General features: G+C 38.1%; 197 protein-coding genes, 4 tRNA genes, 3 rRNA genes and 8 pseudogenes (2 of these 212 cut by a window edge). 153 read left to right on the top strand and 59 right to left on the bottom strand.

What is annotated here, in order from left to right; genetic code table 11:
* On the bottom strand, window positions 1-114 hold the 5' end (the start) of the coding sequence (gldA, locus tag GUU89_RS02470; protein WP_162126438.1) for a gliding motility-associated ABC transporter ATP-binding subunit GldA. Its footprint begins 786 nt before the window's first position; 114 of the gene's 900 nt are visible here — the first part of the coding sequence; its start codon is at window positions 112-114; its stop codon lies beyond the left edge, outside the window.
* A 121-nt stretch (window positions 115-235) separates the two neighbouring features.
* Between gldA and GUU89_RS02465 the strand changes: the two genes are divergently transcribed.
* From GUU89_RS02465 to aroA, 13 genes are all read left to right on the top strand, one after another.
* On the top strand, window positions 236-1,159 hold the full coding sequence (locus GUU89_RS02465) for a M20/M25/M40 family metallo-hydrolase (RefSeq protein ID WP_162126437.1): 924 nt from the start codon (window positions 236-238) through the stop codon (window positions 1,157-1,159).
* Between the two features lie 244 nt (window positions 1,160-1,403).
* Window positions 1,404-2,231 (top strand): prephenate dehydratase, encoded by an 828-nt coding sequence (locus GUU89_RS02460; RefSeq protein WP_162126436.1) that lies wholly within the window; start codon window positions 1,404-1,406, stop codon window positions 2,229-2,231.
* Window positions 2,228-3,379 (top strand): pyridoxal phosphate-dependent aminotransferase, encoded by a 1,152-nt coding sequence (locus GUU89_RS02455; RefSeq protein WP_162126435.1) that lies wholly within the window; start codon window positions 2,228-2,230, stop codon window positions 3,377-3,379. Before GUU89_RS02460 ends, GUU89_RS02455 begins: the two co-directional genes overlap by 4 nt.
* Window positions 3,380-3,438: 59 nt before the next feature.
* Entirely contained in the window at window positions 3,439-4,290 is an 852-nt protein-coding gene (locus GUU89_RS02450) for a prephenate dehydrogenase (RefSeq protein WP_162126434.1), read from the top strand.
* Window positions 4,291-4,294: 4 nt separating this feature from the next.
* Entirely contained in the window at window positions 4,295-5,377 is a 1,083-nt protein-coding gene (locus GUU89_RS02445) for a chorismate mutase (protein ID WP_394350900.1), read from the top strand.
* A 103-nt stretch (window positions 5,378-5,480) separates the two neighbouring features.
* The gene (locus tag GUU89_RS02440) at window positions 5,481-7,136 is read left to right on the top strand and encodes a hypothetical protein (protein WP_162126433.1); all 1,656 of its coding nucleotides are present in this window, start codon (window positions 5,481-5,483) and stop codon (window positions 7,134-7,136) included.
* Window positions 7,137-7,250: 114 nt separating this feature from the next.
* Complete coding sequence (rsgA, locus tag GUU89_RS02435) at window positions 7,251-8,234, top strand: ribosome small subunit-dependent GTPase A (RefSeq protein ID WP_162126432.1); 984 nt, start codon at window positions 7,251-7,253, stop codon at window positions 8,232-8,234.
* Window positions 8,235-8,236: 2 nt separating this feature from the next.
* A complete protein-coding gene (dtd, locus tag GUU89_RS02430) occupies window positions 8,237-8,689 on the top strand; it encodes a D-aminoacyl-tRNA deacylase (RefSeq protein WP_162126431.1) in 453 nt (150 codons plus the stop codon).
* A 50-nt stretch (window positions 8,690-8,739) separates the two neighbouring features.
* The gene (locus GUU89_RS02425) at window positions 8,740-10,647 is read left to right on the top strand and encodes a DUF3857 domain-containing protein (protein WP_162126430.1); all 1,908 of its coding nucleotides are present in this window, start codon (window positions 8,740-8,742) and stop codon (window positions 10,645-10,647) included.
* Window positions 10,648-10,651: 4 nt separating this feature from the next.
* Window positions 10,652-12,661, top strand: coding sequence for a transglutaminase-like domain-containing protein (locus GUU89_RS02420; protein ID WP_162126429.1), 2,010 nt, complete (start codon window positions 10,652-10,654; stop codon window positions 12,659-12,661).
* 54 nt (window positions 12,662-12,715) lie between these two features.
* Complete coding sequence (locus GUU89_RS02415) at window positions 12,716-13,042, top strand: nucleotide pyrophosphohydrolase (RefSeq protein ID WP_162126428.1); 327 nt, start codon at window positions 12,716-12,718, stop codon at window positions 13,040-13,042.
* A gap of 16 nt (window positions 13,043-13,058) precedes the next feature.
* A complete protein-coding gene (locus tag GUU89_RS02410; protein ID WP_162126427.1) occupies window positions 13,059-13,424 on the top strand; it encodes a four helix bundle protein in 366 nt (121 codons plus the stop codon).
* Window positions 13,425-13,505: 81 nt separating this feature from the next.
* Window positions 13,506-14,741 (top strand): 3-phosphoshikimate 1-carboxyvinyltransferase, encoded by a 1,236-nt coding sequence (gene aroA, locus GUU89_RS02405; RefSeq protein WP_162126426.1) that lies wholly within the window; start codon window positions 13,506-13,508, stop codon window positions 14,739-14,741.
* A gap of 2 nt (window positions 14,742-14,743) precedes the next feature.
* Here the strand turns inward: aroA and GUU89_RS02400 are convergent.
* Window positions 14,744-14,817, bottom strand: a tRNA-Pro gene (locus GUU89_RS02400).
* Window positions 14,818-14,955: 138 nt separating this feature from the next.
* Between GUU89_RS02400 and queA the strand changes: the two genes are divergently transcribed.
* The 3 genes from queA to GUU89_RS02385 all read left to right on the top strand — a co-directional run bounded on the left by queA (window position 14,956) and on the right by GUU89_RS02385 (window position 18,632).
* Window positions 14,956-16,005, top strand: a complete 1,050-nt coding sequence (gene queA, locus GUU89_RS02395; protein WP_162126425.1) for a tRNA preQ1(34) S-adenosylmethionine ribosyltransferase-isomerase QueA — start codon at window positions 14,956-14,958, stop codon at window positions 16,003-16,005.
* A gap of 245 nt (window positions 16,006-16,250) precedes the next feature.
* The gene (gene kynU / locus GUU89_RS02390) at window positions 16,251-17,528 is read left to right on the top strand and encodes a kynureninase (protein WP_162126424.1); all 1,278 of its coding nucleotides are present in this window, start codon (window positions 16,251-16,253) and stop codon (window positions 17,526-17,528) included.
* An 18-nt stretch (window positions 17,529-17,546) separates the two neighbouring features.
* The gene (locus GUU89_RS02385) at window positions 17,547-18,632 is read left to right on the top strand and encodes an agmatinase family protein (protein ID WP_162126423.1); all 1,086 of its coding nucleotides are present in this window, start codon (window positions 17,547-17,549) and stop codon (window positions 18,630-18,632) included.
* 26 nt (window positions 18,633-18,658) lie between these two features.
* On the opposite strand, the gene chrA is transcribed toward GUU89_RS02385, so the two are convergent.
* Complete coding sequence (gene chrA, locus GUU89_RS02380; RefSeq protein ID WP_162126422.1) at window positions 18,659-19,969, bottom strand: chromate efflux transporter; 1,311 nt, start codon at window positions 19,967-19,969, stop codon at window positions 18,659-18,661.
* A gap of 31 nt (window positions 19,970-20,000) precedes the next feature.
* Window positions 20,001-20,357, bottom strand: a complete 357-nt coding sequence (locus GUU89_RS02375) for a bleomycin resistance protein (protein ID WP_162126421.1) — start codon at window positions 20,355-20,357, stop codon at window positions 20,001-20,003.
* Window positions 20,358-20,504: 147 nt separating this feature from the next.
* Here GUU89_RS02375 and GUU89_RS02370 point away from each other — a divergent pair, with 147 nt between their 5' ends.
* Both GUU89_RS02370 and GUU89_RS02365 read left to right on the top strand, forming a co-directional pair.
* Window positions 20,505-22,889, top strand: coding sequence for a penicillin acylase family protein (locus GUU89_RS02370; protein ID WP_162126420.1), 2,385 nt, complete (start codon window positions 20,505-20,507; stop codon window positions 22,887-22,889).
* An 86-nt stretch (window positions 22,890-22,975) separates the two neighbouring features.
* Window positions 22,976-24,316: an FAD-dependent oxidoreductase gene (locus GUU89_RS02365; protein WP_162126419.1), complete on the top strand. Its 1,341-nt coding sequence runs from the start codon at window positions 22,976-22,978 to the stop codon at window positions 24,314-24,316.
* A gap of 29 nt (window positions 24,317-24,345) precedes the next feature.
* Here GUU89_RS02365 and GUU89_RS02360 read toward each other — a convergent pair whose 3' ends face one another.
* The gene (locus GUU89_RS02360) at window positions 24,346-24,708 is read right to left on the bottom strand and encodes a cupin domain-containing protein (RefSeq protein WP_162126418.1); all 363 of its coding nucleotides are present in this window, start codon (window positions 24,706-24,708) and stop codon (window positions 24,346-24,348) included.
* Between the two features lie 5 nt (window positions 24,709-24,713).
* Window positions 24,714-25,082 (bottom strand): DMT family protein, encoded by a 369-nt coding sequence (locus GUU89_RS02355; RefSeq protein WP_162126417.1) that lies wholly within the window; start codon window positions 25,080-25,082, stop codon window positions 24,714-24,716.
* 363 nt (window positions 25,083-25,445) lie between these two features.
* On the opposite strand from GUU89_RS02355, the gene GUU89_RS02350 reads away from it, so the two are divergent.
* The 10 genes from GUU89_RS02350 to GUU89_RS02305 all read left to right on the top strand — a co-directional run bounded on the left by GUU89_RS02350 (window position 25,446) and on the right by GUU89_RS02305 (window position 33,974).
* Window positions 25,446-26,267 (top strand): MotA/TolQ/ExbB proton channel family protein, encoded by an 822-nt coding sequence (locus tag GUU89_RS02350; protein WP_162126416.1) that lies wholly within the window; start codon window positions 25,446-25,448, stop codon window positions 26,265-26,267.
* A 34-nt stretch (window positions 26,268-26,301) separates the two neighbouring features.
* Window positions 26,302-26,910, top strand: coding sequence for an ExbD/TolR family protein (locus GUU89_RS02345; RefSeq protein WP_162126415.1), 609 nt, complete (start codon window positions 26,302-26,304; stop codon window positions 26,908-26,910).
* A gap of 18 nt (window positions 26,911-26,928) precedes the next feature.
* Window positions 26,929-27,522, top strand: a complete 594-nt coding sequence (locus tag GUU89_RS02340) for an ExbD/TolR family protein (RefSeq protein ID WP_162126414.1) — start codon at window positions 26,929-26,931, stop codon at window positions 27,520-27,522.
* Between the two features lie 21 nt (window positions 27,523-27,543).
* The gene (locus tag GUU89_RS02335) at window positions 27,544-28,332 is read left to right on the top strand and encodes an energy transducer TonB (protein ID WP_162126413.1); all 789 of its coding nucleotides are present in this window, start codon (window positions 27,544-27,546) and stop codon (window positions 28,330-28,332) included.
* A 235-nt stretch (window positions 28,333-28,567) separates the two neighbouring features.
* Complete coding sequence (locus GUU89_RS02330) at window positions 28,568-29,491, top strand: PstS family phosphate ABC transporter substrate-binding protein (protein WP_162126412.1); 924 nt, start codon at window positions 28,568-28,570, stop codon at window positions 29,489-29,491.
* 2 nt (window positions 29,492-29,493) lie between these two features.
* On the top strand, window positions 29,494-31,155 hold the full coding sequence (locus GUU89_RS02325) for a tetratricopeptide repeat protein (protein ID WP_162126411.1): 1,662 nt from the start codon (window positions 29,494-29,496) through the stop codon (window positions 31,153-31,155).
* A gap of 116 nt (window positions 31,156-31,271) precedes the next feature.
* Window positions 31,272-31,904 (top strand): 7-carboxy-7-deazaguanine synthase QueE, encoded by a 633-nt coding sequence (locus GUU89_RS02320; protein ID WP_162128609.1) that lies wholly within the window; start codon window positions 31,272-31,274, stop codon window positions 31,902-31,904.
* Window positions 31,905-31,913: 9 nt separating this feature from the next.
* Window positions 31,914-32,297 (top strand): energy transducer TonB, encoded by a 384-nt coding sequence (locus tag GUU89_RS02315; RefSeq protein ID WP_162126410.1) that lies wholly within the window; start codon window positions 31,914-31,916, stop codon window positions 32,295-32,297.
* Window positions 32,298-32,332: 35 nt separating this feature from the next.
* Complete coding sequence (locus tag GUU89_RS02310; RefSeq protein ID WP_162126409.1) at window positions 32,333-32,740, top strand: DUF2059 domain-containing protein; 408 nt, start codon at window positions 32,333-32,335, stop codon at window positions 32,738-32,740.
* 76 nt (window positions 32,741-32,816) lie between these two features.
* Entirely contained in the window at window positions 32,817-33,974 is a 1,158-nt protein-coding gene (locus tag GUU89_RS02305; RefSeq protein ID WP_162126408.1) for an aminotransferase class V-fold PLP-dependent enzyme, read from the top strand.
* Window positions 33,975-34,031: 57 nt separating this feature from the next.
* Here the strand turns inward: GUU89_RS02305 and GUU89_RS02300 are convergent, their stop codons facing one another.
* Window positions 34,032-34,730 (bottom strand): class I SAM-dependent methyltransferase, encoded by a 699-nt coding sequence (locus GUU89_RS02300; protein WP_162126407.1) that lies wholly within the window; start codon window positions 34,728-34,730, stop codon window positions 34,032-34,034.
* Between the two features lie 53 nt (window positions 34,731-34,783).
* Here GUU89_RS02300 and GUU89_RS02295 point away from each other — a divergent pair, with 53 nt between their 5' ends.
* Both GUU89_RS02295 and GUU89_RS02290 read left to right on the top strand, forming a co-directional pair.
* Window positions 34,784-35,281, top strand: coding sequence for a YkgJ family cysteine cluster protein (locus GUU89_RS02295; RefSeq protein WP_394350898.1), 498 nt, complete (start codon window positions 34,784-34,786; stop codon window positions 35,279-35,281).
* A 1-nt stretch (window position 35,282) separates the two neighbouring features.
* On the top strand, window positions 35,283-35,672 hold the full coding sequence (locus tag GUU89_RS02290; RefSeq protein ID WP_162126406.1) for a PH domain-containing protein: 390 nt from the start codon (window positions 35,283-35,285) through the stop codon (window positions 35,670-35,672).
* On the opposite strand, the gene GUU89_RS02285 is transcribed toward GUU89_RS02290, so the two are convergent.
* On the bottom strand, window positions 35,669-36,895 hold the full coding sequence (locus GUU89_RS02285) for an exo-beta-N-acetylmuramidase NamZ family protein (protein ID WP_162126405.1): 1,227 nt from the start codon (window positions 36,893-36,895) through the stop codon (window positions 35,669-35,671). The genes GUU89_RS02290 and GUU89_RS02285 overlap by 4 nt on opposite strands.
* A 4-nt stretch (window positions 36,896-36,899) precedes the next feature.
* On the opposite strand from GUU89_RS02285, the gene GUU89_RS02280 reads away from it, so the two are divergent.
* The 11 genes from GUU89_RS02280 to GUU89_RS02225 all read left to right on the top strand — a co-directional run bounded on the left by GUU89_RS02280 (window position 36,900) and on the right by GUU89_RS02225 (window position 49,727).
* Window positions 36,900-38,132 (top strand): ABC transporter permease, encoded by a 1,233-nt coding sequence (locus GUU89_RS02280; protein ID WP_162128607.1) that lies wholly within the window; start codon window positions 36,900-36,902, stop codon window positions 38,130-38,132.
* Between the two features lie 515 nt (window positions 38,133-38,647).
* Window positions 38,648-40,158 (top strand): 16S ribosomal RNA (locus GUU89_RS02275).
* A gap of 88 nt (window positions 40,159-40,246) precedes the next feature.
* Window positions 40,247-40,320: transfer RNA gene (locus GUU89_RS02270), tRNA-Ile, on the top strand.
* 134 nt (window positions 40,321-40,454) lie between these two features.
* Window positions 40,455-40,528: transfer RNA gene (locus GUU89_RS02265), tRNA-Ala, on the top strand.
* Window positions 40,529-40,643: 115 nt separating this feature from the next.
* A 23S ribosomal RNA gene (locus tag GUU89_RS02255) occupies window positions 40,644-43,521 on the top strand.
* Window positions 43,522-43,665: 144 nt separating this feature from the next.
* Window positions 43,666-43,775: ribosomal RNA gene (rrf, locus tag GUU89_RS02250) — 5S ribosomal RNA — on the top strand.
* The 16S, 23S and 5S rRNA genes sit together here with 2 tRNA genes alongside, the layout of an rRNA operon.
* A 348-nt stretch (window positions 43,776-44,123) precedes the next feature.
* Complete coding sequence (locus GUU89_RS02245; RefSeq protein WP_162126404.1) at window positions 44,124-44,507, top strand: HU family DNA-binding protein; 384 nt, start codon at window positions 44,124-44,126, stop codon at window positions 44,505-44,507.
* Between the two features lie 781 nt (window positions 44,508-45,288).
* Window positions 45,289-45,510, top strand: a complete 222-nt coding sequence (locus GUU89_RS02240; protein WP_162126403.1) for a DUF2188 domain-containing protein — start codon at window positions 45,289-45,291, stop codon at window positions 45,508-45,510.
* A 3-nt stretch (window positions 45,511-45,513) separates the two neighbouring features.
* On the top strand, window positions 45,514-45,840 hold the full coding sequence (locus GUU89_RS02235) for a DUF3892 domain-containing protein (RefSeq protein WP_162126402.1): 327 nt from the start codon (window positions 45,514-45,516) through the stop codon (window positions 45,838-45,840).
* Window positions 45,841-45,927: 87 nt separating this feature from the next.
* Window positions 45,928-46,668 carry a YobI family P-loop NTPase gene (locus GUU89_RS02230; RefSeq protein WP_162126401.1) on the top strand — a complete coding sequence of 247 codons (741 nt, stop codon included), beginning with the start codon at window positions 45,928-45,930 and terminating at the stop codon, window positions 46,666-46,668.
* On the top strand, window positions 46,611-49,727 hold the full coding sequence (locus GUU89_RS02225; RefSeq protein WP_394350920.1) for a YobI family P-loop NTPase: 3,117 nt from the start codon (window positions 46,611-46,613) through the stop codon (window positions 49,725-49,727). Before GUU89_RS02230 ends, GUU89_RS02225 begins: the two co-directional genes overlap by 58 nt.
* Before the next feature lie 166 nt (window positions 49,728-49,893).
* On the opposite strand, the gene GUU89_RS02220 is transcribed toward GUU89_RS02225, so the two are convergent.
* The 5 genes from GUU89_RS02220 to porU form a co-directional block, all read right to left on the bottom strand.
* Window positions 49,894-51,510 carry a pyruvate dehydrogenase complex dihydrolipoamide acetyltransferase gene (locus tag GUU89_RS02220; protein WP_162126399.1) on the bottom strand — a complete coding sequence of 539 codons (1,617 nt, stop codon included), beginning with the start codon at window positions 51,508-51,510 and terminating at the stop codon, window positions 49,894-49,896.
* Between the two features lie 2 nt (window positions 51,511-51,512).
* Window positions 51,513-52,514 carry a pyruvate dehydrogenase (acetyl-transferring) E1 component subunit alpha gene (gene pdhA, locus GUU89_RS02215; protein WP_162126398.1) on the bottom strand — a complete coding sequence of 334 codons (1,002 nt, stop codon included), beginning with the start codon at window positions 52,512-52,514 and terminating at the stop codon, window positions 51,513-51,515.
* Between the two features lie 137 nt (window positions 52,515-52,651).
* On the bottom strand, window positions 52,652-53,134 hold the full coding sequence (gene cdd, locus GUU89_RS02210) for a cytidine deaminase (RefSeq protein ID WP_162126397.1): 483 nt from the start codon (window positions 53,132-53,134) through the stop codon (window positions 52,652-52,654).
* 92 nt (window positions 53,135-53,226) lie between these two features.
* Window positions 53,227-54,423: a type IX secretion system outer membrane channel protein PorV gene (gene porV / locus GUU89_RS02205; RefSeq protein WP_162126396.1), complete on the bottom strand. Its 1,197-nt coding sequence runs from the start codon at window positions 54,421-54,423 to the stop codon at window positions 53,227-53,229.
* A gap of 38 nt (window positions 54,424-54,461) precedes the next feature.
* Window positions 54,462-58,331: a type IX secretion system sortase PorU gene (gene porU, locus GUU89_RS02200; RefSeq protein WP_162126395.1), complete on the bottom strand. Its 3,870-nt coding sequence runs from the start codon at window positions 58,329-58,331 to the stop codon at window positions 54,462-54,464.
* Window positions 58,332-58,536: 205 nt separating this feature from the next.
* On the opposite strand from porU, the gene gldJ reads away from it, so the two are divergent.
* The 12 genes and pseudogenes from gldJ to GUU89_RS02140 all read left to right on the top strand — a co-directional run bounded on the left by gldJ (window position 58,537) and on the right by GUU89_RS02140 (window position 77,942).
* Entirely contained in the window at window positions 58,537-60,261 is a 1,725-nt protein-coding gene (gene gldJ, locus GUU89_RS02195) for a gliding motility lipoprotein GldJ (protein WP_162126394.1), read from the top strand.
* Window positions 60,262-60,328: 67 nt separating this feature from the next.
* Window positions 60,329-61,612, top strand: a complete 1,284-nt coding sequence (locus GUU89_RS02190; RefSeq protein ID WP_162126393.1) for a UDP-N-acetylmuramoyl-tripeptide--D-alanyl-D-alanine ligase — start codon at window positions 60,329-60,331, stop codon at window positions 61,610-61,612.
* Window positions 61,613-61,926: 314 nt separating this feature from the next.
* A complete protein-coding gene (locus GUU89_RS02185) occupies window positions 61,927-63,366 on the top strand; it encodes a hypothetical protein (protein WP_162126392.1) in 1,440 nt (479 codons plus the stop codon).
* Window positions 63,363-63,761 carry a T9SS type A sorting domain-containing protein gene (locus GUU89_RS02180; RefSeq protein ID WP_162126391.1) on the top strand — a complete coding sequence of 133 codons (399 nt, stop codon included), beginning with the start codon at window positions 63,363-63,365 and terminating at the stop codon, window positions 63,759-63,761. Before GUU89_RS02185 ends, GUU89_RS02180 begins: the two co-directional genes overlap by 4 nt.
* Window positions 63,762-63,894: 133 nt before the next feature.
* The gene (locus GUU89_RS02175) at window positions 63,895-66,726 is read left to right on the top strand and encodes a triple tyrosine motif-containing protein (protein ID WP_235921942.1); all 2,832 of its coding nucleotides are present in this window, start codon (window positions 63,895-63,897) and stop codon (window positions 66,724-66,726) included.
* Between the two features lie 249 nt (window positions 66,727-66,975).
* Window positions 66,976-70,023 carry a SusC/RagA family TonB-linked outer membrane protein gene (locus GUU89_RS02170; protein WP_162126390.1) on the top strand — a complete coding sequence of 1,016 codons (3,048 nt, stop codon included), beginning with the start codon at window positions 66,976-66,978 and terminating at the stop codon, window positions 70,021-70,023.
* Between the two features lie 45 nt (window positions 70,024-70,068).
* Window positions 70,069-71,529 (top strand): RagB/SusD family nutrient uptake outer membrane protein, encoded by a 1,461-nt coding sequence (locus tag GUU89_RS02165; protein WP_162126389.1) that lies wholly within the window; start codon window positions 70,069-70,071, stop codon window positions 71,527-71,529.
* A 12-nt stretch (window positions 71,530-71,541) separates the two neighbouring features.
* Window positions 71,542-72,309, top strand: a complete 768-nt coding sequence (locus GUU89_RS02160) for a PKD domain-containing protein (RefSeq protein ID WP_162126388.1) — start codon at window positions 71,542-71,544, stop codon at window positions 72,307-72,309.
* 47 nt (window positions 72,310-72,356) lie between these two features.
* On the top strand, window positions 72,357-73,142 hold the full coding sequence (locus tag GUU89_RS02155) for a hypothetical protein (RefSeq protein WP_162126387.1): 786 nt from the start codon (window positions 72,357-72,359) through the stop codon (window positions 73,140-73,142).
* 11 nt (window positions 73,143-73,153) lie between these two features.
* Window positions 73,154-74,803, top strand: a complete 1,650-nt coding sequence (locus GUU89_RS02150; protein ID WP_162126386.1) for a glycoside hydrolase family 16 protein — start codon at window positions 73,154-73,156, stop codon at window positions 74,801-74,803.
* Window positions 74,804-74,888: 85 nt separating this feature from the next.
* A pseudogene (bglX, locus tag GUU89_RS02145) lies at window positions 74,889-77,182 on the top strand (beta-glucosidase BglX).
* A gap of 1 nt (window position 77,183) precedes the next feature.
* Window positions 77,184-77,942 (top strand): glycoside hydrolase family 16 protein, encoded by a 759-nt coding sequence (locus GUU89_RS02140; protein ID WP_162126385.1) that lies wholly within the window; start codon window positions 77,184-77,186, stop codon window positions 77,940-77,942.
* 76 nt (window positions 77,943-78,018) lie between these two features.
* Here GUU89_RS02140 and GUU89_RS02135 read toward each other — a convergent pair.
* Both GUU89_RS02135 and GUU89_RS02130 read right to left on the bottom strand, forming a co-directional pair.
* Window positions 78,019-78,096 (bottom strand) — tRNA-Val (locus GUU89_RS02135).
* A 69-nt stretch (window positions 78,097-78,165) separates the two neighbouring features.
* Entirely contained in the window at window positions 78,166-79,386 is a 1,221-nt protein-coding gene (locus tag GUU89_RS02130) for a bifunctional folylpolyglutamate synthase/dihydrofolate synthase (RefSeq protein WP_162126384.1), read from the bottom strand.
* Between the two features lie 130 nt (window positions 79,387-79,516).
* Between GUU89_RS02130 and GUU89_RS02125 the strand changes: the two genes are divergently transcribed.
* Genes GUU89_RS02125 through GUU89_RS02115 form a run of 3 tightly spaced genes read left to right on the top strand, consistent with a single transcriptional unit; the run spans window position 79,517 to window position 81,167 of the window.
* Complete coding sequence (locus GUU89_RS02125) at window positions 79,517-80,230, top strand: MotA/TolQ/ExbB proton channel family protein (protein WP_162128605.1); 714 nt, start codon at window positions 79,517-79,519, stop codon at window positions 80,228-80,230.
* Window positions 80,211-80,606 (top strand): ExbD/TolR family protein, encoded by a 396-nt coding sequence (locus GUU89_RS02120; RefSeq protein ID WP_162126383.1) that lies wholly within the window; start codon window positions 80,211-80,213, stop codon window positions 80,604-80,606. The genes GUU89_RS02125 and GUU89_RS02120 overlap by 20 nt, the downstream gene beginning before the upstream one ends.
* A gap of 24 nt (window positions 80,607-80,630) precedes the next feature.
* Window positions 80,631-81,167, top strand: a complete 537-nt coding sequence (locus GUU89_RS02115; RefSeq protein WP_162126382.1) for a hypothetical protein — start codon at window positions 80,631-80,633, stop codon at window positions 81,165-81,167.
* A gap of 56 nt (window positions 81,168-81,223) precedes the next feature.
* Here the strand turns inward: GUU89_RS02115 and GUU89_RS02110 are convergent, their stop codons facing one another.
* From GUU89_RS02110 to GUU89_RS02095, 4 genes are all read right to left on the bottom strand, one after another.
* Window positions 81,224-82,117 carry an energy transducer TonB gene (locus GUU89_RS02110; protein WP_162126381.1) on the bottom strand — a complete coding sequence of 298 codons (894 nt, stop codon included), beginning with the start codon at window positions 82,115-82,117 and terminating at the stop codon, window positions 81,224-81,226.
* A 76-nt stretch (window positions 82,118-82,193) separates the two neighbouring features.
* Complete coding sequence (locus GUU89_RS02105) at window positions 82,194-83,420, bottom strand: Glu/Leu/Phe/Val dehydrogenase (protein ID WP_162126380.1); 1,227 nt, start codon at window positions 83,418-83,420, stop codon at window positions 82,194-82,196.
* A 109-nt stretch (window positions 83,421-83,529) separates the two neighbouring features.
* Entirely contained in the window at window positions 83,530-83,754 is a 225-nt protein-coding gene (locus GUU89_RS02100; RefSeq protein WP_162126379.1) for a hypothetical protein, read from the bottom strand.
* 66 nt (window positions 83,755-83,820) lie between these two features.
* Window positions 83,821-84,882, bottom strand: a complete 1,062-nt coding sequence (locus GUU89_RS02095; RefSeq protein WP_162126378.1) for an anhydro-N-acetylmuramic acid kinase — start codon at window positions 84,880-84,882, stop codon at window positions 83,821-83,823.
* A 94-nt stretch (window positions 84,883-84,976) separates the two neighbouring features.
* Between GUU89_RS02095 and GUU89_RS02090 the strand changes: the two genes are divergently transcribed.
* The 15 genes from GUU89_RS02090 (at window position 84,977) to GUU89_RS02020 (ending at window position 95,485) form a co-directional block, all read left to right on the top strand.
* Window positions 84,977-86,116, top strand: coding sequence for an acyl-CoA dehydrogenase family protein (locus tag GUU89_RS02090; RefSeq protein WP_162126377.1), 1,140 nt, complete (start codon window positions 84,977-84,979; stop codon window positions 86,114-86,116).
* A gap of 168 nt (window positions 86,117-86,284) precedes the next feature.
* Complete coding sequence (locus GUU89_RS02085) at window positions 86,285-86,902, top strand: Crp/Fnr family transcriptional regulator (RefSeq protein ID WP_235921940.1); 618 nt, start codon at window positions 86,285-86,287, stop codon at window positions 86,900-86,902.
* A gap of 82 nt (window positions 86,903-86,984) precedes the next feature.
* A complete protein-coding gene (locus tag GUU89_RS02080) occupies window positions 86,985-87,401 on the top strand; it encodes a DM13 domain-containing protein (RefSeq protein ID WP_162126375.1) in 417 nt (138 codons plus the stop codon).
* 3 nt (window positions 87,402-87,404) lie between these two features.
* Window positions 87,405-88,304, top strand: coding sequence for a hypothetical protein (locus tag GUU89_RS02075; protein ID WP_162126374.1), 900 nt, complete (start codon window positions 87,405-87,407; stop codon window positions 88,302-88,304).
* Between the two features lie 11 nt (window positions 88,305-88,315).
* On the top strand, window positions 88,316-88,747 hold the full coding sequence (locus tag GUU89_RS02070; RefSeq protein WP_162126373.1) for a YHS domain-containing (seleno)protein: 432 nt from the start codon (window positions 88,316-88,318) through the stop codon (window positions 88,745-88,747).
* Window positions 88,748-88,837: 90 nt separating this feature from the next.
* On the top strand, window positions 88,838-89,299 hold the full coding sequence (locus GUU89_RS02065) for a YHS domain-containing (seleno)protein (protein ID WP_162126372.1): 462 nt from the start codon (window positions 88,838-88,840) through the stop codon (window positions 89,297-89,299).
* A gap of 17 nt (window positions 89,300-89,316) precedes the next feature.
* Window positions 89,317-89,706, top strand: coding sequence for a DoxX family protein (locus tag GUU89_RS02060; protein ID WP_162126371.1), 390 nt, complete (start codon window positions 89,317-89,319; stop codon window positions 89,704-89,706).
* A 26-nt stretch (window positions 89,707-89,732) separates the two neighbouring features.
* Window positions 89,733-90,251: a DinB family protein gene (locus GUU89_RS02055; RefSeq protein ID WP_235921939.1), complete on the top strand. Its 519-nt coding sequence runs from the start codon at window positions 89,733-89,735 to the stop codon at window positions 90,249-90,251.
* A complete protein-coding gene (locus GUU89_RS02050; RefSeq protein ID WP_162126370.1) occupies window positions 90,239-90,949 on the top strand; it encodes an NRDE family protein in 711 nt (236 codons plus the stop codon). The genes GUU89_RS02055 and GUU89_RS02050 overlap by 13 nt, the downstream gene beginning before the upstream one ends.
* Before the next feature lie 80 nt (window positions 90,950-91,029).
* Window positions 91,030-92,013, top strand: a complete 984-nt coding sequence (locus GUU89_RS02045; RefSeq protein ID WP_235921937.1) for an ATP-grasp domain-containing protein — start codon at window positions 91,030-91,032, stop codon at window positions 92,011-92,013.
* Window positions 92,013-92,639 (top strand): hypothetical protein, encoded by a 627-nt coding sequence (locus GUU89_RS02040; protein WP_162126368.1) that lies wholly within the window; start codon window positions 92,013-92,015, stop codon window positions 92,637-92,639. The genes GUU89_RS02045 and GUU89_RS02040 overlap by 1 nt, the downstream gene beginning before the upstream one ends.
* A gap of 45 nt (window positions 92,640-92,684) precedes the next feature.
* Complete coding sequence (locus GUU89_RS02035; protein ID WP_162126367.1) at window positions 92,685-93,362, top strand: SDR family NAD(P)-dependent oxidoreductase; 678 nt, start codon at window positions 92,685-92,687, stop codon at window positions 93,360-93,362.
* 27 nt (window positions 93,363-93,389) lie between these two features.
* Window positions 93,390-93,743 carry a four helix bundle protein gene (locus GUU89_RS02030; protein WP_162126366.1) on the top strand — a complete coding sequence of 118 codons (354 nt, stop codon included), beginning with the start codon at window positions 93,390-93,392 and terminating at the stop codon, window positions 93,741-93,743.
* A gap of 25 nt (window positions 93,744-93,768) precedes the next feature.
* A complete protein-coding gene (locus tag GUU89_RS02025) occupies window positions 93,769-94,371 on the top strand; it encodes a SprT-like domain-containing protein (RefSeq protein ID WP_162126365.1) in 603 nt (200 codons plus the stop codon).
* Window positions 94,372-94,423: 52 nt separating this feature from the next.
* The gene (locus tag GUU89_RS02020) at window positions 94,424-95,485 is read left to right on the top strand and encodes a mannose-1-phosphate guanylyltransferase (protein ID WP_162126364.1); all 1,062 of its coding nucleotides are present in this window, start codon (window positions 94,424-94,426) and stop codon (window positions 95,483-95,485) included.
* A 27-nt stretch (window positions 95,486-95,512) separates the two neighbouring features.
* On the opposite strand, the pseudogene GUU89_RS02015 reads toward GUU89_RS02020, so the two are convergent.
* The 7 genes and pseudogenes from GUU89_RS02015 to GUU89_RS01985 form a co-directional block, all read right to left on the bottom strand.
* A pseudogene (locus tag GUU89_RS02015) lies at window positions 95,513-96,276 on the bottom strand (ABC transporter ATP-binding protein).
* Window positions 96,276-97,022: an MlaE family ABC transporter permease gene (locus GUU89_RS02010; RefSeq protein ID WP_162126363.1), complete on the bottom strand. Its 747-nt coding sequence runs from the start codon at window positions 97,020-97,022 to the stop codon at window positions 96,276-96,278. The pseudogene GUU89_RS02015 and the gene GUU89_RS02010 overlap by 1 nt, the downstream one beginning before the upstream one ends.
* A gap of 109 nt (window positions 97,023-97,131) precedes the next feature.
* A complete protein-coding gene (locus tag GUU89_RS02005) occupies window positions 97,132-97,980 on the bottom strand; it encodes a glycosyltransferase (RefSeq protein WP_162126362.1) in 849 nt (282 codons plus the stop codon).
* Window positions 97,981-98,092: 112 nt separating this feature from the next.
* The gene (locus GUU89_RS02000; protein ID WP_162126361.1) at window positions 98,093-98,731 is read right to left on the bottom strand and encodes a WG repeat-containing protein; all 639 of its coding nucleotides are present in this window, start codon (window positions 98,729-98,731) and stop codon (window positions 98,093-98,095) included.
* A 365-nt stretch (window positions 98,732-99,096) separates the two neighbouring features.
* Window positions 99,097-99,621 (bottom strand): class I SAM-dependent methyltransferase, encoded by a 525-nt coding sequence (locus tag GUU89_RS01995; protein ID WP_162126360.1) that lies wholly within the window; start codon window positions 99,619-99,621, stop codon window positions 99,097-99,099.
* 45 nt (window positions 99,622-99,666) lie between these two features.
* Window positions 99,667-100,725 (bottom strand): 3-oxoacyl-ACP synthase III family protein, encoded by a 1,059-nt coding sequence (locus GUU89_RS01990; RefSeq protein ID WP_162126359.1) that lies wholly within the window; start codon window positions 100,723-100,725, stop codon window positions 99,667-99,669.
* A gap of 122 nt (window positions 100,726-100,847) precedes the next feature.
* On the bottom strand, window positions 100,848-101,234 hold the full coding sequence (locus GUU89_RS01985) for a group III truncated hemoglobin (protein ID WP_162126358.1): 387 nt from the start codon (window positions 101,232-101,234) through the stop codon (window positions 100,848-100,850).
* A gap of 371 nt (window positions 101,235-101,605) precedes the next feature.
* On the opposite strand from GUU89_RS01985, the gene GUU89_RS01980 reads away from it, so the two are divergent.
* Window positions 101,606-102,331, top strand: coding sequence for a hypothetical protein (locus tag GUU89_RS01980; protein ID WP_162126357.1), 726 nt, complete (start codon window positions 101,606-101,608; stop codon window positions 102,329-102,331).
* Window positions 102,332-102,462: 131 nt separating this feature from the next.
* Here the strand turns inward: GUU89_RS01980 and GUU89_RS01975 are convergent, their stop codons facing one another.
* From GUU89_RS01975 to GUU89_RS01960, 4 genes are all read right to left on the bottom strand, one after another.
* Window positions 102,463-102,966, bottom strand: a complete 504-nt coding sequence (locus tag GUU89_RS01975) for an SRPBCC family protein (protein ID WP_162126356.1) — start codon at window positions 102,964-102,966, stop codon at window positions 102,463-102,465.
* 76 nt (window positions 102,967-103,042) lie between these two features.
* Window positions 103,043-103,471 carry an SRPBCC family protein gene (locus GUU89_RS01970; protein ID WP_162126355.1) on the bottom strand — a complete coding sequence of 143 codons (429 nt, stop codon included), beginning with the start codon at window positions 103,469-103,471 and terminating at the stop codon, window positions 103,043-103,045.
* Window positions 103,472-103,481: 10 nt separating this feature from the next.
* Window positions 103,482-103,961, bottom strand: coding sequence for a DinB family protein (locus tag GUU89_RS01965; RefSeq protein ID WP_162126354.1), 480 nt, complete (start codon window positions 103,959-103,961; stop codon window positions 103,482-103,484).
* A 39-nt stretch (window positions 103,962-104,000) separates the two neighbouring features.
* Complete coding sequence (locus GUU89_RS01960) at window positions 104,001-104,312, bottom strand: EthD family reductase (protein ID WP_162126353.1); 312 nt, start codon at window positions 104,310-104,312, stop codon at window positions 104,001-104,003.
* Between the two features lie 122 nt (window positions 104,313-104,434).
* On the opposite strand from GUU89_RS01960, the gene GUU89_RS01955 reads away from it, so the two are divergent.
* From GUU89_RS01955 to GUU89_RS01950, 3 genes are read left to right on the top strand one after another with little or no spacing between them, the layout of a single operon-like run.
* The gene (locus GUU89_RS01955) at window positions 104,435-105,166 is read left to right on the top strand and encodes a GlxA family transcriptional regulator (protein ID WP_202924429.1); all 732 of its coding nucleotides are present in this window, start codon (window positions 104,435-104,437) and stop codon (window positions 105,164-105,166) included.
* Window positions 105,148-105,438, top strand: a complete 291-nt coding sequence (locus GUU89_RS14760) for a helix-turn-helix domain-containing protein (RefSeq protein WP_202924475.1) — start codon at window positions 105,148-105,150, stop codon at window positions 105,436-105,438. The genes GUU89_RS01955 and GUU89_RS14760 overlap by 19 nt, the downstream gene beginning before the upstream one ends.
* A gap of 27 nt (window positions 105,439-105,465) precedes the next feature.
* Window positions 105,466-105,705: a hypothetical protein gene (locus tag GUU89_RS01950; RefSeq protein ID WP_162126352.1), complete on the top strand. Its 240-nt coding sequence runs from the start codon at window positions 105,466-105,468 to the stop codon at window positions 105,703-105,705.
* 61 nt (window positions 105,706-105,766) lie between these two features.
* Here the strand turns inward: GUU89_RS01950 and GUU89_RS01945 are convergent, their stop codons facing one another.
* From GUU89_RS01945 to gcvP, 4 genes are all read right to left on the bottom strand, one after another.
* Entirely contained in the window at window positions 105,767-106,216 is a 450-nt protein-coding gene (locus tag GUU89_RS01945) for a hypothetical protein (protein WP_162126351.1), read from the bottom strand.
* 174 nt (window positions 106,217-106,390) lie between these two features.
* Window positions 106,391-106,777 (bottom strand): hypothetical protein, encoded by a 387-nt coding sequence (locus tag GUU89_RS01940; protein WP_162126350.1) that lies wholly within the window; start codon window positions 106,775-106,777, stop codon window positions 106,391-106,393.
* 121 nt (window positions 106,778-106,898) lie between these two features.
* A complete protein-coding gene (locus GUU89_RS01935; RefSeq protein ID WP_162126349.1) occupies window positions 106,899-108,197 on the bottom strand; it encodes an Ntn hydrolase family protein in 1,299 nt (432 codons plus the stop codon).
* A 156-nt stretch (window positions 108,198-108,353) separates the two neighbouring features.
* Window positions 108,354-111,197: an aminomethyl-transferring glycine dehydrogenase gene (gene gcvP, locus GUU89_RS01930; protein WP_162126348.1), complete on the bottom strand. Its 2,844-nt coding sequence runs from the start codon at window positions 111,195-111,197 to the stop codon at window positions 108,354-108,356.
* A gap of 156 nt (window positions 111,198-111,353) precedes the next feature.
* Here gcvP and GUU89_RS01925 point away from each other — a divergent pair, with 156 nt between their 5' ends.
* A complete protein-coding gene (locus GUU89_RS01925; protein ID WP_162126347.1) occupies window positions 111,354-112,169 on the top strand; it encodes a UbiA prenyltransferase family protein in 816 nt (271 codons plus the stop codon).
* A gap of 33 nt (window positions 112,170-112,202) precedes the next feature.
* Here the strand turns inward: GUU89_RS01925 and GUU89_RS01920 are convergent, their stop codons facing one another.
* The 8 genes from GUU89_RS01920 to GUU89_RS01885 form a co-directional block, all read right to left on the bottom strand.
* Window positions 112,203-112,604 carry an SRPBCC family protein gene (locus GUU89_RS01920; RefSeq protein WP_162126346.1) on the bottom strand — a complete coding sequence of 134 codons (402 nt, stop codon included), beginning with the start codon at window positions 112,602-112,604 and terminating at the stop codon, window positions 112,203-112,205.
* A 1-nt stretch (window position 112,605) separates the two neighbouring features.
* Window positions 112,606-113,046 (bottom strand): hypothetical protein, encoded by a 441-nt coding sequence (locus tag GUU89_RS01915; RefSeq protein ID WP_162126345.1) that lies wholly within the window; start codon window positions 113,044-113,046, stop codon window positions 112,606-112,608.
* The gene (locus tag GUU89_RS01910; protein ID WP_162126344.1) at window positions 113,043-113,360 is read right to left on the bottom strand and encodes a hypothetical protein; all 318 of its coding nucleotides are present in this window, start codon (window positions 113,358-113,360) and stop codon (window positions 113,043-113,045) included. Before GUU89_RS01910 ends, GUU89_RS01915 begins: the two co-directional genes overlap by 4 nt.
* Before the next feature lie 57 nt (window positions 113,361-113,417).
* Complete coding sequence (locus GUU89_RS01905) at window positions 113,418-113,921, bottom strand: GbsR/MarR family transcriptional regulator (protein ID WP_162126343.1); 504 nt, start codon at window positions 113,919-113,921, stop codon at window positions 113,418-113,420.
* A gap of 112 nt (window positions 113,922-114,033) precedes the next feature.
* Window positions 114,034-116,058 carry a M3 family metallopeptidase gene (locus tag GUU89_RS01900; protein WP_162126342.1) on the bottom strand — a complete coding sequence of 675 codons (2,025 nt, stop codon included), beginning with the start codon at window positions 116,056-116,058 and terminating at the stop codon, window positions 114,034-114,036.
* 53 nt (window positions 116,059-116,111) lie between these two features.
* Window positions 116,112-116,597, bottom strand: coding sequence for a 5-(carboxyamino)imidazole ribonucleotide mutase (gene purE, locus GUU89_RS01895; protein ID WP_162126341.1), 486 nt, complete (start codon window positions 116,595-116,597; stop codon window positions 116,112-116,114).
* Window positions 116,598-116,601: 4 nt separating this feature from the next.
* A complete protein-coding gene (locus GUU89_RS01890) occupies window positions 116,602-117,759 on the bottom strand; it encodes a 5-(carboxyamino)imidazole ribonucleotide synthase (protein WP_162126340.1) in 1,158 nt (385 codons plus the stop codon).
* A gap of 120 nt (window positions 117,760-117,879) precedes the next feature.
* Window positions 117,880-118,416, bottom strand: a complete 537-nt coding sequence (locus tag GUU89_RS01885) for a hypothetical protein (RefSeq protein WP_162126339.1) — start codon at window positions 118,414-118,416, stop codon at window positions 117,880-117,882.
* 97 nt (window positions 118,417-118,513) lie between these two features.
* Between GUU89_RS01885 and hpt the strand changes: the two genes are divergently transcribed.
* The 4 genes from hpt to obgE are packed head-to-tail and all read left to right on the top strand — an operon-like array spanning window position 118,514 to window position 122,053.
* The gene (gene hpt, locus GUU89_RS14910; RefSeq protein WP_235921935.1) at window positions 118,514-119,044 is read left to right on the top strand and encodes a hypoxanthine phosphoribosyltransferase; all 531 of its coding nucleotides are present in this window, start codon (window positions 118,514-118,516) and stop codon (window positions 119,042-119,044) included.
* Window positions 119,045-119,080: 36 nt separating this feature from the next.
* Complete coding sequence (locus GUU89_RS14905; protein ID WP_235921933.1) at window positions 119,081-119,653, top strand: adenylate kinase; 573 nt, start codon at window positions 119,081-119,083, stop codon at window positions 119,651-119,653.
* A 59-nt stretch (window positions 119,654-119,712) separates the two neighbouring features.
* Entirely contained in the window at window positions 119,713-120,987 is a 1,275-nt protein-coding gene (locus GUU89_RS01875; RefSeq protein WP_162126338.1) for a hemolysin family protein, read from the top strand.
* 31 nt (window positions 120,988-121,018) lie between these two features.
* Window positions 121,019-122,053, top strand: a complete 1,035-nt coding sequence (obgE, locus tag GUU89_RS01870; RefSeq protein ID WP_162126337.1) for a GTPase ObgE — start codon at window positions 121,019-121,021, stop codon at window positions 122,051-122,053.
* Between the two features lie 32 nt (window positions 122,054-122,085).
* On the opposite strand, the gene GUU89_RS01865 is transcribed toward obgE, so the two are convergent.
* Window positions 122,086-122,385 (bottom strand): DUF1905 domain-containing protein, encoded by a 300-nt coding sequence (locus GUU89_RS01865; protein WP_162126336.1) that lies wholly within the window; start codon window positions 122,383-122,385, stop codon window positions 122,086-122,088.
* A 500-nt stretch (window positions 122,386-122,885) separates the two neighbouring features.
* Here GUU89_RS01865 and GUU89_RS01860 point away from each other — a divergent pair, with 500 nt between their 5' ends.
* Complete coding sequence (locus tag GUU89_RS01860) at window positions 122,886-125,036, top strand: S46 family peptidase (RefSeq protein WP_162126335.1); 2,151 nt, start codon at window positions 122,886-122,888, stop codon at window positions 125,034-125,036.
* A 76-nt stretch (window positions 125,037-125,112) separates the two neighbouring features.
* On the opposite strand, the gene GUU89_RS01855 is transcribed toward GUU89_RS01860, so the two are convergent.
* From GUU89_RS01855 to GUU89_RS01840, 4 genes are all read right to left on the bottom strand, one after another.
* Complete coding sequence (locus GUU89_RS01855; RefSeq protein ID WP_162126334.1) at window positions 125,113-129,111, bottom strand: T9SS sorting signal type C domain-containing protein; 3,999 nt, start codon at window positions 129,109-129,111, stop codon at window positions 125,113-125,115.
* Window positions 129,112-129,417: 306 nt separating this feature from the next.
* A complete protein-coding gene (locus GUU89_RS01850) occupies window positions 129,418-130,056 on the bottom strand; it encodes a T9SS type A sorting domain-containing protein (protein ID WP_162126333.1) in 639 nt (212 codons plus the stop codon).
* A complete protein-coding gene (locus GUU89_RS01845) occupies window positions 130,038-134,999 on the bottom strand; it encodes a beta strand repeat-containing protein (protein WP_162126332.1) in 4,962 nt (1,653 codons plus the stop codon). Before GUU89_RS01845 ends, GUU89_RS01850 begins: the two co-directional genes overlap by 19 nt.
* A gap of 271 nt (window positions 135,000-135,270) precedes the next feature.
* Window positions 135,271-141,858, bottom strand: coding sequence for a beta strand repeat-containing protein (locus GUU89_RS01840; protein WP_162126331.1), 6,588 nt, complete (start codon window positions 141,856-141,858; stop codon window positions 135,271-135,273).
* Between the two features lie 372 nt (window positions 141,859-142,230).
* Between GUU89_RS01840 and GUU89_RS01835 the strand changes: the two genes are divergently transcribed.
* The 7 genes and pseudogenes from GUU89_RS01835 to GUU89_RS01805 all read left to right on the top strand — a co-directional run bounded on the left by GUU89_RS01835 (window position 142,231) and on the right by GUU89_RS01805 (window position 147,456).
* Complete coding sequence (locus tag GUU89_RS01835) at window positions 142,231-142,932, top strand: tetratricopeptide repeat protein (protein ID WP_162126330.1); 702 nt, start codon at window positions 142,231-142,233, stop codon at window positions 142,930-142,932.
* Between the two features lie 3 nt (window positions 142,933-142,935).
* A pseudogene (locus GUU89_RS01830) lies at window positions 142,936-144,290 on the top strand (UDP-N-acetylmuramate--L-alanine ligase).
* A gap of 33 nt (window positions 144,291-144,323) precedes the next feature.
* Window positions 144,324-145,016, top strand: a complete 693-nt coding sequence (gene radC, locus GUU89_RS01825) for a RadC family protein (RefSeq protein WP_162126329.1) — start codon at window positions 144,324-144,326, stop codon at window positions 145,014-145,016.
* A gap of 54 nt (window positions 145,017-145,070) precedes the next feature.
* On the top strand, window positions 145,071-145,574 hold the full coding sequence (parS, locus tag GUU89_RS01820) for a type II RES/Xre toxin-antitoxin system antitoxin (protein ID WP_162126328.1): 504 nt from the start codon (window positions 145,071-145,073) through the stop codon (window positions 145,572-145,574).
* The gene (locus GUU89_RS01815; RefSeq protein ID WP_162126327.1) at window positions 145,574-146,032 is read left to right on the top strand and encodes an RES family NAD+ phosphorylase; all 459 of its coding nucleotides are present in this window, start codon (window positions 145,574-145,576) and stop codon (window positions 146,030-146,032) included. Before parS ends, GUU89_RS01815 begins: the two co-directional genes overlap by 1 nt.
* Window positions 146,033-146,042: 10 nt before the next feature.
* On the top strand, window positions 146,043-146,726 hold the full coding sequence (locus tag GUU89_RS01810) for a YjjG family noncanonical pyrimidine nucleotidase (RefSeq protein ID WP_162126326.1): 684 nt from the start codon (window positions 146,043-146,045) through the stop codon (window positions 146,724-146,726).
* Window position 146,727: 1 nt separating this feature from the next.
* A complete protein-coding gene (locus tag GUU89_RS01805) occupies window positions 146,728-147,456 on the top strand; it encodes a hypothetical protein (RefSeq protein ID WP_162126325.1) in 729 nt (242 codons plus the stop codon).
* Here the strand turns inward: GUU89_RS01805 and GUU89_RS01800 are convergent.
* Window positions 147,453-148,730: a replication-associated recombination protein A gene (locus tag GUU89_RS01800; protein ID WP_162126324.1), complete on the bottom strand. Its 1,278-nt coding sequence runs from the start codon at window positions 148,728-148,730 to the stop codon at window positions 147,453-147,455. The two genes, GUU89_RS01805 and GUU89_RS01800, sit on opposite strands and share 4 nt — an antisense overlap.
* Window positions 148,731-148,936: 206 nt before the next feature.
* Between GUU89_RS01800 and GUU89_RS01795 the strand changes: the two genes are divergently transcribed.
* Window positions 148,937-149,704, top strand: a complete 768-nt coding sequence (locus GUU89_RS01795) for a rhomboid family intramembrane serine protease (protein ID WP_162126323.1) — start codon at window positions 148,937-148,939, stop codon at window positions 149,702-149,704.
* 117 nt (window positions 149,705-149,821) lie between these two features.
* Here the strand turns inward: GUU89_RS01795 and rlmB are convergent, their stop codons facing one another.
* The 5 genes from rlmB to GUU89_RS01770 form a co-directional block, all read right to left on the bottom strand.
* A complete protein-coding gene (gene rlmB / locus GUU89_RS01790; RefSeq protein WP_162126322.1) occupies window positions 149,822-150,556 on the bottom strand; it encodes a 23S rRNA (guanosine(2251)-2'-O)-methyltransferase RlmB in 735 nt (244 codons plus the stop codon).
* Window positions 150,557-150,618: 62 nt separating this feature from the next.
* Window positions 150,619-151,506 (bottom strand): hypothetical protein, encoded by an 888-nt coding sequence (locus GUU89_RS01785; RefSeq protein WP_162126321.1) that lies wholly within the window; start codon window positions 151,504-151,506, stop codon window positions 150,619-150,621.
* A 14-nt stretch (window positions 151,507-151,520) separates the two neighbouring features.
* A complete protein-coding gene (locus GUU89_RS01780; protein WP_162126320.1) occupies window positions 151,521-153,236 on the bottom strand; it encodes a SusD/RagB family nutrient-binding outer membrane lipoprotein in 1,716 nt (571 codons plus the stop codon).
* Window positions 153,237-153,247: 11 nt separating this feature from the next.
* The gene (locus GUU89_RS01775; RefSeq protein ID WP_162126319.1) at window positions 153,248-156,400 is read right to left on the bottom strand and encodes a SusC/RagA family TonB-linked outer membrane protein; all 3,153 of its coding nucleotides are present in this window, start codon (window positions 156,398-156,400) and stop codon (window positions 153,248-153,250) included.
* A 97-nt stretch (window positions 156,401-156,497) separates the two neighbouring features.
* Window positions 156,498-158,165 carry a BamA/TamA family outer membrane protein gene (locus tag GUU89_RS01770; protein ID WP_162126318.1) on the bottom strand — a complete coding sequence of 556 codons (1,668 nt, stop codon included), beginning with the start codon at window positions 158,163-158,165 and terminating at the stop codon, window positions 156,498-156,500.
* 182 nt (window positions 158,166-158,347) lie between these two features.
* Here GUU89_RS01770 and rpsL point away from each other — a divergent pair, with 182 nt between their 5' ends.
* The 42 genes and pseudogenes from rpsL to yidC all read left to right on the top strand — a co-directional run bounded on the left by rpsL (window position 158,348) and on the right by yidC (window position 189,606).
* The gene (rpsL, locus tag GUU89_RS01765) at window positions 158,348-158,731 is read left to right on the top strand and encodes a 30S ribosomal protein S12 (RefSeq protein WP_007136570.1); all 384 of its coding nucleotides are present in this window, start codon (window positions 158,348-158,350) and stop codon (window positions 158,729-158,731) included.
* Window positions 158,732-158,756: 25 nt separating this feature from the next.
* The gene (gene rpsG, locus GUU89_RS01760; RefSeq protein WP_162126317.1) at window positions 158,757-159,233 is read left to right on the top strand and encodes a 30S ribosomal protein S7; all 477 of its coding nucleotides are present in this window, start codon (window positions 158,757-158,759) and stop codon (window positions 159,231-159,233) included.
* 10 nt (window positions 159,234-159,243) lie between these two features.
* Window positions 159,244-161,400, top strand: a complete 2,157-nt coding sequence (fusA, locus tag GUU89_RS01755; RefSeq protein ID WP_162126316.1) for an elongation factor G — start codon at window positions 159,244-159,246, stop codon at window positions 161,398-161,400.
* A 52-nt stretch (window positions 161,401-161,452) separates the two neighbouring features.
* Window positions 161,453-161,715: pseudogene (gene rpsJ / locus GUU89_RS01750) on the top strand (30S ribosomal protein S10).
* 108 nt (window positions 161,716-161,823) lie between these two features.
* Window positions 161,824-162,441 carry a 50S ribosomal protein L3 gene (gene rplC, locus GUU89_RS01745; RefSeq protein WP_162126315.1) on the top strand — a complete coding sequence of 206 codons (618 nt, stop codon included), beginning with the start codon at window positions 161,824-161,826 and terminating at the stop codon, window positions 162,439-162,441.
* The gene (gene rplD / locus GUU89_RS01740; protein ID WP_162126314.1) at window positions 162,441-163,070 is read left to right on the top strand and encodes a 50S ribosomal protein L4; all 630 of its coding nucleotides are present in this window, start codon (window positions 162,441-162,443) and stop codon (window positions 163,068-163,070) included. Before rplC ends, rplD begins: the two co-directional genes overlap by 1 nt.
* A 7-nt stretch (window positions 163,071-163,077) precedes the next feature.
* Window positions 163,078-163,368 carry a 50S ribosomal protein L23 gene (rplW, locus tag GUU89_RS01735; RefSeq protein ID WP_162126313.1) on the top strand — a complete coding sequence of 97 codons (291 nt, stop codon included), beginning with the start codon at window positions 163,078-163,080 and terminating at the stop codon, window positions 163,366-163,368.
* A 5-nt stretch (window positions 163,369-163,373) separates the two neighbouring features.
* Window positions 163,374-164,198, top strand: a complete 825-nt coding sequence (rplB, locus tag GUU89_RS01730) for a 50S ribosomal protein L2 (protein ID WP_162126312.1) — start codon at window positions 163,374-163,376, stop codon at window positions 164,196-164,198.
* A gap of 10 nt (window positions 164,199-164,208) precedes the next feature.
* A complete protein-coding gene (gene rpsS, locus GUU89_RS01725) occupies window positions 164,209-164,487 on the top strand; it encodes a 30S ribosomal protein S19 (RefSeq protein WP_007136562.1) in 279 nt (92 codons plus the stop codon).
* A gap of 6 nt (window positions 164,488-164,493) precedes the next feature.
* Entirely contained in the window at window positions 164,494-164,904 is a 411-nt protein-coding gene (gene rplV / locus GUU89_RS01720; RefSeq protein ID WP_162126311.1) for a 50S ribosomal protein L22, read from the top strand.
* Window positions 164,905-164,908: 4 nt separating this feature from the next.
* Entirely contained in the window at window positions 164,909-165,667 is a 759-nt protein-coding gene (gene rpsC, locus GUU89_RS01715) for a 30S ribosomal protein S3 (RefSeq protein WP_162126310.1), read from the top strand.
* An 18-nt stretch (window positions 165,668-165,685) separates the two neighbouring features.
* Entirely contained in the window at window positions 165,686-166,111 is a 426-nt protein-coding gene (gene rplP, locus GUU89_RS01710; RefSeq protein WP_162126309.1) for a 50S ribosomal protein L16, read from the top strand.
* Window positions 166,112-166,124: 13 nt separating this feature from the next.
* Window positions 166,125-166,316: a 50S ribosomal protein L29 gene (gene rpmC, locus GUU89_RS01705; RefSeq protein ID WP_131476291.1), complete on the top strand. Its 192-nt coding sequence runs from the start codon at window positions 166,125-166,127 to the stop codon at window positions 166,314-166,316.
* A 19-nt stretch (window positions 166,317-166,335) separates the two neighbouring features.
* Window positions 166,336-166,593, top strand: coding sequence for a 30S ribosomal protein S17 (gene rpsQ / locus GUU89_RS01700; RefSeq protein WP_162128603.1), 258 nt, complete (start codon window positions 166,336-166,338; stop codon window positions 166,591-166,593).
* Between the two features lie 2 nt (window positions 166,594-166,595).
* Window positions 166,596-166,964, top strand: a complete 369-nt coding sequence (gene rplN / locus GUU89_RS01695) for a 50S ribosomal protein L14 (RefSeq protein ID WP_007803649.1) — start codon at window positions 166,596-166,598, stop codon at window positions 166,962-166,964.
* Between the two features lie 12 nt (window positions 166,965-166,976).
* Window positions 166,977-167,291 carry a 50S ribosomal protein L24 gene (gene rplX, locus GUU89_RS01690; RefSeq protein WP_162126308.1) on the top strand — a complete coding sequence of 105 codons (315 nt, stop codon included), beginning with the start codon at window positions 166,977-166,979 and terminating at the stop codon, window positions 167,289-167,291.
* A gap of 2 nt (window positions 167,292-167,293) precedes the next feature.
* Window positions 167,294-167,845, top strand: a complete 552-nt coding sequence (gene rplE, locus GUU89_RS01685) for a 50S ribosomal protein L5 (RefSeq protein WP_162126307.1) — start codon at window positions 167,294-167,296, stop codon at window positions 167,843-167,845.
* A 3-nt stretch (window positions 167,846-167,848) separates the two neighbouring features.
* Window positions 167,849-168,118, top strand: a complete 270-nt coding sequence (rpsN, locus tag GUU89_RS01680; protein WP_162126306.1) for a 30S ribosomal protein S14 — start codon at window positions 167,849-167,851, stop codon at window positions 168,116-168,118.
* Between the two features lie 141 nt (window positions 168,119-168,259).
* Window positions 168,260-168,658 (top strand): 30S ribosomal protein S8, encoded by a 399-nt coding sequence (rpsH, locus tag GUU89_RS01675; RefSeq protein WP_162126305.1) that lies wholly within the window; start codon window positions 168,260-168,262, stop codon window positions 168,656-168,658.
* Between the two features lie 16 nt (window positions 168,659-168,674).
* Window positions 168,675-169,217, top strand: coding sequence for a 50S ribosomal protein L6 (gene rplF / locus GUU89_RS01670; RefSeq protein ID WP_162126304.1), 543 nt, complete (start codon window positions 168,675-168,677; stop codon window positions 169,215-169,217).
* A gap of 11 nt (window positions 169,218-169,228) precedes the next feature.
* Entirely contained in the window at window positions 169,229-169,582 is a 354-nt protein-coding gene (rplR, locus tag GUU89_RS01665; RefSeq protein WP_162126303.1) for a 50S ribosomal protein L18, read from the top strand.
* Window positions 169,583-169,588: 6 nt separating this feature from the next.
* Window positions 169,589-170,113, top strand: a complete 525-nt coding sequence (gene rpsE, locus GUU89_RS01660; protein WP_133533887.1) for a 30S ribosomal protein S5 — start codon at window positions 169,589-169,591, stop codon at window positions 170,111-170,113.
* A 12-nt stretch (window positions 170,114-170,125) separates the two neighbouring features.
* Window positions 170,126-170,308 carry a 50S ribosomal protein L30 gene (rpmD, locus tag GUU89_RS01655; RefSeq protein WP_121312865.1) on the top strand — a complete coding sequence of 61 codons (183 nt, stop codon included), beginning with the start codon at window positions 170,126-170,128 and terminating at the stop codon, window positions 170,306-170,308.
* Between the two features lie 12 nt (window positions 170,309-170,320).
* Entirely contained in the window at window positions 170,321-170,773 is a 453-nt protein-coding gene (rplO, locus tag GUU89_RS01650; protein WP_162126302.1) for a 50S ribosomal protein L15, read from the top strand.
* Between the two features lie 11 nt (window positions 170,774-170,784).
* The gene (gene secY, locus GUU89_RS01645) at window positions 170,785-172,128 is read left to right on the top strand and encodes a preprotein translocase subunit SecY (protein WP_162126301.1); all 1,344 of its coding nucleotides are present in this window, start codon (window positions 170,785-170,787) and stop codon (window positions 172,126-172,128) included.
* Between the two features lie 5 nt (window positions 172,129-172,133).
* Window positions 172,134-172,349 (top strand): translation initiation factor IF-1, encoded by a 216-nt coding sequence (infA, locus tag GUU89_RS01640; protein WP_026714631.1) that lies wholly within the window; start codon window positions 172,134-172,136, stop codon window positions 172,347-172,349.
* Window positions 172,350-172,360: 11 nt separating this feature from the next.
* Window positions 172,361-172,477: a type B 50S ribosomal protein L36 gene (gene ykgO / locus GUU89_RS01635; protein ID WP_002987490.1), complete on the top strand. Its 117-nt coding sequence runs from the start codon at window positions 172,361-172,363 to the stop codon at window positions 172,475-172,477.
* A gap of 2 nt (window positions 172,478-172,479) precedes the next feature.
* Complete coding sequence (gene rpsM / locus GUU89_RS01630) at window positions 172,480-172,854, top strand: 30S ribosomal protein S13 (RefSeq protein WP_133533890.1); 375 nt, start codon at window positions 172,480-172,482, stop codon at window positions 172,852-172,854.
* Window positions 172,855-172,862: 8 nt separating this feature from the next.
* A complete protein-coding gene (rpsK, locus tag GUU89_RS01625) occupies window positions 172,863-173,246 on the top strand; it encodes a 30S ribosomal protein S11 (protein ID WP_131476278.1) in 384 nt (127 codons plus the stop codon).
* Window positions 173,247-173,328: 82 nt separating this feature from the next.
* Window positions 173,329-173,934, top strand: a complete 606-nt coding sequence (rpsD, locus tag GUU89_RS01620) for a 30S ribosomal protein S4 (protein WP_162126300.1) — start codon at window positions 173,329-173,331, stop codon at window positions 173,932-173,934.
* Window positions 173,935-173,955: 21 nt separating this feature from the next.
* The gene (locus tag GUU89_RS01615; protein ID WP_121312871.1) at window positions 173,956-174,948 is read left to right on the top strand and encodes a DNA-directed RNA polymerase subunit alpha; all 993 of its coding nucleotides are present in this window, start codon (window positions 173,956-173,958) and stop codon (window positions 174,946-174,948) included.
* Window positions 174,949-175,011: 63 nt separating this feature from the next.
* A pseudogene (gene rplQ / locus GUU89_RS14900) lies at window positions 175,012-175,470 on the top strand (50S ribosomal protein L17); the annotation flags it as partial.
* A 445-nt stretch (window positions 175,471-175,915) separates the two neighbouring features.
* Window positions 175,916-177,037, top strand: a complete 1,122-nt coding sequence (gene carA, locus GUU89_RS01605; protein ID WP_162126298.1) for a glutamine-hydrolyzing carbamoyl-phosphate synthase small subunit — start codon at window positions 175,916-175,918, stop codon at window positions 177,035-177,037.
* Between the two features lie 125 nt (window positions 177,038-177,162).
* Entirely contained in the window at window positions 177,163-178,449 is a 1,287-nt protein-coding gene (gene eno, locus GUU89_RS01600) for a phosphopyruvate hydratase (protein ID WP_162126297.1), read from the top strand.
* Window positions 178,450-178,930: 481 nt separating this feature from the next.
* Window positions 178,931-181,429: a T9SS type A sorting domain-containing protein gene (locus tag GUU89_RS01595; protein WP_162126296.1), complete on the top strand. Its 2,499-nt coding sequence runs from the start codon at window positions 178,931-178,933 to the stop codon at window positions 181,427-181,429.
* 156 nt (window positions 181,430-181,585) lie between these two features.
* A pseudogene (gene guaA, locus GUU89_RS01590) lies at window positions 181,586-183,114 on the top strand (glutamine-hydrolyzing GMP synthase).
* A gap of 96 nt (window positions 183,115-183,210) precedes the next feature.
* Window positions 183,211-183,405 (top strand): hypothetical protein, encoded by a 195-nt coding sequence (locus GUU89_RS14895; RefSeq protein WP_235921931.1) that lies wholly within the window; start codon window positions 183,211-183,213, stop codon window positions 183,403-183,405.
* Window positions 183,406-183,416: 11 nt separating this feature from the next.
* Window positions 183,417-185,249 (top strand): amino acid ABC transporter substrate-binding protein, encoded by a 1,833-nt coding sequence (locus tag GUU89_RS01585; protein WP_235921929.1) that lies wholly within the window; start codon window positions 183,417-183,419, stop codon window positions 185,247-185,249.
* Window positions 185,249-185,653 carry an OsmC family protein gene (locus tag GUU89_RS01580; RefSeq protein WP_162128602.1) on the top strand — a complete coding sequence of 135 codons (405 nt, stop codon included), beginning with the start codon at window positions 185,249-185,251 and terminating at the stop codon, window positions 185,651-185,653. The genes GUU89_RS01585 and GUU89_RS01580 overlap by 1 nt, the downstream gene beginning before the upstream one ends.
* Before the next feature lie 2 nt (window positions 185,654-185,655).
* Window positions 185,656-185,889, top strand: coding sequence for a DUF3820 family protein (locus GUU89_RS01575; protein WP_162126295.1), 234 nt, complete (start codon window positions 185,656-185,658; stop codon window positions 185,887-185,889).
* 158 nt (window positions 185,890-186,047) lie between these two features.
* Window positions 186,048-187,664 carry a CTP synthase gene (locus GUU89_RS01570; RefSeq protein ID WP_162126294.1) on the top strand — a complete coding sequence of 539 codons (1,617 nt, stop codon included), beginning with the start codon at window positions 186,048-186,050 and terminating at the stop codon, window positions 187,662-187,664.
* 43 nt (window positions 187,665-187,707) lie between these two features.
* On the top strand, window positions 187,708-189,606 hold the full coding sequence (yidC, locus tag GUU89_RS01565) for a membrane protein insertase YidC (RefSeq protein ID WP_162126293.1): 1,899 nt from the start codon (window positions 187,708-187,710) through the stop codon (window positions 189,604-189,606).
* Window positions 189,607-189,990: 384 nt separating this feature from the next.
* Here the strand turns inward: yidC and GUU89_RS01560 are convergent, their stop codons facing one another.
* On the bottom strand, window positions 189,991-190,557 hold the full coding sequence (locus tag GUU89_RS01560) for a fasciclin domain-containing protein (RefSeq protein ID WP_162126292.1): 567 nt from the start codon (window positions 190,555-190,557) through the stop codon (window positions 189,991-189,993).
* Between the two features lie 222 nt (window positions 190,558-190,779).
* Here GUU89_RS01560 and GUU89_RS01555 point away from each other — a divergent pair, with 222 nt between their 5' ends.
* The 8 genes and pseudogenes from GUU89_RS01555 (at window position 190,780) to pafA (ending at window position 208,837) form a co-directional block, all read left to right on the top strand.
* Complete coding sequence (locus GUU89_RS01555; RefSeq protein WP_162126291.1) at window positions 190,780-191,481, top strand: toxin-antitoxin system YwqK family antitoxin; 702 nt, start codon at window positions 190,780-190,782, stop codon at window positions 191,479-191,481.
* Window positions 191,482-191,523: 42 nt separating this feature from the next.
* Window positions 191,524-192,711, top strand: coding sequence for a tRNA 2-thiouridine(34) synthase MnmA (mnmA, locus tag GUU89_RS01550; protein WP_162126290.1), 1,188 nt, complete (start codon window positions 191,524-191,526; stop codon window positions 192,709-192,711).
* A 28-nt stretch (window positions 192,712-192,739) separates the two neighbouring features.
* Window positions 192,740-194,359 carry a S8 family serine peptidase gene (locus GUU89_RS01545; protein ID WP_162126289.1) on the top strand — a complete coding sequence of 540 codons (1,620 nt, stop codon included), beginning with the start codon at window positions 192,740-192,742 and terminating at the stop codon, window positions 194,357-194,359.
* Window positions 194,359-195,303, top strand: a complete 945-nt coding sequence (locus GUU89_RS01540) for an NAD(P)H-dependent flavin oxidoreductase (RefSeq protein ID WP_162126288.1) — start codon at window positions 194,359-194,361, stop codon at window positions 195,301-195,303. Before GUU89_RS01545 ends, GUU89_RS01540 begins: the two co-directional genes overlap by 1 nt.
* Before the next feature lie 371 nt (window positions 195,304-195,674).
* Window positions 195,675-204,227, top strand: a complete 8,553-nt coding sequence (locus GUU89_RS01535; protein ID WP_162126287.1) for a gliding motility-associated C-terminal domain-containing protein — start codon at window positions 195,675-195,677, stop codon at window positions 204,225-204,227.
* Window positions 204,227-205,200: pseudogene (locus GUU89_RS01530) on the top strand (PorP/SprF family type IX secretion system membrane protein). Before GUU89_RS01535 ends, GUU89_RS01530 begins: the two are co-directional and overlap by 1 nt.
* Before the next feature lie 11 nt (window positions 205,201-205,211).
* Window positions 205,212-207,092 carry an OmpA family protein gene (locus GUU89_RS01525; RefSeq protein WP_162126286.1) on the top strand — a complete coding sequence of 627 codons (1,881 nt, stop codon included), beginning with the start codon at window positions 205,212-205,214 and terminating at the stop codon, window positions 207,090-207,092.
* A 131-nt stretch (window positions 207,093-207,223) separates the two neighbouring features.
* On the top strand, window positions 207,224-208,837 hold the full coding sequence (gene pafA / locus GUU89_RS01520) for an alkaline phosphatase PafA (RefSeq protein ID WP_162126285.1): 1,614 nt from the start codon (window positions 207,224-207,226) through the stop codon (window positions 208,835-208,837).
* A 120-nt stretch (window positions 208,838-208,957) separates the two neighbouring features.
* On the opposite strand, the gene lysA is transcribed toward pafA, so the two are convergent.
* From lysA to GUU89_RS01505, 3 genes are all read right to left on the bottom strand, one after another.
* Window positions 208,958-210,163, bottom strand: coding sequence for a diaminopimelate decarboxylase (gene lysA / locus GUU89_RS01515; protein ID WP_162126284.1), 1,206 nt, complete (start codon window positions 210,161-210,163; stop codon window positions 208,958-208,960).
* 87 nt (window positions 210,164-210,250) lie between these two features.
* Window positions 210,251-210,661 carry a hypothetical protein gene (locus GUU89_RS01510; protein ID WP_162126283.1) on the bottom strand — a complete coding sequence of 137 codons (411 nt, stop codon included), beginning with the start codon at window positions 210,659-210,661 and terminating at the stop codon, window positions 210,251-210,253.
* A gap of 27 nt (window positions 210,662-210,688) precedes the next feature.
* Entirely contained in the window at window positions 210,689-211,150 is a 462-nt protein-coding gene (locus GUU89_RS01505; protein WP_162126282.1) for a hypothetical protein, read from the bottom strand.
* A gap of 198 nt (window positions 211,151-211,348) precedes the next feature.
* On the opposite strand from GUU89_RS01505, the gene sucC reads away from it, so the two are divergent.
* The 8 genes from sucC to ctlX all read left to right on the top strand — a co-directional run bounded on the left by sucC (window position 211,349) and on the right by ctlX (window position 222,316).
* Complete coding sequence (gene sucC, locus GUU89_RS01500; RefSeq protein WP_162126281.1) at window positions 211,349-212,542, top strand: ADP-forming succinate--CoA ligase subunit beta; 1,194 nt, start codon at window positions 211,349-211,351, stop codon at window positions 212,540-212,542.
* A 276-nt stretch (window positions 212,543-212,818) separates the two neighbouring features.
* Window positions 212,819-213,610 carry a tetratricopeptide repeat protein gene (locus GUU89_RS01495; protein ID WP_162126280.1) on the top strand — a complete coding sequence of 264 codons (792 nt, stop codon included), beginning with the start codon at window positions 212,819-212,821 and terminating at the stop codon, window positions 213,608-213,610.
* Window positions 213,592-214,797, top strand: a complete 1,206-nt coding sequence (locus GUU89_RS01490; protein WP_162126279.1) for a histidine kinase — start codon at window positions 213,592-213,594, stop codon at window positions 214,795-214,797. The genes GUU89_RS01495 and GUU89_RS01490 overlap by 19 nt, the downstream gene beginning before the upstream one ends.
* Before the next feature lie 2 nt (window positions 214,798-214,799).
* On the top strand, window positions 214,800-215,567 hold the full coding sequence (locus tag GUU89_RS01485) for a LytR/AlgR family response regulator transcription factor (protein ID WP_162126278.1): 768 nt from the start codon (window positions 214,800-214,802) through the stop codon (window positions 215,565-215,567).
* Between the two features lie 111 nt (window positions 215,568-215,678).
* Window positions 215,679-218,921, top strand: a complete 3,243-nt coding sequence (locus GUU89_RS01480; RefSeq protein ID WP_162126277.1) for a T9SS type A sorting domain-containing protein — start codon at window positions 215,679-215,681, stop codon at window positions 218,919-218,921.
* Window positions 218,922-219,099: 178 nt separating this feature from the next.
* Window positions 219,100-220,383 carry a citrate synthase gene (locus GUU89_RS01475; protein ID WP_162126276.1) on the top strand — a complete coding sequence of 428 codons (1,284 nt, stop codon included), beginning with the start codon at window positions 219,100-219,102 and terminating at the stop codon, window positions 220,381-220,383.
* 81 nt (window positions 220,384-220,464) lie between these two features.
* The gene (locus GUU89_RS01470) at window positions 220,465-221,379 is read left to right on the top strand and encodes a dimethylarginine dimethylaminohydrolase family protein (RefSeq protein WP_162126275.1); all 915 of its coding nucleotides are present in this window, start codon (window positions 220,465-220,467) and stop codon (window positions 221,377-221,379) included.
* Window position 221,380: 1 nt separating this feature from the next.
* Entirely contained in the window at window positions 221,381-222,316 is a 936-nt protein-coding gene (gene ctlX, locus GUU89_RS01465) for a citrulline utilization hydrolase CtlX (protein ID WP_162126274.1), read from the top strand.
* 211 nt (window positions 222,317-222,527) lie between these two features.
* Here ctlX and GUU89_RS01460 read toward each other — a convergent pair.
* Window positions 222,528-223,150, bottom strand: a pseudogene (locus GUU89_RS01460) (MarC family NAAT transporter).
* Between the two features lie 113 nt (window positions 223,151-223,263).
* On the opposite strand from GUU89_RS01460, the gene GUU89_RS01455 reads away from it, so the two are divergent.
* On the top strand, window positions 223,264-223,629 hold the full coding sequence (locus tag GUU89_RS01455; RefSeq protein ID WP_162126273.1) for a CoA-binding protein: 366 nt from the start codon (window positions 223,264-223,266) through the stop codon (window positions 223,627-223,629).
* Here the strand turns inward: GUU89_RS01455 and GUU89_RS01450 are convergent.
* Window positions 223,626-225,122, bottom strand: coding sequence for a sodium:solute symporter (locus GUU89_RS01450; RefSeq protein WP_162126272.1), 1,497 nt, complete (start codon window positions 225,120-225,122; stop codon window positions 223,626-223,628). The genes GUU89_RS01455 and GUU89_RS01450 overlap by 4 nt on opposite strands.
* A 155-nt stretch (window positions 225,123-225,277) precedes the next feature.
* On the opposite strand from GUU89_RS01450, the gene recR reads away from it, so the two are divergent.
* The 5 genes from recR to GUU89_RS01425 form a co-directional block, all read left to right on the top strand.
* Window positions 225,278-225,898 (top strand): recombination mediator RecR, encoded by a 621-nt coding sequence (gene recR / locus GUU89_RS01445; RefSeq protein ID WP_162126271.1) that lies wholly within the window; start codon window positions 225,278-225,280, stop codon window positions 225,896-225,898.
* 76 nt (window positions 225,899-225,974) lie between these two features.
* Window positions 225,975-226,763, top strand: coding sequence for a polysaccharide biosynthesis/export family protein (locus tag GUU89_RS01440; RefSeq protein WP_162126270.1), 789 nt, complete (start codon window positions 225,975-225,977; stop codon window positions 226,761-226,763).
* Between the two features lie 11 nt (window positions 226,764-226,774).
* Window positions 226,775-229,243: a polysaccharide biosynthesis tyrosine autokinase gene (locus GUU89_RS01435; RefSeq protein WP_162126269.1), complete on the top strand. Its 2,469-nt coding sequence runs from the start codon at window positions 226,775-226,777 to the stop codon at window positions 229,241-229,243.
* A complete protein-coding gene (locus GUU89_RS01430) occupies window positions 229,243-230,223 on the top strand; it encodes an SDR family oxidoreductase (RefSeq protein WP_162126268.1) in 981 nt (326 codons plus the stop codon). Before GUU89_RS01435 ends, GUU89_RS01430 begins: the two co-directional genes overlap by 1 nt.
* An 8-nt stretch (window positions 230,224-230,231) precedes the next feature.
* Window positions 230,232-230,686 carry the beginning of a UDP-glucose 6-dehydrogenase gene (locus tag GUU89_RS01425; RefSeq protein WP_162126267.1) on the top strand. Its footprint extends 940 nt past the window's final position, so the window shows 455 of its 1,395 coding nt (coding positions 1-455); the start codon lies at window positions 230,232-230,234; its stop codon lies off the right edge, out of view.

The raw sequence follows: 230,686 nt of genomic DNA, 5'->3' as shown, positions 1-230,686 counted from the left end.
CCCATTCGGCCCCAAGAAACCTACGATTTCTCCTTTTTTGATGGAAAAAGAAACACTGTCCAGTGCCTTTTGAGCACCATAGCTTTTGGAGATATTTTGAACTTCTATCGACATGAACTAACTATTTGTCGCAAATGTAAATAGAAATTAGCTTCATTTTTGGTTTTTGTGCGCAGATTAACTTTCTTTTTAATTAGGAATTTGATTCTTATATTTACGATTAAATAAAACGATTATGAAAAAGTATCTTTTAATTTTTCTCTCTTACGGTCTTTTAGCGCAAGCTCAACTAAATCCAAAAATTCAAAAAGAAGACATAACCCGAATTGAAACCGAATTAGCATCCGACAAAATGGAAGGTCGAAAAGTTTTCTCGGAAGGAATTGAGTTGGCTTCCTCTTTTATTGAAACCGAATTTAAGATTACAGGACTTTCATATTATGGTGATTTAAAAAATTACCGTCAAGAATTTATTGAAGCCGGAAAACCCGCCAATAATGTCATCGGAGTGTTAAAAGGAAAATCAAAACCGGAAGAATATGTAGTTTTTTCAGCTCATTTTGATCATTTAGGGATGAAGAAAAGCGGTGATGATACCATATACAACGGAGCCAATGATGATGCCTCGGGCGTAACGGCTATAATCACTTTGGCAAAGTATTTTAAAGTATTGAATAAAAACGAACGAACCATTATTTTCGTCGCATTTACCGGTGAAGAGGTAGGCGGCTATGGCTCATCTTATTTTTCAGAAAACATCAATCCCGATAAAGTAGTAGCGATGTTCAATATTGAAATGATAGGAACCCAAAGCAAATGGAATAAAAATTCGGCATACATCACCGGCTTTGAAAAATCAGATTTCGGAACCATTTTGCAAAAGAATTTAAAGGGCACTAACTTTACCTTCTATGCCGATCCTTATCCGCAGGAGCATCTTTTTTACCGTTCGGATAACGCGCGTTTGGCCGCTTTGGGGGTGCCGGCACATACGATTTCAACTTCCAAAATGGATTCGGAAGCCAATTACCACAAAGTGACTGATGAGGTTTCGACTTTAGACTTAGACAACATGACCGAAATCATCAAAGCCATCGCCATCAGTTCGCAATCTATTATCAGCGGGAAAGATACGCCTGCCCGACTTGAAAAAATGTAAATCATCTATAGTTACGAAAACGTTGCCTTAAATTTTTTATTTCGTTTGTGTAAAACCTACACTTTATTTTTTTATTTTAGCCAAACAACAAAGCACAGTTATGTTATCAAACGCTACATATTATAACAATTCTTTTTATTTCTTCTGGGATAGAAGCGGGGTTGTCGTGTAGTGATTTAAAACTAAAATCAATAAACTAAAGATACAATCCCGATGAAAATCGGGATTTTTTTTTTTGACTATAATGGAAGAGAGAATTGCAATACAAGGAATCAAAGGTTCGTTTCATCATCAGGTGGCGCTCGAGTATTTTCAGAAAAATGTGAAAATTGACGAATGCTTGTCGTTTGAAGCACTTACGGATAGCTTGCTGAGTGACAAAGCCCAGTTGGCGGTGATGGCGATTGAGAATTCTATTGCGGGTTCCATTATTCCGAATTACGCTTTGATTGACAAAAATGAGTTCCATATTATTGGCGAATATTATTTAGATATTATTCAGAATTTAATGGTGTTGAACGGACAACAATTAGACGAAATTCAGGAAGTGCATTCTCATCCGATGGCCCTTTTGCAATGCATGGATTTTTTGAAAAAATACCCGAAAATCAAATTGGTGGAAGATAAAGATACGGCTGAAACCGCCCGCAGAATTCATCAAAACCAGATAAAAGGGATTGCGGCTATTGGTAGTAAAGTGGCCGCCAGTATGTATGATTTAACCATTATTGCTTCCGAAATTCAAACGGTAAACAACAACATGACTCGCTTTTTTATCATCAGTAAAAAAGAGAGTCAAGTAGCCAAAGATGAAATTAACAAAGCCTCGTTAAAATTTGAGTTGGATGATACGCCGGGAAGCTTGGCCACAGTGTTAAACGTAATGACGAATTGCAAATTAAACTTGACCAAAATCCAGTCGATGCCGATTATTGAAACTCCTTTTCAGTATTCGTTTTTTGTGGATGTAGTTTTCGAAAAGTACAAACACTACGAAAAAGCAATGAAAATTTTAGCCATAATGACCAATCATTTCAAAGTATTGGGCGAATATAAAAATGCAAAACAATGATAACAACAGCCAACCGTTTAGCCAGCGTTCAGGAATATTACTTCTCGCGAAAATTGCGTGAAGTGCGCCAAATGATTTCGGTAGGGAAACCCGTTATCAATATGGGTATTGGTAGCCCCGATTTGACCCCTGATACAACCGTAATAGAAGCGATGAGTAAAGCCATGTTTGATGACAAAGCCCACGAATACCAAAGCTATCAAGGCTTACCGGAATTGCGAAAAGGCATGGCTGATTTTTACCAAAATCATTTTCAGGTGCGTTTGGATTTCAATACTGAGATTCTCCCGTTGATTGGTTCCAAAGAAGGGATTATGCACATTTCGTTGGCTTTTTTAAATGAAGGAGATGAAGTCTTAATTCCGAATCCGGGCTATCCTACGTATGCTTCGGTAACCGAATTGGTTCAGGCCAAAGCCGTGTTTTACGATTTAAAGGAAAGTACTAATTGGCAACCGGATTTTGAAAAATTAGAGCAACAAGATTTATCAAAAGTTAAACTAATGTGGGTTTCTTATCCGCACATGCCGACAGGCGCTAACGGGACTTTAGAGCTGTTTGAACAACTAATCGCTTTTGGTAAAAAACATCGTATTTTAATCATAAACGACAATCCGTACAGTTTTGTTTTGAATAAAAACCCATTGTCAATTTTGCAAATAGAGGGAGCCAAAGACATTGCTTTAGAGTTAAATTCCTTGTCAAAAACTTACAATATGGCCGGTTGGCGTGTGGGGATGGTTATGGGGAACGCTACTTTAATTGATGCGGTATTGAAAGTAAAAAGCAATATGGACAGCGGTATGTTTTACGGCATTCAAAAAGGTGCCATTGAAGCATTAAAATTGGGAACAGATTGGTTCGAAAAACAAAATGAGATTTATACCAAAAGAAGAAATTTAATATTCCAACTTGCCGAAAAACTGAATTGTACTTTTGATAAAGCAAGCGTTGGACTGTTCGTTTGGGCCAAACTTCCGGAAGGCATAAAATCTTCTGAAGCGTTTATTGATGAAGTACTTGTAGATAAAAATATTTTCATCACGCCGGGAACCATTTTTGGCAGCAACGGCGAAGGTTATATTCGGTTTTCACTCTGCGTTACGGAACAGAAAATTGAAGAAGCCATTTCGAGAATTACGAATTAAAAATTACGAATTATGAAGTTGTAGTTTTTTGAACTTTCGACTTTTAAATTTATGACTTTATGACAAAAATACACATAATAGGAATAGGATTAATAGGTGGTTCAATGGCATTGGATATCAAATTGCATTATGAAAATGCCACCGTTTTTGGGATTGATGCTGATGAAAACCATTTGGAGGAAGCTATTAAATTAGGCATTATTGACGACAAAGCTTCTTTGGAAGATTTAGACAAAGCTGACTTAGTAATTGTTTCCGTTCCGGTTGATATTGGTTTAGTACTTTTGCCTAAAGTTTTGGATGTAATAGGAGAAGAAACGTTAGTAATTGATGTGGGTTCTACTAAACTTCCGATTTGCGAAGCGATAAGCAATCATGCCAACAGAAGAAATTTTTTGGCCACGCATCCCATAGCCGGAACTGAGTTTTCAGGACCTTCAGCTGCTGTAAGAGGATTGTTTCAAGACAAGACTAATATCATTTGCGAAGTCGAAAAAACCACGTTTAAATTACAGGAACGCGGCATGGAATTGTTCAAAAAATTGGGGATGCGCATTCGGTATATGGATCCGAAATCGCACGACAAACACATTGCTTATGTGTCGCATTTGTCGCATATCAGTTCGTTCATGCTCGGAAAAACCGTGGTGGAGAAGGAAAAAGACGAACGCGATATTTTTGATATGGCGGGCAGCGGATTTGAAAGTACGGTGCGTTTGGCCAAGAGTTCCCCGGTCATGTGGACACCCATTTTCAGGCAAAACAAAAAACATGTCATCAAAAGTTTGGAAGAATACATTTCCAATTTGACACACTTTAAAAAATTACTGGAAGACGAAAATTACGAAGCTGTCTTCAACGAAATGCAAAACACGAACAGAATCAAAGAGATATTAAACGGAAAAAAATAAAGCTATGAATATTACAATGGATAACAGAAAATGGTTGGATGATTTTAAATTGACGCATCCCTTGGTAATTGCAGGGCCTTGCAGTGCTGAAACCGAAGAGCAGGTTTTAAAAATTGCTCACGAACTTAAAAATTCCGATGTCAGTATTTATCGTGCCGGGATTTGGAAACCAAGAACGCGTCCGGGTGGATTTGAAGGTGTGGGTGCCATTGGACTAAAATGGCTACAAAAAGCAAAGGCTGAAACCGGTTTGTTGATGGCAACCGAAGTGGCTAATGCGGCTCACGTTAAGTTGGCTTTAGAACACGATATTGATGTGTTGTGGATTGGAGCACGAACTACGGTAAACCCGTTTGCAGTTCAGGAAATTGCCGATGCTTTGGCAGGTACTGATAAAATTGTTTTGGTAAAAAACCCGGTGAATCCTGATTTAGCTTTGTGGATTGGTGGTGTAGAGCGTTTGTACAATGCCGGAATTAAGAAATTGGGCGTGATACATAGAGGTTTTTCTACTTATGAAAAAACCAAATACCGAAACATCCCTGAGTGGCAATTGGCGATTGAATTGCAAAGCCGGTTCCCTGATTTACCACTGATTTGTGACCCGTCACACATTACCGGAAAAAGAGATATGATTCAGGAAGTGTCACAACAAGCTTTGGATTTGAATTATGACGGATTGATTATTGAAACCCACATCGACCCGGATAATGCTTGGAGCGATGCCGCACAACAAGTTACGCCAACCGTTTTGAAAAAAATATTTGAAGATTTGAAAGTCAAAAAAATGACGACCGAAGAAGACGATTACAATACGGAGATGATAAAATTGCGTGCCAATATTGATATTGCTGATGGTAAATTATTAGAGATTTTAGGCAACCGAATGAAAGTAGCAGAACAAATAGGAGCACTTAAAAAAGCCAAAAATGTAGCTGTTTTGCAAAACAAACGCTGGAATGAAATTTTAGGAAAAATGATTTTAGACGGAGAAGAAAAAGGCTTGAGCGAAGAGTTTATCCTAAAACTTTTCAAAGCCATTCACCAGGAAAGTATCAGTCACCAAGAGAAAATAATTAACGGCTGAAACCGCTTTTCTTTAAATTTTTAAACCTACTGTAATTCAGTAGGTTTTTTTTGTATCATTGTGCAACAATAAAAACAATCAGTACTATTTTAAAACAACCAAAATGAAAAAAATCTTTTTGGGTTTTATCCTTTTTGTTTGCAGTGGCATAAGCTTGAATGCCCAAAACAAAATCGATAAGATCAACATGACCTATGGTGAGGAAATCACTGACGACAAGGGTAAAATTGTCAAAATTATAGGAGAAGCCAATAATAAAATCTACACCTTGGTGCTCAAAGGAAAATCAGATTATTTCTTGAAAACATTTGATTCTAAAGCAATGAAACAACTTTCATTAAATCCTATTGTTCTTCCTGAATTAAACGATAAAGACCTTGAATTTGAGGAAATAGCCTTGTTGAACGACAAGCTATATGTTATCGGAAGCGTATTTCACCGCAAAGAAAAAAAATTCACTTTAGTAGCTATGCCTATTTCGGAAAATGGCATTTTAGGAAAAGATATGATTACGTTATTCGAATCTATCGTAGCCAGAAGTTCAGACCGTGGTGGTTTTTATTTCAAAAAATCTCCGGATGACCAAATGATATTGGTAATGCACACCGCACTTTTTGAAAAAGAAGATGCTATGAAATATGAAATCAAGCTTTTTGATGAAAACATGAAAGCTGCTTTTTCTACCGAAGACAAGGTGTCCTATGACGATAACAAAAAGGATTACCAATTTACCATCTCGGATTTTGATGTAAACAACAAAGACGATGTTTTCTTGGTAGTAAACGAAGGATACAGAGATAAAAAATTAAAAGAAAAGAAAGAAAAAGTTGAGTTGCATATTTTTAAGCAAGCCAACGGTTATAAAAAGGAAGTGGTTAAAATTGACATCGTCGATAAGGAAATCATCAACTGCAGTATGATGGCTACTTCAAAAAATGATGTTAAGTTAACAGGGTTTTATTCGAGCGTTCGCGATAACGGTAAAGCCAACAAAGAGCTTAAGGGAGTATACAACATCACTGTAAATTTGGCCAAAAACACTACCGAAAATGTAAAGTTCAACGAATTTGATATGCCAACTAAAGTAAAATTGTTGGGACAAAGAAGAGCCAATAAAGGTAAAGATGTAAAACCCTTGTACGTTATTCACAGCATCGTTGAAAAAAATGACGGCGGCTTGATTGTGATTTCTGAATACAGAATGATTTATGTGGGGCAAAAGCAGGGAATTGGCCCATTTGGTCTACAGCCTATTACCTATACGATGAACGAAATGATTGTTAATAGTCTTAAACCTGACGGTTCGTTAGAGTGGAGCAATGTGGTGGCTAAAGAGCAGTCAGCATCAGTTACAGTTGCTACTTTCAACTTATTTGCCGGAGGAAGTAACGGTTCGTTTAGTGTTGGTGTTGAAATGGCCATCCCTCTTGGTGTAATGGGAAGAGGCCCTGAATATTTGAGTGCTTTGCCTATGTACCACAACGGACAATTAAATATTATTTTTAATGATAATGTAAAAAATAAAGGGATAACTGATATTGAAGAAATAAAGTCTTTAGGCAACTACAATAATGCTGTTCCAACGCTGTTTATTTTTGATGATAAAGGAAACATTACCCGTAAAGACCCTGAGGAGGTAATTAAAAACGAATTGGTTTTACGTCCGGGAATTTATTACCGAAAAACGGATAACGAATATATAATCTACGCTTCCCGAAAATCAAAAGATAAAATCGGAAGAATGATTTTACAAGATTAAAACACAAAAAAGTTGTCAGTAATGGCAACTTTTTTTATTTGAACCTACTTTAAATACAATAACGGTTGCATTTTTTTACCTTTGTCATTCCTAATTTATAATTCATAATCAATTTTGACAGGACTCGTTTATAAATCTACCGGAAGTTGGTATACCGTGAAAACCGAAGACCAGCAAGTTTTTGAATGCCGCATCAAAGGAAAATTCAGGATGAAAGGTATCAAAAGCACCAACCCCATAGCAGTGGGCGATGTGGTAGATTTTGAATTAGACGATACTTCCGATGATATTACCGGAACCATTCATAATATTCACGACCGAAAGAATTACATCGTTCGAAAATCGGTTAATTTATCCAAGCAAACTCATATTATTGCGTCTAATATTGATATTGTTTTTTTGTTGATTACCATCAATAATCCGCCAACGACCACCAGTTTTATCGACCGTTTTTTGGTTACGGCTGAAGCTTATGGTATTGAAGCAGTTTTGATTTTTAACAAAATTGACACTTTTGATGATGCAATGTTAGATGAGCAATTGTATTTACAGCACATCTATACCGAAATAGGCTATAAATGCCTGCGAATTTCTTCTACAGAAAAAAAAGGTGTCGATAAACTGAAAGAAATGATGACAGGAAAAGTAAGTATGTTCTCGGGCCATTCAGGAGTGGGAAAATCTACTTTGGTCAATGCTTTGGAGCCGCAGCTGAATTTGAAAACTAAGCACATCTCCGAACAAAGTAAACAAGGACAACACACCACCACTTTTGCCGAAATGTACGACTTGTCTTTTGGTGCCAAAATCATTGACACCCCTGGAATCAAAGGTTTCGGAATTGTAGATATGGAGCCAACCGAAATCAGTGGTTTTTTCCCTGAGTTTTTTAAGTTGAAAGACCAATGTAAGTTCAACAATTGTTTGCACAAAGAAGAACCTCATTGCGCTGTCAAAGCCGCTCTGGAGGAAGACAAAATTGCTTGGTCACGTTACAACAGCTACCTCAAAATATTGGAAGGCGATGACGAACATTACCGTTCTGATATTTACAACGATGACCGCATAGCCAGTGATCAAACCCGAAAATCAGAGTAATCATGAAAGCGGTTATTCAAAGAGTTGCGGAAGCCTCTGTTACTATTGAAGAAGTCAGAGTGGCCGATATTAAAGCCGGATTGTTGGTTTTAATTGGTATTGAAGACGCCGATACCCAAGACGATATCGATTGGTTGACCGCCAAAATAGCCAACCTCAGAATTTTTGGCGATGCCAATGACGTGATGAATTTATCGCTCAAAGACATGGGCGGTGATATGATTATTGTGAGTCAATTTACCCTTCAGGCCAATACTAAAAAAGGCAATCGCCCATCCTATATCAAAGCGGCCAAACCCGATGTCGCCATTCCCATGTATGAAGCTTTTATCAAACAAATGGAAACCGAAATCGGCAAAAAAGTACAAACCGGTCAGTTTGGTGCTGATATGAAAGTAGCCCTGCTTAATGACGGCCCGGTGACTATTGTAATTGATACAAAAAATAAAGAATAAGATTACCAAAGAAAACATAATTTTTTTATATTTGGTAAAACTTAGTATTAATGAGGCTCACTGTTTTACCATTCCTTTTTACCTTAATTTCCTTAACGGTTTTTAGTCAAACTTCAAATTATGCTGTTGCTGCAATCCCTGATAGTTTAAAACAAAATGCTAATGCTGTCGTTCGTTTAAGCGAAATGAACATAACTATCTCTTCTCAAAACTCAATGATTTTGAAATCTAATCATGCAATCACAATTCTAAATGAATTAGGATTGAATTCATTAGACTTGTCTGAGCACTATGATAAAAGAAGAAAAATAAACAAAATTGAAGCTACAGTGTATAATGCATTTGGCCAACAAATAAAAACATACAAAAGGAAAGATTTTAAAGATACCAGTGTTGCCGATGGCATTTCTATTTTTAATGATAACAGAGCTTTATATCTTGATTATACTCCAATAGCTTATCCTTTTACAATGGTTATAGAAACCGAAACAGAGACCTCTAATACGGCATTTATTCCGTCTTGGCTCCCGTTAGAAGAGTATCTTGTTGGTGTTGAAAATGTTGCTTTAACGATTAATTTTAAACCTGAGTTAAAACTTAAAATCAAGGAAATTAATTTTTCAAAATCATTACCAATCACTAAAACGGAATCCGTCAATTCAATCCACTATTCGGTTAAAAATATTGCTGCCAAAAGGCGAGAAGAATTAAGTCCTGATTTTCAAAAAATTTTCCCTGTAGTTTATTTTGGTCTTGAAAATTTTTCTCTTGAAAATGTCCAAGGAAATGCTTCCAGTTGGGCAGAATTTGGAAAATGGATGTATGAGGCACTTTTGGCTGATACAGAAGAAATACCCGAAGAAACAGTTCTGAAAATAAAGCAACTGATTGGGAATGAAAACAATCCTGTTGAGAGAGCTAAAATTGTATATAAATATGTTCAGGAAAAAACAAGATATGTAAGTGTTCAGGTAGGTATTGGAGGTTGGAAACCTATGGATGCTAAAGAAGTTGATAAGTTTGGTTATGGTGATTGCAAAGCACTGACCAATTATACTCGTTGTTTGTTAAAATCAGTGGGAGTGCCTTCTTATTATACAGTAGTTTATGCAGGAACAAACAGGCAAGATGTCCAAAACGATATCGCTTCTGTTCAGGGGAATCACGTTATTTTGACTTTACCAACAGCCAATGGACCAATGTGGTTAGAATGTACCAGTCAAATTCATCCTTTTGGATTTCAAGGCGATTTTACCGATGACAGAACGGTTTTGGTAGTCAAACCGGAAGGTGGAGAAATTGTGAGAACAAAATTATTTTCAGAGAATGAAACTATAAAAACCTTAAAGGGAAGTTATCAGTTAACCAGTGAGGGTAATTTTACTGGAAAAGTTAATATGGTCTCCAAAGGATTAGAATATGATAATGAATTTGGAAAAGAAAGAATGAGTAGAGAAAATCAAATTAAGCAGTATAAAGAAGAGTTTGATAATATTAACAATTTGACCATCAAAAAAATTACTTTAAATAATAATCCGAAAAGCATAGAGTTTACCGAAGAGTTAGAGCTGCAAGCCGAAGGTTACGCTCAAAATTCAGGAGGAAAGTTGATGTTTGCTTTGAATGCCTTTAACCAAAATTCTAATGTTCCTAAAAAATACAAAAACCGTGAATTTCCTTTTGAAATACAAAGAGGGTATACCAACGAAGATGAAACTGAAATTACCCTTCCCGAAGGATTTATGGTAGAAGCAAAACCTAACGGGACAGAACTGACCAATGAATTTGGTTACTATAAAATAGAGTTTGCCGCAACAAGTGACAACAAAATTATATGCAAACGAAAGTTAATAATTAAAAAAGGGTTTTACGATAAAACCAAGTACGAAGAGTATAGAAAATTCAGAGAAACCATAGCCAAGAACGACAATTCAAAAATAGTAATAGCAAAAGCCTAATACCATGAAACAATTATTTGCCACCATCATTTTAGTAATAACCTTTTCCACCTTCGCTCAAAACCATGAATTAGGAAAAGTAACTATAGAAGAACTAAATGAAAAAGTATGTCCAAAAGATACATCTGCAGTTGCGGCTTATTTATTCAACGTAGGTAAAACGTCTTTTGAATATTCTCATGATAATGGTTTTGAAATTATTACGGTGGTCAATGTTAAGATAAAAATATATAAAAAAGAAGGGTACAGTTATGCCAACAATTCGGTAAGTTATTATGTGGGAGGTAATGGTTCTGAAAGTGTTTCTGTGTCTAAAGCGGTAACTTATAATTTAGTTAATAACAAGATAGAAAAAACCAAATTAAGCAGTGATGGTGAGTTTAATGAAAAGATAAATAAATATTTTCAACGAAAAAAAATTACTATGCCTAATGTTAAAGAAGGCTCTATTGTTGAATATAGAATTGAAATAAAATCACCCTTTATTCATAATTTTCCGGACTGGGAATTTCAAAAAAACATACCGGTAAACTATTCAGAATACATTAGCTACATACCCGAATATTATATTTACAATACCCATATGAAAGGGTTTATTATTCCTAAAGCAGAGGAAAGTTCAAAAAGCCGAAAAATAGAATACACTTATAAAACCGATGCTATGCCCGGACTAAATGGTCATAGTTCTGAAAGGGTTAATTCTGCATTAGAATTTAACGAACGTATTGTAAAATATACACTTTCAGATGTCCCGGCTCTAAAAAATGAAGCTTATGTTAACAATTTAAATAATTACAGAAGTACAGTTATCCATGAAATTGCCAGCAAAAGATTTCCGAATTCACCTTATGTAAATTATACTACCGATTGGGAGTCTGTGGTTAAAAAAGTGTATGAAAGTGATAGTTTTGGAGATGAATTAAAAAAGACTGGTTATTTTGAAAATGACATAACATCATTACTGACCGGTAAAATATCGGCTCCTGAAAAAATTAATGCAGTTTTTAACTATGTTAAATCAAGAATGAATTGGGATGAATCTTATGGATTTCATTGTGATAACGGAGTTAAAAAAGCCTATCAGGATAAAAAAGGAAATGTAGCCGAAATAAACCTGATGCTGACAGCCATGTTACGCTTTGCCGGTTTTGAAGCCAATCCGATACTGGTAAGTACACGCTCAAACGGAATTTCATTATTCCCCAGTGAATCCGCATTTAATTACGTTATCACCGGAATCGAAATGGAAAATCAAGTGCTATTGCTTGATGCAACCAACAAATATTCACTTCCCAATATTCTCCCCATTCGCGACTTAAACTGGTATGGAAGAATCATCAGGAAAGAAGGTTCTTCGGCAATGATTGACCTTATGCCAAAATCTAATTCCAGAGAAATTTTAAATATCATGGCCAATATCAATGCCCAAGGTGAAGTTTCCGGTAAAATTCGAGATCAGTATTTTGATTACAATGCTTTTGTCTTCAGAGATAACAAAAACGTTCTTTCAAAAGAAAGTATAATCGAAAGGCTTGAAAAGAACTATCAAGGTTTGGAAATTGTAGAATATGATGTGCAAAACAATACCGATCTAGAAAAACCAATTGTTGAGAATTATTCGTTTACCAATACTAATGCAGTTGAAATCATTGGTGATAAAATGTATGTGTCTCCCTTTCTGTTTTTTGCCATGAAAGAAAATCCGTTTAAGCAGGAAATCCGAGAGTATCCGGTTGATTTTGTTTTTCCAAGTCAAGAAAAATACAATATCAGTATCAACATCCCTGAAGGATACGCTGTAGAAACATTACCTCTTCCTAAAGCTATTGGAATGCCCGAAGAATTAGGTAATTTCAAATACAATATCTCTAATAATGGCAATCAGGTTCAATTACTATACAGTTTAGATATCAATCAGGCTATTATTAGCGCTGAATATTATGATGTGCTAAAAAATTTCTTCAAAGAAATTGTCAACAAGCAAACTGAAAAAATAGTTCTTAAGAAAGTGTAGTACTTTATTCTTGTGGAGTTGTATCTTTGGTTTATAGAATATAAACTCATAACCATGAACCTAAAACATTCCCAACTAGAAGTAGACAACTGGATAAAAAACCACGGTGTTCGTTACTTTAACGAATTGACCAATATGGCACAACTTACCGAAGAAGTAGGTGAGGTGGCCCGCATCATCGCCCGACGCTACGGAGAACAATCTGAAAAAGAAAGCGATAAAAACAAAGACTTGGGTGAAGAACTCGCCGATGTAGTTTTTGTTGTATTGTGCCTAGCCAATCAAACGGGCATCGACCTGCAAGCCGCCTTCGATAAAAAAATGGATTTAAAAACCAACCGCGATCACGACCGTCATCACAATAACGATAAACTGAAATAATTGTGAATTGTGAATTATGGGAGATAATATCATAAAAATCAAATCGTTTAACTTTGCTTTGAAAATTGTTGATTTGTATAAATTTCTTTGTAACGATAAGAAAGAGTTTGTACTTAGTAAGCAATTGCTTCGCAGCGGGACATCCATAGGGGCATTAGTCAGAGAGTCAGAACAAGCAGAAAGCAAATTGGATTTTATTCATAAGTTGGCAATAGCTCAAAAAGAAGCTAACGAATCAGATTATTGGGTTGAATTATTATTTCAATCAGGATATTTAAATGAAACTCAGTTTCAGTCTGTAAAAAATGATATTGTAGAAATCAATAAAATTTTAGCATCAATTATTATATCAACCAAACAAAGAATTGGAAAAATTAAATAATTGTGATTTGTAAATTGTGAAGTATAAAAGCATTCACCATTCACCATTCACCATTCACCATTCACCATTCACCATTTATAAATGAACTTACACTTACATTCACAATTCACAATTCACAATTCACAATTGCAAATTTCCGGAAGTAAATCGGAAACCAACCGCTTGTTACTGTTACAGGCTTTGTACCCCAATCTGGTTTTAGAAAACACTTCCAATTCTGATGATTCTGATGTGATGAGAAATGCGTTAGAGAATACAGATTGTAACACTGAGCTTGTCGAAGTGCACCACGCCGGAACCGCCATGCGATTTCTAACCGCTTTTTTTGCCATTCAGGAAAATAAAGAAGTGGTACTGACAGGCTCTTCAAGAATGAAAGAACGCCCTATTCAAATTTTGGTAGAAGCCTTAAAACAACTTGGTGCCCAAATTAGCTATGAAGAAAACGAGGGTTTTCCGCCACTTAGAATTAAAGGCAAAAAACTAACACAAAACAAAGTTTCTCTTCCGGCTAATATTAGCAGTCAGTACATTTCGGCATTATTGCTTATAGCTCCCAAATTAGAAAATGGGTTAGAGCTAACACTAGAAGGCAAAATTACTTCAGTGCCCTACATCAAAATGACTCTGGCTTTACTCAACGAAATAGGAGTCGAAACGACATTCATAGAAAATAAAATCACAGTAAATCCCAAATTCACAATTCACAATTCACAATTCACAATTGAAAGCGACTGGTCTTCGGCGTCTTATTTTTATTCAATAGTGGCTTTGTCTGACATCGGCACCGAAATCACACTTTCCAGTTACAAAAAAAACAGCCTGCAAGGTGATAGTGTTTTGGCAGCCATTTATAAAGACTTTGGAGTAGAAACGGTTTTTGAAAACAATCAAATTCATTTAAAAAAATCCCAAATCCCAAATCCTGAATCCTTAATCCTAAATCTTAGTAACGCTCCCGACATAGCCCAAACCATAGCGGTAACCTGCTTCGGATTAGGAGTAGGCTGCCATTTAACGGGTTTGCATACGCTAAAAATAAAGGAAACCGACCGATTAGAGGCATTGAAAACAGAGCTTACCAAACTTGGCGCAACAGTTTCAATAACAGAGGACAGCCTAACTTTGGAACCGTCATCAACAATCCGTGAAAACGTAACAATCAAAACCTATCAGGACCACCGAATGGCCATGGCTTTTGCCCCTTTGGCTTTAAAAACCAATATCATTATCGAAGAAGCTGAAGTAGTCTCAAAATCCTATCCCGCTTTTTGGAAAGATTTGCAAACGGTAGGATTTAAAATAGAAAAAAAATAAAGTCGGGATGACTGGATTCGAACCAGCGACCCCTAGCACCCCATGCTAGTACGCTACCAGGCTGCGCTACATCCCGAATTATGCTGCAAAAATAGTAAATAAAAATAAACGGCAAAACACTTGACTTTGCCTATCTCACGATAGTATATTTGCACTCTTTTAGTTTTTAGAATTAAAACCCTAAATCCTGAATCCTAATTCCTAAATTACATTTATGAAATTATCTCATTTCCAGTTCAACCTTCCTACCGAACTTTTAGCGGAATTTCCGGCCGAAAACAGAGACGAATCAAGATTGATGGTCGTTAACCGAAAAACCAAAACCATTGAGCACAAATTATTCAAAGACATTATCAATTATTTTGACGATGGCGATGTGATGATTTTGAACAATACTAAAGTTTTTCCGGCTCGTATGTATGGAAACAAAGAAAAAACAGGCGCTCGTATCGAAGTTTTCTTGTTGAGAGAATTAAATGCAGAGCAACGTCTTTGGGATGTATTGGTTGATCCTGCCCGTAAAATCAGAATTGGTAACAAATTGTATTTTGGCGATGACGATTCGTTGGTAGCTGAGGTAATTGATAACACCACTTCGCGCGGTAGAACTTTACGTTTCTTATACGACGGTTCTTATACTGAATTCAGAAGAAAATTAACGGAATTAGGAGAAACCCCAATCCCAAAATACATCAACCGTGAAGTAACCGAAGAAGATGCCGAGCGTTACCAAACGATTTATGCCAAAGAAGAAGGAGCTGTAGCCGCACCAACTGCCGGTTTACACTTCTCAAAACACCTTTTGAAACGATTGGAAATCAAAGGAATCAATTTTGCCGAGGTGACGCTACACGTAGGTTTAGGAACGTTCAATCCGGTAGAAGTAGAAGATTTATCTAAACACAAAATGGACTCGGAAGAGTTAATCATCACACAAGAAGCCTGTGATGTCGTGAATGATGCCAAAGTCAAAAAGAAAAAAATATGCTGCATCGGAACCACTTCCATGCGTGCCATTGAAAGCTCTGTATCGTCAGCAAGAACACTGAATCCGTATGAAGGTTGGACCAATAAATTCATTTTCCCTCCTTACGATTTCAGCATCGCTGATTGCATGGTAACCAATTTCCATACCCCAAAATCAACCTTGTTGATGATGATTTCAGCATTCTGCGGGCATGACCTAATGAAGAAAGCCTATGAAGAAGCCATCAAAGAAAAATACCGTTTTTACTCTTATGGTGACGCCATGTTAATACTATAAGAAATGAATTATAACAGTCCCGTCAGTAATGGCGGGATTTTTTTTGAGCCAAACTATCGGGCATTCTTTAAATCCTATTCCTGCTGTCCGCTCTACTTCGGTGCCGCTCCCATCAGGGCTAAATACAATCTTTAGGATTAAAACTTTTCTCTTTTCCCTTTTTTCTTTTCCCTTTTTTTTACTTTTACGCCACATTTGTACGGACAAGTCGCGACTTGTCCCTCCGGTTCCAAAAACACAACTTTATGACTTTTCAAAATACACGCGAATTTGCTCAACAACTCGATGCACAAGACGAATTAAAGCAGTATCGTAACGAATTTATATTCCCGCAGCACAACGGTAAAAACGTAATTTATTTTACCGGAAACTCACTGGGGTTACAACCCAAAAGAACCAAACAATATGTTGATGAGGTGATGACCGATTGGGCGAATCTCGCAGTAGAAGGCCATTTCTACGCCAACAAACCTTGGTGGGACTACCACGAACGATTTGCCAATCCGCTAAGTCAATTGGTAGGGGCAAAGCCCTCCGAAGTAACGGTAATGAACACCTTGACTGTAAATTTGCATTTGCTGATGGTGTCGTTTTATCGCCCAACCCAAACGCGTTACAAAATCATTTGCGAAGAAAAAGCCTTTCCTTCAGACCAATACATGTTTCAGGGGCAAGTGCATTTTCACGGGTATAAACCAGAGGAAGCCATAGTAGAAATCAAAAGAAGAGAAGGAGAACACAACATCCGTTTAGAAGATGTGCTGGCCAAAATTGAAGAAGTAGGTGATGAACTGGCTTTGGTTTTATTAGGCGGAGTGAACTATTATACCGGACAAGTTTTCGACATGAAAACCATTACAGAAGCCGGGCACAAAGCAGGAGCTATTGTTGGTTTTGACTTAGCCCATGCCGCAGGAAATATCGAATTGCAATTGCACGATTGGCAAGTAGATTTTGCTGCTTGGTGCAGTTATAAATATATGAATTCCGGACCGGGCAATGTATCGGGCTGTTTCATAAACGAAAAACATCATGCTAATAAAGAGCTGGCACGTTTCGGTGGCTGGTGGGGACATAACAAAGAACGCCGCTTCAAAATGGAACCGCAATATGACCCTATAGTTGGAGCCAACGGTTGGCAAGTAAGCAATTTGCCAATATTGTCATTAGCACCTTATTTGGCTTCGGTAGAAATGTTTGCTGAAGTGGGTATGGCCAAATTAATTAAGAAAAGAAATCAACTCACCGCCTATTTAGAATTCATTCTACACCAGATTGATGCCGAAATACCGGGAACCGAATTTGAAATTATAACGCCAAGCCAACCAGAAGAACGTGCCTGCCAACTGTCTGTTTTTCTACACGGACAAGGGAGAAGCTTGTTTGAGTATTTAATGAAAAACGGAGTGATTACTGATTGGAGAGAGCCCAATGTAATCCGTTTGGCACCGGCGCCATTCTATTGTTCATATGAAGATATGTACGACTTTGGACAACTATTAAAAAAAGGAATCTTAGGATAACAATAGCAAGAATAAAAAATGAATAAACAACAAATCATAGACAATTTTGATCCAAGCCAACCGGGTTTAGCTGATGCTACCGTTTTTGGATTGCCTTTTTCCGCAGAACAATCAGAAATTATTGTGATTCCGGTTCCGTGGGAAGTAACAGTTAGTTACGGAGCAGGAGCTTCAGAAGGACCGGCAGCCATATTAGATGCTTCCTTTCAGGTTGATTTGAATCATCAAGATTTCCCTGAGTTATGGAAGTTAGGTATTTATATGGAGGAAGCTCCGGCGCATTGGGGAACCAATTCGGATAAATACAAAGCTTTGGCACAACCTATTATAGAAATGCTCGAAAGCGGGGAAGCCATTGAAAACTATCCTGCTCTGCAAGCCGATTTGGATAAAATCAACAAAGTGTGCCGCGAACTGCATGCAGAAGTAAAAGACAAAGTGCTGTACTGGATGAACAAAGGTAAAAAAGTAGTCCTTGTGGGAGGAGATCATTCTACGCCACTAGGGTATTACGAAGCTTTGGCCACACAACATGCTGATTTTGGAATATTACACCTTGATGCTCACATGGATTTGCGTATTGCCTACGAAGGATTTACTTATTCGCATGCTTCTATCATGTACAATGCATTGCAAATTCCACAAATAACAAAGATTGTTCAAGTAGGTATTCGCGATTTTTGCGAACAAGAAGTTGAGGTGGTGAAAAAAGCTAATGGCAGAGTTTTGGTCAATACAGATGCCGATTTGAAAGCCGAATCATTTGAAGGCAAAACTTGGGCGCAACAATGTGAGGCCATTATTGCTACTTTACCTCAAAAAGTTTGCATCAGTTTTGATATTGACGGCATGTACCAATGGTATGCTCCTAATACAGGAACTCCTGTGCCTGGTGGTTTTTCTTTTGAACAAGCCACTTATTTGTTCAATAAATTAGCCGAAAGCGGTAAAGAAATTATAGGTTTTGATTTAGTTGAAGTAGCTCCGGGAGAAACGGATTGGGATGGTAATGTGGGAGCTCGAATGTTATTTCATATGTGCGGGGTTTTAGCCCAAAACAACAAGATGAATGTGGGACAGAAAATTAATTTTCCCAGAAAGTAAAACAGGATTTCAATAATTATAAGTTATTAATGTAGTATCATATAATTGATAAGCCCGAAAACAGCACTAATGCCAATCCAAGGTATCATGTTTACTTTGTATCGGTAAAGTGCTATAAAGGAAACTACCGTCCAGCTTAGTGCTATGTAATCAATTGATATTAGTGAAATATCGGATGGAAAAAGTACAGATTTACCCAAGTATATTGTCAAATTGAGTACAACACCCACTACAGCGGCTGTCACCAAAGCCAGAATTTCTTTTATTTTTTTGTTTTCCTGAGTTCGTTCAATGATGGGTGCACCCACAAAAATAAAAAAGAAGCAGGGAAGAAAAGTATAGAAGGTAGTGGTTACCAGTCCGAGTGCTCCCATGGCAAGAGAATTACCAAAATGATTATGCCCGGCCATAAAACCAACAAAGGCTAATACCATAATTAGCGGTCCGGGAGTGGTTTCGCCAAGTGCCAACCCATCGAGCATTTGTGAATTGGTCAGCCAGTTAAATTTTGCTACACTAACCTGCGCCACGTAAGGCAAGACCGCATAGGCTCCTCCGAAGGTTACAAAGGCGGCTTGTGTAAAGAAGATTATTAATTTTTTCCAAAAAAGAAAGTCACTGGTCAGAAAGTAAAAGGCAATCAGCGGCATGGTCCAAAGAAAAAAGCTAAGACCTACTTGTTTCCAAAAACGCTTTGGCTTAAACCCGATGTTTGGGACAACTGTATCTTTATTAATGTAAAACTCTTTTTCATCGGTTTGATTTTGTGTGGCTGAGGTATTGGTTTTGGCAAAGAATGTTGGTACAAACTGTCGCATTATGGCGGCTAAAATAATAGTTCCAATTATAATTAACGGAAACGGAATGTTCATAAAGAAAATACAAACGAAAGCCATCAGCGCCACAAAATAATGAAACGGACTCAAAAGCGATTTTTTCCCGATTTTGATTAGAGCTAAAATAACAATGGCTATTACAGCAGGTTTTAATCCGTCAAACATGGCGTAAATCCAAGGAATATTTCCAAAAGTTACATAAATGGCACTTAGTCCGAGAAGCAATACCATAGCCGGAAGTACAAAAAGAATACCCGCGGCAAGTCCACCCCAACTGCCGTGGAGCATCCAGCCAATATAGGTTGCCAGTTGTTGTGCTTCGGGACCCGGTAAAATCATGCAATAGTTTAAAGCATGCAGAAATTTACTATCGCTAATCCACTTTTTTTTGTCAACCAAATAGTCGTGCATTATCGCAATTTGTCCAGCCGGTCCTCCAAAACTTATGAATCCCAGTTTGACCCAAAATTGTAAAGCTTCTCGAAAAGTGGGTTTTTTCATGTTTTAGTTTAATGCGACTAGGCTGATTGTGTTAAATACTTTGCCCGAAAGTGAGCAAATTATAATCAGGGTCAAGTACGGAAAACTCCTTTTGTCCCCAGGGTTTTACTTCTAATTGTCCGTTAGGATGAATACGGGTTTTATTATCCAGTAAAGTTTGGTACAAATTTTCAATATCATCGGTTCTGATGTAAACTTGACCGTAGTTTTCTTTTGGATTGAGTTCTTTAAACTCAAAAAAGTGAATTTGAATACTATCTTTTTGTACCATCAGATAGCCATCATAGTCAGCGCTGCCAAATTCCTGAAAGCCTAATTGGGTCATATAAAATTCCCTTGTTGCTTTTTTGTCGCGCATCGGTAATTTCGGGTTGATGTTGATTAGCATAATTTACTGTTGTTTTTCATGAATTCTGATGAAGGTTTTATAGGAATCATGGGGCTTTCTGTTGCTAAACTAAGAAATAAATCAATCCGGCTTGCAACTTATATCTCCTAACTTATAATTATTTACATTTGTGTAAATCCATTTCCCATGAAACTAGTAAAGAAATTTTTCCTGATTGTTTTGACGCTGATTGTGTTGCTCGTGCTGTTTGTTTTTGGCTATTTGCAATATACCAAACCCAGCTATGAAGGACAACAGTCATTAAAAAACATCACCAAGGAAACCACCGTATATTTTGATGAATTTGGCGTGCCTCATATTTATGCCGCCAATCAAAAAGATGCTATGACTGCTTTGGGATATGTTCATGCACAAGACCGCTTATGGCAAATGGAACTCATGCGTCGCATAGCACCGGGAAGGCTTTCTGAAATTTTTGGGAATCCGGTTTTAAAAACGGATAAATTTTTTGCCGGCATTGGGATTGATGAAAACTCTGCTAAAGCTGTGGCGCAGTTAGATAAAAACTCACCTACCTATATTTTGGCAAATGCCTATCTTGACGGAATCAACCAATATATGGAAGCCGGTGTGACTCCGGTTGAGTTTAGATTATTAGGTATTAAACCTGAAAAATTTACGTTGAAAGATGTCTATAACATCTTCGGATTTATGTCTTTCAGTTTTGCTATGGCACAAAAAACCGATCCGTTGCTAACCGACATTCGCGACCGTTTTGGGATGAAGTATCTCAATGATTTTGGTATTAATGGGGAATTCGGAACCAAACAATTAAAATCGTATAAAGGTAACTATCTTGAGTACAGCAAAATCGCTCAATCGCTAACCACTATGCTCGAAGCCTCTCCGGTGCCAGCTTTTGTCGGAAGTAATAGTTGGGTTATTGGTGGGGCTAAAACTAAAAGCGGTCAAGTTATTTTGGCCAATGATCCGCACATTATGTATTCGCAACCGGGGACTTGGTATGAGGCTCACATAGTTTGTCCAAATTATGAAATGTATGGGTATTATATTGCCGGAACGCCATTTCCACTCTTGGGACATAATAGAGAGTATGCTTATGGCTTGACAATGTTTGAAAACGATGATGTCGATTTCTTTCAAGAAGAAGACAATCCTAACAATGACAAGCAATACAAAACACTCGAAGGATATAAAAACTACACCTATAAGCAGAAAATCATCAAAGTAAAAGACAGTGCCAATGTGAAACTGAATGTAAAAACCAGTCAGCATGGCCCCGTTGTTACAGGATTGTTAGAGGGTTTGTCTTCCAAAAAAAACATAGCTATGACGTGGACACTTTTGGAACAAAAAAACCAAATACTGAATGCTGTTTATCAATTGTCACATGCCAAAGATTTAGCTTATTTTCATAAAAACATTGAACTCATCAAAGCTCCCGGACTCAATATTATGTATGGTGATGCTATAGGTAATATAGCTTGGATAACTTCGGGCAAGTTGTATAAAGTGGATAAAAGTGTCAATACCAATTTTATTCTTAACGGTGCCAATGGGATAGATGATAAGAAAGAATTCCTGCCTTTTGCTAAAAACCCTTCCGCTATCAATCCGCCGTGGCATTACGTTTATACGGCCAACAATCAACCCGAAGCGATTGATGGTTATTTGTATCCGGGATATTATTTGCCCAAAGACAGAGCCATGCGTATAGATAATTTACTCCAGCCTAAAAATAATTGGACTAAAGAAGACGTGAGCAAAATGATAGTGGACAATACTTCGGCAACGGCTCAGACCATTGTAAGTCATATGACGGCTTCGGTTAGTACTGTAAATTTTTCTGCCAATGAAAAACAGGCATTACAAACGTTAAAAGATTGGCAAGGAGCCAACGGACTGAAAGAGATAGCGCCAACAATTTACAACAAATGGCTTTACTTTTATTTGCGGGATACCTTTGAAGATGAATTCGGAAAAGATAATTTCAAGTTACTATTGAGTACTCATATTATCAAACAAGTCATAGAAAATCAAACTAAAAATGGGGCTTCACCTTGGTGGGATAATATCGAGACGAAGACCAAAAAAGAAACGCAAACCGAAGTGCTAACCCAATCATTTAAGGAAGCGGTCGCCTCACTCGAAAAGCAACTGGGGAATGATCTCGGGAATTGGAAATGGGGAAAAGTGCATCGTGTGGAATTTCAGCATCCGATAGGTAAAGTAAAATTACTGAGCCGCTTTTTCAATGTAGGTACCTTTCCTATAGCCGGTAGCAATGAAGTGATAAATAACCAACTGTTTATTTATACTGATGATGCCGAAATTGGAGTTAAAGGAGGTCCGTCAACACGACGAATTATTGATTTCTCGGATATTGAAAACAGCCTAAGTGTTTTGCCGACGGGTCAATCCGGGAATCCGATGAGTGCTCATTATAATGATCAAGCCGAATTGTTTGTCAATGGAAAATTTCGCAAAATGAAACTCAACAAAAAGGAAATTGAAGCCACCTCCACCAAGTTAGTTTTTACGCCAAAGTAAATAGTGTGATAGCAAATAATTATTCTAAATCCGTTCCCTCATTCAGTGCAAACCCTTAAATTTGCCAAACCGTTTACCAGAAATAAATGCAAACTCCTCAAAAAATTGCCATAGTAGGTTCGGGCTTAGTCGGAACATTGTTGGCAATCTATTTAAAAAAACAAGGTCACACCGTTCATGTGTATGATCGTAGTCCGGATATCAGAACCGTACAGTTTTCGGGTCGTTCTATCAACCTGGTTATGTCTAATCGAGGTTGGAAAGCCATGGAAGATGTGGGACTGGATGACGAAATTCGCAAGATTGGTATCCCGGTTGATAAGCGAGCGATTCATTTACAAGACGGAAACCTCAATTACCAATATTATGGTAAAGACGGAGAAGCTATTTTTTCTTTATCACGTGGTGTTTTAAATCGCAGAATGATTGATTTGGCAGAAGCGGAAGGAGTCGAATTCTATTTTAATCACAAAATTTGGGATGTTACTTTAGCCGATGCAACATTGCATATTGGTGAGTCAGAACATGGCGCTTGGACAGAGCTGAAGTATGATAAGGTATTTGGTGCCGATGGTGCTTTTTCAAGAATCCGCCACCGAATGCAACGCCAAAGCATGTTTGATTATTCGCAGGAGTTTATGAAAATTGGCTACAAAGAATTGCATATTCCTGCCAATACTGACGGAACGCACAAGATTGATAAAAATTCTTTGCACATATGGCCGCGTGGTAATTTTATGCTGATGGCTTTGGCCAATCTGGACGGTAGTTTTACCTGTACTTTGTTTATGCCGTTTGAAGGCGAGAATTCATTTGAGCAATTAAAAGATGAAGCGTCTTTGGTAGCCTTCTTTGCAAATTATTTCCCTGATACTAAAGAAGTTATACCTGATTTGGTTCGCGATTTCTTTAAAAACCCAACCAGTTATTTGGCCATAATGAAATGTTATCCTTGGACCTTTGAAGACAAAGTAGCTTTGATTGGTGATGCTTCACATGCCATAGTGCCTTTTTACGGTCATGGAATGAATGCCGGTTTTGAAGATATTACTATTTTGAGTCAAATGATGTCAAAATACGGTGATGACTGGAAGATGATTTTCAGTGAATACCAAAAATCGCGCAAGCCTAATGCTGATGCCATTGCTGAACTGTCGCTTCGTAATTTTATCGAAATGAGTACCAAGACGGCGGATCCTAATTTTTTATTGCAAAAGAAAATCGAAAAATGGTTTTCCGATAAGCATCCGGGTAAATGGAAGCCTTTGTACAGTAGGGTAACGTTCAGTTTGCAACCCTATTCGGAAGCCTTAGCCATTGGTGACTTGCAAAACAAAATCATGGAACAAGTTATGCAAATGAAGAACATCGAAGAAAAGTGGAACAGTGAGGAAGTAGAAAATAAAATCATAGCATTATTGAAATAAAAAAAAGTCCTGATGATTCAGGACTTTTTTTATTCTTCTCGGTGCACTTTAGTAAAATCGAAAGCCGGTTGGCAAATGGCAATGTATTCGCATGGTTCGTCAAACGGATTGGAATATTGCACTCGGGTGTTTTTTTTAATTTTGATGGATTGCCCCGCTTCTAAAACGACTACTTCACCTTCAATGATAAATTGTTTTTTGCCCGAAATGATATAAGTATATTCGTCAAACTCGGGTGTTTGAAACGGTTCAGCCCATTTAGGTGGTGCTATCATGTGTGCAATGGAAATCTCAGCATTATTGGTTGTAGCATTGCCGTAGTGTTCTTCGATAAGTTTGCCATCAGTCGTGGGAACCACAAACGGGCTTTTTTGGATAAAGTACTTTTTCATGATGATTATTTTTTAAATATAAAATATACAGCAAATATCAGTAATAAAAAGCCAACAATGTGATTCCAGCGCAGGGTTTCGTTTTTAAAAAATAAAAGGGAGAAAACCACAAAAATCACCAATGTAATCACTTCCTGAATTACTTTGAGTTGTAATAAAGAAAAAGGGCCGCCGTTGCCTTCATACCCTATTTTATTAGCAGGAACCTGAAAACAATATTCAAAAAAGGCCAATCCCCAACTAATTAACACGATGGTAATCAAACCGGCATTTTCAAACCACTTGAGTTCTTTAAATTTTAAATGGCCATACCAGGCTAGTGTCATAAAGATGTTAGATAAAATCAATAAACTGATGGTGAGGTAGCCTTTCATTCGCTTTTGGTGTTAAGAAATTGTTTCTTCAAAAATAAACAAATGTTAATTGTTTTTCAATCCGATGTAAAAAGAGGTATATTTAACTTTGTTAAAAAACTTTTGTGTCATAAATACATTTTCAAGGCTTTTCCCGTTATACATATAAATGCTTAGTAAAACAGTGAAAATAAGCAGTATTTTTAAGTAAAGTTTATTGATTGTTAAAAATGTCGAAACTGCTTAATTCAATTGAGATTGAGGCATTGGGTATTAAATCTAAAAAAAGTTTTTTTATTTGAAGTAAAAAATTAAATTTGCTACCAATCAAGTTTATTAACAACTAAAACTTATAAATTATCTAAAAATTAAAATTTTAAAAAAATGGCAAACGTTAAAAAAGAAAGTGGTTCAAACTTAGGGGGAATGTTCTCTGGAATTGTGATTGTAGTATGTATTTTAATCGGAGTACTTGTATGGAACTTTATTATGGGTGCTGGATCAAATTTTGAAGGTGGAGTAAATACAGGAGCGCCACTAAAAGGAAATTATCTGGCAATGGTCTACAAAGGAGGGCCAATTGTACCAGTTTTGATGGGGTTATTATTAATGGTGGTTGTTTTCTCATTTGAAAGATATTTTGTAATAACTAAAGCTACTGGTAAAGGTAATTTAGATGCGTTTATGAAAAATGTTCAAGCCAGTATCAAAGGCGGTCACATAGAAGAAGCTATTACAGCTTGTGACAAACAACAAGGTTCAGTAGCGAATGCTATCCGTTCAGCGTTAGTAAAATACCAAGATGTTAAAAAAGAAGGATTTAATAGCGAAGAAGCTTCAGAAACAATTCACAAAGAAATTGAAGAAGCTACTTCATTAGAAATGCCAATGTTAGAGCAGCACATGACTATTTTGTCAACTTTGGTTTCTTTAGGAACTTTAGCAGGATTGTTAGGAACGGTAACAGGGATGATTAAAGCTTTCGCCGGATTAGCTGGTGGTGGTGGAGCAGATTCTGCGGAACTAGCAAACGGTATTTCTGAGGCATTGATTAATACTGCAACTGGTATCTCGACTTCTGCTTTAGCAATTATCATGTACAACTTCTTTACATCTAAAATCGATACATTGACTTATTCAATTGATGAGGCAGGTACTACTATCGTTAATACTTACAGACATTTTAGAGGTAGCTTAAAACAATAATTTGATATTCATTTATCAATAAAAAAGTATAACAATGGCAATAAAAATGAAAAAAAAGTCAACATCTACCGATATGACGGCGATGTGTGATGTTGCATTCCTTTTGCTTACGTTCTTTATTTTGACTGCTACTGCTAAAGTTCCTGAGGTAATGCCGGTTGATACACCAGCATCTACTGTGCAGACTAAGTTGCCCGAAAAAGATTTGGCTACATTGACTGTTGGTAACGGAAAAGTGTTTTTTGACGTTAAAGGAAAAGATGTTCGTATAAGAACCCTTGAATTAATGGGTCAGAAATATGGTCTTAAATTCTCTGAAGATGATCAAAACAAATTTGCCATAATGGAAAGTTTTGGTGTTCCGGTTCAGAGTCTTAAGCAAATCATTGACATGAAACCTGCAGACAGAAAGAACGTTCAACAGCCTGGGATTCCTAAAGATTCTTTGGATAATCAATTAGCAGATTGGGTACAAAATGCTCGAATTGCAAATATTGAATTGCACGATAAAGAATTGCAGCTTGCAATTAAAGGTGATGCTAAAGAAGAGTATCCTATAATCAAAAAAGTAATGGATATTTTGCAGGATCAGAAAATCAATAGCTTTAGTTTGGTTACTGGTTTGAGAGGAAAAGAAAAATAATTTAAAAATATACACTAAATGGCTGAATTAAATACCGGCGACGCTGGTGGTGGTAAAAAAGGCAGTAAAAAGGTTAGGAGTAAAAAGCAAAACTCAAAAGTAGACTTAACGGCTATGGTGGATTTGGCTTTCCTTTTAATCACTTTCTTCATGCTTACCACTACGTTGTCTAAACCCCAATCGATGAATTTGGGTTTGCCAGATAAAGATCCAGATAAGGATAAAAATGTTGATGTTAAAGTAGATGAAAATCGAACCATGACTATTTTATTGGGTGACAATAACAAACTGGTTCGTTATGTTGGGTTATTGGCAACTCCTGTTAAAGGCGGAGCACCAAAAGATTTTGAATATGGTAAAGACGGTATCCGTAAAGAATTATTGAGCAGAAAAGAGGCAGTGCTTCAATATACCGGAACCAAAGAAAAAGGGATGATTGTTATTATCAAACCAAGTAAAAAATCAAACTATCGTAATTTAGTTGATATTCTTGATGAAATGGCAATTGTTGGTGTTCCTACTTACGCAATCGTAAATGAGTTTACACCTGAAGAAAGCAAATTGATTGGAGGAAATGCAGCTCCAGCAGCGGAAACAACTCCTAATCCTTAATCTAATTAAAAAAGAAAAGACATGAAATTAGATTTATTAAAAAATCAATGGCTAGATATCGTTTTTGAAGGGCGCAACAAGTTGTACGGTGCCTACGAACTAAGAAAGACAAATGGTAAGACAACGACTAAGTCACTTATCATTGGTGGGATTATTTTTATTTTCTTGGTTAGTATTCCCGTATTGGCAAATTTGCTTCCTGATGGTTCAGATGATGATACGTTAGATCAAAAAATTACAACGGTAAAATTACCGCCTAAAGAAAAACCAAAAGAAAATCTTCCACCGCCACCGCCACCGCCACCAAAAGTGGATCAAGTAAAGTTTGTAAAGCCGGTCGTGGCTAAAGCAGAGGAAGTGACTGAAGAACCACCAAAAGTGGAAGAAATAAAAGATAAAAAAATCGGTGCTGAAACCATTAAAGGAGATCCTGATGCGGAATTAAGCGTTGAACCTGTAGGTAACGGGCCAAGTCAAGTTGTAGAAGAAGATAATAATATTTACAACACTGCCGGTATCGAGGTAAAACCAGATTTCCCGGGAGGATTAGAGAAGTTTTATAAATTTATTGGTAAAAACTTCCAAGTTCCTGAAGAAGAAGGATTGAAAGGTAAAGTGTTTGTTACTTTCGTTGTAGAAAAAGACGGCTCTTTAACCGATATCAAAGTAATCAGAGACATTGGATATGGTACAGGAAAAGAAGCTATCAGGGTTTTAAAATCTTGTCCAAAATGGAACCCAGGTGAACAAAACGGAAAAAAAGTAAGGGTATTATACTCATTACCAATTTCGATTCAATCAGCCGAATAAATGGTTTCAAAATTCATAGAAAACTTTCAGAAGAAATCGCTTAAAGAGCGATTTCTTCTCGTTATAGGCATTTTCTTTTTTTTGATTTATTTAACATTTGGATTGATTATCATATTTTGGAAATCACTTCCTCTGACATTGCCTTATGGGTATAGAATTGCTTTCGGAATTATACTGATTGTATATTCTTTTTTACGATTTTTGCGGTTTTTTACTAAAGACTAAACGTTATCTAATGAATAAATTTGTCAAAACCACTATTGGTTTTCTGTTGCTAACCTTGCTGTTTGTCTTTTCATGTCAAAAGAAATCAGATGACAGACAAGATACCATGACCAAAGGAAAAGCTACGATTTATGTAGATGAATCAATATTGCCAATAATAGAAGACGGAGAAGCTGTTTTTGAAGCGGAATATACGGCTAAGTTACATTTAGTAGCGCAATCAGAAAATGAAATCCTGAATGCTATGCTTAAAGATACAGCTAAAATAGCGGTTATGGCTAGACCACTTTCTGCCAAAGAAATAAAAGCATTCGAAAGCAAAAAAATAATGCCGAAAATAACACCTTTTGCTACTGATGCTATTGCACTAATCAGAAACAATACAACCAATGATACCTTAATTGATCAACAAGATGTGATTGATTTTCTTAATGGAAAAACGATTTCTTCGATAAAAGGACTTGTCTTTGATAATGCCAATTCAAGTACCGCCAGATACATGTCAGAAATGGCAGGTGTGTCAATTGTCAATCAAAAAAATGTTTTTTCATTCAAAACCAATGAGGAAGTTATAAAATATGTCGCAGAAAATAATGGAATGATTGGTGTTATTGGAATGAATTGGATTTATCAATCGCCATTAGAGTTACAAGAGGAATTAGATAAAATAAACGTTTTAAGTGTAAAAGCAAAAACCGGGAATAACTACTTTTCACCTACACAAGAAAATGTAGCGTCTGGAAATTATCCTTTGGCACGCCATTTGTATATCATCAATTGTCAGGGATATTCAGGACTCGGAATGGGATTTACAACCTTCCTAGTTGGCGAAAGAGGACAACGAATTATTTTAAAATCAGGATTAGTACCGGAACACACACCGGGCAGAAAAATCGTGATTAGAAAGACAATTACTAAAGATAAAATTAAATAAAAATGAATAAGTTTAAAATTTTCAGCTTAGCGTTAGTAGCAACAACTGTTGCCAAAGCGCAAGATTTAGAGCCAGCGAAGAAAGCTATTGATGCTGAACAATTTGAGAAAGCAAAATCGTTGTTGAAATCTGTAATACAAGCAAAGCCTACTAATGGTAAAGCCGCTTTCCTTTTGGGAAATATTTATTTGAAACAAAATATTGCCGACTCGGCTACTATCTATTTTCAAAAAGGGCTATCGACCACCGAAGGAGCTAAATTCAATAACATTGGCTTGGGTCAACTAGATTTGGATGCTGATAATAAAGCAGCTGCACAAGCCAAGTTTGACTTAGTGATTAAAGATTTGAAAAAGAAAGATACCGAAGAATATGTATATATCGCTCGTGCTTTTATGAATTCAGATAAGCCTGATTACGCCAGTGCAATTGCAGTTTTGACTAAAGCAGCGGCAGCTAATCCTAATGATGCTCAAGTGCAGCTTGCCTTAGGAGATGCTTATTATGGCGCTAAAAAACAAAATGAAGCCTATGTTGCTTATAGAAATGCTTATCAAATCGACAACACTTTAATCAGAGCCAAAATGCAATTAGGGGTTCTGTTAAAAGGCGCCAAAGCCTACACAGAAGCTGTAAAAGCCTACAATGAAGTAATTGGGATCAACCCAAATTACGGACCTGTTTACCGTGAATTGGCCGAAACGTATTATTTATGGGGAAATAATGAACCAAAAACGTATACTGAAAACATTCAAAAAGCTCTAGGGTTTTATGAAAAATACATGAGTTTAACCGATTATTCTATAACGTCACGCATGCGTCATGCCGACTTTTTAATCTTAGCCAAAGATTATAAAGCGCTGGAAGTTGAAGCCAACAAGATGAAAGAATTAGACAAGGTGAATCCAAGAATTTTACGTTATTTGGGTTATTCTGCCTATGAAAATGGAAATATAGATGCCTCTCTAAAAGCTTTAACCGATTACACGTCAAATCCTGCAAACAAAATTATCCCTCGTGATTATTTGTATTTAGGACAAGCACAAATCAAAAAAGGGGCCAGTGCCGATGGTAAAACAGTAGATCCAACTTTATTAGCATCAGCGATTGCTAACATCAAGAAAGCGACAGAAATGGAACCTTTAGCAGTAAATGAGTTAAATGAATTAGGTAAAAAATTATACGACCAAAAAGCATTTGCCGCAGCCGCAGCTGTTTTTGAAATAGCTGTTTCAAATCCAAATTCTAAAAATTACCTAATTGATAATTTCTACTTAGGAAATGCAATTTACTATGACAATACTCGAAAAGATGCTGTAAAGCCGGATCCGATTGCTTTACAAAAGGCAGATGTGGCTTTTGGAAATGTAATCACAGCTTCGCCAACAACTCAGGATGCTTATTTGTTCCGTGCCAGAACTAATCGTTTGTTGGAAAATGATCAAATGATGACAACATATTACCAACAATATATTGATACGGTAACGGCAAAAGGAGAAGCTGAAATCACTAAAAACAAAGCTAAGTTTATTGAAGCATACAATAATATGGCTGCCAGCTTTGCCAATACAGATAAAGCAAAAGCAAAAGAGTTGTTCAATAAGACGTTAGCGCTTGATCCAACGAATAGTTATGCAACTGAATCCTTAAAGGTGTTGAGATAGTATCCAAAAACAAGTAGACTAAAACCGCTCTGATTAATCAAGGCGGTTTTTTTATTTCTTATTTTCAAATTAACTCACTTTCAAATTGAGTATCTTTGCCAACTATTATTGAAAAAATGTTATCAAAAGAAACGCAATTAGCGGTCGAAAAAGGAGAAATGCTTCCGCTTATGGAAGAATTTTACACGATTCAAGGTGAAGGATTTCACACAGGAACGGCTGCTTATTTTATCCGAATTGGCGGTTGCGACGTAGGTTGTCATTGGTGTGATGTTAAAGAGAGCTGGAATGCCACTTTACATCCGCCGACTTCTACCGATGTCATTGTAGACAATGCTAAAAAATATGCAGATACGGTAGTAGTAACCGGAGGCGAACCCCTAACATGGGATATGACCTTGCTTACCCAAAAATTAAAAGATAAAAACCTGAAAGTACATATTGAAACTTCAGGGGCTTATCCGGTAACAGGGCATTGGGATTGGTTTTGCCTTTCGCCAAAGAAGAACAAACTGCCGGTAGCCGATGCTTATGCTATTGCCAACGAATTAAAAGTTATCATTTACAATAAACACGATTTTATTTTTGCCGAAGAGCAAGCGGCTAAAGTAAATCAAAATGCCATTCTCTTTCTGCAACCCGAATGGAGTAAAAAAGAAGAAATGACCGCTTTAATTGTTGATTATGTAATGAAAAACCCCAAATGGAGAGTGTCATTGCAAACCCATAAATATTTGAACATCCCTTAATTCTGTTTTATGAAATCAATTTCACTTTTGTTATTTGTCTTATTACCTTTTTCCGTACTTTCACAAATTCAAGGAGAAGATGAAGTATATTTAAGTGGAGACAGAATAGAGGCTAAATTCAATGGAGGTGGGATGGAGGCCTTTACAAAATTCATCCGAGAAGAGTTTGATTATTCTAAAGTAACCAAATCCGGGAAGATGGTAGGAGCCTTTACAATTGATGTTGACGGAAGCGTAAAGAATATTAAGATTGTAGAATTCTTTGATGTTGAATCAGCATCCGAGTTTATTAGAGTTTTAAAGAAGTGTCCTAAATGGGAACCGGCCAAAAGAGGAGGGAAACCTATTAGTATTGAAATCAAATACCCAATGGTATTTCGACAAAAAAAATAACCTAAATATTATTAACAACTATAAATTAAGAAACAATGAAAAAAATTTTAATCGCTGTAGCATTTGCTTTCATTTCTCATGTTGGTTTTGCTCAAGATGAAGCTTTCAAAAAAGATGTGTTGAAAGTTATTGAAATGAGTGGTGCTGCTAACCAAATGAAATCAGCAAAAGATCAAATCCTTCAAATGGTTCCAAAAGAAAAACAAGCCGCATTTATTGTCGAGTTTGATGCTACATTACCGGCATTGTATGATAAATTAGCCAAAATTTATATGGATGAATATAGTAAAGAAGACATTAAAGCTATGTTGACTTTTTATGATAGTCCGGTTGGGAAAAAGATCAATGACAAAGCAGGCGTTATATTAGAGAAATCACAAGCAGCCGGTCAAGAATGGGGTCAAGGATTGCAAGGGATGATGATGAAATACATGCAGCAATAATTAAAAAAAGCTTAAAGTTTTAATCCCAAATCGCAATTGATTTGGGATTTTTTATTTTTACCAAAAATCATCCGTCATGAAATCACAATTCCTTTTAGACACTACTATCACTTATTTAAACCACGGTTCGTTTGGTGCTTGTCCCAAACCTATTTTTGACGCCTTTCAACGTTTTCAGTTAGAACTCGAAACCGACCCGACAGACTTTATCGTAAAACGACAGCCAAACTATTTGAAAACGGCCCGAGAAAGCTTAGCCAAGTTTGTGGGCTGTGAAGCACAAGATTTGTTCTTTACGTCTAATCCAACTTTTGCCATTAATGTCATTATGCGAAATATAAAGCTTAATCCGGGAGATGAGATTTTGAGTACCAATCATGAATATGGTGCCATGGATAGAACTTGGAATTTTTATTGCAAAAAGTCCGGAGCCAAATATATTCGCCAAAACATCAGCTTGCCGGTTACTTCCAAAGAACAAATCATTGAAGAATTTTGGAAAGGCTACAACGGTAATACCAAAGTGGTTTTTCTAAATCAAATGTCAAGTGCCACAGCCTTGATTTTTCCGGTTAAAGAAATTTGCGACAGAGCCAAGGAATTAGGTTTGATTACCATAATTGACGGTGCTCATGTGCCGGGGCATATCGATTTAAATCTTACCGAACTCAATCCCGATTACTATACAGGCACTTTACACAAATGGATGTTGGCTCCCAAAGGCAGTTCGTTTTTGTATGTGAAAAAAGAATGGCAGAATGATTTAGAACCTTTAGTGGTGAGCTGGGGTTATGAAAGTGTAGCGCCCGGCGAAAGTCAATTTTTAGATTATCACGAATTGCAAGGGACCCGAGATATTTCAGCTTTTTTGTGTACGCCCAATGTAGTGGAATTTTTAGAAAAGAATGATTGGAAAACGGTATCAAAAAACTGTAAGCAAATCGTGCTAAACAATTATCAACGTTTTTGCGATTTGTTGAATACCGAACCCATTGCTCCAATTACGGGAGAGTTTTTAGGACAAATGGCCAGTATTCCGGTTAATACGAACAAACCTGCTGAACTGAAGAATCTGTTGTATAATCAATACAAAATTCAAGTTCCTGTTATGTCTTTGAATGATGGTTTTTATATTCGGTATTCTATCAATGCTTATAATTCGCAAGCCGATTTGGATCGTTTGTATAACGCCTTGGAAGAAATCATCAGCACTACCGATTTGATAAAAGTATAAGCTCCTAGCCCCGATTGCAGCTGGCTACCATGTAGCGCGAAAAGCGGGAAACAGCTCCTAAAAAAGCTTGGCTAAATAATCAAAATGGTTGCCTTCTGCTACTAATTTGCACTGTAATCCGTTGGCCTGAGCTGCATTCTGCAAGGTGTTGTAGTCAAGATACAGCCATGGGAAAGGAGCTTCGGTTTCGCCTTTGTACGAAACGGTAAACGTCAATTCGCCATAATAACCATCACCCGGAATCCATTTGCCACCATCTTCATCGTCATCAAACATATAAATAATATCAGAACTGTCAATCAAGATTTGACCGTTTGGCGCTAATAAAGACTTTAGTTTTTGCAAATATTTTGAGGTTTCGGCTAGGGTTCCGAAAATCCCGGTGCCGTTCATCAACAACAAAATGGTGTCAAATTTTTCGTTTCCGACTTCTAAGAGATGCTGTACTTTGGCCTTTTTAAGTCCGCGAAGTTGACAAGCTTCGATGGCATTGGGTGAAATGTCAATACCAGTAACATCAAATCCTTTTTCCTGCAAGTACAAACTGTGGCTTCCGGCGCCGCAACCTACATCGAGAATTTTACCTTGGGCGAGTTGCAACGCTTTCTTTTCGAGCTTTGGCATTTCGGTATACTTTCGGAAAAGATAGGCCACACTCATTTCATCGGCTTCTGAGATGTTAGTTTCGGTTACTAAATCCTCCGGAGTAGTATTGGTTTGAAAATCGAGTATGGCTTTGCCAAAAAGGTCTTTCATAGTGCTGATTTAGAAGTTTAAAGTTGGTACTTTTGCATTAGAAATAAAACAAAATGCTGAAGCCATCCTTAAACGAAATTCAAAAGTTAGCCAAAGATAAGCATATCGAAAACAAAAAGTATTTTGATAAGCTTAAAAAGAAAACACCCAAGAATTTGGATTATGTGATGCAGGATTTACATGAAGCCGAGTTCAAACGAACGGATTGCCTCAACTGTGCCAACTGCTGCAAAACTACAGGGCCACTTTTCACCTTAGCCGATATTGAACGCATTTCGAAGCATTTGAAACAAAAGCCACAGCAGTTTATCGACCGGTATTTGCGTATTGATGAAGACAAAGATTACGTTTTGCAAAGCGTTCCGTGTACGTTTTTGGATAATGAAAATTACTGTATGATTTACGATGTGCGCCCCAAAGCCTGTCGCGAATTTCCGCATACCGACAGAAAAAAGTTCCAACAAATTGCTGATTTGACTTTAAAGAATGTGGCTATTTGTCCAGCGGCCTTCAATATTGTAGAAGAAATGAAGAAAAAGTTACCTTTATAATATGAAAACATACAAATCAAAAGTGGATTGGTGGTTAGTTATCATTATCCTCGCTGTCTTTGGTTATCCTATTGTAGACGGCATTCTCTCAAAAGAGTACATACTTTCAATTGTTTTTAGCGGAATACTGCTCTTGTTTTATTTTTTAGCAAGTATGCTTCGGTACAAAATTGATGGTGAAAAACTTAAAATTGGGTACACATCGATTGATATTAAAACAATTCGCAAAATATACGCTACACGAAACCCACTCAGTGCCCCGGCGCTTTCAATTAACCGAATAGCTATTGTATATAATAAATTTGACGAGGTTTTAATCTCTCCCAAAGACCGGGAAGATTTTATACAGGAATTGCTCAAAGTCAATCCGGATATAATCGTCGAAGTTTAATTGTAAATCAAATACTTCTTTCGCATCGTTTTAAATTCCGCCAACCCTTTCTCCCATGATTTTCGGATGTCTGCTTCTGATACTCCGGCTTCAATTTGCTGTTGCAGTTTTTTGGTTCCGGCTAACTTGGTAAAGAAAGGAGTAAAGAACTTCGAAGGGTCAGCAGTAGTGGTATAGGCTTTAATTAACCATTTTAATTCGAGTTGGTAAACTTTGGGGGCTTGAGTCAAATCCTCGCCATAGCATAATAATCCTTTGTTCATTGGGTCTTTAGAACCAAAATTAGCCACCGGAGTAAAGCTGAAATCGCTTTTCGGTAGCAACGGAGAGCCATAAATCTGGAACTGTTTCTCAGTCCCGCGTCCCGAACTTACATTCGTGCCTTCAAACAAACACAAACTCGCGTAAAGATTAATGGCTTGGTCATTCGGCAAGTTTGGTGAAGGTTTAACCGGCAGACTGTAAAACATATTGCGGTTGTAGTTCAGGCAAGGAATTACAGTCAGTTTGCACTGAACGCCATCCTTCAGCCATTTCTCACCGTTTATCATTTGAGCATATTCGCCTATGGTCATGCCGTGAAGTGTCGGGATGGGGTGCATCCCTATAAAACTGGTAAATTCTTTTTCCAGTATAGGACCGTCAACAAGGCTTCCGTTAGGATTTGGTCGGTCCAAAACTAGCAGCGGAATGTTGTTTTCAGCACAAGCCTCCATTATATAATGCAACGAAGAAATATAAGTATAGAATCGTGCTCCCACATCCTGCAAATCAAAAACCATTACATCAATACCGGCCAATTGTTCTGCTTTGGGTTTTTTATTATCACCATATAAAGAAAGAATAGGCAATCCTGTTTTAGTGTCTTTGCCATCAACTACATGTTCTCCGGCATCAGCGGTTCCGCGGAAGCCATGTTCCGGAGCGTAGATTTTGATAAGGTTTATTTTTTGTTCCAAAAGAAAATCTACCACATGGGTTTTGTTGGAAAGTATCCCGGTCTGATTGGTCACAATCCCAACCTTTTTGTTTTTTAATAATGGTAAATAAGCAGTAGTGTTATCAGCACCGGTTTTAATTGTTGTTGTTTGTGTTCTGCTGTCTGCATTCTGCTCTTCAATCGCTGCCTTGTCTCTTATCCCTTGTCCCTTTTGACTCCCACAAGAAAGTAGTAGCAAAACCGAGAATAAAACTGTATTTTTGAACACCAAATTTGAAATCATACCATTGAAATTAGAATATTTTATAGCCAAACGCCTCATTACTGCTAAAGACCATAAAAGTAGTATATCTGCGCCAATAATAAAAATTGCCATCACGGCTATTGCTATAGGTATGATTATGATGATTGTCTCTATCGCAACCGGAATGGGTTTGCAACAAAAGATACGCCAAAAGGTTTCCGCATTCAATGGTCATATTGTTATCTCAGGCTACAACGATAACAATTCCGATGTCAGCACAGATCCCATTTCTATCCATCAAAACTTTTATCCCCAATTTAAAAACGTTGACGGTATTGCTCATGTCCAAGCCGTAGCCAGCAAAGCCGGAATCATAAGAACGGCCTCCGCCTTCGAAGGCATCATCTTCAAAGGAGTAGGCAAAGATTACCAAACCGACAACCTCAAAGAATATTTGATCCAAGGAAGATTGCCCAATGTGAAGGCGGGGTTAAACGACGAAGTTTTAATTTCCCAATACTTATGCAATCGTTTAGGACTAAAACTTCATGACAAATTTGTTACCTACTTCATGAAAGAAAACAGCGAAGGCTACAACCTGCGTAACTTCAAAATAGTCGGTATTTACAATTCAGGTTTTCAAGAATTTGATGCCAGTTACATTATAGGCGATATTCGTCATGTACAAAGAATCAACAAATGGCGCCCCGACGAAATAGGCTCTTTCGAAGTTTTTATAGACGACTTCACTCAAATCCAACAAAAAGGAAAAGAAGTCTACCAAGAAACTTCCTCCACACTCGACACCCAAACCATAGAAGAAAAATTCTATTACATCTTCGAGTGGCTCAAGCTGTTTGATTTCAATATCATCGTCATCCTCATTGTCATGATAGCCGTTTCTACTATTAATATGGTAGTAGCACTTTTGGTTTTGATTTTAGAACGAACCCAAATGATAGGCATCCTAAAATCCATCGGAGCCAACAACTGGTCCATCCGAAAAATATTCCTCTATAATGCCACTTACCTAATAGGAAGAGGCTTGCTCTGGGGCAATGCCATCGGAATAGGATTGTTGCTTATTCAAAAATACTTCGGCATCATCAAACTAAACCCCGAAAGCTATTATGTAAACGAAGCCCCGGTTGATATCAACTTGTTCTACATTTTGCTCCTTAATATAGGAACCGTAGCTATCTGCTTACTGGTGTTGCTCATCCCTTCCTATATCATTACCAAAATCACCCCGTCAAAATCCATTCGTTTCGAGTAGTAGGAGCACAACACTCCCGTACTTCAGGATGTGTAGTCCCGCTATCCGCGCTACAGGGTAGCCAGCTCCTATCGGGGCTATACTAGATCGTTTTGCTCTTTTAGTATGTTTCAAAAAGTAAAACGTCGACAAGCGGTATGTGTAAATTTCATGTTATCAACAGTTTAAAAAAAAGATAAAAAAAGGGTGGAAATTATTTGGATTGGGAAGAATTTAGTTTTTATATTTGCACCCCGCAAGAGAGGGAGTTCATTGAATTTTTGGAAAAACAAGTGGAGGGAAAATAAATTTAAAAATATTTTCAAAAAAGCTTGCCAGAATAAAAAAGTTACTTACTTTTGCACCCGCTAACCGAAAGAGAGGCGAAAAACAAGATAAGAAAACGTTCATAGACATATTGAATTGACAGCCGTTTTAGAAGAGATTCTAAAACAAATAAAAGAGAGTAAGAGAATCGGAAGATTTGAAAAGCCTAGCCTTTGTCTAAATAATTAGCTCGAAAGAGCAAACAATATACGATGAAGAGTTTGATCCTGGCTCAGGATGAACGCTAGCGGCAGGCCTAACACATGCAAGTCGAGGGGTATAGTAGCAATACTAGAGACCGGCGCACGGGTGCGTAACGCGTATGCAATCTACCTTATACAGAGGGATAGCCCAGAGAAATTTGGATTAATACCTCATAGTGTTATTGACTGGCATCATTTGATAACTAAAGTTCCAACGGTATAAGATGAGCATGCGTCCTATTAGCTAGATGGTAAGGTAACGGCTTACCATGGCTACGATAGGTAGGGGTCCTGAGAGGGAGATCCCCCACACTGGTACTGAGACACGGACCAGACTCCTACGGGAGGCAGCAGTGAGGAATATTGGACAATGGGCGCAAGCCTGATCCAGCCATGCCGCGTGCAGGAAGACGCATCTATGGTGTGTAAACTGCTTTTGTACGGGAAGAAACACTCCTACGTGTAGGAGCTTGACGGTACCGTAAGAATAAGGATCGGCTAACTCCGTGCCAGCAGCCGCGGTAATACGGAGGATCCAAGCGTTATCCGGAATCATTGGGTTTAAAGGGTCCGTAGGCGGTTTGATAAGTCAGTGGTGAAAGCCCATCGCTCAACGATGGAACGGCCATTGATACTGTCAGACTTGAATTACTGGGAAGTAACTAGAATATGTAGTGTAGCGGTGAAATGCTTAGATATTACATGGAATACCAATTGCGAAGGCAGGTTACTACCAGTGGATTGACGCTGATGGACGAAAGCGTGGGGAGCGAACAGGATTAGATACCCTGGTAGTCCACGCCGTAAACGATGGATACTAGCTGTTCGGAGCAATCTGAGTGGCTAAGCGAAAGTGATAAGTATCCCACCTGGGGAGTACGTTCGCAAGAATGAAACTCAAAGGAATTGACGGGGGCCCGCACAAGCGGTGGAGCATGTGGTTTAATTCGATGATACGCGAGGAACCTTACCAAGGCTTAAATGTAGATTGACAGATTTGGAAACAGATTTTTCTTCGGACAATTTACAAGGTGCTGCATGGTTGTCGTCAGCTCGTGCCGTGAGGTGTCAGGTTAAGTCCTATAACGAGCGCAACCCCTGTTGTTAGTTGCCAGCGAGTAAGGTCGGGAACTCTAACAAGACTGCCAGTGTAAACTGTGAGGAAGGTGGGGATGACGTCAAATCATCACGGCCCTTACGCCTTGGGCTACACACGTGCTACAATGGACGGTACAGAGAGCAGCCACTGGGTGACCAGGAGCGAATCTATAAAACCGTTCTCAGTTCGGATCGGAGTCTGCAACTCGACTCCGTGAAGCTGGAATCGCTAGTAATCGGATATCAGCCATGATCCGGTGAATACGTTCCCGGGCCTTGTACACACCGCCCGTCAAGCCATGGAAGCTGGGGTACCTGAAGTCGGTGACCGTAAGGAGCTGCCTAGGGTAAAACTGGTAACTGGGGCTAAGTCGTAACAAGGTAGCCGTACCGGAAGGTGCGGCTGGAACACCTCCTTTCTAGAGACAAAAAGAAGGATAGGTCTTAGATTAGACAATTCAATTACTCTCGCTGTTAGTTCAAATATTATAATAAGCAAAAAAACAGAGTCTCGTAGCTCAGCTGGTTAGAGTACTACACTGATAATGTAGGGGTCCCCAGTTCGAGTCTGGGCGGGACTACTTTTTAAATTAGGAATTACGAATTAGTAATTACGCATTAAGAAGGGCTGTTTGAGTTTATAAAGGAAATTCTAGGGTTGAGGGGTTATGGATAGCCAATTCATAATTCATAATTCACAATTCATAATTAGATTGGGGGATTAGCTCAGCTGGCTAGAGCGCCTGCCTTGCACGCAGGAGGTCATCGGTTCGACTCCGATATTCTCCACGATCCGGAAACGGAAAAAGTTCATTGACATATTGAGATAAGAAAATAATAACAAAGTAGAAAGAACACTGCTTTAGCTGATAGCTATTAGCTGTTAGCCAAAAGCTAAAAAGTACAATAAGCAAAATAAGGGCGTATGGGGGATGCCTAGGCTCTCAGAGGCGAAGAAGGACGTGATAAGCTGCGAAAAGCTACGGGGATTGGCACACACGAATTGATCCGTAGATATCCGAATGGGGCAACCCACTATGTTGAAGACATAGTACATCGATAGATGGGCAAACCCGCTGAACTGAAACATCTAAGTAGGCGGAGGAGAAGAAAACAAAAGTGATTCCGTAAGTAGTGGCGAGCGAACGCGGATTAGCCCAAACCAGTGTTGTTACGGCAATGCTGGGGTTGTAGGACCACGACATTTCTTGCGGATTGAATTAGAATAACCTGGAAAGGTTAACCACAGAGGGTGATAGTCCCGTATAAGTAAGAGAAGATAAGGATAGTGGTATCCTGAGTAGGGCGGGGCACGTGAAACCCTGTCTGAATTTGGCGGGACCATCCGCTAAGGCTAAATACTCCTGAGAGACCGATAGTGAACCAGTACCGTGAGGGAAAGGTGAAAAGAACCGTGAATAACGGAGTGAAATAGATCCTGAAACCATACGCTTACAAGCGGTCGGAGCCCTTTAGTGGGGTGACGGCGTGCCTTTTGCATAATGAGCCTACGAGTTAACGTTGCTGGCAAGGATAAGTGATTAAGTCATGGATCCGTAGCGAAAGCGAGTCTGAATAGGGCGCTTTAGTCAGTAGTGTTAGACGCGAAACCGTGTGATCTACCCATGGGCAGGATGAAGCTGTGGTAACACATAGTGGAGGTCCGAACCGGTTGACGTTGAAAAGTCTTCGGATGACCTGTGGGTAGGGGTGAAAGGCCAATCAAACTCGGAAATAGCTCGTACTCCCCGAAATGCATTTAGGTGCAGCGCTGGATTTAAGTTATATAGAGGTAGAGCTACTGATTGGATGCGGGGCTTCACCGCCTACCAATTCCTGACAAACTCCGAATGCTATATAATGTTTACCAGCAGTGAGGGCATGGGTGCTAAGGTCCATGTCCGAGAGGGAAAGAACCCAGACCATCAGCTAAGGTCCCCAAATATATGCTAAGTTGAAAAAACGAGGTTTGTCTGCCCAGACAGCTAGGATGTTGGCTTGGAAGCAGCCATTCATTTAAAGAGTGCGTAACAGCTCACTAGTCGAGCGGACGAGCATGGATAATAATCGGGCATAAGCATATTACCGAAGCTATGGATTTATACGTAAGTATAAGTGGTAGGGGAGCATTCTAACAGGGTTGAAGGTGTGTCGTAAGGCATGCTGGACTGGTTAGAAAAGAAAATGTAGGCATAAGTAACGATAATGCGGGCGAGAAACCCGCACACCGAAAGACTAAGGTTTCCTCAGCTATGCTAATCAGCTGAGGGTTAGTCGGGTCCTAAGGCGAATCCGAAAGGAACAGTCGATGGCCAACGGGTTAATATTCCCGTACTACTGTTAATTGTGATGGGGTGACGGAGTGATGAAAGCGCCGCGAACTGACGGAATAGTTCGTTGAAGTACCTACCTATAAGCTGCGCAGGCAAATCCACGCGGCTTGGGGAAATACGATAGTACTCGGAGCCTTCGGGCAAAGAGATAGTGCGCCTAAGGGCTTCCAAGAAAAACCTCTAAACTTAGATTAACAGTACCCGTACCGTAAACCGACACAGGTAGTCGAGGAGAGAATCCTAAGGTGCTCGAGAGATTCATGGCTAAGGAATTAGGCAAAATAGACCTGTAACTTCGGGAGAAAGGTCGCCAGCGCAAGCTGGCCGCAGTGAAAAGGTCCAGGCGACTGTTTATCAAAAACACAGGGCTCTGCAAAATCGTAAGATGAGGTATAGGGCCTGACACCTGCCCGGTGCTGGAAGGTTAAGAGGAGATGTTATCTTCGGAGAAGCATTGAATTGAAGCCCCAGTAAACGGCGGCCGTAACTATAACGGTCCTAAGGTAGCGAAATTCCTTGTCGGGTAAGTTCCGACCTGCACGAATGGTGTAACGATCTGGACACTGTCTCAGCCATGAGCTCGGTGAAATTGTAGTATCGGTGAAGATGCCGATTACCCGCAGTGGGACGAAAAGACCCTGTGCACCTTTACTATAGCTTAGTATTGGTCTTGGATAAGTGATGTGTAGGATAGGTGGGAGACTATGAAGTGGCGTCGCCAGGCGTTGTGGAGTCATTGTTGAAATACCACCCTTTGCTTATCTGAGGTCTAACCCCGCATATGTGGGGACATTGCTTGGTGGGTAGTTTGACTGGGGTGGTCGCCTCCAAAAGAGTAACGGAGGCTTCTAAAGGTTCCCTCAGCACGCTTGGTAACCGTGCGTAGAGTGCAATGGCATAAGGGAGCTTGACTGAGAGACATACAGGTCGATCAGGTACGAAAGTAGAGCATAGTGATCCGGTGGTTCCGCATGGAAGGGCCATCGCTCAAAGGATAAAAGGTACGCCGGGGATAACAGGCTGATCTCCCCCAAGAGCTCATATCGACGGGGGGTTTGGCACCTCGATGTCGGCTCGTCACATCCTGGGGCTGGAGAAGGTCCCAAGGGTTGGGCTGTTCGCCCATTAAAGTGGCACGCGAGCTGGGTTCAGAACGTCGTGAGACAGTTCGGTCTCTATCTACTGTGGGCGCAAGAAATTTGAGTGGATCTGATTCTAGTACGAGAGGACCGAATTGGACAAACCTCTGGTGTATCTGTTGTTCCGCCAGGAGCACCGCAGAGTAGCTACGTTTGGAAGGGATAAGCGCTGAAAGCATATAAGCGCGAAACCCACCACAAGATGAGATTTCTTTTAAGGGTCGTGGAAGATGACCACGTTGATAGGCTATAGATGTAAAGGCAGTAATGTCATAGTCGAGTAGTACTAATAACCCGTAAGCTTATGTACGTCGCCAGCTCCCTTCGGGGAGCGGCACTCTTTGTTTCCCGCCTACGCGGGAATGACAATCTTTGTTTTTTTCTTTATCTCAGTATGTTAAGATATAAGCGGCTAGCGCCGCAGCTAAGAGCAGTAAGCTGTTAGCTAAAAGCTTAAGGTGGTTATTGCGTCGGGGCTCACCTCTTCCCATCTCGAACAGAGAAGTTAAGCCCGACTGCGCAGATGGTACTGCAGTTATGTGGGAGAGTATGTCGCTGCCTTTTTTTAGAAAGCCCTTCACTTTTGTGAAGGGCTTTTTTGTTTTGCAACGGGTTGAAACCCGTTGTTACTAGAATAACATCCCTACGGGATTTTGTGTGAGTAGTATTGGTGAGCTGAAGCTCACATATCTGATGCCCACAGGGCTTACTCCTCTTATTGTCAAATCTGACTGCTACTGGCAGTTCTTCTCTTCTGGGGTTTACCATTTATTACCCAATTCGGCTAAAAGTGACGTTTTTCGGCAAAAAGCGGCAGAAAGCGGTAAAAAGTGACGCTTTTGACCTTTGGCACGATTTTCTGCACGCTTCTTGTTGCTGGGTTAGTATTATTAACTTTTAAAACATTTGAGTATGTCAGTTAAATTTAAAGTAGTGCCACGTAAAAATCCACAGGATGTTGCGGCACCCGAAAAATTCTACGCAGCTGCTATCAGCAACGGAGAAACCGATTTGGAAGCGTTATCAGAAATGATTGCTTACCAAAGTACCTTAACCGATACCGATTGTTATGCGGTATTGCGCTCACTAGAGCATAACATTATTAACGAGTTGAAGCAAGGTCGTATAGTGCGATTGGGTAGCCTAGGCAATTTTCAGGTCAGTCTCAGCTCTGAGGGTAAGGCAGTAGCCGATGAAGTAACCGCTTTAGACATCGTGAAAAACAGAATCAATTTCCGTCCCGGAAAGAAACTGCGTCAGATGTTGCAGCAAATCAGCTACCAAAAAGAGGATTAGCCTCTGGTGACTGAACTTAATCATCCTTTATTTTATTGCCTCGGAAGAACACCTTCCGGGGCATTTTTTTTGCCTTTTTGTTACGAAAAGTTTCGTCAATTTGTCCTGATGACTTTTTGAACTCGTCCTGATGAGTTGGCCAACTCGTCCTGATCAGTCGCAAAAGTCATCAGGAGGAATTGTTTAGAAGGTCTTGAACTTAAAAAATTTTTTTTATTGATTTTGAGAAGATTGAAAATGTTAAAATTCTTTCATGTGTAAATTCTTAATTCCCTTTATTTACGAGGGTTATTAATTTTTAATTGTTTGTAATATATTGAAAAACAGATAATTGTATTTTTTTAAAAACATTACTTAAATCACCAATTTTGTTAAGAATTAGAGTTAATTGTGAATAAGTTTGGCTTTTATTTTAAATGTAGAATGATAAACTTTGTAAAGTAAAAATATGACAAATATTTGTTTGTCAGATTGTTTAGGTGTTTGTTATGAAAAACCACTTAAAAAAACTGACATTATGACCGTTTTTTTTAAGAATAGTTTAACAATTATTTTGGCATAATATTTAATGAATAAAAAAAGAGTCAACCAAACGCCAATCCGGAGACTCTTTAATTAATTGCAAAAAAACAACTCCAATAGAAGAATGGAGCAGTTTTCTTTGGAGCCCCAAAAATATTCTATTTTTTTTGTCTTCCAAATTTTTTCAGCGATTTTCTTCTCGGTCTTGTTGCTCAATACCGTTATAAACTTGAGCGCTCATCCCTAATATACTAATACAATGGGAAAAAATCAACATGTAGTTAAGCACAACGAAGGTTGGGCGGTAAAAGGTGAAGGTAACACGAAGGCAACGGTGGTTACTACTACTCAACAACAAGCAATTGATGCAGCAAGAGAGATTGCAAAAAATCAGCAATCTGAATTATTAATCCATGGAAAAGATGGTCAAATTAGAGCTAGAGATAGTTATGGGAATGATCCTTATCCACCCAAAAATTAAATTATGGCAGAGTATAGAATATCTGGAGTCTGGAAAAATGATATCAATGTGATTACTCACTATGCAGTTCATTTAAGAACAAGAAATGCAAACGGTGGGTATTCTATTGGACATGCTGTCAGAATGACTAAAGCTGAAGCGGTTACACTATTGCAAAATCAACAAAATAGTGCAAAAACTTATTTATGGAATTATGCAACAGCAAGTTGGTTAGCTGGAGGAGATATACATGTTGTTAATGCAAATCCTCCATTTCTAAGAACAACTCATGATGGAACAGTAAAAGATAACTTACTACATCTTATAGATTATGGTTATGTCTATTATTAGAGGTATAGAAAGCTGCCCAGGTTATAGGGCAGCTTTTTTTAATAAAATTATTATAAAAATTAAAGAATGATTAAATAGCATATGGTTATGGAAGAAAATAACTTACCTGTAAAGATTGGCAAAAATAAATTTTCGAATTGTTTGATTATTTGCTGCGTAAGCATATTAAACTCTGTAAAAACTGTATTTGCTAGGAGACTTAATAGAATTGAAAGTAAATTAGGTTATCCATTTAATAAAAATCCAAAGTCTTTTGATGACCTTACTCCAACAATTATAAAAAATGAAGTTACTTACACAAGTGCTTTATTTTGGGCATTAAAAAATAAGAATATTAAAAACATTGCACTAACTGGATCGTATGGTTCTGGAAAAAGTAGTATCATTAAAACTTTTAAAAACAGACATGTTGAATTTGATTATTTAAATATCTCATTGGCGACCTTCGAAGATATAGAAGATAATGATGTTGCAGATGGAGAAAAATCAAAAGTAAAACTTAAAACAAAAGAACAAAAAGAAGAAAGAGACTCATTAAATCACAAAATTGAGTTGAGCATTTTACAACAAATGCTTTATATAGAAAAGAGCAGTAAGTTACCGAATTCAAGGTTTAAGAGAATAAAAAACTTTAAAAAGCATAATGTTTATTTGAATACTTTCTTTGTATTCATTACAGCTTTAGGATATATTTTTCTTTTTCAAAGAGAAATGATTTTAAAAGTTTGTCTTACCTATAATTTTTTTATTGTTAATGCGGATATACTTGAATTGTTTTCAGGGATTCTTATGGTGATAGGGATTTTCTTTTTATTAAGAGCTTCGTAAAAGCTTTTAGTGATTTTAAGTTTAGTAAAGTCAATCTAAAAGGAGATGTTGAGCTTAATCGAGAAGTAAATGACAATTCAATTCTTAACAAAAATTTAGATGAGATAATTTATTTTTTCGAAAGGACAAAGTATGATGTTGTATTTATTGAAGATCTAGACAGATTTAAAGAGCCTGAAATTTTTACTAAGTTGAGAGAAATTAATTTATTAATTAATCTTTCAAAACAAATAAATAGGCATATAGTGTTTGTATATGCATTAAAAGATGAGATGTTTTTAGATGGTAATAGAACAAAGTTTTTTGATTTTATTATTCCAATAATACCGGTAATTAACTCATCTAATTCATTCGAATTTTTATTTGAGAAATTGGGTAATAATGAAATTGATGAAAATTTGTTAGATGATATTTCTCTTTACATTGATGACATGAGGTTGTTAAAGAATATTGTTAATGAATACAAAATTTACTTCGAAAAGCTAACCAAAGAAACTAATATAAATTTATCGGCTAACAAATTGTTGTCATTTGTAGTTTATAAAAATTTATATCCCAAAGATTTTGCAAAACTACACAGAAATGAAGGAATGGTTTACAAACTATTTAATTCGGACAGTAAAATATTGAAAGATAAATTTATTGAAGAACAGCTCGCTGAAATAGTTCGTATCAGAAAAAAAATATTGGAAATAGAAGATGTAAAAATTGAAAACATTTATGACTTAAGAAGATTGTATATTCTTAAAATATTCGAAAAACTAGGAAAGAAAGCAACATATATTAAGTTATCTAAAAACTATAGTGTTAGCCAAATTGATGAATTAATTAAAGACGAAGTGTTTGATGAAATTATTGGGCTAAATAGCTTCTCTTACATAGAAGAAAGATATAACTCTTCTTGGTCAAGATATGATGAATTGAACCCTGTTATTGCTAATCTCTCGTTTAAACAAGTTGAGAAAGAAATTGATGTAAATCTTTCTTATTTGAAAAAAGCGGATTTAATTTCCGCAAGGGAGGATAACGAGATTCATAATTACAATAAAAGTATTCAAACAATCAGAGATAATATTAATAAAATTAGAAGAAGTTCTATTGAGGAAACTTTGAAAATATCAAATAGTATTGATGATATTAATGAAGAATTAAGAAAATCAGATGTGTTAATTTATTTGATAAGAAAAGGATTTATTGCGGAAGACTATTTTGATTATATATCTATATTTTATGACATTACAATCACAAGAAATGATAAGAACTTTATATTAAGTATTAGAGATAATAAGCCTTTATCTATAGATTTTAAATTAGATAAGATTGAAGCGGTTGTGAAAAAGACGCAGAATGATTACGATAAAGAGGCAACTTTAAATATCCATTTAGTTGATTATCTTTTTGAAAAGGAGAATTATGATGCTATCACAATTTTATTTAGTCAGTTTAATAATAAGACAGAAAGAACAATTAATTTTATAGAAAACTATGCTTTAAATGGAAAACACATTTCTCGATTTACAAATTCGGTATGTAAACTATATCAAGGATTTTGGGATTTTATTGAAGGTACTAATTTTTCAGATTATGATAAAGATTTTGTTTTAAAACAAATTCTTTTATATGCTGATAATTCTGATGTTATCAATTTAAATGCAAGCTCAAAATTATCCAATTACATTTCTCAAAAAGCAGACTTTCTTAATCTATTTCCTGAAAAGTCTGAAAAGGTTAAAGAAATTTTATTGCAGTTGAATATTAAGTTTAAATACCCACAAGAAGTTAAGGCCAATGAAGATTTATTTGATTTCATTTATCAAAACAACCTATATGAAATCAATGAAGATTTAATAAAACAAGTTGTAGTTGAAAAATCTGAAGAGGATAATATTGTTGTTAATGATTTAAAAAAATCTAATTATAGCACTATTTTACTCTCAAAATGTTCTCAATTAATAAAATACGTCAATCAAAATATTAGTGTATATATTAACAATGTTTTCTTGAGAATTGATTCAAATATCAAAGAAGAAGAAAAAAATATCATTAATTTACTAAATAATAAAAATTTAGATGACGAGGATAAGTTTTTAATTATTGACAAAGAGGAGTTCATTTTAAGTAAACTAGATGATGTTGAATCAGGTTTGATTTGGAAATACTTACTTGAAAAAGATAAAGTAAAACCAACATGGGAGAATATTATAACATATTGTGGTGAAGATGTATTTGATGATACTATTATTAGTTATCTAAATAAAGAAAATCATTTTTCTGAATTATCAAAATCTAATATTACTGATGAAGATATTGAGGATGAATTTAAAAGTACTTTTATACACAATTTAATTACAGCAAATGATTTGACAAATGAGGCATATAAAGCCCTGTTACAAATTATAGATGAACCCATAGGAAAAATAGAATTTGGGCTGTTGAGTGAAGATAAAATAGAAATTTTGATAAGTATGGATTTTGTTGAATTGAATGATACAAATATGGAAGAATTAAGGCTGTCTTCAATTCATAAGCAAATCCTACTGATAGAACTAAATTTCGATAAATATATAGAACAACGCGATGATACTGAAATTGACGAAGAAGACAAGATCGAACTGACTATCGAGGAAATAGAAAGTTTATTAAGTTTAGAAAGTTTGGCTAATAGTAACAAAATAAAATTAATTTCTGAAATAGAAGAAAATCAAATAACAGAGAAAAACAATCTTGGAAACCTCTTGAATCAAGTTTTAATTAGGAATGTTTCTATTGAGTTATCATTTAGCTACTTAGATAAGATTCTGAAATTTTCTAGTAATATAAATGATAAAGTTAAATTATGTAACTTATATAGCAAATTGTTTTTGAGTGATAGAGCTAAAATAGAATCTGTATTAAATATTTTAGGATCGCCTTTTTCAAACATTGTTATTGGAGGAGTAAAACCTCCGATTAATGCTAGTGATTGGAATTTAAATTTTATTGAGAAATTGAAAAGAGCAGGTTATATCAATAGTTATTCCGCTCATGATGGAATAATAACAAAAATTAGAAAAAGATAAAGATATAAATTATGAAGCAATAAGTATCAGTTGGTGTTTTTTTAAATATTAAGAGATTCCTCCTACGTCGGAATGACAAGTTTTACAGACACAGATTATCTCTTCTGCTTGAAGTCATAAAAAAATCCCGCATTAAGCGGGATTTTATTTTAAATATACAAGCTAGTTACGCCAACATGGTAACCGGGTTTTCCAGGTACTGTCTTAGGGTTTGCAAGAATTGAGCTCCTGTAGCCCCGTCAACCGTTCTGTGGTCGCAAGCTAAGGTTAAAGTCATAGTGTTTCCTACTACAATCTGACCGTTTCTGACTACCGGTTTTTCTTCGATAGCCCCTACAGATAGGATGGCCGAATTGGGTTGATTGATGATAGACGTGAACGACTGAATGCCAAACATCCCTAAGTTAGATACTGTAAAGGTACTTCCTTCCATTTCGGCAGGTTGTAGCTTTTTGCTTTTTGCTTTTCCGGCTAAGTCTTTTACGTTACCGCCAATTTGCGTTAGGCTCATTTGATCTGTAAATTTCAAAACAGGAACAACCAATCCGTCTTCAACGGCTACAGCTACCCCCACATTAACATGGTGGTTGATGGTTATCGCGTCGTCACTCCATTGGGAGTTTACTTTCGGATGTTTTTTCAAGGCCATAGCACAAGCTTTGATGACCATATCGTTGAACGATACTTTGGTGTCCGGAATAGTATTGATTACGGCTCTTGATTTCATGGCTTCGTCCATTCCTACTTCTATGGTTAGATAGAAATGAGGGGCGGTGAAAATAGATTCCGATAAACGTTTCGCAATGGTTTTACGCATTTGTGAATTCTTGATTACTTCGGATGCTGTTTCGCCGGCAGGAACAAATGGTCTTACGGTTGCTTGTGGCGCTTCGGTTGTTGTTGAAACTGCCGCTTGTGCTGCCGCCGCAGAAGGAGTGAAGTTTTCTACATCGCTTTTAGTGATACGACCGTTTTCGCCTGAACCTTTTATTTGTGACAGATTGATTCCTTTGTCTTTGGCAATTTGTTTGGCTAATGGAGAAGCAAAGATTCTTCCGCCATCGGCAGTTTGTGCGGCTTCAGTTGAAACGGCAATAGGTGCCGCTTGCTCAGTAGCTGTCGGAGCGGCTGTTGGAGTAGTGCCTCCTTTTTTATAATTTTCGGCTATACCTGTGATGTCAGTACCTGCAGGGCCGATAATAGCTAAAACGCTGTCAACTGCTGCTGATTGTCCTTCCTGAATTCCGATGAACAATAACGTACCGGCATTGAACGATTCGAACTCCATCGTAGCTTTATCGGTTTCGATTTCAGCTAAAATATCGCCTTCTTTCACTTCGTCACCTACTTTTTTCAACCAAGTGGCTACCGTTCCTTCGGTCATGGTATCGCTTAGGCGGGGCATTGTTACCACTACAACGCCTTTTGGTAAAGATGTTGAAGCAGCTGCGCTTGCCGTTGTTTCAGTCGGAGCCGGAGTGGCTTCTTTTGTTTCTGTTGCAGCCGGTGCAGCACCTCCTGCAATCAAAGCCGAAATGTCTTCTCCTTCTTTTCCGATAATGGCTAAAAGCGAATCTACTGCAGCCGTTTCGCCTTCATTGATTCCGATGTATAATAAAGTCCCGGCATTGAATGATTCAAACTCCATGGTGGCTTTATCGGTTTCAATTTCGGCCAAGATATCTCCTTCAGTAACTTTGTCGCCCACTTTTTTTAACCAAGTTGCTACGGTTCCTTCGGTCATCGTGTCGCTTAAGCGCGGCATTGTGATTTTTGTTGCCATAATTATAGTCTGTGAGGGATGAAAGGATAATTTTCTTGTTCGTATACTACGTCATACAATTGTTGTGCTTCCGGGAAAGGAGACTCTTCGGCAAATGTGGCACATTCTTCTACTAAGTCTTTTACTCTTTCGTCGATCACTTCAATTTCGGCTTCGGTAGCATAGTTATTTTCTTTGATCACGTCTAACACTTGGGTGATAGGGTCAATTTTTTTGTATTCTTCTACTTCTTCTTTAGAACGGTACAATTGGGCATCCGACATCGAGTGCCCTCTGTAACGGTACGTTTTCATTTCTAAGAAAGTAGGGCCGTCACCACGACGGGCTCTTTCCATAGCTTCGTGCATCGCTTCGGCTACTTTTACCGGGTTCATTCCGTCTACCGGTCCGCAAGGCATTTCATACCCTAAGCCCAGTTTCCAGATGTCGGTGTGGTTGGCGGTTCTTTCTACCGAAGTTCCCATAGCATAGCCATTGTTTTCACAAATGAATACTACAGGCAATTTCCATAACATAGCCATGTTGAACGCTTCGTGTAAGGAACCTTGACGGGCTGCTCCATCCCCAAAATAGGTAAGGGTTACGCCGCCGGTGTTGAAATATTTATCGGCAAAGGCCATACCGGCACCCACAGGAATTTGCGCTCCTACGATACCGTGACCACCATAAAATCCGTGTTCTTTAGAAAAGATGTGCATCGAACCTCCCATACCTTTGGAAGTTCCGGTTACTTTTCCTAAAAGTTCAGCCATTACTTTTCGAGGGTCAACACCCATTCCGATTGGTTGAACGTGATTACGATAAGCTGTAATCATTTTGTCTTTTCCGCCTAAGTTCATAGCGTGCAAGGCACCGGCTAAAACAGCTTCCTGACCATTATATAAGTGAAGAAATCCTCTAACTTTTTGTTGAATATAAAGTGCGGCAAGTTTGTCTTCAAACTTTCTCCAAAACAGCATGTCTTCATACCATTTCAAATAAACATCTTTTGTTACTTCTTTCATTGGTTACTTTTACTAAAGTGTTATTAAGTTTTAATTTTATTCAACGCAAAATAGTTCACTCACACACAAATTTGCGAATGGCAAAAGTAAAACATTCCCTTTAAGATGGAAAATTTAAAGGAGTAATTTTTCTTTTTTTACAGGAAGTTTTTGTCGAAACTCAGCGGTAATAAATTTTTGATAGAATCCGATTTATAGACCTCACCGGTTTCTCCCATAAAATAGATTTCGATAGGCGTATCCTGCTTGAACTCATACTCCGAAATGGATTGGCGACAGGCTCCGCAAGGCGGGATTGGCGACTTGGTTTCGTTAGTGTCTGAAGCGGCAGAAACGGCCAGCTTTACAATCTTGGCATCCGGGTAAATGGCGCCGGCCTGAAAGATAGTTACCCTTTCGGCACAAAGTCCGGAAGGATAAGCGGCATTTTCCTGATTGGACCCTAAAACAATTTTACCGTTGTCTAAGAGGATGGCGGCCCCCACGCGAAATTTAGAATAAGGCGCATAGGCTTTTTTTCTGATTTCAACGGCTTGTTGCATTAAAGCTTGAGCTTCTTGCGGTAATTCAGCTGCAGATTGGAAAACGGTGAACGAGGTGTTGATGTTTATTTGCTTCATTCGTGTTAAATGATTTTCATTCGTTATTGAGGAAAAAAAATCCAAATTTCAAAAGCAGAAATTTGGATATTGTTGTTATGATTTATTTACTATTAATAATCGTCGTATTTATCACCAAAGTTAAACGTTAAGGAGAAACGAAGGGTGTTTTCTAATGGGTTTTTTACTTTCGATGCTGAGAATAAATAAGAGACATCTACTTTTACTACATTGTATTTGAAGCCGGCGCCTAAAGAGAAAAACTGTCTGTATCCTTTTATAGGGCTTTCATGAAAATACCCTAAACGGAAAGCAAATGAATCTTGGTACAAATATTCAGCACCTACCGAATAGGTGAACTCTTTCAGCTCTTCGCTAAATCCGCCCGGTGCATCGTTAAACGATTTGAAAATACCGGAAACCCAGTTGATTTTGTTGTAGTCAATATTGTTTTGATCTCTTAAGTCTTGCTCTTCCTGAGTTACGATTAAACCGTCACCATCTAAGTCAGCACTTTGAGGCGATGGTACTAATAATTTAGCAAACTCAAGATTAAGGGATACTTTATTGTATTCGTCAAAAATGAAATCATAACCACCCCCAATTCTCATGTTAGCCGGAAGGAAGTTGGCACTGTTATCGTCAGAGGCTCCCGCGTCGTAGTTAATCTTTGGTCCTAAATTTTGAAAGTTAAAGCCCAAACGCAGACGACCGTTAAAATCGGCTAAAGCGGTTTCTTCACCTTGGTAAAAACCGGCAATATCAACGGCAAAGGTAGAAGCAGGTTTGGCATCACCACCACCACTGGTGTCGGCAATTCTTAGTGCCGAGCGAATATATCTCCCTGCAACAGCCATAGCAAAATGATCACTTAGTTTCAACGAATAAGAACCGTCAAGTGCCAATTCATTTGGTTTTACAATCTGTGGGTCGTCATTGGCCTGTTGTCTTAATTCGATTTCACCTAAACCAAAATAACGCAAACTAACGGCAAAAGCACTTCGTTCGTTTATACGGTTGTAGTAGGTTGCTTGTCCTAACGAGATGTCGTTTACCAAATCCGTTAAATAGGGGGTATAACTGGCTGTGAATCCTTGTTTATCAAGAGCGAAAGCATACTTGGCCGGGTTCCATTGTTGTGAAAAAGCATCCGGAGACGTAGCAACACCCTGATCCGCCATACCGGCAGAACGGGCATCAGCAGCTACTAACAGGAAAGGAACTCCGGTAGTAATCGCTTTGCTTTCTTCTTGGGCGTTGATTGATTGTATCGTGGTTAATAGTAGTAGTAATGCTGCAATTTTTTTCATTATCATTTTTAATAAAAGTTAACAAATATAGTATTTTCCTAAAGGATTACAAGTTTTTCTATTTTTTCTGCTTTTTTATTCGATAAAGTGGACTTTACGGTCAGTTTATAGACATAAACTCCTTTACCGATACGGTCACCGAAATCATCTTTTCCGTCCCAGGTTATTTCTCTGGAAAGGAAGCCATCCGTTGTTACGGTTTGATTTTTGGTCCAAACAATTTTTCCGGTAATGGTCATCACCTGTACTTGGACTTCTAAAGGTTCAAACGGTCTGTTATGGGAGAACCAAAATTCGGTGTAGCTCACAAACGGATTAGGATAGTTCAGTACGTGGTCAAGCGCCACATTTTCATCGCCCACTACCACAAATTGAATTTCGGCGGTTATCGGATTGTTATAAACGTCCCAAGCTTTGAAGGTGATGGTGTGCAAACCAACCGCTAAATTGCGATAAGGGAAATATACCCGTCCATGCGTATAATCATCCAATTCGGTTTGGTAGTAATCGTTCATGATGTAAGGTTTGGTTTCGTCTCCATCAAGAATCCCAATGATGTCATGACCAATTCCGCTGGCGGTGTTAATGCCGTGCTCGTCTTCCAGTATAGCCAGGAAAAACGGAGATTCATTTGTGATGCCACCATTGACAAAGGTCTCATCATTCATGTATAATTTTACTTTCGGACCGGTAACATCGGCTACGGCGTTGGTATTGATGCCGCCAATTTTTATATCCGTATTGTATCCGGTTTTGTCTAAAAGGGTTTGATTTCTTTTGGCATAAAAGCTAATGCGACCTTTATCAACTGGGATTCTAATGTCTCTTGGAACAACAAATCCAAATTCAAATTTACCGTTGGTAACCGAAGCATTTCCTCTGAAGATGGTTTCGCCCAAATTGGTAAAGTTTATTGGCGGGCTCATGCCGTCGTTGTTTAAGGTGGCACGGACGATGTTTTTGTCAAAAATATTGACAGCAAGATCGCCGGTATAGTTTGGTAAAAGAGCATCGTTTTCGTCACGAACCTCTCCGGCTAGTTTGACATAAGCTAGTGATTGAAAATCGTCAATCGGACCGGTAATCGGTTGATCGTTTACTTTGGTTAAAACTACTTTTGGTCTTGGGATGGCCAGCATTAAAGCAGGATCGCCGAGATAAAATACCACGTTGGTAGAAGTGTTAGAACCGGCAGCTTTGGCTAATCGCAAGGCTTCGGCTATAGAGGTGTATTCGTCACTATTGTAAGCAAACAAATATTGGGCGATTTTGTTGTTGAAAATTTCGGCATTCAACTGGCCAATTGATCTTATCGTGGTTATCATAGAGATGGCACCTCCTTTTGGATTCCAGTAGGTGTACTCTCCTGCAGTTGGTCGGTAAGGGTTGTCAAATCTTGAAAAATCACAAGTGATGGTAATGAATAGCGGGTATTTGTAACGGTTGCTAAGGTTTTGGCCGTCTGATTTCTCCCAGATTCGCTCTCCTGATAAACCGTCTTCACCGCCGTGTCCTAAATAATTAAAGACTAAGGCTCCTTTTTCGAAAGCGGCAAAAATTTCTTCGCGGGCTTTTGGATATCTTTTCCCTCCGGCTGATGTTTCTTGTTCGTAGGAGTCTAAAAGTATTTTTTTGAAATTGATAAAGGGCTTTTCATTGACAATAATATCCGTCAGATTATTTTGTTTGGCTTGTAGAGAAGCATCTGAGGGTTTGTCGGTATCATCGGAAATCGCTACATAATTATTACGCCAGCTGCCATAGGATTTCAGGTCATGGTATTCAATGACTTTGGTAACCATTTCGTCGGCTTGTTCTGTACTGCTGACGATCATTCGACCTACAGCGATATCAATACCGCCAATGTCATAGGCAATAGAAATTGTGCCTGAAGTTGGTGTAAAACCAGAATCAATTCTTCCTTCATCTGAATCCATCATAGCGTAAAAGTCATCAGAAGCAAAGGAAGCTTCGCTCTCAGTATAGCTATTAAGTGCCTGATAAATAGGAACGATATTAGTGTTGTTTCGGGCGCGGTCTTTAAAATCATAAGAAGCATCGCCAAAAAGGTTTAGGTATTTTACTTTTTTATCCGGAGAGGAAGCATTGAAATAAACATATTTGACAAAGTTACGGATGGCACCAATGTCTTGTTTTCCGGAACCGAATTCCTGATAAATGCTTTCTAAAGTAATCACTTTAACTTTCAGATTTGAATACCCTCTGTGGAAGTTTGCCAGTTTTTCGGCTTGGGTACTTAAATTCGTTGGAGTAATGATAAGATAATCCACATCTTGAAATTGGCCTTGTGCGTTGGTAAGGACAGTGCCTTTGAGGTTTTGATTATCGACTTTTGTTTTAGAATCTTTCAAAGGCGCAAAATAGTCCTGAGTGTCAACGGCTATATACTTTCTGGTTTCGCCAAGTTCGGATTTAAAGGAAAAGGTGTTTTGAGTGGCATTAGTGAATTTGCCCACATTATAAATATCGGTAATGTCCCAAACTTGACTTATGTTAGCCGCATTTGCTATTTGGAATTCGCCCACTCCCGGCAAAGCAGCCGCGTCATTATATTGAAAACGGAATTGCTTGCCATAACCTTGCAGGTTTCTTTTGGCATTTAGCGAAATGTAATCTAAATATCCGTTGGAACTGGGTACGCCGTTGTTGTCAAACGTAACTTTGATGGTAATGTCTTCTGCATTGGCGTTAACAGGGGCCGATAGGTATTGGTCTACAGCTTCGGTGCCTGATGTGGAAGATACTGCGCCAAAGTTCATCGTTCCAACCAGCTGACTGTTGGCTTCGATTTTAAAATTGGTTACTACTACGGCAGTCGTGGCAGCATGAACGTTGACTTTAATAGGTGAAGAAGTTACCAGATTTTGAAATTTGAATTTAAATTCCTGTTCACTGTCTACTCCAAACTGTTCTCCGAACCAAATTCGTCCCAGCTTTACAATATTTACATTGTCTACTTCATGAAATTGGTAATCATCAAACGTATTGATTATAGTTGTTGCAGCGTCAGTTGGTTGTTGTATATCGGCAATTCTTTTGCCATTTCCTCCTTGAGCAGTTACATAATAATAAGACTTGTCAGCATAGATGTTTAGGTTGCTTTTATAATCGTCGTTCCAGTTGTCAATCCCTTCGGCATAAAAGAGGATGTAATCGGAATTGTCAAACTTGACATCATCTTCACCAATAAATTGTATGGCGTTTTCAGCCAAATCCATTGGGTAGTCTTCTGAGTTTAATAAAGGTAACATTCTTCCGCCGTTCCCGTAAATTTTAATTTTTCTGGGGTCTCCGCTAGTATCAAGGCCTAAACTTTCTAAAAAACCTTTGGTAATTTTATACACTCCTGATTTCTGTACATAAAAACGATACCAGCCTCCGGTGTTTAGAACAGAGTTTTCAATCGCGGCTACATTATTAGTAGTAACCGAATTTTTATTGGATTGATTTTGTTGAACAGAGTAACTGAAAGCAATTAGTTTTTTAAAGGAATTGCCATCCTTTATAATAGGAGTGATAGTTATTTGTCCGAAATTTTGATCTCTGGCCGTACTGTTTTTAAACGAATAGTTAAACTTTGACGGAATACTTTTTACAGAAAGGTCGCCCAGTTGATTTTCGGCGATAGGTTCAAATACCGGGTTGCTTATTTGAAATGAGTTCTCATTTATGCGACTGTTAAGTTTTATTCGCAACGCATATTTTAAGGTTTTGGTGTAGCTGTCTAATGAATAGTTTTCGGCGTTGAATTGGGGAGCTGTTATAGAATAATTGCCGAAAGAGGTTTCTTTTTTTTCAGTCCAAGTTATAGTAATTTGTCCCTGCTCTTGGGCCATAGCCAAGCAGGTATTAAAAATTAATAGGAAGGTGGTAATTATCTTTTTCATATCACTAGTAAACGGAATTTTGCTCAAAATAGTATAAATGAGTAAAAAAATATTTTTTTTAAGTCGAAATACAATAAAACTTTTAATTTTGCGTTATATATGAAATCGCCTGCGAATGGCGAATTTAGTATTAATTTAAAAAAGGTGTTGCAATTTAATCGTTAATTCTTATATTGCGCCACGAAATTTATTACCTACTAAGAGTATGAAAGTAAACAAAATTATTGCTGTAAAATTATTACTGTCATTAGTGATAATGATTGGTTTTACCAGTTGTAGTAAAAAATCCGATTCTAAAGGCGGTTCAAAAGCTACCGGTTGGAAAATCAATGACAAAAAAGGTGGTTTCCAATATGCTTCTAAATTTAAAAAGCAAGCTACCGGACCAGGTTTAGTTATGGTAGAAGGAGGAACATTTACCATGGGTAAAGTTCAGGATGATGTTATGCACGATTGGAACAACACTCCAAATCAACAGCACGTGATGTCTTTCTATATGGATGAAACCGAAGTAACTAATTTAATGTACATGGAGTACTTAGATTGGTTGAAAAAAGTTTTCCCACCAGATCAGGAAAATTACAAAAACATTTATGAAGGAGCTTCTCCTGATACCCTAGTTTGGAGAAACCGACTAGGTTATAACGAAACCATGACCAATAACTATTTGAGACATCCGGCTTATGCGGAGTATCCTGTAGTTGGGGTAAACTGGATTCAAGCAACAGAATTTGCAAAATGGAGAACAGATCGTGTAAACGAGAAAATCTTAGAAGAGCAACGTTATTTGAAAAAAGACGCCAAAGTTACAGATGTAAGTGCTGATAAAGTATTTAGTACTGAGGCTTATTTAGCTTCGCCTTCAACCGCTATGGGTGGAGATAACAAAATTGTATTGCAAAAAGGACAAAAATCAGGTGCTGCTCCTAAAGCTGCTGCTGCTTCTTCTGGAAGTACAACAAATAATGGAAACAGTCCAAGAAACGTATATGCACAAAGAACTTCAGGTTTGATTTTGCCGGAGTACAGATTGCCAACCGAAGCAGAGTGGGAATATGCTGCTGCTGCTGATGTAGGGCAAAGAGAATACAACGCCTATAAAGGACAAAAGAAATACCCTTGGTCAGGAAGCTACACGCGTTCCGGAAAAAGACAAGTTAGAGGGGATCAATTGGCTAACTTCAAACAAGGTAAAGGTGATTACGGTGGAATCGCAGGTTGGTCTGATGATGGTGCCGATATTACCAACAAAGTTAAATCGTATCCGCCAAATGACTTTGGTTTATATGATATGGCCGGAAACGTTGCCGAATGGGTTGCCGATGTTTACAGACCGATGGTGGATGATGAGGCCAATGACTTCAACTACTACAGAGGTAACGTTTACATGAAAGACAAAATTGGTGAAGACGGTAAAGTAGAATTGGTTACCGCTGAAACGCAAACTTTTGACACATTACCAAACGGTAAAATCATTTCAAGAAATTTCCCTGGTCAAATTGCTCAAGTGCCGGTTGATGAAAAAGAAACTTATTTGAGACAAAACTTTGACAAATCAGACAACAGAAACTATCGTGATGGAGATAAACAATCTACAAGATACTTCAAGTTTGGTAACTCAGAAGAAGGTGACGAAAAAGGAAAAATGAAAGACAACCAAAGAATGTATGATTCTCCAAAACATAATGTATCTACAGACAGTTTAGGAAATATGATCAGAAAATATGATAAATCAAACAAGAGAACGACTTTGATTAATGATGACGTTAGAGTATACAAAGGAGGTTCTTGGAGAGATAGAGCGTATTGGTTAGATCCTGCACAAAGAAGATACTTCCCGCAAGATATCGCTACGGACTACATCGGATTCAGATGTGCTATGTCAAGAGTTGGTCCTAAAGCCGACAAAAAGAAAAGAGCAAGAAACTAATTTTAGTTTACAGAATAACAAAAAAGCCCTATTTTTAAGGGCTTTTTTATTTTAAATCATTTTTGATATGACCATTCAAAAAATACACGAATTATTTCTAACGTGTACCAAAGTTTCAATCGATACCAGAAAAATAGAACATAATTCATTCTTTGTGGCTATTAAGGGTGAACGGTTTGATGCTAATACCTTTGCCAAAGAAGCGTTAGAAAAAGGAGCGAGTTATGTGGTTATTGATAACTCGGATTATTATATGGATGACAGGACTATTTTGGTTGAGGATAGTTTGACTGCACTTCAGGAGTTGGCTCAATTTCACCGAAACTATTTGAAATTGCCTATCATCGCTTTAACCGGCAGTAACGGTAAGACCACTACCAAAGAGTTAATTAATGTAGTGTTGTCCAAAAAATACAATACGGTTGCCACTGTTGGTAATCTGAATAATCATATTGGCGTTCCGCTGACGCTATTATCTTTTACTTCCAGTACCGAAATAGGAATCGTAGAAATGGGAGCCAATCATCAAAAAGAGATTGAGTTTCTCTGTGAAATTGCTCAACCCGATTATGGTTATATCACTAATTTTGGAAAAGCTCATCTCGAAGGTTTTGGTGGGGTGGAAGGTGTTATAAAAGGCAAGAGTGAGATGTATGCTTATTTGAAAGCCAATCAAAAATCAGTTTTTGTAAACTTGGACGATGAAATCCAGAATGTCAAGACGATTGATTTCAATAGAATTACTTTTAGTCAAAAAGATATGAATGCTGCTGTTTTTATTGAAAATGTTAGTGCAAATCCATTTGTTAAAATCAAAACTTCAGGCATCGAAATCAATTCTCATTTAATTGGATTGTACAACGCAAATAATATCAATGCTGCCATCACTATCGGAAATTATTTTGAAGTTCCTTTAAACGACATAAAGGACGCCATTGAGAGTTATATTCCCGAAAATAACCGTTCCCAATTATTGACCAAAGGATCTAACGAAATTATATTGGATGCTTACAACGCTAATCCGAGCAGTATGAAAGTAGCTTTGGAAAACTTCATACAGCTCGATAAAGTAAATAAAATGGTGGTTATTGGAGATATGTATGAACTCGGAGAAGAAAGTTTAGCAGAGCATAAAGCCATCGTTGATTTTTTGAATAAGAACGGCTCGTTTGAGTGTCATTTTGTTGGAAAGGATTTCTTTGCTAATGCTGTACAGAAATCGAATTTTCACTTCTATCCTTCTTTTGAAGATTTTACCTTGTATTTACGGGCAACAAAACCAGAGCACAAAACGATCCTTATAAAAGGCTCCCGCGGTATGGCTTTGGAACGAGTTTTAGATTATATTTAATATTTTAATATTAGTATTATATTTTAACTTTTATTGTGCTAAATTTTAATTAATACTCTAATTTAATTGTATAGTGTATAATTCCAGAGGACCTTCTGTCTGGTAGAAAAGCATAATCTACCCTAACATTACCACAACATTCAACAAAATTGTTCAGAGGCAAGAACTTGTTAAATTGTTGTTTTAGGATCTCTTATGCCCCAATTTCAAACGTTTTCGTTATTTGTTTACTTGTATAGTTTTTATATAGTTAAACAAAAAATCATAATTCTGGATCTGTCATAAATTTGAGTTGAACTTAAATCAAACAGATTATGAAAAAAATTACGCTATTGCTATTCCTTTTAACTTTTTCAGTTGGGATTTCGCAAACTAATCCAATTAATTTTGAATCTTCAGGCAATGGAGCTTCTTGGACGTGGAATACATTTGAAAATCCAAGCACGCCATGCGCACCTTTATTAATTATTCCTAATCCAGATCCATCGGGAATAAATACTTCTGCAACCGTAGCTAGTTACACACCTTTGGTGGGAGCTCCTTTTTATGCTGGGACAGAAACAGCACACGGTTCACCATTAGGGACTTTCAACTTAACGACCTCAAATTGTACGGTTAAAATTAAAGTTTGGAAGCCTGTAATCAGCAATGTCGGAATAAAATTTGCTACTCCTGACGGTGGTTCAACCGGAGAGATTAATGTTGCCAATACGGTTGTTAATCAGTGGGAAGAGTTGACGTTTGACTTTTCAGGAAAAATAGGCGAGTTTACTTCTACAGGGATTGATCAGATTGTTGTGTTTATTGATTCCCAAAATGGGAGAACTTCTAATAACACTTGTTATTTTGATGATATTACTTTTTCACCTCAAATTGCAGCACCGACAGGTCCCACAGTAGCTGCACCGACGCCCACAAGACCTCAAGCTAATGTCATTTCAATGTTCAGTAATGCTTATAATAATGTACCAGTGGACACTTGGCAAACCAGTTGGTCAGCGGGCACGGTAAGCGATTTGCAAATTGCGGGGAATGATACTAAAAAATACTCTTCTCTAAGTTTTGTAGGTGTTGAAACTGTTACAAATCAAATTAATGCTTCTAATATGTTGTATTTTCATGTGGATGCATGGACGCCTAACATGACAACTTTTAGAATAAAACTTGTCGATTTTGGAGCTAATGCAGCCTTTGGAGGAGGAGATGATGTAGAACACGAGTTATCTTTTACACCAACTTTAAATGGGTGGAATACTTATGAAATTGCCCTTGCTGATTTTACCGGATTGGTGACCAAAAATCACATTGCCCAATTAATTTTCTCAGGAAACCCTGCTGGTTCAGGAACACTATATGTAGATAATGTTTACTTTCATAATGTACCGTTTACAGATCCTAATACACCTATGACTGCTGCGCCAACTCCTACAAGACCTGCTGTCAATGTTATTTCGATGTTTAGTAATGCCTATACTAACGTTGTGGTTGATACTTGGAGAACGGTTTGGTCTTCAGCCAATTTAACTGATTTGCAAATAGCCGGTAATGACACTAAAAAATATTCTTCGCTTGATTTTGTCGGGGTAGAAACAGTCGCTAATCAAATTGATGCGTCAGGAATGTTGTATTTCCATGTAGATGCTTGGACACCCAATATGACACAGTTCAGAATTAAATTAGTTGATTTTGGTGCCAATGGTTCTTTTGGTGGCGGCGATGATGTTGAACATGAATTAGCCTTCACCCTACGTTGAGTGTTTGGAATGGTTATGATATTCCTTTAACAGATTTTACCGGATTGGTGACCAAGAATCACATTGCGCAATTAATATTTTCAGGGAATCCTGCAGGAGCCGGAACTGTTTTTATTGATAATGTCTATTTTAGTAATGTAGCTTTGGGCGTAGCTAATTTTGATACTGTTGATTTTAAAATGTATCCTAACCCAACTAACGATTTACTTACCTTGACAAGTTCTTCTTTACTTGGTGATATTTCAATCTATAATGCTTTAGGACAAGTAGTGCTAAAACAACATGCAGAGACTAACGAAACTATTATTGACGTAAGTAACTTCTCAAGCGGTCTTTATGTTATAGCAACACAAGTTGGTAAAGAGTCCATTAGAAAACAATTTGTTAAAAAATAAGTTTAAGTTTATTAGTTTTGGAAGGCACGAAATCAGTTTCGTGCTTTCTTTTTTTGTAACAATGTCTATTTAGTTTTAAATTTAGAGTTCAAATTATCAAAATTATTTTTCGAATTCGTATCATTGTAATAATATGGTAACCCAAACAATAGTATTTTTCAAAGGATTTTTAAGAATAATGGCTTTGATGCTATTGTTTTCTTCTTTATGCTTGGCTCAAGAGCTACCTCCTATAGTAAAATATTCACCATCAGTATATTCAGCAGGCAATCAAAATTGGATGATAGCTCAGGATAAAAAGCATTTCATGTTTTTTGCTAACAATGAGGGACTGCTGGAATTTAATGGTTCAAATTGGACACTTTATCCTTCACCAAATGAAACCATCATTCGCTCTGTGAAAGTTATCGATGAGAAAATATATACCGGCTGTTATATGGAGTTTGGATACTGGACGAGACAACGCAGCGGACAATTGAAGTATTTTTCATTAAGCAAAGACATCAAAAATAAAGTGCTTGATGACGAACAATTTTGGACTATACTTAACTTTGATCAATGGGTGCTTTTTCAATCCTTAAACCGAATTTATGTATATGACACAAAGCTGAAAAAATTCTCGATAATTACTCCCAGAACTACCATCATTAAAGCTTTTAAAACAGAAAACGGACTTTATTATCAAACATTTTCGGATGGATTATATGAAATAGAAAATGGACAAAGTAAATTAATTTCTAAAGATGAAACCGTCGTAAAAAATAAAATTGTCGGGGTTTTTAAATCCAATGAGGGGCTTTCTATTTTAACGCAAAACCATGGTTTTTTTGAATATACCAAAAAAGGGATTACCCCTCAAGTTACTAATATTGATGCCGATTTGAAGTCAAGCAGTGTATACAGTTGTGAGAGACTTTCCGACGGTGGATATGTGTTAGGAACGGTTTCTAACGGAATTTTTATTCTTTCCAAAGAACTAAATCTTAGTTTTCATATTACTCAAAATAAAGGATTGAGCAATAATACAGCGTTGTCACTTTATGAAGATAATGACAAAAATCTGTGGATTGGATTGGATAACGGCATTAATTGCATCAATCTACAATCGCCAATTAAGAGTTTCTCTGATGATACAGGGATTTTGGGAACCGTATATACTTCTATTGTCTTTAAGGATAAATTGTATATTGGTACCAATCAAGGATTATTTTATAAAACCTACAAAACAGATGAGCAGTTCAAATTTGTAGCCGGAACTAAAGGACAAGTTTGGTCTTTGTTTCAATATAACGGGACTCTATTTTGCGGTCATGATTCTGGAACTTTTATTGTCAATGAGGATACGGCAAAAAATATATTTTACCAATCAGGAACCTGGAAATTCGAACCCATGCCGGGTAGAAAAGATGTTTTGTTTCAAGGAAATTATTTTGGCATATCCATACTAAAACAAGAGAACAATCAATGGGTTTATAAAAATAAATTCAAAGGATTTGATTATTCGGCTAAATATTTTGAAGTAACTGCTAACCTGGATTTTTATGTAAGCCATGAATATAAAGGCGTCTTCAGGTTTCATGGGGATACAAAGCTCGAGAACGCACAGAATGTTTATACCTACAACAGTCCCAAAAAAGGGAAAAATGCCAGCTTGGTCAAATACAATAACACCATTTATTATGCCTACAAAGAAGGAATATTTAAACTCAATCCGAAGGATAAAAAATTTGTAAAAGATGAAACACTAAGCGATGTTTTTGATAAAGGAGAATATACTTCTGGTAAATTGATTGTCGACAAGTCCAATAAAATATGGCTTTTTACTAAAAATTACATCAATTATTTCTCTTCCGGCAAATTGAGTACTCAACTGAAAAAGAATATTATTCCTATTCCGGCTTCTTTGACCAATTCCATGCTCGGATATGAAAACATCAGTCAATTGTCCAATTCAACCTATTTAATTGGGACCACCGATGGTTATTATACCCTTAATATTGACGACTTGAGTTTTAAGAATTATAGTGTTTCCATTACCGCTATTTTAAGTAATAAAATTAACAAGCATCCACTCAATTCATCCATTAGCGAGGCGGGAGAATTTAAATATGATGAAAACAATTTAACTTTCGGTTATACGGTTCCGGAGTATAACAAATACATCAACGCCGAATACCAATACCTTTTAGAAGGAGTTCAAGACGATTGGAGTGAATGGAGTTCCAAATCATCGGTCAATTTTAAAAATTTATCACCGGGAACTTACACTTTTAAAGTTAGAGCCAAAATAGCCAATTCCGCTCCCGAGAATGTTGCGGTGTATACTTTTACTATTTTAAAACCTTGGTATGCTACTAATTTTGCCTTACTTATTTACCTTTTGTTGACCTTATATTTGGCCTATTTTATAAATAAAACCTACAAGGATTATTATCAAAGACAAAGAGAGAAGTTGATAGAAGAAAATAATCTTTTACTGGAAATAAAAGAACTTGAAAACAATCAACAATTAATGATGGTAAGAAATGAGCAATTGACCAAAGATGTTGATAGTAAAAGTAAAGAATTGGCGGTTTCTACTATGAATTTGATTAAGAAAAACGAATTGTTGTCTCTTATTAAAGAAGATTTAAAAAAGACATCTGAAGAAGGCAATCGCAACGTAAAATCGGTTATTACTACTATTAATAAAAACATAAACGAAGAAGACACTTGGAACGTGTTCAAAGAAGCTTTTGATAATGCCGACAAAGATTTTCTAAAAAAAATGAAACAAGCACATCCGTCTTTAACGCCCAATGATTTACGTCTTTGTGCTTATCTTCGTCTTAATTTGTCTTCTAAAGAAGTAGCACCATTACTCAACATCTCGGTTAGAAGTGTAGAAATAAAACGATATCGTTTGCGTAAAAAAATGGATTTACCTCATGAGCAAGGTCTTGTAGAATATATTTTGTCAATATAATTCTCAGTATAGGGTTTCATTTACCTATACATAACCTATACAACAACGTTTGCGAATTTTTTTTTCAGTCTTTTTTTTCAGTAGGTTTAAGACTTAATTATTCTGTATTTAGTTATTTACAGCCTTTATTTTTATGATATTCTGAAATAGTTAACACTTTTTTTTCAGTGTATATTTTTTGTTGAGGTTGATTTTAATTTATTATTCAACCTTACGACTACTTTTATAAGTACAAAAACCAAATTAATTATGAAATCTAAATTATTACTATTTACGATTCTTTTTCTCTCTTGGACAGGATATTCACAATTTCTAGAAATTAGTGGAACGGTAATCGATGTTAAAACAAAAATTCCGCTGACTGGTGTTAATATTACAGTCAAAAATTCATCGAAAGGGACAATTACTGATTTTGACGGAAACTTCAAACTGCCCGGCGTGCCTAAAGGGGCTAAAGTTATTTTTAGTTATTTAGGTTACGACAGTTTTGAAGTAACAGTCACCAAAGATGACAACATTCAGGTGGGCCTAAAAGAAGATTCGAAGTCGCTTGACGAAGTTGTGGTTTTGGGGTACGGAACAAAAAAGAAAAGAGACTTGACCGGAGCTGTGGCGATTGTTTCCGCTAAAACTATCGAAGATTTAAAACCAATTAAAGTAGAACAGGCTTTGCAGGGAACGGTAGCGGGAGTTAATGTTACTTCGCAATCTGGTTCTCCAGGCGCCGGTTTAGATATCAGAATCAGAGGGGTTTCTTCCAATGGGAATAATGCACCTCTAGTTATTATTGACGGGTATGTAGGCGATTTGGGCATACTGAATCCTAATGATATTGAATCAATATCTATTCTTAAAGATGCTCAAGCAGCTATTTATGGAGCTTTGGGGGCTAATGGAATAATCAATGTGACTACTAAAAGCGGAAGAAAAAATTCTAAAGTAAAAGTTACATTTAACACTTATACAGGAACACAAGAGACTACTAAAAAACTTAATTTATTAAATGCTACAGAATATGCACTGCTGCTTAATGAAAGTTATGTTAATGGTGGTCAACCCTTACCTTATCCCAATGTTTCAGGACTAGGTTCCGGAACTAATTGGCAGAACGAAGTATTCAATAAAGCGCCAATCATTAGTAATGATTTTTCAATAAGCGGCGGTTCCGAAAAAATAACTTATGCCTTTAGTGGATCCGATTTAAAACAAGAAGGTATAATTGGCGGAGGGAAATCTGATTTTAAAAGAAGCACAGCTCGTTTGGCTTTAGGGGCTGATTTATCCAGTAAAATTAAAGTGCAATCCAATATTATTTACACTTATTTTGATAGAGATGCTTTAAATGAAAGTGGATTAGGTTCAGTTTTGTTCAATGCTATTAATGTACCATCCACATTATCGGTTTACAATGCAGACGGGGCTTACACTTTAGTGCCAAGTTCCACCGGTTATGGTATTGAAATCATCAATCCGTTGGCTCAAATTGAAAACACCTACAATGATTATAAATTCAGGAAATTAAATGGATCTTTTGCAATAGATTATGATGTTGTAAATCATTTTAAGCTAACCTCACGCATCGGGTTCAACAATGCTAATAGTAAGAGTAAAAGTTTTGCTAAAGAAGTAAATTACGGGGGAAAGGTTTTTGACGTTACCAGAAGCAGTGTTTCTCAAGGTGCAGTAAACGATAACGATTATACGTTTGATTTATACGGGGCCTACGAAAATATATTTGCCGAAAAGCATAAAGTAAAAGTAACTTTAGGAACTACTGTTTTCAGAGAATTTGGTTCGGGTCTTTTTGGAACCGGATATGATGTGCCTAATAATTCATGGGACTATGCTGATATTAGTTTAGCCACGGGTACCGGCGCTTCAGGCTCAAGAGATGTAAGTTCATATGCCTATGACGAAAGAAGATTATCCCATTTCGGCCGACTTGAGTACGACTATAAAGGAAAATATTTGTTCTCAGCTTTGATAAGGAGAGATGTTTCTACCAAATTTGGTCCGGACAATCGTGTTGCTTATTTCCCTTCTTTCACAGCCGGCTGGGTAATATCGGATGAATCCTTTTTCAAAAAATCTGACTATATCAATTTCTTAAAATTAAGAATGAGTTATGGTAAATTAGGAAACGACCGTATCGGCAATAATCGCTATGTGGGAAGCTTAAGTGGTGAGGCAACTTATGTTTTAAACGGCACTTTGGTGAATGGAGTTGCCGTTGGAGTCCTTCCAAATACCGCTATAAAATGGGAAGCCGATGAGAAATTTGATATTGGCTTAGATATGAAATTATGGAAAGAAAAAATTGATGTTACTCTTGATTATTTCAATGATACTCGAAATGATTTATTAATAGAAGGAACACCGGTATCCGGTATTTCAGGAGTATACGCACCAGGTTCGGGTGCACCTACTTACAATGCAGGTACTGTAAGAAATACAGGATTAGAGTTTTCTGTTAATTACAAGGATAATATTACCGATGATTTAAAATTTGGAATTGGATACAATATCACAACATTGAAAAATAAAGTGTTAGAAGTTAATAACGCTACCGGTTATCAAGAAGGAGGTGCTTTTGGAGTAGGGCAACCCGCTCCGGCCAGAATGGAAGTAGGTCATGCCATAGGCTATTTTTATGGCTTACAAGCAGCCGGTATTTTCCAAAATCAAGCCGAAATAGATGCGGCACCAAATCAAACTGCCTTAGGTTCGGCTACTTCACCAGGAGATATTCGTTTTAAAGATATTAATGGAGATGGAGTCATTACATTGGCTGACAGAACGGATTTAGGCAATCCAATTCCGGAAGTTACTATGGGGTTAAATATTAATTTCACCTACAAGAATTTTGATTTTATGGCTTACTCGTATGCTTCAATTGGTAATGAGATGGTGCGTAACTACGAAAGAACATTGGCCAATGTTAATCGATTGAATTATGTACTGGACCGCTGGACAGGAGAAGGAACCAGCAACAGTGTGCCTAGAGTTACGACTGCAGCTACTAACAATAATTTATTCTCCAGTTATTTTGTGGAAGATGCTTCTTTCTTAAGAATACAAAACGTGCAACTGGGGTATACTCTTCCTTCTAAGATTTCCGAAAAAATAGGGGTAAACAAAGTTAGACTATATACTTCGGTCAATAACCTATATACGTTCACCAAATACAGAGGTTTCGATCCGGCTGCTACCAATGGTTCAGCTATCGGAGGTGGAATTGATTATGGGTTTTATCCACAACCGAAAACGTTTATAGTGGGTCTTAATGTTAATTTTTAAACAAGTGATGATGAAAAAAATATATATAAAGTAGGTTTTGCCATAATGCTTTTGTTTACAATCAGTCTTTCTTGCACCGATGATTTCGTGGACAGAACTCCTGAATACTCTATCGATTCTGAAAACTATTTCAATTCTGAAGCCGATTACAAGAATGCATTAATTGCGGCTTATGATATGCTGCAGTCTTCCTATATCAATGTTTTAATGGGGGAAATTGCCTCAGATAATACCTTGTCAGGCGGAGAAAGTGCTAACGATGTCATCGGGATTCAACAGATTGATGAAATGACACACACTCCGGTAAACAGCAACTTGAAAGATTTATGGAACTGGATGTTTGCCGGTGTACAACGCGCTAATTATATCTTAGAATTTAAAGATAAAACTGATTTCGAAGGGAAAGAACAAATCATAGCCGAAGCCCGATTTTTGAGAGCATATTACCAGTTTGAGTTGGTAAAATGGTTTGGTCCAATTCCAATGAAAGGAGACGCACGATTCAAACTCAATGATGAAAAAAGTATTCCACGCTCTCCTGTTTCAGAAGTTTATGCTTCAATTCAGAGTGATTTGATTTTTGCAGTTGCTCATTTAAGTGCCGTGGCGCCTCAAACTGGAAGAGCCACCAAAGGAGCAGCACAAGCACTATTAGGGAAAGTGTATTTGTATCAAGATAAATTTGTGGATTCAGCCAATGTTTTAGATGAATTAATTACTTCTAATACTTATTCTTTGGTAACGGATTATAATTCTATTTTTGAAAATAATGGAGAAAATGGCTCCGAATCTGTTTTTGAAGTGCAATATTCTGATGCAGAAGGAGCCAGTTTTGGATGTCTTCAGTGTAGTGAAGGGAATGTAGCCGTAGGATTCAACGGAATTCGTAACTATTCCGGACCTCTCTTTGACTCGGGTTACAGTTTTAATGTACCAACACAAGAGGCTTATGATGCTTATGAAGTAGGAGATAAAAGAAGAGATGTCGCCATTCTAAATATTGAAACTTGGGCAGCTGCCAATACCTCATTCAACAATGGAGCCGGGGTTAGTTACGGAACAGGATACAAACATACCGGGTTCTATAATAGAAAATACTTAGCTCGTCAAGGGGATGCCAATTTAGGCGATCAGAATTTAACCAATCCTAACAATTACAGAGCGATTCGCTATGCGGATGTCTTATTAATGGCAGCAGAAGCTAACAACCGTGGAGGGATTGATGATGCCAAAGCGCGTTTTTATCTAAATCAAGTAAGACGAAGAGCCTTTGGTGATACCAACCACGATATCAGTTCGTCAGGCGGCGCTTTAACCGATTTTATTTTGGAAGAGAGAAGATTAGAATTAATGGGTGAAGGTCATCGCTTTTTTGATTTGGTGAGAACGGGAAGAGCCGCTCAAAAAATAGCAGGATTTTCTCCAAATAAGAACGAATTATTTCCATTGCCTATCGAAGAGATTCAGTTTTCAAACGGTAATTGGCAACAAAATCAAGGATATTAAAAAAACAGCAACATGAAAAAAATAGTAGTATTTATAAGTATTGGTCTTTTGATTTCGATATTGGGATGTTCAGAAGACAATAATGATGTAAATCTTGATAACATAGCTGCTCCAACAGGAATTTCAGCATTAATGACTATCAAGCAGGATAATTCAGGGGAGGTGACTTTTTTGCCTAAAGGAGAAGGCGTTACACAATATGAAATTTATTATGGAGACGGAACAACAGAACCGGGCTACGTTAATCCGGGCAACTCGATAAGTCATACTTATCCTGAAGGAGTCTATCAAGTAAAAATTGTTGGAGTAACCTTAAACGGAAAACGAACTGAAGTTATGCAGGAATTGACGGTTTCTTTTTTAGCACCAACTGATTTAGAGGTTTCAATTACAACCGGAACTAATTTAGCGGCCAATGTTTCGGCTAGTGCTAATTTAGAAACGTATTTTCAAGTATATTTTGGTGATGTTGCTAATGAAATTCCGGTAGATTTTATGGAAGGTGAAGTAATATCACATACGTATGCTACTTCCGGAACTTATACAATAACAGTTGTTGCGCTGAGCGGAGGTGCTGCAACAACAGTCTATACTCAAAGTGTTACGGTAACCAACTTATTACCGGCGCCAACCCCAACCACTCCATCATCAAATGTGATTTCAATGTTTAGTGATGCTTATACTAATGTTGCAGTTGACACTTGGAAAACGTCGTGGTCACAAGCCAATTTGGATGATATAACCATTAGTGGTAACGCTACCAAAAATATTCATCACTAAATTTTGTAGGTGTCGAAGCAACGACCTCTCCAATTAATGCTACAGCAATGACTTATTTTCATACGGATATTTTTTCTTCGGATTTTACAGAGTTTAAAGTTAAGTTAGTCGATTTTGGGGCTAATGGTATTTTTGGAGGAGGCGATGATGTTGAGCACGAAATTGCAATTCCCAGTCCGGCACAAAATACTTGGGTGAGTTTAGATTTACCTTTAAGTTCTTTCACGGGATTAACCACTCGAGCTCATATTGCCCAATTAATATATGTGGCTTCACCTTCAGGAAATAGTACTGTATATGTTGACAATGTTTACTTTTATAACACAGGGGGCGTACCTACTACAGCCGCCCCAACACCTGTGTTTTCACAAGCAAACGTAATTTCCATGTTTAGTAATGCCTATACCAATGTACCGGTTGATACCTGGTTAACAGTTTGGTCAGCAGGTAATTTAACTAACCTTCAAATTGCCGGAAATGACACTAAAAAATACACCAACTTAAACTTTGTCGGAGTGGAAACGGTTAATAATCAGATTAATGCCTCGGCTATGACTCATATTCATGTTGATGTATGGACACCCAATTTGACTGCTTTTAGAATAAAACTTGTTGATTTTGGTGCCAATGGTATTTATCAAGGTTCTCCGAATGATGATGTTGAACATGAATTATCTTTTACACCTACACAAGGCGGATGGAATAGCTACGATATTCCGTTAAGCAATTTTACAGGTTTAATTACCAAAAGTCATATTGCTCAGTTGATATTCTCAGGAAACCCCTCGGGTGCCGGAACAGTTTACATTGATAACGTATATTTTCACAACTAAAAAAAATTAAGATGAAAAAAATAATTTTAAATACCATATCACTCTTAGCGCTTGTTGTAATGATAAGTTGTCAAGAAGAGGATAATTCTTTCGGAGAAATTGATACACCAACCAATCTTCAGGTTACGGCAGATATTATTGGGAAGAATACTGCAAATCCTGATGGTGATGGTTCAGGAATGGTCAAGTTTACGGCTGTTGCGGATCATGCCATTTCTTATAAATATGTTTTCAGTGATGGTACTTCGGCCAATGCACCCAATGGAGTTTTTGAAAAACGATTTACACAAACAGGATTAAACACTTATACAATTACTGTAATTGCTTCAGGTAAAGGTGGTATTACTACCAGTACAATATTAGATGTTCAGGTGTTGAGTAATTTTACTGATGAAGAGGCTGTTCAGTTTTTAACAGGTGGCACCACCAAAAAGTGGTATTGGGCCGCAGCAGAACCGGGTCATCTTGGAGTAGGTCAAAATGATGCCGATGCAACTAAAAACTATTATGCCAATTATTACCAAGCAGGACCATTTGAAAAAGCAGGGTCAAGTGATAGCAGCTGTCTTTATGAGAATGTGATGACTTTTTCTTTAGACGGAATACAATTAAAATACGAATTAGATAACGGAGGACACACCTTCTTTAATACTGCTTTTGAGAGTGTTGTCGGAGGAAATGTAGGTAATGATTTTTGTTATAGTTATGATACCAGTGGGATAAAAACAGTAACGCTGAGTCCCTCAGAATCTGTTGTGGCGGCCAACAATATTCCGGGACAAACCCGAGGAACAGTGATGAACTTCTCCGATAACGGTTTTATGGGGTATTATATTGGTCAAAATTCATATGAAATATTATCAATAACCGAAAACAGAATGGTAGTTAGAGCTGTAATGGGAGGTAATCCAGCCTTGGCTTGGTATCATATTTTTACAACTTCTCCTCCTGTTCAAGATCCAATTACTGATTACACCAACTTGGTTTGGTCTGACGAGTTTAATACCGATGGAGCACCGGATGCCAGCAAATGGAGTTATGATATTGGTGCCGGAGGATGGGGAAATGGAGAAGCTCAGTATTATACCAACAGTTCAGATAATGCAGTGGTTCAGGGAGGAAATTTAAAAATTACAGCCAAAGCTCAGCTTTTCAGTGGGTCCAATTACACTTCGGCCCGATTGAAATCTGAGAATAAATTTGAGTTTACTTATGGTAAAATCGAATTCAGAGCGAAATTACCAACCGGTGGAGGGACTTGGCCTGCCTTATGGTTGTTGGGTGAAAATTATGCCACAAATGCCTGGCCGGGTTGCGGTGAAATTGATGTTATGGAACACAAAGGGAATGTGCCAAACGTTATACATGCCACATTACATTATCCCAACAATTCAGGAGGAAACGGAGTTACAAATACCACTACAATATCCAATGCATCCTCACAATTTCATGTGTATAAAGCAGTATGGACACCAAATTCTATAAAGTTCTATGTTGACGATAATTTGTATCATTCTTTTGCCAATAGTAATTCAGTCCCTTTTAATCATGACTTCTTTTTGATATTGAATGTTGCTATGGGAGGGTCATTTGGAGGAACAATAGATCCTGCTTTCACACAATCAAGTATGGAAGTTGACTATGTGAGAGTATACCAATAAAGTAATTCATTTTTCTTTTTTATTTCCTTGAAGGTCGGCAAAACTGACCTTCAAGGAAAGATTATTAATTTTTGAAACTATTTTAATGAAATTCAAACTAACTATACTTTACTTTTTCATAGTCACGGCCATGCTATTCAGCTGTTCACCAACACAGCAAATGGTCCTAGATAAGAGTAAAAAATCAAGTTTTGATGCTAGAGTCGATTCGGTTTTACACCTTATGACTCTTGAAGAAAAAGTGGGACAACTTAATCAATATAATGGTTTTTGGGATGTTACTGGTCCTACTCCAAAAGAAGGTCAGGCCGCTTTAAAATATGATCACTTAAAAAAAGGGTTAGTCGGTTCTATGCTCAATGTTAAAGGGGCAAAAGAAGTCAGAGCCATCCAAAAAATTGCTGTTGAGCAAACTCGGCTGGGTATCCCTTTGCTATTTGGATTTGATGTAATCCATGGTTATAAAACAATTAGTCCAATACCTTTAGCAGAAGCTGCGAGTTGGGATATGGAAGCCATCAGAAAATCGGCAGAAATTGCTGCTGAAGAATCGGCAGCTGTTGGGCTTAATTGGACATTTGCTCCAATGGTTGATATTTCAAGGGATGCCAGATGGGGTAGAGTTATGGAAGGTGCCGGAGAAGATACTTATTTAGGGAGTCAAATCGCTATTGCCAGAGTGAAAGGGTTTCAAGGAAATGATTTATCTTCTGTAAAGACAATTGCTGCTTGTGCCAAACACTTTGCCGGTTATGCTTTTGCCGAATCCGGACGAGATTATAATACTGTTGATCTAAGCGAAGCCACATTGCAAAATACGATATTACCTCCTTTTAAGGCGTGTGTTGAGGCCGATGTGAAGACTTTTATGAATTCTTTTAATGAATTGAACGGAGTTCCGGCTACGGGAAGTTCGTATTTACAACGAAAAATACTAAAGGGCGATTGGAATTTCAAAGGTTTTGTGGTCTCCGATTGGGGTTCTATCAATGAAATGATTGCACACGGCTATGCCAAAGACAGCAAAGATGCCGCCGAAATTGCAATGAATGCCGGATCGGATATGGATATGGAATCTTATGCTTATGTAGAACATTTGGCAGCCTCGGTCAAAGAAGGGAAAGTCGAAGAAGCTCAAATTAATGATGCCGTTAAACGAATTCTCAGAGTGAAATTTGAATTAGGTCTTTTTGATAATCCCTATAAATATTGCGACGAAGTTAGAGAAAAGGCTACAGTAGGCAAAGCAGAATTTCAGGAAGGGGTTTTAGATATCGCCAAGAAATCAATAGTGCTTTTAAAAAATGAAAACGAAGTATTACCATTAGCTAAATCAGGTTTGAAAATTGCATTGATTGGCGCTTTGGCTGCTGATAAAACAAGTCCTTTAGGAAGCTGGCGCATTGGTGCCGATGACGATACCGCTGTTTCCGTTTTAGAAGGGATGAAGCAATATAAAGGCAATCAACTGATTTATGCGAAAGGAGCTGATGTAACCGTAGGCACTACAAAGTTTGTGAGTGAGTTACATATTAACACCACCGATAAATCCGGTTTTCAGGAAGCAATAGATTTAGCCAAACAATCCGATGTAGTGATTATGGTTTTAGGCGAACACGGACTACAAACCGGTGAGGGAAGAAGTCGAACAGATTTGGGATTGCCGGGGGTGCAACAAGCACTTTTGGAAACTATTTTTAAAGTAAATAAAAAAGTGATCTTAGTTTTAAATAATGGTAGACCTTTGGCTTTGCCTTGGGCCGCTGAAAATATTCCGGCTATTGTTGAAGCATGGCAATTGGGAACACAAAGTGGGAATGCTATAGCGCAAGTTCTCTATGGCGATTATAATCCAAGCGGAAAATTACCCATGACTTTCCCGAGAAATGTGGGACAAGTACCTATTTATTACAATTACAAAAACACAGGGCGACCAAGCAGTAATGAGCCGGGAAGTGTTTTTGGTCGCATTATTCCGATGAAAAAAACACGCCGCTTTATCCTTTCGGTTATGGATTGAGTTACACTAACTTCGAATATTCTAATTTGAAATTGAGTGCTGATTCCTTAACAAAAAAGGGTAAAATTATTGCCTCTGTTACAATAAAGAACACAGGTAATAAAACAGGAAAAGAAGTAGTACAATTGTACATTAGGGATATGATAGGAAGTTTGACACGACCGGTAAAAGAACTGAAAGCGTTTGAAATGATTGAGTTAAAAGCCAATGAACAAAAAACAGTTCAATTCACTATTGGTGAAAAAATGCTCGAATTTTACACAGCTAATAACAAATGGGAAGTAGAGTCCGGTGATTTCAAAGTATTTGTAGGAGGTAATTCTGTAGAAACATTAGAAACTAATTTTAAAGTAGAGTAACATGATAAAGTATGTTTTTATACTGTTGTTTTCTATAGGTTGTTTTGGACAGTCGAATCAAAGAAAATTGATTTGGCAGGAAGATTTTAACGGAAAAGAACTAAACAATAATACTTGGAATTTTGAAATGGGAGATGGTTGTCCTGAGGTATGCGGTTGGGGAAATAATGAAAAGCAAGTTTATACCCAAAACAATCATACCCTTGTTGAGGGTAATCTAATCATAACCATTAATAAAGAAGGAGATAAATATACCTCTACTAGAATTACCACGGCTGGAAAAAAAGAGTTCATGTATGGCAGGATAGAAGTCAGAGCTAAAATTCCAACCGGAAAAGGAATATGGCCTGCATTTTGGATGCTGGGTTCTAATATTAAAAAGGTAGGTTGGCCGCTATGTGGAGAAATCGATATTTTAGAATATGTTGGTCGGGAGCCGAATAAAGTTTTTACCTCTCTACACACTCAAGCCAGTCACGGTAATACCATCAATACTAAAGTAACCGAAATAAAAACGATTGAAGAAGGCTTTCATGTATATGCTATCGACTGGACAAAAGATAAAATTGAATTTTTTGTTGACCAACAATCGGTTTATGTATTTGCTCCTGAAGTCAAAAATGAAATTACTTGGCCTTATAATCAGCCTTTTTATTTTATTGTTAATACCGCCGTTGGAGGAAACTTTGGGGGGCATGATATTGATGATACTATATTTCCGCAAGAATTTGTTATTGATTATATCAAAGTATATCAATAATTTTTCAGTTACTATTTTATTCAAAACAGATAAAAATAAAAAACTCCTTAATTGCTTAAGGAGTTTTTTTTAACGGTGGTGGGCGATGAGGGATTCGAACCCCCGACCCTCTCGGTGTAAACGAGATGCTCTGAACCAACTGAGCTAATCGCCCGTCTTGCGCTTGATTGCGAGTGCAAATATAGACTACTTTTTTGATTCTGCAAATTAAAATGAAAAAAAATTATAAAATTTCTGCAACCACAAATGTACTTCCGCCTACATAAATAAAGTCGTTTGACGTGGCGTTTTCTCTACTGTTGTCATAAGCCTTTGAAACAGAATTATATATTTCGCCTTTAAGTTCGAAGTCTTTGGCTTTTTCTTTTAAAATTTGAGCATCTAATCCGCGAGAAATATTTGGTCTGCAAAAATAATATTTTGCTTCTTTGGGAAATAATGGCAGAATTTCTTCCAGATTTTTGTCGTTTACTACGCCTAATACGATGTGCAGTTGGTCAAATTTTTCTTTTTGCAGTTGTTTCATCACAATGGAAATGCCATGGGCGTTGTGTGCTGTATCGCAAATGATTTTCGGATTACTGCTTAATTGTTGCCATCTTCCTTGGAGTCGGGTGTTTTTAATCACATTCAAAAAACCATCTTTAATAGCGTCTTCTGAAATGGAAAGCAATTGTTTTTGATTCAGAACCTTTATCGTTTGCAATACGGTTTTCTTATTTTGTGTTTGATAATCACCCAGCAATGCCGAGGGATAGGTTTCGGAAATTAAATCGGAAGCAAAGTATATTTCAGAATTTGTTTCTTTGGCTTTTGTTTCAAAAACAGGTTTGGTTTCTGCTACATATTCGCCAATGACAACAGGAATATTCGGTTTAATGATACCGGCCTTTTCAAAAGCAATGGCTTCCAACGTAGTGCCAAGAAATTGGGTATGATCCAATCCGATATTAGTAATTACAGAAACCAATGGCGTGATGATGTTGGTGGAATCTAATCGCCCTCCCATGCCCACTTCAATGATATTGATGTCGGTTTGTTCTTTGACAAAATAATCGAAGGCTAAACCCACGGTCATTTCAAAAAAACTCAATTCGTGGGTTTCAAAAAAGGGTTTGTTTTTATTCATGAAATCACAAACATAGTCTTCAGAAATATATGTTCCGTTAATGCTGATGCGCTCCCGATAGTCTTTTAAATGCGGAGAGGTATACAATCCAACTTTATAGCCGGCTTCTTGTAAAACCGAAGCAAGCAGGTGGGAAGTAGAGCCTTTGCCATTGGTTCCGGCTACATGAATACATCTCAAATGGCGTTCAGGATTTTCTAAGTGATTGGCTAACAAAACGGTGTTGGTAATATCCTTGCGATAAGCCGTGGCGCCTTGTGTTTGGTACATTGGCAATTTGTTAAACATCCAATCTAGGGTTTCTTTATAGTTCATAATTTTCGGAAAAAATTAACCAACCGTTATACTTTTTTATCTTTTTTTTCGTTTATATTGTCAGGCGTATTCAAGGGATACAAAATTGAAATTATTTTCAGAATTAATAGCCAAAAAACAGATAAATATGATTAGTACATTTTTGCAGTTACAAGTTGATACCCTAGCACAAGCTATTCCTTCAGCGGCTCCAACCAATGCTGCTTTAACCAATGAAGTTTCAGTTTTAGAATTTATTTTTAAAGGAGGGCTTTTCTTAATTCCGATTGCCATTTTATTATTCTACACTCTTTACCTCATTTTTGAACGCTATTTGTATATTCACAAAGCGGCCAAAATCGATACCCATTTGATGTCGGATGTGCGCAATCATTTAAATAATGCTAATATTGAAATGGCAGTATCTTCGGCTGAAAGAAGCGGTAATGCTCAAGGAACTATCATTAAAGAAGGTGTGCTTACCATTGGAAGACACATCAACGAAATCGAATCTAATATGGAGCGTGCTGCTAATATTGAAATTGGCTATATGGAAAAGAGATTGGGTCAATTGGGTTTAATTGCCGGAATTGCTCCTACACTAGGATTCATCGGAACGATTTCGGGAGTTATTAAAATTTTCTACAGCATTTCAGTAACAGAAGATATCAGTATCGGAAATATTTCCGGTGGACTTTATGAAAAAATGATTAGTAGTGGTGCCGGGCTTATTGTTGGTATTATTGCCTATAGTGCTTACCACTTATTCAATGGGAAAATTGATAATTTTTCGTTGGCAATTCAAAAGCAAGTATTAGAATTCATCAACATAATTCAAAGACCAAATGGCTATAAAGCGAAATAAACGATTTCATGCAGAAGTCGCTACTTCCTCTTTGAGCGACATTATGTTCTTTTTGTTGTTGTTTTTCTTAATCATTTCGACATTAGCCAATCCTAATGTTATTCGAATGACCTTGCCAAAGTCGAAAACGAATGAAAAGACCAACAAGCAATTAATCACGCTTTCGGTAACGGAAGAGAAGCGATTTTTTGTGGATAAAGAAGAAGTGGGTTTTGACCAATTAGAAGCCACATTGTTGTCAAAAATGAATCCGGCAAAAGACCTGACGGTAATTATTAGAATTCCGGCCACAATGCAAGTCCAGGATTTGGTTGACGTGTTGCAAATAGGAGTGAAGAACAAGCTCAAGTTTGTGATTGCTACCAGTCCTAAATAAAATTTAAACTAAAAATAATTCACAATGAAACTAAAAGCGTTATTGTTGATGGCTTTTGTCAGCACAGCAACATTTGCTCAAGATACCGAATTTAAGTTTTCCAAAGAAGGTTTAACCGATTATATAGTTACGACGTATGAAGGTTCGGCTAAAGACACCTACAATTTGGCCTTAGCTTGGGTAAAAGAAAATAGTAAAAAAGGATATAAAATAGTCTCTTCTGTTGAAGGTGAAAAGCTAACGGTTGAAGGCGGAAAAGAAAACTTCTTATGCAGCAAAGCCGGTGGAACTAATGTTTGTTCTTATGGCACTTTTACTATTCAAATCAGTTTTAAAGAAGGTAAATTCAAATTTGAAGCTATTGGCCTGACAGAGAAACCTAATAATTCCACTACCGTTATAACTCATGATTTAAACGACTTTTCAGAGTATTATAATAAAGACGGCAGTTTGAAAAAGTATAAAGATGAGGTGCCTGCGGCTTATGAAACGCTGTTTAATGACTTAAATAAAAGTCTCGTAACGTTTATGGACAAGAAAAAGAAAGCTGATGGTTGGTAATAACCAATTAGTATAAAATAAAAAATCCCATTCATTCGAATGGGATTTTTTTATGGTTAGTTCAAACTGAACGTATAAATAATCTTTCCGACTTGTGTCTCGGGAGCATTGCTGTCTGCAGGACTCCATTTTGTATTCATTGCAGCTATTCTGGCTTGATCGAGTAGGCACTTTGCTGTGTTTGTGGTTCCCTGAACTCCCGGAGTAACGCTTATTGTATTTCCATTTCTGTCAACAGTTACTTGTACAGCCACTCTTCCTTGTTCTTGACAAGTGTAGTTAGGCTGTGGTTTGTTTAATGCTTTTCGGTTGCCTAAGGAATACCCCGAACCACTTCCGTTACCGCCGCCATTGCCACTGCCATTTCCTGAACCGGTTCCGCTTCCTGAGCCCGTTCCGTTTCCAGAGCCATTACCGCCGCCTGTACCGCTTCCGCTACCGTTGCCATAATATCCTTTGGAGTTCAAATTGCCGTTAGCACTTCCTTTATTACCACCTTTGTTATCATCGCCATCGCCACCTTTGTTGCCTAGTATGCTGGATAAAGCATCATTAGCGTTTTTGGAAACTTTTGGTTTTTCGGGTGCGGGTTTAGGAATGTCTTTTTTAATTACAACCGGCGTTTTCTTTACGGTTTCGTGTTTGGGCACTACAGCATCATTAGCGTCTGAATTGTCATCGGAGATAATATCTTCTTCCGGAGTTGGGGCCACAGGAGTAGTTTTCGCTTGATCCTTTACATTCAACACTTCGCTTTTGTAATTATCGCCCATACCATAATCACTGTCGCCAAAGTTCATTTCGATACCGCCACCGCCACCACCGCCCATAATTTTCATATCTGCCGGAGGCCAAAAACGCAGGAAGAAAAGCAAAAGAATCAACAAAGCGTAGACTACGGTAGTAATGCCTAAAGACTTTTTATCCTCATTTGATAGTTCAAAACTCATAACTATTCTTTTGTTCGTTTACTTAATAACGCTTAAAAATACTAAATATTGTGTAAACCCCGCTGTTAATTATTTACTAAACTAATTGTTTCAGTGCTATTTCAAAAGCGGTTGCGCTGATGTTTTTCTTGTCAGCGTTCAAAGCGTGTGCTTTGTCCAAGGCTTTTTTGATGGTTTCTGAAATGTCATAGAAAATAGCTTCGTCAGTCATTTGCACTTTCTTCTCCATAAAGTAAGCAAAAACTCGGGCCATCCCACAATTCGAAATAAAGTCGGGAATCAAACTCACTTTGCTGTCGGTTTCTTCCATGATGCTGCCAAAAAAGATTTCTTTATCGGCAAACGGTACATTAGCACCACACGAAATTACCTCTAAACCATTGTTGATTAAATGGTCAATTTGGTCTTTGGTTACTAATCTTGAAGCGGCACATGGCGCAAATATATCAGCACCAAGGGTCCATATTTTCGCATTGATTTCGGCAAAAGGTATCATGTTTTGTGCTACTAGTTTGTTGCCGTCTTTGTTTAAAAACAATCGTTTAATTTCTTCAAAAGTAAACCCTTCTTCTTTGATAATTCCACCGTCACGGTCAATGATACCAATTACATGAGCTCCCATTTCGGCCAAATAAAAAGCCGCTGCAGATCCTACGTTTCCAAAACCTTGCACTATGGCTTTTTTACCATGCACATCGCCACCATAAATATGATAATAATGACGCACCGCTTCGGCTACACCATAACCGGTAATCATATCAGCCACGGTATATTTTCGCAACACATCAGGAGAGAATTTCGGGTTTTCGATTACTTTGATAACACCTTGGCGTAATTGGCCAATGCGATTGATTTTATCTGCTTCAGTCGGTTTGAAGTGCCCGTTAAAAACCCCTTCCTGCGGATGCCAAACCCCACATTCTTCGGTAAACGGGATTACTTCGTGAATTTCATCTACATTTAAGTCGCCTCCGGTACCATAATAACTTTTTAATAAAGGAGAAACGGCTTTGTACCAACGCTGTAAAACGCCTTTTTTGCGAGGGTCATTTGGGTCAAAGTTGATGCCCGATTTCGCCCCGCCAATCGCCGGACCGGAAACAGAGAATTTTACTTCCATAGTTTTGGCAAGCGATAATACTTCGTTCATGTCTAGTCCTTTTCGCATGCGGGTTCCGCCGCCGGCAGCTCCGCCTCGAAGCGAGTTAATCACTGTCCATCCTTCTGCTTCAGTTTCTGAATCTTTCCAGTTAAAAACTATTTCAGGTTGTTTGTTTTCAAATTTTTTGAGTAATTCTTTCATGTTGTTTGTTTGTGGCGCAAATATAAGAATTAGGAATTAGGATTTGGGAATTAGGATTTGGGAAATGAGCATAAAAAAAGCGCCACTTCAAAAGTGACGCTTAGGGGAATTATTTTTTCTTATTTTCTTTAAAACGTTTGTCTGGTGTTCCGTCTTTTTTCAGGGGTCCTTTTGGCGTTTTGCTTTCTTTAAAACGTTTGTCCGGTGTGCCGTCTTTTTTCAAAGGGGCTTTTGCTTCGGTTTTTGCGGCAGCTGCTTTTTTGGGAGTTTGTTGTGCCGTTGCGGATAATGTAAATCCTATCAAAGCCATTACGGCTAACATTAATTTTCTCATGGTTTATTAATTTTAAGATTGAGTAGCTAAAGTAGAAAAAAAGAAAACGAGTTGTCTTAAAATACCTTAAAAAATAAATCCGGAACTATGATTTTCCTTTGCCCCGGTTACGCTACTCAATACATTAATTTCTCCTCTGAGTTTTAAGACACCAAGCAGTCCAAAAATCAGAGCTTCTTTGTATTCTAATGTTTTAGCATCAGGAATAATCAACTCCATATCGGGTAAGTGGTATTGCATCCTTTCGATTAAAAAAGTATTGTAAGCACCACCGCCGGTGATGAATATTTTGCCTTCCTTTTTGGGTAAAGCCAAAGCCGTTTGTAAAGCAATGTGTTCGGTAAAAGTGTGCATTTTATCTGCTGTTGCTATAGGATATTTTTCAAGTAAAGGCAAAACTACAGTCTTTACAAATTCAAAGCCGAGTGATTTTGGATATGCCTTATGATAGTACTCTAAAGCGTTTAATTCGTTTAATACATCGGTATCCAAGTTTCCGGAACGGGCAATGCTGCCTTTATCATCGTAAGTTAATCCCAATTGATTCGCATAAAAATTCAACACCGTATTGACCGGCGAAATATCAAAAGCAATGCGCTTTTCCTCTTGCTCAAACGACACATTCGAAAAACCACCCAAATTCAAACAGTAATCATATTCGGCAAATAAAATCTTATCGCCTATAGGAACCAAAGGTGCGCCTTGTCCGCCCAATTGTACATCCTGAACTCTAAAATTACAAATGACTCTTTCGCCAACAATTTCTGCTATATTAGGAAGATTGCCAATTTGCAAAGTGAATCCGTTTTGAGGTTGGTGTAAAATGGTATGGCCGTGGCTGCAAACCGCCTCCAAGTTTTGAATAGAGTATTTTTGGATAAAAGCTTTAATGACGTTTCCTAAGAGAAGGGTGTAATCATTATTTAGTTTCCGGAGTTCTTCTTCCGAAAAATCTACCGCGGTTCTTAATTTGTTTAACCAATTTTCATCATACGAAATAGTTTCGCTTTCCTGGATTTTATAGGTCCATTTGCCTTCATCTACTGTGAAATGAATGTGTGCTAAATCGATGCCATCCAGGGAAGTTCCTGACATCACTCCGATAACATGATAGGTTTCTTTAAACATTGGCTAAATTTACGAAAACGTTTGAAATTTTAACTTTATTATCATACTTTTGGGCACCAAAATTAAAGAAACAACAAACATAATTTTTACAACTATGGATTTTAATTTAACCGAAGAACACTTAATGATTCAACAAGCAGCTCGTGATTTTGCTCAGGCTGAATTGTTGCCGGGCGTAATTGAAAGAGACGAACATTCAAAATTCCCAACAGAGCAGGTGAAAATGATGGGCGAACTTGGTTTCCTCGGAATGATGGTAGATCCTAAATATGGTGGTGCCGGATTAGACAGTGTTTCTTATGTTTTGGCCATGACCGAAATCGCCAAAGTAGATGCTTCGGCAGCCGTAATCATGTCGGTGAACAATTCCTTGGTTTGTGCCGGAATGGAAAAATACTGTTCGGAAGAACAAAAAATGAAATACTTAGTGCCGCTAGCCAAAGGAGAAGTAATAGGCGCTTTCTGTTTGTCAGAGCCGGAAGCGGGTAGTGATGCTACTTCGCAAAAAACTACGGCAGTCGATATGGGCGACTATTATTTGCTTAACGGAACTAAAAACTGGATTACCAACGGCTCTACAGCTTCGACTTATTTGGTCATTGCTCAAACCGATATAGAAAAAAAACACAAAGGAATCAATGCCTTTATCGTAGAAAGAGGATGTGAAGGTTTTGAAATTGGTCCCAAAGAAAAGAAAATGGGAATACGAGGAAGTGATACACACTCTTTAATGTTTACCGATGTAAAAGTACCGAAGGAAAACCGAATCGGAGCTGATGGTTTCGGATTCGCTTTTGCCATGAATGTATTGAACGGTGGACGAATCGGGATTGCTTCACAAGCTTTAGGAATTGCTACAGGCGCTTACGAATTGGCTTTAAAATATTCGCACGAACGTAAAGCATTCGGAAAAGAAATCTTTCATCACCAAGCTATAGCTTTCAAATTGGCAGATATGTTTGTTAAAGTTACGGCTGCCAAATTATTAGTAATGAAAGCCGCTTGTGAAAAAGACGAAGGAAAAGACATCGCTCACTCAGGGGCTATGGCCAAATTATATGCTTCCGAAATTGCTTTGGAAGTGGCTAACGAAGCAGTACAAATTCACGGCGGAAACGGTTATGTAGCCGAATACCATGTGGAACGTATGATGCGTGACTCCAAAATCACTCAGATATACGAAGGAACATCAGAAATTCAAAGAATTGTAATTTCAAGAGGTTTGGTTTCCTAAAATTTCTTATCTTTGATATTACATAATAAAAATTTAAAATTAATACTCATTAAACCCTTTCAATTCTGAAAGGGTTTTTTGATTTAAAAAAATGTATACTTTTACTGTATGTATGAAGAGCTAAAATATTGGTATCTCCGTGATCATAAACTGTTCTGGACATTAAGCATGTCACAAATCAAGCAGTTGTGTATCATTACCGGTTTTAAAAAAGCCAAGAAAGGTGATATTATTTATTTCTCTTCTTCGGATGTACCTCGTGTTTTTTTACTCAAAAAAGGGAATATCAAAATTGTTTCTATAGATGAAGACGGAAACGAAACCATTAAAGATATCATTCAAAAAGGGGATTTGTTTGGCGAATTAGAACTTGATAGCGACCGCAATTCCAATGAATACGCCAAAGCGCTGACAGATGAAATCATCATTTGCAGCTTTCTGTTGTCCGATTTTGAAGATTTATTGTTGCGCAATCCGAGTTTGGCCTTGTCCTATACCAAGTTTGTTGGCTTAAAGATGAAGCGCATCAAAAACAATTACGCCAATTTAATTTCCAAAGATGCTAAAACCCGCTTGCTTACTTTCCTAAAAGACTGGGCAGAGCGAGACGGTAAACAGGAAGGTAACCGAGTAGTAATTGAAAACTATCTTACCCAAACGGATATTGCCCAAATCATTTGCACTTCGCGTCAAACGGCTACCTTATTATTAAACGAATTAGAAGAAAAGGGCCTGATGCACTATGGAAGGAAAGAAATTATCATAGAAGATATTTCGAAACTTTAAACTATTTTGTGTTTAATGTAAACTACCTGACAATTCGTTTTTTCTCTGAATTATAGCTTTGTTGTATTAAAAAACAATTGCTATGAAGAAGATTTTATTGTTACTAACCACAATGGCTCTTTTCTCGTCTTGCCAAGAAGAAGGGCCACTGACCAGCGATAACGCTATTACGACTATTGTACCCGAAGCGGTTTTGAAATATGTTGGAACTTTCGAGCCTACCGGGGGAATAACAGTTACCGGTGAAGCTAAAATTTATCTAGAAAACGGAGTGTACAAACTTCAATTAGAAGATTTTACCATTTCTGATGGTCCGGATTTGAAAGTGTATTTATCCAAATCCAATACACCGACAGATTTTGTCAATTTGGGGAATCTTACTTCTCAAACCGTATATGCTATTCCGACTTCGGTAGATGTTGCAGCTTATTCGCATGTGTTGATTCATTGCCAACAGTACAATCATTTATTCGCTATAGCTCCTTTAACTCAAAACTAGAAAATGAAAAAGATACTGTTCCTTTTGGTAATTGTTTTCGGAGTAAATAAAACTTGGGCACAAGGTTGTAGCGATGCCGGAATCTGTTCGATAAATCATGGTTTTCAAACAGCGGAAAAACAATTTAAAAATACGATTGAAGTGGCAGCTGTTTACAGTTTGGGCGAAGCGGATGTTCAATACTTTTCACCTTATGTGTCGTATACTAAACGGTTTAATGACCGATATTCTTTTACTAGCAAGGTGACACTTTCTACAGCTCATGGTAGCTTTGGTACCCGAACCCAATTGGGTGATGCTTTTTTGATTGGGAATTATAGTTTTAAAGAAAAAAAGAACAGTCAGTGGAGCGCTTTGTTGGGATTCAAGTTCCCGTTTACAGCTTCTAATTTGAAGATTAACGGCTATTCGTTACCGTTGGATTATCAATCGAGTTTGGGTACCATCGACTTGTTCCTCGGTACTAATTTTCACTATCGTCGATGGGATTTTAACGCTGCTTTGCAAATTCCTGTGATCAACTTGAATAAGAATTCATATTTCAAAGAATACAGCGGGACTGATGATTTTCCGTCTACAAACTTATTTGAAAGAAAACCGGATGCGCTATGGAGAGCCTCCTATTCCATCAAAACACCAAACAAAAAAATCACTTTCAAACCTAATCTGCTGTTCATTTACCACTTGGGAGAAGATACTTATGAAAACATTTTTAGTCAAAGAGAAAGCATCAAAGGGTCGGACGGATTGACGGTTAACGGCAATTGGATTACCACTTATTATTTCAATAAACAAAACAGCATAGAGCTTTCGGCAGCTGTCCCGTTTGTAGTTCGTGACATACGCCCCGATGGTTTGACCCGAAGCTTTGTACTTGGAATACTCTATCAATATTCATTTTAAATCAAAACCGCATGAAAAAATTAGTTTTAGCAGTAATCATTGTGCTGGCTTCAATGGGAGCTAGCGGACAAAATCAATTTCTAACCAACGGAGTAGCGATCAAAGGCTATGATCCGGTGGCCTATTTTGAAAGTAACAAAGCTATTGAAGGCAACAAAGCCATCAGCACTAACTTTAATGAGGCTATTTATTATTTCTCGACTGAGCAGAACAAAACTCTTTTCTTGAAAAACCCTGCTCAATATGTGCCACAATTTGGAGGTTTTTGTGCTTATGGCGTTTCAGAAGGACATCTTTCTCCGACCGAACCGGAAGCCTTCACTTTAGTTGATGGTAAATTGTATCTAAATTATAACTTGAAAGTAAAAGAATTGTGGTCAAAGGACCGAGAAGCAAGGATTGTCAGAGCCAATGAAAATTGGGTAAAAGGTATAGCCAAATAAATTTTTTACCTTTAATGTAAAGTAGCAGACAAAACACAATTTAGCACATAATTACTTTTGTATCAATAAATAACAACAATACTAATTATCATGAAAAAAACAGTATTCTTACTTTTGGTTACCTTAATGTCGGTGGCAGGATTTACTCAAAATGCAACCAAACGAACTACTCAATTCAATTTAGAAAAAGGTGTGGCACTTCAGGGTTATGATCCGGTGGCGTATTTTACCCAAAAAAAAGCAGTAAAAGGGAAATCATCAATAACCTCGACTTATGAAGGTGTTACCTATTACTTTACTTCACAAGCAGATAAAGACTTGTTTCTGAAAAATCCGGCAAGTTACGAACCACAATACGGCGGATGGTGTTCCTACGCCATGGGATCTACCGGCGAAAAAGTAGAGGTTGACCCAGAAACATTTAAAATTGTGGATGGTAAACTAAACTTGTTCTACAACGCTTTCTTCAATAACACACTCAAATCATGGAACAAAGACGAAGCTGGGTTGAAGAAAAAAGCAGATGCCAATTGGAGAAAAATCAATAACTAAGTAATCAACGAAACAACATGAAAAACCCAACTTTTATTTGGATTATCAAACTCATCGCAGTAATAATCTTAGTGCAAACCTTATTTTTTAAATTCACCGGAGCGGAAGAAAGTGTTTATATTTTTACCAAACTGGGCATTGAACCTTTTGGACGAATTGGCTCCGGAGTAGTAGAGTTGATAGCTTCTATTCTGATTTTAATTCCAAGAACAACTTTGCTTGGTGCGCTTTTGGGATTAGGAACGATGGCGGGAGCGATATTTTCTCATATATTTGTGTTAGGAATTGACGTGCAAAATGATGGTGGGACTTTGTTCGCTTTAGCCGTAATTACATTACTCTGTTGTTTGATTTTGGTTTATAATCAAAAACATAAAATCCCGGATTTGTTACGGTTGAAATTTTAGAAACCGCTTTTCGAAAGAAATCGTACATGAAAACAAACATTCAAAAACAACCAATTATGCTCATTCCCGCTATTCACAAAACCCTAAACGAGCTGACCGATTTACTGTCGCAGCTTTCGGATGATGACTATTGTTGTCCCTGTCACGACCTGAGTAATGCCACTATCGGAGAACACACCCGCCACATTATTGAGATGTTTCAGTGTCTCGAAAGTCAATATGAAAGCGGTACCGTCAATTATGACAAACGTCAAAGGGATTACAGGATTCAAACCAATAGTACTTTTGCTCAAAACTGTATAGCTGACCTTTTACTTCAGTTGGGTAAACCCAATAAAAAACTCTACTTGCAACAACTGGTTGATAACGAGGAGTTATTAATAGAGAGTAATTACCATCGCGAATTGTTATATAATTTGGAACATTGCATCCACCATCAGGCACTTATTAAAGTGGCACTCATTCAATCAGGAACCAGTATTGTTGATGATAATTTTGGTGTGGCTCGCTCCACTATTGAATACCGTAAACAATGTGCACAGTAAGTTTTGTTAACGCTGGCGGCAAGATTATCATTACGTCCAATCGTGATGAAAAAACAATCAGGCCCAATGCGCTCCAGCCGATGCACTATCACATTAATAACAAGAAAATTATTTTTCCCAAAGACCAAAAGGCAGGAGGGACTTGGTATGCCATTGATGAGCATTCGAATGTTTTGGTTTTGCTCAATGGTGCCGAAGAAAAGCACGAGCTAAAAGCATCCTATCGAAAAAGCCGAGGGTTGATTGTACTGGAATTGATAGGAAGCGAATCCCCAATAACCGCATGGGAATCCATCGACTTAGACCATATTGAGCCTTTCACTTTGGTACTTTTCGAAAATCAGAAACTGTATCAGTTGCGCTGGAATGAAATAGCCAAAGAAACCAAAGCGTTAGATACCGACACCAGTCATATCTGGTCGTCGTCTACTTTGTATTCAAATGCTATCAGAGTCCAAAGAGCCGATTGGTTTCACACTTTCCTCGAGACCAAAACCACAGTGACCGAAGAAGAATTATTCTATTTTCATCGCTACACCGAAGCTGAGAATACAGAACATGGATTGGTAATCAACAGAAACGATAGGCTGAAAACGTTAAGCATTACCCAAACTGTTATCGAAAAAAACAAAGTTGACATACACTATGCCGATTTACTGGCCCAAAAAGAATACGCTACTACTTTCATATCCATTTAATCATTCGTAATTCCTAATTCGTAATTCACTTGAAACTCTTTTTCCATAAGCTCTTCCACTGGGAATATTGGCCATTCAAAATGGTATACATTCCTATCTATTTTTTATGGGCGTATTATGCTTTAAAGGCGCGGACTATTTTCTTCTTTAATACCTGCAACCCAACAATGCGTAACGGTGGTTTTATTATGGATAGTAAAAAGGAAATCTATGATTTGATTCCACCACAGTTTTATCCGAAGACGCAATTCATCAAAGAGCAAATTCCGTTTGATGAGGTAGTGGCTGTACTGGAAAAGAGTGCCATACAATTGCCTTTAATTGCCAAGCCTGATATTGGTTTACGCGGTTCTGCCGTGAAAAAGATTACTGATTTAGCCGAATTAGCAACCTACCATGCCAAAGCCAATTTCGATTATTTGTTGCAAGATTTGATTCCGTATTCTAATGAAGTCGGTATTTTTTATGTACGTTTCCCACATGAAAAACAAGGGAGAATCACCGGCATTGTAGCCAAAGAATTTCTGATTGTTGAAGGCGATGGCTCTTCGACTATAGAGGCATTGTTAAAAGCCAATCCGCGTTACGAACTCCAATTAAAAGCATTGCAAAAGGAATACGGTCATCAGCTCAAAGACATCTTAGCTAAAGGCGAAAAACGAAATCTCGTTCCGTATGGCAATCATGCCCGCGGGGCCAAATTTTTAGACTACAGTCATTTAATTTCACCTCAATTGACCAAAGTCATTGATGCCATGTGTTTGCAAATTGACGAGTTTTATTTCGGCAGAATGGATTTAATGTACCATACTTGGGAAGAACTCGAACAAGGTAAAAACTTCGCTATAGTTGAATTAAACGGAGCCGCCAGCGAGCCAACCCATATTTACGATCCTAAGCATTCGTTGTTTTTTGCTTGGAAAGAATTGGCACGACATATTACTTATATGTACCAAATCAGTGTGGAAAATCACCAACGCGGTTACGACTATTTGCCACATAAAGTCGGCATGGAGCAATACCGGTTGCATTTGCAACAATCCGATAAAATAGTTTACTTCTGATGCAAAACCTCAAAAACATAGCCGTGGGGTTTTTGGTGAGTTTCATTGGGTCGATACCGTTAGGCTACATGAATGTTATTGGTTTTGAAATTTATAACCAACAAGGAATTACCGCTACGTCTCTCTATTTGCTGGGCGTTATTCTGGTTGAGTTTTTAGTGATTTATTTCACGTTGATTTTTGCCGAAAGATTAGCCGCGAATAAAAAGCTAACCAAGTCTATCGAAGCTTTTTCAGTAGTGTTTATGGTTGTTTTGGCAGCGGTTTTTTATTTTAGTTCCAATTCAAAAAAGCCTTTAACGACTTCATTTGACTACATACCTTTTGTTATGGGAATAGTATTGAGTTGTCTCAATTTTATTCAAATTCCGTTTTGGACGGGTTGGAATCTTTACCTTTTAAACGAGAAGTACATTGAAGTATCAGGAATAAGAAAGTATGGCTATGTTTTCGGAACGGTTTTCGGGACATTTTGTGGTATGTTGACATTAATTCTTACGTTGCATTATTTTGCAACCAACATCCAATTTCTGTCTCAATACTTGATGCAAATGATTATTCCGCTTGTTTTTCTTGGCCTTGGCCTTTTTCAAGGAGTAGCCTTTTACAGAAAGTATACCGCCTGATTTCATTTCGGTACTTTTACTATCTTTACGACAAGAAAGATAAAAATGAAAAATATCATCGTTACAGGAACTTCGCGAGGCATTGGTCATGCTTTAGCCTTGCAATTTGCTAACGCCGGGCATCAGGTTTTAGCCATTTCCCGCCAAATACCACAAACACTGTTAGGGAACTCCAATATTACTTGTCTTTCCGTTGATTTGTCTAAAGAAGACGATTTAGTTGAGGTAGAAAAGTTTCTTTCTTCAACTTGGAAAAAAGTGGATATCATCATTCACAATGCCGGAAGTTTGATACACAAACCTTTTGCCCAAACCACACAGCAAGATTTTGAAAAAGTATACCAAGTCAATGTTTTTGGAGTGGCTAATTTGACACGCCTTTGTTTGCCTTATCTGCAAAAAGGAAGTCATGTGGTTTCCATCAGCTCTATGGGAGGTATACAAGGCAGTATGAAATTTGCCGGATTGGCCGCTTACAGTTCCAGTAAAGGAGCGGTTATTACCCTTTCGGAGCTTTTGGCGGAAGAATATAAAGAACAGGGAATTGCTTTTAATGTTTTAGCCTTGGGAGCCGTTAACACCGAAATGTTGCAGGAAGCATTTCCTGGGTATGAAGCTCCAACATCGCCGGCTGCTATGGCTGATTATATTTTCAATTTTGCTTTGACCGGTAATCAATACTATAACGGCAAAGTGCTCCAGGTAAGTTCTTCTACGCCTTAGATAGTTATGAATTATGAGTTATAAATTATGAGTGATAGTATTATTATGAAGAAGAGTTTTGAGTTGGCTGTTACCGGAATTAAATTTTATAAGAGTTTGATTGCAGACAAAAAAGAGTTTGTTATGAGTAAACAGTTTTTGCGATCTGTAACTTCTATAGGGGCTAATGTTAGAGAAGCTGTTAACGGTCAAAGCAAATCTGATTTCATTCATAAATTATCTATTTCTCAAAAAGAGTGTGATGAAACCTTGTATTGGTTAGAACTATTAAAAGAAACAAGTTATATTTCTGATGAAGAATTTAATAGCATTTACCCTCAATGCGAGGAAGTATTAAGGATTATAAGAAGTATAATTATAACCTCAAAAAAAAACTCATAACTCATAACCCATAATTCATAATTCATTGAGCGAAGTCCTTTCAAAATACCTCCCGGAACATGCGGTTCATTCTTGCTTTGAGTTAATCAAAAGCAACAATGTGCATTTGAAAATCGTTAACGAACGGCAAACCCGTCATGGGGATTACCGTCGGGCTAGTGGTGGTAAACATGAGATTACGGTGAATGCCAATTTGAATAAATACCGATTCCTTATTACGTTGGTTCACGAGATAGCCCATTTGGTGGCTTATGAAAAATACGGAAGACTGATTAAACCTCACGGGAACGAATGGAAGCACACGTTTCAGCGTTTGATGGTGCCGTTTATCCGACCGGAGATTTTCCCTCATTCGGTGTTGCCCTTGATTGCCAATCATTTTAGAAACCCTACAGCCAGTAGTGATACCGATGCCCGATTGGCGTTTGCTTTAAAACAATTTGATGAACGAAAAGCCGACATTCACTTTATCCATGAAGTGCCAAGCGGTAGTTTTTTCAGAATAAAAAACGGTAGGGTCTTTCAAAAAAAGGGATTGCGGGTCAAACGTTATGAATGTTTGGAAGTCAAAACCGGCAAACTCTATTTGTTCAATGCCAATGCCGAGGTGGAAATAATTCCAGGATAAGCTCTAAATAACTTTGTCACTTTGTACCTTTGTGGCTTAGTACTTCAATACCATGAATAAAAACTATTACGCTATATTAATGGCCGGTGGGGTAGGCTCACGCTTTTGGCCGGTAAGTACCACCGATTTCCCGAAACAGTTTCACGACATGTTGGGTTCGGGAGAAACATTAATCCAAAAAACATTTAGCCGCTTGTCGCAATTGATTCCGACTGAGCATATATTGATTCTGACTAACGAACGCTACAACGATTTGGTCTTAGAGCAATTGCCTATGGTGAAACCGGAGCAAGTGTTGTTGGAGCCTGCGATGCGTAATACCGCTCCGTGTATTTTATATGCTTCGTTGAAAATACAAAAGGAAAATCCGGATGCCGTTATGGTAGTGGCACCGAGTGATCATTGGATAGAAGATGAAGCGGCCTTTTCAGAGAACCTGCAACAGTGTTTTGACTTTTGCCAAAAAGAAAATGCCTTGATGACTTTGGGTATTCAACCAACGTTTCCTAATACCGGTTTTGGGTATATTGAGTTTGATAAAAGCGATTTGAATCCGATTAAGAAAGTAAATCAGTTTAGAGAGAAGCCTAATTATGAGACTGCCAAGTCGTTTTTAGAAGCGGGGAATTTCCTTTGGAATGGTGGTATTTTTATTTGGAGTGTCCAATCGATTACCGAAGCTTTTGCTAAGTTCCAACCTCAAATGGACGCTTTGTTTCAACAAGGAATGGAGAGCTATAATACCCCAAATGAAAAGTCATTTATTGAAGCCCATTATGCCAAAGCCGAAAACATATCTATTGATTATGCGGTAATGGAAAAGGCGCAGAATGTTTACGTACTGCCGGCTACTTTTGATTGGAATGATTTAGGGACCTGGGGGCAACTGCATGAAAAACTTGAGAAAGATGAGCACAACAACGGCGTTATCAATGCCAAAGTAGTTATGGAGAATGCTTCTAATAATATCATCCGTTCGGATGCCAATAAGCTAATTGTTGTTGACGGTTTACACGATTATATCATTGTAGATAAAGAAGGCGTTTTATTGATTTACCCTAAAAGTAAAGAGCAAGACATCAAGCGAATAACGGCTATGGCCAACGATTTATAAAAGAAAAGGAGCCATCAGGCTCCTTTTTTATTCTTCTTTATTTTGTGCTTTTCTTATTTTTTTGAAAAGATTAGACGAATAGACGAAGTCGGTAATGGCTTCATTATCCGTTTTGAAGATGTCTTTTTTGGTGCCTTCCCAAGCCAAGATACCTTGTTTCAGAAAGACTATTTTTTCTCCAATTTCCATAACCGAGTTCATGTCGTGCGTGTTGATTACGGTGGTGATGTTGTACTCTACCGTAATTTCATGAATCAGGTTGTCAATGATAATGGCTGTTTTAGGGTCGAGGCCTGAGTTAGGTTCGTCACAAAACAAGTATTTCGGGTTGTTTACAATGGCCCGGGCAATGGCCACCCTTTTTTGCATCCCCCGGAAAGCTCTGAAGGCTTTTTGTGGTGAGCGTTATCTAAATTTACCCTATGAATTACAAAGTCGACGCGTTCTTTTACTTCGGCGGCTGTTTTGTTGGTGAACATCTTGAGTGGGAAACCCACATTTTCCTCCACCGTCATGCTGTCAAACAAGGCACTGCCTTGAAATACCATCCCGATTTCGGTACGTAAAGCTCTTTTTTCATCATCAGTCAGTTTGGAATAGATACGGCCGTCAAAAGAAATGGTTCCTTTCTCGGGGGTGTGAATTCCTAGTAAGCTTTTGAGTAATACGGTTTTCCCCGAACCACTTTGCCCAATAATCAGGTTGGTTTTACCGGTCTCAAAGGTGGTCGAAATACCTTTTAAAACTTTGCTGTCGCCAAATGATTTCTCGATATTTTTAACTTCTATCATTAGGTAAGGAGTAATTGGGTTAATATATAATTGCTCAAGATGATGGTCACAGCCGTCCAAACGAAGGAAACCGTACTGGCTTTCCCCACTTCTAACGCTCCACCTTTCATATAATAGCCGTGAAAAGACGGAATGGTAGCCAACAGCAAAGCAAACACGAAGGTTTTGATAAAGGCATAAGCAATATGGAAAGGAATAAATTCCTGCTGAATTCCGGTGATAAAGTCGTTACTCGAAGCGAATCCGCCATACACGGCTGCCATCCATCCGCCAAGAATACCCAAAAACATACTGATGCCAATAACGAAAGGGTAGAGTAGTAAGGCAATTAGTTTTGGGAAAACCAAATAGTTTAAGGAGTTAACTCCCATTACTTCCAACGCATCAATTTGCTCGGTAACACGCATGGTTCCTATGCTGGAGGTGATGAACGAACCCATCTTACCCGCCATGATGATTGAAATAAACGTAGGGGCAAATTCCAAGATTACGGATTGTCTTGTGGCAAAACCGATGAGGTATTTCGGGATTAATGGATTGGTAAGATTTAAAGCGGTTTGAATAGAAACCACCCCTCCCACAAAGAAGGAGATGAAGCAAACAATTCCTAGGGAATCTATAATTAAATCGTCAATTTCTTTTAAGATTAGTTGTCTCATAACCGACCATTTGGTGGGTTTGTTAAAGACTTCTTTCAGCATCAAAAAGTATTTTCCTATTTGAGATAAATAGCGAACTAGCATCATAGCATCAAAATATTGTCAAAAATAGTTATAATTAATTTGAAAATAGGCCAATTTGGAAATTTGAAAATGACTTAGTTCTAAATTGGGACTCTTTTATAGCCTCACCGTTTTAAAATACCTTTTCTTTCATCTTTTTCCAACGATAGTTGCGGATGAATTGAGCTTGTTCTGTGGTGACTAATAGGGGTTCTTTAGCGGCCTGGGCTTTCCGGAATCCTTGGATGTAATCAAGGAAAAGTAACGGTTTGCCTTTGCGCATGGCCAATTTTAAAGAAGCAATAGCCGTAATAAAAAAACCGTACCCCAAGCGGTAAAAAGCTTCTCCCTGTTTGTAACGACTGGCTTTGTTGTAGTTGGCTCCGGTGGGTTTTAAGTGTTTTACCTGTAAACTTAAATCGGTCACTACTTTCCAGTTATAGAATTTGCAAAGCAGTTCGTCTACCGTGTCCCAGCCCATAGCGGGTTTTAACCCTCCGATTTGTTGGAACGTTTCTTTTCGATAAGCCTTGAAAGCGCCTCTGATGTGGTCTTTATCCGTTAGGTTTTCCAGTAGCCAAGCTCCGTTTTTTTCGATGTAGGCAAACCCACCTGCCATTCCGATGCGTTGGTCGGATTGAAAATGATGGGCAATGGTTTCAAAATAATTGGGAGGGAAAATCAAATCGGCATCTGCTTTTACGATGAAATCATACTGGTCGTCTAAGGTTTCCAAACCCTTTTGAAAGGCCTGAATGACTTTACTTCCGGGCAGGTGTATGGCGTCAGAGGTTTTATTGACCAAACTAATGAAGGGGTATTTTTCAGTAAAGCTCAAAACGATTTCGGCGGTGGCATCCGTAGAGTTGTCATTGACGACTACCAGCTTTTTGGGTAAAACCGTTTGCTCTACAAGGGATTGAAGTGTTACTCCAATATGTTTTTCTTCATTGTGTGAAGGGATGACAATATAATAGTTCATTGTTGACTTTACTTAACCGAGTAAAAATAGCAACTTTGAACGCATAAAAAAAGGATTTCTCGAGAGAAATCCTTTCCAAACATGAAGTATATAAAAACAATCTAATCCTAACTTATTCTGCGCTGGCCAAAGAAGTCGTTTTCTTTTTAGTGAACGCTTCAATGTTATCATACACTACCGGAATAACTTCTTTACCTGTTTTATCGATAAAGCCCAGTTTCTCTTTTCTGTCTTTTACTAAAGCCCAGTTTTTTCTAACGTCATCAAATTTAGAGACTTCAACATATTTTACCGGAACTACAATGTTTCCTTCTTTGTCGATGAATCCTTTCAGACCTTGACTTTCAACAAGAGCCCATTCTTTAGAATATTCTCCGAATGAACCAATTTTGTCATATACCGGTGGTACAATTTCTTTACCGGCTTCGTTCATAAAACCGTATTTGCCGTCTTTTACAATCAAGGCCCATCCGGCATTGTAATTATCGTAATTTTCAACAGTTTGGTACTTAGGTTCTACAACGATTTTACCGCTTTTATCAACAAATCCGAACAAATTGTTCAATTCAACTTTAGCCCAGTTTGGATGCATCTTGTCAAACTCATCAATCGAAGTATATTTTGGCGGAACAATTTCAATTCCCGACTCATTAATAATTCCGAATTTCTCATCAGATTTAACAATAAACATTTTTTGACCAAACGAAAAAGTTGCGACAGTCAACAACGAAAAGGTAAATAATTTCTTCATAATAATAGATTTAAGGGTTATGTTTTATTTCGAGTCAAACATAGTAAGATTACCGATTAAGTGACAAATAAAATCGATGAAATGCATCTTTTTTGTTAAAAAGTAGGTTTTTAGTAGTTATAAAACTTACAAATGTCACTTTTTTTATTCGGCCAAATTTGTCCAAATCGGCTTTTATTTTTTGATTTAACAAAACTGAATTATCGTCAAAAAATTAACAATTTGGAATCTCGTTTTTTGATTCTTGAAGAAGACTGAAATTCATGCGGCTGAAATTCAATTAGTTACCAATAAAAGCTTCGTAAAGGGTCAAAAAAAATCATCCCGGAGGATGATTTGGTATAAAAAAACCTAAAAATGGGGTTTTATTTTATCTTTTCGGCATACACCATATAATATCTTGGGGTGAAATACCTTAACAAAGGACGGAACCCTAATTTCTTAACCGGATGCGTGAACTTTTCGCGGGCTATGATTTTCCAACCGGTTTTTTCCAATAGCCAGTCTAATTGCCAATCTTCAAACTCATGGTAGTGTCTGTCCCACATATCGGTCTTGCTGCGGTAAGCCGGTGAGAACCATAAGCGCAACGGAATTGAGATGAATAGCTTATCGGCTTTTACGTTTTCTAATATAGTATAAGGGTTCAATAAGTGCTCAAATATTTCAAAAGCAGTCACTACCGTATAACTTTCGGACTGTAGGTTGCTTTGGTCATTGTCTAAATCTTCGCCTTTGGTGTTCTTAACAGTATAGCCGTTGTCTTCCATGATTTTGGAAAACGGATTGGGAACACCCAGGTCTAATATGGTTTCCGTAGTGGGAATGTGCTTTTGCAGAAAGGCCAGCGTAAGGTTGAAGCGTTTGCTTGGGTATGTCTTCTCGTACATGAATTAAAAGTGCAAAGTTATAAGGCTGCGAAGGTACAAACTTTATTACATTCTGTATACAATAGCATTTACGTTCATACCGGCTCCTACTGAGGCAAACATAATGACATCGCCTTTGGTTAAGCTTTGGTTTTCTATTTGTCCTTTGATGAGTGAATCGTATAAGGTAGGCACAGTAGCTACGCTGGAGTTGCCCAGTTTGTGGATGCTCATCGGCATAATGCCTTCGGGAGGTGTTTCTTTATAGAGTTTGTAGAAGCGCTGTATAATGGCTTCATCCATTTTTTCATTGGCCTGGTGAATGAGGATTTTTTTAACTTCCTTAATGTCAATCCCGCTTTGGTCTAAGCACTCTTTCATGGCTTTGGGCACTTGGTTCAAGGCGAACTCATATATTTTTCGTCCATGCATTTTAATATAGCGCACATCGGGGTCGTGGGTTTTATTGAAGGAATTGCCAAAGAACAAATAGTATGCCTCGTCATAAGTAAACGTAGCGGTTTCATGTGCTAAGATACCGCCTTCCTCTTCGGTAGCTTCCAGTATGGTGGCTCCCGCACCATCAGAATAGATCATACTGTCGCGATCGTGCAAGTCAACTACTCGTGAAAGGGTCTCGGCGCCAATGATTAAGCATTTCTTGGCCATACCGGCTTTGATATAGGCTTGTGCTTGAATTACGCCTTCTACCCAGCCCGGGCAACCGAACAACATGTCGTAGGCCACACACTTAGGGTTTTTGATTCTTAAGTTGTATTTGACTCTGGTGGCTAAACTGGGCACCAAATCGGTTTGAATAGCGCCTTTACGAACGTTGCCGAAGTTATGGGCAAAGATGATATAGTCTATGGTTTCCGGGTCTACGTTAGCGTCTTCTATGGCTCTTTGGGCAGCTAGGGTAGCAATGTCCGAAGTCAGCAAATCATCCGTCACATAGCGGCGTTCCTGTATACCGGTTATTTCCAAAAATTTTTCGGCTACTACATCATTAGGATGCGGAAACGGGGTGCCGTCATCATTTAAGAAAACGTGCTGTGCAAAATCTTTATTGGAAACTATTTCGGTGGGAATGTAGCTTCCGGAACCGGTTATTTTGATATTCATATCTTTTACTATTACCTTACTAAATTAGTATTAAAAACAATTACGGATTCTAAAATAGGCAACTAATTGAAAACTATTGTGAATAATTTAAAAAAGAAGCTTTATTATTATTGAACTACTAATTAAACTTCTTTTTGCTGTGCTATTTTAATCTGCATGATGGTAGATAAGTTGTGGGCCATATTTTTCATGCGTTCACAGGTCATTCCTTCAAAGTTTTCGTTGATGGCCGCTTCAAAGTGGTGGAGCCAAATGTCAAAATGTTCTTTGGTTAACGGCGACAGTTTATTTACATCTAAATGAATTTGGCTAAGGTTGTTGAAATACCCACCGGTGCCCAACAGGGATTGCGACCAAAAGCTAACCAGTATTTGCAGGTGTTCTTCGAGCTTGGTGTGTATCGGAATTACCTCGGTAAAAATATAACTGATGCGTTCGTCGGCAAATAGTTTTTTATAGAATTCGTCTACTATTCTGTAGAGGTCTTGCGGGGTTTGTATATCGTTCATGAAAGCTTTTTTTGAAAGTACAAAGGTAGTAGATAGGGGGCGGATAAGAATGATATATATCATATATAGCCGTGCCTTTTTGCTTAACTGTAACTATAATGTGTCAAGGTGTTTGAAACGGGAGGATATGTCGGGGATTTGTTTTATGAGGTGGGTAGTGATTTGTAAGGGGTGTGTGCGATGTGTGTGCGACGTGTGTACGATGTGTGTGCGATGTAATGGAAGTAACGACGGATGCAAATTGCCTACAACCCGAGGTCAACCTGTAGACACTGTACCTTAGTAGGCCATGAAACTGGCATAGTTTGTGAAGTAATCCCCAATATAAAGGCTGAACTACAGCCGAAAGACTAACTTTGAAACAGCATAGTATGGCACAACTACAGCGCAAGCAGCAATTAGAAGGGGTGATAGGTCCTTTTTATATTCGGGAATTGAATGGGAAAACGATAATGCAATCTCGTACTATCAACCCCAGACAAAGTAAGGGTACCCGTGCCAGCGGGCTTAGTTTTAGTTATGCGGTGAAACAGTCTAAGGCGGTTCGGCAGGTTTTGCGCCCGTTGTTGGAGGCGGGTACTGACCCGTATGCCAGTCAGCGGTTGACCGGAGCGTTGCATCAGGCATTTCATTTTCCGCAGGGGTATGAGGAACCGTATACTTTGTTTACGGCCGATCTTAGTGCATTGGTTGGGTTTGAGTTTCACCAGCGTTCCCCACTGAGGCCTTTGTTACCATTCACTTTTCCGTTTGAAGTAACTGATGACGGTTGTTTGTGCTTGCCTGCTGTAGAGGTGGCGGCCGTACCTACTAAATTACTCCCTGATACCAGAAGCTCTTGTGCTTTAGTGTTTATGGTAGCTTCGTGGGCTCCGAATGTGGGGGATAAGGCGGCTACTGCTGTTTTTAGTTTTGAAATGCACCGACATATCCCAACGGCGATGGCCCTACAAACTGATGCTTACCCCGAGGGCACCCGACTCATAGTGGCAGCACAGTTGCTGGTATGGAATGGTTGTACGGTGCTGGGGGATAAAAATTACTGTAACAGTAAAAGTTTTAACCCGGTGCAGGTAGTGTTTACTGGGGTTGTGTAGGGGGATTTCACTATTAATTTAGGAGGATGAGGATGTTGAGTAAGGTTTCATAAAAATTTTTTACGGAAAATCTAAATTGGTTTTAAGTGATAACCGTTAATGTAGTAAACCGTTTTTGGTGGTTCGTAATTTTATTTATTCGGCAATCCCCATTTTAAAACTAATTCAGCATTCAATCCACCTTCTTTTCCGTTAGGTTTTCCTATGCCTTTTTCAATAAAATCTTTTAGACTTCCTTGGATATAACTGGTCCAAGCATCGTTACAAACATTGTAACATTCGTATTCGGGGACTAACCCTTCGTGAGTAAATACTATTTTGGTTTTGTTAGCTTCTGTCGACAGATCAAAAATCAGTTTAGTATTGACCCATTCTGTTTTGTCTTTTGTAAAGTTAAATTCATTATCGATTACTTGATAAATTATTTTTTTATCGGTAATCATTTCCATGAGTTTGATTTTGCATAAATGCACGTCTTTGTAATGATAAAAAAAAGTTTCTCCCGGCTTATCAGTATTGCCTTCAATTTCTTCTGACCACCAACCTCTGAAATTTGTAACAGAATTAAATGCACTTGAAATGTCTTTATCCACTATAATGGTAGTAGTATAATTTTTATTGGATGTATTTTTCATTTTTATTTTTTATATCAGTTATTTTAACGCAACACAAGAAAGCAATGCCAGTATTAAATGGATGGAATTAGCTATTTTATTGGAGATATTCACTCAGATTTTCCATATATTGTGTCCAGGCGCTTGAGCAACTACCATAACATTCTATTTGAGGCAGTAAACCGAGGTGTGTGAATGTTATTTTTGTTTTATAGTCAATTTTTTCAATGTCGAAACAAATTTTCGTTTGAGCCCATTCATTAGTGTTTTTTAAGTATGAAAGATTACTTTCGGTGACCAACCAAACTATTTTTTTGTCGGGAACCAGTTCTATTAATTTTTGATGAGAATAATGCATACCATCGCCTGCTCTAAAGGAAAACTCATCGTTAGTTTTTTTGCTTTCTCCCTCAATGGTTTCGCCAAATATACCTGCCCACCAATTTTTCGGATTGATTACATGTGCAAATACTTCGTTGGTGGTTTTTGAAGTGGTAATGCTGAATTGGAAATTTTGATTTATCATAACTGTTTTTTTAGTTTAGTAGTACAATTTGTCCTGAGTGGTATTGTAAATGAGAGGTTCTTGTAATGATGATGTTAAGTTTGTTGCGATGCGGTTCTTTTGCAAAATCTTCTTCAGAAACAGCAGTATGTTTTTCAAACCATGCTTCGGGTTTCATTTCCTCAAATTTTTCTTGAAGGTAGCTGTTTTGTTTTTCCCACATACTTCTCAAATCAGCAGCTGTCGGCGTTTGAGTTGTACTGTCATCTGCTTTTTTAATAAAAGGTTCGGCTAGTTCCGGAAATAATTTTTCGCCCATATCTAACAGATTCAGCATATCATCGTGTACTGCAATAAGATGTCCTAACAGATAAGTTCCTCTGTTTTTGCCCGGGGCAATTTCTTTTTGCAATTGTTCATCGGTTAGTGCATTTAGTTGTTTGTTTAAATTTACGATAGAGCCATTCCATCTGTCGATTACCATTTTTACTAATAGTTCTGTTGTTCCCATTTTTTGATTTTGTTGTTAAGAGTGAATTTCTTTGATGAATTAAATTTCCTTGGTGTTGTATAAATAAATTTGTACTTCTTCATTAGAAGCTAAAATCTTTCTGTCTGCAGCACATTGTTTTCCTATTTCAGATTGAAATGCATTCATCATCTCCTCCATTGAGTTAAAATATAAGTTTGCCACACGGTGTATTTCAGTATGGCCAGTGGTTGAAATAATCTGCCCGTCGTTTATTTCATATTTAATCAGACCCGGCAATTGTTTTGCTAAAGGGACATGAGTCTCAAAGTAATGTTTTTCAAAAAAAGCCACATCTTTCGGGATGTTGTAGATTACTGTCATTTTTACCATTTCAATACTATTTTATTTTACAAAGGTAATGACCGGAATACACTATAAAATAGTGTTATTTAGACATAATAAAGGGTTGATTTGGACAAAGGTTTTGCTTAGTTTTGTATCAAAAAGAGGAAATGAAACACTTGAGTATACTAGTTCCGGACGAGCAGACCAATATGAGTACGATTGCCTGCATAGTGGGGGCATACCAAATATTTAGTGAAGCCAATAATTATTTGGCAAGAAAAAATGAAAACCCCATTTTTAAAATTGAGTTGGTTGGCGCTACAAAGAATGATTTTTTGAATAACAACCTACTTTCCATAAAGCATCAAGTTACTATTGATGAAATAGCTAAAACCAATCTTGTGGCCATTCCTGCCTCTTTAATACGCGATTATGAAACGGCTTCTAAAAACAATAAGCGGTTAATAGATTGGGTAACGCAACAATATAAGCATGGTGCAGAAATAGCAAGTATGTGTGCCGGTAGTTTTATGTTGGCTTCTACAGGAATGCTGGCGGGAAGAACTTGTTCTACCCATTGGGCTCTATCTGAAGGGTTCAGAGAATTGTATCCGGATGTAAACTTGCAAACCGACCAATTAATTACTGATGAAAACGGAATTTACACCAATGGAGGAGCTTATTCGTTTTTAAATTTGTTGCTGTATTTGGTTGAAAAATTTTATGACAGACAAACTGCCATTCATTGTGCAAAATATTTTCAAATAGATTTGGGTCGAAGCTTACAAGCCGAATTTTCAATATTCAGCGGCCATAAAAAGCACAGTGATGATGTGATTTTGATAGCCCAAAATACCTTGAAGAAAACTATCAAGACAAAATTTCTGTTGAAAAATTAGCCGTAAAATTAGGTCTTAGCAGAAGGAATTTAGACAGAAGATTTATAAAGGCAACAAGTTTTACACCACTTGATTATTTGCAAAGAGTAAAAATTGAAGCGGCCAAAAAAATGTTTGAAACTACTCGTAAAACGGTTAGTGAAATTATGTTTGAAGTAGGTTACAACGATGCAAAAGCATTTAGGGATGTATTCAGCCGTATAACCGGTTTATCACCTTTAGATTACAAGTCAAAATACAACAAGGAAAGTCAAACTGTTTTTGGGTTATAGAGCAGACAGAATGACTGTCGGTTTGTCGTGGCTTCGTGGGCTACGGATGTGATGTCGAAATCGATTACTGCTGTTTTTAGTTTTGAAATGCAACCCCATGCCCCGACAACGATAACGTTACAAACCGAGCCTTACCCCGAGGGCAGCCGACTCATAGTAGCAGCGCAGTTGCTGGTATGGAACGGTTGTACGGTATTAGGGGATAAAAACTATTGTAACAGTAAAAGTTTTAACCCGGTGCAGGTGGTGTTTACGGGGGTGGTGTAGGGGTTGGTAGGAGTAAGTTGCTGATGGTTGTTACGTGAAACCGGTGTAAATGGAAGTTTAATTATATACTGTTAAATGAATCAATTATTTTTTTTAGTTCTTCACTACCACAAAGTTCAGTTGCCAAAAAATCATAATCAAGGTAAATATATTTACTGTCGTTTCCTTTTTTTATCATTAAATAATACCCTTTAATAGTGTCGGGACAGTTTTTTCTATAACAACAATTTTGTGTGGTTTGGATTAGATTCGCAGTTAGGTATTTTTGGATTGTCTCAATCTCTGTTTTTTTTTCAGAAATGTCAATTCTTGTATAATTCTTGTATGCAGGAAATTTAAATTTCAATTCTTTTCCCAAAAATATTTCATTACTTATTTGATTACTCTGATTAGAAAAATCAAAGTAAGTAATCGTAATTCCGTCAGGACGATCAACCAGCTTTTCAGGAAGTTTTTGGCTGTATACGGAGAGAAAAAATAGGTTTAATACCAAAATTAAATAATACTTCATGTTTTTGTTTTTAGTAAAGTGTTTTTGAAAATTGCAACTAACGCATTAATTAACAAAACAAAATCTTTTGCGTTCTGTCATTTTGAGAATAAGATACTGATTGTTTTTTGAGTTTCTAAAGTAAGAAAAAAATAGTACTTTATTTGGAGGATGATGGTAATAGTTTACCAAAAATTAGTTTTGTTCCCATAAGGTTTTTAAATAGTTTTTATCTCCTAAATTGAAGCAATTATCTCCTTCTTCTTTGATGTGAGCCCCATTAACTCTGAACACTCTTTTTGAACCGTTTTTCAGATAAACATCTACCCAATAGTGCACTATGAACTTATAAATTCCGCTTTCCGGTGCCTTATTAAACGTAACAATAAAACTTTTCGTTTGCCGGGTAGTTAGTCTTTTTGCAGTTGATTTGGCCAAAGAACTGTTGCGAATTTCTATGTAATTGATCTGATTAAAGTTTAATGTGTTTTTGTTTAAATTGGTTTTAGCTTTTATTTGACCGTGCGATACCATGAAGGCCAAAATAAAAATGGTTGATGTGACTATTTTTAATTGTTTCATGTCCTAGGGATAGCGGTTTGTTGTAAAGATATATAAATTTCCTTTCGGTTTGTTTAGGTGAAATTAACTGCATTCGTTGTGATAAACGTTTAGCTGGTCATCTTGCTTTTGTTCCGTTACTTTAAAAAATAGTGTAAAGTCCCCAATAGGCAAACCAACCTATCAAAATAAGGAGGGCTATATGGTTTGCGGTCAGCAGTAATTTAGAAAAGACAGACCACGTCTTGGTTTGGATGATTTTCCAATAGGTGATAGCTAACGGGATGATGAGGAACAGTACCAGAAAAGGCACATAGGCCATGATGTTTTGAATGGTGAAAACGTAATCTTGATAAGGGACGGGGTTATAAAAAATACCCACGTTTCTAAATAAGGAGTACATATAAAAGGCCATAAGCATACCCAAAGGAAACCAGGTTATTTTCACCCAGGCATGGGGTGTTGTTTTTCGGGTTCTGATGAAACTGACTAAAAAGTATAAAGAACTAAAGATAAACAGCCCGCCACAAAGCAATAAAAACAATTCCAACCCAGGGGTGTTTTGCGGCACTTTATAGCTCAGCATTTTTTGAAATTCCGCGTTGGGAGGAAATAGTTTGGGGATTTCAAAAAAGTGGTCGCCTTTGGCCAGTTCTTCTTTCAGGTTGTAGTGTATGGCCTTGGTATAATCGTGATAGAAATAGAGGGTAATGTTTCCGGTTTTTAAGTCCCAGTTAGAGGAAAGTAACGTGCCGTCGCCTATCTTTTTGCGGCAAACGTGCATGGAGTCGGATAAGGCTTTGCAAAACTCGGGCGTAGTGTCTACTTTGGTGTTTAACAATTCAACGCCTTTGCGGTAGCGGTCCAGTTTGTTGGCGTAAGTAGCATCGGTCACCGAGGGACAGAAATTGGATAAAACGTAACGGGCTTCGTTGCCCAGTGTCATGGTGTAGGGTTCCACGATTAAGTACCGCCCTGATTTTTCGATATAAATAAATACATCCTGCAGAAAAAAACTATGATTGTATTGGCTGATGTAGCGTTTGACTTCCTCTACGGTTTTGCAGGTGTGTAAAATGTCTTTTAAATAACTGCATTCGTTGGGGATGGGTTTTTTACGACTCATATCCATTATGTTAGTTTGGGGGGTGGCGGTAGCCAGACGAGAAAACGAAAGACCGGCTTCGTTCATCCCGGATTGGGGCGCGTATCCATGAACACCGCTTATTCTACCTCCTGAAAAGGCAGCACCATAAGTACCGGGTTGGACAGCGTTTTCAAACCAAATTCGGGGAGCGGTATAATAGGCATCAAAGTTGGTCCCGACAATCGTTTTGTTTCCGATAGTTATTTTATACATGCTACACGTATATCCGTTTGAATAGGAGAGTAGTAAAAAGAACAGGGTCAGTACTGTTTTGAGGAAGTTGCTTTTTATCATGAGGTTAGGGTTGTTTTTTATACAACGGAAAAAAGTACTAAAAATTGTCTGTTTTATAAATGTTTAGGGTTTGAAGTCCTTTTTTTGGGATACGGACATAAAAAAAGGTTTCAAATTATAAAACTTGAAACCTTTGGTATTTGTTGTTGTTAGCTCTTACATGTAAGCCTCAATAGGGGCGCAAGAACACACTAAATTTCTATCGCCATAAGCATCGTCAACACGACGGACACTTGGCCAGAATTTGTTTTCGTGGATGTAGTCTAACGGGTAGGCTGCTTGCTCGCGAGTGTAAGGGAACGCCCAAGTATCTGTAGTTAGCATCGCCAAGGTGTGCGGTGCATTCTTAAGTACGTTGTTCGTCTCCTCTGCAGAAGCGGCATCAATTTCTTTACGAATGGCAATCATCGCGTCACAAAAACGGTCTAACTCAGCCAAGTCTTCCGACTCAGTTGGTTCAATCATTAGAGTACCGGCTACCGGGAACGACACGGTTGGCGCGTGGAATCCGTAATCCATTAAACGTTTGGCGATATCCGTTACTTCAATACCGTTTTGTTTGAAGGCGCGACAGTCTAAGATCATTTCGTGTGCTGCTCTTCCGCACTCACCTGAATATAGAATTGGGTAATGGGCTTCTAAACGGGCTTTCATATAATTGGCGTTCAAAATAGCAAACTGGGTAGCGCTTTTTAGTCCTTCGGCCCCTAGCATCGTGATATAGCCATAAGAGATTAAACACACCAAAGCTGAACCGTAAGGCGCAGAAGAAATGGCTGTGATGGCCTTGTCTCCGCCTACCGGAATAACAGGGTTTGTTGGTAAGAACGGTACTAGTTTTTCGTTAACACATATTGGTCCTACACCCGGTCCACCGCCCCCATGAGGGATAGCGAAGGTTTTGTGTAAGTTAAGGTGACAAACATCAGCTCCGATAGTGGCCGGATTGGTTAATCCTACCTGCGCATTCATATTGGCTCCGTCCATATACACTAAACCACCGTTGTCGTGAATGAGTTGGGTGATTTCGATGATAGAAGATTCGTATACCCCGTGTGTAGAAGGGTAGGTTACCATTAGGCAAGACAAATCGTCTTTGTGTTCGATGGCTTTAGCTCTTAAATCTTCTACGTCAATGTTACCTTCCGGAGTGGTTTTGGTTACGATAATGGTCATACCCGCCATGGCTGCTGAAGCCGGATTGGTTCCGTGAGCAGAGGATGGGATAAGACATACATTTCTGTGATGGTCACCACGAGATAAGTGGTAGGCACGAATAGCCATAAGTCCGGCATATTCGCCCTGGGCACCGGAGTTAGGTTGTAGTGTAGTGCCGGCAAAACCGGTTACTACGTTTAGTTGTTGCTCTAATTTTTTGAGCATGGTTATATAGCCTTCGGCCTGTTCGATAGGAGCGAAGGGGTGAATGCTGTTCCAGTTGGCCATAGACAACGGCAACATTTCGGCGGCAGCATTTAGTTTCATGGTGCAAGAGCCTAACGAAATCATCGAATGGTTTAGCGATAAATCTTTACGCTCTAATTTTTTGATGTAACGCATCAACTGTGATTCAGAATGATGGTTGTTGAATACATCGTGCAGTAAGAACGCTGAGGTTCTTGCCAGTGATGTAGGTATGTTGGCGTTGGTATTTAAACTGTTTACGGTGAAAGCCTCTTTACCGGTAGCTTCAGCAAAGATGGCGATGATTTGGTTAACATCGGCTAAAGAAGAGGTTTCGTTTAGAGAGATGGCAATCGTATCAGCATCAATGTAGAAGAAATTCACTTCGTGCTTTTCGGCAATAGCTTTTACTTTGGCAGCCTCCGCTTTTACGGATAGTGTGTCAAAGAAAGCGGTATTGGTTTGGTATACGCCCAATTTATTTAAAGCATCGGCTAAGGTTACTGCCGAAGCGTGTACTTTGTTGGCAATGTAGCGCAATCCTTTTGGTCCGTGGTATACGGCGTACATACCGGCCATAACGGCTAGCAGTACTTGAGCGGTACAGATGTTAGACGTTGCTTTTTCGCGTTTGATGTGTTGTTCGCGAGTTCCTAATGCCATACGTAAGGCGCGTTTTCCATTGGCATCAATAGATACTCCGATGATTCGGCCCGGCATAGAACGTTTGTATTCTTCTTTGGTAGCGAAGTATGCTGCGTGAGGTCCGCCGTAGCCCATTGGGATTCCAAAACGTTGGGTAGTACCTACCACTACTGAGGCGCCCATTTCTCCCGGAGGAGTAAGGGTTGCTAAAGATAAAATATCGGCAGCTACAGCTACTTTAATTTCGTTTTCCTGTGCTTTGGCAATAAAGGCACTATAATCGTTTACCTGACCGTATTTGCCCGGGTATTGTAAAATAGCCCCGAAGAAGTCGGCAGAGAAATCAAATGTTTCGTGGTTGCCTACTACTAACTCTACTCCGATTGGTGTAGAACGGGTTTGCAATACGGATAACGTTTGCGGTAGTATTTCTTCGGAAACGAAGAATTTACGAGTGTTGTTTTTCTTTTGGTCGCGGGTACGCACGTCGAATAGCAATGCCATAGCTTCGGCAGCGGCAGTACCTTCGTCTAATAGGGAAGCGTTGGCGATTTCCATACCGGTTAACTCAATCACCATAGTTTGGAAATTTAGAATGGCTTCTAAACGACCTTGCGCAATCTCGGCTTGGTAAGGTGTATAGGCGGTGTACCATCCCGGGTTTTCAAAGATGTTTCTTTGAATTACGGCAGGCACTATAGTTGGGTGGTAACCCAAACCTAGGTAGGATTTGAATACTTTATTTTTTTTGCCTAATTCCTGAATGTGGTTCAGATACTCATATTCAGTCATGGCGGGGTCTAATTGCAAGTCGGTTTTTAAACGGATACCGTCCGGAAAAGTTTCGTATAACAGCTGGTCGAAACTGTCAACGCCTATGGTTTCAAACATATGGTTTAGGTCGTTCTCTCTCGGACCTATGTGGCGTAATGCAAATGCGTCTGTTCTCATTGAAATGGTAAGTTCTAAAGTGTGTTTAGTTGTGTTGTTTTTTAACGGCAACAAAAGTAAATATTAAAGTCTGAAATTTAGGTTAAAGGACTGTCAAATTTCGAGATTTTTTTAACTAAAACCGGTTGTTATTAACAGTTTGACTATTTTTGAAAGATGCAACAGTTACAGAAGCTTCTCGACTTTTATATCAACAGTAGTATCCATGTGGGGTTGTCGGTTTATGCCTTGGTTCGCATGACCGGTTTTTTGTTTCAAATCACCGCTATTGACGACTGTGCTTTGTTTGGTTTTTTCGGTACGATTGTCGGGTATAATTTTGTTAAGTATGATGCCTTGGCCCGAATCCAAAAACTGGAGATGCGCACCGAGTTGAAAGCTATTGCCGGATTGAGTTTCCTTTCTTTTTTGGCGGCCGGGTATTGTTTTATTCACTTGGAAAAGCATACTAAAATCATTGCTTTTGTTTTTTTGATTTTGACGTTGCTCTATACCTTGCCCTTTTTTCCCAATAGGAAGAATGCCCGCAATTGGGCAGGCGTGAAGATTTATATAGTAGCCTTGTGCTGGGTGGGCGTTACTTTGTTTTTGCCGATTGTTGATGCGGGAATACCATTCACTACTTTAGTTTTTTTGGTGGCGTTGCAACGGTTTCTATTGATTTTTGTCTTGATTTTAATTTTTGAAATCATCGATTTGAAGGTGGATGATCCTAACTTGAAAACAGTGCCACAACAAATAGGCGTAAGGCGAACTAAAATAGTGGGGAGTTTGTTGTTGCTGGGGTTTTTGTTATTAGAATTTTTGGAATCTCCTTTGCAGTATTCCGCCTTATTTTTAAAACTGGGCATTGCTTTTACCGTGTGGTTGTTTTTGGTATTTTCTACTGAAAAACGATCAAAATATTACACTTCGTTTTGGGCTGAAAGCATCCCGATTTTGTGGTGGGGATTGCTGTTGTTCTTCAGCTAGATTTTTCAGTATTTCATTTCTTTTCAGCAGTAGTTAGGTTAAGTATTTTTTGAGTACCAGTTTGTCAACAGCTCTTCCTACTACTCCATAAGGCATTTCGTATTGCAAATGGTCAATCATTACGGTAGTGCCATTTTTGGTAGCAAAGGAATGTTCGTGTCGGAATGATTTGAAATGACCTTTTTCCATCTCATCCACAAAATAATTGGGAGCCTCCATTTCAGTAATCTTGCTTTGGTGTTTCAGGTAAAAACCGAGATGTTTACCCCGAAAGGTTACGGTTTCTCCCAGTTCAATGGTTCCGGAAGTTCTCCCGGCAATGGCTTTTTCTTTTGTTTCGGCAACCGTATGTTGGTGCACATCAATATCTCGGGCTAAATCAAATACGGTTTGTATGGGGGCTGTTATTTTGGTGATGAGACGGATGGTGGTCATGTTATATTTTATAATGTCCCAAGAAGTTATGAATAAAGAGTAAAGAATTCACCACAGCAAAGAGCACGAACAAGGTGTTCATACCATAGCTGCCCACTTTAAAAAGAGTGCGTTGCGGAATTTGATACATGGGATAGTAGGCTATTTGAGTGGCTACTTTACCAACCCAATAGGCTGCTATTAGTCCGGTTAATGCTACTGCCAGTGCTGATTGTTCTTTTAGCTCATTGGTAAAAAGTATGGCAATTAAACCAAAAGAAAAGTTCAATCCTTGAATATAACGACCATAGGTTTTACATATTTCTTGATTCAATGGTTTGAGTTGCTTGACATCGTTATACCAATCGAATACCTGATGGCGGATGTAAGGGTAAATCAAAGCGGTGAAGATTTGGCCGGCACCACTCAGGATGATGAGCCAGTTTGGGATGGTTAGGTTCATGATGCTTCTTTTTTAGTGTAAATGAGTACTGATAAATATAAGCAGAGTGCCGGTGGCATATACCAATGCCAGTCGCTTGTTATATTTGTAGAGAGTAGCAAAAAGAACACCGCTACCAGAAAAAAATAGACTTTGATAGCTATGCTTTTGGGATATTCGTGCCAAAAAAACAGTCCGGTCATTAGTTGAATAAACCCAGTTGCCATGGTAGATATGAGACCATAGATAAAAAAAGTTTCGTTTATAAATCCGAGTAGTCCTAATGATAATGGTATGGCCAAAGCTATGGTGTTTAATACTTTTAAGGCTTTCATAAGAAATAGTATTTTAAACTTTCAGAAAAAAATGAAAGTTTTGATTAAAAAAAGGGGTTATTTCATAAACTTTATTAAAATTTGAGCCAGCCAATTGTCTTTGTACTCGGTTATTTTGTCTAAAACGTTATCTGCTTTTAGTACAAAGTCGTATAATTTGGTGGTTTGTTCTATGAAGTGTCTTTCTTCAGCAGTTCCGTCGGCTTCAATAGAAGAGACTTCTTTTAAGACTTTCAAGGCCGGTTTGATTTCGCGTTTGCTGCGTTCTCTTGAGATCTTTACGGCTAGTTCATCTAAGTCTTTTTCTGCAGTAAAGTATTCTCTTCGTTCACCGGTTTTGTATTCTTTGTATACTATGCCCCAATCCATTAAAGCTCTTAAATTCATGCTGGCATTGCCTCGAGAGATTTGTAATTCTTCCATGATGTCCTCCATGGAAACCGCTTCATTGGACACCATCAACAAGGCGTGTATTTGTGCCATGGTTTTATTGATGCCCCATTGTGAGCCTAACGCCCCCCAGGTTTGAACGAATTTATTTTTAGCTTCTCTGAATTCCATACCCCAAAGATATAACAAAGTTTTTAAACTTTCAATAAAAAATGAAACTTATTTGTAAAAAAGAAACCGAAGTAAAGAAAACTCCGGTTTCAAATATTATATGTCAATAAAACTAAATCAACCCCGCTCGTTTTAACAAAGCTTCCGGTTGCGGTTCTTGTCCTCGGAAACGTTTGTAGAGTTCCATGGGTAATTCAGTACCGCCTTTAGAGAGTACGTTCTCTTTGAACTTGGTAGCGACTTCTTGATTAAAAATTCCTTTTTCTTGGAAATAAGCAAAGGCATCGGCATCTAACACCTCGGCCCACTTGTAGCTGTAATACCCGGAGGAATAACCGCCTTGGAAGATGTGTGAGAAAGATACGCTCATGCAATTTTCGGCTACATCAGGATATAAAGCGGTATGGTCCATAGCGGCTTTTTCAAAAGCTTTTACATTGTCAATAGCTTGTGCTTTTGCGTGGTAGGCCATATCTAAGAGCCCGAAACTCAATTGTCGTAAAGTGGCCATGCCTTCTAAAAAGCTGGCGCTTTCTTTGATTTTGTCTACGTATTGTTGCGGAATAACTTCACCGGTTTCATAATGTTTGGCAAACAAAGCTAAAGCTTCCGGTTCGTAACACCAGTTTTCCATGACTTGGCTTGGCAATTCTACGAAGTCCCAATAAACAGAGGTTCCCGATAAACTTGGATAAGTAGTATTGGCTAACATGCCGTGCAGGGCGTGTCCAAACTCATGAAACAAGGTCGTTACTTCGTTAAATGTCAGCAATGATGGTTTGGTTTCAGTAGGTGGTGTGAAATTGCAAACGATAGATACATGTGGTCTTTCGTTGATGCCATTCTTGATATATTGTGGTTTGAACGAAGTCATCCAGGCGCCGTTGCGCTTTCCTTTTCTCGGGAAAAAGTCGGAGTAGAAGATGGCTACCAGCTCTCCTTCGAAGTCGAGCACTTCAAAAGTTTGTACCTCGTTATGGTATTTGTCTATATTGAATACTTCTTTGAAAGTGATACCGAATAATTTTTCGGCAACCGTGAACGCACCGTTTAATACATTTTCTAATTGGAAATACGGTTTTAAAATCTCATCATCCAAACTGAATAATTTCTGTTTCAATTTTTCGGAATAGTACGCTCCATCCCATTTTTCGAGACTTTCCAATCCGTCCAATTCTTTGGCGAAAGCGTTGAGTTCAGCGAATTCCTTTTGGGCGGCCGGTTTGGCTTTTTCCAATAAATCGTTTAAAAACGATTGTACTTTCTCGGGGTTTTGTGCCATACGCTCTTCTAAAACGAAATGCGAATGCGATTCATAGCCTAATAATTGGGCTCTTTGGTGACGCAAAGCCACTATGTTTTTTACATTTTCCTGATTGTCGTATTCATTCTCCTGAAAGGCTTTTTTGCCGGCTGCTATGGCCATTTCTTTTCGCAGTTCACGATTGTCAACATACGTTACAAATGGTAAGTAACTTGGGAAATCCAAAGTAAACAACCAGCCGTCTAAATCATCAGCTTTGGCTAAGGAGCGGGCCATTTCTTTGGCACCATCCGGTAAGCCTTGAATGTCAGCTTCATTGGCAATGTGTAATTTATAACTGTTGGTTTCTGCCAGAACATTTTCGCCGAAGGTCAATTTCAGTTTGGCCAAAACGGTATCAATTTCACGTAACAGTATTTTTTTATCTTCGGGTAGTAAGGCTCCGTTTCGGGTAAAGCTTTTGTATTTTTTGTCTAATAAAGTCGCTTGTTCCGGCGTTAATGTTAAACGGTCTTTTTGGTCGTGAACAGCTTTTACTCTTTTGAACAAGTCTTCGTTTAGTGCGATGTCATTGCTGAATGCGGTTAGTAAAGGCGAAACATTTTGGGCTATTTTTTGTAATTCGTCACAGGTTTCGGCCGAATTTAAATTGAAGAAAATAGATGATAATCGATCTAAAGCTTCTCCGGAAAAATCGAGTGCTTCAATGGTGTTTTCAAAAGTTGGCGCATCCGGATTATTGATAATTGCATCAATCTCGGCTTTGGCCAGAGCAATATTAGCTTCAAATGCCGGTTGGTAGTCTTCTAATTTGATTTGGCTGAAAGGAGCCGTGTTATGTTGGGTGGTAAATTTTTCTGTTAAGATTTTCATTTTTTATTGGTTGGGACAGGTCGCGACCTGTCCTTGCTTTATTATTATTTAAATTATTTTTTCATTTCGTCTGATGATTGGTTCACCGCGTCTTTCAGACTTTCTTTGTATAAAATTATTTTATCCAATATGATTTTGTCGTGACTCCCGATAATTTGAGCGGCAAGAATACCGGCATTTTTGGCACCATTCAAGGCTACCGTAGCCACAGGAACACCGCCCGGCATTTGTAAAATAGACAAAACAGAATCCCAACCATCAATAGAATTACTTGATTTTACCGGAACGCCAATTACGGGCAATGGCGACATGGAAGCCACCATTCCGGGAAGATGAGCTGCACCGCCGGCGCCGGCAATAATAACCGAAATACCGCGATGGTGAGCATTTTTACTGAACTCAAATAATTTCTCAGGGGTTCGGTGTGCTGAAACGATATCGACTTCAGTGGTAATATCAAAATGTTTCAGGATGTCGATGGCTTCCTGCATTACCGGTAAATCCGATTTGGAACCCATGATGATGGCTACTTTGCTCATAGTTTTATTTTGTGCTGATTACTCTAATACTGTTCTTTACTTCTTCGGCAATTCTTCGGGCTTCTGTCATGTCTTCATTCACTATCGTAACATGTCCCATTTTGCGAAATGGACGAGTTTCGCGTTTCCCGTATATATGGGGTGTTACGCCATTAATGCTCATGATTTTCTCGATGTTTTCATACACTACCGGTCCGGAAAATCCTTCTGCACCGACCAAATTTACCATAATTCCGGCTACTTTGCTGGCGGTATTTCCCAAAGGCAAATCAAGAATAGCACGCAAATGGTTTTCAAACTGCGACGTATAACTGGCTTCAATGCTGTAATGGCCTGAGTTATGAGGTCGTGGGGCTACTTCATTGATTAAAATGCCTTCGTCATGGGTTTGAAACATTTCGACAGCCAGTAAGCCAACATGGTTAAAGGCTTTAGACACCTTCAATGCTTTTTCGGTAGCTTTTTTGGCGATATGATAGTCGATACGAGCGGGGCAAATTACATATTCTACTTGATTGGCTTCGGGATGAAACTCCATTTCTACCACAGGATACGCTTTTACTTCTCCGGAAACAGAACGCGCTACGATTACGGCCAATTCATTTTTGAACGGAACCATCTGTTCGGCTATGCATTCTACATTCGGCAAGTTTTCGATATCAGCCATTGAGCGGACTATTTTGACTCCGTTGCCATCGTACCCAAATCGGGCACATTTCCATACAAAAGGCAAGGCAATCATACTATTTTCCATTTCGGTTCTTAAGTCAGTCAGAGTGGAAAAACGTTTGAAAGCAGCGGTCGGAATTTGATTCTCGACATAAAAGTCTTTCTGAACTCCTTTGTGCTGAATCAGTCTTAAGGTTTTGGGAGACGGGTAGACTTGGAGTCCTTCGGCTTCGAGTTGCTCTAAAGCTTCTAGGTTTACATTTTCGATTTCAATGGTTAACAGGTTTACTTTTTTTCCGAAATCGTATACCGTATCAAAATCCATCAAATCACCAATAAAAAATTTAGTGGCACCAAATTGACAAGGGGCATCCATGCTCGGGTCAAAAACATACGTTTGGATATCAAACTTTCGGGTTTCAGCTAACAGCATTTTGCCAAGCTGTCCGCCGCCGAGAATCCCCAGTTTAAAATCGGAAGAGAAATAGTTCATCGTTGTAGTTATTGCTTTTCAACGGTCTCATGCAGTCGCTTGGCTCCTGTCATTCGTGTTGTGTAGTTGTTGTGCAAAGATACTATTCCATTGATAATGGGCAATTGATAATGGATAATTTTAGTGGTCTATTTTTCGCAAAACTTCTTTAGCCGCAGCTTTATATCCTGCTGATTGGTGGTGAAAATCTTTGTTGATGATGTTTCGCAATTCTTCTTTAATCCAATCCTCTTTTTGGGCATAGTGACACAGGGTGTACATAGCATAGGCTTTCGGAGCTACTTTGGCATTGCCGATTAGCCAATCTAAACAAATTTCAATCAGCTTTTCTTTTTGATTTTCCGTTAGCGAAATCACTTTGGAAATACTCAAAAAATAAGCTACTCTCGACATGCCGCGAATGGCCGATTCGTGTTTGTACTTGGGGATGGTTTCAATGATTCGATCAAGATAAGGAACCAGCATTTCGGGATGATCTTCTACCAGCATTTCAATAATCCAAATGGCTTTGTGGTGATTTTTGTTTGACAAATCAGTAGCAATTGCTGCCAATTCACTCATGTATTCTGGATTTTTGACCACAAAAAAGCGAAGGGTATTGCGACTAAGAGTACCGGCATTGCTTTTGGCTATATGGTCGTGAAAAAACGCATTCATTTTGTAAATATATCAAATTTGCAAAAAAGTGGAAATACTTAGTACTTAATACTCAGGACTTCTTTAAATTTGCACCTTATTTTAAATTCAAACCATAATGATACACCTTCACGATAAATCCTTCGAGCCTTTTATTTCTTCAGATGAAATTGATTTCGCTATAAAGAATATGGCCAAACAAATGGATGATGATTTTTTTGACGAAGTGCCTGTGTTTATAGGTGTTTTAAACGGCGCCTTTATGGTGATGAGTGATTTGATGAAACAATATCGCGGGATGTGTGAAGTGAGTTTTGTGAAAATGGCCTCTTATGAAGGAACCCAAACCACCAATGAAGTAAAAGAACTGATAGGATTGAATCAAAATTTAGAAGGCAGAACGGTAGTAATCGTAGAAGATATTGTTGACACCGGAAATACCATCGAAGAGCTTAAAGCTATTTTCAAAGAGAAAAAAGTTAAGCATTTAAAAATTGCTACCCTGTTTTTCAAACCGGACGCTTATAAAAAAGACATCAAAATTGATTATGTCGGGATTAGAATTCCGAATAAATTCATCGTTGGTTATGGTTTAGACTACGACGGTTTAGGAAGAAATTTGCCGGACATATACCAATTAGCCGAATAACACATAACTTATAATTTATAACTCATAACTACTGCAATGATTAACATCGTTCTTTTCGGAAAACCAGGTGCGGGAAAAGGCACACAAGCTGAATTTTTAAAAGAAAAATACAATCTGACTCATCTTTCTACCGGAGATATTTTCAGATTCAATATAAAAAACGACACCGCTTTGGGACAATTAGCCAAAACCTTTATGGATAAAGGCGATTTGGTTCCAGATGAAGTAACCATCAAAATGCTGGAAAGCGAAGTGGATAAAAATCCAACTTGTGCCGGTTTTTTGTTTGACGGTTTTCCACGAACATTGGCGCAAGCAGCTGCTTTGGATAGTTTTTTAGAATCAAAAGGACAAAGCATTACAGCTACTGTGGCCTTAGAGGCTGATGATGAAATTTTAGTGCAACGGTTGTTAGAAAGAGGAAAAACCTCGGGCCGACCAGACGATCAGGACGAAGAAAAAATCAGAAACCGTTACCAGGAATACAACGAAAAAACGGCGCCTTTGACCAATTATTATGATGCTCAAGGCAAGTTTTATGCCGTAGACGGTATCGGTAGCATTGAAGAAGTAACCCAACGATTAAGCAAAGTAATCGACAATTTATAATTTACGTTTTTGGTTAGCGGTTATATTCATAACGCATAACTTATAACTCATAACTCAAAATGGAAATACTAATTATTCTTTTTTTAATACTGTTAAACGGGGTGTTCTCCATGTCGGAGATTGCTCTGATTTCAGCGCGTAAAAACCGCTTGGAAACGGCAGCTAAAAAAGGGAATACCAATGCCAAAGTGGCGCTGGATTTAGCCAATTCACCCAATAAATTTCTTTCGACTGTTCAAATTGGCATTACGTTAATCGGGATTCTGACCGGTATTTATTCGGGCGATAAAATTACGACTGATGTTACTTTATTTATTGAAAGTTTTGCGACGCTAAAAGTATATGCCCATAGCATAGCCGTTGGAATTGTAGTCGTGATATTGACTTTTTTCTCTTTGGTTTTAGGCGAATTGTTGCCGAAAAGAATCGGATTGAACTATCCTGAAGCCATTGCCAAAGGAGTTGCCGTTCCGATGAAAATGGTTTCCATCATAACGATGCCTTTCATTTGGTTGCTGACCATTTCTACGGATTTTATCTTAGATGTTTTCAAAATAAAACCTACGGCTGACGGTAAAGTAACCGAAGAAGAAATCAAAGCCATCATCAAAGAAGGTACCGAAGGCGGAGAAGTACAAGAAATTGAGCAGGATATAGTAGAACGCGTTTTTCATATTGGCGATCGAAAAATAAATTCGTTGATGACTCACCGTCAATCGATAGTGTATCTTTCTTATGATGATACTGTTGAGGAATTGAAAACCAAAATGTTTGATGAGTTGCATTCGTTTTATCCGGTTTGCCAAGAGAATTTAGACGATGTAGTGGGTATAGTTTTACTGAAAGATTTGTTTGTCGGTTTTGAAAAAGACAACTTTCAATTGAAATCGATTGTCAAAGAGCCGGTATATATGATTGAGCATACTTCGGCTTATAAAGCGTTGGAGAATTTCAAGAAATCGAAAGTGCATTATGCTTTGGTAACCGATGAATATGGTGTTTTTCAGGGAATCATTACTTTGAATGATATCTTGGAAGCGTTAGTGGGCGATGCGGCCGATTTTGATGATGATGAATACCAATTGATTAGTCGAGAAGACGGTACTTGGCTCGTGGACGGCTTGTATTCTTTGCACGATTTCCTAACGTATTTTGATATGGATGAGTTGACCAATGATTACGAAGTAACGACCGTTAGCGGATTAATCATGACCGAAATGGGCAAAATTCCAACCACGGGAGAAAAACTCATTTGGAATAAATTTGAATTAGAAATCATCGATATGGATGGTGTAAAGATTGATAAAGTGCTTGTGAAAGCCATAAAAGAATAGTTAGTACTTTTGCTGACTGAATACAAAGACAATGACAGAGGGAAATTTTGTAGATTACGTAAAAATATATGTCTCTTCCGGAAAAGGAGGGAAAGGTTCTTCGCATCTACACAGAGAAAAATTTATTGAAAAAGGCGGTCCCGATGGAGGAGACGGAGGTCGTGGCGGACACGTAATTTTGAGAGGAAATAAAGGCTTGTGGACGCTGTTTCACCTGAAATTTGCCCGTCATATCAAAGCCGGTCACGGTGGTGATGGAGGAAGTTCCAGAAGTACCGGACACGATGGAGAAGATAAAGTGATTGAAGTGCCGCTGGGAACAGTAGTGCGCGATAAAGAAACGGATGAAATTTTATTTGAAATCACCGAACACGGCGAAGAGCGTATTTTGGTGAAAGGCGGAAAAGGCGGATTGGGGAACTGGCACTTTAGAAGTTCGACCAACCAAACGCCGCGTTATGCCCAGCCGGGTATGCCTACCGAAGAAATGGATGTTATCCTGGAATTAAAAGTTTTAGCCGATGTAGGTTTGGTAGGTTTTCCCAATGCCGGGAAATCGACTTTACTTTCGGTATTGACTTCGGCCAAACCTAAGATTGCCGATTATCCGTTTACGACTTTGAAACCCAATTTGGGGATAGTGGCGTACCGCGAATTCAAATCGTTTATCATGGCGGATATTCCGGGAATTATTGAAGGAGCTGCCGAAGGAAAAGGATTGGGACATTATTTCCTGAGACATATTGAAAGAAACTCAACACTGTTGTTTTTGGTGCCTGCCGATGCTGATGATATTAAAAAAGAATACGAGATTCTGTTAGACGAATTACGTCGTTACAATCCGGAAATGCTGGATAAAGATAAATTGATTGTCATTTCTAAATGCGATATGCTGGACGACGAACTGAAAGCAGAATTGAAAACCGAATTAGACAAAGCCTTTAAAGGAACGCCTTACTTGTTTATTTCTTCTGTAGCCCAACAAGGATTAACCGAGCTGAAAGACAAGCTTTGGGAAATGCTGAACGTTGACGCCGAAGAACCGGAGAACAGTCATGGTCTATAAATAATAAATCCTCACATCAGTGGGGATTTTTTTTACAACAAAATAGCTACTTCCACTAATTTTTCAGCAGTAAGCTTTTCTTTTTTTCTGATTTCAGCCTTTATTGGAAGGAGGTAGGTGTTCTTTTTGGTATCGAACCAAATGGCCGTTTTCCATTGACTGCTACCTATAAGGGCTGTTGCTTTTAATCTTCCCCAACCTTCTTCTTCTGATTTTAACGAGGCTCTGATTTCTTTGGCCATGTGCTCCGGAAGTGAAACAAAATACCAACCGCCGGGAGCAGCATGTTGCCATATCTTTTCTGAAAAGGTATATTTTAATTTCCCCGACATTTTGTATGCTTCTTTTACGTAGAGTGTTTTTCTTTGGCTAAGATATAAAAATGATTCGTATGCCTCCGAAGACCATTTCCGATGCTCCGAAGACTAAATAATGAGCTCCGAAAAGTGTTTGCTACACTCCGTAAACTAATAAAGGGGTTAAGTAGCGTATCACACGTAATCCGAAGTATGTTTGTGGTCCTCCGAAGTGTTTTTTAGGCTCTCCGAAGACTGTTCTAGTCACTCCGAAGACCGTTTCACGGCTGTGAAGGCCTGTAAATACTCAAAAGTTGGTTTTTGATGTTTATGACGTCTTTTTCAAATTTTCAGTCATAATTCATAATTTATAATTCATAATTTCCAAAGGGTATTGTTGTTGTTTTCTGCTAAAAAAGCCTTTCAAATGGGCAAAAAAACCTATATTCGCGACGCTTTTAGCACTGTTAGTTGTAACAATTCTACTTTTTGGCAGACTACTAGCATTCAATCTAATAACACAAATAAAAGTAACAATGAAAAAAATTATTTTATCCTTAATCGCCGGGATTATGTTGATGCCAATCAGCATGAAGGCCGATGAAGGAATGTGGTTTTTAATGTTCATCGAACGTTTGAATCATAGAGACATGCAGAAAATGGGCTTACAATTGACAGCCGAAGAAATTTACAGTATTAATCACCACAGTTTGAAAGATGCTATTGTACAATTCAACGGAGGTTGTACGGCCGAAATTATTTCTAAAGACGGATTAGTATTAACCAACCACCACTGTGGTTATGATGCCGTGGCCGAATTATCGACAGCTGATGATAACCTTTTGAAAAACGGGTATTGGGCAGAAAACAGAAAAGCAGAGAAAAAACCTTCCAGCTTGTATGTGCGTTTCTTTGTTCGTATGGATGATTGTACCAAAAGAATTTTGGCCAAAGTAAACCCATCCATGAGTGAAGCCGATAGAGAAAAAGCGATCAACGCTGAGATTGCTGCTATTGAAAAAGAAAACAACGAAGGTGGAAAATATACCGTTTCGGTTCGTCCTTTCTTCCAAGGGAATGAGTATTACTATTTTGTGTACCAAGATTATAAAGACGTTCGTTTAGTAGGTGTTCCGCCGGAAAGTTTAGGAAAATTTGGTGGCGATACGGATAACTGGGAATGGCCACGTCACACGGCAGATTTTTCTATGTTCAGAGTTTATGCTGATAAAGACGGTAACCCTGCTGACTACTCAGAAAACAATGTGCCATTACAACCAAAACACTATTTACCGGTGAATTTAAGCGGTGTAAAAGAAGGTGATTTTGCTATGATTTTAGGCTATCCTGGTAGAACTAATCGTTGGATGCCTGCAGGCGGAATAGAGCAAAACGTGAAGTTTGCTTATCCTGCTTGGGTAGAAGGTGCTAAAACCGGAATGGACAATATGAAAAAATACATGGATCAGAGCGCTGCTTTGAACTTAGTATATGCTTCTAAATACGCCTCTACAGCCAACTACTGGAAAAATCGTCAAGGTATGATTGATGCGTTGAGTAAATTCGGAACCGCCAAGACTAAAGCTGCTCAGGAAGCTAAATTTAATAAATGGGCCAACAAACCGGCTAATAAAGCTAAGTATGGTAACGTAATTGCCAACATCAATAAGTTTTATGCTTTGACTAACGAAAAGTCAAGACACGATAATTACATGCAACAATTGTTCAGAACTACTTCTTTCGGAACTATCGGAAGAACTTTGGGAAGACAATTGGATTTATATGTAAAAGCGGATGCAGCCAAACGTGCTCAAGCAGCGCCTCAAATTACTGAAATGGCAGAAGAAATGTATAAAGAATTATACATTCCGGCTGAGAAAGATTTATTAGCAGCGCAATTGAAATTGTATGCTACTAAAGCAACAGGCTACAAAATTGCTCCAATGGTTGAAAAAATCGGAAAAGAAAACAACAACGATTTTACAAAATATGTAAACGCAGCGTTTGAACTAAGTATCTTTTCTTCGGTAGATAAAATCAAAGCGTTCTTAGAATTGCCTAATCAAGCTATGTTGGATAACGATCCTTTATATACTTTGTCTAATGATATGTTGACGCATTATAATTCAAAATCAGACGAAATTGCAAAAGCACAAAACGATTACAGTGCTTCTTTCCGTTTGTTAGTGGAAGGATTAAGAGAATCTAAAATTGGTTCAATCAAATATCCGGATGCGAACTCTACTTTGCGTTTGACTTATGGTAAAGTACGTTCATTACCTGCGGATAAAAGAAATGATGCTACCATCAACAATTACACTACCCTTGACGGACAAGTGAAAAAATACAAAAAAGGAGATCAGGAATTTGATTTACCGGTGAAAGTTCTTGACATGAACAAGAAGAAAGACTATGGTAGATTTGCCGATAAAGACGGAAGTTTACACGTGAATTTCTTAACCGATAATGATATCACAGGAGGAAACTCAGGTTCGCCGGTATTGAATGGTAAAGGAGAACTAATTGGTTTAGCTTTCGACGGAAACATTGAAGCTATGGCAGGTGACGTAATCTTTGACAACAAATTACAAAGAACTATCAATGTTGATATTCGTTATGTGTTGTGGGTGATTGAGAATTTCTCAGGAGCTAAACACATTGTTGACGAAATGACTTTAGTGAAATAATATTTTCAATTTAGTTTATATACAAAACGTCCCGATTACTCGGGACGTTTTTTTTATGAAGATAGTTTGATTGCATTTAATTCATTAGTTTTTTAGAAACGGTAGTGCCATCAGTCAACGTGATTTTGATTATCAACGCTTGTTGGTTTTGAATAGCGTTATTGATGTTGAATTCGGTTTTGTTAATGCTATCGGCATTATAAACTTCTCTTCCTGCCAAATCATATAATTTTACATTTTCAATAGTTGTTTCTAACGACTGTATGTTGATTTGTTTGTTTTCAGCGGTTACTAAAACCGTATTTGACGTTCTGTTATAGTTATTGTTATTCCCGTGCGGATATTTATAACGCAACTTGAAACGGGTATTGTCGGTTCCGGCTGCCGCTGTAAACACATAGGGTCCTTCGCGTAAATTGGTCACTGTTTTAGTTTCGGTGTCTTCTAATAAAATGTTTCGGTTTGCATTTTCAAACAACCCATCAATACCACCAATAGCAATAGTGTATTGACCGGGAGTAGTTATTTTAACACCAAGAGGGACAATATCATTTGGGTTAAAAGGAAGTGAACGTCCCTGAATTATGTATTTGTCATTGCCAATCAAAGAGTAAAGCGCCATAGGCACCGGTACTGTGGTACTGGCATCAAAAAAGCTGTCGGCATTCATAGTAGCACCTTCAATATACCCAACTAATATGCGGTCGGATTGTTGGTTGCTGTCTACTAAATCCAACCAGATTCGGTTTCGTTCAATATCGACTAAATTAGTATTACTTGTGGTTTGGTTAGTTGTTCTGTAAAAAGTACTGTTAGAGTAGCTTTCATTACGCAAACCATTATTAAAACTAACCGTGTTGGAGCCTGTAGGTCCGTCAATCATTTGAACAAAAAAGCCTTGTCCGGCACCTATGAATAAATCAGAGGAAGCGGCCGGACAACAACTACTTCCGCTAAAATTAAAAGTAAAATAATCTCCCGGATTGTAATTGTAAACAAATGTATCATAAAACGGACTGGCAATGGCCGCCGGTAAAGTACCGTGGGTCCATAGTCGTATTTGTCCCATTATTTTGGTTCGGTTGTCAAATAAAAACTGACTTCCTCTAATAGAAGACGGGTATGGGTTTCCAAGAAGATTCCAGTTGTCGCTATAATTATTTATTTCGGTTCCGTTATTACCCGTATGGTAAGCTGTTATTTCATCAGTACCTCTATAAATGGTTGTAGTTATAGTGCCGTTGTTAGGAACTCCGGTAAAAGTACCCAGTAATGGAGAGGCTGCACTGGTGCTAAAACTATCCGGAGCTCGAACGATATAGCCTTTTGCCGGTAGCATGGTATTGCCTGCGGCATACTCCCAATTGCCTTGTCCTCCGTTGTTGTTGTATACCGTAGTATTCCATTTGTAAATACCGCCCGAAATAAGTGGTGCTAGTATGCTGTTGACATTAAAATTGCCCACCGGTGATGACCAATATACATAATCAAGTTGGCGCACACTGGCGGTTCTTTCCATCATAATGTTACCGGTATTAACAGCAGTGTTGTTAATTTGAACCAGATTACCACTGTTTTTTATTGTAAAAACACCTCCGGTAACTACATTTACTAAGTCGGTAATCGTGATGTTGTTGCCCGAATTTAATTGCAGGTTTCCACCATTTTTAATCGTTAAATTATAACCATAAGCATTGTAGGATGAGCCGGATATAATAGGGTCATTCGTAACATTTGGGATAACTACACAATCTGTATTTGTTGGTACGCCAATTGGGGTCCAGTTATTGGCTTTGTTCCAGTCAGTATCTACAGAGCCATTCCACACTTTGCTGCCGGTAACGGTAACGGTGGTCTGATCAGTAACTTTCAGGGTTGCGCCACCGCATAAAGTATAGGTTACTTCAGCGGTATAAATAGTGGTTGAGGTTGGGCAAACCGCTATGGTATCCGTTGTTCCTACAACAGTTCCGGAGGTTCCGGCACCTTCATACCACTTAATAGAAGTTATAGAGGTTCCGGATGGAACAAATCGCCATGCTTCGTTAGTAACAGCCCAATTGGTGTCTAGTCCGTTTCTTCCCGGAGCCACTACTGCTTGCGTTCCGGCGGCATTCTGAATTCCGACTATGGCATTTCCGCCATTCCATGGGGATAGATTAAAATCGTCTATATTTTTTTCCTGAATGTATACTTCAATAATATTGGTGTTCTCATAAAGTACCATCATACCGGTATATAAAATGCTATTGGTAGAGAACATAGGAACATCACTCCATGAGGCTATAAGTGCCCGACAACCGGTGTTTAGTGTTATCAGTTCCCAACCCACTTTTCCGCCTACACTAGGGTCAATGTCGTGGTATACGCCATAAATGGTATTGGCGAATAAAGCTCCGGTGGTACTTGGTAAACTATTGCTAAACGCATATCCTGAAGCATTACCGGCATTGGCCGTATTAAAGGATAACATTCCGTTTGAGCCTATCACACACGAATTGTATGAGTTGCCATAAAAACAAAAATTGAAAGGCAAGTTGATTGCCGGAGACCAAACATCATCACTGTTAACGCTCACAGGATTTGTCAAACAGTTGAATTGATAAGGAGGTGCATATGGTATGGATTCAACAGTATAGTTGGTAGTTTGACCCAATTGTAGATAAGTAGCTTCCAAATTAACGCAATTTGAATTTGAAAGACAATCGATAGCGGCAGGGTCATTTCCGTTTAAACCTAATCCGCCCGACATTACTGATGGACAACCCAAACTGGTAGTTCCGGTACCATTTCCGGCGGTACAGACAATGTTGGAAGTGATGCAGATGGTAAATGTTCCTTGCCCCGTTGAGCTGCTGTAGCTGTGAACTCTGACAAAATAAGTGTTCCCGATAGTTAAACCGTTTAATAAGGTAGCTTCGTTAGATGAGTAAGTGTCATCAACACAGTCTATGCTTGTTAATGAACCGCAACTGCCACTAAAAATCTGCACTACTAAATCAGATAATGTTCCCGGGGTTACTGTTATTGTGTGGGAAGTTCCTGTGGCGACAAAACTGTACCATACATCATCATCAGCGGTGCCCGAACAACTGGTTTGTGATTGAGTAGCGGCCAATGTTGTTCCTGTGGTACTAGTGGTACAACTTGAAGTTGGATTAACCGTTAAGACAATGGCCCCACTGCAATTGTCGTTTGCAGGTGCTACTGCCGGACAACCCAAAGTAAAACTAACATTTCCGCCGCCCGAACTTTCGGGATCGAGAAGGAGGTAGTATTGAATTCCTGCGGTTAATGAAAAAACAGGACTGGTTCCGGTGCCGGAAATATCATCTATACATGTCCAGCCAGTACTACTACAACCTGAAGCTGCCGTTTTGTATTGGTAATCAATGTAGCCATAAGAACTGGATTGTTGGATATAATAATTTCCTGTAGTTGTTGGAGTAAAAGTATACAGCTGCTCATTTCCCGGAGTTGAATAACCGCAGGCGGATGAACTGTAAGCGCCTGTTCCGGAAGCTATGGTTGTATTTGTTGTTGTACCACAGGCTGCAATGTTAGGAATTGAAGCACAAGGATTAAAGGGTACTGTACAAGTTCTCGAAATGGTAAAAGTTCCGGTTGTGGTTCCCGATGTTGAATAATGAGCAATGTATACATAGTATGTTGTTCCCGATGTGGCTGTAAATGTATATGTTTCTGCACTGGAAATTGCCGAGTCTTGACAAGTGATATTGGTTAAATTTCCACAAGTGCCAGAAGTAATGGCCATTTCAAGGTCAAAACCGGAGCCTGTTGCCGAAATAGTATTAAGATTACCATCGCCTACAAAAGTATACCAAACCCCGTAATTAGATAAACTACAACCCGTACCATGAGTATAACTGGAAGCCCCGACGGTCGTTCCGGCTAAGTTGGTGGTACCACAAGGCAAGTTGGTAGCATTAATACATTGATTATTTGAAGGGCCGGGTGGCGGCGTGATTATTGTCGTATTTTCTTTTGCTAATGAGGCATCAGGCTTGTGATTGTTTGAAAATGAATTTATTGAATAAAGTAGTAATAAAATCAACAAAACGAGAGTCGGTAGTTTTGATTTTTTTACATTCAAAAAATGGAGGTAGTTATTGGCATTTTGGTATTCTTTTAATTGAAATGAAACAATTACTAAAAATATACTAATATTTTAAGGATAATGCTGTGATATGTACAAAGTAATTAACAATATCGATAAAACGGTTGATAATAACGACGAAAAACACTGCCAACTACCTCCGGAAGAATCTGTTAATTGTTTAGTCATCAAAAACTTATCTTTTTCAATAATAAAAGTAAAGGATGCCTTTTGAGCATCCTTTACTTTTTATTTAAGTATTATTTAATTAATAATTATCTTTTCACTAAAATTACCCTGCTCTGCATTTACTTTTACTATGTAAGTTCCGGCTGCCATTTGATGAACAGGAATTTTAATTTCCAGTTGATTAGCGTCGTTTGTTTTATAGGAAGCTATAAATTGCCCTAACAAATTGAATATACTAACCGATTTTATAGTGTTGCTCAAACTATTATTTTTAATATTTATGGTATTATCATTATTCGTAAAATACAATAATGGTTTAGTAACGGTTTGATTGTTTGTTCCTAATGTATTTCCGCTAAAGCGTAATGAAAATCTATCGTTATAAGTGCCAATTGGCAGGGCAATAGAAAAGGCATTTTCCTTAATGTCATGGTCAAGCCCGGTTTCATTGTCGTGAATGAAAATCTCGGTTGAAGTAGGTATATTTTCTAAACCACTTACACGAATAGTGCTCATGCCTTCGTTGGCGGTTACTATTCCTATTGGGATGATTTGATTTTCATCAAAATTAGACACTGCTTGGATTGTAAATTTAGATGAATTGATAGTCCAATACAAATCTTCAGTACCGGCATCAATCATTGGAGCATCATACCCAATATCAAAGGAATTAGTAGTGTTTTCGTCAACACCTATCAACAATTGTCGGTACAAACCTGAAGGCGATTCAAAAGCGATTCTGATTTTGAACGTTCATCGTTAACAGTAGCTTGAGTAGCATTTGTTCTGAAGAACACAGAATTCGCAGGCGATTCTGTTTTAAAAACTCTCTGACTGTTTTTGAAGTTTATGGTTCCTCCGGTAATAGGAGAAGTTAAATTAGGATTGTTGGTAGGCATATCAGTGATAACACCGGTTCCTATAAAGAAGCCTTGCCCCACTGCGATATTTTTGGTTGGAACTTTTGTTCCTGTTAAACCATTATTAGCAGTTAGCGGATCGTTAGAAATGGCTACTACACCACCCATTAAAGAGTAAGTTGCATAACCGCCAACGTACTGACCTAGTATATGAGCTGTGCCTCCAAAATGATCCCAAAAGTATAATGCTCCGTTGAAGATATTACTGGCTGCTCTACCGCCACCGTCTTTAACGTTGTCTTTAATAAATTCGTCAGCATCTAAGGATGATGGATAAGGATTTCCGGCCAAATAAGTTTGATTTGGCGAGATGTTTAAGCTAATAGTACCATTATTAGGTTTACCCACAAAAACATAGTTTTGCGCAGTGGTGTTTGATGAAGAACCGCTGTTGCCTTTCATGGTAAATCCTTCTCCCGGATTAATAGTTCCGGTATCGCCAATAAATTGCCATCCTGCATAAGAGCTACTAACGCTGGTGAATTTGTATATCCAGCTGGTGCTGATTTTTATTGGACTAGACAAAGCTCCATCCGCAAAATAATAACCACCTCCAAAGTTGATAGTACCTGGGTTAAAAGGGTTTGAAGCCGAGTTTGTTCCGTCTCTTAAAACCCCGCCAACAGTATAAGTGCTTCCATTGGTAGTAACTGGTGAAGACCAATAATTATAATGGTAACTACTTTGACTTCCTTGTTGGTCTTTTAAGATTTTACCTGTTCCGGATGATGGATTGGCTGTTGTACCGCTTTGAAGAAGTTGGGCTTCACCCACCAAACGTAAATCACCACTTTGTAAAGATAAAAGGTTAGCCACATTAAGAGCAAAGCCATCTACAACGCTGATTCCTCTTGCTCCGTTAGAGTTGTTAAGCGTGAAATTATAAAATGTTTCGTTGGTTTTTATACCGGCATTTATGGTCTGAATTTGATTAGCCGTAGCACCGTTAAATGTCACCGTTCCAGTTCCCGGAATAAAAGTACCGCTGTTTTTCCAATCTCTGCTGATGTATAAATTAGAATTGGCCGCCATAGCTACAGAAGCTGTATTGGCAATGATAATATCTTGCGCTCTTGCTATGTTGCTGTATAATGCCGCATAAGAAGAGTTGGCAGGATCAATAAGCGGCATTCTGACTGCACTCGAAGGAATTTGTGCATTGATAGTGGCTGAAGGTAAACCACCCGCCCAGTTTCTACAATCAAACCAATCGGTGCTTATTAATCCGGTCCATAATCCGGCAGTTCCGTTTAAAACAGTTACTACCGCAGAACCTGTTAAATCCTGTGGTTTTGCAATACATTTTGAATCGCTTAAAGCCGTAATTGTATAGGTTTTATTTGTGGTGAAACCACTAACAGTGAATACATAAGGATTAGTAGTTACGTTGTTTACGGTTGTAGATGTAGTACCGTTGCTGTAAGTTACACTCCAAGGAGCAACACCTGTCAATGCCACGCTGAAAGTAGCCGAATCACCATTACAAACCGTTTGATTAGGGCCAATAGCAGCTGTTGGTCTTTGATTAACTGTTATGGTAATATAGGTTGTTCCTTCAGGACCATAACTGGTGCATCCGTTTAAGTAAGAGGTGATTGCATAAGTAGTAGTTACGGTTGGAGTTACAGTAGCTGTAGCTGTGTTACTGATAACTTGACCTGTTATTGAGTCAATCCATTGCGTAGTTAGGTTTGATGGGGTTTCCGGAATTAAAATATTATCTACTGCCCATGAACTGTTTGCCGTTCCGTTATATACAAAACGAACTCTTAAACTGGCTTGTCCAATGTAGTTACTCAAATCAATAGATTGATTAGGAAAAGGCCCATACGGACTTCTTGTACTTGCTCCTGTATAACTGGCTAAAACAACACTATAAGTAGTTCCCCCATCTAGTGATAATTCTACTGAAACACTCGCCCCAACTTGTAAGTTAAAAGCATGATTAAAACTTAAAGTGGCCATTGGTAGACCAAAGGTATTAAAGATTGGGGTTTGCATTACAGAGTAGTAATTTCCATTAGCAATAGCAAATTTTCCGCTTGAAGTATAGTTTATTCCCGAATAAGTTCCGCCATTTGTTGCACTCAATCTAAAAGGTCCTTCGGTTGTATTACTTCCTCCTGCATTCAAACAGTTTCCGCAACCATCAACTAACCAGTTAGCCGGATTTGCATTGCTGAAACTTCCGCCGGTAGCTAAATAAGAACTGGTTGCAAAACCACTTTCCGAATATAAATCGCTACTGCCACCAATACAAATTGTTTGTGGTGTAGCGGTTACCGGAGTTGGTTTTACATTAGGGATTACGTCAATTAAAGCAACGTAAGAATAAGCCAAACTACATGGGTTGTTTTGAACCACCGCTCTGAAAAAAGTAGATTGAGTAATATTGTTATAAGTACAACTGGTAGTAGTGTTTGCAATAGGTATCCAACTCGCACCACCACTGGTAGTGTATTCCCATCGAACAACAGAACCGATATGACCACTCAAATAAACAGTCCCGGAGGCAAAATGACATTGCGTAATATTTCTGACTACCGGAGTCACATTAGGTAGTGAACTTGAAGCAGTACCACCAACGCTGTTTGCACTAACTGTTAATAAAGCATTATCACTAGCCGTACTTCCGGAACAGTTATTACTAACCAAACAATAGTAAGAACCGGAGTTGGTAGTAGTTGTTGAAGCTATAGTTAATGTTGCAGTTGTTGCGCCTGATATAGTTCCTCCGTTTGTTACCGGTGAAGCTCCTTTGTACCATTGATAGCTTAAATTTCCGCCAGAAGCACTAACCGAAAAACTTGCCGAACTGCTTTCACAAACGGTTTGCGATATTTGTGGCTGAGCTGTAATAGATACACCTTGGTTTACATTAATTGTACCAAAATTTGAGGATACTGCATTACACGGACTTGTTCCGGTTACTAAACAATAATAATTAGCAGCACTGTCGCTTACACTTAATGGGGAAAGAGTCAAAGTGGCTGAAGTAGCTCCTGAAACTGTGCCATTATCTACCAACATGGTTGCTCCTTTATACCATTGATAAGTTATACCGTCACCTGTTGCACTTACTGCTAAAGAAGCTGTATCCCCGGCACAAAATGACTGAACACCTATAGGTTGATCCGTTATAGTTGCTTTTTCCAGCACTATTAATTCAGCAGTGTTAGAAGAAATAGCTGGAGAACAACTCCCTATAATCTCACAATAGTAAGTTGTACCGGCATCGCTCAAAGCTACCGGATTAATGGTCAAAGTTGATGAGGTAGCGCCCGAAATTGCCCCTCCATTTGTTAGTAAAGTTGCTCCGTTATACCATTGATAAGTTAATCCTCCGCCAGTGGCAGTAACGCTGAAACTAGCAGAATTGCCAGAACAAACTGTTTGGGTTGCCACAGGATTTGAAGTGATTACAGGAGATGAAACAACACTTACTATTGATGTTGTAGCATTGCATCCTGTTGTTGTATCTGTATATGTGAAAGTAACATTTCCTGATGTAATACCTATTATCAATCCAGTAGTGTCAATAGTAGCTTTTGAAGTGTCATTGCTTGCCCATGTTCCGCCTGAATTTGGAGTTGCTTGAATCGTATTTCCGATACAAACCGAACTGGCGGCAACTACTACGGGTAATGCAGTAACAGTTATAGTCGTTGAAACCGAATTAGTACAGCCGTTTCCATTGGTATAAGTATAAGTAATAAGTGAAGTCCCTGCTGCTATTCCGGTTACGACACCACTGGTATTTATGGTAGCTTTTGTTGGAGAAGCACTACTCCAAGTACCTCCTGATGTTGCCTCGTTTAAAGTGGTACTGCCGCCAATACAAACGTTAGTAGTACCGGTGATAGGGGCAACTGATGGTAAAGGGTTTATAGTAAAACTACCGGCGCTGGTTCCTGTTCCTGACGGAGTGGTAACACTTATAGTTCCTGTAGTGGCACTCACCGGCAGAGTAGCGGTTATTTGAGTAGCACTGTTTACAGTAAAAGATGCTGAAACACCATTAAATTTTACAGCAGTTGCTCCGGTAAAATAATTTCCGGTAATAACTACTGATGGAGTAGTGCCAACACAAGCACTGCTACCGGTGAAGCTGGTAACCATTGGTACGGGGGTATAATAAACTTTAATTTGAATATAATCTACAGCAGCGGTTAAACTGTTATTGGCATTAACAGAAATCACTGCGCCAAAATTAGTAGCGTTAATGTCTGCAGAGGTCCAAGTGGTTCCCCATTTGTCTGTTGGGCTTCCGTAGGTGGCTGTTGTTAAGGTAGTTGTATAGGCTGTGGTTGTAGCTTTGTTGTTTCCAACTATAGCACCACCTTTTACCATACTGACCACATTATCTTTAGTAATTCTTCCGGCATTGACAGCACTTGTTTTTCTGTTGATAGTAACTTCAATACCATCTACCACAACACCGATTGGTATAGCGAACCCATAATTGGTTCCTTGTATGTAGTTTGAATTGGCACTTCCTGTAAATACTGCATTGGCAGTAACACCATCAGCGGCAGTAACATTTCCAAAGCTGGTCCAGGCTACAGTTCCCACTCCGGTAACATTTGTTCCGGTTCCAGCATTATTAGGACCTGCGGTTTGTGCTTGGGTAGATTTTCCTGCTAGTAGCAAAAGGATAAATAGTAGTACTAGGTTGTTTTGAATTAAAAACAATTTGAACGAAAATCTCTTTTCTGAGTGTAGGTAGTTTTTCTTCATAGGGCAATGAATTTTAAACTTCGTTAATAGTTCAACAAATTTAGCCTATGAGAACTGTAAAGTCCTATTTATCAGGTATTCTACCGTAAAAATCGATAAATGACATTTTTTCGGACATTTTTTAATTTAAAAATGCTAATTGCTTACATATCATTTATTTGCAGTTTTAAAAGTAGTGTATTTCATCGATTTTTTATGCTTTTTAACATAACGAAAAAACCCCTAGTAAGTACGATCACTTAATAGGGGTTTAGTTAGTAATTAGGATAGGTTAATTGAGCAATTTCACGGCTGCTTTTTCACCATTAGTTTTTACGATTGTGGCTAAATACACTCCGTTTTGATAAGGGAACTCTGTTTCAAAATGATCAAGTTCAACCGTTGGTTTAATCTTTTTGATTAGTTTCCCGGAAATATCATATAAATATATTTCTTTAATCGTGTCATCTGATTTTATATTCAAGATGTGGTTGGAAACATAAGCATAAGTTGTTGCCAATTGGTTTTCTGTAGTGCCAAGAGTACTGTTTTTATATTTTAAAATAAATCGATTACTGTAATTACCGGTATTGGCGGTAAATGTATACGGAGCCGTTCTTAAATTGTGAACTACATTAAGTTCAGTATCTTCCAAGAAAATGTCTTGATTGTCATTGCTGAATAATCCGTCAACTTGGTTGATTCCTATGCTGTAAGTTCCCGTAGCCGGAATAGAAGCTCCGATTTTTACATAATCATTGTCATCAAAAGGAGTTGGTCTACCATTAATGATTACGGTTTGATCGTCAATCCAAGAATAGATACCTAAAGTATTTGCTATTTTATGTGATGCATCAAACATTCTATCGTAATCATAAGTTGCATCAGATACATAGCCAACCAAGGTAGTAGCTGCTGCATTATTGGCATTTACCAAGCTTAACCAAATTCTGTTTTTCTCAGGTTGGGTAGTACTTGCTGTTGTATTTTGTCTGTAGAATTGACTATTGTCATAAGCAGCACTTCTTAAACTATTGTTGAAAGTAACAGTACTGTTGGTGGTAGCACCATCATTCATTATTACAAAGAAAGCTTGTCCGGCACCAATTTTTCCGTTAAATCCCGGAGGAGTTGAACCGGTTCCGTTATAACTGATATAGTCATTTACATCATAATTAGCTGCAAAAGTTCCATAAAAAGGATTTGTATTACTTGTACTGATTGGTGACCCATGCGTCCATAGTCTGACATTTCCATTGATGTTTGTGTTCAATGCCAAGAAACCTAGTGCATCAATAGCTGATGGGTATGGATTACCAATTAGATTCCAGTTGTCATCCAAATGGGTAATGGTAGCACCATTTGTTCCTGTATAATCAGCACCGGTATAGCTTCCTCTTGAAATAGATGGTTTTCTGATTCCATTGTAAGGAACACCGGTAAAGTTAGCCGTAAGTGGTGCTGCAGTAGTATAACTGTAGTATCCCGGAGAGATTGCAATGTATCCTTTGGCTACTGCCATAGCTTCGGTACCGCTTACCCAATTTCCTTGCCCGCCATTACTGTTAGCAATTGTTGGATTCCATTTGAATACATAGCCACCCGGAGAGGTAGGCGATATACTACCGGAGTTGAAGTTTTTAACAGGAGAACACCAATACACATAGTCATAGGCTTTAACATAAGCGGTTCTTTCCATAGAAATTGAACCGGTATTAGTGGCAGTGTTGTTTATTTGAATTAAACTAGAGCTGTCTTTTAATTTAAATTGACCAGGCGATACCACTTTTACAAAATCTGTTACGATAATATTATTAGATGAATCTGCCTGCAATGACGAACCACCTGCAACCGTTAGGTTATAGCAATAAGCATTATATGAGGTTCCTGAAATAACAGGTTTGTTAGTAACATTAGGTATTGTAATACAATCTGTATTAGTTGGAACACCACTTGGAGACCAGTTGTTAGCATTACTCCAATCAGTATCTACAGCTCCTGTCCATGTTTTTCCGGTTGAAACCGTTACAGTAGTTTCATCAAGATAGGTAGCTGTTGTACCGTTACAGAACGAATAAGTTACTTCTGCTGTATAATTTGTGGTTGCCGTAGGACAAACCGATACATTGCTGGTAGTACCAACTACTGGACCTGATGTACCTGAACCTTGATACCATTTTACAGTAGCGACTGATGCTCCTGATGGGGTGAATCGCCATGCTTCTTCGTTTACGGTCCAATCTGAATCTGTTGAATTTCTGTTAGGAGCTACAACAGCTTGAGTTCCTGTGGCATTTTGAATACCAACCACTGCATTACCACTATTCCAGCTGGAACAAGCATTTTTTTCTTTGATGAAAACTTCAATAATATTACTGTTTTCGTGTAGTACAATCATTCCGGTGTATAAAGAGCTATTACAAACAGTTGAGTACATTGGAATATCACTCCATGCTGCTACTAAAGCTCTACAGCCACTACTTAGCGTAACTAATTCCCAACCAACTTCTCCACCTTTACTTGGATCAATATCATGATAAACACCAAATATTGAATTTAAAAATAAGGAAGAACTTGGTAAGTTGTTGCTAAATGACCATCCTGAATATCCTCCAGGACTATAGCTTGCAGTATCAAAAGTAATTACACCGTTTGATCCTACTAATACTTTGTTGTAGGTGTTACCATAATAACAGAAGTTAAAAGGTAAAGAAATAGTATTCGACCAAACGTCATCAACATTAACACTAATTGGATTAGTTAAACAGTTATATTGATAGGGTGGTGCATAAGGAATTGTGCTAACGGTATAACTTGTAGTGTCATTATAATCAGGATAAATAGCTTCCAAATTGGTACAAGTGCTTGTAGCATAACAAGTCACTGCTGTTGGGTCTGCACCATTCAATCCGCTCGCTCCAACTACAATATTAGGACAAGTGGTGCTAGTAGTACCATTTCCACTTCCTGAACTACATGGTGTTGTGATACAGATAGAGAAAGAGCCACTACCGCTGAAACTTCCTGAACTATAAACTCTTACATAATAAGTGGCACCAATAGTTAATCCAGCTACAGTAGATACTTCAATAGCACTTCCTGTTGTGGCATTTGTACAATTTAAACTAGTTAGCGCTCCACAAGTTCCACTAAAAACTTGAAACACTGCATTACTCATGGTTATAGGACTAACAGTAACTTTTTGACTCGTTGATGTAGCTACAAAGCTATACCAAATATCATCATCAGCAGTTCCTGAACATCCGGCCTGAGATTGTGTTCCATAAATTGATGTACCTGTAGTGCTGGTTACACAAGTAGTAGTGCTGTTAACGGTTAACGCTATGGCACCGCTACAGTTATCATTGATAGGAGCAACCGGAGTTGTAATACAGATGTTGAAATTACCTCGGTAACTTGCACCATTTCCGTAGCTGTAAACTCTAACGTAGTAAGTGTTACCAATGGTTAAACTTGAAAAACTATAGGTTTCCATAGCTGTTGAACTGGAAAGGTTTACACAGCCTAAATTTGTTAATCCGGCGCAACTTCCGCTATATAATTGAAAAACGGCATCAGTTAACGTGGATGGTGTAACAGTTATAGTATGAGAAGTAGCATTAGCTACAAAACTGTACCATACATCATCGTCTGCAGTTCCTGAGCAACCTGAGGATGATTGCGTGGCACCAAATGTGGTTCCATTGGCTGAAGATATACAAGTTGCAGTAGTATTTGTTGTTAAAGCTATTGCTGTAGCACAGTTATCATTGGTGATACTGGTTGTAGTTGAGCCGGTTGAATATGAGCTTGAACAACCATTACTGGCTAATATTCTGTAGTAATATGTGGTTCCGGCAGTTAATCCTGAAACACTTAAAGTTGTTGTTGGATTGGCAACTGTGAAAGGGGAACCGGCAATATTATTAGTATATCCGGCATTCGTCGTAATTTGAACAGTGTAGGTAATAGCACCTGATGAGCCACCTGAAGGAGCTGTCCAGTTTAAATTAAAGGAAGTAGTGGTAATGCTTGATGTAGTAATCCCTGTTGGGGCTTCCGGACAAGTAGTACCCGTTCCCACTAGGGCTCCCGATGTATTGTATACCGGACCACCTGTACAGTATGTGGCAATGGTGTAATCAAATACAAAATAGTAATAAGTGGTATTTCCTATCAATCCTGTACTTGAAATATTATAAGAACTTCCGGATTGAATAAATGTTAATCCGGTACCTAAAGTAGCAATATTGGCAGCGTTATAAATAACACCATCTACAGGTTGGCTAGGAAGCGTAGCACTAGTTGAACGAATAACTAAAAAGCCATCAGCTGAACCTAAAAATGAAGCAGGGTATGTAGTTGATGTTATAGCACCATTGGTGAAATTAAAAGCTTGATTAGTCGGAGCCAAACAAGGATTCGATAATGTTGTAACCGAACCAGTAGCAGAAGCACTATCACAACCATTGTTAGCTATAATTTGATAGTAATAAGTGGTGTTACCAATTAAATCATTTATGTCTAATGTTATTGTAGGGTCAACTAAAGTAAATGGAGAGCCCAAAACCGGAGTTGTAAAACCAGCATCACTACCCACTTGAACTGTATAAGTAACAGCATTTGCATTACCACCAATTGAGCTGGCCCAATTTAAGGTGAAATCGTTTTGCGTAAGGTTAGTAGTTGTAACCGAACCTGGTGTAGCCGGACATGTTGTAGCGTTTCCTGTCAAAGCTCCCGATGTGTTGTATACCGGACCACCTGAACATAAAGTGTTGTTATAACTATAAATGTAATAGTAGTATTTTGTATTTCCTGATAAACCTGTACCGGCTATAGTTGTTGAACTGCCGGTTTGCATAAAAATTAATCCGGAACCTAAAGTACCAACGTTAGCAGAGCTATAAGTGATACCATTTACTGGTTGGGTTGGAGCTGTAGCACTGGTTGAGGCAATAACTAAATATCCATTGGCAGTTCCTGTAACAGTAGCAGGAATTGAAGTTGAGGTTACTGTTCCTATTGTTAAACCGGTAGCGGCTGACGGAGCCACACATGTAGTGATTAAAGTAGTAACACTACCTGTCAAATAGCTGCTTGAACAACCATTGTTAGCTACAATTCTGTAATAGTAAGTAGTAAGCGGATTTAATCCGGATACCGAATAAGTTAAAGAGGTTCCAGCGGCAAATGGAGATCCTGTTATTGGGGTAGTGTAAGTGATATTAGTATATACCTCTACTGTATAATTTACAGTTGCTGCTGAACCACCGGCTGATGCTGTCCAACTTACTGTAAAGCCATTTCCTGTAATAGAAGAGTTTACCGGAGCTGTTGGAGCTGCAGGACATGTAATGGCATTGTTGGTTAGAGGTGAGGTTGTATTGTAAACCGGAGCACCGCTACAGCCATTGTTATAAGAAAAAATGTGGTAGTAATATTGTGTATTAGCCGTCAAGCCTGAATCTGTAAAAGATACTGCACTACTAGTAACAGCACTTCCTTGAATAACTCTGGTTGTTCCCGGAGTTAAAGTAGTTAATCCTACGGCGTAAGTTGTACCATTTGTAAGTGTTGGAGGAGTAGCACTTGAACTTCTTACGATTAAATAACCGCTAGGTGCCGGGCTGGCAGCCGTAAACGAACCACTTATACTAGTGCTGGTCACTGATGATAATACCAAAGTTGTAGGTTGTGCCGATGGGGTGGCACAGGTAGTCGAAATCGAACCGGTAACATAGCTGCTGGAACAACCATTATTAGCTAATATTCTGTAGTAATAAGTTGTATTGGCATTTAATCCGGAAGCCGTATAAGTTAAAGCGGTTCCAACGGCAAATGGAGAACCGGTGATATTAGTAGTATAACCAGCATCAGTTGTTATTTGAAGTGTATAATTGGTAGTATTGGCACTACCGCCCGTTGGGTATGCCCAGTTAATTGTAAATCCGTTACTGTTAACTCCGGAAGTGGTTACTGAGTTTGGAACAGCAGTACAAGTTACCACATTGTTGGTTAAAGGACTAGTGGTATTGTAAGCAACTCCAGAACAAGAGGTGTCGTTATAAGAATACACATAATAGTAGTATTTTGTATTTCCTGATAATGAACTATCTGTAAATGAGGTACTGTTATTTACTGAAACTACTGTAGCCCCACTGATAGTATTTCCAACACTATAGGCTGTTCCGTTTACCGGTCCCGGACTTGGAGCAGAGGCACTTGTACTTCTTACTACAAGGTATTTATTAGGAGCAGGAGAAGCCGCAGTAAAGCTTCCGGAAACGCTGGTGGCACTTGAACTGCTTACTATCAATGATGTTGGTTGTGCACTTGGCGTCGAACAAGCCGAAGCTGCTGTAACACATAAACTGCTCAAAGTCATGTTGGAGTTATTTGTACCTGCGTTTACTACTTTGATGTAGTATAAACCATTACTCAAGGATCTTGTGATGGTTTCTGTTTGAGCTGAATTATTTGTATCATCGCTATTGGCACAATCAATTAATGTTAATCCACTACAAGAGCTTGTCGCAGAAATTAACATTAAAAATAAGTTACGATCTCCTGAATCGGCTGTAATGGTAACATTTTGAGGACCACTGGATACATTAAACGAATACCAACGCTCTCTTTTGAATACACCACCGGTAGTACAACTTGCGGAGCTCATTAGTGGTGAATCTTGTGAATTGTCTGAAACAGAACCACTCAAACAACTTCCATTAACCGTAATGGCAATAGCATTTGAACAAGAGGTTTGGGAGTAGGAGGTTTGCATGCTCAATACTACACCTATAATTAAAGCAAGTTTAATTAGTGTTGTATTAAACAACTTGAAATTAATTTCTCTTAGGGACAAGTAAAAATTTTTCATTTCTGGGGTTTGTTATATTATTGTTTAAAATAATTCCTAATCCATTTCTGTTTAATTGGTTATGACGACACTTCTTTTTGAGGAATTCAAAAAAAGCGAAATCAGTAGAGACTGCTTAAACAAACTTGAAAAAGAACGTTTTGTTATTATTTGACAAACCAAACGTAGTAGTAATATCGTTTAAGTGCAAAAAAAATCGATGAAATGCACTTTTTTAGCTTTTAAAGTAACTTTTAGATTACAAAACTAATTATAAAGCTCTAAAAAATTTATAAGAACATAATATTTTACAAATGCGGACACTTCCAAAAATTAATACCTATTTTTGATTTTTATTTCTTTATCGAATTCTATTTAGGGAAAATAAACAGCATGAGATACTTAGCAACAGTATTGTTTTTTTTAGGACCAATATTGGTCTTTTCACAATCCGATTTTGTCAAGGCAGAGAAACTTTTTTTTCAAAAAAAGTACACTTTGGCCAAACCGCTGTTTGAGGATGTTTTAAAAGACACTCCCAATCATTTAAAAACATTAGAATATTTAGGAGACATAGAAGGTTATGCTAAATCATGGGATACTGCTATGTTGTACTACAGTAAGTTAAAAAATCTAAATCCGAATGATGCCGATTACTATTATAAGTATGGAGGATGTCTCGGCATGAAGGCTAAAGAAAGTAATAAACTAAAAGCTCTTGGTATGATTGGTGAGATCAAAGACTCTTTTGAAAAAGCCATTCAACTCAATTCAAATCATATAGAAGCACGTTGGGCACTCATTGAATTGTATCTTCAATTGCCCGGAATTGTTGGTGGAAGCGAACGAAAAGCAGAAAAATATGCCAATGAATTATTAAAAATTTCACCTGTTGACGGCTATTTAGCCAAAGGACGTATAGACGAATATTTTGAACGCTACAAAGAAGCCGAAAAAAACTATACTAAAGCGATGGCAATTGGTGGCTCAAAAACTACTTATCAAAAATTGGCTGATTTGTATAAAAATAAAATGAATCAACCGCAAAAAGCTAAATTACTATTAGAAACCTATCAGGATAAAACAAAGTCATAATTCATGCGTACACATTTCATAGCTATAGGCGGTGCCGCCATGCATAATCTGGCACTGGCATTACACAACAAAGGATATCAAGTAACCGGTAGCGATGATGCTATCTTCGAACCTTCTAAATCCAGATTAGAAAAAAAGGATTACTGCCAATTGAAATGGGTTGGTTTCCTGAAAAAATAACGGCCGATATTGAAGCCATCATACTCGGGATGCATGCCAAAGCGGATAATCCCGAATTGCTTAAAGCTAAAGAACTGGGGTTGAAAATTTATTCTTATCCGGAATTCTTATACGAACAATCTAAAAATAAAACCCGCGTCGTTATTGGTGGTTCACACGGAAAAACGACAATTACTTCAATGATTCTTCATGTGATGCATTACCACAATATTGAAGTAGATTATATGGTAGGAGCACAGTTAGAAGGGTTTGATACGATGGTGCATTTAACCGAAAACAATGATTTTATTGTTTTGGAAGGCGATGAGTATTTGTCCTCCCCAATTGACAGAAGACCGAAGTTTCATTTATACCAACCTAACATAGCCTTGCTTTCCGGAATTGCTTGGGATCATATTAATGTATTTCCAACGTTTGATAATTATGTTGAGCAATTTGAGATTTTTGTCAATCAAATTACCAAGGGAGGCATTTTGGTTTACAACGAAGAAGACGCTGCTGTTAAAAAAGTAGCCGAAGAATCAACCAATACCATAAGAAGAATTCCTTATCAAACACCAAGTTATTCGGTTGAAAACGGTACTACATTATTAGATACTCCCGAAGGGCCAATGCCTATTGAAGTTTTTGGAGCTCACAATCTGAATAATTTGGCAGGAGCTAAATGGATTTGCCAAAACATGGGCGTAGATGAAGCCGATTTTTACGAAGCCATTGCCAGTTTTAAAGGAGCTTCGAAGCGATTAGAAAAAATAGCCGAAGGTAAAGGCAAAGTGGCTTACAAAGATTTTGCCCATTCTCCAAGTAAGGTGTCAGCAACCACCAAAGCCGTGAAAGCTCAATATCCTGACAGAAAATTGATAGCGTGTTTAGAATTACACACCTACAGTAGTTTGAATGCCGAATTCCTAAAAGAATATGAAGGAGCTCTTGATGCTGCTGATGTAGCGGTGGTTTTCTATTCGCCGGATGCCGTTAAGATTAAGCAACTTGAAGAAGTGACCTATGATCAAATTGCCCAATCGTTCCAACGCGAGGATTTAATCATTTATACTAACCCAAAAGAGTTTAAAGATTTTTTGTTTTCGTATGACTTGAATAATTCTTCCTTGCTGTTAATGAGTTCCGGTAATTATGGCGGATTGAATTTTGATGAGGTAAAGGAGTTAATTAAATAAAAATTCTTACATTTATCATTATTTACAACAATAATGATGAATGAAAACTTCTCCATAAAGCACTGGTCGGAAGACGATAAACCTCGTGAAAAGCTAATGCTTAAAGGTAAAATGGCTTTGAGTGATGCCGAATTAGTGGCTATTCTCATAGGCTCCGGAAGTCGTAATGAAAGTGCTGTAAGTTTGAGCAAACGGATTTTGGCCAGCGTAGAGAACAACTTAAATGCTTTAGGAAAATTATCTCTCAAACAATTAATGGAATTCAAAGGAATAGGGGAAGCCAAAGCAGTAACCATAGCTGCTGCCCTTGAATTAGGAAGACGTCGCCGAACAGAAGAGTCAATTGAATTACACAAAATAACATCCAGCAAAGCAGTTTTTGAGCTTATGCAACCGATTATTGGTGAACTGCCACACGAAGAGTTTTGGGTGCTATATCTTAATAATTCCAACAAAGTGATTTACAAATCACAATTGTCCAAAGGCGGAATAACCGGCACTGTGGTGGATATTAGATTGATTTTTAAAACGGCTTTTGAGCATAATGCCACTTCCATTATTTTGACACACAATCACCCTTCGGGCAAACTCCAAGCCAGCGATGCCGATAAAGACATTACTAAAAAGCTAAAACTAGCCGGCGACCAACTTGATATCAAAATTCTTGACCATGTGATCATCACCGAAAAAGGCTATTTGAGTTTTCAGGATGAAGGAATTTTTTAGAAAGTTTGTTTTGTATTGACAAATGTCATAAATTTACAGACAAATGTCATTGTTATGTCAAAACTTGTTGCCAATTCCGATGTTCAACTGGATAAAGCCGTTAAGCTCTTCGCGCTGAGGGTTGAAAAAGACACCAATTTTAATTTGGTGGATAAAAACGTTACATATAAAAAATTCTTATCCAACAGAATGCTGATTGTACATTCTATCAGAAGAGGTTTGCCTTATGAATTGTATGATTTGATAAAGCAAAGAGCTCCTTTCAGAGAGGAAGAATGGGCCGAGTTTTTAGGAGTTTCCACAAGAACATTACACCGAAATAAATCCACCAAAGATTTTTATTTTGATTCTATTCCATCCGAAAAAATCATAGAATTAGCCGAAGTCACCGCCTTAGGAAAAGAGGTTTTTGACACGGAAGAGCAATTTTACCAATGGCTGAATACGCCTTCTTTTGCTCTGGGAATGTTGAAACCTATTCAGTTGCTGAAAGATTCTTTTGGCAAAGAAATGGTCATGAATGAGTTGCATAAAATAGATTTAGGCATCTTCTTATAATGGAGGTTTTCAGACTTCATAATGCTAAATATCCCATGGCCTTATCCGGGAAGGGAGCTGCTTTAACCGGCGCTCGGTGGAATTCCAAAGGAACAGAAATAATCTACACCGCTCACGGAAGATGCTTGGCTATGGCCGAAGTGGTGGTTCATTTGTCTTTAGCTACCTTACCCAAAGGCTTTAAAATGATAAGTATCAATATTCCGGAGGATATCGAGATTTATGAATTGCCGACAACTAAATTGACCGTTGGGTGGAATGTTTTTCCGGAAACGGTAGACACGCAAGCCATAGGAGACCACTTTATCAGAGAATTGAAATATGCCGTTATGAAGGTCCCTTCTGCTGTAGTCAAAGGCGATTTTAATTATTTACTCAATCCGTTTCATCCCGATTTTAACCAAATAACAATAAGCTCAAAGGAAGATTTTCCTTTTGATAAAAGAATTTTTAAATAAAACATAGACCTTGCAAAATATAACCGACATCTTTTTTGATTTAGATCACACGCTTTGGGATTTTGATAAAAACTCCATTTTGGCTTTTGATAAAATTTTTAAAGAACATCATCCAACAATTGATACGAATGCCTTTATCAAAATCTATGCACCCATAAATCAAGCTTGCTGGAAATTGTATCAAGTAGATAAAATCACGCACGAAGAATTGCGTTATAACCGTTTGCGCCAATCGTTTGATGCAATGAATTACAGCATTACCGATGAAGCGATTCATAAAATAGCACACGATTATATAGAATTTCTGCCGGATAACAATCAGCTGTTTGAAGGCGCTTTGGAGGTGTTAGAGTATTTATTTACCAAATACCGGTTGCACATCATTACCAATGGTTTTGCCGAAGTGCAGCACAAAAAAATCAACAATTCGGGTCTCGGGAATTACTTTAAAACAGTAACCAATTCGGAAATGGCGGGTGTGAAAAAACCACATGCTTCCATATTTGAATTTGCCTTATCTTTGGCTAAAACCAACAAGCAAAATGCCGTCATGATTGGCGATTGTATTGATGCTGATATAAGAGGTGCCATAGAGTTTGGTATGCAGGCCATTTTGTTTGATGAAAAAGAAACACACACCTTAGAAGGGGTGATTACGATTAAACATTTATTAGAATTAAAAAATATATTATAGAATGAAAAAAGCATTGTTACTACTTATTTTACTGGTGTCTGTTAGCGCTTTTTCACAAAGTATTAATGATTATCAATATGTTATTGTGCCGGCAAAATTTGATTTTTTAAAAGAAAACGATAAGTACAGACTAAACACCTTGACAAAATTATTATTGCAGAAATACGGATTCAAATCTTATTTAAATACTGAAGAAATGCCTGAAGCCGTAGCCGACAGACGATGTTCCGTTTTATATGCTTCCTTAGAAAAGGATAACAATCTTTTTGTGACTAAGGTAAAAGTTGTACTCAAAGATTGTAAAGAAAAAGTAGTATACGAAACTGATTTTGGTTCCAGCCGTGAGAAAGAGTATGCCGTTGCTTATAACCAGGCGCTGCGTGCTGCTTTTCAGTCTTTTGATAAACTGAATTATAAATACACCGGAAAAGAGGAAGTTGTTGCAACCACACCAGCCGTTCCGGAAACACCAACACCTGAAAGTCCGTCACCCAATGCAGACAGCAATCCGGAAGTTTTCTTTTTTGCCCAACCCATTACTAATGGGTTTCAAATTGTAAACAGCGAGCCCAGAGTCATTATGCGCTTGTTCAACACCTCTCAAAAAAATGTATTTATTGGGGTAAAAGGCGATACCAATGGAGTTGTTATTTTGAAAAACAATCAATGGTTTTTTGAATATTACGAAAGCGGAAAACTGGTTTCAGAACTTTTAAAACTTAAGTTCTAATAGCCATACTTGTCCTTCCAACGATTCTTCAAGAAAGTGCGTAATTCATTTTCGCGAGCATTATTTCCGGGTTTGTAGAAAGCCGTGTTTTTAATTTCGTCCGGCAGGTATTCTTGTTCCGAAAAATTATTGGCATAGTTATGCGAATATTGGTATTCCTCGCCATAGCCCAACTCTTTCATCAGCTTAGTAGGCGCATTGCGCAAATGAATCGGTACCGATAAGTCCCCCGTTTGTTTTACCATAGCCTGAGCATCACCAATTGCCATATAACTCGCATTGCTTTTGGCCGAAGTTGCCAAATATACCGCACACTGACTCAGGATAATTCGACTCTCAGGATACCCGATAGTTGCTACCGCTTGAAAAGTGTTGTTTGCCATAATAAAAGCTGTCGGATTAGCATTGCCAATATCTTCACTCGATAAAACCAACATTCTTCGGGCTATGAATTTAACATCCTCACCGCCTTCTATCATTCGGGCCAACCAATAAACCGCACCATTAGGATCGCTGCCTCGTATCGACTTGATAAAAGCTGAAACTATATCATAATGCTGTTCACCCGTTTTGTCGTAAAGAACGGTGTTTTGTTGTACCAGTTCTAAAACTTTGTCGTTGGTAATGGTAACTTGACCTTCAGGGCTGGCGTTTACCACCAGTTCAAAAATATTTAATAGTTTGCGTCCGTCACCACCCGAAAGTCGCAACAAGGCTTCGGTTTCCTTTAATTTTATTTTTTTGGTCGAAATGATTTTGTCTTCTTTCATCGCTCGGTTTAGCAACGCCAACAAATCTTCTTTCGAGAACGGATTCAGGATATACACCTGACAACGTGACAATAAAGCGGGAATGACTTCAAAACTTGGATTTTCAGTTGTGGCACCAATCAAAGTAACCCAACCTTTTTCAACAGCAGCCAACAACGAATCCTGTTGCGATTTGCTAAAACGATGAATCTCATCAATAAACAAAATGGGGTTCTTGGCCGTGAAAAGCCCGCCGCTCAATTTGGCTTTTTCAATCACATCGCGTATGTCTTTTACGCCACTGTTAATCGCACTCAACTCATAAAACGGACGGTTACTTTGCTTAGCAATAATCTGCGCCAAAGTCGTTTTTCCGGTACCCGGTGACCCCCAAAAAATCATCGAAGGAATAACCCCACGGGCAATCTGCTGGGTCAACGAGCCGTTGTCACCCACCAAATGCAATTGGCTGATGTACTCCTCTAATCGTTGTGGTCTGATGCGTTCGGCAAGTGGTGCTTCCATTTTTAATTTGAAAATGTATCAATTTGAAGATTTGAAAATGGTATGGATTTTCAAGTCGGGATTGGTACAAATTTAATTATATTAGGTTGTTATTTTTTATTAATTTTTAAATTATCTCATCTTCAAATTTTCAAATTGTATGACAAAATAGCACTATTTTTGGTTTGGCTGTGTTTTTGACAAGTCTATAACATTAAAACCAAAGCATGAACGATTACCACCATTTTAAGTTTACACCCTCTGTCTGGATTGTTCCCTCCTTGCTTCTTATTTTGATGTGGGTGGTTTTCTTTTTTGAAAGAAGTTTTAATATCAATTTGACTTCACATGGCATTTATCCAAGAACCTTTTCAGGCTTGCAGGGCGTTGTTTTTAGTCCGTTTTTGCATGGTGATTTGAACCACATTGCCAATAACTCAATTCCGCTTTTTATACTAACCAGTGCGCTGATTTATTTTTACCGAGATGTATCACTAAAAGTATTGTTTTATGGTATTTTGTTTTCGGGCATTATTACTTGGGTGATTGGTCGTAATTCGTTTCACATTGGGGCGAGTAGTTTGATTTATGTGTTGGTTTCGTTTATTTTCTTTAAAGGAATGATGACACAATACTATCGCTTAATGGCACTGTCGTTAACTGTTGTAATGCTTTATGGCGGACTGATATGGTACGTTTTTCCCGAAGTAGATAAGCAAATTTCGTGGGAAGGTCACCTAGCCGGATTGATTACCGGATTTGGATTTGCTACTTATTTTAAAACTCCCGATTATGTGGTGGCCACTCAATATCCTTGGGAGAAACCCGACTTTAATCCGGAAGAGGATATGTTTATGAAACATTTTGATGAAGAAGGCAACTTTGTTAACACACCCGAACCGGAGGAGGATAGTATTGAAGAAGTTCCGGCACCGCCTTTGCACTATATTTACGAGTATAAAAAAGCGACTGACGATAACAAACCCATCGAATAGTTTCTTTTCTAGCCCTGATAGTAATGGAAATAAAAATGTCCCGATTTTATCGGGACATTTTTATTGTATTGAATAGCAGGAATAGGGATTACTGATGTATCCCAAGCCATTCGCTGCTTATTGACGTTGTCTTACTGTTTCGTATAGGAAGGCACCACAAGCTACAGAAACATTCAATGAGCCAATAGTTCCGAACATGGGTAACTTGGCTTTTTCATCTACAATTTTAAGAACTGATGGGTTGATGCCGCGGTCTTCGCTGCCCATAATGATAGCTACGGGTTGGTTTAAATCTATGTTAAAAAGACTGTCTTCGGTTTTTTCGGTGGCGGCTACGGTTTTGATTCCGCTGCCTTGCAGGTAAAAAATAGCGTCTTTAATGTGATCTACTTTGCAAATAGGCACATTAAAAACGGCCCCTGCAGATGTTTTTACGGTATCGCCGTTAACGGGAGCTGAGCCTGTTTTTTGAACAATGATTCCGTCAACGCCTGTACATTCGGCTGTTCTGATGATGGCTCCGAAGTTTCGGGCATCGCTCAGTTGGTCCAAGATTAAGAATAGGGGAGTCTTGCCACTTTCAACCACAGCGTCTACCAAGGTTTCCAGTTTTACGAAAGTAATAGGGGCAATGGTTGCTACGGCACCTTGGTGGTTATTGGGTGTAAGTCGGTTTAACTTTTCTACGGGAACATAGGAGAAATTGATGCTGTTTTTTTTCATTGCTTTCATCAATTCCTGCATCAATTCGCCCTGAGCATCGCTTTGTATAAATACTTTGTCGATTTCTTTTCCGGCATTGATGGCTTCAATAATGGCTCTGATTCCGAAGATTTGATTTTCTTTTTCCATGGCGCAAAGATATAAAAAAACCACCAGTGAAAACTGGTGGTTTTAAGTACTGTAGTTATATTTTAATTTTTTACTAAATCAAAATAATATGGACCGTATGGACCAAAAGATAAAGTTAAGCTAATGTCCCCGGTACATGAACCAACGGCTCCGGTACCTGTTACAGGAACTATAAACCCTCCGCCGTAATCAAAATCTTCATTTGATTGAACTGTTACAGAAGAATCTGTTGGGTCAATAGTTACAAGCATATAGGATGTACTTGGGTTGGCGATATATGGATTATTAGCACTTAGAATTTTGAAACTCAATACTCCAAGAGTACTATCATATTCAACAGGGACTATATCTCCAATGCCGTAATCTTGCCAAGTATCTTGAGTAACTGAATAGTTGCCATTGAACGTAGAGGCATCATCTAGCGGACAAGAAATGATATAGGTTTGCGATACAGAAAATTGCTGTGAATTGGCGATATCTGCACCAAATCTAGGTGTACCATCATCCGTAAATAATTTGTAAACTCTACCATCTTTTAAGGTAACATCTGCAGAAATGATTAATTTGTCAGAAACCGTTATGTCTCCTGCTGTAGGAATGGCATCAAAGGCACTAAATAAATCAGTTTTTGTTAAAGTAATAGTACTTGGAAAAGTAGTAACGCCAGCCTTTAATACAGCTTTTTGAACTGTAGTACCTTGCTTGTAAATACCAACAATATCCATTGAGGCAACATCACCTCTGGCAATATCTACCGTAAAGCTTAAATTAATGTCGTCGCCATTGTTAAGTGCGGCAAGATTAATTGATTGATCAGCTGTTGCTACTTTCTTAATATTTGGTGCGCCACCATTATCTGTCGCAATAACCGAATCACCACCATCTTTATCACATGATGTTACAAACACCACGAGAAATAAGGAAGCTAAGATTAATTTTAGTTTTTTCATTTTCATTTTTTTTATTAATTATCCCAAAATATTTTATAGGTAGCCGGATTTTTTTGAGCCGGCGCATTGGCATTTGAGTTTAATTCAGACTGTGGCCAATAGAAAGATAATTGGAAAGCATTGTTTTGAACTGTTTGAGAGTCAATAATTGGGAATCCGTCACCATTATTTAACTGATATTCTGGTGAAGCTCCCATTGGGTCAGCCAAAACAGGATAGCCTGTTCTTCTGTAATCTGTATATTGATCCATAGGGTCTCCAAAAGTACCAACCCATTTTTGCGTCATGATAATTTCCAATTTTTTGGCTGCTGACGCAGCGTTAAATTCAGTCATTATGTTGCCGATGAATGTAGCCACTTCTGGGCTTCCAGTTAAAACAGGAACAGTTTGATTAGTTCCACTATTAGCAACTACTTGATCTACTTTTGCGAAACTGGCTGTCACAGCGTCTTGAAGTGTAGCAGCGGCATTACCGGTTAGTTTTCCAACTTGAATTAATTCTGCTTTAATGTATAAGAATTCATCATAAGTTAAGATACGGTGAGGAGCAATTCCTTTTCCGCTGAAATCAGTATCTAAGGTTGCTACAGAGCCACCTTGTTCGTCATCATATCTACCACCACATGGGAAAATTCCAGGGTAAGTATATGAGTTTTCGGCACTTTTATCGCGGTCCGGACCAACACTACCAAAACGAATACTGAAGAAACCTGTTGAAGCATCCCAATAATCAGCGCCAGGATCCCCGGTAACAGTATTTCCTTGATCAGGAGGGAATTCACCAGCAGTTAACTGGTTGTAGAAGTAGTAATGCATTCTTGGATCAGGATTTCCGTTGTGAATATTTGGATTCACACCTTTTAGGATTTCATAGAACCAAGGGCTTTGGTATTCACTAAATTGAGTTCCTTCATAAGCAGCAATGAATAATTGATTTCTTTCGTTCGAAGGAGAAATAGCATCGTATCTATTGAACTGGAAGTCATCAGCATTAGAAGTGAAGAAATTATCCTCTGCAATTAATGCATCAAAACCAGCCTGATCAAAATCAGTAGTAAGACGTGTTTGGTTGTACAACTTCAATTTGAAAGTGTTTGCAAATCGAATCCATTTGTCAGTATTACCTCCATAGTATAAATCATCAGTACCTGGTTTTTCATTTCCTAAATCACTGGCAAGGTTAATTTTTGCTGTTTCGATAAGCGCAAATATATCAGCATAAATGGCTTTTTGATTGTCAAATTTTGGGTTAATTATACCAGAGGTAGCCAATTGTGTGGCTTCGCTGTAAGGTACATCTCCCCATAAATCAACGGCATAGGACATAAGATAAGCCTTTTGCATTTGTGCTACACCTACATAAACCATGTTGCCGGTATCAGTACCTTGTTTTATAATGGTTTCAAGGTCAGTTAAGCCAAGATAAATGGCATCCCAGTCATTATTCATGTTGATGTTGTTCACTTTAATACCATACTGGTCTTCTTCCTCCCTTGAGGTCATTTGATGTGTATAAGTAGAAAGCAGACGCCCGGTATTGTTATTGAAATCTCCCACTAACGCTGTGCTTACTTGTGCATTGGTTAATAAAAGGTTCAAAGGAGCAGTTGTAGGGTAATCGGTATCTTTATCAACATCTAAATAATCACTACAACTTACGAAAAATGTTGTGAATAAAGATAAAACTACAATGGTCTTGTTGTTTCTTATTTTATTAATGAGTTTCATTTTTATACTTGTTAAAATGTTAAATTAACTTTGAATCCAAATCTTTTAGCTGTTGGAGCTGCAGATGTTTCAATACCTTGAAGTGGTGAAGATCCATAGCTAGTTGCTTCCGGATCGAAATTGGTATATTTAGGAACATTTGGTGCAAAATACCATAAATTGCTGCCAATAAGACTAAAGCTAACTTTTCCAAAAGCAGTTTTCTTTAAAACTGAAGAAGGAACATCGTAAGTTAAACTAAGTTCTCTTAATCTGAACACTGTTCCGTCATAAATAGAGGCTTCGTCCACACTGTTAATTCCAAAAGTATTACCACCGGCAGGAGAGAAGTATAATTCATTCATGCTTATTTGTGTCGTGTTTGGAATCTGATTACCACTTCCGTCTAGTATAGGTGTTCCGTCGTTATTACCATAGTAACCTGGTATGATGAAAGTACGCTCTCTGTCTTCGGTATCTTTGGTAACCCCTCTTCCTAATAAACTTTGAATGGTTACTGAACTGATGTCACCACCTTGTTTCCAATCAAATTGTGATTTTAAAGACCAAGCTTTGTAAACGAATGTGTTAGTAAAACTAACTTTAAAATCAGCATTAGGATCACCGATTATACCTAATTCAGGATCTTGAATAATTCCACCACCTGATGGGTTTATTAAATAGTTTCCATTAGCATCTCTAGCGAATTTAGTACCATAGAATACTCCAAATGCCTCACCAGGAATAGCGTAAGCTACTTGATTTGCGTCTAGTTGTATTCTGTCTAAACCTTCTTTGAGTTCAGTAACTTCATTTTTGTTTTTAGAAAACATAGTGTATAAAGTCCATTTAAAACTATCGGTTTTAACAGGTACTAAAGTAAGGCCTAATTCAATTCCTTTGTTTTCAATTGAACCAGCATTTGTATTGTATTGCTGATAACCGCTAGTGGATGGAACCACAATTGGAGTAATCAAATCAGTAGTTTTTTTATTGTACAATGTTAAGTCGACAACAATACGTTTCTTGAAGAATTCTAAATCAGTACCAAATTCAAATTCAGAAGAGAACTCAGGAGTTACTGATTGATCACCAAGAGAAGTTGGGTTACTGATTACCGGATTGCCATTGTATGCATTGCCTTGAGTGAAAGCAAGTCTTGTAAATTCAGCATCAGCATCTCTACCAACTCTGGCAAAACTAGCTCTTAATTTAGCATAAGTTAACACGTCACTTTTCAACTGTAGCGCATCAGTTACGATTAACGAGGCACTTACCGATGGGTAAAAGTAAGAGTTGTTCTTTTTTGGTAATGATGAACTCCAGTCATTTCTTCCGGTAGCATTTAAGAAAAGATAATCTTTGAAATTTAAAGTTACATCGGCAAAGGCACCCACATTTCTTTTTTGAGCACGTTCGTCAATTAAACTTTTGATACTGGTTACGTTACCAAAGGTGAAGATGTTTGGTAATACAAAGTCAATCCCCTCATTTGTTTCTCTGGAGATGTTATTTTGTAAAACGTTATTTCCTATAATGGCTGATAAATTTAAGTTGTCAGTCAATTTATAGTCAAAATTGAAAAGTAAAGTAGACTCTATATCTTCATTGATGAAAGTATCTTTTTTCAAATCACCTAAACCATTGTTCGCTCTGGATCCGATATCACGAATTTCATCTCTGTATAAGGTGTATCTGTTAACCCCAATTCTGTATGAGGCTGAAATATGATCGCTAAGTTTATAGTTTAAATTTAATCCGGCAACTACCCTGTTGGTTTTAGTTATGGTTTGGTCGTGTTGCCAAGACCAAAGAGGGTGGTCAAATTGAGTGCCGTTAGGTGTTACCGAAGCTCCAGTAACTGGGTTAGTGTAAGGTAAATTTAAATCCCAGTTTCTGGCTAAAAATAAGGTTCTGGCAAACGAAGAGGATGCACCGTCAAATTGATTCTCACCAAAGAAACCACCAATCTGTTTTGTTTTAGAGAAACTCATATTAGCACCGGCAGTCAATCTGTCGTTCAATTTGAAATTCCCGCCGGCAGACATTGATGTTCTGTCATAAGAGTTGTAAGGGATATAACCATCTTGTTTCATATCAGATACGGTTATATTGAAATTTCCATCTTGCCCCGAGTAATTTAAGCCTACTGTTCTGTCTAAAACGGTTCCGGTTCTGAATAAATCTTTTACGTTATTTGGTTTTGCAACATAAGGAACTGTAGGGCCAAATTGATCAGGAAACGCAGCTAATAATGTTGGCCAAGTAGGAATAGTGGCTAACGAATCAAATCTTGGTCCCCATGAACCATTGGCATTTGAATAATTGAAATTACTACCAGCTCCATAAGTGTTTTGGTATTCCGGTAAGTTGGCAATATTTTCATAATATGTACCCATTCCCACGTTTACACTCATTTTTTCATTCTTTCCTGATTTAGAAGTCCCAGATTTAGTAGTTATAACTATAACTCCGTTCATGGCTCTTGAACCATATAATGCTGCTGCAGCCGTACTTTTAAGAACGTTGATGCTAGCTATGTCATTTGGGTCAAGGGTAGACAAAGCACTTTCGTATCCACCACCGCCAGTAATCTGACTTGAACTTGTAACTTGATCGCTATTGTAAGCAACACCATCAACAATGATTAATGGTTGTGTGTTTCCTACTAATGAGTTGACCCCTCTTATTGTAATTTGATTTGAAGCTCCTGCAACTCCTGTTGAAAAGTTAACATTAACCCCAGCAACTTTACCCGAAAGGGCTCTGGTTAAATCCGGTTCAGAAACTTCAGTAACATCGCTGCTTTTAACCGAAGAAACAGCATATCCTAATTTTTTAGGATTTCTTTTGATACCAAAAGCGGTAACAACTACTCCTTCCAATTCAACGGCTGCATCTTTCATCTTAACGTTAAGCGTTGCGGATGAAGCTACAATTTCTTGGGTTTTCATACCGACGAAATTGAAGATGATTGTTTGACTTGGACTTGCTTTGATGGAAAACTTCCCGTCAAAATCAGTTTGAGTGCCTAGTTTAGTTCCTTTGACAAGAACATTAACTCCCGGAATTGGTAATCCACTGTTGTCAGAAACAACACCAGTTACAATCCTTTCTTGTGCAAAAGATATTTGCACCAATAACGCAATAAATAGCGTCAAGAATCCATTTAACTTTGTTTTCATTATTTAATTTGGTTATAATTAGTCTTTCAAAATTCTTAAAAAAATCTTAAAAATCCTAATATTAGAGAAAGTTTTTAGTGTTAAAGTTTTTAATCTCTTAAAAACTAGCTTTAAAACTTACATGTGCTATCGAATTGGATAATTTCACGGCTTGGTTGTTTGTGCTTCCATTGGCATAAACGATGTTAAAAAGACCGTTTTTAGATAATAAACCAAAACCAAAACCCAATCCGAGAAGGTTTGTTTTGGTGTTAGAAGTGTTGTCCTGCAGACGGCCGTAATCAATTATGGAATGAACGTAAATGGTTGAGGCGATTACATACCGGTATTCGGTTAGTATGGAGTTGAATGTGTTGGCTTGCAGACTGTTTTCGTTGAAGCCTCTAATCGAATTGATTCCGCCAAAACGTTGCAGTTCATTAACGATGTAATTGCTGCTTTGCAGGTAAAAATTTTGTGATTTGATATTGATGATGTTTTTTTGATTCAAATACAAGTTGTGTTTTATATTCAGATTGGCAAAAAACTGATTGTCTGAAATTAATTTAGTGTTTCTTTTGCCTGTTCCAATTTTGAAATCTAACACCGTCTTTTCCGGAAAGAGAAAATCATCGTTTTTAAAGTCTAAAAATTCTAATGAAGTTGTGATGTAGGAGTTGTCAAAATCACTTAGGGTTGTGGTGTTGACATTTTGTATGTCGCTCGATTCTGTTGATTGGTAGCCTAAATACAATCGGGTGTTGTAATTGAAGTAATAGCCTAAATTAATTGCGGTACGGGTATTCTGAAAGGTGCTGTCTTGTTTGAAAATATTGAGTTCGGTTTTCAATCCAATCGGGCTTTTGAAGAGATAAGGAATTTCAACTCCAAGATTGAACGTTTTCTGATCCTGCCCGTCGCTTTTCCAGTACAAGGATAATTTTTCGCCGGAATTTAAAATGTTGTTCAAAACCAAGTCCAAGTAACCGCTGAAAACCAATTTTTTATTTTCGTCGTTAGTAAAGCCGATATAGCCGTCAAAACTATTGGCTTTGGCTTTTTCTATATATACATAAACTTTGGTGGAATCCTGAGTAAATAAAATTTCAGGATACTTGCTTTGCTTAACGAATCGGTATTTGTCAAAATCATTGTAAAGCTTGTCAAGGTTTTTTTGATTGAAAACTTTGTTGCGGTATAGGCGAAGTATATTTTTTTTGTGTCCTTCAGGGAATTTGTCATAGCCGCTGATTACAATTCCGTTCAACTGTCTTTGGGTCTCTTTTGTGATGGATAAATCTGCAGTAATGACGTTGCTTTTCTTTTGCAGGTTTATCAGTTTTACTTTTGCCATAGAAAAACCATTGCTTTCTAATTTTTTTAAAACCGAATTTAAAAAGCTTTCTGTTTCTTCATATGGCAGGGTCAAAGTGTCGTTTTTTACAGTGTAATTGTTTGGTATGTTTTCCTGAAATTTTATACCTATATATATGCGTGCATAATTTATTCTTTCTCCAAGGGAATATTTGAAGTAAAAAGTGGAGTCGTTTGACTTGTGTTTTTCAGATAGCTGATTTTCTAAAAATCCTGTTTTTGAAAGTTTTTCAAGAAAAGAATTATTCTCATCAACAATTGATTTGATGTTTTGATGTTTTGAATTATAGCCAATACTGTCAATAGTTTTGGTTTCTGTGTTGCTTTGTCCGACTATTTTTAAATAAAAAACTTGTGCCGAAATGGTTCCGCTGGATGTAATAAAGAAGAAAAAAAGGAAAAACTTTTTCAACAGTTGGAATTATTTGCTTCAAAATAACGCAAAAAATCTGTTTTTATTGCTGATAATCGGATGGAAAAACAATTTGTTTGAAAATTAATTAATTAGCGTTTGTTTCATTGAAAATAATTGCTACATTTGCAACCCCTAAAAAAGCGGGATTTTAATAAATAAAGAAAAATTAGTATTTAATTATGCCAACAATTCAACAATTAGTAAGAACAGGAAGAACTCAGATCACTAAGAAGAGTAAATCGGTTGCTTTAGATTCTTGTCCTCAAAGAAGAGGTGTTTGTACGCGTGTTTACACTACTACTCCAAAAAAACCAAACTCAGCGATGCGTAAAGTAGCGCGTGTACGTTTGACTAATGGAAATGAGGTGAATGCTTACATCCCGGGAGAAGGACACAATCTACAAGAGCACTCGATAGTATTAGTGCGAGGCGGAAGGGTAAAAGATTTACCAGGAGTTAGATACCACATTGTGCGTGGTGCGCTTGATACCTCAGGTGTAGCAGGAAGAACACAAAGAAGATCTAAGTATGGTGCTAAACGCCCAAAAGAAGCTAAAAAGTAATTTTAAGAACTTTTAAAGAAAAGACATGAGAAAAAGAGCGGCAAAGAAAAGACCACTTTTACCGGATCCTAAATTTAACGATCAGTTAGTGACACGTTTCGTGAACAACTTGATGTGGGATGGTAAGAAATCAACAGCTTTCAAAGTATTCTATGATGCCATGGATATCGTAGAAACAAAAAAGAACAATGATGAAAAATCATCATTAGAAGTTTGGAAAGATGCTTTAACCAACGTTATGCCTCACGTAGAAGTACGTAGTCGTAGAGTAGGTGGAGCTACCTTCCAAATTCCAATGCAAATCAGACCGGACAGAAAAATTTCTATGGCCATGAAATGGATGATTCTTTATGCCAGAAGAAGAAACGAAAAGTCAATGGCTGGTAAATTAGCTTCTGAAATCTTAGCTGCGGCTAAAGAAGAAGGTGCTGCTGTTAAAAAGAGAATGGATACTCACAAAATGGCAGAAGCAAATAAAGCATTCTCTCACTTTAGATTTTAATATTTAAGAAATGGCTAGAGATCTAAAATTTACAAGAAACATCGGAATTGCTGCTCACATTGATGCTGGTAAAACAACAACAACTGAGCGTATATTATTCTATACCGGAAAATCACACAAAATTGGTGAGGTGCACGATGGTGCAGCTACCATGGACTGGATGGCACAAGAGCAAGAAAGAGGTATTACCATTACTTCGGCAGCTACTACTTGTGAGTGGAATTTCCCAACAGAACAAGGTAAAGTATTACCAACTTCACAACCTTACCACTTTAATATTATCGATACCCCTGGACACGTTGACTTTACCGTAGAGGTAAACCGTTCGTTACGTGTATTGGATGGATTGGTTTTCTTATTTTCTGCTGTTGACGGTGTTGAGCCGCAATCAGAAACTAACTGGAGACTAGCTGACCAGTACCGTGTGCCGCGTATGGGATTCGTTAATAAAATGGATAGACAAGGTTCTAACTTTTTGGCAGTTTGTCAACAAGTAAGAGATATGTTAAAATCAAACGCAGTTGCTATCACTTTGCCAATTGGTGAAGAAAATGATTTCAAAGGGGTAGTTGATTTAGTAAAAAACCAAGCAATTATATGGCATGATGCAACTCAAGGGGCAACTTTTGATATTGTTGATATTCCTGCTGATATGGTAGCTGAAGTAAAAGAATACAGAGACATCCTTATTGAAGCTGTTGCTGATTATGATGAAAACCTATTGGATAAATACATGGAAGATCCAGAATCTATCACAGAGGAAGAAATCAACAATGCATTAAGAGCTGCTACTATGGATATGGCTATCATCCCGATGATTGCTGGTTCTTCATTCAAAAACAAAGGGGTTCAATTTATGTTGGATGCTGTATGTAAATATTTACCATCTCCTTTAGATAAAGAAGGTATCCAAGGTATCCACCCTGATGATGCTGATTTATTAGAAGAAGATCAAACTAAAATCTTACGTCGTCCTGATGTAAAAGAGCCGTTCGCAGCTTTGGCATTTAAAATTGCTACTGACCCTTATGTTGGTCGTTTGGCTTTCTTCCGTGCTTATTCAGGTCGTTTAGATGCTGGTTCATACATCTTGAACACTCGTTCAGGAAACAAAGAAAGAATTTCTCGTATCTACCAAATGCACGCTAACAAACAAAACCCAATCGAGTATATCGAGGCAGGTGATATTGGAGCAGCAGTTGGATTTAAAGATATCAAGACCGGAGATACGATGTGTGATGAAAAACACCCAATCATTCTTGAGTCAATGAAATTCCCTGCACCGGTAATTGGTATCGCTATTGAGCCAAAAACTAAAGCTGACGTTGATAAAATGGGTATGGCTTTAGCAAAATTAGCTGAAGAAGATCCTACGTTTACAGTTAGAACAGATGAGGCTTCAGGTCAAACGATTATTTCAGGTATGGGTGAGTTACACTTAGACATCCTTGTAGATCGTATGAAACGTGAGTTCAAAGTAGAGGTTAACCAAGGTGAGCCTCAAGTTGAATACAAAGAAGCTTTCACAAAATCTGCTCAACACAGAGAAACTTACAAAAAACAATCTGGAGGTCGTGGTAAATTCGGTGATATCGTATTTAGATTAGAGCCTGCTGATGAAGTTGACGGAAAAGTACCTGTAGGGTTACAGTTTGTTAACGAAGTAAAAGGAGGTAACGTTCCTAAAGAATATATTCCTTCTGTAGAGAAAGGTTTCAGAGAAGCTATGAAAACTGGTCCTTTAGCGGGATACCAAGTAGATAGTTTAAAAGTAACTTTATTGGATGGATCTTTCCACCCGGTAGATTCTGATGCACTTTCTTTCGAGTTGGCTGCTAAAATGGGATACAAAGAAGTAGCAAAAGCTGCCGGAGCTGTTATCCTTGAGCCAATCATGAAAATGGAAGTTATTACTCCGGAAGAAAACATGGGAGATATCGTTGGTGATATCAACCGTCGTAGAGGTCAGGTAAATGATATGGGTGACAGAAATGGTGCCAAAACGATTAAAGCCAATGTGCCACTTTCTGAGATGTTCGGTTATGTAACAACATTAAGAACATTGTCTTCAGGTAGAGCAACTTCTACAATGGAATTCTCTCACTACGAGCAAACTCCTTCAAATATTTCTGAAGAAGTAATCAAAAAAGCAAAAGGTAACGCTTAATTCTTATCAAGATGAGTCAAAAATTAGAATAAAATTAAAATCTTACGATCACATGTTGGTTGATAAATCAGCTGAGAAAATCGTAAAAACTGTGAAAAGCACAGGTGCTGTTGTAACAGGTCCAATTCCGTTACCTACACACAAAAAATATTTACGGTATTGCGTTCTCCTCACGTGAACAAAAAAGCGAGAGAGCAGTTCGAAGTAAGTTCGTATAAAAGATTATTAGACATTTACTCTTCATCTTCAAAAACCATTGATGCTCTAATGAAATTAGAGTTGCCAAGCGGTGTTGAAGTAGAAATCAAAGTGTAAGTACTCTTTAAAAGTTTAAGTTTTAAGTAGTGGAGTTTTGAAAATTATTCTACTACTTAATTCTTTATGAATGAATAACAAAATTTATTAATTAATAATTAGTTTAATATGTCTGGGTTAATTGGAAAAAAAATCGGCATGACAAGCATTTTCGACGAGAACGGGAAGAATATTCCTTGTACAGTAATCGAAGCGGGTCCTTGTGTCGTTACCCAAGTCAGAACCAATGAGGTTGACGGGTATTCAGCTCTTCAACTTGGTTTCGATGACAAAGGCGAAAAACACGCTACTAAAGCTGACTTAGGTCACTTTAAAAAAGCGGGTACTTCTGCTAAGAAAAAAGTCGTTGAATTCCAAGGATTTGAAGAAAATTACAAATTAGGTGATAACATCACTGTGGAAGTATTCAGCGAAGGAGAATTTGTTGATGTACAAGGTGTATCAAAAGGGAAAGGTTTCCAAGGGGTTGTAAAACGTCACGGTTTTGGTGGTGTTGGACAAGCTACTCACGGACAACACAACCGTTTGAGAGCGCCAGGTTCTGTAGGAGCATCTTCTTATCCATCACGTGTATTCAAAGGAATGCGTATGGCTGGAAGAATGGGAGGAGATAATGTAAAAGTACAAAATCTTAGAGTTTTGAAAGTAGTAGCTGAAAAGAATCTACTTGTTGTTAAAGGAGCTATTCCAGGACACAAAAACTCTTATGTAATCATTCAGAAGTAATGGAAGTAAAAGTTTTAGATATCAACGGAAAAGATACTGGAAGAAAAGTTCAACTTTCTGATTCAGTATTCGGCATTGAGCCAAATAATCACGCAGTATATCTTGATGTTAAGCAATACTTAGCAAATCAAAGACAAGGAACGCACAAAGCAAAAGAAAGAGCTGAAGTAGCGGGAAGTACTCGTAAGATTAAAAAACAAAAAGGTACAGGTACTGCACGTGCAGGATCTAAAAAGAGTCCATTGTTCAAAGGTGGAGGAACAGTTTTCGGTCCAAGACCAAGAAGCTATTCTTTCAAATTGAATAAAACGGTAAAAAGATTAGCCCGTAAATCGGCTTTCTCTTTAAAAGTAAAAGAATCAAATTTAGTAGTTGTTGAAGACTTTAATTTTGAAACACCAAACACCAAAAATTTCATTAATGTTTTGAAAGCTTTAGGGTTAGAAAACAAAAAATCTTTGTTTGTGTTGGGTGATTCAAATAAAAATGTATATTTGTCCTCACGCAATTTAAAGGCGTCTAGCGTTGTAACTAATTCAGAGTTAAGCACTTACGAGATTTTAAATGCTAATAATTTAGTTCTTTTAGAGGGTTCTTTAGAAGGAATTGAAGAAAATTTAAGCAAATAATTAGACCATGAGTATCATAATTAAGCCTATCATCACTGAAAAAATCACCAAAGAAGGTGAAGTTTTCAATCGTTTTGGTTTTGTTGTTGACAAAAAAGCAAACAAAGTTCAGATTAAGAAAGCTGTAGAAGCTGCTTACGGAATTTCGGTTGTTGAAGTTAACACGATGAACTATAGAGCTGATAGAACTACTAAGTATACAAAAAGTGGTTTAATCAGCGGAAAAACGAATAGCTACAAGAAAGCTATCGTACAAGTAAAAGAGGGAGAAACAATAGATTTTTACAATAATATCTAATAACAATGTCAGTTAGAAAATTAAAACCTATTACCCCGGGTCAGCGTTTTAGAGTTGTGAATGGTTTTGACGCCATCACGACTGATAAGCCGGAGCGCTCTTTGTTAGCACCGATAAAAAACTCAGGAGGTAGAAATAGTCAAGGAAAAATGACCATGCGTTATACAGGCGGTGGTCACAAACAAAGGTATCGTATCATTGATTTCAAAAGAACTAAAGTGGGAATTCCTGCTACAGTGAAATCAATCGAGTATGATCCAAACAGAACAGCTTTTATCGCATTATTGTGGTATGTAGATGGTGAGAAAACATATATTGTTGCTCAAAACGGATTGCAAGTAGGTCAGACCGTAGTGTCTGGAGAAGGTGCGGCTCCTGAAATTGGAAATACTTTGCCATTGAGCAAAATTCCATTAGGAACTGTAATTTCTTGTATCGAATTGCGTCCTGGACAAGGAGCTGTTATTGCTCGTTCTGCCGGAACATTTGCTCAATTAATGGCAAGAGATGGAAAATATGCTACAATCAAAATGCCTTCAGGGGAAACAAGATTGATCTTGTTAACTTGTTCAGCTACTATTGGAGCCGTTTCTAACTCTGACCACCAATTGATCGTGTCTGGTAAAGCAGGTAGAACAAGATGGTTAGGAAGAAGACCAAGAACAAGACCGGTAGCAATGAACCCTGTCGATCACCCAATGGGTGGTGGTGAAGGACGTTCTTCTGGAGGTCACCCACGTTCTAGAAAAGGACTTCCTGCTAAAGGGTATAGAACTCGTTCTAAAGTTAACCCAAGTAATAAGTATATTGTTGAACGCAGAAAGAAATAATTAGATAGACATGGCACGTTCATTAAAAAAAGGACCTTTTGTACACTATAAATTAGATAAAAAAGTTCAAGAAAATATTGCTGGTGGAAATAAAGGTGTTGTTAAGACTTGGTCTAGAGCATCTATGATTACTCCGGATTTCGTTGGACAAACAATCGCAGTACACAATGGTCGTCAATTTGTTCCGGTTTATGTAACTGAGAACATGGTAGGACACAAATTAGGAGAGTTTTCACCAACAAGATCTTTTAGAGGTCATGCTGGAGCAAAAAATAAAGGTAAAAAATAAGAAGCAATGGGAGTTCGTAAAAGAGAAACTGCAGACGCAAGAAAAGAGGCTAACAAGTCTATCGCATTTGCTAAATTAAACAATTGCCCTACTTCACCTAGAAAAATGCGCTTAGTAGCAGACTTGGTAAGAGGTCAGAAAGTGGAAAGAGCTTTAAATATTTTAAGATTTAGCTCAAAAGAAGCTTCAAGAAAATTAGAAAAACTTTTGTTATCTGCCATCAATAACTGGGAGCAGAAAAATGCAGAAGGAAACGTTTCAGAAGCAGGCTTATTCGTTAAGACAATCACTGTAGATGGTGGAATGATGTTGAAAAGACTTCGTCCGGCACCACAAGGAAGAGCACACAGAATTAGAAAACGTTCTAACCACGTAACTATCGTATTAGGACAATTAGATAACACACAAAGCAATTAATAAGATGGGACAAAAGACAAATCCAATTGGAAACAGACTTGGTATCATCAGAGGATGGGATTCAAACTGGTATGGTGGAAATGATTACGGTGATAAAATCGCCGAAGATTATAAAATCAGAAAGTATATCCATGCTCGTTTATCAAAAGCTAGTGTATCAAAAGTAATCATCGAGAGAACTTTGAAACTTGTAACCGTTACTATCACAACTGCCAGACCGGGTATCATTATCGGAAAAGGTGGTCAGGAGGTAGACAAGTTAAAAGAAGAACTTAAGAAAGTTACTGACAAAGAGGTTCAAATCAACATCTTTGAAATTAAAAGACCTGAGTTAGATGCATACTTAGTTGGAACTAGTATTGCACGTCAAATCGAAAGCCGTATTTCATACAGAAGAGCTATAAAAATGGCTATCGCAGCAGCAATGCGTATGAATGCAGAAGGTATTAAAGTTTTGATTTCTGGTCGTTTGAACGGAGCTGAAATGGCACGTTCTGAACAATTCAAAGAAGGTAGAATTCCTCTATCAACTTTCAGAGCCGATATTGATTATGCTTTGGCTGAAGCACATACTACTTATGGTAGAATGGGTATCAAAGTATGGATCATGAAAGGTGAAGTTTACGGAAAACGTGATTTATCCCCACTAGTTGGAATGGATAAAAAACAAGCTTCTGGCGGAAAAGGCGGAGATTCTTCAAAAGGAGATCGCAAACCTTTCAACAAAGACAGAAAACCTGGTGGAGACCGTAAAAGAAAGTAAATTTTAAACTAAAGAAAAATGTTACAGCCTAAAAGAACAAAATACCGTAAGGTACAGAAGGGTAGAATGAAAGGGGTGTCTCAAAGAGGACACGAACTTTCTAATGGAATGTTTGGAATTAAATCAGTACATGAAAATGGAATGTTCTTAACTTCACGTCAAATCGAAGCTGCGCGTATCGCTGCAACTCGTTACATGAAAAGAGAAGGACAGTTATGGATTAAAATATTTCCGGACAAACCTATCACTAAAAAACCTCTAGAGGTACGTATGGGTAAAGGTAAAGGAGCAGTCGAATATTGGGCTGCTGTTGTAAAACCAGGAAAAATCATGTTTGAAGTTGGTGGAGTGCCGCTTTCTGTTGCAAAAGAAGCTTTACGTCTTGCCGCTCAAAAACTGCCTGTAAAAACTAAGTTTGTAGTTGCTAGAGATTTCGAAGCATAATCTAAAATTAATTATGAAACAATCAGAAATTATCAATCTATCTGCAGCTGAGTTGCAAGTAAAACTTACTGAGTTGAGAAAAGCTTATATGGATTTAAAATCTGCACACGCTATTTCTCCAATTGCCAATCCACTTCAAATTAGAAGTGCTAGAAGAGCTGTTGCTAGAGTAGCAACTGAGCTAACTAAAAGAGAGTTACAATAATTGTATGCTAGCTGAAAAGATGGAAAAAAGAAATTTAAGAAAAGAAAGAATTGGTGTAGTTACGTCAAACAAAATGGACAAGTCTATTGTTGTGGCACAAGTAACCAGAGTAAAACACCCATTATATGGTAAGTTCGTGTTAAAAACTAAAAAGTTTCATGCACACGACGAAACAAACGACTGTAACATTGGTGATACAGTAAAGATCATGGAAACAAGACCTTTATCAAAAACCAAATGTTGGAGATTAGTTGAAATCATTGAAAGAGCTAAGTAATTATGGTACAACAGGAATCAAGATTAAAAGTAGCAGATAACACAGGAGCAAAAGAAGTTTTGACTATCCGTGTTTTAGGAGGAACGAAACGTCGTTATGCCTCTGTTGGAGATAAAATTGTAGTGTCTATTAAAGATGCAACACCAAACGGAAACGTGAAAAAAGGTGCTGTTTCTACTGCAGTTGTTGTACGTACCAAAAAAGAAGTGAGAAGAGCCGATGGTTCTTATATCCGTTTCGATGACAATGCTTGTGTTCTTTTGAACGCTGCAGGGGAAATGAGAGGAACTCGTGTTTTTGGTCCGGTTGCGAGAGAACTTCGTGAAAAACAATTCATGAAAATTGTATCATTAGCACCAGAAGTGCTTTAATTCGTTAGTAAGATGATAAAGCTAAAAATAAAATCAGGAGATGTTGTAAAAGTTATCGCCGGTGACCACAAAGGTTCGGAAGGTAAAGTTTTACGCGTTGACCGTGAAAAGAACAAAGCAATCGTTGAAGGAGTAAACATGGTTTCGAAACATACAAAACCAAGTGCTAAAAACCCTCAAGGAGGAATTGTAAAGAAAGAAGCTCCTATGCATATTTCTAACTTGTCTTTAATTGATCCAAAGTCAAAAAAAGCGACTAAGGTTGGAATTAAAGTAGAAGGAGATAAGAAAGTGAGATTTTCAAAAAAATCTAATCAAGTATTATAGTTATGGCCTATACACCTAGACTTAAGCAAGAATATAAGGACAGAGTAATTGCTGCCCTTAAAGAAGAATTCGGTTATAAAAACGTAATGCAAGTTCCTAAATTGGAAAAAATCGTTTTAAGCCGCGGAGTTGGAGCAGCAGTATCTGATAAAAAACTAATCGACTATGCAGTAGATGAGTTAACTAAGATTACTGGACAAAAAGCAGTATCTACTATCTCTAAGAAAGACGTTGCGTCATTCAAATTGAGAAAAGGTATGCCAATTGGAGCCAAAGTAACTCTTAGAGGAGAGAGAATGTATGAGTTTTTAGACAGACTTATTACTTCTTCTTTACCACGTGTAAGAGATTTTAATGGTATCAAAGCTACTGGTTTTGACGGAAGAGGTAATTACAACCTTGGTGTTACTGAGCAAATCATTTTCCCTGAAATTGATATTGATAAAGTAAACAAAATTTCAGGATTGGATATTACTTTCGTAACAACGGCAAACACAGATAAAGAAGCACAGTCATTATTGGCTGAATTAGGTTTACCTTTTAAAAAGAATTAAGATATGGCTAAAGAATCAATGAAAGCCCGTGAGGTTAAGAGAGAAAAAACGGTAGCTAAGTACGCTGAGAAAAGAAAAGCTTTATTAGAAGCTGGAGATTACGAAGGGTTACAAAAATTACCAAAAAATGCTTCACCTGTTCGTATGCACAATCGTTGCAAATTGACAGGAAGACCAAGAGGGTATATGCGTCAATTCGGCATTTCACGTGTAACTTTCCGTGAGATGGCTAACCAAGGATTAATCCCGGGAGTAAAAAAAGCCAGCTGGTAATAGTTGGAATTTCAGCAGATAATTGTACATTTGCCGGATTTTTGCCGGGAACGTACAATTCTCTGCTGTTAAATTAGAGTTTAATGGCTTCAGGTTCAAAGAGATAGTCTTTTTGAAAACCGTTGCCACAATTTAATAAATATGTATACAGATCCAATTGCAGATTATCTTACGAGAGTTAGAAATGCAGTGATGGCTAACCACAAAGTGGTTGAAATCCCGGCTTCGAACTTGAAAAAAGAAATCACAAAGATTTTATTCGATCAAGGATATATCTTAAGTTACAAATTTGATGACAGTTCTGTTCAAGGAACTATCAAAATCGCTTTGAAGTATGATAAAGATACTAAAGAGTCAGTTATCAAAGATATCCAAAGAATTAGTAAACCAGGTTTACGTAAATATGCAGGTGCATCAAAATTACCTAGAATCCTTAACGGATTAGGAATTGCTATTGTTTCCACTTCAAAAGGTTTAATGACCGGAAAACAAGCTAAGCAATTAAATGTTGGTGGAGAAGTAATTTGCTACGTATACTAATAAAAACAGTTAAACAATGTCAAGAATAGGTAAAAATCCAATTTCAATTCCTGCTGGTGTTACTGTAGAAGTTAGTGAAACAGTAATTACAGTTAAAGGAAAATTAGGTCAACTTACACAAGATTACGCAGACGTAACAGTGAAAGTTGAAGAAGGTCAAGTAGTAGTTGAAAGACCATCTGATAGTAAAGATCATAGAGCAAAACACGGATTATACAGATCGTTAATCAATAATATGGTTACGGGTGTATCTGAAGGTTTTACCAAAGAATTAGAGTTGGTAGGGGTAGGTTACAGAGCTTCTAACCAAGGACAAAAATTAGACTTAGCCTTAGGGTTTTCTCACAACATCGTTTTAGAAGTTGCTCCTGAAGTAAAATTGGAAACAATTTCTGAAAAAGGGAAAAACCCAATCGTGAAGTTAACATCTTTCGACAAACAATTAATCGGACAAATCGCTGCCAAAATCAGAGGTTTCCGTAAGCCTGAGCCTTACAAAGGAAAAGGAGTTAAGTTTGTTGGTGAAGTATTAAGAAGAAAAGCAGGTAAATCAGCGTAAAAATTAGCATTATGTCATTAACAAAAACTGAAAGAAGACAAAGAATTAAATTCAGAATCAGAAAGATTGTTAGCGGTACTGCTGCTAAACCAAGACTATCTGTATTCAGAAGTAATAAAGAAATCTATGCACAACTAATTGATGATGTGAATGGAGTTACTTTATTGGCTGCTTCATCAAAAGATAAAGGAGTAAACATAAAAGGTACAAACGTAGAAATTGCAACTGAAGTTGGAAAACTTGCTGCAGAAAAAGCGTTAAAAGCCGGAATTACAGAAGTAACTTTCGATAGAGGAGGTTATTTATATCACGGTCGTATTAAATCATTAGCGGAAGGCGCAAGAGCGGCTGGACTTAAATTCTAAGAAATTATGTATAACGGATACAAAAATGTAGAGTTAGTAAAACCTAGTGGTCTTGAGTTAAAAGATCGTTTGGTAAGTGTAAATCGTGTTACCAAAGTAACAAAAGGAGGTAGAGCTTTTGGCTTTTCTGCTATTGTTGTTGTAGGTGATGAAAACGGTGTTGTTGGACATGGTTTAGGAAAATCTAAAGACGTTTCTGAAGCTATTGCTAAAGCAGTAGAAGATGCAAAGAAAAACTTAGTTAGAATTCCTTTAAGTGGTCAATCTGTACCTCACGAACAAAAAGGAAAATTTGGTGGAGCAGCAGTATTTTTAATGCCTGCATCTCACGGTACCGGAGTAATCGCTGGTGGAGCTGTTCGTTCAGTTCTTGAGTCAGTGGGTATTCACGATGTATTATCAAAATCACAAGGTTCATCAAATCCTCACAACGTGGTAAAAGCAACTTTTGATGCTTTATTACAAATGAGAAGTGCCGTTACTGTTGCAAAACAAAGAGGTATTTCTTTAGAGAAAGTTTTTAAAGGTTAATTCAAGGAAATTATGGCTAAATTATTAGTAAAACAAGTTAGAAGCAAAATCAATTGTCCTCTTACACAAAAGAGAGGATTAGAGGCTTTAGGTCTTCGTAAAATGGGACAGGTTGTGGAGCATGATTCAAATCCAGCTATCCTTGGAATGATAAATAAAGTTAAACACTTAGTTTCCGTAGAGGAAGTTAAATAACAAATCATAGTTATGAATTTAAGTAACTTACAACCTGCTGAAGGTTCTACACACAATCAAAACAAAAGATTAGGTAGAGGAGAAGGTTCTGGTAAAGGTGGTACTTCTGCAAGAGGTCACAAAGGAGCAAAGTCTCGTTCTGGTTATTCTAAAAAGATTGGTTTTGAAGGAGGGCAAATGCCACTTCAAAGACGTGTGCCTAAGTTTGGTTTCAAAAACATTAATCGTGTTGAGTATCAAGGAGTAAATCTTGACGCCCTTCAATTATTAGTAGATAACGGAATTGTTACCGATACTGTAGATTTTTCAGTATTAGTTGAAAACCGTTTGGCTACTAAAAATGAAGTAGTTAAAATCCTTGGTAGAGGCGAATTGAAAGCAAAATTAAAAGTAACTGCTCACAAATTTACTGCAACTGCAAAAGCGGCTATTGAAGCGGCTGGTGGAGAAGCTGTAACCCTATAATTGCTATAACAATGAAGAAATTTTTTGAATCATTAAGTAATGTTTGGAAAATAGAGGAACTAAAAAATAGAATCCTTGTAACCCTTGGACTATTATTAGTTTACAGATTTGGAGCGCATGTAACGCTACCAGGTATTGATGCTACGCAATTGCATAGCTTAGCAGGTCAAACAGAAAAAGGTATCGGTTCGATCCTTGATATGTTTACCGGTGGAGCTTTCTCTAAAGCGTCAGTATTTGCACTAGGTATCATGCCTTACATTTCTGCTTCAATTGTTGTTCAGTTAATGGGTATCGCTATTCCTTACTTGCAAAAATTGCAAAAAGACGGTGAAAGTGGAAGAAAAAAACTAAATCAAATTACCCGATGGTTAACTATTGCCATCACACTAGTTCAAGGTCCTGGTTATATCTATAACCTTTACAGAACATTGCCGGGTAATGCTTTCCTTTTAGGATTTGATTCGTTTGCTTTCTTATTCTCATCCGTTTTAATTCTTACTACAGGTACTATTTTCGCTATGTGGTTAGGAGAAAAAATTACAGATAAAGGAATAGGGAATGGTATTTCACTATTAATTATGGTGGGTATCTTAGCCAGACTACCACAAGCATTGTTTCAAGAATTTACTTCAAGAATTACCAACAATCAGGGAGGGCCAATGGTGTTGGTTTTCGAAATTATTGGATGGTTATTAGTAATTATTGGTTGTGTATTGTTAGTAATGGCAGTAAGAAAGATTCCGGTACAGTACGCTCGTCGCACAACAACCGGTGATTTCGAACAAGATATGCTTGGCGGAAACAGACAATGGATTCCATTGAAATTGAATTCTGCTGGTGTTATGCCAATCATCTTTGCTCAGGCAATTATGTTTATCCCGGCAGCAGTAGCAGGACTTTCAAAATCAGAAACATCACAGTCTATTGCCGGTACTTTTAGTAATATGTTTGGTTTTTGGTACAACTTTGTATTTGCAGCGTTAATTTTAATATTCACGTTCTTTTATACAGCTATTACCGTTCCAACCAATAAAATGGCCGATGATTTAAAAAGAAGTGGTGGTTTCATACCGGGAATTAAACCAGGAATTGAAACAGCTGATTTCTTAGATAAAATCATGTCTCTTATAACATTCCCAGGTTCATTGTTTCTGGCGTTAATTGCTGTGTTCCCAGCGATTGTTGTTAGTCTTAATGTACAACAATCTTGGGCTATGTTCTATGGTGGTACTTCATTAATCATTATGGTTGGTGTAGCTATCGATACTATTCAACAAATAAATTCTTATTTATTGAATAAACACTATGACGGATTGATGAAAAGTGGTAAAAATAGAAAAGCAGTAGCTTAGTTTTTATGGCAAAACAATCAGCAATAGAACAAGACGGATCAATCATCGAAGCATTATCGAATGCTATGTTCCGAGTAGAATTAGAAAATGGACACGTTGTAATTGCTCATATCTCTGGAAAAATGCGTATGCATTACATCAAATTGTTACCTGGTGACAAAGTGAAACTGGAAATGAGTCCTTACGATTTGTCAAAAGCAAGAATTACATATAGATACTAAAGCTAGTAAAAATGAAAGTAAGAGCATCAGTTAAAAAAAGAAGTGCCGAGTGTATTATTGTACGCAGAAAAGGCAGATTATACGTAATCAACAAAAAGAATCCTAGATTTAAACAAAGACAAGGATAGTTATGGCAAGAATAGCAGGGGTAGACATCCCAAAAAACAAAAGAGGAGTTATCGCTTTAACCTACATCTTCGGAATTGGTAAAAGTAGAGCAATTGAGATTTTAGAAAAAGCTCAAGTAAGCCAAGATAAAAAAGTTCAAGACTGGAATGATGACGAAATCGGAGGAATCCGTGACGCCGTATCTTATTTCAAAATTGAAGGTGAGCTTCGTTCAGAAGTTTCATTGCACATCAAACGTTTAATGGATATTGGATGTTATAGAGGTATCCGTCACAGATCTGGTCTTCCGTTAAGAGGACAAAGAACTAAGAACAACTCTAGAACAAGAAAAGGTAAAAGAAAAACTGTTGCTAACAAGAAAAAAGCAACTAAATAATAAGTAATATGGCTAAAGCGACCACAAAAAAACGTAAAGTTATCGTTGAATCAACGGGAGAAGCGCATATTAATGCAACTTTTAACAATATCATCATCTCTTTAACTAATAAAAAAGGTGAAGTTATTTCTTGGTCTTCAGCTGGTAAAATGGGCTTCAGAGGTTCTAAAAAGAACACTCCGTACGCAGCTCAAATGGCAGCAGAAGATTGCGGAAAAGTAGCATTAGAAGCTGGACTTAAAAAAGTAAAAGTGTATGTGAAAGGACCAGGTAACGGACGTGAGTCTGCTATCAGATCAATTCACAACTCAGGAATTGAAGTAACCGAAATCATCGACGTTACTCCAATGCCACACAACGGATGTCGTCCTCCTAAAAGACGAAGAGTATAATTATAGTATAACACAAGATTGGCTAACAGATTATCGAAGGATGTGACCTGAATTCATAATCTCAATCTTAAAACAATTTAAAATGGCAAGATATACTGGTCCACAAACTAAAATTGCTCGTAAATTCGGCGAAGCAATCTTCGGAGAAGACAAATCCTTCGAAAAAAGAAATTATCCTCCTGGACAACACGGGATGGCTAAAAAAAGAGGTAAAAAATCTGAGTACGCTGTTCAGCTAATGGAGAAGCAAAAAGCTAAATATTCTTATGGAATTTTAGAAAAACAATTCAGAAACCTTTTTGAAAAAGCAGCAGCTTCTAAAGGTGTAACGGGTGAAATCCTTTTACAATTATGTGAAGCAAGATTAGATAACGTAGTGTTCAGAATGGGAATTGCGCCTTCAAGAAGAGCAGCAAGACAAATCGTTTCTCACCGTCACATCACTGTGAACGGAGAATTGGTTAACATTCCTTCTTACCACTTAAAACCAGGCGACAAAGTTGCGGTTCGTGAAAAATCTAAATCTGTTGAAGCTATCGAGCGTTCATTAGCCAATTCTTCACACGTATACGAGTGGATTACTTGGAATAATGATACCAAAGAAGGAACTTTCGTTTCTGTTCCGCAAAGACTTCAAATTCCGGAAAACATTAAAGAACAATTAATCGTAGAGTTGTACAACAAATAATAATTGACATTAGTCTAAATTATGGCAATATTTAATTTTCAGAAGCCCGATAAAGTTATCATGATCGATTCAACCGATTTTGAAGGTAAGTTTGAATTCAGACCTTTAGAACCGGGATACGGATTGACTGTTGGTAATGCACTTAGAAGAGTTTTACTTTCTGCGTTAGAAGGTTATGCCATCACTTCGGTTCGTATCGAAGGTGTAGAGCATGAGTTTTCTACCATTTCAGGAGTTGTTGAGGATGTTACTGAAATTATCTTAAATCTAAAACAAGTACGTTTCAAACGTCAGATCGAAGATGTAGATAATGAAACAGTTTCTATCTCTATCTCAGGAAAAGACCAAATTACTGCGGGCGATTTTCAAAAATTCATCTCTGGTTTTCAAGTATTGAACCCGGAGTTGGTAATTTGTAACCTTGACAGTAAAGTAAACCTGAACATGGAATTAACCATCGAGAAAGGTCGTGGTTATGTTCCTGCAGAGGAAAACAAAAAACAAAACGCAGCCATCGGTACTATTTTTACAGACTCTATTTTTACTCCGGTAAAAAATGTAAAATATGCCATTGAAAACTTCCGTGTGGAGCAAAAAACAGATTACGAAAAATTAGTTTTTGAAATCAAAACTGATGGTTCAATTAATCCAAAAGATGCTTTAACAGAAGCTGCTAAAGTTCTAATTCACCACTTTATGTTATTCTCTGATGAGAGAATTACTTTGGAAGCTGATGAAATTGCTCAAACTGAGTCTTACGACGAAGAATCATTACACATGAGACAATTGCTTAAAACTAAGCTTGTCGATATGGATTTATCAGTAAGAGCTTTGAATTGCTTAAAAGCAGCAGAAGTTGACACCCTTGGAGATTTAGTATCTTTCAACAAAAATGACTTAATGAAGTTCCGTAACTTCGGTAAAAAATCGCTAACTGAGTTAGACGAATTGGTTGCCAACAAGAATCTTACTTTCGGAATGGACCTAGGTAAATACAAATTAGATAAAGAATAAATTACTTCATATTTTGCTCTCCAAAGCGGATTGTAGCAAGATGAAGGTTAAAAAAAGTACGTCATGAGACACGGAAAAAAAGTAAATCATTTAAGCAGACAGACAGGACATAGAAAATCTATGTTGGCTAATATGGCATGTTCTCTTATCGAGCACAAACGTATCATCACCACTGTTGCTAAAGCTAAAGCGCTTAAACAATTCGTTGAGCCATTAGTAACAAAATCTAAAGAAGATACAACTCACAATCGTCGTATCTGTTTCGCTTACTTGCGTAACAAATATGCTGTAACAGAATTGTTCAGAGAAGTAGCCGCTAAAGTTGGTGACCGTCCGGGTGGATACACTCGTATCATCAAAATGGGTAATCGTCTTGGAGATAACGCTGATATGGCAATGATCGAATTGGTAGACTTCAACGAACTTTACAACGGAGGTAAAAAAGAGGAGAAAAAAGGAAGAACACGTCGTGCTAAGAAAACGACTGCTCCAGTGGCCGCTCCAGCTGCTCCAAAAGTAGAAGAAGTTAAAGAAGAAGTAGCTCCAATCGTAGAAGAAGTTGTTGAAACTCCTGCTGCAGAGGTTGAAACTCCAGTAGTTGTTGAGGAAACTCCGGTAGCAGAAGTTGAAGAAACTCCTGCTGCAGAAGAAGCTCCTGAGGCACCTGCTACTGATGAAGAATCAAAAGAAGAAGAGGCATAATGATTGCCAACTCAAATACTAAAAGGATAAGCATTTATGTTTATCCTTTTTTTTATGCTTTTTAGGAGCGAATGGCTTGGGCTTTGTCAGTAATCCATTTTCCCGCTGTCCGCGCTACACGGTAGCCACTCCCATCGGGGCTAAAAAGGAATCAATAGGAATGTTTATAAACTTTCATAAATCCATTTAGAATTTAAACAGAAAACTTTAATTTTGCCACACAACAAGTACGGACAACTCTCGAGTTGTCCATAACACAACTACAATGAAATACACAACACGACCACAAGCCATCTTACTACTGGCAGACGGCACCATCTTCTACGGAAAATCAATCGGAATTTCAGGCAAAACCTTCGGCGAAGTTTGCTTCAACACCGGTATGACCGGCTATCAGGAAATTTTCACCGACCCGTCTTATTTCGGCCAAATCATGGTAGCCACCAACCCGCACATCGGGAACTACGGTGTAAACGCCAACGAAGTCGAATCCGATAAAATCATGATCTCAGGATTGGTCTGCAAAAATTTCAGCTTCAACCATTCACGCCCCGATTCCGAAAGCAACCTCTACGACTATTTCGAAAAACAAAACCTAATCTGCATCTCCGATGTAGATACTCGTGCGTTGGTAAGTTACATCCGCGACAACGGTGCTCAAAACGCTGTGATTTGTACAGACGAAACGCCGATAGAGGAACTGAAACAACAATTGGCCAACGTACCCGATATGAAAGGCTTAGAATTGGCCTCAACAGTTTCGGCTACAGAGCCCTACTTTTTCGGAGAGGAAAAGGCCACTTATAAAATTGCAGCACTCGACTTAGGCATCAAAAGAAACATCTTAAGAAACCTAGACAAAAGAGATTGCTACATCAAAGTATTTCCATACAACACCAGTTTCGAAGAACTTAAAGCATTTAACCCTGATGGTTATTTTTTATCCAACGGCCCTGGTGACCCTGAACCTTTAGAAGGTGTGATTGCTGTGGCTCAACAAATGATTGCTTCCGATAAACCGGTTTTCGGTATTTGTTTAGGACATCAGATTATCGGATTGGCCAACGGAGTGTCTACTTACAAGATGTTTAACGGTCACAGAGGAATAAATCATCCGGTAATGAACATCCTAACAGGAAAAGGCGAAATCACCTCACAAAACCACGGATTTGCTGTCAACAGAGAAGAACTGGAAAAGCATCCCGATTTAGAAATCACACACTACCACATCAACGACAATACGGTAGCCGGTATGCGTATGAAATCAAAATCGTGTTTCTCGGTACAATACCACCCCGAAGCTAGTCCGGGGCCACATGATTCGTCTTATTTGTTTGATGAGTTTGTGACCAATATTAAGAATGCCAAAAGTTTACAAACGGTTTAATCCACTAAAACGATTGCGTTAATAACATTAAAGGCTTTCGGGTAAGAATTAAAATGAGATAGAATATATTTGTAATTCAAAATTCAGAATTCAACATTTAAAATTCAAAATTTAAAATAAAAATAATGAGTATTATCATCAAAGTACACGCAAGACAAATCCTTGACTCTCGAGGAAATCCAACCATAGAAGTAGATGTAGTAACCGAAAACGGCGTATTAGGTCGTGCCGCTGTACCCAGTGGTGCTTCAACCGGCGAACACGAAGCGGTTGAATTGCGTGATGGCGGAAAAGCCTACATGGGCAAAGGCGTTTCGAAAGCGGTTAAGAATGTAAATCAAACTATAGCTCCCGAATTAATGGGCGTGTCAGTATTTGAACAAAATCACATCGACCAATTAATGATTGAATTAGACGCTACGCCTAACAAATCCAATTTGGGTGCTAACGCTATTTTAGGCGTTTCTTTGGCGGTGGCTAAAGCAGCAGCTAACGAATTAGGGTTGCCATTATACCGATACGTAGGTGGGGTTTCTGCCAATACCTTACCGGTACCTATGATGAACATCATCAACGGAGGGTCACACTCTGATGCTCCAATCGCATTCCAAGAGTTTATGATTATGCCGGTAAAAGCCAAAAACTTTACCCACGCTATGCAAATGGGAACAGAGATTTTCCACAACCTGAAAAAAGTATTGCACGACAGAAACCTTTCAACAGCCGTTGGTGATGAAGGTGGTTTTGCTCCAAACTTAGCAGGAGGTACTGAAGATGCTTTAGATACTATCAAAAAAGCAGTAGAAAATGCGGGCTACAAATTCGGTGACGAAGTAATGATTGCTTTAGATTGTGCCGCTTCTGAGTTTTATGTAGACGGAAAATACGATTACACTAAATTTGAAGGCGCTACCGGAAAAGTAAGAACTTCCAAAGAACAAGCTGAATATTTAGCGTCATTAGCAGCCAATTACCCAATCATATCTATCGAAGACGGTATGTACGAAGACGACTGGGAAGGCTGGGCATACTTGACCGAATTAATCGGAAACAAAACCCAATTAGTAGGCGACGATTTATTTGTAACCAACGTAGAAAGATTGTCTACCGGTATCGAAAAAGGAATCGCTAATTCCATCTTGGTAAAAGTAAACCAAATCGGAACCTTAACCGAGACTATCGCTGCCGTAAACATGGCACACAATGCCGGCTACACTTCAGTAATGTCGCACCGTTCAGGTGAAACCGAAGACAACACCATTGCTGACTTAGCCGTAGCTTTAAATTGTGGTCAAATCAAAACCGGTTCGGCTTCGCGTTCAGACCGTATGGCAAAATACAATCAGTTGTTGCGTATAGAGGAGGAATTGGGAGACACGGCTTACTTTCCCGGATTGAATGCTTTTAAATAGGAAACGGTACGCTTCTTACAAGATATAACTACCCGAAGGATACAGCATCCTTCGGGTTTTTTTATGGAGTGATGGGGTGTGGGCGAGGGTTTATAAGGGAAGTGTAAAGGGAGTATAAGGTGGGTATAAGGGGAATATAAGCTTTGTATAACCTTTATGTAAACTCTATATAAAGGGGTTAGTGTTTGAGGGTTTGTAGGAAGAGCTGGAGTCCTTGATTTTAGAGGGATTGACGGAATGGTGTTTTTGAGGTGGTTTGTAGGAGGGGATTGATGTGGTGCTATTTTTTGTAAGAATCGTGTTGGTGTTTATGCTTTTAGGGTCTTTGAGTGCCAATAGGAGTGGATTTTGAACAAGCGATAGCGATGTTGGAAACGTTTAAAACTACTTTCAGAAAATTATTCAGTATTTTTTTATAACTTAGATGCCATTCTATTGGTAAACACTTATTTTTCACTTTATTAAAGTAACTTATGAAAAAATGTACTTATTGTTATTGTTAGTATTTGGTATGGCCGGAGCACAAGTAGTGACTATACCGGATGCCAATTTTAAAGCGAAATTATTATCGGCCAGTCCGACTAATCCGATCGCTATGAATTTGGCCGGCAACTATATTGCCATTGATGCGAACAATGACGGGCAGATTCAGGTGAGTGAGGCGTTACAGATAAAGGAGTTGTTTGTGGATAATGCCAATATTGCGGATGTTACCGGGATTGCTTCGTTTGCTAATTTGGAGTTTTTTAAGTGTAGTTTGAATCATTTGAGCTTTTTGAATGTCAGTCAGAATACCCAGCTTAAAAAACTATTATGTACCGGTTGTTTTTTGGGTACTTTGGATGTTTCACAAAATTTGTTGTTGGAGCGGTTGGAGTGTGAAGCTAATTATTTGATGGCATTGAATGTAGCGAATAATCCCAATCTGGTAACTTTAAATTGTGCCAATAATTACATAGCGGCACTGGATGTTACTCACAATGTAAACCTTTTTACCTTAAACTGTGTTCATAATGGTATTACTTCGCTGGATGTGACACACAATACGCATATTGCCAGTTTGGCTTGTTTTCAAAACGCCTTGACCTCTTTGGATGTTACCCATCTTCCGAATTTAGGTCATTTGCAATGTTCGTACAATCAATTGACCGCTTTGGATGTTTCTCATAATCCTTATTTGAGTTATTTGGATTGTGGTGATAATGCGATTACGACTCTCGATGTTAGCGCTAATATATGGTTGGGTAAATTATTATGTGGGCCTAATCCTATTGGGTGGTTGGATGTATCCCATAATACCCAGCTTACGGTATTGGCTTGTAATAACTGTTCATTGACTACGATTGATTTGTCGCAAAACCCTTTGTTGCAGCAATTGTATATTCAGCACAACCAAATCAGTACCCTTGATTTGAACCAGTATCCCTATCTTGCGAATTTGGATTGCAGTTGGAATGCGCTGGGTACTTTATATATAAAGAACGGGATAGATGAAGTGTTGAATATCTCGGGCAATCCGGATTTGAATTACATCTGTGCTGATGAGCTCCAGATAGCCAGTATTCAGGCGGCGGCCAACCCTACTACGGTGGTGAGTTCGTATTGTTCTTTTACACCGGGTGGGAATTACAACAGTCTTTTTGGGGAGGTTGTTTTTGATTATAACAATAATGGTTGTGATGCTGCAGACCCTTTGTTTCCGAATTGTATTCGTATTGATTTGACGGGGCCTAACGACAGTAGTGGGGTATATCCCAACACGGATGGTAGTTACCGCTTATTTGCCAGTACGGGTGCTTATACGGTAACGACTCAATTGGAGAATCCGAGTTGGTTCACGGTAACTCCGCCTTCTACCAATGTTACTTTTCCCTTTCTGAACAGCAATGCTCAGATACAGAATTTTTGTATTGCTGCCAATGGGGTTCATCCGGATTTGGAAGTTGTCGTATCACCGGCTATGAACAAGCCAGCGCGTCCGGGGTTTGATGCTTACTATTTGGTAACCTATAAAAACAAGGGGAATCAAATACTTTCGGGTGATGTATCGTTGGGGTATGATGATGGGTTGTTGGATTATGTGCCAGCTACTCCGGCACCGGATATCCAAAGCAGCGGGTTGTTGCAATGGAATTTTGCCAACTTGTTTCCTTTTGAGAGCAGAAGTTTTATCGTGATTTTTAATGTTAATTCGCCCACGGATACTCCGCCGGCTATTATTGGAGACGTATTGCAGTTTCATGCGGAAGTGCATCCATTGGTTGGTGATGCTACTCCGGCGGATAATGTTTTTGATTTCAGACAAGTCATAGAAGGGTCGTATGATCCTAACGGCAAGATTTGTTTGGAGGGAGATCAGGTATCGGTGACGAAAACAGGGGATTATTTGCATTATGACATTCATTTTGAAAACACCGGTACGGCGCCGGCTACGTTTGTGGTGGTAAAGGATGTCATTGACACTACCCGTTTTGATATTCAATCGTTGCAGGTGTTGTATAATTCCCATCCGATGGTTACTCGTATTGAAGGTAATACGGTTACGTTTTTGTTTGACTACATCAATTTGGGTACAGCGGATTCCGTTAATGACGGCAGTGTTATTTTTAAAATTAAAACCAAGAGTACGTTGACGGCGGGGGATGCCGTTATGAATACTGCTTCGATTTATTTTGATTATAATTTTCCGATAGTTACCAACACGGCGACAACGACGTTTCAGGTGCTGGGGGTACCGGAGCAGTCGCTTGCTGCGGGGGTGACTTTATCTCCGAACCCGGCCACGCATAGTGTCCTTGTGAGCAGTAAGCAGTTGTTGCGTTCGCTGCAGTTATTTGATGTAAACGGGCGGCAGTTGTTGACGCAACTCAGCAATGGGCTGCAGGATACTTTGGCCTTATCGGGGTATGCTAACGGGATTTATTTCCTGAAAGTGACGACGGCGAATGGCGTCATGACTGAAAAGATAATTAAAGAGTAATTACTTTTTTTGAATAGAAATGACACCCGACAGCGGCTATGCGTTGTCGGGTGTTTTTGTTTGGTTGGGGTGTTGTTGGGGTTGGTGTTATTTTATTTTATTTTTATATTCGGGGATTGGGTTTTTATTTTTCAAAGGAGAATAGTACTTTTGCACATGCAACACAACGTACTTATTTTAGATTTCGGCTCGCAATACACACAACTAATTGCACGCCGCGTAAGGGAATTGAATATCTTCTGCGAAATCTTCCCTTTTAATCATTTTCCCAATGATTTATCACCCTACAAAGCGGTTATCCTTTCCGGTAGCCCTTATTCCGTAAGAGCCGAAGATGCTCCTCATCCTGATTTATCCCAAATTCGTGGCAAACTCCCTTTGCTCGCCGTTTGTTATGGTGCCCAATATTTAGCCCACTTCAATGGTGGCGAAGTAGCCCCAAGCAACATCCGCGAATACGGTAGAGCCAACTTGTCGTTCATCAAAGACGACGAAAATTTTATGGATGAAGTAGCCCTGAATTCTCAAGTTTGGATGAGCCACAGCGATACCATCAAACAACTGCCTACCAATGGCGTGTTGATTGCCAGTACCAAAGACGTAGCCAATGCCGCTTATCGCATACAAGGCGAAACCACTTATGCCATTCAGTTTCACCCCGAAGTATATCACTCTACTGACGGCAAACAAATCCTCGAAAACTTCTTAGTCAAGATTGCCCAAGTGCCGCAAAACTTCACACCCAACGCTTTTGTTGATGATTGCGTAAAAGAACTAAAGGAAAAAGTAAAAGAGGATAGAGTAGTGCTAGGTCTATCAGGCGGAGTAGATTCAACAGTAGCTGCTGTTTTACTGCACAAAGCCATTGGTAAAAACCTCTATTGCATCTTTGTCAATAACGGTCTGCTGCGCAAAAATGAATTCGAAAATGTACTGCACCAATACAAAGACATGGGCTTAAACGTAAAAGGAGTAGATGCTTCAGAACGTTTTCTATCAGCTCTTGACGGTATCGAAGACCCGGAAGCTAAGCGGAAAGCTATTGGCCGTGTCTTCATCGAAGTCTTTGATGACGAAGCACACCATATTGAGAATGTAAAATGGCTGGCTCAAGGCACCATTTATCCGGATGTAATCGAATCCGTTTCAGTCAAAGGCCCTCAGCCACCATCAAGTCACACCACAACGTAGGAGGCTTACCCGATTATATGAAACTCCAAATCGTTGAACCTTTGCGTATGCTTTTCAAAGATGAAGTGCGTCGCGTAGGCAAAACATTAGGTATTGATGACGAACTTTTAGGCAGACATCCTTTCCCCGGACCCGGTTTGTCCATAAGAATATTAGGCGCCATCACACCGGAGAAGGTCAGAATCCTTCAAGAAGTTGACGCCGTTTTTATCAACGGTTTAAAAGAACACGGCTTATACGATAAAGTTTGGCAAGCCGGAGCCATTTTACTTCCGGTAAATAGTGTCGGAGTAATGGGCGATGAACGAACTTATGAAAAAGTAGTAGCCCTTCGTGCCGTTGAGTCAACCGACGGAATGACAGCGGATTGGGTGCATTTGCCCTATGATTTTTTAATGAAAATCTCTAACGAAATCATCAATAAAGTTAAAGGAGTAAACCGCGTTGTTTATGACATCAGTTCAAAACCACCGGCCACGATAGAGTGGGAGTAATACTCACTTTCTCGACAAACGGTTAAAAAAAATCGGTTATTTGCTTTGAAATAAAAAAGATTTGTTAATTTTAGCCATAAATAAAATAATTAGTACATGAAAAACCGCATTCTTTTTTCAATACTTCTAACCGTATTTTCATTTGTTTTGACCGTTTCGGCCAAGCAAGAAAAATACATCAAGCACACGGTTAGTAAAGGAGAAACTGTTAACATCATTGCACAGAAATACAAGGTAACCCTTTTGATATTTACAAACTCAATCCTGATTCTCAAAACGGTATTCAGTTAAATAGCGTATTGTTGATTCCGCCTACTAGTGTTATAGCAACTACAGCATCGGTAACACAACCCAAAGGGAATCCGCCAACAACGCACTTGGTTCAACCTAAAGAAACCTTATACAGCATCTCAAAACAATACAATGTTACTATTGATGAGATAAAAGCTGCCAATGGTGATTTGTTGAATAATGGTTTGAAAATAGGTCAAAATATCAAAATACCGGCGTCTACCGGTATAGCAACTGCAGTAGTTTCAGCACCGGTTGTAACCAAAGAACCTGTTAAGGAAACACCAAAACCGGTTGTAAAAGAAGAACCAAAAGCAAGTCCGAAAGGCGAAACGACTATTCATATCATTGAACCAAAAGAAACTAAATACGGGATTTCTAAACGATACGGAATGACCATAGAGGAGTTAGAGCAACTAAATCCGCAAATTTTGACCAGCTTCCCAATCGGAATGAAACTAGTGGTTTCGGGTACCACACCCTTACCGGCGGCTCATGCAGAAACGCCAACGGTTTCGGGTATCAAGCAAAAAGAAGTTACGCCAACCTCAAGTGGTAAAAAATATTTACAGGAATATGTGGTAAAACCTAACGAAACTATTTCAAGCATCGCTACCGATTATGGTATGTCAGAAAGCGAATTGTTAGAACTCAACCCCGAATTAAAAAGAGGTGTAAAAACCGGTATGATTCTGAGAGTTCCCATTATTTCCAAAAAAGAAGTCCCCGTCCCGGCTAAAGAACAAGGACAAGGAAATTTGATGAAAAAGATCAACACTAATGCGAGGAAACAACTCGCATTACTTTTTCCATTTAATATCAGCAAGATTGAAAGTGACACGGTTAACACCACTCAGGCGCGTTTGAAAAAAGACAAGTTCCTGAATCTTACTTTAGATTTTTATTCAGGGGCTTTGATGGCCATTGATTCTGCCAAGGTATTAGGATTGAATATTGATATTAAAATATTGGATTCGCAGGAAACCAAAAGCAGTTCCAATGTAGCAGCCTTAATCGAACAAAATAACTTAACTACTATGGACGCTATAGTGGGACCGTTCTATCAATCTAATGCGGAAAAGCTGGCTGATTTGCTGACGGTTTCTAAAACACCGGTTATTTCGCCACTATCAAAAGAGGTAGGGAGAAAGTTTCCCAACTTATATCAATCAATGCCGTCCAATGATATGTTGCGTAGCTCTATTTTCAATTACATGCGAGCCAAAGGTGGAAACATCATAGCGGTTGTCGACCCTAAAAAAGGAAGCATAAAGCAATACATTCAGGAAATGCAAAAAGGAGTTCGAATCGTTGGTTTAAGCGAAAAGGGAGGCTTTGTTGCGGATAGTTTAAAGGCTTTATTTCAAAAAGACAAACTGAACTACGTAGTCATAGCTTCTGAAAGCACCGGAATGATTTTGGCCACAACAACGGCTATGCTCAATGCGCAAAAAGACTATCAGGTACAATTGGTAATTATGGAGCCGAATGAAACTCTAGATTTTGAAGAAGTAACATTAACCCGATTGACAAAACTGAAACTATTGTATCCCTCTCTTTCCCGTCCAAACGAAACAGTAGAAGCCAACCAGTTTGATGCCAAATATAAAAAGCTGAATAAGATTTTGCCAAACCAATACGCCATCAGAGGGTTCGATGTGACGTTTGATACGTTGCTGCGTTTGTCTCAGGATAAGCCTTTTGAAGAAACGGTATTAAGCAATCCTTCGGAGCAAATTGAAAACAAATTTGACTATGTGTTAAATGCCACAGCCGGTTATTCTAACAAAGGAATTTATATCTTGTATTACGACACCGATTTAACGATTAAAGAAGCATTATGATGGCAACATCCAAAGTTACCTATTTAGGCGATTTACGAACGTCTTCCATTCATTTACAATCCGGCAGCGAAATCATTTCAGATGCTCCGCTGGATAATAACGGAAAAGGGGAAGCCTTTTCACCAACGGATACCGTTGCCAATGGTCTTGCCAGTTGCATGTTTACCGTTATGGGAATAAAAGCACGCGAAATGGAAGTGGATTTGTCCGGTTCTACTGCGGAGGTAACCAAAGTAATGGCGACAGAACCCAGACGTATAGCTGAAATCCACGTTACCTTCCATATGTTGGCAAATGTTAATGACAAGACCAAGATTATTTTGGAACGCACGGGTATGACCTGTCCGGTGCATTACAGTTTGCATCCCGATATCAAAAGGGTAATTGTTTTCAATTGGAAATAAACTTGAACTCCCAACAGCAACTCCTCATCAAACTCGCTCATACTAAAATGCCCTTCGGTAAATACGAAGGCTATTATCTTATTGATTTACCCGAATATTATGTGGTGTGGTACAGCAATAAAGGGTTTCCCAAAGGCCAACTCGGTGAGCAATTGCAACTCGTTTACGAACTCAAATTAAATGGGTTGGAACAGTTGGTACGTAACATTAAAAAGCAATACCCGAAACCAATTTGATTTGAAAATTAAACAATTTGAAGATTTGAAGAGGGTGTCTAACTAAGCCTAACTTATCATTTTCAAATTTTCAAATTTACTCATCTTCAAATTGACTTTAATATTGTATTTTTGCCTCGTTTTTTACAACAACCATACACAACACAACTACAACTACAATGAATCAAACACAAACAAAATACATTTTTGTTACCGGCGGTGTGACCTCTTCTTTGGGAAAAGGCATTATCGCTGCATCTTTGGCCAAATTGCTACAAGGCAGAGGCTACAGAACGACTATTCAGAAATTTGATCCTTACATCAATGTCGATCCCGGAACACTAAATCCTTATGAACACGGCGAGTGTTTCGTAACAGATGACGGTGCCGAAACAGATTTGGATTTAGGACATTACGAGCGATTCTTGAACGTTCCAACTTCGCAAGCCAATAACGTAACTACCGGAAGAGTATATCTTTCCGTTATTGAAAAAGAAAGAAGAGGGGAGTTTCTTGGGAAAACCGTTCAGGTGGTGCCACACATTACTAATGAAATTAAAGAACGCATGCAGTTGCTCGGGAAATCGGGCAATTTTGACATCGTAATAACAGAAATCGGAGGAACGGTAGGTGATATCGAATCGTTGCCTTATATCGAATCGGTGCGTCAATTGGTTTGGGAATTAGGAGAAGAGAATAGCATCGTCATTCATTTAACTTTAATTCCGTTTTTGGCTGCTGCCGGAGAATTAAAAACAAAACCAACGCAACACTCCGTAAAAACCTTGATGGAAAGCGGAATCAAAGCGGATATTTTAGTTTGCCGAACGGAACATGAACTGTCAGACGAATTGCGTCAAAAATTAGCCTTGTTCTGCAACGTAAAACGCGAAGCGGTTATTCAGTCTATTGATGCTTCTACAATATATGAAGTACCCAATTTAATGTTGGAAGAAGGTTTAGATATCGTTGCGTTAAAGAAATTAAATTTACCCAAAAAAGCGGCACCCGATTTAAAAACTTGGAATACTTTTTTACATCGATTAAAACATCCGAAACAAACGGTCAATGTTGGTTTAGTTGGAAAATATGTAGAATTGCAAGATTCGTATAAATCAATTTTAGAAGCTTTTATACATGCCGGTGCAGCCAATCAAACGAAAGTAAATGTTGTCAGCATTCACTCTGAATATATTGATGAGGCTACAGCTGCAGAACAATTACAAGGATTGGATGGAATACTGGTAGCACCAGGATTTGGCGGTCGAGGGATAGAAGGTAAAATAGAAACCGTTCGCTATGCTCGTGAAAACAATATTCCTTTTTTCGGAATTTGTTTGGGAATGCAAATGGCGGTCATCGAGTATTCAAGAACAGTGTTAGGCTTGAAAGAAGCCAATTCAACCGAGATGAACGAAGAAACCAAGAACCCGGTGATTTCCTTAATGGAAGATCAAAAAACAATCACGGATAAAGGAGGAACGATGCGTTTAGGGGCTTGGAAATGCGATATCAAGGAAGGTACTTTAGCGCACCAAATTTATGGAAAAACCCAAATTGAGGAGCGTCACCGTCACCGTTATGAATACAATAATGACTATAAAAAACAATTAGAAAGTGCCGGTTTAAAAGCATCGGGCATAAATCCGGATACCGGTTTGGTAGAAATTGTAGAGTTGGAAAATCATCCTTTTTTCATCGGCGTTCAATACCATCCGGAATATAAGAGTACAGTTGCTAATCCGCATCCTATTTTTGTTAGCTTTGTGGCCGCAATGGTAAAACATAAAAAATAGAGTGATGGCCCTCGAGTTGTCACTTATGACAAATAAGTAAATAATGGAAAAAAAGAAATTTGATTTTAATTCGATAATCGGTTTTGGTTTAATCTTCGTTGTCATCATGTGGATGATGTATAACAACAGACAAACCGAGTTAAAAGAGCAACAGGAAAAAGCTAAAACAGAGAAAGAGGCCAAGGCCAAATCGGTGTCAACACCAACACAGGAAATGGCTAAAACCATCACCGATACTACCGTTGCTGATTCGGTTAAAATACAAAAACTACAAGGCTCTTTAGGAAGTTTCGCTTACTCGGCAACTTTACCTTCAGCCAAAGACGATTTTACGACTTTAGAAAACGACCTTATCAAGCTTAAAATAGCCAACAAAGGAGGGTACATCGTAGAAGCGACTTTGAAAAATTTTGAACGATTCAACAAAGATTCAGGTAAATTGGTTGAATTGATAAAAGACAACAATGCCAGTTTTAATCTTCAGTTGCAAACCAAAGACAACCGCGTTTTAAATACAAAAGATTTATTTTTTGAACCTACTTTAACCAAGTCAGGTGCAAATCAGATTTTGTCGATGAAACTAAAATCAGGAGCTAACGAGTATTTAGAATACAAATATGTATTGGCACCAAAACAATATTTAGTTGATTTTGATATTCATTCACAAGGGATGAATTCGGTTTTGAATACCACTAAGCCAATCGATTTGCAATGGGACATGAAAACCTACCGCAACGAAAAAAGTATTACATATGAAAACCGTTATGCCGACATTCGTTATGAATATGAAGAAGGAAAAGACAACTATGTAGGGCAGGGGAAAGATAAAGAAGAAACTCCGGAGAAAGTTACTTTTGTAGCATTCAAACAACATTTCTTCTCTACCATTTTGGCCACTAAAACACCCTTTGCTACTTCAAAATTGCATTCTAACAATTTAGTAAACGACGAAAAAATTGACACCACTTATACCAAACAATTTAGAGCTAATCTTCCTTTAATAGCTACGAATGGAGAGTTAGATTATAAAATGAATTGGTACTTCGGGCCAACAGATTACAAAACGTTGAAAGAATGCGATAGAGGATTTGACAAAATCATACCGCTGGGCTGGGGTATTTTTGGTTGGATAAATAAGTTTATTTTCATTCCGCTATTTGGATTTTTGAGTTCGTTTATGGGCTTAGGAATTGCCATTATTATCTTCACTATTTTAATCAAAGTGGCCATGTCGCCAATAACGTTCAAATCATTTTTGTCGCAAGCAAAGATGAAGGTATTGCGTCCGGAGATTATGGAGATTGGAGAAAAATTCAAAAAAGATCCAATGAAGAAGCAACAGGAAACCATGAAGTTATACAACAAAGCCGGAGTTAATCCAATGGCAGGTTGTATCCCGGCACTGATTCAAATACCGTTCATGTATGCCTCATTCCAGTTCTTCCCGTCGGCATTTGAGTTGAGACAAAAAAGTTTCCTTTGGGCGAATGACTTATCTTCATTTGACCAAATTGCAAAGTTACCATTCCACATTCCGTTATACGGAGATCATATCAGTTTGTTCCCAATCTTGGCGGCTATTGCTATCTTCTTCTATATGAAAATGACATCGGGCGATCAAGCCATGGCGCAACCACCACAAGACGGTATGCCGGATATGGGGAAAATCATGAAAATTATGATTTATGTTTCGCCGGTAATGATGTTAATATTCTTCAATAGTTATGGTTCGGGATTGAGTTTGTATAACTTTATTTCCAACTTAATCACCATCGGAATTATGATTGTCATTAAAAAGTATTTCATCGATAGCGACAAGATTCACGCTCAGATTCAGGAGAATAAAACCAAGCCAAAAGCCGAAGGTAAATTCCAAAAAAAGATGCGCGAAATGATGGAACAAGCCGAAGCGCAGAAACAATTACAGAATAAAAAGAAATAAGACTCAAAGCTTAAATAAAAAACTCCGCTTAAATAATATATTTAAGCGGAGTTTTTTATTGTTGTCATATGATTATATCGAGTACTGAAATATGAGTAAATCTATTCTTAGCCATAGATTTTGCTTTGCAGAATCAGGAGCTAAACTTCCGAATAACTAAGCTTTTGTAATATTAGTTTAGTAGCTCATCTAAAACCGTTTTTCAATATCCATTAAAGAATAGATTGTCAAATGAGGAACAACGTCAGGAGTTTTACAAGTGTTAAAAATATATTCCATAAACTATTGTTGATTGAGCAAAGTAGCAATAGTAGATAACTTCAGAATTTTAGTCATAAAAAAGGCTACCTGATTAGGTAGCCTTTTTTTGTGTTTATTTTATTGTTAGTCTGCTGGTGGAGCAGGTAATAAAACATTGTCAATTAAGTGAATCGTACCGTTTGAACATTTGATGTCTCTTGCGATGATATTTGAATCATTTCCGGTAAGGTCATTTTGGTCTGTAATTGAAATGTTATCAGTGTTTGTAGTAGTGTCAACATCAATGTTAACAGTTATAGTTTCTCCCAATAAAGTTGTTGCAGTAGCCCCATCAGTTAAATCTGTTGATAAAACTCTTGAATTTGGAAGAACATGGTATTTTAAAATGTTAGCTAATAATCCTGGTTTGTCAGCTTCCATATCTTCAAAAGAGCCATATCCCATACTGCTTAACATGTTTGCAAAAGCATCATTGTTAGGTACAAAAACGGTATTGTTTCCTTCGTTTTCAAAAGTTGCTGTTAAACCTGTTAAGTCTAAAGCTTCAACAAAACTGCTTAATTCTGGAGTTACTGTAGCTATTTCAGCGATAGAAACTGATTTTACTGTTTTTTCATCCTCTGGTTTAGCACACGAAAAAGCTAGAAAAGCTATTGCTACAAGGGTAATTTTTTTCATTAAATTTTTCATCTATAGTAAGGTTTAATTTTTTCCAAATATAAAAATATTCATTTAAATTAACAACTAAATCTTTAAAGTATATAAGTATTTCATAAGAATTGTAAAATTTAATGCGCTAAAAAGAAAGACGAGATTGATTTTACAGAGATAAAAAATGAAATGGTTTTTATTTTTAGAGCTATTTTTGCATACTAAAATTGACATTTCGCCGTTATATAAAAAACAATTAAAATGAAGTATATCCTGATTTTCTTATTCATCAACAGTGTTTCCTTTGCCCAGGATTTTAATAAACTAGACGAAAACGGCAATAAGCATGGTGTCTGGAAAGGTATTTATGAAGAATCGAAACGACCTCGATATGAAGGCACATTTGACCATGGAAAAGAAGTTGGAATATTCAAGTTCTTTGATGATACTAAAGCCGGAACAGTCATTGCTACCCGTGAATTTAATACCCAAAATAATTCGTGTTATACCACTTTTTTTAACCAAAAAAGTAATAAAGTAAGTGAAGGAAAAGTAGTAAATAAGCAATTCGAAGGAGAATGGAAATATTACCACGAAGATTCTCCCGAAATCATGACTCTTGAAAAATACACCAATGGAAAATTAGATGGAGTCAGAAAAGTTTTTTACAAAAGCGGCAAAATTGCAGAAGAGACTGTTTATAAAAACGGCATCAAAGACGGACCTTATAAAAGTTATGCTGAGAATGGAGTCTTATTGGAAGAAACTACCTATGTTAATGGGCAATATGAAGGCTTGGCCATTTTTAGAACTACAGACAATAAGATTGCCGGCAAAGGACTTTTTAAAAACGGAAAAAAAGTAGGCATGTGGAAAATTCTTGAAAAGAATAAACTCAAAGATGTCAACATGAACAAGCAAGGCAAGAAATTCCAAAAAAGAGTTAAACCGCTAGAAGAATAATAAATAAACAAGTAATTTTGCAGCAAAATTTTTTGCTTTAAAATGAAAAGAGTTGTTGTTGGGCTTTCCGGTGGGGTTGATTCGAGTGTTGCCGCTTATTTGTTAAAAGAACAAGGCTATGAAGTCATTGGTCTTTTTATGAAGAATTGGCACGATGATTCCGTTACCATTTCTAACGAATGCCCGTGGCTCGAAGACAGTAACGATGCACTTTTGGTTGCTGAGAAACTTGGAATTCCTTTCCAAACCGTTGATTTAAGCGAACAATACAAAGAAAAAATCGTTGACTATATGTTCAACGAATACGAGCAGGGGAGAACTCCAAATCCTGATGTGTTGTGCAATCGGGAAATCAAATTTGATGTTTTCATGAAAATCGCTTTGAGTCTGGGTGCTGATTTTGTGGCAACAGGACATTATTGTCGAAAAGGCGAAATAGCTGTAGATGGAAAACAGGTTTATCAACTATTAGCCGGAAAAGACGATAACAAAGACCAATCTTATTTTCTTTGTCAGCTATCACAAGAACAATTAGCCAAATCTTTATTCCCAATAGGGGAGTTGACTAAACCTGAGGTTCGCGAAATAGCACTGCAACTTGATTTAGTTACTGCCGAAAAGAAAGATTCTCAAGGGTTGTGCTTTATCGGGAAAGTGCGTTTGCCTGAGTTTTTGCAACAGCAATTACAACCTAAAGAAGGTTTGATTTATGAAATTGCAGCCGATAATCCAATATACCATCAAGCAACTCCTGAGTTCAATTCCTTAGAAGAGCAATTGATTTTTGAAGCTAAAGGCATTTCTTATGCTCCTGAAAATGGCAAAGTAGTGGGCAAACACCAAGGAGCTCATTATTTTACTATCGGACAACGAAAAGGATTAAATGTTGGTGGAACTAAAGAGGCGCTATTCATTATTGCTACTGATGTGAAATCAAATGCAATTTATACAGGTCAAGGGGCAAATCATCCGGGTTTATTTAAAAAAACGTTGAGAGTTCAGCCGTCTGAAATTCATTGGATTCGAAAAGATTTAGCTTTGAAAACTGGCGAATCAATGCCCGTTATGGCGAGAATCCGTTACCGTCAGGCGTTGCAAAAAGCAATGTTGTACCAATTTGAAAGTGGCTTGTATGTTGCTTTTGAAGAACCACAATCCGCCATTACTGAAGGACAATTTGTTGCTTGGAATATTGGTGATGAATTAGTGGGTTCAGGAGTAATTTCATAAATTAGCACTTTCCAAAAGGATAAAGGCTATGAAAAAAATATTCTTTATTGCATTTCTATTTACAAGTTTACTGAGTTTTTCTCAAGAAGATGCTTGGGTTTATTTTACGGATAAACCTAATGCACAATTTTATTTCGACAATCCTTTAGAAATGCTTTCCCAAAGAGCTTTAGACAGAAGAGCAAATCAAAATATTGAACTGGATAATAAAGATGTTCCGCTTCATCAACCCTATGTTGATGCTGTAATCGCAGTTGACGGAATTGTGGTAAAAGCCAAATCCAAATGGTTTAATGCGCTTCACGTAAGGGGAAGTATTGCCAATATTCAAAGTTTAACCGATTTAGCTTTTGTAGATCATATTCAATTTGCAGATAAAAGTTTGAATGGTACTAATAGGATGGCAAATAGCAAGAAAAAAGTACTCGGTAAAGTGAACAAGAATTTGGATGTGAATACCACTTTTGCTTATGGGAATTCCGCAAACCAAATTCAAATGCTTAATGCTCATTTGTTACACCAACAAAATTTTACGGGTGCCGGAAAAATAATAGCTGTCTTAGATGCGGGTTTTCCCAATGTAGATACAGCAACTCCTTTTCAACGATTGCATGATAATAATCTGATTTTGGGTGGATACAATTTTGTGGATGGCGATACCAATTTTTACAGCAGAGGCGCTCATGGTACAATGGTGCTTTCGACTATGGGTGGTTATGTGCCAAATCAATTGGTAGGTACCGCACCGGATGCGCAATACTATTTGTTTATAACCGAAGACACGGCGGCCGAAAATCCGGTAGAAGAAAGTTATTGGGTAGAAGCAGCTGAACTTGCTGATAGCCTCGGTGTGGACGTGATTACAACTTCGCTCGGCTATTTTCAATACGATGACCCAAGTTATAGCTATACTTATGAAGATATGAATGGCAATACTTCCTTTATTTCAAAAGGAGCTGATATTGCTTTTAGTCGCGGAATGATATGTGTAGTAAGTGCCGGAAATTCTGGAGCCGGACCTAACCCTAATATTGCAGTTCCGGCGGATGCTTTAAATGTACTGACGGTAGGAGCAGTAAAATCAGATCGAACTTATGCAGCTTTCAGTTCTATAGGGCCGTCATTTGATGGGCGAATTAAACCTGATGTTATGGCGCAAGGCGAAAGTGCTGTTTTATCCAATATGTCAGGAACAATAGCAACGGGTAGCGGCACCTCATTTTCCTGTCCGATATTGGCCGGAGCTATAGCCAGTTTTTGGCAAGCTGTTCCTTGGGCAACTAATGCACAGATAACCGATTTTGTCAAACAATCTGCTGATGGTTTTTCCTTTCCTACATATCAATATGGTTACGGTATACCCGATTTTCAGTTGGCATTAGATACAGCGCTTTCGGTAACCGATACTGCTAAAGGACAATTTTTGGTTTACCCAAATCCGGCGTATGATAAACTCTTTGTATCGTTTCCGGCTGATTCAGATCAGGCTAATGTTAGTTTTTATAACGCTTTGGGACAATTGGTTCTTCAAAAAAGTATCGAATATTCAAATGCAGCGATTTCATTAGAAGCTTTAACTTCAGGAATTTATTTCTATAAAATAAAATGCAATTCGTTAGTACAATCCGGTAAAATCATTAAAAATTAATGAATAAAATCACTCAACTTTTCAATATACAATATCCAATCATTCAAGGAGGGATGATTTGGAATAGCGGTTATAAATTAGCCAGTGCAGTCAGCAATGCAGGAGGATTAGGTTTGATAGGAGCCGGCTCTATGTATCCTGATGTGCTTCGGGAGCACATTCAAAAATGTAAAAAAGCTACAGACAAACCCTTTGGGGTCAATGTACCCTTGTTGTATCCTAATATTGAAGAAATTATTCAAATTATAATTGAAGAAGGAGTGAAAATTGTCTTCACTTCCGCAGGCAATCCAAAAACATGGACAGCACATTTAAAAGAACATGGTATCACGGTTGTGCATGTAGTAAGCAGTTCGAAATTTGCGCTAAAAGCTCAGGAAGCAGGAGTAGATGCTGTGGTTGCAGAAGGATTTGAAGCCGGCGGACACAACGGAAGAGAAGAAACTACAACACTCACTTTGATTCCGATGGTAAGAGAAAATATTGCTATCCCTTTAATTGCAGCTGGAGGAATTGCTACCGGGCGCGGTATGTTGGCCACCATGATTCTTGGTGCTGATGGCGTTCAAATGGGTTCTCGATTTGCTGCTTCGGTGGAAAGTTCCGCTCACGAAGATTTCAAAAAAACGATTATCGAACTCAAAGAAGGTGATACCCAACTCACGTTAAAAGAACTGGCTCCGGTTCGTTTGATTAAAAACAAATTCTATAACGACATACAAGAACTTTATGCCCAATGTCCAACCCCCGAAGATTTAAAAATATTATTGGGAAGAGCCAGGGCCAAGCGCGGAATGTTTGAGGGTGATTTAGTAGAAGGCGAATTAGAAATTGGTCAAATTGCCGGGTTAATTCATCAAATTAAACCTGTAAATAGTATAATAGATGAGATAATAGCAGAGTTTAAATTGGCTTCAAAAGAACTGCAACAACTGCCGTTTTAAATACCGTTCTGTTTTAATAATTAATTGTTAATAGGTTCCCAATGACGGGCAAACTTATTAACAATTTTCTTTTTTTAATACTTCTTAAAATTATTGATAACTCTATTAAATTTCATTTTTTATTTATAATGTATTTTATTTCAATTAGATAAGATGTGATGTCCGTGTTGAATAAATGTTAATAATGTTGATTATTTTGTTTATAACATTTTAATTGGTCAAATAGGGAGCTAATTTTTATGAGTAATATAGTAGAAGCATTTTTACTTTGGATAAAACTATAGAAACAGCATTCTTTTTAATGTGTTGAGAGTGGGTTTTTAGCAAGTGAGAAGCCAAAAAATTCTGAAGATGTTTAAATTGAATTGCTTATGAGAATAACTACTCTTGTCAAAAAATATTGTTTCAACGCTATTTTGCTATTATTCTTTTTTGGAATTAGTAGTACAGTGTCTGCTCAATGTCCGACTATTGCCAATGCCAATCAGTCATTTTGTGATACGCAATCGCCAATAGTTGGTAGTTTAGTTGCTACTGATACAGGCGGAGGTATAAGATGGTATACAACTTCTACTGGAGGAACTCCTTTGTCAAATTCATTTGCTTTAAATGATGGTGTTTACTATGCTGATGATATTGCGGGTGATTGTCCTACCAGACCTTCGGTGACAGTGACAATCTATTCAAAACCAACGGCGGTTTTAGGTTCTATTCAATTTTGTCAGGCCTCTACGGTTGCTGATTTGGCACCTTATGTTATTGGAAATCAAATTAAATGGTATGCAACATCTACAGGAGGAAGCGTACTTGCTTCTTCAACACCTTTAGTTAGTGGTGCAACTTATTTTGCCAGCCAGACTAATCCTGATACCGGGTGTGAAACCTCTAGAAAAGGATTTTCTGTAACCATAACCATTGTTCCAACTCCTACTGGCGATAGCACTCCAACATTTTGTTCTGCTTCAAACCCGTTGGTGGCCGATTTGGATGCCAATGGTACAAATCTTCTATGGTACTTGACTTCTACATCAGGAATTGAATTAGACAGTTTTACTCCTTTAGTAGATGGTCAAACTTATTATGCCGAATCGAATGTAGGTAATTGTCCAAGTCCAACACGTTTAGCGGTAACTGTTACAATAGAGGTCCCAAACAACGCCGGGTCTTCAGGTCAATTCGCAATTTGTGAAGATATAGTTCCAAGTACTGCGCCATTTGATTTATTTGATTTTCTTGGAGATTCACCGGATACTGTAGGGACATGGACAGGACCTTTAGCTACTTCCAATGGATATCAAGGAACCGTTGATGTCAGTACGATGACGCCATCGGGTAGCCCTTATGTTTTTACCTATAGTGTTAGTACTTCGGCTGCTTGTTCAGTGGCTCAGGAAACAGTCACCATAACCATTATTCAAAGCCCTGTGGCTTCTGTAAGTTTCAATCCTCCTGTGATATGTGCTAATACTAACTCTGATTTACTTTTCACAGGTACACCAAATGCCACGGTAACCTATAATATAAACGGAGGTGGGAACCAAACAATAGTTCTAAATGGTTCTGGTAATGCCACTTTATCGGGTACTTATGCTGTGGATACGACCGTAAACTTAGTTAGTGTAAAAACAGCAACACTACCGGGCTGTGTCAAAGCAGTGGGGCAAATCGTTACTTTAACGGTAATCGACCCAACAGCCAGTGCCAGTTTCAGTCAGCCTGTAATTTGTGCTAATACAAATGCTGATTTAACTTTTACAGGAACACCAAATGCCACGGTGACTTATACTATAAATGGAGGTGCAAATCAAACGATAGTTTTAGACGCAACAGGAAACGCTACTTTATCAGGGACTTATACTGTAGATACAACGGTAACTTTAGTAAGTGTAACCACAGCGGGCTTGCCAACTTGTACCAAATTATTAGGACAAACCCTAACCTTAACGGTAATCGATCCGATAGCTAGTGCCAGTTTTAGCCCACTTGTAATTTGTGCCAATACTAATGCTGATTTAATTTTTACCGGGACACCAAATGCTACAGTGACGTACACTATAGATGGTGGAGCTAGTCAAACCATTGTTTTAGATGCCGCTGGTACAGCCACTTTATCAGGAACCTATGCAGTAAATACAACAGTTACTTTAGTAAGTGTAACCACAGCCGGTGTTCCGAGTTGTGCTAAATTATTAGGACAAACCATTACCTTGACTGTAATCGATCCAACGGCTACTGCCAGTTTTAGTTTACCGGTAATTTGTGCTAACACCAATTCGGATTTAGTGTTTACCGGTACGCCAAATGCTACCGTGACTTATACTATAAACGGAGGTGGCAACCAAACTATAGTATTAGATGCAGCAGGAACTGCCGCTTTACCGGGGACTTATACTGCTGATACAACCATAACATTAGTAAGTGTCACTACAGCCGGTGCTCCAAGTTGTACTAAATTATTAGGACAAACGGTTACCTTAACGGTAATCGACCCAACGGCTTCAGCCAGTTTCAGTTTACCGGTAATTTGTGCTAATACCAATTCGGATTTAGTGTTTACAGGTACACCAAACGCAACAGTAACTTATACTATAAATGGTGGTGGCAATCAAACTATAGTATTAGACGCCACAGGTACAGCCACTTTATCAGGTACTTATACTGTAAATACAACAGTGATCTTAGTCAGTGTGACTACAGCCGGTGTTCCGAGTTGTACTAAAGTATTAGGACAAACGGTTACTCTAACAGTTATCGATCCAACAGCAACGGCAAGTTTCAGTCCGCTTGTAATTTGTGCTAATACCAATTCAATCTTAACCTTCACCGGAACTCCAAATGCTACAGTAACCTATACCATTAACGGCGGAGGGAATCAAACCATAGTGCTAGACGCGTCCGGTACGGCCACTTTACCGGGAAGTTATACCATAAATACAACTGTAACATTGGTAAGTGTAACCACAGCTGGAGTACCAAGTTGTACTAAATTATTAGGACAAACCGTTATCTTGACGGTAATTGATCCAACGGCTAGTGCCAGTTTTAGTTTACCGGTAATTTGTGCTAACACCAATTCGGATTTAGTGTTTACCGGTACACCAAATGCAACAGTAACATATACCATAAACGGAGGAGGTAATCAAACGATAGTGTTAGATGCAGCAGGAACCGCCACTTTACCGGGTACTTATGCTGTAAATACAATTGTAACTTTAGTCAGTGTAACCACAGCCGGCGCACCGAGTTGTACTAAAGTATTAGGACAAACGGTTGCTTTAACGGTAATCGACCCAACAGCAACAGCCAGTTTCAGTCAACCTGTAATATGTGCTAATACCAATTCAGATTTAGTGTTTACCGGTACACCAAATGCCACGGTAACTTATACTATTAATGGTGGGGCTAATCAAACCATAGTATTAGATGCTACAGGAAACGCCACTTTATCCGGAACTTATACTGTAGATACGACGGTGACTTTAGTAAGTGTAACGACATCAGGTGTGCCAAGCTGTACTAAATTATTGGGACAAATAGTTACCCTAACAGTAATCGACCCAACGGCTAGTGTTAGTTTTGATTCGCCAACAATTTGCGCCAATACTAATGCAGATTTAACCTTTACCGGAACCCCAAATGCCACAGTAACGTATACCGTAAATGGTGGTGGCAATCAAACTGTCGTTTTAAATGGAGCAGGAACAGCTACTTTTCCAGGTACTTATGCAATAAATACAACCATAACTTTAGTAAGTGTAACTACGGCCGGTCTGCCAAGCTGTACTAAATTATTAACTGAAACAGTTACCTTAACCGTAATCGATCCTACTGCTTCAGCCAGTTTCAGTCAACCCGTAATCTGTGCTAATACAAGTACTGATTTAGTGTTTACCGGTACACCAAACGCAACAGTGACTTATACTATAAATGGTGGTGGCAATCAAACTATAGTGTTAGATGCAGCAGGTGCCGCCACTTTATCGGGGACTTATACTGCTGATACAACCATAACATTGGTAAATGTAACGACAGCCGGTGTGCCAAGTTGTACTAAAGTATTAGGACAAACCGTTACCTTAACCGTAATCAATCCAACAGCAACAGCCAGTTTCAGTCAACCGGTTATCTGTGCCAATACAAGTTCGGATTTAACCTTCACCGGAACGCCAAACGCTACTGTAACTTATACTATAAATGGTGGTGGTAATCAAACAATAGTATTAGACGCAACAGGAAACGCTACTTTACCAGGGACTTATACTGCAAATACAACCGTAACTTTAGTAAGTATAACAACATCAGGCGTGCCAAGTTGTACCAAGTTATTAGGACAAATCATTACGTTAACTGTAATCGATCCAACAGCTTCGGTAAGTTTAAGCTCATCTGTTATTTGTGCTAATACCAATGCAACGGCAACCTTCACAGGTACACCAAATGCTACAGTGACTTATACTATAAACGGCGGTGGCAATCAAACCATAGTTCTAGACGCAGCAGGAAATGCAACACTGGTTGGGACTTTCACTGTTGATACTACTATAACTTTAGTAAGTGTTACTACATCAGGTTTGCCAAGTTGTACCAAGCTATTAGGTCAAACGGTCACTTTAACAGTGAATCCTCAGCCCAATGCAGGGGTAAGTCCCGGACCTATTTCAGTTTGTAAATCAGATACCTCTTTTGATTTAGTTACTTTATTAGGAGCAACAGCTCAAACAAATGGAGTTTGGTCTCCGGCTTTGGCAAGTGGTACCAGTTTGTTTGATCCGGCAGTCGATTTATCGAATACTTATACCTATACAGTGACCGGAATTGCTCCGTGTACAACCGATTCAGAATCAATTCAGATAACAGTTAATCCGGTACCTGATGCAGGTGATGATCGTGTTTTACCGCTTTGTTCTAATCAAAATCCGGTCGATTTATTTGTATCATTAAACGGAACACCACAAACGGGAGGTGTCTGGAGAGACCCATCAAATACGGTTATTTCTAATATTTTAAATCCTGCTACTGCTGCTAATGGAAATTATACCTATACTGTTGCCGGAATACCTCCGTGTGCTGATGATATAGCAACTATTACCGTTACTATAACACCTGGTCCTGAGGCTGGGGTTAGCGGACCTTTCCCGATTTGTGCCAATAGTGTTCCTTATGATTTATTTACACAATTAGGAGTTAACGCACAACCTGGAGGAGTTTGGACAAATCCATCCAATGTTGTTGTTACCGGTGTTTTTGACCCGGCTGTTGATCCGGCTGGAGATTACACCTATACATTAACGGGTATTAATCCATGCGATAATGATGTGGCAGTAATAACGGTAGCGATAACACCGGTTCCGGATGCAGGAATTGGCTCTTCAAAAACGCTTTGTACCAATGGAGTGCCGGTTGATTTATTTACTCTTTTAGGCGGAACCCCACAAACAGGTGGGGTATGGACTGATTCATCAAATGCCGTAGTATCAAATATGTTTGACCCGACTACCGGACTATCAGGAGATTATACTTATACAGTTGTTGGTGGTCAAGGATGTACACCGGCTTCAGCTATTGTTTCTATAATAGTGTTACAAGCGCCAAATGCCGGCGGCGGAGGCCCAACTAGTGTTTGTATCGACAGCACCGGATTAGATTTGATAAACTTCTTAGACGGTACTCAAGGCGCAGGAACATTTAGTGATGATGATAGCACCGGCGCTTTAAGCGGAACGATTTTCAATCCATCATTAATGTTGCCGGGAGTTTACCATTTTACTTATACTGTAACGGGTGGACCGGTACCATGTACCACAGATACGGCAGTTGTAACCGTAACGGTAGTTCCACTGCCAAATGCTGGAACAGCTATAGCAGGTACTCAAATTTGTAGTGCATTGGGCACTCTTGATTTAATGACTTTATTACAAAATGCCGATGCCGCCGGTTTGTGGTATGATATGAATGATAATGAAATAACCAATCCTATAGATGTTTCAACGCTTACGGCCGGAACTTATTCGTTCTATTATATGGTGAGCAACGATTGCGGAAGCAGTGATCCTACGGTGGTTACTTTTGATGTTTTAGAAACACCAAACGCAGGTGCAGATGGAGGTCCAACTAGTGTTTGTATTGATAGTGCAGGAATAGACTTAATAAACTTATTAGATGGTACGCAAGGTGTAGGGACATTTGCTGATGACGATGCTACCGGAGCTTTAACGGGAACGATTTTTAACCCCTCTGCAGTAACGGCAGGCGTTTATCACTTTACTTATACCGTAAGCGGTGGAGCACCATCTTGTATTGCTGATACGGCTGTTGTAACCGTAACGGTAGTTCCTTTACCAAATGCAGGAACATTTGTCGCAGGTAGCCCTGTATGTAATGCAGTTGATACTATAGATTTAAATACTTTATTGCAAAATGCCGACTCTACCGGATTGTGGTATGATATGAGTGATAATCCAATCACTAATCCCGTAGATGTTTCAACGTTTGCTGCCGGAACTTATTCGTACTATTATATGGTAAGTAACGATTGCGGAAGCAGCGACCCAACCATAGTTAGTTTTGAAATTTTAGCCAATCCAACAATTGATAACACCAATATTTTAATACCTCAGGTTTGTATCGCCAATGATGTTACAGTGAATTTATCGGGAATGGTTGACGGAACTTATACCTTGAATTACGATTTAACCGGAAGTAACGTTGCAGCGAATCAAACCGTAACGGTAACTGTAACCAGCGGAACAGCAAGCTTTATTATTCCAACAGCTACTGTACCGGCGACAGGCTCAACGACTATTACGTTTACCAATATTCAAAACACTACCACAACTTGTCAATCAGCTTTAACCAATGTATCGGCTACAATTCTAATCAACCCGGTAGCACAATTGGATGACACCAATATCTCAGTAGCCACAGTTTGTATTGGTAGTGATGCTACAGTTACTATAACCAATGCTATTAATCTTCCGGATGGTAATTACCAATTTGATTATACAATTCCAACCGGAAATCCAACTACAGGAAATTCAGGAATTGTAACTTTTGCAGGAGGTAATGGTTCGTTTACTATTCCGGGAGCAGTATTTGCAACAGCCAATAATTATTCGATTACCATAAATACCATAACAGCAGCATCAGGGTGTTCCAATGCCAGTGAAGATGCTGCGACTTCATTCAATGTAGTCAACCTAAACAATGCCGGAACATTTGTTACGCCAATATCTTCTGTTTGTTCATCAGTAGGAGTTATAGATTTAAATACACTATTAACCGGTCAGGATTTAGGAGGCACATGGACAGACAGTACTAACACGGTAGTAACTTCGCCAATAAATATTGTAACCTTTGCTACTGGTACTTATTCCTATACGTATACTGCCAATAATGGTGGATGTGCCGCTGATACCGAAGTGGTACAATTCAACGTTTTGGCAAGTCCGAAACTGACAACGCTAAACCTAACAGCAGCCTCTATTTGTATTGGGGCTAACGGTATTGTTAATTTCAATGGAATGACCGATGGAGTTTATACCTTAAATTATGATTTAACCGGTGTTAACCCTTTAGCAGGTCAAGTGACTACTGTAACTATTTCCGGTGGAACGGGCAGTTTTGTTATACCAAGTGCGGCACTGCCAAATTCAGGATTGACAGTAATTACGTTTACCAATATAACCGATACTACGACAACTTGTTTTAGTTTGATTAATGTTCCGGTAAATTTATTAGTTAAGCCTTTGGCCGATTTAGATGCTACCAACTTAACAATTCCAAGTGTTTGTTTCGGAAGTCCTGTGGTAGTCAATATTGCGAATGCAACCGGATTACCGGATGCCGTTTACCAATTTAACTATGCCATTCAGGGGCCAAGTCCTTCAACGGGAACGACAGCTAATGTTACTGTGATTGGAGGCGTTGGAACATTTAGTTTCCCGGCATCAATGTTCCCTCTTACAGGAAATTACTCGATGACCGTAATTGGTATCATATCGCTTACCGGATGTACCAACCCGGCAGAAACGGCTTTGGCTACTTTTGCAGTCAATGCTATTCCCGATCCAACGGGAGCACTTATCACGGCACAAGATACTTGTCTTGCTTCTGACAGTGCTGCCACAATATCCGGAGCCACTAATTTACCGGATGGGAATTATACTATTCTTTATGACCTTTCCGGGGCTAACTCAGCAACAGCCGTTAGTACTACCGTAGCCTTTGTAAACGGAACAGCAACTGTAATTATTCCGGGTGCTAGTTTGACAGCAGACGGAGCTACAACTATTACAGTTACTTCGATTACCTATGCCACTACAGGTTGTAGCGGTCCATTGACAGCCCCAGTAGCAGCCAATTTTGCCGTGGCCACTTTAGCACCTCCAACCTTACTACCAGACGGATTCATTTTCTGTGATGATGATAATCCTAAGGTGCTTAATTTGACAGCTAACATTGTTCCTATTCTCGGACAAACGGTCATTTGGTATGATGCCCCAACCGGTGGCACAGCTTATGACGAAAATGATTTATTAGTTGATGGCACTACTTATTACGCGGCAGCAGTAGCAGCCAGTGGTTGTGAAAGCGGAACTAGACTTCCGGTTCAAGTTGATTTATCAGGCTGTCCTGATATTAAAATTCCGGATGGATTCTCGCCAAACGATGATGGCATAAACGATACGTTTGAAATTAATAACCTGGCGCAATTGTATCCAAAGTTCACTTTGGAAATCTACAACCGTTATGGAAACAAAGTGTATCAGGGCGATATCAATACACCAAATTGGAACGGTACCACCACAGAAAAAGGATTGAACTTAGGAGATAATTTATTGCCAACCGGCGTTTATTTCTTCATCATCAACTTTAATGACGGTGCCAGAAAACCATATCAAGATAGAGTATACTTAAGCAGATAATGAGAAATACTATGAAAAATAAAACGATAAAATATATCCTATTAGTACTATTTGCTGTGTTTTGCTCCTCATTGATGCGGGCACAACAAGATCCACAGTTTACTCATTATATGTATAATATGAGTGTAATCAATCCGGCGTATGCTACGGATAATCCCGGTGTCATTAATTTAGGCGGAATATACCGTGCCCAATGGGTTGGCGTAAAAGGCGCACCAACTACACAATCCTTTTTTGCCCACAAACCATTGTCCAAAAAAGTAGAAATGGGAGTTTCAGTAGTGCACGACGAAATTGGCGATGTGGTAAAAGAGAGTAATATCTTTGCCGACTTTGCCTATGTGCTCGATTTAGGCGAAGCAACCAAATTGTCTTTCGGTATTAAAGGAGGGGTAACGCTTTTCAGTACTGATTTTACCGGATTTGAATATACAAGTTCTGCCATCGATCCGGCGTTCAAAGATAACATTAGTAAAACGTTCCCTAATGTCGGTGCAGGAACCTATTTGTTTGGTTCTAATTACTATGTTGGTTTTTCAGCGCCCAATTTATTGACGACCAAACACCTGGAAAAACAATCGGGTATAACTACAACCGGAGTTGAAGCCATACATTATTTCCTGACAGGGGGTATGTCTTTACCTTTAATGGCAATGATAACTTTAAAGTAAAACCGGCCTTCATGGCTAAAGGTGTCGAAGGCGCCCCGGTTTCCATTGATTTAACCACCAACGTTTTGATTAATAACAAATTCGAAGCCGGTGTGGGTTATAGAGTAGACGATTCCGTTAGCGGATTGGCTAGTTTTTATGTAACACCATCACTGCGTATAGGCTACTCCTATGATTATACCCTTACTAATTTAAGAAAGTTCAACTCGGGTTCGCATGAGGTTTTTGTGCTGTTTGATTTAGGCGGCAGCAAAGACAAAGATTCCGGAAAAGGGTATGACAAATCACCAAGATTCTTTTAAAAATGAAAATGATGAGAAAAATTCACTACATACTTTTTGTTTTTTGCAGTATTACTACTCTTTTTGCCCAAAAGAAAGCCACTGTTAAAGATGGCAATAGTTTGTTTCAGACAAAATCTTACGTTAAGGCGGCGGCTATTTACGAACAGGTAGCGCCGTCAAAAGAAGTATTGCAAAACTTGGGCGATTGTTATTATTACAATTTCCAAATGAGCAATGCCGTACGCGCCTACAAGCAATTGTTTACCACGTTTAAAGACAGTGTGCAAAAAGAAGTTTACTTCCGATTTGCCAATGCTTTGAAAGGAACCAAGGACTTTGAAAAAGGCGATAGCGTCATGAAGATTTATTTGGGTTACGAACAAAATACCCAAAAGTTTATGAAAAGTGCTTCGCGAAATTCTGCCACGAGTTACAAACTTGAAATGATGTCGCAGGATAAAAATAAAGGCGATTTCGGAATCTCTTTCTATGGCGATAAAGTAGCGTTTTCTTCTACTCGAAATGCTATTGGGAAATCTTACGGCTGGAACGAAAAACCTTATCTTGATTTGTTCTCAGCAACCGTTGATGACAAAGGGCAATTAAATAATGTAACGCCGTTCCCTGATTTAATTAATACCAAAAGCCACGAGAGTAATGCCACATTCACCCCGGATGGCAAAATCATGTACTTCAACCGAAGTGGTGATAAACAAATTAAAGTTGGTGAAGAAATAGTAGCGACCATCAAAATTTTCAAAGCTGAGTTCAAAGACGGTAAATGGATTTATGCGACTAAGCTACCTATGTCAAGCGATGAATATTCGGTTGAACACCCTTGCCTGACCAAAGACGGAAAGCAAATGTATTTTGCCAGCGATATGCCGGGCGGTCAAGGCTCTATGGATTTGTATGTAGTTGATATCGACCCTAGCGGCATCTTTGGACAGCCACGTAATTTAGGACCAACAATTAACACGATTCACAGAGAACAGTTTCCGTTTATATCTTCGGAAGGTATCCTGTACTTCGCTTCTGACGGTCATCAGGGTAGCGGAAATTTAGACGTTTTCATGAGTAAAAAAATCAGCGATACGGAGTTTGATAAACCGGTCAATTTAGGGTCAACCATCAATGGCGAAATGGACGATTTCAACTATATCATTGATGAAGTTAAAAACCAAGGGTACTTTGCTTCCAATCGTGAAGGCGATGACAACTTATACACTTTTGTTCGTGAACCCAACAAGCTGCAGTACTTGGTTGAAGGTGAAGTGCGCGATAAAAAAACATTACAGCTTTTACCGGGTTCAACCGTGAAACTGTATGATGACAAAGGTGTGCTTTTAGATGAAGTATTAGTGGGTAAAGACGGCGATTTCATGTTCAATACAGAGCCCAATAAGAAATACAAAATTATGGCATTCAAAGATTTCTATATCCCGGCGGAATCGGAGTTTGAAACCAGCCAAAACGGTAAAGTATACTTAGACCTTCAAATGAAAGTGGAGTCGTATTATGACGCCGAAGATATCATCAACAAAAAAGAAGACGGAACCGTTTTAATCGATTTGGAGAATATCTACTTCGATTTAGACAAATGGAATATCAAACCACAAGCGGCAGATGTATTGAATGTCTTGGTTAATCTGCTTAAGAAATACCCATACATGGAAATCCAAATTGGTTCACATACCGATTCACGCGCATCGTCTATGTATAATTTAAGATTGTCAAACAAAAGAGCTGCTTCAGCCTTAGAATATTTAGTGCAAAACGGTATCGAAAGACGAAGACTGTCCTCTGTAGGTTATGGAGAAACCAAACCGCTGATCATCTGTCCGAAAAACGATTGTACCGAAGAAGAGCATGCTGCCAATCGTAGATGTACGTTTATGATCATAAAATAAAGTAGTTGTTAGTTATATCATAGTTGTTTAAAAATTGGGAATTTTTCAAAGGCGTTCGGGTTACTGAAGGCCTTTGTTTTTTTATGTGCATTCAATCCGATTCTGTACTTTTGTGTTTCAAATGTACTGTTATGAAAAAGTTTCTATTGTTTGCCTTAGTTTGTATAGCCGGTAATGCATTCGCACAACAACGCCCCAAATTAGTAGTGGGGATAGTGGTCGATCAAATGAAAATGGAATACCTCTACCGCTTTCAAAACGATTTTGCCGAAAACGGTTTCAAACGATTGATGACTTCGGGTTATGTTTTTCAAAACACCCACTTCAATTATGTGCCTACGTATACCGCTCCCGGACATGCGTCTATTTACACCGGAACTACTCCGGCAACACACGGCATTGTGGGTAACGAATGGTTCAGTCGAAAACTGGGCAAAGAAATGTACTGCACCGATGACGCTTCGGTACAAACGGTTGGTAACGGGACCAAAGAAGAAGGTGCCATGTCGCCCAAAAACTTACTCTCCACCACTATTACTGATGAGTTGCGTTTGGTTACCAATTTCAAAGGAAAAGTAATTGGCATGAGCCTAAAAGACCGAGGTGCTATACTCCCGGCAGGCCATTTTGCTAACTGGGCTTTTTGGTACAGCAAAACAGGCAATTTTATTTCAAGTTCTTTTTACGGTGAAGCGCTGCCTAATTGGGTAACCGAATTCAATAACGAAAAGAACTACCTCACGTACATCAACAAAGGTTGGGATTTACTCAAGCCAATGGAAACTTACAACGAAAGTCTGGCCGATGACAATCCGTATGAAGGCAAACTGAATGGGGCAAAATCCGTTTTTCCTTATGACTTGAAAAGCATGTATGCAGCCAAAAATGACGCCGGCATCCTTCGTTCTACGCCTTATGGAAACGACTTACTGGAAACCTTTGCCAAACGAGCCATCGAAAAAGAACAATTGGGTAAAGATGATAGTACCGATTTCTTGACCGTTAGTTTTTCTTCTACCGATTATGTCGGACACATTTTAGGACCCCGTTCAATGGAATTGCAGGATACCTATTTGCGATTAGACCAAACCATTGCCGATTTCCTGACTTATTTAGATAAAAATGTGGGCAAAGGAAACTACTTGTTATTCCTAACGGCCGACCATGCCGGAGCTGAAAATGCCAAATTCCTGAACGACCATAAATACAATGTCATCAATGTAGATTACAAAGAAATAACCAAAGGCCTGAAAAAATTCTCTACCGATACTTACGGTGATGACTTGATATTGAGCTATGATAACTTCAATGTCTTTTTTGATAAAACCAAAATCAAAGCGAAGAACCTTGATTTAGCCCAAGTGAAACAGACAGTAAAAGAGTACCTGATGACGCAAGACCAAGTAAAAAGAGTTTATACCGAAGAAGAAATTCTGGCCAACTCCGGAACCGATTATTATTTAAATGCCATTGCCAAAGGCTACGATGTTACGCAAGATGGTGATATGGTTATTTTAGACAAGCCGGGCTATATAGAATATGGCGCCACCGGAACTTCACACGGAACACCTTACAGTTACGATACCCATGTGCCGCTAATTTTCTTTGGCTGGAATATCAAGCCGGGTCAAACCAGTGACCGAAAAGTCATTACTCAAATAGCCCCAACGTTAGCCCAAAAAATAAAAACGGCTTTCCCTAACGGCACCGAAGCCGAAGTACTGACGGAAGTGTTAAACAAATAACCAAACGGGTAGTTTTATAATCGATTGGAGTAACGTCATAAAAGCGGTGGTTCATATAAAAAGCAAAAAGCACCCGTTCAAGGTGCTTTTTTGAAGTTTAGTTGTGTACTTGTGGTTTAATTATAATTCAATCATAATCTGATTCTGCAATAAGTCTTCAAAGGTTTCACGCGCTCTGATTAAGTGGCCTTTACCGTCTTTCCATAACACTTCTGCGGGTTTAAAACGCGAATTGTAATTAGAAGCCATCGAAAAACAATAGGCTCCGGCATTTCGGAAACACAAAGTATCGCCCTCGTGAATTTCAGCAATTCTGCGGTTGTTGGCAAAAGTGTCGGTTTCACAGATATAGCCTACCACCGTATAAAAACGCTCTTTCCCTTTAGGGTTCGAAATGTTTTCAATGGTATGCTGTGAACCATAAAACATAGGACGGATTAAATGATTAAAACCGCTGTCAATTCCGGCAAAAACCGTAGAAGTGGTTTGTTTGATGACATTTACTTTAGCCAAAAAATAACCGGCTTCGCTTACCAAAAACTTCCCGGGCTCAAAGGCCAGTGTCAACTCGCGACCGTATTCTTTTTCAAAGGTCAAAAAGCGTTTGGTTAATTTCTTTCCTAACTCTTCAATATCGGTTTCTATATCTCCTTTTTTATAAGGTACTTTAAATCCGGAACCAAAATCAAGGAAATCTAAATCTTTAAACTGTTTGGCGGCATCAAATAAAATCTCAGCCGCATACAAGAATACTTCAATATCCAAAATATCAGAACCGGTGTGCATGTGAATGCCGTTAATGTGCATTTTGGTATTCTCTACGATGCGTAAAATATGCGGAATCTGATAAATAGAAATCCCAAACTTACTGTCAATATGCCCCACGGAAATATTTTGATTTCCACCGGCCATCACATGCGGATTAATACGAATACAAACCGGTACTTCAGGATGTTTGGTGCCAAAGTGCTCTAATACTGAAAGGTTATCAATATTGATTTGTACACCCAATTGGGCTACCGCTTCAATTTCTTCAAAAGAAACGCCGTTGGGTGTAAAGATAATCTTGTCCGGAGTAAATCCGGCATGCAACCCCAGCTGTACTTCCTGGATGGAAACCGTATCAAGACCTGAACCCAAGTTCTTTAGTAGCTTCAGTATAGAAATGTTAGACAAGGCCTTCATCGCGTAGTTGATGCGAATCTTTTCTATCTTGGCAAAAGCATTCGTTAAACGATTGTACTGAAAAGCAATTTTTTCAGCATCATACACATAAAGCGGATTCCCGAATTCACGAGCCAATTGTTCTAAGTCTGTCGGTTGCATACTTGTTATTTAATATTAAAGACAAAGCTAAGCCGACCTGGCCGCAAATCCAAAGAAAAAAATAACAGAATTCATGCTTTTTGAAAGTTAATGTACCAGTTTTACAGCAAATCCGTCGGCTATAGCCTGATCGATGACCAATGTGCCATTGGTTACGGAGTAGCAACCGTATACATTACCGTTAATATCCAAGCTCTCCCCACAAGGAGATTCGGGATTATTGACAAACTGATAGTTGTACACTCCGGTTTCTAAAACATCCCATTTGTTAGTGTCGGTATTATTATTAATGACCGTTACGGTTTGTGTTATGGGGTTGAAGGTCCAAGTAATTAATCCCGGAGTAAAGTCGTGATTTATGCCGGCAAAAGTCCCGCTGACGTTGACTAATTTCCATTGTCCTTGAACAGGGTCTGGCGGAGTCGAATTTGAATCTCTGCTGCAGGCAGACAACAATAAGGACAAGAATAAGACGAAGGGAAATAGTATCTTTTTCATAGCAACTGGTTTTTAAAGATTGATTTTTTACGGTTTTGGTATACAATAATTAGCTTTAGCAGTATAAAGGTAATTGCTCGTTGGGTTGGTGCTGACTACGGTCATTATAAAATCAGGTTCCAGCAAATAGTTGCAATCGGCTGTTGCCATCGGGTTTTGTTCGAAATCATATTTCTCCTGACTGATTACGGCGTAGGAACCGGCAGGCATAGCAATAGTATATATACCATTGGTATCGGTTGAAAAAGACGCCAGTATTGGTGTGAACGGCGCATAATTGTTAGCGTTTCGGATATAAAAAGTCTTTTTAGAGGAAGGCGAATAAACCGCTAAAGCATCCAGAATTTCCTGAGGCGGATTAGCACCGCCATTATATTCATAATTATTAGTTATTTTTCCCGTCACATTGATAGGGTCAGCGGCTTCGGTATCCGAACAACTATTGAACAGAAAAACAAACAATAGCGATAAACAGTAAATCTTTTTCATATTCTTTCTTTATTTATTTTGGTTGTTTTTTAATGATGGAATTTTGTAAAAAGAGTTGCGTCAGCACCACTAAATTAATGTAAATCAAGAAATATACTAAATTGGTATACATTTCTTTTTGGTTTGGTTCTAATTAATTACTTTTGTGGCACATTTGACTGAATTCATTTTCAGCACCTCACAAACTAACTATTTATTATGAACATACACGAATATCAAGGGAAAGAAATATTAGCCGGTTATGGCGTTCGTATTCAACGCGGTATTGTGGCTAACAATCCTGTAGAAGCAGTAGCTGCAGCAAAACAATTAACAGCAGAAACCGGTACCGGTTGGCATGTAATTAAAGCCCAAATTCACGCTGGTGGAAGAGGAAAAGGCGGTGGTGTTAAATTGGCCAAAAACTTGCAACAAGTTGAAGAATTAGCAGAACAAATCATTGGGATGCAGTTAATCACGCCACAAACATCGGCCGAAGGTAAAAAAGTACACAAAGTACTAGTTGCTGAGGATGTATACTATCCGGGAGAAAGCGAAACGTCTGAGTTTTATATGTCGGTGCTTTTGAACAGAGCTACCGGTAGAAACATGATTATGTATTCAACCGAAGGCGGAATGGATATTGAAGAAGTAGCTGAGCACACTCCTCATTTAATTTTTACCGAAGAGATTGACCCAACAGTTGGTTTACAAGCGTTCCAAGCTCGTAGAATTGCCTTCAACCTTGGTCTTTCCGGAAATGCTTTCAAAGAAATGGTGAAGTTTGTTGACTGTCTGTACAATGCGTACATCGGTTCTGATGCATCTATGTTTGAAATCAATCCGGTATTAAAAACGTCGGATAACAAAATCATGGCCGTGGATGCCAAAGTAAATATAGATGACAACGCTTTATACCGTCAAGCAAAAATTGCTGACATGCGTGACATCCGTGAAGAAAACCCAATCGAAGTAGAAGCTAAGGAAGTAGGTTTGAACTACGTTGACCTTGACGGAACCGTAGGCTGTATGGTAAACGGTGCCGGATTAGCGATGGCTACGATGGACTTAATTAAATACGCTGGATTTGAACCGGCCAACTTCTTGGATGTAGGAGGAACAGCTGATGCTAAACGTGTGGAAACGGCTTTCCGTATCATCTTAAAAGATCCAAATGTAAAAGCGATTTTGATTAATATTTTTGGTGGAATCGTTCGTTGTGACCGTGTGGCACAAGGAGTAGTTGATGCTTACAAAAACATGGGTGATGCTATAAAAGTGCCAATCATCGTTCGTTTGCAAGGAACCAATGCAGAGATTGCCAAAGAATTAATTGACAATTCAGGCATGCCAATCTTATCTGCGGTACAATTCCAAGAAGCGGCTGACCAAGTAAAAGCAGCTTTATCCTAAAGAGTACTATTATTTTACTATATGAATCCCGAGCTTTCACTCGGGATTTTTTATTGATTCTATAATGTATTTTGTTCGGGTTTAGTTTGGTATCGCTTCGCAAAGGGGTAGTACAATACCGAACAAAACCCGAACAAAACCTAACGATAAGTATACTGAAAAAAGAGCGTTGTTGAGTTTTGCAAATTCTCATTCAAACCGTTCAAATTCTCATTTTGACCATTTTTACCCAAAAGGAAATGCTATTTTTGTTTAGAACATTTGAACAATGTATAAATGAAAAGAATAAGACCTCTTCTTTTGTTTGCTTTGCTTGCCTTTTCTGTGGCGAGCCGGGCGCAAAATCAAAAAATAGACAGCTTGGTTTCGGTTTTGCAAAAAACCAAAAACGATATTGACAAGGCGCAGTTGCTCAATGCTGTTGCTGATGAATACAAAGCCACTGATCCTAAATTGATGCAAAAATATGCTACGGAAGCTTTGCAGTTGGCCACCAAGATTAAAGACAATGTGGCCCAAGGAAATGCCTTCCTGAATTTGGGTAACGCTGCTATTATACTGGGCAATTATCCTCAAGCCTTACAATACTTCTCTGCTGCTCAAACTGTTTTTGAAAAAGCACTCGAAAATAGCGGTACCGAAAATAAAAAAGAACTTAATAATGGGCTCGCTCGTGCTTATGGTAGTTTAGGGGTGGTTTTTTCAGAACAGAGCAATTATGCCAAGGCCTTACAGTACCATTTGAAAGCGGTTAAAATCTACGAAGCCGATGCTAATTTAGCCAAATGTGCCCGCGTTTACAACAACATAGGGGTGGTTTATAAATCGCAGGGCGAAGATTTTAAAGCGCTCAATTATTTTATCAAATGCTTGAAGATTCAGGAAAAAATGGGCGATAACTCGGTGGGTATTACCACAACCAACGTGGGAAATATTTATTTGAAGCAAAAAAATTACAGCAAAGCGTTTGACTATTATACCAAAGCCCAACAGCTTTTTGTAAAATTCCCCAATCAGCGCGGTCTGGGGAACTATACAATAACTTGGGGTTGTATTATAAAGAAATAAAAAAGCCATCGGAAGCCTTGGCTCAGTACAGTAAAGCCCTAACCACTTTCAATAGTATTGAGGAAAAGTTTGGTCTTTCGGATACGTATTATTTTATAGGAGACATTTTTTATGAGCAGGGTAAATGGAACGAAGCTTTGGTGAATACCAATAAATCATTGGCTTTAGCTAAAGAACTCGATGTTTTAGATCAAGTGCAAATAGCGGAAAAACGCTTGAGTGAAATCTATGAAAAACTGAACCAGCCCCAAGAAGCCTTGGCACATTTCAAACTGTATAATATCGCCAAAGACAGTATCAGCAACAATGAAAACGTACGCAACAGTGTGCGGGCTGAGATGAATTTTGAGTTTGATAAAAAAGAAGCGTTGCAGAAAAAAGAACAGGAAAAGCGAGAAGTGATTTATAGCGAAGAAGCGAAACGTCATCAACAACAAATCGTTTTTGTAATCCTGTTTATTTTATTGGCTTTCGGCATCGTGTTTTTAATATACAACCGCCTGCAGTTGAAAAAAACATTGACCTTGCAAAAGGAACTGGCCGAGTACGAGCAGAAAGCGTTGCATTTGCAAATGAATCCGCATTTTGTGTTCAATTGTTTGGGCTCTATATCGAGTTTTATTGTGCAAAACGGAACGGATTCGGCGATAAAGTATTTGTCGAAATTTTCTAAACTGATGCGCTTGACGTTAGAATACTCCAAAGAATCCCTGATTCCTATTGACAAAGAAATTGAAAGCCTGCAAAATTATTTAGAATTAGAGCAGTTGCGATTTAACAATAAGTTCAATTTTTCGATTATCAAAAGTCAGGAAATTGAAGACGACATGGCTTTGCCACCGCTTTTGCTACAACCTTTTGTAGAAAATGCCATCATACACGGAGTGATTCCGAAAAAAGAAATGGGAAGTATTGCTATCCGATTTGAGATTGAAAAAGAAAGTTTGCTTTGTACTGTTGAAGACAGCGGTATTGGTTTTCAACAGTCAAAAGCACAAAAAGAAAATTCGGTGGCCGCTCACAAGTCGATGGCACTGGATATTACCAAAAAGCGATTGGAAATGATTGAATCGGTGACCCGTCAAAAAGCCAACGTGACTATGGACGAAGTAAAAAATGAACAAGGCGAAATAGTTGGAACCAAAGTAACGTTGCATTTGCCTCTGCAATACCAAAACAACAATTGAACATGATTACAGCACTATTAATAGACGATGACGACAATTTACGTAACGGAATGAAATCGTTACTGGCACGGTACGCTCCGGAAATAAAAATCATTGGGGAAGCCGATAGTGTGCTAACCGGAACAGAGTTGTTGTTGCAAAGTCAGCCGCAAGTGGTGTTCTTGGATATTCATTTGGGCGATGGTTCCGGATTTGATTTGTTGGAAGAAGTAAACCGAAAAGGCAAATTGAATTCGCAGATAGTTTTCATCACGGCACACGAACAGTATGCTATTAAGGCGTTCCGATTTAGTGCGTTAGACTTTTTACTGAAACCGGTTGATCCCGACGAATTGCAAAAAGTAATCGGAAAGCTCAAGAATGTATTAGACCGAAATGATAATGTAGCACACATTGATTTGCTGTTGGAAAACATCCGCAAGAAGGTGGATAATTTTAAACGAATTGCCCTGTCAACCGCTGACGGGATTCATTTGTTTGAAGTAAGTGATATCATTCGTTGTGAAAGCGAAGACAATTATACCAAGTTTTATATCAAAAACAGCAAGCCGATTTTGATTTCAAAGACCTTGAAAGAATATGAAGAGTTACTCACCGAGCATGGTTTTGAACGCATTCATCAATCGCATTTGATTAATCTAGCTTATTTAAAATCCTATATCAAAAAAGACGGCGGCTATGTGGTGATGGCAGACAACAGTAATCTCCCTATTTCGCAACGAAAGAAAGAGCGCCTTCAGGAGATTTTAATAAAACAACTCAACAGTTGAATTAAATTCTAAATCAAACCCTACAAATACTCAATTAGTATCATTTGAAATACCAAACCAAAGTATATTTATACAGAAAATAGAACCAGTCAAAAACGAATACAATAGATTATGAAAAAGCTATACTTTTTACTACTGCTCATGGCAAATTTTGCTTTTGCTCAGCCGCCAATCGCAAGTCCATCACCTTATCAACTTTGTGATTTAGGTAATGACGGAGTTGAAACATTTGACGTCTCTTCCAAAATCGACGAGATTTTAAATGGGTTAGATTACAATTTATATACCGTCAATTTCTATGCGGATGCGCCACATACGCTTCCTTTTGTTACCCCTACAACAGGCTCGACAACGGTGTATGTTAGAGTTGTTGAAAATGCAAACCCTTCTAATTTTAGTGATACTACCTTAGATTTGGTGGTTTTGCCATTGCCAATCGCCAGTTTTTTAACACCGAGTGTATACACTTGTAGTGGAGACAATATCACAATGGACGTTCAGGCATCCGGTGGTGTAGGGCCATACCATGTTATGTACGCCGTTGATGGCAGTCCGATTCAAACGATTGCAACCGGGGCCGGGGATCAAGCCACCATTCTATTTCCCGATTTAGCCGTTGGAGTACATACTGTGATTTTGACTTTAGCTACCTCTGATGCTACGGGTTGTTATCAATCGTTGTCGGAAACAGCTACTATTACGGTATTTCAGCAACCAACAGCCGGTTTGCCTGTGAATTTTTATGTTGAGGATACCCCGTATGACGGTGTAGCTGCTTTTGATTTCACTCCTAATAGTGCAATAATAGCCAACGGTCAGTCAAATGTTTCGGTATTGTTTTATGAAACACTAATAGATGCCTACACTGGCGCTAATCCGATAATCAATCCACCTTATTTTAATATTGTAAGTCCTACACAGGTTATTTATGCCAGAGTTCAAAACGATTTAACCGGTTGTTTTACAGTTACTAATTTTACCATCAATGTAGTCGACCCAAATGCTGTTGTGAATATTCCGGATGCTAATTTTAAAGCTAAGTTAATTGGTACCAATTGTGCTGATTTTGACAATGACGGGAATTTTGACGGTGATGCCGATACCAATAACGATGGACAGCTACAGTTTTCAGAAGCTATGGCGGTCTACCGTCTTAGTGTAACCAATCCGTTTCTTCCTTCCCCTGATGCAATTGCTGATTTAACCGGTATAGAAGCCTTTACTAATTTAGTTGATTTGAATTGCAGTTTAAATGCTTTGACCACGTTCAATTTCACGCTGCCTTCTTTGCGAACCTTGACTATAGCCAACAATGAACTGACTGCATTAGACCTGACCGGGTTTCCTAATTTGTTACATCTGGATTGTCCTCAGAATAACATAGTCTCGTTGAATTTGAGTGCAACGCCTAATCTTATGTCTTTGGGTTGTGATTACAATGACTTGACCGTACTTTCCCTTAACGGCTTATCGAACTTAACCGGCTTATCAGCTCGCTATAATAATATCACCCTGTTAGATTTATCACAAGCAACAAGCTTAACCTCGCTTCAGGTGGATGGCAATTCCTTTCCTTTGGATGTAACTACTTTAGTCAATCTTCAGTCATTAGGTTGTTCCTACATGGGCTTGACCGATATTGATTTGACCAATAACGTGAATTTAACGGTACTGTCTATGAACGGAAATAATTTCACTGATTTAACCTTACCGAGTTTACCGGTATTAAGTACTTTATTCTGTGGTGAAAGCACAACTATGACCAGTTTGAATTTGAATGCGCTTCCTAGTTTGTTGACTTTTCAGATCATCAACAATCCTAATATGACTGAATTGTTTTTAAAGAATGGGATGACTGCTTTTGGTAATTTCAGTTTGGCCGAAAACTTCAACCTGCAATTTGTATGTGTAGACGATTTTAATGTGAACGGTATAAGTATTCATTTGGCTTTGGCCGGTATTACAGGAGTTAACGTTTGTTCTTATTGCTCATTCACGCCGGGAGGCGATTACAATACCATTAAAGGTCATGTTACTTTTGATGCCGATAACAATGGTTGTGACTTGAGTGATATACCACAGCCTAATATCAGAGTTGATCTTACTGATGGGATAAACACGGGAGCGAGTTTTAATAACACCGCCGGGAATTACGCTTTCTATACTCAGGCCGGTTCGTTTACCTTGAGCCCATCGGTAGAAAACCCAACTTGGTTTACCATATCGCCGGCTTCAGATACGGTGTTTTTTGCCGATAATGAAAACAATACCGTGACCAAAGATTTTTGTATTACGGCCAACGGTTCCCATCAGGATTTAGAAATAGTTCTTGCGCCGTTAACAACAGCACGTCCGGGTTTTGACGCTACTTATCAGTTAACCTACAGAAACAAAGGGAATACTATTTTGCCAGCTGCAACAGCCGGTTTAGTTCTAAGCTATGATATTGACAAGATTACCTATTTGTCTTCAAGTCAACCCGTAACCGCCAGCGGAACGAATTCTATTAATTTTGATTACCCTATGTTACTGCCTTTTGCTTCCGGAAGTATAGATATTATGTTTCACGTAAATGCGCCAACGGATACACCGTCAGTCAATATTGGTGATGTGTTGCATTTTATGGCTGGAATCGGACCCAATAACAATGATGAAAATGTAGATGATAATTCATTTCAATTCAACCAAACAGTGGTAGGCTCGTTTGACCCTAATGACATTACTTGTCTGGAAGGCGATGTAGTGGCACCAACCGAAATAGGGAAGTACTTGCATTACATCGTTAACTTTGAAAATACAGGAACGTATCAAGCCGAAAATATAGTAATAAGAGATGAAATTGATGCTACAAAATATGACTTGAGTTCATTACAAGTGTTAAGCAGCTCTGCTTCGGTTACCACTAAAATGACTAACAATATAGCCGAATTTATTTTCCAAAACATCAATTTAGATTCAGGTGGACACGGTAATATCTTGCTGAAAATTAAATCTAAAACTACGTTGACTCAAGGCGATCAGGTAAGCAAAAAGGCCAATATTTATTTTGATTACAATTTCCCGGTGGAAACTAATAATGCCGATACGGTATTCCAAACCTTAAGCAATCCTGATTTCCCGATGGATGGATCGATAACCCTTTATCCAAATCCGACCAAGGACCATATCAACATCAGCAGTCAATTCACCATCAAATCAATTCAGTTGTATGATATTCAGGGAAGATTGCTGCAAACTCAATTGATGAATGAAGCTAAAGGGGTATTCGATTTAACCTCACAAGCTAAAGGAGTGTATTTTGTAAAAATAACTTCGGATAAAGGCAGTAAAGTAGAAAAAGTAGTTAGAGAATAAAATTTAAGTAATTGTGGTAAAGGCGTACTTCGGTGCGCCTTTTTTTTGACCTATACCAACCTTGCAAAAATTATCACAAATTTAACGAAAACGTTGCCGTAATTCTTTTTTATTTCATTTCGAATTCCCTAATTTTGTTGAATTGTTAAACAATCAGATTTAATTCCCTATTTATATCATGTCTAAAACAGCAATATTAGAATTTGATGGCACTAAATATGAGTTTCCGGTAATTGTAGGAAGTGAGAATGAAGCCGCTATCGATATCGAAAAACTACGCGCTTTAACCGGTGCGATTACTCTGGATCCGGGGTATAAAAACTCAGGTTCTTGTGAAAGCGAAATCACTTTTCTTGATGGAGAAGAGGGAATTCTTCGCTACCGTGGCTATGCCATCGAGGACTTAGCCGAAAAAGCAGGTTTTCTGGAAGTTTCTTATTTAGTGATTTTTGGAGAATTGCCAACCAAAGCTCAATTGGAACAGTTTGAAAATGATATCCGCAAATACACTTTGGTTAATGAAGAAATGAAAAACATCATTGATGGTTTTCCTAAAACAGCTCATCCGATGGGCGTTTTGTCTTCGCTTACCAGTGCGTTAACCGCATTCAACCCAAAAGTGGTTAATGTAGAAAACGAAAAAGAAATGTATGAAGCCGTATGCAAAACCATGGGTAAATTCTTGGTGATTGCTACTTGGACGTACAGAAAAATGATGGGCTATCCTTTAAATTATTATGATAATACTATTGGGTATGTTGACAATTTTATGCAGTTGATGTTTAAATTGCCAACCGGACCTTACCAAGCCAATCCTGTTGTGGTTGATGCTTTAGATAAATTATTTATCCTTCATGCCGATCACGAACAAAACTGTTCGACGTCAACGGTGAGAATTGTAGGTTCGTCACACGCCGGATTATTTGCTTCTATTTCTGCCGGAGTTTCGGCACTATGGGGGCCATTGCATGGTGGTGCCAATCAAGCAGTATTAGAAATGTTGGAAGCGATTCAAAAAGATGGTGGCGATTCAGCAAAATATATGGCTAAAGCCAAAGATAAAGACGATCCGTTCCGTTTGATGGGCTTCGGACACCGAGTGTATAAAAACTTCGATCCAAGAGCGAGAATTATCAAGAAAGCGGCTGATGAGGTTTTGAAAAATCTTGGTGTTGATGATCCAATTTTAAGAATTGCAAAAGAATTAGAAGAAGCGGCATTAGTAGACGACTATTTCGTATCAAGAAAATTATATCCTAATGTTGATTTCTATTCAGGAATCATCTACCGCGCCTTAGGGATACCAACAGATATGTTTACCGTAATGTTTGCCATAGGCCGTTTGCCGGGTTGGATTGCTCAATGGAAAGAAATGCGTATCAACAAAGAGCCAATCGGAAGACCAAGACAGGTTTATACCGGATATCCTTTGAGAGAATTCAAAGCCATGGATAAAAGATAAGTGATTCTTTAAATACTTATAAACAAAGCTTCTCCTAACCGGGAAGCTTTTTTATATTTGCCTAAAGCCAAAAGCTACTATATGTTACCATTAAATGTAAAAAACGAAACTTCAAGATTAAGAGCGGTAGTGCTCGGTTCGGCTGTAAACAACGGTCCAACCCCAACGGCAGCAGAAGCCTATGATCCAAAATCCTTAGAACATATCCTGGCCGGAACGTATCCGACAGAAGCCGATATGATTAACGAAATGGAAGCTTTTAATCAAGTGTTTCAAAAATATGACGTGAAAGTGTTCCGTCCTGAAATGATTGCCAACTACAATCAAATTTTTGCCCGTGATATCGGATTCGTGATTGATGATATGTTCATCAAAGCCAATATTCTTCCCGACAGAGAAAGAGAGTTGGATGCCATTCAATATGTAATCGATCAAATCGACCCGACCAAGGTGGTGCGCCCTCCTGATGAAGTGCATATCGAAGGCGGTGATGTCATGCTTTGGAACGACTATATTTTTATCGGAACGTACAAAGGTTCCGATTACAAAGATTACATTACGGCCCGAACCAATATGGAAGGGGTCAATTATATCAAAGCATTATTTCCACATAAAAAAGTGAAAGAATTTGATTTGGTAAAATCAAAATTAGAAGCTCGTGATAACGCTTTGCACTTAGATTGTTGTTTTCAGCCGGTAGGTAAAAACAAAGGAATCATCTACAAAAGCGGCTTCCGTGAAGAATCGGATTATGTATTTTTGGTAAAGCTTTTTGGTAAAGAAAACCTTTTCCACATTACCCGTGACGAAATGTACAATATGAATTCCAATGTGTTTTCTATAGATGATAACGTTGTCGTTTCTGAAAAGAATTTTACAAGATTAAATACCTGGCTTCGCGATAACGGCTTTATCGTTGAAGAAATTCCATACGCCGAAATTGCGAAACAAGAAGGGCTATTACGCTGTTCGACCTTACCTTTAATAAGAGACTAAAATGAAACAAACTACCAATGCCATATTGATGATTCGCCCGGTGGCGTTTCGAATGAACGAACAAACTGCCGTAAACAATTACTATCAAAAAGTACTTGACGGACTTTCGCCGGAAACAGTTAATGCCAAAGCTCAGGCCGAGTTTGATGCTTTTGTAAACAAACTACGAAAAGTAGGCGTGAATGTAGTAGTGGTAGAAGATACTTTGGAACCCAATACTCCGGATAGTATTTTTCCAAATAATTGGATTTCATTTCATGAAAATGGCGATGTAGTATTGTATCCGATGTTTGCCGAAAACCGTCGTGCCGAGAGAAGAGAAGATATCTTAGATATTTTAGAAGATGACGGATTCGAAATCAACGAAATCATGGATTATACGTTGGCTGAAGAAGACAATGTTTTTCTTGAAGGTACCGGAAGCTTGCTTTTAGACCGTGAAAATGGGAAAGCCTATTGCGCCTTGTCACCAAGAGCTGACGAAGAGTTGATGATTGAGTTTTGTGAGGATTTCGAATTTACACCGGTGATTTTTGAGGCCTTCCAGACTGTAAAAGGAGAAAGAAAATTAATATACCATACTAATGTAATGATGTGTCTTGGCGATACGTTTGCCGTAATTTGTGCCGACTGTATTGACGACAAGAAAGAACGCAAAATGGTGTTAGACAGCCTTCGCGGTGATGATAAAGAAGTCATTTTAATTACAGAAGACCAAGTCAACAACTTTGCCGGCAACATGCTCGAAGTAAAAGGGAAGAACGACGAACGATTCTTGGTAATGAGTGAATCCGCGTATAAAAGTTTAACCAAAAAGCAAATCGCTCAATTGGAAGCTCATGTGGAAATCATCCATTCAAGTTTAGATACTATCGAAGCTTGTGGCGGAGGAAGTGCCCGTTGTATGATGGCCGAAATCTTTTTACCGAAAAATTAACCGTTAGGTATTTATAATACAAATCCCGGATGCTGACTTTAGTATTTGGGATTTTTTTTTGGAAATCGGTTCCCTTTTCTTCGATATTGGTTCTGGCTTTGTTCGGGTTTTGTTCGTAGCTGTGCTACCCCAGTAATCCCAAAAAATAACTTTTACCGAAGAAAGATAGAGCAAAACTCAAAGAAAAGGATACTGAAGCTAGTAGTACCGTTTAAATTCCTCTGATAATGGCTAAAACCGAACTGATAATGTATTGAATTCCGATTGAAATGGTTAGGAAACCAACAATCCTCGAAATAGCTACAATTCCGGAAGCACCCAGAAATTTGGCCAAGTAATGAGCACTGTGCAAAATGACATAAATCAGCACGCTGACTACCAAAATGGCCAAACAAGAAAACAGAATTTCATTGGTCGTATTGTGTTCTTGATAAAAGGCAATCAATAAAGAAATAGAGCCCGGTCCGGCAAGCATGGGCATTGCTAATGGTGTCAAAGCAATAGCATTGCGACCCTGAATATCTTCTTCTACTTTTTATTAATACCTCTGTTTTTACTGAATTTACCATTCAAAAGCGAAAACCCTGAACTGGCAATGATAATCCCACCGGCAATTCGGAGTGCGGTTATAGTGATTCCGAAAAAGGACAAAACATATTGTCCGACAAAAAACGAAATCATCAGTATGATAAAAACATTAATGGAGGTCCAAAGCGATACTTTGGCTCGTTCTTTTTTGGTGTAATCTTGTGTTAACCCAACAAAAATAGGCACTGTGCCGATAGGGTTCAGGACGGAGAATAGCGCGGCAAACAGAAAAATAAAAAGCTCCATAGTTTTTTTGGCAAAGATAAATCCTGACTTCCGTTTTAAATATTAAATAGACGTTAAATAAACCTACCGAATTATAAAGTTACTATTATCTTTGGAACATAGAAATGAAAATCATGAAAAATAAGAAAACGCTTGTACTGGGTGCAACCACAAAACCGGAACGTTATGCTTTTTTAGCTATTACCAAACTGGTTGAAAAAGGACACACTGTATTGGCCATCGGACAAAATACCGGAGAGGTAGCCGGAGTAAAAATTTATACTAAAAATATCCCGCTTAAGAATATAGATACTGTGACTTTATATCTAAATCCGTTACGTCAACGCGATTATTATAATTACATTATTGAAACCAAACCAAAGCGCGTCATTTTCAATCCGGGAACTGAAAATCCTGAGTTTTACCAATTGCTTCAGGGTAACGGAATTAAAGTAGAAGTAGCTTGCACACTGGTTATGTTGGCTACCAATCAGTACTAATATCGGGTGTTTTCTGTTGCTGGTTTACTGATGAGTAGCAAGCCGATAAAAGTTATCAAACCGTTTACAATTATCAATTCGTTGTCAAAAGTATAATCGCCAAAAAGTTCTGCGGAATACTTGCTGATAAAAAAACAAATCGCCGGCGAAATCAAGCAAATAAAAGGAACGAACTTGTCGTGCACTGTTTTCGATTTCATAAACAAACCGAAGGCGTAAAGTCCTAACAGCGGTCCGTAAGTATAGGACGCAATCTTAAAGATCATCTTCACGACTGAGGCATCATTCACGGCATTGAAGATTATAATGACCAAAAACATCAAAAACGAAAAACCAATGTGCACCATGTGGCGCGTTCTAACAATATTGGGTTTATTTTGATTTTCAGTTTTATCCATTCCTAAAAAATCGACGCAAAATGAAGTGGTCAAAGCCGTCAAAGCTGAATCAGTCGTGGCAAAAGTGGCGGCTGTCAATCCTAATAAAAACACCACAGCCGGAACGATTGACAGGTTGTTGAATGCAATTTCAGGAAACAATAAATCGGTTCTGGCCACCCCATCTACCATTGGAACGGCTATGCCATTTTTTTCGGCAAACATATACAGCAACGCTCCAACGCTCAGAAAGAAAATATTAATCAGTACAAATATTCCGGTAAAGGTGAACATGTTTTTTTGGGCTTCGCCTATGTTTTTGCAGCTTAGGTTTTTTTGCATTAAGTCTTGGTCAAGTCCAACCATGGCAATCGTTACAAAGATTCCTCCCAGTATTTGTTTCCAAAAATAATTGCCTTTCAGATAATCTTCGAAGAAGAAAATTTTAGAATAATTACTTTTTTTCACTGCTTCAAAAGCTTGAAAAGCTCCAAAATTCAAGCTGTCACAAATAAAATAAATCGTTAGAAATACCGAAGAAACCAAGAAGAAAGTCTGCAAGGTGTCGGTAATAATAATGGTTTTCAAACCGCCACGATAGGTATAAGCAAAGATTAATCCGAGGGAAATTAAAACCGTTAAAGCAAACGGAATTTGAAAAGCATCAAACACATACCGTTGCAAAACAATCACTACCAAATACAAGCGAAAAGCGGAGCCAATGGTTCGACTAATCAGGAAAATAGTAGCAGCAGTTTTATAACTGATCACGCCCAGGCGTTGCTCGATATAACCATAAATCGAAGTCAGATTCATGCGATAGTAAAGGGGCAGTAAAACTTTGGCAATGATTAAAAAACCAATGGCATTCCCCAATACAAACTGAAAATATTTGAACTGCAAATCGGGGTTGCCCACTTCACCCGGCACGGAAATAAAAGTCACGCCCGACAGCGCAGTTCCTATCATTCCGAAGGCCACCAAATACCATTTAGAGTTTTTATTGGCTTTGAAAAAGGTGTCATTATCAGCACTTTTTTTGCTAACCAAATTGGAAATCAGGATTAGTAAACCAAAATAAATAACGATGATAATAAGAATGGTGGTTGGTGACATAAGACATGTTTTATTGGAAGCCAAAATAGTGAAAATTGTTAATTTGTTTCTTTGGTCATTCGGTTATTTGTAAAGAATGATTGTTGATAACCGATTAAAATCTAAGTAGTCTGAAATTCTATAAATCCAACCATCTATTTTGCTACTTTTGCTTCATGGAATTTTCTTCAAAATTACTCGAGAGAGCAGTGAATGAAATGGCACAATTGCCCGGAATCGGTAAGCGAACGGCTTTGCGGTTGGTATTGCATTTGTTGAAACAACCTTCGGAGCGAACTCAATTTTTATCACAGGCATTAACCACAATGCGCGAAGAGATAAAATTTTGTAAAAACTGTCACAACATTTCCGATGTGGAGGTTTGTGAAATTTGCCAAAACCCTAAGAGAAATCACCGCATTATTTGCGTAGTCGAAGATGTTCGCGATGTGATGGCTATTGAAAACACCAATCAGTTCAAAGGTATTTATCATGTTTTGGGCGGCAAGATTTCGCCCATTGATGGTATTGGACCCAGTCAGTTGAATATTAATTCATTGGTAGAAAAAGTAAAACTAGGTGAAATTGAAGAATTGATTTTTGCGCTAAGCTCTACGATGGAGGGTGATACAACCAATTTTTATATCTTCAAGCAAATCAAAGAGTATACGGTGAAAACATCTACTATAGCTCGCGGAATTGCCGTTGGTGATGAGTTGGAATATGCCGATGAGGTGACTTTGGGCAGAAGCATTTTGAACCGCGTTCCTTTTGAAAATTCGTTAAAAAACATATAACAAAATAATCATTCACTACATTTTTGTAATTAGAATTGAAAAACTATCTTTGTTTGCTAATTTTTTTAAAAAAATAATGGACAAACCCAGATTATATTTATTTGTTTTACTCAGTATTTTAACGGTTTCTTGTGTGCCTACCAAAGATCTGATTTATTTACAAAACGATAAAGATGCTTCCGCCGTTTCGGTAACACCTTCCAACAATAAACCTTATCGCTTGCAGACTAATGATATCTTGAATATTAATATTAAAGCGATTGATCCTAAATTAGTTGATATTTTTAATTCAAACGGCTCTCAAAATACAGCTGGTATAACAGAACAGAGTAGCTATTATAATGGTTATACCGTTGATGATCATGGTAATATCAGATTGCCGATAATAGGAGAACTTAACGTTTTAGGTTTTACGGTTGAAGAAATCAGAGTCAAACTGGAAACGCTTTTGTCCGATAAATATTTTAAACCGGAAGCCGGCATATTTGTGATTGTAAAATTAGCAGGTTTCAGATACACCATAAACGGAGAGGTAGTCAGTACCGGTACAAAAACACTCTATCAGGATAAAGTAAATATCATGGAAGCTATTGCTAATGCCGGTGATATTTCTATTACAGGTGACCGTAAAGATGTAAAAGTAATTAGAAGATATCCTCAAGGAAGTGAAACGTTTAGTATCGATTTGACTAAAAGTAATGCTGTAAATTCACCTTGTTTTTATTTGCAACCCAACGATTATATTTATGTTAAACCCTTGCGACAAAAAACATGGGGTACAGGTAAAACCGGGATAGAATCTTTATCAACCCTGGTTACCTTATTGTCATTGGCGACAACTACTTACTTATTACTTAAAAATTAACACTCATTGTCATGCTCGACATAAAAGATTTTTCTTTTTTTGATACCAAAACCAGTTTTGATTTTAAAGGATTTTTGATTAAAACCACCAGTTATTGGAAATGGTTTCTGGTAGGGTTAATTATCGCCTTTTCGATAGCACATCAAGTGAATGTCAGAAAGCAAAAAATATACGGTATTGAAACCACCATAGCAGTCAAAGAAGAGAATAATCCGTTTTTCACAGCCAATACCAGCTTGGTTTTCAACTGGGGCGGGACATCCGATAAAGTTCAGATGATAGCTACCACACTAAAATCAAGATCGCACAACGAGTTGGTGGTTGATAAATTACAATTTTATATCGATTACTTTAAGCAGACCAAATATTTTTTGCAGGATGTGTATGGGCAGGTTCCATTCAAAATCACATTGGATAAAGAACAGGATCAATTGCTGTCTCAATTTATTACAGTAAAAATGATTTCAAGTGATACTTATCAAATCACTATTCCGTTTCAAGCCAGTAGCCAAAGTGTTGTCAAGTACTCCGACAATTCGATTAAACCCATTACTGTTCCGGCCAAAGAATTCATCAGAAGATACAAAGTAGGACAAGTCGTAAGCTTGCCGTTTTTGCATTGGCGACTTGACTTAGATGAAAAGGCTGATTTAAAATTAAATGATGATATATTGGTGCGCCTTAATGCTTTTGATGAAACCGTTGGAAGGTATCAGGGAGTAAGAGTAGTTACTGATGAAAAAGCGGGCGCTATCCTAAAATTAGGAATGGAGGGTACCAACAAAAACCGAATGGTTGACTATCTCAACGCTACAGTTAAGATGTTGATAGACAGACAACTTGAAAATAAAAATAAATTTGCTGAAAACACCATTAACTTCATCGACGAAAGATTGGTTGATATGGAGGAGCAATTAAAAAATTCAGGTAACGATTTAAAAGATTTCAGCAGAAACAACAGCATCTTAGATGTTGAAGATAAAGGCGCCAATTTTAAAAGTCAGTTATTAGAGCTAGACGCCAGAAAAGATGAAGTAGAAAGAAAAATTGCCTACCTCAATCAACTTAAAGAGTATTTAAAAAACAGTGTTGATTTTTCAAAATTACCGGCACCAACGGTAGCTGGGATTTCAGAACCGAATATAGTTACCAATGTTTCCAAGTTGATAGAACTTTCGATTCAAAGATCAGAGTTGATTTATTCGGCCAAAGGCCAAATTTTTTATGAGCGATTAGACAATGAAATTGTATCCGTTAAAAGAGTTTTGCTTGAAAATGCCAGCTCTTTGAGAAGCATGCTACAATACGATTTGAATTCGGTAAACAGTAAGCTGAATGAAGTAGAATCCGAAATTAAAAAGATGCCCGAAACCAATCAGGCGTATTTAAATATTTCCAGAAAATATGATTTAAGCAATAATATTTACAATACCTTTTTACAAAAAAGAAGTGAAGCAGCTATTGTAAAAGCAGCCAACCTTTCCGATATACAGTTTATTGATCCGGCCAAAGATGTCGGCGGTATGTTATTAGGACCTAAAACCAGCGTGAATTATGTATTGGCGTTTTTCATCGGTCTTTTGGTTCCGCTTGTATTGGTGTTTTTGATTTTCTTTATCAACAATACGATTCAAAATATAGTCGATATCTCCAATCTGACACAACTTCCGTTATTAGGAATTATTGGAATTAAATACTCCGATTCTAATCTGTCCGTTTTTGAAAGACCAAAGTCGGCCCTGTCTGAATCTTTCAGAGCTATTCGTTCGTCGTTACAGTTCTTGTATAAAAAACAAAGCGTTGAAGGGTCAAAAACATTAATGCTTACCTCTTCCGTCAGCGGCGAAGGGAAAACTTTCTGTTCTATCAATATTGCCACCGTATTTGCCTTGAGCGAAAAGAAAACCATCATCTTGGGACTCGATTTAAGAAAACCAAAGATTTTTGATGACTTTAATATTCAAAATGATATTGGTGCAGTTAACTATTTGATTGGGCAAAAGACATTAGAAGATGTGATACAACATACGCACATTCCGTATCTTGATGTAATTACTTCAGGGCCTATTCCGCCAAATCCTTCAGAGTTAATTCTGGGCGATAGCATGAAAGAAATGATGGCAGAGCTTAAGAAAAATTATGACTATATCATATTGGATACTCCTCCGGTAGGATTGGTTTCTGACGCCTTAGAGTTGGCTCAATTTTGTGACGTTACTTTGTATATTGTTCGCCAGAATTTCACCAAAAAAGAAATGTTGACCTTGTTAAACAACCGAACGAAAAGAGGCGAGTTAAACAACATCAGCATCATTTTCAATGGTTATGAAAACAAAGCAAAATACGGAGTAGGGTATGGTTACGGTTATGGTTATGGCTACAGCTATGGCTATGGCTATGGCAGCGGATACCATGAAGATGAAGAGCCAACCGGATTTTTTGCAAAATTGTATCACCGACTTTTCAAAAGAAAAAAATAATGACAAACAATAATACATCCATACTCATTACGGGTGGAGCTGGTTTTATTGGTTCTAATCTCTGTGACTATTTTTTAGCCAAAGCCTACAAAGTGACCTGTCTGGATAATTTTGCTACAGGGCATCGTCATAATATTGAAGCCTTTTTTTCAAACCCTAACTTTACTTTACTGGAAGGTGACATTCGGGATCCGCAAACTTGTGCCAAAGCAGTTAAAAATATAGACTATGTACTACATCAGGCAGCCTTGGGTTCGGTGCCGCGTTCTATACAAGATCCGTTTACAACCAATGAAGTAAACATTACAGGATTCATGAACATGTTGATTGCCTCCCGTGATGCCGGTGTAAAACGATTCATTTATGCTGCCAGTTCATCAACTTACGGGGATTCGGAAAATTTACCAAAAGTAGAAGACATCATAGGAAAACCACTTTCGCCCTATGCCATTACTAAATATGTAAACGAATTATACGCCGAGATATTCAGTAAAACCTATGGGATGGAAACTATCGGGTTGCGCTATTTTAACGTTTTTGGAAGACGTCAAGATCCTAACGGAGCATATGCTGCCGTGATTCCTAAATTTGTTATGCAGTTAATGCAACACGAAAGTCCGGTGATCAATGGCGATGGCAATTATTCAAGAGACTTCACTTATATTGATAATGTGATTCAAATGAATGAATTGGCTATGATTTCAGACAATCCGGCAGCAGTTAATACGGTTTATAATACCGCTTTTGGCGACAGAACCACACTGAATGAAATGGTAAGTTATTTAAAGACCTATCTTTCCGAATTTGATTCAGAAATTGCCGAAATACCCGTGATACATGGGCCAAATAGAGCTGGAGATATTCCACATTCGTTGGCTAGCATAGAAAAAGCAAAAAAATTACTTAATTATAATCCCAAATTCCCATTTCAAGATGGTTTGAAAGAAGCGGTAAAATGGTATTGGGAAAATTTGAAATAAAGAATAAAATGAAGATTACAAACATTTGTTGTATCGGTGCCGGTTATGTTGGAGGACCAACGATGGCAGTTATAGCTGAAAAATGCCCTCATATTAAAGTCACGGTGGTTGATTTAAATGAAAAAAGAATCGCGGCTTGGAATGATAAAGACATTAATAATATCCCTATTTATGAACCGGGTTTAAATGAAATTGTAGCTTCAGCTCGAGGTAGAAACTTGTTTTTTTCTACTGATGTTGATAAAGCTATTGATGAAGCTCAATTAATCTTCATCTCCGTTAACACACCAACAAAAACTTACGGTACCGGAAAAGGAATGGCGGCTGATTTAAAACACATAGAATTATGTGCGCGTCAAATCGCCAGAGTGGCCAAAAATGATAAAATCATTGTTGAAAAATCAACTTTGCCCGTTAGAACAGCTGAAGCCATAAAAAGCATTTTAGACAATACCGGAAACAG

Origin of the sequence: Flavobacterium phycosphaerae, from assembly GCF_010119235.1 — a bacterium.
Taxonomy (GTDB): Bacteria; Bacteroidota; Bacteroidia; order Flavobacteriales; family Flavobacteriaceae; genus Flavobacterium; species Flavobacterium phycosphaerae.
This window is presented reverse-complemented; position numbering and strand designations above follow the sequence as displayed.

What these genes read in the sequence shown, in the direction of transcription:
- GUU89_RS02465 (WP_162126437.1), top strand. Translation starts at nt 236, where the DNA reads ATGAAAAAGTATCTTTTAATTTTTCTCTCTTACGGTCTTTTAGCGCAA.
- GUU89_RS02460 (WP_162126436.1), top strand. Translation starts at nt 1,404, where the DNA reads ATGGAAGAGAGAATTGCAATACAAGGAATCAAAGGTTCGTTTCATCAT.
- GUU89_RS02455 (WP_162126435.1), top strand. Translation starts at nt 2,228, where the DNA reads ATGATAACAACAGCCAACCGTTTAGCCAGCGTTCAGGAATATTACTTC.
- GUU89_RS02450 (WP_162126434.1), top strand. Translation starts at nt 3,439, where the DNA reads ATGACAAAAATACACATAATAGGAATAGGATTAATAGGTGGTTCAATG.
- GUU89_RS02445 (WP_394350900.1), top strand. Translation starts at nt 4,295, where the DNA reads ATGAATATTACAATGGATAACAGAAAATGGTTGGATGATTTTAAATTG.
- GUU89_RS02440 (WP_162126433.1), top strand. Translation starts at nt 5,481, where the DNA reads ATGAAAAAAATCTTTTTGGGTTTTATCCTTTTTGTTTGCAGTGGCATA.
- dtd (WP_162126431.1), top strand. Translation starts at nt 8,237, where the DNA reads ATGAAAGCGGTTATTCAAAGAGTTGCGGAAGCCTCTGTTACTATTGAA.
- GUU89_RS02425 (WP_162126430.1), top strand. Translation starts at nt 8,740, where the DNA reads ATGAGGCTCACTGTTTTACCATTCCTTTTTACCTTAATTTCCTTAACG.
- GUU89_RS02420 (WP_162126429.1), top strand. Translation starts at nt 10,652, where the DNA reads ATGAAACAATTATTTGCCACCATCATTTTAGTAATAACCTTTTCCACC.
- GUU89_RS02415 (WP_162126428.1), top strand. Translation starts at nt 12,716, where the DNA reads ATGAACCTAAAACATTCCCAACTAGAAGTAGACAACTGGATAAAAAAC.
- GUU89_RS02410 (WP_162126427.1), top strand. Translation starts at nt 13,059, where the DNA reads ATGGGAGATAATATCATAAAAATCAAATCGTTTAACTTTGCTTTGAAA.
- aroA (WP_162126426.1), top strand. Translation starts at nt 13,506, where the DNA reads ATGAACTTACACTTACATTCACAATTCACAATTCACAATTCACAATTG.
- queA (WP_162126425.1), top strand. Translation starts at nt 14,956, where the DNA reads ATGAAATTATCTCATTTCCAGTTCAACCTTCCTACCGAACTTTTAGCG.
- kynU (WP_162126424.1), top strand. Translation starts at nt 16,251, where the DNA reads ATGACTTTTCAAAATACACGCGAATTTGCTCAACAACTCGATGCACAA.
- GUU89_RS02385 (WP_162126423.1), top strand. Translation starts at nt 17,547, where the DNA reads ATGAATAAACAACAAATCATAGACAATTTTGATCCAAGCCAACCGGGT.
- chrA (WP_162126422.1), bottom strand. Translation starts at nt 19,969, where the DNA reads ATGAAAAAACCCACTTTTCGAGAAGCTTTACAATTTTGGGTCAAACTG.
- GUU89_RS02375 (WP_162126421.1), bottom strand. Translation starts at nt 20,357, where the DNA reads ATGCTAATCAACATCAACCCGAAATTACCGATGCGCGACAAAAAAGCA.
- GUU89_RS02370 (WP_162126420.1), top strand. Translation starts at nt 20,505, where the DNA reads ATGAAACTAGTAAAGAAATTTTTCCTGATTGTTTTGACGCTGATTGTG.
- GUU89_RS02365 (WP_162126419.1), top strand. Translation starts at nt 22,976, where the DNA reads ATGCAAACTCCTCAAAAAATTGCCATAGTAGGTTCGGGCTTAGTCGGA.
- GUU89_RS02360 (WP_162126418.1), bottom strand. Translation starts at nt 24,708, where the DNA reads ATGAAAAAGTACTTTATCCAAAAAAGCCCGTTTGTGGTTCCCACGACT.
- GUU89_RS02355 (WP_162126417.1), bottom strand. Translation starts at nt 25,082, where the DNA reads ATGAAAGGCTACCTCACCATCAGTTTATTGATTTTATCTAACATCTTT.
- GUU89_RS02350 (WP_162126416.1), top strand. Translation starts at nt 25,446, where the DNA reads ATGGCAAACGTTAAAAAAGAAAGTGGTTCAAACTTAGGGGGAATGTTC.
- GUU89_RS02345 (WP_162126415.1), top strand. Translation starts at nt 26,302, where the DNA reads ATGGCAATAAAAATGAAAAAAAAGTCAACATCTACCGATATGACGGCG.
- GUU89_RS02340 (WP_162126414.1), top strand. Translation starts at nt 26,929, where the DNA reads ATGGCTGAATTAAATACCGGCGACGCTGGTGGTGGTAAAAAAGGCAGT.
- GUU89_RS02335 (WP_162126413.1), top strand. Translation starts at nt 27,544, where the DNA reads ATGAAATTAGATTTATTAAAAAATCAATGGCTAGATATCGTTTTTGAA.
- GUU89_RS02330 (WP_162126412.1), top strand. Translation starts at nt 28,568, where the DNA reads ATGAATAAATTTGTCAAAACCACTATTGGTTTTCTGTTGCTAACCTTG.
- GUU89_RS02325 (WP_162126411.1), top strand. Translation starts at nt 29,494, where the DNA reads ATGAATAAGTTTAAAATTTTCAGCTTAGCGTTAGTAGCAACAACTGTT.
- GUU89_RS02320 (WP_162128609.1), top strand. Translation starts at nt 31,272, where the DNA reads ATGTTATCAAAAGAAACGCAATTAGCGGTCGAAAAAGGAGAAATGCTT.
- GUU89_RS02315 (WP_162126410.1), top strand. Translation starts at nt 31,914, where the DNA reads ATGAAATCAATTTCACTTTTGTTATTTGTCTTATTACCTTTTTCCGTA.
- GUU89_RS02310 (WP_162126409.1), top strand. Translation starts at nt 32,333, where the DNA reads ATGAAAAAAATTTTAATCGCTGTAGCATTTGCTTTCATTTCTCATGTT.
- GUU89_RS02305 (WP_162126408.1), top strand. Translation starts at nt 32,817, where the DNA reads ATGAAATCACAATTCCTTTTAGACACTACTATCACTTATTTAAACCAC.
- GUU89_RS02300 (WP_162126407.1), bottom strand. Translation starts at nt 34,730, where the DNA reads ATGAAAGACCTTTTTGGCAAAGCCATACTCGATTTTCAAACCAATACT.
- GUU89_RS02295 (WP_394350898.1), top strand. Translation starts at nt 34,784, where the DNA reads ATGCTGAAGCCATCCTTAAACGAAATTCAAAAGTTAGCCAAAGATAAG.
- GUU89_RS02290 (WP_162126406.1), top strand. Translation starts at nt 35,283, where the DNA reads ATGAAAACATACAAATCAAAAGTGGATTGGTGGTTAGTTATCATTATC.
- GUU89_RS02285 (WP_162126405.1), bottom strand. Translation starts at nt 36,895, where the DNA reads ATGATTTCAAATTTGGTGTTCAAAAATACAGTTTTATTCTCGGTTTTG.
- GUU89_RS02245 (WP_162126404.1), top strand. Translation starts at nt 44,124, where the DNA reads ATGTCAGTTAAATTTAAAGTAGTGCCACGTAAAAATCCACAGGATGTT.
- GUU89_RS02240 (WP_162126403.1), top strand. Translation starts at nt 45,289, where the DNA reads ATGGGAAAAAATCAACATGTAGTTAAGCACAACGAAGGTTGGGCGGTA.
- GUU89_RS02235 (WP_162126402.1), top strand. Translation starts at nt 45,514, where the DNA reads ATGGCAGAGTATAGAATATCTGGAGTCTGGAAAAATGATATCAATGTG.
- GUU89_RS02230 (WP_162126401.1), top strand. Translation starts at nt 45,928, where the DNA reads ATGGAAGAAAATAACTTACCTGTAAAGATTGGCAAAAATAAATTTTCG.
- GUU89_RS02220 (WP_162126399.1), bottom strand. Translation starts at nt 51,510, where the DNA reads ATGGCAACAAAAATCACAATGCCGCGCTTAAGCGACACGATGACCGAA.
- pdhA (WP_162126398.1), bottom strand. Translation starts at nt 52,514, where the DNA reads ATGAAAGAAGTAACAAAAGATGTTTATTTGAAATGGTATGAAGACATG.
- cdd (WP_162126397.1), bottom strand. Translation starts at nt 53,134, where the DNA reads ATGAAGCAAATAAACATCAACACCTCGTTCACCGTTTTCCAATCTGCA.
- porV (WP_162126396.1), bottom strand. Translation starts at nt 54,423, where the DNA reads ATGAAAAAAATTGCAGCATTACTACTACTATTAACCACGATACAATCA.
- porU (WP_162126395.1), bottom strand. Translation starts at nt 58,331, where the DNA reads ATGAAAAAGATAATTACCACCTTCCTATTAATTTTTAATACCTGCTTG.
- gldJ (WP_162126394.1), top strand. Translation starts at nt 58,537, where the DNA reads ATGAAAGTAAACAAAATTATTGCTGTAAAATTATTACTGTCATTAGTG.
- GUU89_RS02190 (WP_162126393.1), top strand. Translation starts at nt 60,329, where the DNA reads ATGACCATTCAAAAAATACACGAATTATTTCTAACGTGTACCAAAGTT.
- GUU89_RS02185 (WP_162126392.1), top strand. Translation starts at nt 61,927, where the DNA reads ATGAAAAAAATTACGCTATTGCTATTCCTTTTAACTTTTTCAGTTGGG.
- GUU89_RS02175 (WP_235921942.1), top strand. Translation starts at nt 63,895, where the DNA reads ATGGTAACCCAAACAATAGTATTTTTCAAAGGATTTTTAAGAATAATG.
- GUU89_RS02170 (WP_162126390.1), top strand. Translation starts at nt 66,976, where the DNA reads ATGAAATCTAAATTATTACTATTTACGATTCTTTTTCTCTCTTGGACA.
- GUU89_RS02165 (WP_162126389.1), top strand. Translation starts at nt 70,069, where the DNA reads ATGCTTTTGTTTACAATCAGTCTTTCTTGCACCGATGATTTCGTGGAC.
- GUU89_RS02160 (WP_162126388.1), top strand. Translation starts at nt 71,542, where the DNA reads ATGAAAAAAATAGTAGTATTTATAAGTATTGGTCTTTTGATTTCGATA.
- GUU89_RS02155 (WP_162126387.1), top strand. Translation starts at nt 72,357, where the DNA reads ATGACTTATTTTCATACGGATATTTTTTCTTCGGATTTTACAGAGTTT.
- GUU89_RS02150 (WP_162126386.1), top strand. Translation starts at nt 73,154, where the DNA reads ATGAAAAAAATAATTTTAAATACCATATCACTCTTAGCGCTTGTTGTA.
- GUU89_RS02140 (WP_162126385.1), top strand. Translation starts at nt 77,184, where the DNA reads ATGATAAAGTATGTTTTTATACTGTTGTTTTCTATAGGTTGTTTTGGA.
- GUU89_RS02130 (WP_162126384.1), bottom strand. Translation starts at nt 79,386, where the DNA reads ATGAACTATAAAGAAACCCTAGATTGGATGTTTAACAAATTGCCAATG.
- GUU89_RS02120 (WP_162126383.1), top strand. Translation starts at nt 80,211, where the DNA reads ATGGCTATAAAGCGAAATAAACGATTTCATGCAGAAGTCGCTACTTCC.
- GUU89_RS02115 (WP_162126382.1), top strand. Translation starts at nt 80,631, where the DNA reads ATGAAACTAAAAGCGTTATTGTTGATGGCTTTTGTCAGCACAGCAACA.
- GUU89_RS02110 (WP_162126381.1), bottom strand. Translation starts at nt 82,117, where the DNA reads ATGAGTTTTGAACTATCAAATGAGGATAAAAAGTCTTTAGGCATTACT.
- GUU89_RS02105 (WP_162126380.1), bottom strand. Translation starts at nt 83,420, where the DNA reads ATGAAAGAATTACTCAAAAAATTTGAAAACAAACAACCTGAAATAGTT.
- GUU89_RS02100 (WP_162126379.1), bottom strand. Translation starts at nt 83,754, where the DNA reads ATGAGAAAATTAATGTTAGCCGTAATGGCTTTGATAGGATTTACATTA.
- GUU89_RS02095 (WP_162126378.1), bottom strand. Translation starts at nt 84,882, where the DNA reads ATGTTTAAAGAAACCTATCATGTTATCGGAGTGATGTCAGGAACTTCC.
- GUU89_RS02090 (WP_162126377.1), top strand. Translation starts at nt 84,977, where the DNA reads ATGGATTTTAATTTAACCGAAGAACACTTAATGATTCAACAAGCAGCT.
- GUU89_RS02085 (WP_235921940.1), top strand. Translation starts at nt 86,285, where the DNA reads ATGTCACAAATCAAGCAGTTGTGTATCATTACCGGTTTTAAAAAAGCC.
- GUU89_RS02080 (WP_162126375.1), top strand. Translation starts at nt 86,985, where the DNA reads ATGAAGAAGATTTTATTGTTACTAACCACAATGGCTCTTTTCTCGTCT.
- GUU89_RS02075 (WP_162126374.1), top strand. Translation starts at nt 87,405, where the DNA reads ATGAAAAAGATACTGTTCCTTTTGGTAATTGTTTTCGGAGTAAATAAA.
- GUU89_RS02070 (WP_162126373.1), top strand. Translation starts at nt 88,316, where the DNA reads ATGAAAAAATTAGTTTTAGCAGTAATCATTGTGCTGGCTTCAATGGGA.
- GUU89_RS02065 (WP_162126372.1), top strand. Translation starts at nt 88,838, where the DNA reads ATGAAAAAAACAGTATTCTTACTTTTGGTTACCTTAATGTCGGTGGCA.
- GUU89_RS02060 (WP_162126371.1), top strand. Translation starts at nt 89,317, where the DNA reads ATGAAAAACCCAACTTTTATTTGGATTATCAAACTCATCGCAGTAATA.
- GUU89_RS02055 (WP_235921939.1), top strand. Translation starts at nt 89,733, where the DNA reads ATGAAAACAAACATTCAAAAACAACCAATTATGCTCATTCCCGCTATT.
- GUU89_RS02050 (WP_162126370.1), top strand. Translation starts at nt 90,239, where the DNA reads ATGTGCACAGTAAGTTTTGTTAACGCTGGCGGCAAGATTATCATTACG.
- GUU89_RS02045 (WP_235921937.1), top strand. Translation starts at nt 91,030, where the DNA reads ATGGTATACATTCCTATCTATTTTTTATGGGCGTATTATGCTTTAAAG.
- GUU89_RS02040 (WP_162126368.1), top strand. Translation starts at nt 92,013, where the DNA reads ATGCAAAACCTCAAAAACATAGCCGTGGGGTTTTTGGTGAGTTTCATT.
- GUU89_RS02035 (WP_162126367.1), top strand. Translation starts at nt 92,685, where the DNA reads ATGAAAAATATCATCGTTACAGGAACTTCGCGAGGCATTGGTCATGCT.
- GUU89_RS02030 (WP_162126366.1), top strand. Translation starts at nt 93,390, where the DNA reads ATGAGTGATAGTATTATTATGAAGAAGAGTTTTGAGTTGGCTGTTACC.
- GUU89_RS02020 (WP_162126364.1), top strand. Translation starts at nt 94,424, where the DNA reads ATGAATAAAAACTATTACGCTATATTAATGGCCGGTGGGGTAGGCTCA.
- GUU89_RS02010 (WP_162126363.1), bottom strand. Translation starts at nt 97,022, where the DNA reads ATGATGCTAGTTCGCTATTTATCTCAAATAGGAAAATACTTTTTGATG.
- GUU89_RS02005 (WP_162126362.1), bottom strand. Translation starts at nt 97,980, where the DNA reads ATGAACTATTATATTGTCATCCCTTCACACAATGAAGAAAAACATATT.
- GUU89_RS02000 (WP_162126361.1), bottom strand. Translation starts at nt 98,731, where the DNA reads ATGAAGAAATTATTTACCTTTTCGTTGTTGACTGTCGCAACTTTTTCG.
- GUU89_RS01995 (WP_162126360.1), bottom strand. Translation starts at nt 99,621, where the DNA reads ATGTACGAGAAGACATACCCAAGCAAACGCTTCAACCTTACGCTGGCC.
- GUU89_RS01990 (WP_162126359.1), bottom strand. Translation starts at nt 100,725, where the DNA reads ATGAATATCAAAATAACCGGTTCCGGAAGCTACATTCCCACCGAAATA.
- GUU89_RS01985 (WP_162126358.1), bottom strand. Translation starts at nt 101,234, where the DNA reads ATGAACGATATACAAACCCCGCAAGACCTCTACAGAATAGTAGACGAA.
- GUU89_RS01980 (WP_162126357.1), top strand. Translation starts at nt 101,606, where the DNA reads ATGGCACAACTACAGCGCAAGCAGCAATTAGAAGGGGTGATAGGTCCT.
- GUU89_RS01975 (WP_162126356.1), bottom strand. Translation starts at nt 102,966, where the DNA reads ATGAAAAATACATCCAATAAAAATTATACTACTACCATTATAGTGGAT.
- GUU89_RS01970 (WP_162126355.1), bottom strand. Translation starts at nt 103,471, where the DNA reads ATGATAAATCAAAATTTCCAATTCAGCATTACCACTTCAAAAACCACC.
- GUU89_RS01965 (WP_162126354.1), bottom strand. Translation starts at nt 103,961, where the DNA reads ATGGGAACAACAGAACTATTAGTAAAAATGGTAATCGACAGATGGAAT.
- GUU89_RS01960 (WP_162126353.1), bottom strand. Translation starts at nt 104,312, where the DNA reads ATGGTAAAAATGACAGTAATCTACAACATCCCGAAAGATGTGGCTTTT.
- GUU89_RS01955 (WP_202924429.1), top strand. Translation starts at nt 104,435, where the DNA reads ATGAAACACTTGAGTATACTAGTTCCGGACGAGCAGACCAATATGAGT.
- GUU89_RS01945 (WP_162126351.1), bottom strand. Translation starts at nt 106,216, where the DNA reads ATGAAGTATTATTTAATTTTGGTATTAAACCTATTTTTTCTCTCCGTA.
- GUU89_RS01940 (WP_162126350.1), bottom strand. Translation starts at nt 106,777, where the DNA reads ATGAAACAATTAAAAATAGTCACATCAACCATTTTTATTTTGGCCTTC.
- GUU89_RS01935 (WP_162126349.1), bottom strand. Translation starts at nt 108,197, where the DNA reads ATGATAAAAAGCAACTTCCTCAAAACAGTACTGACCCTGTTCTTTTTA.
- gcvP (WP_162126348.1), bottom strand. Translation starts at nt 111,197, where the DNA reads ATGAGAACAGACGCATTTGCATTACGCCACATAGGTCCGAGAGAGAAC.
- GUU89_RS01925 (WP_162126347.1), top strand. Translation starts at nt 111,354, where the DNA reads ATGCAACAGTTACAGAAGCTTCTCGACTTTTATATCAACAGTAGTATC.
- GUU89_RS01920 (WP_162126346.1), bottom strand. Translation starts at nt 112,604, where the DNA reads ATGACCACCATCCGTCTCATCACCAAAATAACAGCCCCCATACAAACC.
- GUU89_RS01915 (WP_162126345.1), bottom strand. Translation starts at nt 113,046, where the DNA reads ATGAACCTAACCATCCCAAACTGGCTCATCATCCTGAGTGGTGCCGGC.
- GUU89_RS01910 (WP_162126344.1), bottom strand. Translation starts at nt 113,360, where the DNA reads ATGAAAGCCTTAAAAGTATTAAACACCATAGCTTTGGCCATACCATTA.
- GUU89_RS01905 (WP_162126343.1), bottom strand. Translation starts at nt 113,921, where the DNA reads ATGGAATTCAGAGAAGCTAAAAATAAATTCGTTCAAACCTGGGGGGCG.
- GUU89_RS01900 (WP_162126342.1), bottom strand. Translation starts at nt 116,058, where the DNA reads ATGAAAATCTTAACAGAAAAATTTACCACCCAACATAACACGGCTCCT.
- purE (WP_162126341.1), bottom strand. Translation starts at nt 116,597, where the DNA reads ATGAGCAAAGTAGCCATCATCATGGGTTCCAAATCGGATTTACCGGTA.
- GUU89_RS01890 (WP_162126340.1), bottom strand. Translation starts at nt 117,759, where the DNA reads ATGAACTATTTCTCTTCCGATTTTAAACTGGGGATTCTCGGCGGCGGA.
- GUU89_RS01885 (WP_162126339.1), bottom strand. Translation starts at nt 118,416, where the DNA reads ATGAATGCGTTTTTTCACGACCATATAGCCAAAAGCAATGCCGGTACT.
- hpt (WP_235921935.1), top strand. Translation starts at nt 118,514, where the DNA reads ATGATACACCTTCACGATAAATCCTTCGAGCCTTTTATTTCTTCAGAT.
- GUU89_RS14905 (WP_235921933.1), top strand. Translation starts at nt 119,081, where the DNA reads ATGATTAACATCGTTCTTTTCGGAAAACCAGGTGCGGGAAAAGGCACA.
- GUU89_RS01875 (WP_162126338.1), top strand. Translation starts at nt 119,713, where the DNA reads ATGGAAATACTAATTATTCTTTTTTTAATACTGTTAAACGGGGTGTTC.
- obgE (WP_162126337.1), top strand. Translation starts at nt 121,019, where the DNA reads ATGACAGAGGGAAATTTTGTAGATTACGTAAAAATATATGTCTCTTCC.
- GUU89_RS01865 (WP_162126336.1), bottom strand. Translation starts at nt 122,385, where the DNA reads ATGTCGGGGAAATTAAAATATACCTTTTCAGAAAAGATATGGCAACAT.
- GUU89_RS01860 (WP_162126335.1), top strand. Translation starts at nt 122,886, where the DNA reads ATGAAAAAAATTATTTTATCCTTAATCGCCGGGATTATGTTGATGCCA.
- GUU89_RS01845 (WP_162126332.1), bottom strand. Translation starts at nt 134,999, where the DNA reads ATGAAGAAAAACTACCTACACTCAGAAAAGAGATTTTCGTTCAAATTG.
- GUU89_RS01840 (WP_162126331.1), bottom strand. Translation starts at nt 141,858, where the DNA reads ATGAAAAATTTTTACTTGTCCCTAAGAGAAATTAATTTCAAGTTGTTT.
- GUU89_RS01835 (WP_162126330.1), top strand. Translation starts at nt 142,231, where the DNA reads ATGAGATACTTAGCAACAGTATTGTTTTTTTTAGGACCAATATTGGTC.
- radC (WP_162126329.1), top strand. Translation starts at nt 144,324, where the DNA reads ATGATGAATGAAAACTTCTCCATAAAGCACTGGTCGGAAGACGATAAA.
- parS (WP_162126328.1), top strand. Translation starts at nt 145,071, where the DNA reads ATGTCAAAACTTGTTGCCAATTCCGATGTTCAACTGGATAAAGCCGTT.
- GUU89_RS01815 (WP_162126327.1), top strand. Translation starts at nt 145,574, where the DNA reads ATGGAGGTTTTCAGACTTCATAATGCTAAATATCCCATGGCCTTATCC.
- GUU89_RS01805 (WP_162126325.1), top strand. Translation starts at nt 146,728, where the DNA reads ATGAAAAAAGCATTGTTACTACTTATTTTACTGGTGTCTGTTAGCGCT.
- GUU89_RS01800 (WP_162126324.1), bottom strand. Translation starts at nt 148,730, where the DNA reads ATGGAAGCACCACTTGCCGAACGCATCAGACCACAACGATTAGAGGAG.
- GUU89_RS01795 (WP_162126323.1), top strand. Translation starts at nt 148,937, where the DNA reads ATGAACGATTACCACCATTTTAAGTTTACACCCTCTGTCTGGATTGTT.
- rlmB (WP_162126322.1), bottom strand. Translation starts at nt 150,556, where the DNA reads ATGGAAAAAGAAAATCAAATCTTCGGAATCAGAGCCATTATTGAAGCC.
- GUU89_RS01785 (WP_162126321.1), bottom strand. Translation starts at nt 151,506, where the DNA reads ATGAAAAAACTAAAATTAATCTTAGCTTCCTTATTTCTCGTGGTGTTT.
- GUU89_RS01780 (WP_162126320.1), bottom strand. Translation starts at nt 153,236, where the DNA reads ATGAAACTCATTAATAAAATAAGAAACAACAAGACCATTGTAGTTTTA.
- GUU89_RS01775 (WP_162126319.1), bottom strand. Translation starts at nt 156,400, where the DNA reads ATGAAAACAAAGTTAAATGGATTCTTGACGCTATTTATTGCGTTATTG.
- rpsL (WP_007136570.1), top strand. Translation starts at nt 158,348, where the DNA reads ATGCCAACAATTCAACAATTAGTAAGAACAGGAAGAACTCAGATCACT.
- rpsG (WP_162126317.1), top strand. Translation starts at nt 158,757, where the DNA reads ATGAGAAAAAGAGCGGCAAAGAAAAGACCACTTTTACCGGATCCTAAA.
- fusA (WP_162126316.1), top strand. Translation starts at nt 159,244, where the DNA reads ATGGCTAGAGATCTAAAATTTACAAGAAACATCGGAATTGCTGCTCAC.
- rplC (WP_162126315.1), top strand. Translation starts at nt 161,824, where the DNA reads ATGTCTGGGTTAATTGGAAAAAAAATCGGCATGACAAGCATTTTCGAC.
- rplD (WP_162126314.1), top strand. Translation starts at nt 162,441, where the DNA reads ATGGAAGTAAAAGTTTTAGATATCAACGGAAAAGATACTGGAAGAAAA.
- rplW (WP_162126313.1), top strand. Translation starts at nt 163,078, where the DNA reads ATGAGTATCATAATTAAGCCTATCATCACTGAAAAAATCACCAAAGAA.
- rplB (WP_162126312.1), top strand. Translation starts at nt 163,374, where the DNA reads ATGTCAGTTAGAAAATTAAAACCTATTACCCCGGGTCAGCGTTTTAGA.
- rpsS (WP_007136562.1), top strand. Translation starts at nt 164,209, where the DNA reads ATGGCACGTTCATTAAAAAAAGGACCTTTTGTACACTATAAATTAGAT.
- rplV (WP_162126311.1), top strand. Translation starts at nt 164,494, where the DNA reads ATGGGAGTTCGTAAAAGAGAAACTGCAGACGCAAGAAAAGAGGCTAAC.
- rpsC (WP_162126310.1), top strand. Translation starts at nt 164,909, where the DNA reads ATGGGACAAAAGACAAATCCAATTGGAAACAGACTTGGTATCATCAGA.
- rplP (WP_162126309.1), top strand. Translation starts at nt 165,686, where the DNA reads ATGTTACAGCCTAAAAGAACAAAATACCGTAAGGTACAGAAGGGTAGA.
- rpmC (WP_131476291.1), top strand. Translation starts at nt 166,125, where the DNA reads ATGAAACAATCAGAAATTATCAATCTATCTGCAGCTGAGTTGCAAGTA.
- rpsQ (WP_162128603.1), top strand. Translation starts at nt 166,336, where the DNA reads ATGGAAAAAAGAAATTTAAGAAAAGAAAGAATTGGTGTAGTTACGTCA.
- rplN (WP_007803649.1), top strand. Translation starts at nt 166,596, where the DNA reads ATGGTACAACAGGAATCAAGATTAAAAGTAGCAGATAACACAGGAGCA.
- rplX (WP_162126308.1), top strand. Translation starts at nt 166,977, where the DNA reads ATGATAAAGCTAAAAATAAAATCAGGAGATGTTGTAAAAGTTATCGCC.
- rplE (WP_162126307.1), top strand. Translation starts at nt 167,294, where the DNA reads ATGGCCTATACACCTAGACTTAAGCAAGAATATAAGGACAGAGTAATT.
- rpsN (WP_162126306.1), top strand. Translation starts at nt 167,849, where the DNA reads ATGGCTAAAGAATCAATGAAAGCCCGTGAGGTTAAGAGAGAAAAAACG.
- rpsH (WP_162126305.1), top strand. Translation starts at nt 168,260, where the DNA reads ATGTATACAGATCCAATTGCAGATTATCTTACGAGAGTTAGAAATGCA.
- rplF (WP_162126304.1), top strand. Translation starts at nt 168,675, where the DNA reads ATGTCAAGAATAGGTAAAAATCCAATTTCAATTCCTGCTGGTGTTACT.
- rplR (WP_162126303.1), top strand. Translation starts at nt 169,229, where the DNA reads ATGTCATTAACAAAAACTGAAAGAAGACAAAGAATTAAATTCAGAATC.
- rpsE (WP_133533887.1), top strand. Translation starts at nt 169,589, where the DNA reads ATGTATAACGGATACAAAAATGTAGAGTTAGTAAAACCTAGTGGTCTT.
- rpmD (WP_121312865.1), top strand. Translation starts at nt 170,126, where the DNA reads ATGGCTAAATTATTAGTAAAACAAGTTAGAAGCAAAATCAATTGTCCT.
- rplO (WP_162126302.1), top strand. Translation starts at nt 170,321, where the DNA reads ATGAATTTAAGTAACTTACAACCTGCTGAAGGTTCTACACACAATCAA.
- secY (WP_162126301.1), top strand. Translation starts at nt 170,785, where the DNA reads ATGAAGAAATTTTTTGAATCATTAAGTAATGTTTGGAAAATAGAGGAA.
- infA (WP_026714631.1), top strand. Translation starts at nt 172,134, where the DNA reads ATGGCAAAACAATCAGCAATAGAACAAGACGGATCAATCATCGAAGCA.
- ykgO (WP_002987490.1), top strand. Translation starts at nt 172,361, where the DNA reads ATGAAAGTAAGAGCATCAGTTAAAAAAAGAAGTGCCGAGTGTATTATT.
- rpsM (WP_133533890.1), top strand. Translation starts at nt 172,480, where the DNA reads ATGGCAAGAATAGCAGGGGTAGACATCCCAAAAAACAAAAGAGGAGTT.
- rpsK (WP_131476278.1), top strand. Translation starts at nt 172,863, where the DNA reads ATGGCTAAAGCGACCACAAAAAAACGTAAAGTTATCGTTGAATCAACG.
- rpsD (WP_162126300.1), top strand. Translation starts at nt 173,329, where the DNA reads ATGGCAAGATATACTGGTCCACAAACTAAAATTGCTCGTAAATTCGGC.
- GUU89_RS01615 (WP_121312871.1), top strand. Translation starts at nt 173,956, where the DNA reads ATGGCAATATTTAATTTTCAGAAGCCCGATAAAGTTATCATGATCGAT.
- carA (WP_162126298.1), top strand. Translation starts at nt 175,916, where the DNA reads ATGAAATACACAACACGACCACAAGCCATCTTACTACTGGCAGACGGC.
- eno (WP_162126297.1), top strand. Translation starts at nt 177,163, where the DNA reads ATGAGTATTATCATCAAAGTACACGCAAGACAAATCCTTGACTCTCGA.
- GUU89_RS01595 (WP_162126296.1), top strand. Translation starts at nt 178,931, where the DNA reads ATGTACTTATTGTTATTGTTAGTATTTGGTATGGCCGGAGCACAAGTA.
- GUU89_RS14895 (WP_235921931.1), top strand. Translation starts at nt 183,211, where the DNA reads ATGAAAAACCGCATTCTTTTTTCAATACTTCTAACCGTATTTTCATTT.
- GUU89_RS01580 (WP_162128602.1), top strand. Translation starts at nt 185,249, where the DNA reads ATGGCAACATCCAAAGTTACCTATTTAGGCGATTTACGAACGTCTTCC.
- GUU89_RS01570 (WP_162126294.1), top strand. Translation starts at nt 186,048, where the DNA reads ATGAATCAAACACAAACAAAATACATTTTTGTTACCGGCGGTGTGACC.
- yidC (WP_162126293.1), top strand. Translation starts at nt 187,708, where the DNA reads ATGGAAAAAAAGAAATTTGATTTTAATTCGATAATCGGTTTTGGTTTA.
- GUU89_RS01560 (WP_162126292.1), bottom strand. Translation starts at nt 190,557, where the DNA reads ATGAAAAATTTAATGAAAAAAATTACCCTTGTAGCAATAGCTTTTCTA.
- GUU89_RS01555 (WP_162126291.1), top strand. Translation starts at nt 190,780, where the DNA reads ATGAAGTATATCCTGATTTTCTTATTCATCAACAGTGTTTCCTTTGCC.
- mnmA (WP_162126290.1), top strand. Translation starts at nt 191,524, where the DNA reads ATGAAAAGAGTTGTTGTTGGGCTTTCCGGTGGGGTTGATTCGAGTGTT.
- GUU89_RS01545 (WP_162126289.1), top strand. Translation starts at nt 192,740, where the DNA reads ATGAAAAAAATATTCTTTATTGCATTTCTATTTACAAGTTTACTGAGT.
- GUU89_RS01540 (WP_162126288.1), top strand. Translation starts at nt 194,359, where the DNA reads ATGAATAAAATCACTCAACTTTTCAATATACAATATCCAATCATTCAA.
- GUU89_RS01535 (WP_162126287.1), top strand. Translation starts at nt 195,675, where the DNA reads ATGAGAATAACTACTCTTGTCAAAAAATATTGTTTCAACGCTATTTTG.
- GUU89_RS01525 (WP_162126286.1), top strand. Translation starts at nt 205,212, where the DNA reads ATGAGAAAAATTCACTACATACTTTTTGTTTTTTGCAGTATTACTACT.
- pafA (WP_162126285.1), top strand. Translation starts at nt 207,224, where the DNA reads ATGAAAAAGTTTCTATTGTTTGCCTTAGTTTGTATAGCCGGTAATGCA.
- lysA (WP_162126284.1), bottom strand. Translation starts at nt 210,163, where the DNA reads ATGCAACCGACAGACTTAGAACAATTGGCTCGTGAATTCGGGAATCCG.
- GUU89_RS01510 (WP_162126283.1), bottom strand. Translation starts at nt 210,661, where the DNA reads ATGAAAAAGATACTATTTCCCTTCGTCTTATTCTTGTCCTTATTGTTG.
- GUU89_RS01505 (WP_162126282.1), bottom strand. Translation starts at nt 211,150, where the DNA reads ATGAAAAAGATTTACTGTTTATCGCTATTGTTTGTTTTTCTGTTCAAT.
- sucC (WP_162126281.1), top strand. Translation starts at nt 211,349, where the DNA reads ATGAACATACACGAATATCAAGGGAAAGAAATATTAGCCGGTTATGGC.
- GUU89_RS01495 (WP_162126280.1), top strand. Translation starts at nt 212,819, where the DNA reads ATGAAAAGAATAAGACCTCTTCTTTTGTTTGCTTTGCTTGCCTTTTCT.
- GUU89_RS01485 (WP_162126278.1), top strand. Translation starts at nt 214,800, where the DNA reads ATGATTACAGCACTATTAATAGACGATGACGACAATTTACGTAACGGA.
- GUU89_RS01480 (WP_162126277.1), top strand. Translation starts at nt 215,679, where the DNA reads ATGAAAAAGCTATACTTTTTACTACTGCTCATGGCAAATTTTGCTTTT.
- GUU89_RS01475 (WP_162126276.1), top strand. Translation starts at nt 219,100, where the DNA reads ATGTCTAAAACAGCAATATTAGAATTTGATGGCACTAAATATGAGTTT.
- GUU89_RS01470 (WP_162126275.1), top strand. Translation starts at nt 220,465, where the DNA reads ATGTTACCATTAAATGTAAAAAACGAAACTTCAAGATTAAGAGCGGTA.
- ctlX (WP_162126274.1), top strand. Translation starts at nt 221,381, where the DNA reads ATGAAACAAACTACCAATGCCATATTGATGATTCGCCCGGTGGCGTTT.
- GUU89_RS01455 (WP_162126273.1), top strand. Translation starts at nt 223,264, where the DNA reads ATGAAAAATAAGAAAACGCTTGTACTGGGTGCAACCACAAAACCGGAA.
- GUU89_RS01450 (WP_162126272.1), bottom strand. Translation starts at nt 225,122, where the DNA reads ATGTCACCAACCACCATTCTTATTATCATCGTTATTTATTTTGGTTTA.
- recR (WP_162126271.1), top strand. Translation starts at nt 225,278, where the DNA reads ATGGAATTTTCTTCAAAATTACTCGAGAGAGCAGTGAATGAAATGGCA.
- GUU89_RS01440 (WP_162126270.1), top strand. Translation starts at nt 225,975, where the DNA reads ATGGACAAACCCAGATTATATTTATTTGTTTTACTCAGTATTTTAACG.
- GUU89_RS01435 (WP_162126269.1), top strand. Translation starts at nt 226,775, where the DNA reads ATGCTCGACATAAAAGATTTTTCTTTTTTTGATACCAAAACCAGTTTT.
- GUU89_RS01430 (WP_162126268.1), top strand. Translation starts at nt 229,243, where the DNA reads ATGACAAACAATAATACATCCATACTCATTACGGGTGGAGCTGGTTTT.